Annotated in this window: 204 protein-coding genes, 7 pseudogenes and 1 riboswitch (2 of these 212 cut by a window edge); of the genes and pseudogenes, 103 read left to right on the plus strand and 108 right to left on the minus strand. The window is 72.5% G+C overall.

Annotated features, from left to right (window positions below; all coding sequences use genetic code 11):
* On the minus strand, positions 1–393 hold the 5' portion of the coding sequence (locus tag ACQPYA_RS20465; RefSeq protein ID WP_433528709.1) for a sulfite oxidase-like oxidoreductase. Its footprint begins 207 nt before the window's first position; the window shows 393 of its 600 coding nt (coding positions 1–393); the start codon lies at positions 391–393; its stop codon lies off the left edge, out of view.
* Positions 394–470: 77 nt separating this feature from the next.
* A complete protein-coding gene (locus ACQPYA_RS20470; protein WP_433528710.1) occupies positions 471–1484 on the minus strand; it encodes a TerC/Alx family metal homeostasis membrane protein in 1014 nt (337 codons plus the stop codon).
* A gap of 224 nt (positions 1485–1708) precedes the next feature.
* Between ACQPYA_RS20470 and ACQPYA_RS20475 the strand changes: the two genes are divergently transcribed.
* Positions 1709–2875, plus strand: coding sequence for a CaiB/BaiF CoA transferase family protein (locus ACQPYA_RS20475; protein ID WP_433528711.1), 1167 nt, complete (start codon positions 1709–1711; stop codon positions 2873–2875).
* A gap of 57 nt (positions 2876–2932) precedes the next feature.
* Here the strand turns inward: ACQPYA_RS20475 and ACQPYA_RS20480 are convergent, their stop codons facing one another.
* Entirely contained in the window at positions 2933–3343 is a 411-nt protein-coding gene (locus tag ACQPYA_RS20480) for a DUF2267 domain-containing protein (RefSeq protein WP_433528712.1), read from the minus strand.
* A 144-nt stretch (positions 3344–3487) separates the two neighbouring features.
* Here ACQPYA_RS20480 and ACQPYA_RS20485 point away from each other — a divergent pair, with 144 nt between their 5' ends.
* Positions 3488–3760, plus strand: coding sequence for a DUF2795 domain-containing protein (locus ACQPYA_RS20485; RefSeq protein WP_433528713.1), 273 nt, complete (start codon positions 3488–3490; stop codon positions 3758–3760).
* Positions 3761–3997: 237 nt separating this feature from the next.
* Here ACQPYA_RS20485 and ACQPYA_RS20490 read toward each other — a convergent pair whose 3' ends face one another.
* From ACQPYA_RS20490 to ACQPYA_RS20500, 3 genes are all read right to left on the minus strand, one after another.
* Positions 3998–4663: a hypothetical protein gene (locus ACQPYA_RS20490; RefSeq protein ID WP_433528714.1), complete on the minus strand. Its 666-nt coding sequence runs from the start codon at positions 4661–4663 to the stop codon at positions 3998–4000.
* A 97-nt stretch (positions 4664–4760) separates the two neighbouring features.
* Positions 4761–5732, minus strand: coding sequence for a pirin family protein (locus ACQPYA_RS20495; RefSeq protein WP_433528715.1), 972 nt, complete (start codon positions 5730–5732; stop codon positions 4761–4763).
* Positions 5733–5816: 84 nt separating this feature from the next.
* On the minus strand, positions 5817–6758 hold the full coding sequence (locus tag ACQPYA_RS20500) for a hypothetical protein (protein ID WP_433528716.1): 942 nt from the start codon (positions 6756–6758) through the stop codon (positions 5817–5819).
* Positions 6759–6981: 223 nt separating this feature from the next.
* Here ACQPYA_RS20500 and gdhA point away from each other — a divergent pair, with 223 nt between their 5' ends.
* Positions 6982–8319 carry an NADP-specific glutamate dehydrogenase gene (gene gdhA, locus ACQPYA_RS20505; protein WP_433533548.1) on the plus strand — a complete coding sequence of 446 codons (1338 nt, stop codon included), beginning with the start codon at positions 6982–6984 and terminating at the stop codon, positions 8317–8319.
* Between the two features lie 85 nt (positions 8320–8404).
* Here gdhA and ACQPYA_RS20510 read toward each other — a convergent pair whose 3' ends face one another.
* From ACQPYA_RS20510 to ACQPYA_RS20520, 3 genes are all read right to left on the minus strand, one after another.
* Entirely contained in the window at positions 8405–9022 is a 618-nt protein-coding gene (locus tag ACQPYA_RS20510; protein ID WP_433528717.1) for a hypothetical protein, read from the minus strand.
* Between the two features lie 13 nt (positions 9023–9035).
* On the minus strand, positions 9036–10820 hold the full coding sequence (locus ACQPYA_RS20515; protein WP_433528718.1) for a DUF4012 domain-containing protein: 1785 nt from the start codon (positions 10818–10820) through the stop codon (positions 9036–9038).
* A gap of 83 nt (positions 10821–10903) precedes the next feature.
* Positions 10904–12154: a glycosyltransferase family 4 protein gene (locus ACQPYA_RS20520; RefSeq protein WP_433528719.1), complete on the minus strand. Its 1251-nt coding sequence runs from the start codon at positions 12152–12154 to the stop codon at positions 10904–10906.
* 12 nt (positions 12155–12166) lie between these two features.
* Between ACQPYA_RS20520 and ACQPYA_RS20525 the strand changes: the two genes are divergently transcribed.
* Positions 12167–12871 (plus strand): low molecular weight phosphatase family protein, encoded by a 705-nt coding sequence (locus ACQPYA_RS20525; RefSeq protein ID WP_433528720.1) that lies wholly within the window; start codon positions 12167–12169, stop codon positions 12869–12871.
* On the opposite strand, the gene ACQPYA_RS20530 is transcribed toward ACQPYA_RS20525, so the two are convergent.
* On the minus strand, positions 12852–14327 hold the full coding sequence (locus ACQPYA_RS20530) for a polysaccharide biosynthesis tyrosine autokinase (protein ID WP_433528721.1): 1476 nt from the start codon (positions 14325–14327) through the stop codon (positions 12852–12854). The two genes, ACQPYA_RS20525 and ACQPYA_RS20530, sit on opposite strands and share 20 nt — an antisense overlap.
* Before the next feature lie 346 nt (positions 14328–14673).
* Between ACQPYA_RS20530 and nhaA the strand changes: the two genes are divergently transcribed.
* Positions 14674–16002, plus strand: coding sequence for a Na+/H+ antiporter NhaA (gene nhaA / locus ACQPYA_RS20535; protein ID WP_433528722.1), 1329 nt, complete (start codon positions 14674–14676; stop codon positions 16000–16002).
* Positions 16003–16015: 13 nt separating this feature from the next.
* Here nhaA and ACQPYA_RS20540 read toward each other — a convergent pair whose 3' ends face one another.
* From ACQPYA_RS20540 to egtA, 7 genes are all read right to left on the minus strand, one after another.
* Positions 16016–16309, minus strand: coding sequence for a hypothetical protein (locus ACQPYA_RS20540; protein WP_433528723.1), 294 nt, complete (start codon positions 16307–16309; stop codon positions 16016–16018).
* The gene (locus ACQPYA_RS20545; protein ID WP_433528724.1) at positions 16306–16668 is read right to left on the minus strand and encodes a DUF1622 domain-containing protein; all 363 of its coding nucleotides are present in this window, start codon (positions 16666–16668) and stop codon (positions 16306–16308) included. The genes ACQPYA_RS20540 and ACQPYA_RS20545 overlap by 4 nt, the downstream gene beginning before the upstream one ends.
* Before the next feature lie 48 nt (positions 16669–16716).
* On the minus strand, positions 16717–17304 hold the full coding sequence (locus tag ACQPYA_RS20550; RefSeq protein ID WP_433533549.1) for a TMEM165/GDT1 family protein: 588 nt from the start codon (positions 17302–17304) through the stop codon (positions 16717–16719).
* A 232-nt stretch (positions 17305–17536) separates the two neighbouring features.
* Positions 17537–18502, minus strand: a complete 966-nt coding sequence (gene egtD / locus ACQPYA_RS20555) for an L-histidine N(alpha)-methyltransferase (protein ID WP_433528725.1) — start codon at positions 18500–18502, stop codon at positions 17537–17539.
* Positions 18503–18547: 45 nt separating this feature from the next.
* On the minus strand, positions 18548–19294 hold the full coding sequence (gene egtC / locus ACQPYA_RS20560) for an ergothioneine biosynthesis protein EgtC (RefSeq protein ID WP_433528726.1): 747 nt from the start codon (positions 19292–19294) through the stop codon (positions 18548–18550).
* Positions 19295–19304: 10 nt separating this feature from the next.
* Complete coding sequence (egtB, locus tag ACQPYA_RS20565) at positions 19305–20639, minus strand: ergothioneine biosynthesis protein EgtB (protein ID WP_433528727.1); 1335 nt, start codon at positions 20637–20639, stop codon at positions 19305–19307.
* Positions 20636–21868 (minus strand): ergothioneine biosynthesis glutamate--cysteine ligase EgtA, encoded by a 1233-nt coding sequence (egtA, locus tag ACQPYA_RS20570; protein WP_433528728.1) that lies wholly within the window; start codon positions 21866–21868, stop codon positions 20636–20638. The genes egtB and egtA overlap by 4 nt, the downstream gene beginning before the upstream one ends.
* Before the next feature lie 337 nt (positions 21869–22205).
* On the opposite strand from egtA, the gene ACQPYA_RS20575 reads away from it, so the two are divergent.
* Entirely contained in the window at positions 22206–23561 is a 1356-nt protein-coding gene (locus ACQPYA_RS20575) for a serine/threonine-protein kinase (protein WP_433528729.1), read from the plus strand.
* A 108-nt stretch (positions 23562–23669) separates the two neighbouring features.
* Complete coding sequence (locus ACQPYA_RS20580; protein WP_433528730.1) at positions 23670–24932, plus strand: nucleotide sugar dehydrogenase; 1263 nt, start codon at positions 23670–23672, stop codon at positions 24930–24932.
* 70 nt (positions 24933–25002) lie between these two features.
* Here ACQPYA_RS20580 and ACQPYA_RS20585 read toward each other — a convergent pair whose 3' ends face one another.
* Positions 25003–25731 carry a DUF305 domain-containing protein gene (locus tag ACQPYA_RS20585; RefSeq protein WP_433528731.1) on the minus strand — a complete coding sequence of 243 codons (729 nt, stop codon included), beginning with the start codon at positions 25729–25731 and terminating at the stop codon, positions 25003–25005.
* A gap of 140 nt (positions 25732–25871) precedes the next feature.
* On the opposite strand from ACQPYA_RS20585, the gene ACQPYA_RS20590 reads away from it, so the two are divergent.
* Positions 25872–27326 (plus strand): LVIVD repeat-containing protein, encoded by a 1455-nt coding sequence (locus tag ACQPYA_RS20590; protein WP_433528732.1) that lies wholly within the window; start codon positions 25872–25874, stop codon positions 27324–27326.
* A 110-nt stretch (positions 27327–27436) separates the two neighbouring features.
* Complete coding sequence (locus ACQPYA_RS20595) at positions 27437–28660, plus strand: SLC13 family permease (protein ID WP_433528733.1); 1224 nt, start codon at positions 27437–27439, stop codon at positions 28658–28660.
* Between the two features lie 8 nt (positions 28661–28668).
* Here the strand turns inward: ACQPYA_RS20595 and ACQPYA_RS20600 are convergent, their stop codons facing one another.
* From ACQPYA_RS20600 to ACQPYA_RS20620, 5 genes are all read right to left on the minus strand, one after another.
* Complete coding sequence (locus ACQPYA_RS20600; protein ID WP_433528734.1) at positions 28669–29232, minus strand: ester cyclase; 564 nt, start codon at positions 29230–29232, stop codon at positions 28669–28671.
* 105 nt (positions 29233–29337) lie between these two features.
* Complete coding sequence (locus ACQPYA_RS20605; RefSeq protein ID WP_433528735.1) at positions 29338–30948, minus strand: asparagine synthetase B family protein; 1611 nt, start codon at positions 30946–30948, stop codon at positions 29338–29340.
* Between the two features lie 2 nt (positions 30949–30950).
* Entirely contained in the window at positions 30951–31919 is a 969-nt protein-coding gene (locus ACQPYA_RS20610; protein ID WP_433528736.1) for a DUF5715 family protein, read from the minus strand.
* Positions 31920–32100: 181 nt separating this feature from the next.
* Positions 32101–32724, minus strand: coding sequence for a response regulator (locus ACQPYA_RS20615; protein WP_433528737.1), 624 nt, complete (start codon positions 32722–32724; stop codon positions 32101–32103).
* Positions 32721–33881 carry a sensor histidine kinase gene (locus ACQPYA_RS20620; RefSeq protein ID WP_433528738.1) on the minus strand — a complete coding sequence of 387 codons (1161 nt, stop codon included), beginning with the start codon at positions 33879–33881 and terminating at the stop codon, positions 32721–32723. Before ACQPYA_RS20620 ends, ACQPYA_RS20615 begins: the two co-directional genes overlap by 4 nt.
* A gap of 262 nt (positions 33882–34143) precedes the next feature.
* Between ACQPYA_RS20620 and ACQPYA_RS20625 the strand changes: the two genes are divergently transcribed.
* Positions 34144–34947 (plus strand): hypothetical protein, encoded by an 804-nt coding sequence (locus tag ACQPYA_RS20625; RefSeq protein WP_433528739.1) that lies wholly within the window; start codon positions 34144–34146, stop codon positions 34945–34947.
* Positions 34948–35051: 104 nt separating this feature from the next.
* Entirely contained in the window at positions 35052–36758 is a 1707-nt protein-coding gene (locus ACQPYA_RS20630; RefSeq protein ID WP_433528740.1) for a DEAD/DEAH box helicase, read from the plus strand.
* Between the two features lie 196 nt (positions 36759–36954).
* Here the strand turns inward: ACQPYA_RS20630 and lon are convergent, their stop codons facing one another.
* Positions 36955–39291 carry an endopeptidase La gene (gene lon / locus ACQPYA_RS20635; RefSeq protein WP_433528741.1) on the minus strand — a complete coding sequence of 779 codons (2337 nt, stop codon included), beginning with the start codon at positions 39289–39291 and terminating at the stop codon, positions 36955–36957.
* A gap of 273 nt (positions 39292–39564) precedes the next feature.
* On the opposite strand from lon, the gene ACQPYA_RS20640 reads away from it, so the two are divergent.
* Complete coding sequence (locus tag ACQPYA_RS20640) at positions 39565–39912, plus strand: histone-like nucleoid-structuring protein Lsr2 (protein ID WP_433528742.1); 348 nt, start codon at positions 39565–39567, stop codon at positions 39910–39912.
* Between the two features lie 167 nt (positions 39913–40079).
* Here ACQPYA_RS20640 and ACQPYA_RS20645 read toward each other — a convergent pair whose 3' ends face one another.
* A complete protein-coding gene (locus tag ACQPYA_RS20645; RefSeq protein WP_433528743.1) occupies positions 40080–41369 on the minus strand; it encodes a hypothetical protein in 1290 nt (429 codons plus the stop codon).
* 320 nt (positions 41370–41689) lie between these two features.
* Positions 41690–42547 carry a hypothetical protein gene (locus ACQPYA_RS20650; protein ID WP_433528744.1) on the minus strand — a complete coding sequence of 286 codons (858 nt, stop codon included), beginning with the start codon at positions 42545–42547 and terminating at the stop codon, positions 41690–41692.
* A 208-nt stretch (positions 42548–42755) separates the two neighbouring features.
* On the opposite strand from ACQPYA_RS20650, the gene ACQPYA_RS20655 reads away from it, so the two are divergent.
* The 3 genes from ACQPYA_RS20655 (at position 42756) to ACQPYA_RS20665 (ending at position 45000) form a co-directional block, all read left to right on the plus strand.
* On the plus strand, positions 42756–43469 hold the full coding sequence (locus tag ACQPYA_RS20655; protein ID WP_433528745.1) for a helical backbone metal receptor: 714 nt from the start codon (positions 42756–42758) through the stop codon (positions 43467–43469).
* A 236-nt stretch (positions 43470–43705) separates the two neighbouring features.
* On the plus strand, positions 43706–44278 hold the full coding sequence (locus ACQPYA_RS20660; RefSeq protein ID WP_433528746.1) for a hypothetical protein: 573 nt from the start codon (positions 43706–43708) through the stop codon (positions 44276–44278).
* Between the two features lie 341 nt (positions 44279–44619).
* Complete coding sequence (locus ACQPYA_RS20665) at positions 44620–45000, plus strand: FKBP-type peptidyl-prolyl cis-trans isomerase (protein ID WP_433528747.1); 381 nt, start codon at positions 44620–44622, stop codon at positions 44998–45000.
* A gap of 136 nt (positions 45001–45136) precedes the next feature.
* Here ACQPYA_RS20665 and ACQPYA_RS20670 read toward each other — a convergent pair whose 3' ends face one another.
* The 5 genes from ACQPYA_RS20670 to pdhA all read right to left on the minus strand — a co-directional run bounded on the left by ACQPYA_RS20670 (position 45137) and on the right by pdhA (position 50938).
* Positions 45137–45487 (minus strand): STAS domain-containing protein, encoded by a 351-nt coding sequence (locus ACQPYA_RS20670; protein WP_433528748.1) that lies wholly within the window; start codon positions 45485–45487, stop codon positions 45137–45139.
* Positions 45488–45793: 306 nt separating this feature from the next.
* Positions 45794–47029 (minus strand): Ig-like domain-containing protein, encoded by a 1236-nt coding sequence (locus ACQPYA_RS20675; RefSeq protein WP_433533550.1) that lies wholly within the window; start codon positions 47027–47029, stop codon positions 45794–45796.
* Between the two features lie 299 nt (positions 47030–47328).
* Positions 47329–48759, minus strand: coding sequence for a dihydrolipoamide acetyltransferase family protein (locus tag ACQPYA_RS20680; RefSeq protein WP_433528749.1), 1431 nt, complete (start codon positions 48757–48759; stop codon positions 47329–47331).
* The gene (locus tag ACQPYA_RS20685; RefSeq protein ID WP_433528750.1) at positions 48756–49772 is read right to left on the minus strand and encodes an alpha-ketoacid dehydrogenase subunit beta; all 1017 of its coding nucleotides are present in this window, start codon (positions 49770–49772) and stop codon (positions 48756–48758) included. Before ACQPYA_RS20685 ends, ACQPYA_RS20680 begins: the two co-directional genes overlap by 4 nt.
* Entirely contained in the window at positions 49772–50938 is a 1167-nt protein-coding gene (gene pdhA, locus ACQPYA_RS20690) for a pyruvate dehydrogenase (acetyl-transferring) E1 component subunit alpha (protein WP_433528751.1), read from the minus strand. The genes ACQPYA_RS20685 and pdhA overlap by 1 nt, the downstream gene beginning before the upstream one ends.
* Before the next feature lie 101 nt (positions 50939–51039).
* On the opposite strand from pdhA, the gene ACQPYA_RS20695 reads away from it, so the two are divergent.
* The gene (locus ACQPYA_RS20695; RefSeq protein ID WP_433528752.1) at positions 51040–51549 is read left to right on the plus strand and encodes an Lrp/AsnC family transcriptional regulator; all 510 of its coding nucleotides are present in this window, start codon (positions 51040–51042) and stop codon (positions 51547–51549) included.
* Between the two features lie 6 nt (positions 51550–51555).
* Here the strand turns inward: ACQPYA_RS20695 and ACQPYA_RS20700 are convergent, their stop codons facing one another.
* Positions 51556–52527, minus strand: coding sequence for a DNA polymerase domain-containing protein (locus ACQPYA_RS20700; protein ID WP_433528753.1), 972 nt, complete (start codon positions 52525–52527; stop codon positions 51556–51558).
* Between the two features lie 39 nt (positions 52528–52566).
* On the minus strand, positions 52567–53415 hold the full coding sequence (locus ACQPYA_RS20705) for a metallophosphoesterase family protein (RefSeq protein WP_433528754.1): 849 nt from the start codon (positions 53413–53415) through the stop codon (positions 52567–52569).
* A gap of 87 nt (positions 53416–53502) precedes the next feature.
* Positions 53503–53592: riboswitch (ZMP/ZTP riboswitch) on the plus strand.
* 18 nt (positions 53593–53610) lie between these two features.
* Here ACQPYA_RS20705 and ACQPYA_RS20710 point away from each other — a divergent pair.
* A complete protein-coding gene (locus ACQPYA_RS20710) occupies positions 53611–55047 on the plus strand; it encodes a glycine hydroxymethyltransferase (protein ID WP_433528755.1) in 1437 nt (478 codons plus the stop codon).
* Positions 55048–55155: 108 nt separating this feature from the next.
* On the opposite strand, the gene ACQPYA_RS20715 is transcribed toward ACQPYA_RS20710, so the two are convergent.
* The 4 genes from ACQPYA_RS20715 to ACQPYA_RS20730 form a co-directional block, all read right to left on the minus strand.
* Positions 55156–56637 carry a family 43 glycosylhydrolase gene (locus ACQPYA_RS20715; protein ID WP_433528756.1) on the minus strand — a complete coding sequence of 494 codons (1482 nt, stop codon included), beginning with the start codon at positions 56635–56637 and terminating at the stop codon, positions 55156–55158.
* A gap of 20 nt (positions 56638–56657) precedes the next feature.
* Entirely contained in the window at positions 56658–57725 is a 1068-nt protein-coding gene (locus ACQPYA_RS20720; RefSeq protein WP_433528757.1) for an arabinan endo-1,5-alpha-L-arabinosidase, read from the minus strand.
* A 228-nt stretch (positions 57726–57953) separates the two neighbouring features.
* Positions 57954–58214: a hypothetical protein gene (locus tag ACQPYA_RS20725; RefSeq protein WP_111242354.1), complete on the minus strand. Its 261-nt coding sequence runs from the start codon at positions 58212–58214 to the stop codon at positions 57954–57956.
* Between the two features lie 87 nt (positions 58215–58301).
* A complete protein-coding gene (locus tag ACQPYA_RS20730; protein WP_433528758.1) occupies positions 58302–59399 on the minus strand; it encodes an alpha-hydroxy acid oxidase in 1098 nt (365 codons plus the stop codon).
* A 209-nt stretch (positions 59400–59608) separates the two neighbouring features.
* On the opposite strand from ACQPYA_RS20730, the gene ACQPYA_RS20735 reads away from it, so the two are divergent.
* The gene (locus ACQPYA_RS20735) at positions 59609–60013 is read left to right on the plus strand and encodes an MmcQ/YjbR family DNA-binding protein (protein ID WP_433528759.1); all 405 of its coding nucleotides are present in this window, start codon (positions 59609–59611) and stop codon (positions 60011–60013) included.
* 108 nt (positions 60014–60121) lie between these two features.
* Here ACQPYA_RS20735 and ACQPYA_RS20740 read toward each other — a convergent pair whose 3' ends face one another.
* Positions 60122–60400 (minus strand): excalibur calcium-binding domain-containing protein, encoded by a 279-nt coding sequence (locus ACQPYA_RS20740; protein ID WP_433528760.1) that lies wholly within the window; start codon positions 60398–60400, stop codon positions 60122–60124.
* 218 nt (positions 60401–60618) lie between these two features.
* On the opposite strand from ACQPYA_RS20740, the gene ACQPYA_RS20745 reads away from it, so the two are divergent.
* Positions 60619–61560 (plus strand): exo-alpha-sialidase, encoded by a 942-nt coding sequence (locus tag ACQPYA_RS20745; RefSeq protein WP_433528761.1) that lies wholly within the window; start codon positions 60619–60621, stop codon positions 61558–61560.
* A gap of 343 nt (positions 61561–61903) precedes the next feature.
* Here ACQPYA_RS20745 and ACQPYA_RS20750 read toward each other — a convergent pair whose 3' ends face one another.
* The 9 genes from ACQPYA_RS20750 to ACQPYA_RS20790 all read right to left on the minus strand — a co-directional run bounded on the left by ACQPYA_RS20750 (position 61904) and on the right by ACQPYA_RS20790 (position 70259).
* Positions 61904–62269, minus strand: a complete 366-nt coding sequence (locus ACQPYA_RS20750; protein ID WP_433528762.1) for an antibiotic biosynthesis monooxygenase family protein — start codon at positions 62267–62269, stop codon at positions 61904–61906.
* Complete coding sequence (locus ACQPYA_RS20755) at positions 62266–63516, minus strand: beta-ketoacyl synthase N-terminal-like domain-containing protein (protein WP_433528763.1); 1251 nt, start codon at positions 63514–63516, stop codon at positions 62266–62268. Before ACQPYA_RS20755 ends, ACQPYA_RS20750 begins: the two co-directional genes overlap by 4 nt.
* A gap of 156 nt (positions 63517–63672) precedes the next feature.
* The gene (locus ACQPYA_RS20760) at positions 63673–64947 is read right to left on the minus strand and encodes a beta-ketoacyl-[acyl-carrier-protein] synthase family protein (RefSeq protein WP_433528764.1); all 1275 of its coding nucleotides are present in this window, start codon (positions 64945–64947) and stop codon (positions 63673–63675) included.
* Positions 64944–65342, minus strand: coding sequence for a cupin domain-containing protein (locus ACQPYA_RS20765; protein WP_433528765.1), 399 nt, complete (start codon positions 65340–65342; stop codon positions 64944–64946). The genes ACQPYA_RS20760 and ACQPYA_RS20765 overlap by 4 nt, the downstream gene beginning before the upstream one ends.
* Positions 65335–66081 (minus strand): SRPBCC family protein, encoded by a 747-nt coding sequence (locus ACQPYA_RS20770; RefSeq protein WP_433528766.1) that lies wholly within the window; start codon positions 66079–66081, stop codon positions 65335–65337. Before ACQPYA_RS20770 ends, ACQPYA_RS20765 begins: the two co-directional genes overlap by 8 nt.
* A complete protein-coding gene (locus tag ACQPYA_RS20775) occupies positions 66078–67451 on the minus strand; it encodes an acetyl-CoA carboxylase biotin carboxylase subunit (RefSeq protein WP_433528767.1) in 1374 nt (457 codons plus the stop codon). The genes ACQPYA_RS20770 and ACQPYA_RS20775 overlap by 4 nt, the downstream gene beginning before the upstream one ends.
* Before the next feature lie 11 nt (positions 67452–67462).
* Complete coding sequence (gene accB / locus ACQPYA_RS20780) at positions 67463–68005, minus strand: acetyl-CoA carboxylase biotin carboxyl carrier protein (RefSeq protein WP_433533551.1); 543 nt, start codon at positions 68003–68005, stop codon at positions 67463–67465.
* A gap of 212 nt (positions 68006–68217) precedes the next feature.
* Positions 68218–69936 carry an acetyl-CoA carboxylase carboxyltransferase subunit alpha gene (locus tag ACQPYA_RS20785; RefSeq protein ID WP_433528768.1) on the minus strand — a complete coding sequence of 573 codons (1719 nt, stop codon included), beginning with the start codon at positions 69934–69936 and terminating at the stop codon, positions 68218–68220.
* Positions 69933–70259 carry a TcmI family type II polyketide cyclase gene (locus ACQPYA_RS20790; protein ID WP_433528769.1) on the minus strand — a complete coding sequence of 109 codons (327 nt, stop codon included), beginning with the start codon at positions 70257–70259 and terminating at the stop codon, positions 69933–69935. The genes ACQPYA_RS20785 and ACQPYA_RS20790 overlap by 4 nt, the downstream gene beginning before the upstream one ends.
* Positions 70260–70660: 401 nt before the next feature.
* Here ACQPYA_RS20790 and ACQPYA_RS20795 point away from each other — a divergent pair, with 401 nt between their 5' ends.
* The 4 genes from ACQPYA_RS20795 to ACQPYA_RS20810 all read left to right on the plus strand — a co-directional run bounded on the left by ACQPYA_RS20795 (position 70661) and on the right by ACQPYA_RS20810 (position 74337).
* Positions 70661–71470: an AfsR/SARP family transcriptional regulator gene (locus ACQPYA_RS20795; protein ID WP_433528770.1), complete on the plus strand. Its 810-nt coding sequence runs from the start codon at positions 70661–70663 to the stop codon at positions 71468–71470.
* A 126-nt stretch (positions 71471–71596) separates the two neighbouring features.
* Positions 71597–71944, plus strand: coding sequence for a TcmI family type II polyketide cyclase (locus ACQPYA_RS20800; RefSeq protein WP_433528771.1), 348 nt, complete (start codon positions 71597–71599; stop codon positions 71942–71944).
* An 11-nt stretch (positions 71945–71955) separates the two neighbouring features.
* Positions 71956–73305: an FAD-dependent oxidoreductase gene (locus ACQPYA_RS20805; protein ID WP_433528772.1), complete on the plus strand. Its 1350-nt coding sequence runs from the start codon at positions 71956–71958 to the stop codon at positions 73303–73305.
* Positions 73306–73521: 216 nt separating this feature from the next.
* Positions 73522–74337: a hypothetical protein gene (locus ACQPYA_RS20810; protein WP_433528773.1), complete on the plus strand. Its 816-nt coding sequence runs from the start codon at positions 73522–73524 to the stop codon at positions 74335–74337.
* A 237-nt stretch (positions 74338–74574) separates the two neighbouring features.
* On the opposite strand, the gene ACQPYA_RS20815 is transcribed toward ACQPYA_RS20810, so the two are convergent.
* Positions 74575–75774 (minus strand): helix-turn-helix domain-containing protein, encoded by a 1200-nt coding sequence (locus ACQPYA_RS20815; protein WP_433528774.1) that lies wholly within the window; start codon positions 75772–75774, stop codon positions 74575–74577.
* Positions 75761–75931, minus strand: coding sequence for a hypothetical protein (locus ACQPYA_RS20820; RefSeq protein ID WP_433528775.1), 171 nt, complete (start codon positions 75929–75931; stop codon positions 75761–75763). Before ACQPYA_RS20820 ends, ACQPYA_RS20815 begins: the two co-directional genes overlap by 14 nt.
* 141 nt (positions 75932–76072) lie before the next feature.
* Here ACQPYA_RS20820 and ACQPYA_RS20825 point away from each other — a divergent pair, with 141 nt between their 5' ends.
* Entirely contained in the window at positions 76073–76831 is a 759-nt protein-coding gene (locus tag ACQPYA_RS20825; RefSeq protein WP_433528776.1) for a helix-turn-helix domain-containing protein, read from the plus strand.
* 57 nt (positions 76832–76888) lie between these two features.
* Here the strand turns inward: ACQPYA_RS20825 and ACQPYA_RS20830 are convergent.
* Together ACQPYA_RS20830 and ACQPYA_RS20835 are read right to left on the minus strand one after the other, a co-directional pair.
* Positions 76889–77140, minus strand: a pseudogene (locus ACQPYA_RS20830) (transposase); the annotation flags it as partial.
* A gap of 86 nt (positions 77141–77226) precedes the next feature.
* Positions 77227–78795 carry a transposase gene (locus tag ACQPYA_RS20835; RefSeq protein WP_433528777.1) on the minus strand — a complete coding sequence of 523 codons (1569 nt, stop codon included), beginning with the start codon at positions 78793–78795 and terminating at the stop codon, positions 77227–77229.
* Between the two features lie 83 nt (positions 78796–78878).
* Between ACQPYA_RS20835 and ACQPYA_RS20840 the strand changes: the two are divergent.
* Positions 78879–79130: pseudogene (locus tag ACQPYA_RS20840) on the plus strand (transposase); the annotation flags it as partial.
* 90 nt (positions 79131–79220) lie between these two features.
* On the opposite strand, the gene ACQPYA_RS20845 reads toward ACQPYA_RS20840, so the two are convergent.
* Positions 79221–79850: a TetR/AcrR family transcriptional regulator gene (locus ACQPYA_RS20845; protein WP_433528778.1), complete on the minus strand. Its 630-nt coding sequence runs from the start codon at positions 79848–79850 to the stop codon at positions 79221–79223.
* 107 nt (positions 79851–79957) lie between these two features.
* On the opposite strand from ACQPYA_RS20845, the gene ACQPYA_RS20850 reads away from it, so the two are divergent.
* The 7 genes and pseudogenes from ACQPYA_RS20850 to ACQPYA_RS20880 form a co-directional block, all read left to right on the plus strand.
* Entirely contained in the window at positions 79958–80383 is a 426-nt protein-coding gene (locus ACQPYA_RS20850) for a tautomerase family protein (RefSeq protein WP_433528779.1), read from the plus strand.
* On the plus strand, positions 80376–81383 hold the full coding sequence (locus tag ACQPYA_RS20855) for a zinc-dependent alcohol dehydrogenase (RefSeq protein WP_433528780.1): 1008 nt from the start codon (positions 80376–80378) through the stop codon (positions 81381–81383). The genes ACQPYA_RS20850 and ACQPYA_RS20855 overlap by 8 nt, the downstream gene beginning before the upstream one ends.
* Positions 81384–81411: 28 nt before the next feature.
* Positions 81412–82077, plus strand: a complete 666-nt coding sequence (locus tag ACQPYA_RS20860) for a PaaI family thioesterase (protein ID WP_433528781.1) — start codon at positions 81412–81414, stop codon at positions 82075–82077.
* Positions 82070–83236: an alcohol dehydrogenase catalytic domain-containing protein gene (locus ACQPYA_RS20865; RefSeq protein ID WP_433528782.1), complete on the plus strand. Its 1167-nt coding sequence runs from the start codon at positions 82070–82072 to the stop codon at positions 83234–83236. Before ACQPYA_RS20860 ends, ACQPYA_RS20865 begins: the two co-directional genes overlap by 8 nt.
* A 7-nt stretch (positions 83237–83243) precedes the next feature.
* A pseudogene (locus tag ACQPYA_RS20870) lies at positions 83244–83827 on the plus strand (transposase); the annotation flags it as partial.
* Positions 83828–83976: 149 nt separating this feature from the next.
* Entirely contained in the window at positions 83977–85470 is a 1494-nt protein-coding gene (locus ACQPYA_RS20875; RefSeq protein WP_433533483.1) for an ISL3 family transposase, read from the plus strand.
* 34 nt (positions 85471–85504) lie between these two features.
* Positions 85505–86207, plus strand: a pseudogene (locus ACQPYA_RS20880) (IS256 family transposase); the annotation flags it as partial.
* A 285-nt stretch (positions 86208–86492) separates the two neighbouring features.
* Here the strand turns inward: ACQPYA_RS20880 and ACQPYA_RS20885 are convergent.
* Positions 86493–87002 carry a hypothetical protein gene (locus ACQPYA_RS20885; RefSeq protein WP_433528783.1) on the minus strand — a complete coding sequence of 170 codons (510 nt, stop codon included), beginning with the start codon at positions 87000–87002 and terminating at the stop codon, positions 86493–86495.
* A 356-nt stretch (positions 87003–87358) separates the two neighbouring features.
* Between ACQPYA_RS20885 and ACQPYA_RS20890 the strand changes: the two genes are divergently transcribed.
* Together ACQPYA_RS20890 and ACQPYA_RS20895 are read left to right on the plus strand one after the other, a co-directional pair.
* The gene (locus ACQPYA_RS20890) at positions 87359–88759 is read left to right on the plus strand and encodes an IS4 family transposase (protein WP_433528160.1); all 1401 of its coding nucleotides are present in this window, start codon (positions 87359–87361) and stop codon (positions 88757–88759) included.
* A 193-nt stretch (positions 88760–88952) separates the two neighbouring features.
* Positions 88953–89159: a hypothetical protein gene (locus ACQPYA_RS20895; protein WP_433528784.1), complete on the plus strand. Its 207-nt coding sequence runs from the start codon at positions 88953–88955 to the stop codon at positions 89157–89159.
* A 66-nt stretch (positions 89160–89225) separates the two neighbouring features.
* Here ACQPYA_RS20895 and ACQPYA_RS20900 read toward each other — a convergent pair whose 3' ends face one another.
* From ACQPYA_RS20900 to ACQPYA_RS20915, 4 genes are all read right to left on the minus strand, one after another.
* Complete coding sequence (locus ACQPYA_RS20900; RefSeq protein ID WP_433528785.1) at positions 89226–90860, minus strand: hypothetical protein; 1635 nt, start codon at positions 90858–90860, stop codon at positions 89226–89228.
* A 176-nt stretch (positions 90861–91036) separates the two neighbouring features.
* Positions 91037–93127 carry an amino acid transporter gene (locus ACQPYA_RS20905; protein ID WP_433528786.1) on the minus strand — a complete coding sequence of 697 codons (2091 nt, stop codon included), beginning with the start codon at positions 93125–93127 and terminating at the stop codon, positions 91037–91039.
* Between the two features lie 340 nt (positions 93128–93467).
* Positions 93468–94238, minus strand: coding sequence for a DUF5995 family protein (locus ACQPYA_RS20910; protein WP_433528787.1), 771 nt, complete (start codon positions 94236–94238; stop codon positions 93468–93470).
* Positions 94239–94325: 87 nt separating this feature from the next.
* Complete coding sequence (locus tag ACQPYA_RS20915) at positions 94326–97199, minus strand: helix-turn-helix transcriptional regulator (protein WP_433528788.1); 2874 nt, start codon at positions 97197–97199, stop codon at positions 94326–94328.
* 198 nt (positions 97200–97397) lie between these two features.
* On the opposite strand from ACQPYA_RS20915, the pseudogene ACQPYA_RS20920 reads away from it, so the two are divergent.
* A pseudogene (locus ACQPYA_RS20920) lies at positions 97398–98942 on the plus strand (AAA family ATPase); the annotation flags it as partial.
* Between the two features lie 213 nt (positions 98943–99155).
* Here ACQPYA_RS20920 and ACQPYA_RS20925 read toward each other — a convergent pair.
* Positions 99156–99722, minus strand: coding sequence for a dienelactone hydrolase family protein (locus ACQPYA_RS20925; protein WP_433528789.1), 567 nt, complete (start codon positions 99720–99722; stop codon positions 99156–99158).
* 90 nt (positions 99723–99812) lie between these two features.
* Positions 99813–100226, minus strand: coding sequence for a hydroxyphenylacetyl-CoA thioesterase PaaI (gene paaI / locus ACQPYA_RS20930; protein WP_433533552.1), 414 nt, complete (start codon positions 100224–100226; stop codon positions 99813–99815).
* 235 nt (positions 100227–100461) lie between these two features.
* On the opposite strand from paaI, the gene ACQPYA_RS20935 reads away from it, so the two are divergent.
* A complete protein-coding gene (locus ACQPYA_RS20935; protein WP_433528790.1) occupies positions 100462–101220 on the plus strand; it encodes a class I SAM-dependent methyltransferase in 759 nt (252 codons plus the stop codon).
* A gap of 119 nt (positions 101221–101339) precedes the next feature.
* Here the strand turns inward: ACQPYA_RS20935 and ACQPYA_RS20940 are convergent, their stop codons facing one another.
* Together ACQPYA_RS20940 and ACQPYA_RS20945 are read right to left on the minus strand one after the other, a co-directional pair.
* Complete coding sequence (locus ACQPYA_RS20940; protein WP_433533553.1) at positions 101340–101675, minus strand: hypothetical protein; 336 nt, start codon at positions 101673–101675, stop codon at positions 101340–101342.
* 41 nt (positions 101676–101716) lie between these two features.
* Positions 101717–103000: an MFS transporter gene (locus tag ACQPYA_RS20945; RefSeq protein WP_433528791.1), complete on the minus strand. Its 1284-nt coding sequence runs from the start codon at positions 102998–103000 to the stop codon at positions 101717–101719.
* Between the two features lie 163 nt (positions 103001–103163).
* On the opposite strand from ACQPYA_RS20945, the gene ACQPYA_RS20950 reads away from it, so the two are divergent.
* The 7 genes from ACQPYA_RS20950 (at position 103164) to ACQPYA_RS20980 (ending at position 108576) form a co-directional block, all read left to right on the plus strand.
* Complete coding sequence (locus ACQPYA_RS20950; protein ID WP_433528792.1) at positions 103164–104150, plus strand: LacI family DNA-binding transcriptional regulator; 987 nt, start codon at positions 103164–103166, stop codon at positions 104148–104150.
* Positions 104151–104361: 211 nt separating this feature from the next.
* Entirely contained in the window at positions 104362–105156 is a 795-nt protein-coding gene (locus ACQPYA_RS20955; protein WP_433528793.1) for an LppM family (lipo)protein, read from the plus strand.
* A complete protein-coding gene (locus tag ACQPYA_RS20960; protein WP_433528794.1) occupies positions 105153–105488 on the plus strand; it encodes a hypothetical protein in 336 nt (111 codons plus the stop codon). Before ACQPYA_RS20955 ends, ACQPYA_RS20960 begins: the two co-directional genes overlap by 4 nt.
* 13 nt (positions 105489–105501) lie before the next feature.
* Entirely contained in the window at positions 105502–106110 is a 609-nt protein-coding gene (locus ACQPYA_RS20965; RefSeq protein ID WP_433528795.1) for a glycine zipper family protein, read from the plus strand.
* Entirely contained in the window at positions 106107–106796 is a 690-nt protein-coding gene (locus ACQPYA_RS20970; RefSeq protein ID WP_433528796.1) for a carboxypeptidase-like regulatory domain-containing protein, read from the plus strand. Before ACQPYA_RS20965 ends, ACQPYA_RS20970 begins: the two co-directional genes overlap by 4 nt.
* Before the next feature lie 30 nt (positions 106797–106826).
* Positions 106827–108095: a phage tail sheath family protein gene (locus tag ACQPYA_RS20975; protein ID WP_433528797.1), complete on the plus strand. Its 1269-nt coding sequence runs from the start codon at positions 106827–106829 to the stop codon at positions 108093–108095.
* A 1-nt stretch (position 108096) separates the two neighbouring features.
* Positions 108097–108576, plus strand: coding sequence for a phage tail protein (locus ACQPYA_RS20980; RefSeq protein WP_433528798.1), 480 nt, complete (start codon positions 108097–108099; stop codon positions 108574–108576).
* A 139-nt stretch (positions 108577–108715) separates the two neighbouring features.
* On the opposite strand, the gene ACQPYA_RS20985 is transcribed toward ACQPYA_RS20980, so the two are convergent.
* Positions 108716–109021, minus strand: a complete 306-nt coding sequence (locus ACQPYA_RS20985) for a hypothetical protein (RefSeq protein WP_433528799.1) — start codon at positions 109019–109021, stop codon at positions 108716–108718.
* 738 nt (positions 109022–109759) lie between these two features.
* Here ACQPYA_RS20985 and ACQPYA_RS20990 point away from each other — a divergent pair.
* The 13 genes from ACQPYA_RS20990 to ACQPYA_RS21050 all read left to right on the plus strand — a co-directional run bounded on the left by ACQPYA_RS20990 (position 109760) and on the right by ACQPYA_RS21050 (position 121526).
* Positions 109760–110284: a hypothetical protein gene (locus tag ACQPYA_RS20990; protein WP_433528800.1), complete on the plus strand. Its 525-nt coding sequence runs from the start codon at positions 109760–109762 to the stop codon at positions 110282–110284.
* Entirely contained in the window at positions 110284–111087 is an 804-nt protein-coding gene (locus ACQPYA_RS20995; RefSeq protein WP_433528801.1) for a hypothetical protein, read from the plus strand. Before ACQPYA_RS20990 ends, ACQPYA_RS20995 begins: the two co-directional genes overlap by 1 nt.
* Complete coding sequence (locus tag ACQPYA_RS21000) at positions 111084–112679, plus strand: phage baseplate assembly protein V (protein WP_433528802.1); 1596 nt, start codon at positions 111084–111086, stop codon at positions 112677–112679. Before ACQPYA_RS20995 ends, ACQPYA_RS21000 begins: the two co-directional genes overlap by 4 nt.
* Positions 112679–113017, plus strand: coding sequence for a hypothetical protein (locus tag ACQPYA_RS21005; RefSeq protein ID WP_433528803.1), 339 nt, complete (start codon positions 112679–112681; stop codon positions 113015–113017). Before ACQPYA_RS21000 ends, ACQPYA_RS21005 begins: the two co-directional genes overlap by 1 nt.
* Positions 113014–113493 (plus strand): GPW/gp25 family protein, encoded by a 480-nt coding sequence (locus ACQPYA_RS21010; protein ID WP_433528804.1) that lies wholly within the window; start codon positions 113014–113016, stop codon positions 113491–113493. Before ACQPYA_RS21005 ends, ACQPYA_RS21010 begins: the two co-directional genes overlap by 4 nt.
* Positions 113490–116087 (plus strand): putative baseplate assembly protein, encoded by a 2598-nt coding sequence (locus ACQPYA_RS21015; RefSeq protein ID WP_433528805.1) that lies wholly within the window; start codon positions 113490–113492, stop codon positions 116085–116087. Before ACQPYA_RS21010 ends, ACQPYA_RS21015 begins: the two co-directional genes overlap by 4 nt.
* A complete protein-coding gene (locus ACQPYA_RS21020; protein WP_433528806.1) occupies positions 116068–116667 on the plus strand; it encodes a phage tail protein in 600 nt (199 codons plus the stop codon). The genes ACQPYA_RS21015 and ACQPYA_RS21020 overlap by 20 nt, the downstream gene beginning before the upstream one ends.
* Positions 116664–117590, plus strand: a complete 927-nt coding sequence (locus ACQPYA_RS21025) for a hypothetical protein (RefSeq protein ID WP_433528807.1) — start codon at positions 116664–116666, stop codon at positions 117588–117590. Before ACQPYA_RS21020 ends, ACQPYA_RS21025 begins: the two co-directional genes overlap by 4 nt.
* Before the next feature lie 31 nt (positions 117591–117621).
* Positions 117622–118077, plus strand: a complete 456-nt coding sequence (locus ACQPYA_RS21030) for a hypothetical protein (RefSeq protein WP_433528808.1) — start codon at positions 117622–117624, stop codon at positions 118075–118077.
* Positions 118078–118093: 16 nt separating this feature from the next.
* Positions 118094–118864 carry a hypothetical protein gene (locus tag ACQPYA_RS21035; RefSeq protein WP_433528809.1) on the plus strand — a complete coding sequence of 257 codons (771 nt, stop codon included), beginning with the start codon at positions 118094–118096 and terminating at the stop codon, positions 118862–118864.
* Positions 118865–118906: 42 nt separating this feature from the next.
* On the plus strand, positions 118907–119188 hold the full coding sequence (locus ACQPYA_RS21040) for a DUF6412 domain-containing protein (protein WP_433528810.1): 282 nt from the start codon (positions 118907–118909) through the stop codon (positions 119186–119188).
* Positions 119189–119353: 165 nt separating this feature from the next.
* Entirely contained in the window at positions 119354–120310 is a 957-nt protein-coding gene (gene yidC, locus ACQPYA_RS21045) for a membrane protein insertase YidC (protein ID WP_433528811.1), read from the plus strand.
* Positions 120311–120503: 193 nt separating this feature from the next.
* A complete protein-coding gene (locus tag ACQPYA_RS21050; RefSeq protein WP_433528812.1) occupies positions 120504–121526 on the plus strand; it encodes a hypothetical protein in 1023 nt (340 codons plus the stop codon).
* A gap of 54 nt (positions 121527–121580) precedes the next feature.
* On the opposite strand, the gene ACQPYA_RS21055 is transcribed toward ACQPYA_RS21050, so the two are convergent.
* The 3 genes from ACQPYA_RS21055 to ACQPYA_RS21065 are packed head-to-tail and all read right to left on the minus strand — an operon-like array spanning position 121581 to position 124045.
* Positions 121581–122045 carry a hypothetical protein gene (locus ACQPYA_RS21055; protein WP_433528813.1) on the minus strand — a complete coding sequence of 155 codons (465 nt, stop codon included), beginning with the start codon at positions 122043–122045 and terminating at the stop codon, positions 121581–121583.
* Positions 122020–122688, minus strand: coding sequence for an RNA polymerase sigma factor (locus ACQPYA_RS21060; protein ID WP_433528814.1), 669 nt, complete (start codon positions 122686–122688; stop codon positions 122020–122022). The genes ACQPYA_RS21055 and ACQPYA_RS21060 overlap by 26 nt, the downstream gene beginning before the upstream one ends.
* A gap of 34 nt (positions 122689–122722) precedes the next feature.
* Positions 122723–124045 (minus strand): S8 family peptidase, encoded by a 1323-nt coding sequence (locus tag ACQPYA_RS21065; protein ID WP_433528815.1) that lies wholly within the window; start codon positions 124043–124045, stop codon positions 122723–122725.
* A gap of 187 nt (positions 124046–124232) precedes the next feature.
* On the opposite strand from ACQPYA_RS21065, the gene ACQPYA_RS21070 reads away from it, so the two are divergent.
* Positions 124233–125861: a tetratricopeptide repeat protein gene (locus tag ACQPYA_RS21070; protein ID WP_433528816.1), complete on the plus strand. Its 1629-nt coding sequence runs from the start codon at positions 124233–124235 to the stop codon at positions 125859–125861.
* 89 nt (positions 125862–125950) lie between these two features.
* Positions 125951–126847, plus strand: coding sequence for a CHAT domain-containing protein (locus ACQPYA_RS21075; protein WP_433533554.1), 897 nt, complete (start codon positions 125951–125953; stop codon positions 126845–126847).
* A gap of 107 nt (positions 126848–126954) precedes the next feature.
* Here ACQPYA_RS21075 and ACQPYA_RS21080 read toward each other — a convergent pair whose 3' ends face one another.
* The 8 genes from ACQPYA_RS21080 to ACQPYA_RS21115 all read right to left on the minus strand — a co-directional run bounded on the left by ACQPYA_RS21080 (position 126955) and on the right by ACQPYA_RS21115 (position 134610).
* Complete coding sequence (locus ACQPYA_RS21080) at positions 126955–127548, minus strand: bifunctional 4-hydroxy-2-oxoglutarate aldolase/2-dehydro-3-deoxy-phosphogluconate aldolase (RefSeq protein WP_433533555.1); 594 nt, start codon at positions 127546–127548, stop codon at positions 126955–126957.
* A gap of 2 nt (positions 127549–127550) precedes the next feature.
* Complete coding sequence (locus ACQPYA_RS21085; RefSeq protein WP_433528817.1) at positions 127551–128618, minus strand: sugar kinase; 1068 nt, start codon at positions 128616–128618, stop codon at positions 127551–127553.
* Positions 128615–129424: a PmoA family protein gene (locus ACQPYA_RS21090; RefSeq protein WP_433528818.1), complete on the minus strand. Its 810-nt coding sequence runs from the start codon at positions 129422–129424 to the stop codon at positions 128615–128617. Before ACQPYA_RS21090 ends, ACQPYA_RS21085 begins: the two co-directional genes overlap by 4 nt.
* 166 nt (positions 129425–129590) lie before the next feature.
* A complete protein-coding gene (locus ACQPYA_RS21095) occupies positions 129591–130244 on the minus strand; it encodes a hypothetical protein (RefSeq protein WP_433528819.1) in 654 nt (217 codons plus the stop codon).
* Positions 130228–131112 (minus strand): carbohydrate ABC transporter permease, encoded by an 885-nt coding sequence (locus ACQPYA_RS21100; protein ID WP_433528820.1) that lies wholly within the window; start codon positions 131110–131112, stop codon positions 130228–130230. Before ACQPYA_RS21100 ends, ACQPYA_RS21095 begins: the two co-directional genes overlap by 17 nt.
* Entirely contained in the window at positions 131112–132095 is a 984-nt protein-coding gene (locus tag ACQPYA_RS21105; RefSeq protein ID WP_433528821.1) for a carbohydrate ABC transporter permease, read from the minus strand. Before ACQPYA_RS21105 ends, ACQPYA_RS21100 begins: the two co-directional genes overlap by 1 nt.
* Before the next feature lie 30 nt (positions 132096–132125).
* On the minus strand, positions 132126–133460 hold the full coding sequence (locus tag ACQPYA_RS21110) for an ABC transporter substrate-binding protein (RefSeq protein ID WP_433528822.1): 1335 nt from the start codon (positions 133458–133460) through the stop codon (positions 132126–132128).
* A gap of 19 nt (positions 133461–133479) precedes the next feature.
* Positions 133480–134610 (minus strand): LacI family DNA-binding transcriptional regulator, encoded by a 1131-nt coding sequence (locus ACQPYA_RS21115; protein ID WP_433528823.1) that lies wholly within the window; start codon positions 134608–134610, stop codon positions 133480–133482.
* A gap of 236 nt (positions 134611–134846) precedes the next feature.
* Between ACQPYA_RS21115 and ACQPYA_RS21120 the strand changes: the two genes are divergently transcribed.
* The 9 genes from ACQPYA_RS21120 (at position 134847) to ACQPYA_RS21160 (ending at position 149017) form a co-directional block, all read left to right on the plus strand.
* Positions 134847–136190: a Gfo/Idh/MocA family protein gene (locus ACQPYA_RS21120; protein ID WP_433528824.1), complete on the plus strand. Its 1344-nt coding sequence runs from the start codon at positions 134847–134849 to the stop codon at positions 136188–136190.
* 24 nt (positions 136191–136214) lie between these two features.
* On the plus strand, positions 136215–137642 hold the full coding sequence (uxaC, locus tag ACQPYA_RS21125) for a glucuronate isomerase (RefSeq protein ID WP_433528825.1): 1428 nt from the start codon (positions 136215–136217) through the stop codon (positions 137640–137642).
* Positions 137639–138940 (plus strand): enolase C-terminal domain-like protein, encoded by a 1302-nt coding sequence (locus tag ACQPYA_RS21130; RefSeq protein WP_433528826.1) that lies wholly within the window; start codon positions 137639–137641, stop codon positions 138938–138940. Before uxaC ends, ACQPYA_RS21130 begins: the two co-directional genes overlap by 4 nt.
* The gene (locus ACQPYA_RS21135; protein ID WP_433528827.1) at positions 138931–140418 is read left to right on the plus strand and encodes a mannitol dehydrogenase family protein; all 1488 of its coding nucleotides are present in this window, start codon (positions 138931–138933) and stop codon (positions 140416–140418) included. Before ACQPYA_RS21130 ends, ACQPYA_RS21135 begins: the two co-directional genes overlap by 10 nt.
* Before the next feature lie 92 nt (positions 140419–140510).
* Positions 140511–141704 carry a Gfo/Idh/MocA family protein gene (locus tag ACQPYA_RS21140; protein ID WP_433528828.1) on the plus strand — a complete coding sequence of 398 codons (1194 nt, stop codon included), beginning with the start codon at positions 140511–140513 and terminating at the stop codon, positions 141702–141704.
* A gap of 254 nt (positions 141705–141958) precedes the next feature.
* The gene (locus ACQPYA_RS21145) at positions 141959–143320 is read left to right on the plus strand and encodes a pectate lyase family protein (RefSeq protein ID WP_433528829.1); all 1362 of its coding nucleotides are present in this window, start codon (positions 141959–141961) and stop codon (positions 143318–143320) included.
* A 98-nt stretch (positions 143321–143418) separates the two neighbouring features.
* Positions 143419–144969, plus strand: coding sequence for a pectate lyase family protein (locus ACQPYA_RS21150; RefSeq protein ID WP_433528830.1), 1551 nt, complete (start codon positions 143419–143421; stop codon positions 144967–144969).
* Between the two features lie 304 nt (positions 144970–145273).
* The gene (locus tag ACQPYA_RS21155) at positions 145274–148132 is read left to right on the plus strand and encodes an AAA domain-containing protein (protein ID WP_433528831.1); all 2859 of its coding nucleotides are present in this window, start codon (positions 145274–145276) and stop codon (positions 148130–148132) included.
* Positions 148133–148288: 156 nt separating this feature from the next.
* A complete protein-coding gene (locus tag ACQPYA_RS21160) occupies positions 148289–149017 on the plus strand; it encodes an HD domain-containing protein (RefSeq protein WP_433528832.1) in 729 nt (242 codons plus the stop codon).
* Between the two features lie 55 nt (positions 149018–149072).
* On the opposite strand, the gene ACQPYA_RS21165 is transcribed toward ACQPYA_RS21160, so the two are convergent.
* Positions 149073–149621 carry a hypothetical protein gene (locus ACQPYA_RS21165; RefSeq protein ID WP_433528833.1) on the minus strand — a complete coding sequence of 183 codons (549 nt, stop codon included), beginning with the start codon at positions 149619–149621 and terminating at the stop codon, positions 149073–149075.
* Between the two features lie 134 nt (positions 149622–149755).
* Entirely contained in the window at positions 149756–150121 is a 366-nt protein-coding gene (locus tag ACQPYA_RS21170; RefSeq protein WP_433528834.1) for a VOC family protein, read from the minus strand.
* A gap of 53 nt (positions 150122–150174) precedes the next feature.
* Here ACQPYA_RS21170 and ACQPYA_RS21175 point away from each other — a divergent pair, with 53 nt between their 5' ends.
* Complete coding sequence (locus ACQPYA_RS21175; protein ID WP_433528835.1) at positions 150175–150756, plus strand: TetR/AcrR family transcriptional regulator; 582 nt, start codon at positions 150175–150177, stop codon at positions 150754–150756.
* On the opposite strand, the gene ACQPYA_RS21180 is transcribed toward ACQPYA_RS21175, so the two are convergent.
* The 5 genes and pseudogenes from ACQPYA_RS21180 to ACQPYA_RS21200 form a co-directional block, all read right to left on the minus strand.
* Entirely contained in the window at positions 150746–151318 is a 573-nt protein-coding gene (locus ACQPYA_RS21180; RefSeq protein WP_433528836.1) for a hypothetical protein, read from the minus strand. The genes ACQPYA_RS21175 and ACQPYA_RS21180 overlap by 11 nt on opposite strands.
* Before the next feature lie 86 nt (positions 151319–151404).
* Positions 151405–151674, minus strand: a pseudogene (locus ACQPYA_RS21185) (serine hydrolase); the annotation flags it as partial.
* 105 nt (positions 151675–151779) lie between these two features.
* Positions 151780–153492, minus strand: a complete 1713-nt coding sequence (locus ACQPYA_RS21190) for a CotH kinase family protein (protein WP_433528837.1) — start codon at positions 153490–153492, stop codon at positions 151780–151782.
* Positions 153492–154169: a DUF4956 domain-containing protein gene (locus tag ACQPYA_RS21195; RefSeq protein WP_433528838.1), complete on the minus strand. Its 678-nt coding sequence runs from the start codon at positions 154167–154169 to the stop codon at positions 153492–153494. Before ACQPYA_RS21195 ends, ACQPYA_RS21190 begins: the two co-directional genes overlap by 1 nt.
* Positions 154170–154174: 5 nt before the next feature.
* The gene (locus ACQPYA_RS21200; protein ID WP_433528839.1) at positions 154175–155143 is read right to left on the minus strand and encodes a polyphosphate polymerase domain-containing protein; all 969 of its coding nucleotides are present in this window, start codon (positions 155141–155143) and stop codon (positions 154175–154177) included.
* Between the two features lie 337 nt (positions 155144–155480).
* On the opposite strand from ACQPYA_RS21200, the gene ACQPYA_RS21205 reads away from it, so the two are divergent.
* Genes ACQPYA_RS21205 through ACQPYA_RS21220 form a run of 4 tightly spaced genes read left to right on the plus strand, consistent with a single transcriptional unit; the run spans position 155481 to position 163004 of the window.
* On the plus strand, positions 155481–156482 hold the full coding sequence (locus tag ACQPYA_RS21205) for a multicopper oxidase domain-containing protein (protein WP_433528840.1): 1002 nt from the start codon (positions 155481–155483) through the stop codon (positions 156480–156482).
* Between the two features lie 23 nt (positions 156483–156505).
* Complete coding sequence (locus tag ACQPYA_RS21210) at positions 156506–160456, plus strand: ThuA domain-containing protein (RefSeq protein ID WP_433528841.1); 3951 nt, start codon at positions 156506–156508, stop codon at positions 160454–160456.
* Positions 160457–160464: 8 nt separating this feature from the next.
* A complete protein-coding gene (locus ACQPYA_RS21215) occupies positions 160465–161991 on the plus strand; it encodes an OmpL47-type beta-barrel domain-containing protein (RefSeq protein ID WP_433528842.1) in 1527 nt (508 codons plus the stop codon).
* A gap of 32 nt (positions 161992–162023) precedes the next feature.
* Positions 162024–163004 (plus strand): hypothetical protein, encoded by a 981-nt coding sequence (locus ACQPYA_RS21220; protein ID WP_433528843.1) that lies wholly within the window; start codon positions 162024–162026, stop codon positions 163002–163004.
* Positions 163005–163129: 125 nt separating this feature from the next.
* Here the strand turns inward: ACQPYA_RS21220 and ACQPYA_RS21225 are convergent, their stop codons facing one another.
* Positions 163130–163975, minus strand: coding sequence for an SDR family oxidoreductase (locus ACQPYA_RS21225; RefSeq protein ID WP_433528844.1), 846 nt, complete (start codon positions 163973–163975; stop codon positions 163130–163132).
* A gap of 188 nt (positions 163976–164163) precedes the next feature.
* Between ACQPYA_RS21225 and ACQPYA_RS21230 the strand changes: the two genes are divergently transcribed.
* Positions 164164–166431, plus strand: a complete 2268-nt coding sequence (locus tag ACQPYA_RS21230; protein WP_433528845.1) for a hypothetical protein — start codon at positions 164164–164166, stop codon at positions 166429–166431.
* 45 nt (positions 166432–166476) lie between these two features.
* Here the strand turns inward: ACQPYA_RS21230 and ACQPYA_RS21235 are convergent, their stop codons facing one another.
* On the minus strand, positions 166477–167547 hold the full coding sequence (locus ACQPYA_RS21235; protein WP_433528846.1) for an alkene reductase: 1071 nt from the start codon (positions 167545–167547) through the stop codon (positions 166477–166479).
* A gap of 82 nt (positions 167548–167629) precedes the next feature.
* On the opposite strand from ACQPYA_RS21235, the gene ACQPYA_RS21240 reads away from it, so the two are divergent.
* Both ACQPYA_RS21240 and ACQPYA_RS21245 read left to right on the plus strand, forming a co-directional pair.
* Entirely contained in the window at positions 167630–168028 is a 399-nt protein-coding gene (locus ACQPYA_RS21240) for a MerR family transcriptional regulator (RefSeq protein WP_433528847.1), read from the plus strand.
* A 150-nt stretch (positions 168029–168178) separates the two neighbouring features.
* Positions 168179–169000, plus strand: a complete 822-nt coding sequence (locus ACQPYA_RS21245) for an SAM-dependent methyltransferase (protein ID WP_433528848.1) — start codon at positions 168179–168181, stop codon at positions 168998–169000.
* Positions 169001–169022: 22 nt separating this feature from the next.
* Here ACQPYA_RS21245 and ACQPYA_RS21250 read toward each other — a convergent pair whose 3' ends face one another.
* From ACQPYA_RS21250 to ACQPYA_RS21265, 4 genes are all read right to left on the minus strand, one after another.
* Positions 169023–170048 (minus strand): methyltransferase, encoded by a 1026-nt coding sequence (locus ACQPYA_RS21250; RefSeq protein WP_433528849.1) that lies wholly within the window; start codon positions 170046–170048, stop codon positions 169023–169025.
* Positions 170045–171208 carry an aminotransferase class V-fold PLP-dependent enzyme gene (locus ACQPYA_RS21255; protein WP_433528850.1) on the minus strand — a complete coding sequence of 388 codons (1164 nt, stop codon included), beginning with the start codon at positions 171206–171208 and terminating at the stop codon, positions 170045–170047. Before ACQPYA_RS21255 ends, ACQPYA_RS21250 begins: the two co-directional genes overlap by 4 nt.
* Complete coding sequence (locus ACQPYA_RS21260) at positions 171205–172467, minus strand: tryptophan 2,3-dioxygenase family protein (RefSeq protein WP_433533556.1); 1263 nt, start codon at positions 172465–172467, stop codon at positions 171205–171207. The genes ACQPYA_RS21255 and ACQPYA_RS21260 overlap by 4 nt, the downstream gene beginning before the upstream one ends.
* A gap of 86 nt (positions 172468–172553) precedes the next feature.
* Positions 172554–173240 (minus strand): tryptophan 2,3-dioxygenase family protein, encoded by a 687-nt coding sequence (locus ACQPYA_RS21265; protein WP_433528851.1) that lies wholly within the window; start codon positions 173238–173240, stop codon positions 172554–172556.
* A 289-nt stretch (positions 173241–173529) separates the two neighbouring features.
* Here ACQPYA_RS21265 and ACQPYA_RS21270 point away from each other — a divergent pair, with 289 nt between their 5' ends.
* Both ACQPYA_RS21270 and ACQPYA_RS21275 read left to right on the plus strand, forming a co-directional pair.
* Positions 173530–174285, plus strand: a complete 756-nt coding sequence (locus ACQPYA_RS21270; RefSeq protein WP_433528852.1) for a hypothetical protein — start codon at positions 173530–173532, stop codon at positions 174283–174285.
* 50 nt (positions 174286–174335) lie between these two features.
* Complete coding sequence (locus ACQPYA_RS21275; protein ID WP_433528853.1) at positions 174336–174722, plus strand: AbfB domain-containing protein; 387 nt, start codon at positions 174336–174338, stop codon at positions 174720–174722.
* Positions 174723–174735: 13 nt separating this feature from the next.
* Here the strand turns inward: ACQPYA_RS21275 and ACQPYA_RS21280 are convergent.
* Positions 174736–175017: pseudogene (locus ACQPYA_RS21280) on the minus strand (ATP-binding cassette domain-containing protein); the annotation flags it as partial.
* 128 nt (positions 175018–175145) lie between these two features.
* Positions 175146–177515: a low temperature requirement protein A gene (locus ACQPYA_RS21285; RefSeq protein WP_433528854.1), complete on the minus strand. Its 2370-nt coding sequence runs from the start codon at positions 177513–177515 to the stop codon at positions 175146–175148.
* Positions 177516–177792: 277 nt separating this feature from the next.
* Here ACQPYA_RS21285 and ACQPYA_RS21290 point away from each other — a divergent pair, with 277 nt between their 5' ends.
* The gene (locus ACQPYA_RS21290; protein WP_433528855.1) at positions 177793–178179 is read left to right on the plus strand and encodes a DUF7144 family membrane protein; all 387 of its coding nucleotides are present in this window, start codon (positions 177793–177795) and stop codon (positions 178177–178179) included.
* 52 nt (positions 178180–178231) lie between these two features.
* Here ACQPYA_RS21290 and ACQPYA_RS21295 read toward each other — a convergent pair whose 3' ends face one another.
* Positions 178232–179869 carry a hypothetical protein gene (locus ACQPYA_RS21295; RefSeq protein WP_433528856.1) on the minus strand — a complete coding sequence of 546 codons (1638 nt, stop codon included), beginning with the start codon at positions 179867–179869 and terminating at the stop codon, positions 178232–178234.
* A gap of 229 nt (positions 179870–180098) precedes the next feature.
* On the opposite strand from ACQPYA_RS21295, the gene ACQPYA_RS21300 reads away from it, so the two are divergent.
* Complete coding sequence (locus ACQPYA_RS21300; RefSeq protein WP_433528857.1) at positions 180099–181202, plus strand: glycoside hydrolase family 43 protein; 1104 nt, start codon at positions 180099–180101, stop codon at positions 181200–181202.
* A gap of 60 nt (positions 181203–181262) precedes the next feature.
* Here the strand turns inward: ACQPYA_RS21300 and ACQPYA_RS21305 are convergent, their stop codons facing one another.
* Entirely contained in the window at positions 181263–181925 is a 663-nt protein-coding gene (locus tag ACQPYA_RS21305; RefSeq protein WP_433528858.1) for a TetR family transcriptional regulator, read from the minus strand.
* Between the two features lie 101 nt (positions 181926–182026).
* On the opposite strand from ACQPYA_RS21305, the gene ACQPYA_RS21310 reads away from it, so the two are divergent.
* Entirely contained in the window at positions 182027–183184 is a 1158-nt protein-coding gene (locus ACQPYA_RS21310; RefSeq protein WP_433528859.1) for an FAD-dependent oxidoreductase, read from the plus strand.
* Positions 183185–183224: 40 nt separating this feature from the next.
* Here the strand turns inward: ACQPYA_RS21310 and ACQPYA_RS21315 are convergent, their stop codons facing one another.
* Positions 183225–184055, minus strand: coding sequence for an SDR family oxidoreductase (locus tag ACQPYA_RS21315; protein ID WP_433528860.1), 831 nt, complete (start codon positions 184053–184055; stop codon positions 183225–183227).
* Entirely contained in the window at positions 184052–185032 is a 981-nt protein-coding gene (locus ACQPYA_RS21320) for an LLM class F420-dependent oxidoreductase (RefSeq protein WP_433533557.1), read from the minus strand. The genes ACQPYA_RS21315 and ACQPYA_RS21320 overlap by 4 nt, the downstream gene beginning before the upstream one ends.
* Positions 185033–185193: 161 nt before the next feature.
* Between ACQPYA_RS21320 and ACQPYA_RS21325 the strand changes: the two genes are divergently transcribed.
* Positions 185194–186057 (plus strand): DUF1028 domain-containing protein, encoded by an 864-nt coding sequence (locus ACQPYA_RS21325; protein WP_433528861.1) that lies wholly within the window; start codon positions 185194–185196, stop codon positions 186055–186057.
* A gap of 434 nt (positions 186058–186491) precedes the next feature.
* Here ACQPYA_RS21325 and ACQPYA_RS21330 read toward each other — a convergent pair whose 3' ends face one another.
* Both ACQPYA_RS21330 and ACQPYA_RS21335 read right to left on the minus strand, forming a co-directional pair.
* The gene (locus tag ACQPYA_RS21330; protein ID WP_433528862.1) at positions 186492–187175 is read right to left on the minus strand and encodes a maleylpyruvate isomerase N-terminal domain-containing protein; all 684 of its coding nucleotides are present in this window, start codon (positions 187173–187175) and stop codon (positions 186492–186494) included.
* A 3-nt stretch (positions 187176–187178) separates the two neighbouring features.
* Entirely contained in the window at positions 187179–188066 is an 888-nt protein-coding gene (locus tag ACQPYA_RS21335; RefSeq protein WP_433528863.1) for a phosphatase PAP2 family protein, read from the minus strand.
* Positions 188067–188172: 106 nt separating this feature from the next.
* Between ACQPYA_RS21335 and ACQPYA_RS21340 the strand changes: the two genes are divergently transcribed.
* Positions 188173–188874, plus strand: a complete 702-nt coding sequence (locus ACQPYA_RS21340) for a DUF3159 domain-containing protein (RefSeq protein ID WP_433528864.1) — start codon at positions 188173–188175, stop codon at positions 188872–188874.
* Between the two features lie 294 nt (positions 188875–189168).
* Here the strand turns inward: ACQPYA_RS21340 and ACQPYA_RS21345 are convergent, their stop codons facing one another.
* Positions 189169–192045, minus strand: a complete 2877-nt coding sequence (locus ACQPYA_RS21345; RefSeq protein ID WP_433533558.1) for a glycoside hydrolase family 48 protein — start codon at positions 192043–192045, stop codon at positions 189169–189171.
* A 967-nt stretch (positions 192046–193012) separates the two neighbouring features.
* On the opposite strand from ACQPYA_RS21345, the gene ACQPYA_RS21350 reads away from it, so the two are divergent.
* Both ACQPYA_RS21350 and ACQPYA_RS21355 read left to right on the plus strand, forming a co-directional pair.
* The gene (locus tag ACQPYA_RS21350) at positions 193013–194509 is read left to right on the plus strand and encodes a GH1 family beta-glucosidase (protein WP_433528865.1); all 1497 of its coding nucleotides are present in this window, start codon (positions 193013–193015) and stop codon (positions 194507–194509) included.
* A 271-nt stretch (positions 194510–194780) separates the two neighbouring features.
* On the plus strand, positions 194781–196016 hold the full coding sequence (locus ACQPYA_RS21355) for an MFS transporter (RefSeq protein ID WP_433528866.1): 1236 nt from the start codon (positions 194781–194783) through the stop codon (positions 196014–196016).
* Between the two features lie 95 nt (positions 196017–196111).
* On the opposite strand, the gene ACQPYA_RS21360 is transcribed toward ACQPYA_RS21355, so the two are convergent.
* The 4 genes from ACQPYA_RS21360 to ACQPYA_RS21375 form a co-directional block, all read right to left on the minus strand.
* Positions 196112–196534: a roadblock/LC7 domain-containing protein gene (locus tag ACQPYA_RS21360; protein WP_433528867.1), complete on the minus strand. Its 423-nt coding sequence runs from the start codon at positions 196532–196534 to the stop codon at positions 196112–196114.
* Complete coding sequence (locus ACQPYA_RS21365; protein ID WP_433528868.1) at positions 196531–196794, minus strand: hypothetical protein; 264 nt, start codon at positions 196792–196794, stop codon at positions 196531–196533. The genes ACQPYA_RS21360 and ACQPYA_RS21365 overlap by 4 nt, the downstream gene beginning before the upstream one ends.
* Positions 196767–198923: a nitrate- and nitrite sensing domain-containing protein gene (locus ACQPYA_RS21370; protein ID WP_433528869.1), complete on the minus strand. Its 2157-nt coding sequence runs from the start codon at positions 198921–198923 to the stop codon at positions 196767–196769. The genes ACQPYA_RS21365 and ACQPYA_RS21370 overlap by 28 nt, the downstream gene beginning before the upstream one ends.
* A 238-nt stretch (positions 198924–199161) precedes the next feature.
* Positions 199162–200544 (minus strand): FGGY family carbohydrate kinase, encoded by a 1383-nt coding sequence (locus ACQPYA_RS21375; protein WP_433528870.1) that lies wholly within the window; start codon positions 200542–200544, stop codon positions 199162–199164.
* 252 nt (positions 200545–200796) lie between these two features.
* On the opposite strand from ACQPYA_RS21375, the gene ACQPYA_RS21380 reads away from it, so the two are divergent.
* On the plus strand, positions 200797–202710 hold the full coding sequence (locus ACQPYA_RS21380; RefSeq protein ID WP_433528871.1) for an anthranilate synthase family protein: 1914 nt from the start codon (positions 200797–200799) through the stop codon (positions 202708–202710).
* A 191-nt stretch (positions 202711–202901) separates the two neighbouring features.
* Here the strand turns inward: ACQPYA_RS21380 and wrbA are convergent, their stop codons facing one another.
* Complete coding sequence (gene wrbA / locus ACQPYA_RS21385; protein ID WP_433528872.1) at positions 202902–203519, minus strand: NAD(P)H:quinone oxidoreductase; 618 nt, start codon at positions 203517–203519, stop codon at positions 202902–202904.
* A gap of 143 nt (positions 203520–203662) precedes the next feature.
* Between wrbA and ACQPYA_RS21390 the strand changes: the two genes are divergently transcribed.
* The 16 genes from ACQPYA_RS21390 to ACQPYA_RS21465 all read left to right on the plus strand — a co-directional run bounded on the left by ACQPYA_RS21390 (position 203663) and on the right by ACQPYA_RS21465 (position 218137).
* Positions 203663–204502 (plus strand): ABC transporter ATP-binding protein, encoded by an 840-nt coding sequence (locus ACQPYA_RS21390; protein WP_433528873.1) that lies wholly within the window; start codon positions 203663–203665, stop codon positions 204500–204502.
* Complete coding sequence (locus ACQPYA_RS21395; RefSeq protein ID WP_433528874.1) at positions 204499–205329, plus strand: ABC transporter permease; 831 nt, start codon at positions 204499–204501, stop codon at positions 205327–205329. Before ACQPYA_RS21390 ends, ACQPYA_RS21395 begins: the two co-directional genes overlap by 4 nt.
* Positions 205326–206330, plus strand: coding sequence for a sensor histidine kinase (locus tag ACQPYA_RS21400; RefSeq protein WP_433528875.1), 1005 nt, complete (start codon positions 205326–205328; stop codon positions 206328–206330). The genes ACQPYA_RS21395 and ACQPYA_RS21400 overlap by 4 nt, the downstream gene beginning before the upstream one ends.
* A gap of 38 nt (positions 206331–206368) precedes the next feature.
* On the plus strand, positions 206369–206614 hold the full coding sequence (locus tag ACQPYA_RS21405) for an ATP-binding protein (protein WP_433528876.1): 246 nt from the start codon (positions 206369–206371) through the stop codon (positions 206612–206614).
* Positions 206611–207231: a response regulator gene (locus ACQPYA_RS21410; protein WP_433528877.1), complete on the plus strand. Its 621-nt coding sequence runs from the start codon at positions 206611–206613 to the stop codon at positions 207229–207231. The genes ACQPYA_RS21405 and ACQPYA_RS21410 overlap by 4 nt, the downstream gene beginning before the upstream one ends.
* Positions 207232–207293: 62 nt before the next feature.
* Positions 207294–207833, plus strand: coding sequence for an N-acetyltransferase family protein (locus ACQPYA_RS21415; protein WP_433528878.1), 540 nt, complete (start codon positions 207294–207296; stop codon positions 207831–207833).
* A complete protein-coding gene (locus ACQPYA_RS21420) occupies positions 207833–208420 on the plus strand; it encodes an HAD family hydrolase (protein WP_433533559.1) in 588 nt (195 codons plus the stop codon). The genes ACQPYA_RS21415 and ACQPYA_RS21420 overlap by 1 nt, the downstream gene beginning before the upstream one ends.
* A gap of 313 nt (positions 208421–208733) precedes the next feature.
* On the plus strand, positions 208734–209804 hold the full coding sequence (locus ACQPYA_RS21425) for a winged helix DNA-binding domain-containing protein (protein ID WP_433533560.1): 1071 nt from the start codon (positions 208734–208736) through the stop codon (positions 209802–209804).
* Between the two features lie 230 nt (positions 209805–210034).
* Positions 210035–210778, plus strand: a complete 744-nt coding sequence (locus ACQPYA_RS21430; RefSeq protein WP_433528879.1) for a hypothetical protein — start codon at positions 210035–210037, stop codon at positions 210776–210778.
* Between the two features lie 132 nt (positions 210779–210910).
* Entirely contained in the window at positions 210911–212338 is a 1428-nt protein-coding gene (gene rox, locus ACQPYA_RS21435) for a rifampin monooxygenase (RefSeq protein ID WP_433528880.1), read from the plus strand.
* A gap of 424 nt (positions 212339–212762) precedes the next feature.
* Positions 212763–213770 carry a trypsin-like serine peptidase gene (locus tag ACQPYA_RS21440; RefSeq protein ID WP_433528881.1) on the plus strand — a complete coding sequence of 336 codons (1008 nt, stop codon included), beginning with the start codon at positions 212763–212765 and terminating at the stop codon, positions 213768–213770.
* 214 nt (positions 213771–213984) lie between these two features.
* Positions 213985–214542, plus strand: a complete 558-nt coding sequence (locus ACQPYA_RS21445) for an RNA polymerase sigma factor (RefSeq protein ID WP_433528882.1) — start codon at positions 213985–213987, stop codon at positions 214540–214542.
* Positions 214539–215342 (plus strand): hypothetical protein, encoded by an 804-nt coding sequence (locus ACQPYA_RS21450; protein WP_433528883.1) that lies wholly within the window; start codon positions 214539–214541, stop codon positions 215340–215342. The genes ACQPYA_RS21445 and ACQPYA_RS21450 overlap by 4 nt, the downstream gene beginning before the upstream one ends.
* A 79-nt stretch (positions 215343–215421) precedes the next feature.
* On the plus strand, positions 215422–216222 hold the full coding sequence (locus tag ACQPYA_RS21455) for an ABC transporter ATP-binding protein (RefSeq protein WP_433528884.1): 801 nt from the start codon (positions 215422–215424) through the stop codon (positions 216220–216222).
* Complete coding sequence (locus ACQPYA_RS21460) at positions 216219–217550, plus strand: hypothetical protein (protein ID WP_433528885.1); 1332 nt, start codon at positions 216219–216221, stop codon at positions 217548–217550. Before ACQPYA_RS21455 ends, ACQPYA_RS21460 begins: the two co-directional genes overlap by 4 nt.
* Positions 217547–218137 (plus strand): hypothetical protein, encoded by a 591-nt coding sequence (locus ACQPYA_RS21465; RefSeq protein ID WP_433528886.1) that lies wholly within the window; start codon positions 217547–217549, stop codon positions 218135–218137. Before ACQPYA_RS21460 ends, ACQPYA_RS21465 begins: the two co-directional genes overlap by 4 nt.
* Before the next feature lie 52 nt (positions 218138–218189).
* Here ACQPYA_RS21465 and ACQPYA_RS21470 read toward each other — a convergent pair whose 3' ends face one another.
* The 4 genes from ACQPYA_RS21470 to ACQPYA_RS21485 form a co-directional block, all read right to left on the minus strand.
* Complete coding sequence (locus tag ACQPYA_RS21470; protein ID WP_433528887.1) at positions 218190–219572, minus strand: DEAD/DEAH box helicase; 1383 nt, start codon at positions 219570–219572, stop codon at positions 218190–218192.
* A gap of 178 nt (positions 219573–219750) precedes the next feature.
* Positions 219751–219969, minus strand: coding sequence for a hypothetical protein (locus ACQPYA_RS21475; protein ID WP_433528888.1), 219 nt, complete (start codon positions 219967–219969; stop codon positions 219751–219753).
* 294 nt (positions 219970–220263) lie between these two features.
* The gene (locus ACQPYA_RS21480; protein ID WP_433528889.1) at positions 220264–220455 is read right to left on the minus strand and encodes a DUF397 domain-containing protein; all 192 of its coding nucleotides are present in this window, start codon (positions 220453–220455) and stop codon (positions 220264–220266) included.
* A complete protein-coding gene (locus ACQPYA_RS21485) occupies positions 220446–221246 on the minus strand; it encodes a helix-turn-helix domain-containing protein (RefSeq protein ID WP_433528890.1) in 801 nt (266 codons plus the stop codon). The genes ACQPYA_RS21480 and ACQPYA_RS21485 overlap by 10 nt, the downstream gene beginning before the upstream one ends.
* 247 nt (positions 221247–221493) lie before the next feature.
* On the opposite strand from ACQPYA_RS21485, the gene ACQPYA_RS21490 reads away from it, so the two are divergent.
* Both ACQPYA_RS21490 and ACQPYA_RS21495 read left to right on the plus strand, forming a co-directional pair.
* A complete protein-coding gene (locus ACQPYA_RS21490; protein ID WP_433528891.1) occupies positions 221494–222891 on the plus strand; it encodes an IS1380 family transposase in 1398 nt (465 codons plus the stop codon).
* A gap of 259 nt (positions 222892–223150) precedes the next feature.
* On the plus strand, positions 223151–223441 hold the full coding sequence (locus ACQPYA_RS21495; RefSeq protein WP_433528892.1) for a hypothetical protein: 291 nt from the start codon (positions 223151–223153) through the stop codon (positions 223439–223441).
* A 723-nt stretch (positions 223442–224164) separates the two neighbouring features.
* Here ACQPYA_RS21495 and ACQPYA_RS21500 read toward each other — a convergent pair.
* The 4 genes in view from ACQPYA_RS21500 to ACQPYA_RS21515 are tightly spaced (at most 10 nt apart) and all read right to left on the minus strand, a layout consistent with a single transcriptional unit that may run on beyond the window.
* Positions 224165–225376 carry an ABC transporter ATP-binding protein gene (locus ACQPYA_RS21500; protein ID WP_433528893.1) on the minus strand — a complete coding sequence of 404 codons (1212 nt, stop codon included), beginning with the start codon at positions 225374–225376 and terminating at the stop codon, positions 224165–224167.
* 10 nt (positions 225377–225386) lie between these two features.
* Positions 225387–226220, minus strand: coding sequence for a carbohydrate ABC transporter permease (locus ACQPYA_RS21505; protein WP_433528894.1), 834 nt, complete (start codon positions 226218–226220; stop codon positions 225387–225389).
* Between the two features lies 1 nt (position 226221).
* Entirely contained in the window at positions 226222–227223 is a 1002-nt protein-coding gene (locus tag ACQPYA_RS21510) for a carbohydrate ABC transporter permease (RefSeq protein WP_433528895.1), read from the minus strand.
* On the minus strand, positions 227220–227908 hold the 3' portion of the coding sequence (locus tag ACQPYA_RS21515; protein WP_433528896.1) for an ABC transporter substrate-binding protein. 583 nt of this gene lie beyond the right edge of the window; the window shows 689 of its 1272 coding nt (coding positions 584–1272); its start codon lies off the right edge, out of view — the gene reads right to left on this strand; the stop codon is at positions 227220–227222. Before ACQPYA_RS21515 ends, ACQPYA_RS21510 begins: the two co-directional genes overlap by 4 nt.

The raw sequence follows: 227908 nt of genomic DNA on the forward strand, positions 1-227908 counted from the left end.
CCAGGCCCGTCCGTCCCGCAGGTCGTCCAGCGGCAGGTTGGTGCTGTAGTCGCCGTAGGAGTGGGCCAGGGCGTAGTCGGCCGCGGTGTCGATGCCGTCGAGCAGCGTGTCCAGGGAGACGCCCTGCCAGCTGGTGCCGAGCTTCGACCAGCGGGTGACGCAGTGGATGTCGACGGTCGGGGCCTCCTGCGGCAGCGCCATCATCTCGTCCCAGCTCCACCGGTACTCCATGCCGGTCTCGGTGGAGATGACGAACTCCCACGTCTCGCGCGGCACCTTCGGCGTGGGGCCGGCGGAGAGCACGGGGAAGTCCGGTGTCAGGTACTGCCCGGGAGGTAGGTCCGGCGCCCCGGAACGGGGCCGGCCCTGGAAACCCGGCGTGACGATGCCCACCGCTAAGTCGTACCACCTCCGGCGACCCCGCCGGGGCCATTCGATGGCTGGTCCGAGCGGGTGGGCGGGCGCTGCCCTCACTGTCGTTCGGTGACGACCTCTTTCGCGCCGGGCACCATGTTGCGGGTGGCGCGCAGACTGGTGATGGTGACGACAGTCAGCACGCCGACGATGACCAGGAGGGAGGCCACGGTGGGGATCTCCGGCACGCCGGCCCAGATGCCGTGCGCCCAGTGCAGGCCGAGCTTGACCCCGATGAAGGCCAGGATGACGGCCAGGCCGTAGCTGAGGTGGACCAACCGGCTCAGCGCCGCGTGCAGCACGAAGTAGAGCGCCCGCAGGCCCAGCAGGGCGAAGGCGTTGGTGGCGAAGACGAGGTACGGATCCTCGGTGATGCCGAAGACGGCCGGTACCGAGTCGATGGCGAAGACCACGTCGGTGGCGAGCACCGCCACCACCACCAGGGCGAGCGGGGTGAGCGCCCGCCGGCCGGCGACCCGGACGGTCATCTTCGTGCCGTGGTACTCGTTGACCACCGGCATGACGCGACGCAGCAGGCGCACCGAGCGCATGGTGCTGATGTCCACCGTCTGCTCGTGCCCGGTGATGGCGTCCCGCAGCAGCTTGGCCGCGGTGAAGAGGAGGATCAGCGCGAAGATCAGGAAAGCGAAGTCGAGGGTCTGCAACGCCGCGTGGCCCAGCGCGATGAAGACGCCACGCAACACCAGCGCGCCGGTGATGCCGAACAGCAGCACCCGCTGGGCCAGCACGCTCGGCACCGCGAAGGCGGCCAGCAGCAGCATGAAGACGAAGAGGTTGTCGACCGACAGGGACTTCTCGACCAGGTAACCGGCGAGGAAGTCCAGGCCCCGGCCCGATCCGAACTCGAACCAGATCCAGGCGCCGAAGAGCAGCGGCAGGGCTATGTAGAAGGCCGACCAGCCCAACGCCTCCCGCAGCGACACCTCGTGCGGGCGTCGGGTGACCAGGAAGTCGAGGACCAGCAGGGTGAGCACCCCGGCGAGGGTGACCGCCCAGAGCGTTGGCGTACCCACCGACTGCACACCGGCCGCAACTGACAAATCGGACATGAAGTCCTCCTCGAACACCGTGTCATGTTCGAGGTCTCCTTCACCCACGTTTCGTGGGCAACCACCCGAGGCGCACTCCGGGCGCGCCGTACTGACCGGTATGGTTCGTGGGAAGTACTCCCCTCGTGCTGACAAGGTTAGGCCAGCCGGATTCGGCCCGCCAGGCGGGGCACATCACAGACACTCTCTTACCGACGCCGACGCGAGCGCCTATCGTCATCTGGGTGACCGCAGACCTGCCGGCCGGCCCGCTGGCCGGCGTACGCGTGATCGAGCTGGCCGGGATCGGGCCGGCTCCGTTCGCCGCGATGATGCTGGCCGACCTCGGTGCGGACGTGATCCGGGTGGACCGGGCCACCGACGTGGACGCCTCGGCCTTCGGCACCCCGCATCCGGACCTGCTCAACCGGGGCCGCCGCTCGATCGGGGTGGACCTGAAGTCGGCCGGCGGCCGGGAGGTGGTGCTGGCCCTGGTCGACGGCGCGGACGCGCTGATCGAGGGCTTCCGGCCCGGGGTGACCGAGCGGCTCGGCGTGGGCCCGGCCGACTGCCACGCGGTGAACCCGCGGCTGGTCTACGGCCGGATGACCGGCTGGGGGCAGGACGGCCCGAGCGCGCCGTACGCCGGGCACGACATCGACTACCTGGCCCTGACCGGGGCGCTGCACGGCATCGGGCGGGCCGGACAGCCGCCGGTGCCGCCGATGAACCTGCTCGGCGACTTCGGCGGCGGCGGGATGATGCTGGCCCTGGGCGTCGTCTCCGCGCTGTACGCGGTCGGCGGCGGGGCGGCCGGCCAGGTGGTCGACGCGGCCATCGTGGACGGGGTCGCGGTGCTCAGCACGCAGATCCACGCGTTGCGGCGGCTCGGCATGTGGCAGGAGCCACGCGGGGTGAACCTGCTCGACGGCGGCGCGCCGTTCTACGACACGTACGAGTGCGCCGACGGGAGGTACGTCGCGGTCGGCGCGCTGGAGCCACGCTTCTACGACGAGTTGGTGCGGCGCACCGGTTTCCCGCTGCCGCCGGACGACGCGCCGGATCGCACCGACCCGGCGAACTGGCCGGCGCTACGCACCGCTTGGGCGCGGCTGTTCCGGACCCGCTCGCGGGACGAGTGGGCGGCCCTGCTCACCGCCTCCGACGCCTGTGTGGCACCGGTGCTGGAGTGGCGGGAGGCGCCGGAGCATCCGCACCTGGCCATGCGGGACACCTTCGTGGTCCGGGACGGGGTGATCCAGCCGGCGCCGGCACCCCGGTTCTCCGGCACCCCCACGTCGGTACGCCGGCCGCCACCATGGCCCGGTGAGCACACCGACGAGGTGCTCGCCGAGGCCGGCTACCGCCCGGACCAGGTGATCGACCTGCGGGCCGCCGCCGCGGTCGGCTGAGCCTCGACTCAGCGGGCCGGTGTCGCGCCGGCTCACCCGCGGCCCAGGGGCCCGGGCTCACCGCCGGCGCAGGGTCGCGCCGGGCGCCAGGGCCGGCTCGACCATGTCGCGGTAGTCGCGGGGCAGCTGGACGATCAGTTCGTCGAACTCCCCACCGGTGACCGCCTCGCGCAGAGTGGTGAAGACCGCGCGGATCGCGTCCTGGGCGGCCGGCTCCTCGACGCCGGCGCGGACGGCCACCCGGGCGACGAACTCGGCCGCGCCGAAGCGCTCCGCCGCCTCGATGTCGGGCGTCGGTCGCAGCGGCAGGCGTAACGGCGCGGGTAGCTGGACGGCCAGGTCCAGCGCCTCGCCGCCGGTCAGCCGTTCGGCGAGCGTCGCCAACGTCGCCCAGGTCAGTTCCGTTGCCCGCGGCGACGATGTGCTGGTCCGCTGGGCGACCTGGTCGACGAACGTGTCGTAGTTCATCCGGCACCCCCTCCCACCGGCGGTTACCCGCCCGACCCGGGCGGAAACGGCGGCGGGATTTCCGGTGCCGCCGCGCGTGGGCGGCGCTCGGCCGGGTAACCGCGCCCGGTCGTGGCCGGATCGAAGCCGGGAGGAGCCGACACCATGGCGAGTTACGCCGATGTCCTGCACTACCTGTCCAGCCTGGACTACCCGGCCGGGAAGGACGATGTGGTACGCGAGGCCGAACGCGAGGGAGCCCCGCCGGAGGTGCTGCGCGCACTGCGTGCGCTGCCGCCGGTCGACTACGCCAACCGCACCGAGGTGGCCCGTTCGGCCGCCATCGACGCGGCGCCCGAAGTCAACGACGCGCAACGTGGCGCGGCGGGCCGCGACAAGCGGCACCGACGGGTGTCCCAGCACCTGCGTGGCATCTGAGCCCGCCGTGGCCGCCGCGGTTTCCCGACAGTCTCTGGACCCACAGGTGGGCGCCCCGGTCGCGAACCGCGACCGGGGACGCCCCTGGGTAACCACCTGCCCTGGCGGCGCGGCGCCCGACATCGGGTCGTGACCACCAGGCGGCCGGCAGCCGCCCGAACCGGGCGACTGCTGTTACCGCGATCATTCTACGACACACCATCAGCCGAACGGTCAGGTGACCCCGACCAAAGGTGCCTATCCGGCCAGTTCCGCATACCTCCGCTCCAGGTCTATCCGGGCGAGCGCGCCGACCAGCCAGGCGAGTCGTTCCGACTCACCACCGCCGGCCAGCCCGGCCAGTTCCTCGGCGGAGCGCCCCAGCCCGAGCCGGCGGGCCGCGGCCAGCGCCCGCCGGTCGGCCACCGGGGCCACCTCCCGCCACAGCGCCTGCACCTCCCGCAGGAACAGGTCCACGACCTGGGCATCCACCCCGGGCAGCGCGGTGAGCAGCGCCCGCTCGCGGGCCGGGTCGTGGTGCGCCGCCGACCGCAGCTGGCGCAGGTCGCCGCGGTACCGCTCGACCACGGTGCGGGCAAGGTCGCCGAGCAGGTCGGCCAGGGCGTCGACGTCGCCGCGCTGGCCGCTGTCGCGCAGCACCTGGATCCGGTCGGCGTGCAACGAGCGGGCCAGCCGGGCCGCGCTGTCCCAGCCGGCGTCGGGCAGGGCGTGCGCGCTGTCCAGGGCCTTCCGGAAGTCACCCCGGCGGGCGAGCAGGACCGCGAGGCAGAGCAGCTGGAACAGGCTGGACGGGTTGTTGGTGACCCGGAAGCCGTACTGCTCGGCGAACCCCCGGCCGCTGCCGGCGAGCCGGCGCACCAGACGCTTCTTGTCCTCGATGGTGGAGACCGCAGTGGTGGACATGCCGGCTACTACCCGCGCCCGGGCCGGCCACGCCTGCGGTCCGGCCCGGAAACCAGGTCGGCCCGGCGAAACACCCACCGGCCCGCGAGACCACCGGTCAGTCCCGGAAGCCGCCGGACCGCTCGCGGGCTTTGAGCCGGGTCGTGGGCAGCGCGGGGGCGGGCAGCGGCGGATCCGGGTCGGCGGCCACGACGCCGAACCGCCGCCCGGCCATCCAGTCCTCCCGGGCGGCCACGATCTCCTCGTGGCTGCGGCCGACGAAGTTCCACCACATCACCAGCGGTTCCTCGAACGGGGCACCGCCGAGCAGCATCAGCCGGGTGCCGGGCTCGCCGCGCACGGTGAACCCGGCCCGGCCGGTGCCGAGCCAGAGCAGCGCCCCGGGCGCGAGCGGCACGCCGTCGACCTCGGCCGCGCCGTCCAGGGCGAGCAGCGCGTACTCGAAGTCGGGCCGCAGCGGCAGGCCGGCCGGCGTCACGCCGGTCAGCTCCAGCTGCGCGCCGAGCAACGGGCTGTGGACCCGGGCCGGCGAGCGCTCGCCACCGAACTCCCCGACCAGCAGGGTGACGTCCAGGTCGCCGTCGCGCCAGCGGGGCAGCTCGGCATGGTGGGCGAAGTCGGCCGCGCCGGACCGCGCCGGATCCGGCAACGCCACCCAGAGTTGCAGGCCGTGCATCAGCGGCGGATGCTCGGCCGGGGACCGCTCGGAGTGCGCGATGCCGTGGCCGGAGGTCATCACGTTGAGCTGGCCCGGCCGGATCGGCTGGACGCTGCCCAGGCTGTCGCGGTGCAGGATCTCGCCGTCGAGCAGCCAGGTGACGGTCTGTAGGCCGGTGTGTGGATGCGGCGGCACCTCCATGCCCGGCCGCTGGGCCACGTCGTCGGGACCGAAGTGGTCGACGAAGCACCAGGCGCCGACCATCCGCCGGGTGCGTTGCGGCAGCAGCCGACGCACCGTGGTGTAGCGGCCCAGCGGCACGTCGTGGCCGGGCAGCAGCACGCTGCCGGGATCGGCGGTCGCCACCCCCGGCGGTCGGGTCTGCGCGGGCATCGACTCGGTACGGTCCACGGGCCGACTGTACGCCCCGAACCGCCGCCCACCCGGCCGCTGCGCCGACGCCCACCGGTGGTCCGTGCCGTGGCCGGCGCGGCCTCACCCGTCGCGTACCGTCACCACGTTCGCTCCGGCGACCAGGTCCAGGAAGATCCGGTCGTCGGACCGGTCCCAGTCCGGCGAACCGAGCACGGTGCCCGGGACGACCCCGTCACGGCGGCGGTCGTACACCGCCACGGCGCCGGCACCGGCGGCGGCCCGGACCCGCACCGGCCGGCCACCGGCGACCGTGACGTCGAAGAGGTTGACGCCGCCGGCCACCCGCACCACGAACGTTCCCTCGACCGCGGGCAGGCGCAGGTCGGTGCGGGTGGCCCCACCGGCGAATGCCAACCCGGACAACCGGGCCGAGGTGAGGTCGAGCCGCCGTTCGGTGGACCCACCGATGATCCGCAGTTCCCAGGAGACGCTGGCGTTCAGCAGCACCTCGACCGCGCTCGGCGCGTCATCGGTCCGCTCCATCTGCAGCCGTACCAGGTCACCGGTCAGTTCCGGGCGCGGCCGGGCCCCGGATGCGGCCGGGCTGCCGATCCGGTACAGCTCCTCCCCCAGCTCCACCACCCACAGGTCGAATCGGGTCACCCCGTCGACCAGCTCGAACTCGGCCCGCACCCGGCCGTCGCGGGGGGCTCTGCCGGCCTCGTCGCGGCTCTCCACGGCGGCCCGCGCCGCCCCGCCCAGCCCGCTGCTCCCGGCCGGCTCGGCCGTCCCGGTGATCGCCGGTTCCGGCGACTGCGCGCCGCCGGAGAAGACGCGGCCGAGCCGGTGCGGGTCGGAGAGGATCACCACCACGGCGGCGGCGCCGAGCGCCAGCACCAGGACCGCAGCGCCGGCCAGCAACCGCGCCCCGGCCGACCAGGTCGACCCGGGCGGCGCCGTCCCGTCGTCGCCGGCCGATGGCTCCCCGATCACCTCCACCTGGGGCGGGGCAAGCGGATCCCGGTGTGGTGGAGAGTTCTCGTGCCGCTCCGAACCGGCCATGCCCTAGTTCCCCTTCCACGGTCCCCTGCCAGCAGGTACGTACCGGAGAGCGGGACGGATCAGTCGGACCGGCGACGAACTGCCGGTGCGAATCCGGATCTTCAGCCCCGCCGTGCGGTGAACCGGACGGCGGTGACGAACCGTATTCGGGGACGGCCGGCGCGACAGCGCCGGCAAGGTGCGGCGACGAGGCCGGACCTGGACCGGAAGGGACGTGTCGGTGATGCCGGAATCCGTCGAGTCGGTGTTCGCCAGTGTGGTCACCCGCAACCCGGGTGAGCCCGAGTTCCACCAGGCCGTACGGGAGGTGCTGGAGAGCATCGGCCCGGCCCTGGCCCGGCACCCCGAGTACGCGGAGGCCCGGATCATCGAGCGGATCTGCGAGCCGGAGCGGCAGATCATCTTCCGGGTGCCGTGGGAGGACGACGGCGGCCGGATCCGGGTCAACCGGGGGTTCCGGGTGGAATTCAACAGCGCGCTCGGGCCGTTCAAGGGCGGCCTGCGCTTCCACCCGTCGGTCTACCTGGGCATCGTGAAGTTCCTCGGCTTCGAGCAGATCTTCAAGAATGCCCTGACCGGGCTGCCGATCGGCGCCGGCAAGGGCGGTGCCGACTTCGACCCGAAGGGCCGCTCGGACCGGGAGGTGATGCGGTTCTGCCAGAGCTTCATGATCGAGCTGCACCGGCACATCGGCGCGCAGACGGACGTGCCGGCCGGCGACATCGGGGTGGGCGGCCGGGAGATCGGCTACCTCTTCGGCCAGTACAAGCGGATCACCAACCGGTACGAGTCGGGAGTGCTCACCGGCAAGGGCCTGTCGTACGGGGGCGCGCAGGCGCGTACCGAGGCCACCGGCTACGGGGCGGTGTTCTTCGCCGAGGAGATGCTCAAGCAGACCGGGGACAGCCTGGACGGCAAGCGCGTGGTGGTCTCCGGCTCCGGCAACGTGGCGATCTACGCCATCGAGAAGGTCCACCAGCTCGGCGGCACCGTGGTCGCCTGCTCGGACTCGGCCGGGTACGTGCTGGACGAGAAGGGCATCGAGCTCGACGTGCTGCGGGAGCTGAAGGAGCAGCGCCGCAGCCGGCTGGCCGACTACGTACGCGAGGTGCCGCACGCGGTCGCGGTCAGCGGTCGTACCCCCTGGGAGGTGCCCTGCGACCTGGCCCTGCCGTGCGCGACGCAGAACGAGGTCGGCGGCGCGGAGGCCGCCCAACTGGTCGCCGGCGGCTGCGTCGCGGTGGTGGAGGGGGCGAACATGCCCACCACGCCCGAGGCGGTGCGCATCCTCGGCCGGGCCGGGGTGCGGTTCGCGCCCGGCAAGGCGGCCAACGCCGGTGGCGTGGCGGTGAGCGCGCTGGAGATGCAGCAGAACGCCAGCCGGGAGTCGTGGACGTTCGCACAGTCGGAGCAGCGGCTCCGGGAGACCATGCGCGACATCCACGCCCGGTGCTGGGCCACCGCCGAGGAGTACGGCCTGCCGGGTGACTACGTGGCCGGGGCGAACATCAACGGCTTCCGCCGGGTGGCCGAGGCGATGCTGGCACACGGCGTGGTCTGAGTCGGGGGTGGACACGGGCCGGTGCCCGCCGGACGGATCCGACGGGCACCGGGGTGTCGCTCCGGGCCCTGCCCGGAGTGCCGGCTCAGTGCGTGCCACCCGCACCGAAGCGGCTGCGGCGCCGCCAGAGGACCGTGCCGAGCAGCAGCACCGCGCCCGCGGCGACCAGCCCGCCACCGACCTTCATCGGGGTCTCCAGGCTGCTGCCGGTGACCGGCAGGTGCGGCTTCTTCTTGTGCAGCACGCGCAGCTGGGTCGAGGCGGTGCGGCCGGACTCCTCACCGGTCGCGGTGAAGGTCAGCAGGCCGGTCTCGGTGGGTGTGTACCGGCGGCTGAAGGATCCGTTCGCGTCGGCCCGGACCCGCAGCGGCGCGATGGCCTGGAAGGCCACCGGGGTCATGGCGAGCGGGTCGCCGTTGCTGCGGACCGTCCCGACGACGGGTGCCGCCAGCGGTGTCCGCGAGATGGTGATGGTCACCCACTCCCTGGGGAGGAAGTTGCGTCCGGTGAGGATCACCGACTCGCCGAGGTAGATGGTCGGACGGTTCACCGTCAGCGAGGCGAGCACCGGCGGGTACGGCGGTGGCTGGGGTGTGTCGCTGACGCTGGGCGACGGCTGCGGCTGCGCCGCGCCCGCCGCGGTCGGCACGGCCACCACGGCCAGTCCGACCGCGAGCGCCATGATGATGCGGGATAGCCGCATGGTTGGTTCCCTCCTACTGAGAACAGCTGGGTGCGGTAACAACTTGGGTGGTCCATGGAGTGGCCGTCGGGGTCAGCCACAGTTCGGCGGCGCCGCTGCCTGTCTTGCCGGTCAGCAGGGTCGTCTCCAACGTTCGGGTCCCGCCCGGACCGACCTCGACGTTCACCGTGGCCACCTGGCGGCGCCGTTCGGTGCCGGTGGCCACCGAGGTCTCGGCGCCGTCGAGGCGGGTGTCCAGGACGGCCCCGCCGGCCGGGCCGTACACCGACACGAGGGTCCGGGCGGTGTACGGGTCCCCCGCCTGTCCCAGGCCGAGGACCGACTTGCTGAGCCCCGAGGCCGGCGCGGTGGACCGGAGGGTCACCCGCAGGCCCAGTTCGCGACGGCCGTCGGCCTGGCAGTCGCCGACCACCAGGTCGGCGGTCTGCCGGAGGTAGTACCCGAGCTTCGCGCCGCTGCCGTCGTTGAGGAACACGCCGACCGTCGGCACGGTGTCCTGCTCCGGAAGCGCCCCGGCCATCCGGCTGTCGCCGAACATCCGCTGTTCTTCCGGGCGGGCACTCCAGAACAATATCCGACGTTCTTCTATAGAGCGGTCAAATGCGGACAATAACCCATTTGGGTGCAGATTCCTCGCGAACAGCGTGTCGAACACGGTGGCTGCCGCGGCGGCGAAGAAGGTGTCCTGCTTCTCCTCGTCCATCCGCTGATAGGTGTCCCCGAGCAGGGTCTTGACCGCGTTCTCGGCGCTCAGCGAGACGCCGCCGGGCACCCGCACCGGCCCGGTGGCCTTCAGCAGGTACGACAGCACCACCGGATCGACGGCGAGCACCCCGTCCACGGTCTGGCCGCTGTGCCGGCGGTACATCTCCCGGTAGAGCGCGGCGGCGGTCGGGAAGTGCGGGCTGAGGTTGACGTCCGCCGGGTACATGCCGGGCAGCTCACCCCAGAGCGCCCGCTGCTCGGCCGGGATCTTCAGCGGCTTGGCGAAGCGCCCCATGCTCCCGCTGGCGCCCTGCGCGCCCATCTTCAACCGGCCCTGGTTGGCCTCGATCACGGCGTACGCGCCGAACATGCCGCCGGTGGCGCGCAGCTCGGCGGAGTTCTGGGAGACCAGCAGGTATTTTCGCGGGCCGTCGGCGCCGAGCAGCGGCGGCAGCAGTCGGCTGGCCCGGTCGGCCGCCGAGGTCATCGCGGCCAGCCGGTCGAGTTCGCCGCGCAGGTCCTCCAGCGCCCGCCGGACCTGCCCGACGAGCCGGTCGCCGGGCACCGCGGCCAGGTCCGTGCGGGTCCGCTGCACCGACTGGTCCACCTCGACCAGCTCGGCGCCGACGGCACGCAGCCCGGCCAGGTCCAACCGGCCCCCGCGGGGCACGAGACGACCGAGGTCCACCCGGAGCAGCGCGGGGAACGCCTGGCGGGCCAGGTCGTCGATCGCGATGGCGATCTGCCGGACCGCGGAGAGGTTGGCGCCGGCGTACGGCGCATGCCGGCCCAGCCACCAGCCGGGATCCTCGGTGGCCCGCCGGGCCGCGCCGGACTGCTCTTGGAGGGCGGCGAGAGTCCGCTGCGCCCGGGCGGTGTCGCCGCCGACCAGGTGGGCGCTCAGCTCACCGGCCAACCCGGCGGCGTTGACCAGGTGGGCGCGGGCCTGCCAGCCGCGGAACCCGACCCAGCCGGCGACGCCGAGCACCAGCGAGCCGACCACCAGCGTGCTGAGCAGGATGCGGCGCAGCCGGGCGCGCCGACGCCGACGGGACCGGCTGCGCCGCCGGCGCGGGCTCTCGCTCTCCGTCACACCACACTCCACTTCGCAAAACGGGCAGAAAGCACCATACGTTCCTAACATCTAACGAGCGGTTTAGTGCCGGGATGACGGGTTCAGGCGATATGAGAGTCTCGCTCGCGACTCACGTCCCGGCTCGGATCGGCGGCCGCCTCCCGCAGCAGCCGCTCGATCCGGTCCACCCCGGCCGGCAGCGACATGTCCCGCAGGTATGCTTCCCGGCCACGCCGTCCCATCTCGGCCCGCTCGGGCGGGGGTATGTGGGCCGCCAGCCAGAACCGGTCGGCCAGGCTGGCCCAGTCCTCCGGCGGGCAGGACAGCCCGGCCCGGGCGCGCTCGACCAGGGCGGCGGTGTCGCCGCCGGCCGAGGCCACCACCGGCGCGCCGGACGACAGCGCCGCCTGGAGCTTGCCCGGCACGCTGCTGCGCAGCGCCGGCAGGTCCCGCAGCATGACCAGCTGATAGTCGGCGGCGGCGTACAGCTCCGGCATGTCCAGCGGCGAACGCCGCTCGACGAACCGCACGTTGTCGGCGCGCAGCTCGGCGGCGAGCCCCCGCACCCGCCGCTCGTCCGCGCCCGAACCCACCAGGACCAGGTCCATGGTCTTGCCGACGGCCGCCGCCGCCCGGATCGCCGTCTCCAACCCCTGCCGGGCCCCGATGGTGCCGGCGTACATCACCACGCACCGCTCGTCCCGGCGAACCAGCCGACGCGCGGCCGGGCCGGCCGGCCCGGGCCGGAAGATCCGCTCGTCGGTCCAGTTGAGCACCACCCGCACCCGGTCCGCGTCGGTGCCGACCGCGATCACCGCGTCGCGCAACGACGGCGCGGTCACCGCGATCGCGGTGGCCGCCCGGTAGCTCCGGGTCATCGCCGCGCGGACCCGCGCCGCCCACCGCCCGTCGTCGGTGCCGTCCGGCCCCGCCTCGGCCCACACGTCCGGCACGTGCAGGACGGCCGGCACCCGGCCGAGCAGGCGCAGCAGGGCCGCCGAGGCGAACGCGGCGGCCGGCGGCTGATGCACGTACAACACGTCGACGTCGGCGAAATAGCGCCGGCCGACCAGCGCGGCGCTGCCGGCGAAGGAGAGCCACGAGGCCATCCGGCCCCGCACGCCGGCGTCGCCGGTGCGGTACCGGGGCACCCGTCGCACGGTCAGCCCCCGGCCGCGGGTCTCGTGACGCCAGCGCTGGCGCCAACCCGGGTAGACGTGCCCGCCCGGGTAGTCCGGGAAGCCGGTGAGCACCCGCACCTCGTGGCCACGCGCGGCCAACTCCTCGGCCAGGCTGCCGGGGATGAACGCCGGCTCCGGCGGAAAGTGGTACGTCAGGATGCCGATCCGCACCGTGCCACCCCCGTGTTGGCCCGCCGGCCCGGCGCGGCGGCCGGGACGCTGGACGCCACGGCTGCGTACGATGCCGGCAACCCCTCCCGGGTCGGCCGCCGCCGGCGGCCGTCCCTTGTCGCGGCGCTGCCGCCCGCGACCGCGACGTCGAGGGGGTTCCACATGCCCAACGGGGTGTTGTTCGTCTGCCACGCCAACCTGTGCCGGTCGCCGATGGCCGAGTACGCCGCCCGCCGCCTGCTCACCGGGCGACCGGTGACCGTGGCCAGCGCCGGCACCGACGCCGTCGAGGGCATGGCCATGCATCCGTACGCGGCCGAGATCGCCGCCGGGACCGGCGAGGACCCGACGTCGTTCCGCAGCCGGCGGCTCGGCCCCGAGCATCTCACCGAGGCGGTGCTGGTGCTGACCGCCACCCGGCGCCAGCGCTCGATCTGCACCGCGCTGGCACCGGCGGCCCTGCACCGGACCTTCACGCTGCGCCAGTTCGCCCGGCTCGCCGCGGCGGTCGAGCCTCCGGTGGACGACCAGGACGATCCGCTGCCAGCCGCGGTGACGGCTGCCGCCCTGGCCCGGGGGCGGCTGCAACCCGCCCCCGGGGACGCCGACGACCTGCGGGATCCCGTCGGTGGCACGCCCGAGGACTTCCGGCGCTGCGCGGAGGAGATCGAACGCTCCCTGCGCCCGCTCGCCGTGCTCATCGGGACAGCCGGGTGAGTTCCTGGGTCTGCGGGCCCGTCTCGCCAGCGCGGGCACGGGCGCGCTCGGCGTGCCGGCCGGAGCCGGACGAGGCCCGGTCCGCCGGCACCGACGGGCTCGCCGCCGCGGCCACCACCCGGTATGCCTCGTACTGGTAGGCCTCGGCCTTGGGCACCCGGGCCATGTTCAGCACGCAGCCGAGCAACCGCACCGACACCGAGTGCAGCGCCCGGGCCGCGGCGGCCACCTGCGCCCGCGAGGTACGTCCCTGCTGGGTGACCAGCAGCGCACCGTCGGCCTGCACGGCCACCACCACGCCGTCGGTGACGGCGAGCAGCGGCGCGGTGTCGATGATGACGATGTCGGCCGACTCGCGCAGGGCCACCAGCAGGTCCGACATCGCCTTCGAGCCGAGCAGCTCGCTCGGGTTGGGTGGGGTCGAGCCGCTGGGCAGCACCAGCAGGGACTTGTCTCCCCAGCGCTGGACCACGTCGCCGACCTGCACGTCGCCGACCAGCACGTCGGTCAGTCCGACGCCGGAGTCGATGCCCAGGTAGTCGCCGACCTTGGGCCGCCGCAGGTCGGCGTCGACCAGCAGGACCCGCCAGCCCGCCTCGGCCAGGGCGATCGCCAGGTTGCACGAGAGCGTGGTCTTGCCCTCCCCCTGCAAGGCGCTGGTGACCGCGATGACCCGCGCCGGCTCGTGCACGTCGACGAAGCGCAGGTTGGTCCTGAGCTTGCGGACCGCCTCGGCCCGGGCCGAGGCCGCCGCGTCGCCGACGATCAGCGGAGCCGACCGCGCGCTGCTGTCGAGCGGGATCTCGCCCAGCAGCGGGCTGCCGGTCACCCGTTGCAGGCCGGCGGCGTCGCGCAGCCGGACGTCGGCCATCCCGCGCAGGATCGCCAGGCCCACGCCGGCCAGCAGGCCGAGCAGGGCGCCGATGGCGGTGTTGCGGACCGGCTGCGGCGAGACCGGGGTGGCGCTGACCCGGGGCCCGCTGACGACCTCGATCTTGATCGGCCCGGCGCTGCCGTCCGGCTTGGTCTCGACCTTCTGGACCAGCTCGACGAACTTCGCCGAGAGCGCCTCGGTGACCCGCAGCGCCCGGGTCTGGTCGGTGTCGGTCACCGAGGCCCGCAGCAGGACCGTGCCCGCCTCGGTGGAGGTGCTGATCCGGCTCTGGATCTCCTCCGCGGTCAGCCCCAGCTGGTTGTCGGCCACCGCGGCCTGGGCCAGCCGGTCACTGGTCAGCAGCTCCGCGTACGACTTCACCCGCTGCTGGAGGAAGAGGCCGCCCTGGTAGGCGTCCGTGACGCCCTGGCTCGGTGTGGTGACGAAGAACGTGACCGAGGCGACGTAACGGGGCTGGGCCCGCACGGTGACCAGCGCGGTCACGCCGAGGGCCACCATGAGCGTGACCAGCACGATCCACCAGTGCCGGCGGACCAGGCGTAGTTGGCGGTACAGGTCCATCAGGCGGGCCTCCGTACCGGGCCGGTAACGCCAAAGAACTTCACGAAAACCCCCAAGGTCGACTTAATCTCGTGAAACCATTAAAGCGGCTCATACGACTTATGTCCGGAGTTAGGTGTTTTCCTCGGAGAGGATCGCGCCCGGAATGACCAACCGGACGGACGGTCCGTCGGAATCGCTTCCCGCCCGGAAAAATTGCGGCCCGACCGCCGAGGGGTACGCGAGCCGAGGCGGACACCCCGCTCGCGACGGCCGTCGGTGGTGGATAGGGTCGTGGGCGGTGTGCCGGGAAGCCTGGTCGGCGACGATGCCGTGCTGCCCCCGACCGACTAGGTGAGCCTCCCGCATGCCCGATCACATCCCACGTCCCGAGCGTCGCGGCGTCCGCCGCCTCTTCGCGCGTACCTCCTGGCCGGAGGCGCGTTTCCTGGCCGACGTGCTGCGCACCGAGACCGTCGGCGGCGCGCTGCTGCTGGTCGGCGCGGTGATCGCGCTGGTCTGGGCGAACTCCCCGGCCGGCGACGCCTACGCGGAGCTGGGCCGGTGGGTGCCCTGGCCCGGCGGCTCGACGCTGCACCTCGACCTCGACCTGGCCACCTGGGCCGCCGACGGCCTGCTGGCCGTCTTCTTCTTCGTGGTCGGCCTGGAACTGAAACGGGAGTTCGTCGCCGGTGACCTGCGCGACCCACGCCGGGCGGCGTTGCCGGTGGTGGCGGCGGTCGGCGGCATGGCGCTGCCGGCGCTGATCTACGTCGGGGTCAACCTCGCCGCCGGCGGCGAGGGGCTGCGGGGCTGGGCCATCCCGACCGCCACCGACATCGCCTTCGCGCTGGCCGTGCTGGCCGTGATCGGCGCGTACCTGCCGCAGGGCCTGCGCGCCTTCCTGCTCACCCTGGCCGTGGTCGACGACCTGCTCGCGATCACCATCATCGCGGTCTTCTACACCGACGGCTTCACGCCGCTGCCGCTGCTCGGCGCCCTGCTGCCGATCGCGCTCTTCGGCCTGCTGGTGCAGCGCCGCCGCACCTGGTGGTGGGCGCTCGTCCCGCTCGCGCTCGCCGCCTGGGCGCTGGTGCACTCCTCCGGAGTGCACGCCACCGTCGCCGGTGTGCTGCTGGGCTTCACCGTGCCGGTGCTCGCCGGCAGGGGGCCCCACGGCCGTGCGCTGCCCGGCCTCGCCGAGCGCCTGGAGCACCGGTGGCGGCCGGTCTCGGCCGGGTTCGCCGTACCGGTCTTCGCGTTCTTCGCGGCCGGGGTGTCGCTGCGCGACGCCGACCTCGGCGCGGTGCTCACCGACCCGATCGTCCTCGGCATCGTGCTCGCCCTGGTCGTCGGCAAGTGCGTCGGCATCCTCGGCTCGACCTACCTGCTGGCCCGGTTCACCCGGGCCCGGCTGGACGAGGAGATCACCTGGTCCGACCTGCTCGGCGTGTCGTTGCTGGCCGGCATCGGCTTCACCGTCTCGCTGCTGATCGGCGAGCTGGCCTTCGGCGTCGACGGCGTCGAGGGCGCGCACGTCAAGGCCGCGGTGCTTGCCGGATCGCTGACCTCGGCGCTGCTCGCCACGGCGGTGCTGACCCGACGCAACGCCGCCTACCGGGCGGTCGCCCGCCGGGAGCAGGTCGACCTCGACCGGGACGGCGTACCGGACGTCTACCAGCGACCCGACGGCTGAGAGGCGGTCGGGATCAGGGCCCGGGTGGCCGGCCGGCATGCTCGGCCGGGCGCCCCGCGCCCGGTGACCGCCACCGCCGGTAGTCCTGGACCAGCGCGGTCCGGAGCACCAGACGCAGCACCACGACCGCCGCGACCGCCGCCAGGTCCGGCCAGCCCTGGTTCCCGGTCAGCCGCAGCAGACCGGCGGCGACGAGCATGTCGAGCAGCACCCGCAGGGCCGTCGGCCAGGAGCCGGTGGCGACCAGCGCAACCGTGGCGGCGAGCGCGCCGAGCACGGTGACGACGGCGGACAGGGTCGCCGTCACCGGGTCCGCTCCGGCTCGCCGACCTGCCGCTGCTCCTGCGCGATCTCCCGGCCGAGGACGTAGTTCAGCACGGTCCGGATCGCGGCGATGGCGGCGAGCTGGCCGATCTGCGCGAAGGTCGGCGACAACGCGGTACGCAGGATGTCCGCCGCCAGTTGGAACTCCAGCCCGAGGGTGAGGAAGCGCCCCAAAGACAACCTGATCCGGGTGAACACCGCGGCGTCGCGCGACCGCAGCCCGTCGACCACGAACCGCGCCGCGGCCCAGGCCGCTCCGACCACGATCACCAGAGCGCCGACCAGCTCCACCGCGGTCACCAGGATCTGGTGGCCGCGGTGGAGGATCACCTCGACGTCCACCCCGGCGCCTTACCCGGCCGCTCCCCGGGTAGTCGACGCCGGGCCGGCTCAGCTCAGCTGCGCGACCGCCTCGACGATCAGCCAGATGCCGCTGATGGTGAAGAGCGCGGCGGCGCCGTACTTGATGGTCCGTTCCGGCAGCTTCCGGCCGAGCAGCCGGCCGACGATGATGGCCAGCGCGTCGGCGGCGACCATGCCGACGGTCGAGCCGATCCAGGTGCCGAACCAGCCGTACTGGGTGGCCAGCGTGATCGTGGCGAGCATCGTCTTGTCGCCCAGTTCGGCCAGGAAGAAGGCGACACCGACGGCCAGCACCGCCGACTTGCCGCCCTTGGCGGCCTTGCTCTTCTCCTCCTCGGTGAGCGTGTCCCCGCGCAGGGTCCACAGCCCGAAGCCGATGAAGGCCAGACCCGCGAGCAGCGAGATCCAGCCGGTGGGCAGGGTGGCGCCGAGGCCGTGACCGATCGCCACCGAGACCAGGTGCACCACGGCGGTGGCCACGGTGATGCCGATCAGGATCGGCACGGTGCGATATCTGGTGGCGAAGGCCAGCGCCATGAGCTGGGACTTGTCTCCCAGCTCGGCAACGAAGATCACGCCGAAACTGACCGCCAGCGCGACGAGGAACCCCTCCATGACGTCCTTCCGGATCACGCCGGGAGGAGGCACGGGGATGCCCTCGACCCGGCTGCAACAGCCTGGGTCGAAGGTCTCGCCCGCCTCGTTGTCACGAGGCCACGCGGCCGGATGCGGAACGCACCAGTATGTCGACCACGACGTTGCGGGCTACTCCCCTTCGCTGCCGCCAGCCTAGCCGATCACCGCCCGATCGCGCCGGCCGGGTGAGCTGGCCCACCGCGGCGGTCTCTCAGTCCGCTCGGGCCAGGGTGACCCCGAACAGGCCGTCCGGGTCGGTCCAGAACCGTTCGGCGCGCAGCCCGGCCGCGGCCAGTTCGGCGGCGACCCCCTCCGGGCGGAACTTCGCCGACACCTCGGTACGCAGTTCCTCTCCGGCGGCGAAGGTGACGTCCAGGTCGAGCACCCGCACCCGCATCGGCCGCTCGGCCCGCAGCCGCATCTCGATCCACTCCCGGTCCGGGTCCCAGAGCGCGACGTGGGTGAAGGCCTCCGGATCGAAGTCGGTGCCGAGTTCCCGGTTGAGCACCCGCAGCACGTTGCGGTTGAACTCGGCGGTCACCCCCGCCGCGTCGTCGTACGCCGGCACGATCACCGCCGGATCCTTGACCAGGTCGGTGCCGACCAGCAGCCAGTCACCCACCTCCAGCGCGGCCCGCATCCGGGCGAGGAAGTCGGCCCGCTCGGCCGGCAGCAGGTTGCCGATGGTGCCACCGAGGAAGACCACCAGCCGCCGGCCACCGGTGGGCAGCCGGTCGAGATCGCGGGTGAAATCCCCGACGATGCCGCGTACCCGCAGCCCGGGATAGTCGGCGGCGACGGCCGCGGTGGACCCCCGCAGGGCGCTGACCGACACGTCCAGCGGCACGAACGTGCCCAGGCCGCCACGCCGGGTGAACGCGTCCAGCAGCAACCGGGTCTTTTCCGACGACCCGGATCCCAGCTCGATCAGGGTTTTCGCGCCGGTCAACCCGGCGATCTCGGCCGCCCGCTCGGCCAGCACCGTGCGCTCGGCCCGGGTCGGGTAGTACTCCGGCAGGCGGGTGATCTCGTCGAACAGCTCGCTGCCCCGGGCGTCGTAGAACCACCTCGGGGGTAGCCACTTCGCCCCGGCGGTCAGCCCGACGCGCACGTCCCGCCGCAGGCTGCGGCCGATGTCCTGGTCGTCGAGGTGGATCTCCAGCGGCTCCGCGCTCATCAACGTCCCCTTTCGGTCGGCTTGTCGGATGCGGCCCGGTCGGGCTCACCGCGTGGCGAGCGCCTGCTGGCGTACCTCGGTCGCGGTGGCCTGCACGAGCTGACCATCGGGCACCTCCCGCCAGCCCGGGTCGTCGTCGTGCGGCTCGGAGGCCAGCAGCACCGAGGTCGGCGTGGCCCGCAGCGACAGCGCGTGCCCGGCCACGCTGGCGACCACCGTGCGGCCGTCGGTGAGCAGCAGGTTGAGCCGCGACCCGGGGGCGGCCGCGGCGACCGACGTGACCGTCTCGGCGACCGCCCGCGCCGGGGGGTCGCCCGCCCGCAGCCGGTCCCGGACCAGCGCCCAGAGCAGCGCCGAGTCGGTGCTCGCATCGAGGGTGAGCAGGTCACGCACGGGCAACGCGGCGGCGAGCGGGACCATCGAGTCCGGCCAGCCCCGCACCACGCCGTTGTGGCTGAACAACCACCGCCCCTCGGCGAACGGCGCGGCCGCGGCGTCGACCACCGCCATGCCGACGGTGGCGGAGCGGACCGCGGCCAGCACCGCGCCGGTCGAGGTGACCGCCGCGAGGTCGGCGATGGTCGGGTCGCTCCAGATCGGCTGGGCCCGCCGGTACCGCACCGGGGCGCCGCCGTCGGGATACCACCCGACGCCGAACCCGTCGGCGTTGATCGTCCCGCCGCCGCGCATGTCGCGCGGCGCCCAGGACTGGCGCAGCAGCGAGTGCGGCGGATCGAACAGCAACGCGCGCAGGGTCGTCGGCGGCCCCAGGTAGGCCAGGTGGCGGCACATCAGGCGACCGTCACCGGTGGGTCTCCTCGGGCCGGGCGTCCCGGGCGCAGCGGAAGCCGCTGAAGATCTGCCGGCGGATCGGGTAGTCCCAGTTGCGGAACGTGCCCCGGCAGGCGGCCCGGTCGGTGCCGAACGAGCCGCCGCGCAGCACCTGGTAGTCGTCGCCGAAGAAGACCTCGGAGTACTCCCGGTACGGGAAGGCGGCGAAGCCCGGATAGCCCCGGAACGGGGTGGCGGTCCACTCCCACACGTCCCCGACGAGCTGGTGCACGCCCAGCGGCGAGGCCCCGGCCGGGTACGCGCCGACCGGCGCCGGCCACAGGTGTCGCTGCCCCAGGTTGGCGTGCGCCGAGGTGGGCTCGTCGTCGCCCCACGGATAGCGGCGGGACCGGCCGGTGGCCGGATCCCAGCGGGCCGCCTTCTCCCACTCCGCCTCGGTGGGCAGCCGCTTGCCGGCCCAGCTCGCGTACGCCTGGGCCTCGTGGAAGCAGACGTGCACCACCGGCTCGTCGTCGCGGACCCGGTCCCACCGGCCGAATCGCTGGTACGCCCAGCCGTCCCCGTCGCGCCGCCAGTGCATCGGCGCGCCCAGCCCGGCCTCCTGGCGGTGCCGCCAGCCCCGCGCGGTCCACCAGCGGGGGTCGTCGTACCCGCCGTCGGCGATGAACCCGCGGTACGCCCCGTTGGTCACCGGCGCGGCATCGATGACGTACGCCGGCAGCTCCACCCGGTGGGCGGGGCGTTCGTTGTCCAGCGCCCACGGGTCGGTGTCGGTGCCCATCACGAACGGGCCGGCGGGCACCAGCACCTCACCGGTCACCGGCGCGGCCGGCTCGGGCGGCGGCGGCGCGTGCAGCACCGCCGGGCCGGCGCGCAGTTGGTGGGTGGCGAGCATGGTCTCGTCGTGCTGCTGCTCGTGCTGCACGATCATCCCGAACGCGAAGCCGTCGGCGACCAGCGGGCGGCTGTCGAAGGCCACGCGGTCGAGCAGGTCGTACACCTTGTCCCGGACGGTCGCCAGGTACGCCCGCGCCTCCGGCGGCGGCAGCAACGGCAGCGACGGGCGGTCCCGGCGGGGCTGTTTGAAGGCGTCGTAGAGGTGGTCGATGTCGCAGCGGACCGGTTCCCGGCCCCCGACGTCCCGGACCAGCCAGAGCTCCTCCTGGTTGCCCACGTGGGCCAGATCCCATACCAGCGGGGACATCAGCGGCGAGTGCTGGCGCACCAGGTCGCCGTCGTCCACCGCCTCGGTCAGCAGGACGCTGCGGGCCCGGGTCCGTTCCAGTTCCGCCGCGATCCGGTCGCGCAGCCCCTCCTGGCCCCGATCGGTCGTGGTGTCGGTCACCACCGCCTCCTCTCCGCGGCGTCACGTCGCCGCCGTACCCCCTGGTCGATCTCGTCGTGCAGGGCCGCCGGCAGGCCGAGCCGGGGCAGGGCCGCCAACGCCAGGTCGAACAGGCCGTCGGCGGCCGAGGCCAGGCCCGGATCACGCAGGCCGCAGCGCGCGGCGGTGTGCCAGCCGTCGGCCACCGGCGCGGCGACCGCCATCGCCGCGGCGACCGTGTCGGTGCCGGTGAGCAGGGCGGCGAGGACCGCCAGCGGCAACGTCCAGTCCCGCCCGGGTTGCGCGTCGAGGTAGCGCAGTTCGAGGTAGCCGCGCGGCCGTACCGGCGGGAAGAGCGTGCTCACGTGGTATTCGAGGTCGTCCGCGGTGGGCGGTCGGGACAACGCCCCGTCGACCCAGTCGGCGAAGGTCACGTCCGGCGGTGGGGTCCAGTCGCCGTCGTCGCGCACGCAGAGCAGCGGGGCGGCCAGCACGTACGCGGTCCAGGCGGCGACCGGGTCCACCTCGGCCCGGTCCGGTGTCCAGACCGGCGCGGTGCGGGCCGGATCGATTTGCCACCACGTGCCCATCCGCGCCGACGCCCATCCGGTGTCCCGGCCCGCGTGCCGGCCGGCGGTGGCGAAGGCGGCCAGCAGCGGTGGCCCGACCGCGTGCACCAGCGCCCAGCGGGCGGCGAACTGTTCCGGGTGCCCCGCGTCGAGACAGACCTGTAGGCCGGCGCTGCTGTACATCATCGTCTGCCCGGCCGGGCCCTGCCGGTCGAAGACCTGGCGCATGGCCCGGTAGCGGGGGGTGTCGATCATCGGTCGCGGCCGGCGGTACGGGTCGAGGCCGGCCCGGCCGAGGGTCAGGCCGGCGGCCTCCAGCAGCCGGGTGACCTGGGTGATGTCGGACTGGGTGGCCTCGACCAGGGCGGCGACGGAGGCGCGCGGCGGAGTGGAGATCTCCAGTTGGCCGCCGGGCTCGACGGTCACCGTGCCGCCCTGGAGCAGTCGCAGGGCGGGACTGGTCGGATCAAGCGTGGTGGGACTGTAGGGCCCCAGCGCCGCGCGTAGCTGCGCGGCGTCGACGGGGCGGGCGGGATCGACGGCGTCGTGGACCGTCCATTCCAACTCGACACCGGTGTACATCGGCGGCCCGGTCTTGAAGCAGATCCGGGCGAGATGCCGGGCGGCGGCTGCGCGGTCACGCAGCACCGGGATCCGGTCCACCTCCGGCGACGTCACCATGCAACGGCTCCCTTCCCGGTGCCGGCTCAGCCGTGCCACCGTAGCCCGCACCGGTGACATTCGCGGGGTGTCGGTGGCTCCACCATCTGTCTAGCAGGGGTCGACCACGCCTCGAAGGAAATTCACCTTGCCGGAGATCGGCGTGGTGGGGCCGGGCGCGGCCCGCCCCGGCGCACCGGCGGCGCCCCGGCCGACCGGGCCGATCCGCCCCGGTCGTGCGCCGCCGTGACGCGGGGTGCCCGTAAGGTTACCGGAGAACACCGCCCCTGACAGCCGGCCGCGCCCGGCGCGGCCCTGCCGGCGCGCCGTTCGTGGCCACTGTGGGTACGGTGGTGCCGTGTTGTCTTCGGAGGTCGTCCTCAGCCGTCGGTACCGCTTGGATGAGCGTGTCGCCACCGGCGGCATGGGCGACGTCTGGCGGGCTTCCGACCTGATCCTCGGTCGACAGGTCGCGGTCAAGGTGCTCCTTCCCTCGCTGGTCTCCGACCCCGACTTCATCGCCCGATTCCGCGCCGAGGCGCGGATCATGGCGGCGCTGCGCCACCCGGGGATCGTGCAGGTCTTCGACTGCGGCGAGGACGAGCTGCCCGGCGGGGGCCGGGCCGACTACCTGGTCATGGAGTTCGTCACCGGCCAACCGCTGTCCAAGCGGATCGAGGCCGAGGGCCGGCTGGACGTCGGCGAGACCATGTCGGTGGTGGCACAGGCGGCGCAGGCCCTGCACGCCGCGCACCTCGGCGGGATCGTGCATCGCGACGTGAAGCCGAGCAACCTGCTGGTGCAGGAGGACGGGACGGTCGTCCTGGTCGACTTCGGCGTCGCGCGCTCGGTGAATGTGACGAGCATCACCAGCACCAACGCGGTGCCCGGCACGGCCCTCTACATGGCCCCCGAACAGGCCGCCGGGCGCCCGGTCTCCGGCGCGACCGACCTGTACGCGCTCGGCGCGGTCGCCTACTGCTGCCTGACCGGCAGCCCGCCGTTCACCGGCGACAATCCGCTCCAGGTCGCCGTCCGACACCTCGACGACGCGCCACCGGAACTGCCGCACGAGATCCCGGAGGCGGTGCGGGCGCTGGTCGACCGCGCCCTGGCCAAGGCGCCCACCGACCGGTTCAGCAGCGGCGCGGCCATGGCGGAGGCCGCCCGGGCCGCCGTGTCGGAGAGCTCCCTGCCCACCACGGTCGTCCCCGCCGCGGCGCTGCGCGACGCCGGGCCGGGCACCCGCACGGATCTCGTGCCGGTGGATGCCGGACCGGCCGGCGGCCGGCGGCGACGCGGCACCCTGGTCGGCGCGCTCACCGCCGTGGTGGTCGGGGTGACCGCGCTCGTCACGGCACTCGGCGCGGCCACCACGGCCGACACCCCGGCGGTGAAGGTGCCGACCACCGGGCCCACCGCCGAGTCGCCCGTCGACGACGGGGAGCAGCCGAGCCAGGAGGAGAGCCTCGCCCCCGCGCCGCCGCTGCAACCCGCCGGTTCGACGGGCCGCCCGAGCAGGTCACCCTCGCCGGAGCCGAGCGCGTCGCAACCCAGCGAGTCGGCCGCCCCCCAGACGCCCGACCCGACGACGCCCGACCCCAGCCCACCGGGCAGCGGCACGCCCACCACGGATCCCACCACGCCGCCGCCTTCGCCGACCCCGACCGCCGAGCCATCCGGGGACGGCGACGCGGCCTCGACCGCCGGCTGAGTCCCCACCCACCTCAATCTCCCCTGATTTCCCGAAACGGACACCCGGCAGCACTCATCGCTCTAGGCTCGTCACCGGCAGTTATCTCCGTCCGTTTCGGGAGCCCGGGTGAGCGTGGAGAAATTGGTCGTCATCGGCCAGGGTTACGTCGGTCTGCCGTTGGCCATGCGGGCGGTCGAGGCCGGCCTCGACGTGGTCGGCCTGGACGTCGATGCCGACCGGGTCAAGCGGCTCGCCTCGGGTGAGTCGTACGTGGCGGACATCCCCGCCGACCGGCTCGGCCGGGCGCTGGCCAGCGGTCGCTACCGCCCGAGCACCGAGTACGCCGACGCCAAGGACTTCGACGTCTGCGTGATCACCGTGCCGACGCCGCTGCGTGACGGCACCCCCGACCTGAGTTTCGTGGAGCAGGCCGGCACCGGGATCGGGCCGTACCTGCGGCCCGGCTGCACGGTGGTGCTGGAGTCCACCACCTACCCCGGCACCACCGAGGAGCTGCTCCGCCCGCTGCTGGAGTCGGCCAGCGGGCTGCGCAGCCCCGGGGACTTCCACCTCGGCTACAGCCCCGAGCGGATCGACCCGGGCAACCGGGCCTGGCGGCTGGAGAACACCCCGAAGGTGGTGGCCGGAGTCGACGCCGCCTCGCTGGTCCGGATCGACGGGTTCTACCGGCGCCTGGTGGAGCGCACGGTGCCGGTGGACTCGACCCGGGTGGCCGAGCTGACGAAGCTGATCGAGAACACCTTCCGCCAGGTCAACATCGCACTGGTCAACGAGCTCACCATGCTCTCCCACCAGTTGGACATCGACGTGTGGCAGGCGATCGAGGCGGCGGAGACCAAGCCCTTCGGCTTCATGTCGTTCCGTCCGGGCCCCGGTGTCGGCGGGCACTGCCTGCCGATCGACCCCTGCTACCTGTCCTGGCAGGTCAAGCGTCGCCTCGGGCGGCAGTTCCGGTTCATCGAGCTGGCCAACGACGTCAACCACGAGATGCCCGAGCACGTGGCGCAGCGGGTGATGGCGGGGTTGAACCGTTCCGGGCGGGCGGTCAGCGGAGCCCGGCTGCTGCTGCTCGGGCTGGCGTACAAGCGCAACACCGGCGACATGCGCGACTCGCCGGCCGTCGACGTGGTCCGGCGATTCGGGGAACTCGGCGCCGAGGTTCGCGCGGTGGAGCCGTACGCCGAGCCGCACCACCTGCCCGCCGGGGTGCTGACGGTGGACCTGACCGAGCGGGAGATTCGCGACGCCGACGCCGTGGTGGTGGTCACCGACCACGACGTGTTCGACTACGACCTGGTGGCGCGGCACGCCCGCTACGTCTTCGACACCCGCAACCGCTGCACCGGCCCCACGGTCGAACGCCTCTAGCCAGCTCACGCCGGGATGCGCCCCGGATGCGGCCTGGCGGGGCCATCCCCGGGCCGACGGCCGGAGCCGATCACGAGGGAACGAGCTCGCGCATCCGGGCGATCTCCACGCCCTGCTCCACGGCGACCGAGTTGGCGAACTCCGACAGGGTCAGGTCGGCCCCCACCCTGAGCAGGTCGGTCGCCATCACCACGGCACCCTCGTGGTGCTCGGTCATCATCCGCAGGAAGCGGTGGTCGAAGTCGGTCCCCCGGGCGGCGGCGAGCTGCCGCATCGCCTCGGGTGACTGCATGCCACGCATCGTGCCGTGATCGTGCCCGTCCACCTCGGCGGAGAGGCCGCGCGCGGTCAGCCAGGCGCGCAGCACGCCGATCTCCGGCCGTTGGCTGGCCCGGATCCGGTCGGCCAGGGCGCGCACCTTCGGATCGGCGGCCCGGTCGGGGGCCAGCCTCGCCATCTCCAGCGCCTGCTCGTGGTGCGGGATCATCATCCGTACGAACCAGGTGTCCATGCTGTTGTGGCGCGGCGGTGAGTCGTCGCGCACCTCGGCGGCGGGCAGCTCGGCGGCCGGTTCGCCGGGACGGCCAGGGACGATGACCAGCGGCGCGTCGGACGCCCCGGCGGCCGGTGCCCGCTCGGCGCCGCCCGCGCTGGCGGGGTTGCCGGTGGTGGCGGCGACCGGGGCCGCGCCGGGCGGTGCGGCGTTGTCGGCACCGCGCTGGGCAAGGGCGACGACGACGGCCAGCAGCACGGTGAGCGATATGACGACGGCCAGCGTTCGTCCACGTCGGGCGGTCATGCGACACCCCCTGCGAGTCGAGGTCGCAGCGATCGTATCCATTGACGATGGGTGCAATATGTGATCCAGATCACATCGACGGGTGTCATCGGCGAGTAAGGTACCGAACGTCGTCATCCCCCTCTCGAAGGGCGTCGCCGATGGTCAAACTGACCCTGCCACGGGGGCGGCAACTGCGTATCGTCAGTGTCGCCGCCACCGGGCTCCTCCTCGCCAGCATCGCGGTAGCACCCCCCGGCACCGCGGCGACGGCCTCATCGGTGGCCACCGAGTCCGCCGCCGTCGAGGCCCCGCTCGGCGTCGACGAGATCGCCAGCAGCCCCAACCTCCGCCTGATCGCCAACCTGCCGAAGCAGGCGCCGTTCGACACCACCGCGGCGCTCGGCACCGACATCGCCTTCCAGGGCAGGTACGCCTTCATCGGCAACTACGACGGCTTCGTCATCTACGACATCGCCAAGCCCAGCAAGCCGAAGATCGTGTCGCAGGTGCACTGCCCGGGCGCGCAGAACGACGTCTCCATCCACGGTGACCTGCTGTTCCTCTCCACCGACGCGTCCCGCAGCGACGACTCCTGCGACAGCGTCTCCCAGCCCGCGACGGTCAAGGAGTCGTGGGAGGGCATCAAGATCTTCGACGTCAAGAACAAGTCGAAGCCCCGCTACATCAAGTCGGTCGAGACCGCCTGCGGCTCGCACACCCACACCCTGGTCCCGGCGAAGGACAAGAAGTCGGTCTACCTGTACGTCTCCTCGTACGGTCCGCAGGCCACCTTCCCGGACTGCCAGCCGCCGCACGACTCGATCAGCATCGTCAAGGTGCCGCTGAAGAAGCCGACCGACGCGGCCGTCGTCGCCACGCCGAACCTCTTCCCGGACGGCGGCTACGAGGGCCGTCCAGGCGGCTCGGCCACCACCGGCTGCCACGACATCACCGCCTACCCGGAGAAGGACCTCGCCGCCGGCGCCTGCATGGGCGACGGGATCCTGCTGGACATCAGCAAGCGGGAGGCGCCGCGGGTGCTGCACACGGTGCGGGACACGACCAACTTCGCGTTCTGGCACTCGGCCACCTTCAACAACCGCGGCACCAAGGTCGTCTTCACCGACGAGCTGGGCGGTGGCGGCGGCGCCACCTGCAACGAGGACGTGGGGCCGAACCGCGGCGCCAACGCCATCTACGACATCACCGGCCGCGGCGACAAGCGCAAGCTGGAGTACCGCAGCTACTACAAGATCCCGCGGACCAACGGGGACACCGAGAACTGCGTGGCGCACAACGGCTCGCTGATCCCGGTCCTCGGCAAGGACATCATGGTCCAGGCGTGGTATCAGGGCGGCGTCTCGGTGTGGGACTTCACCGACTCCCGCAAGCCGAAGGAGATCGGCTTCTGGGAGCGGGGCCCGCTCTCGGACACCCAGCTGGTCGTGGGCGGCTCCTGGTCGGCCTACTACTACAACGGGCACATCTACTCCTCGGACATCCAGAAGGGGTTGGACGTGCTCGAACTCAACGACTGGCGGACCTGGACGGCCAAGCTGGTCCACTACCGCGAGCTGAACGTCCAGACCCAACCCACCTACCTGAGCTGGTGACCCCCTGCACCTCCCCGGGATGAACTGACCAAGAAGTTTGCGTCTGGATCCGGGCCGGTTCCGACGCAAACTTCTTGGCCAACCGGGGTGGGGTGCGAAAATGACTGGTCGTGACGGCTGTTGGGGGTGGGGGCCGCAACCCGGACCAGGCGGCCCGCCGCCGGCTCCACCCGCTGGACGCGATCGCCCTCGCGCTCGCCGTGGCGGGGGCCGGCTGCGTCGCGACCGGGCTGCTGCCCCACGCCGACGCCGCGGCCATCCTCGCGCGGATCCTGCCGCTGCTGCTCTTCCTCGGCACCGTGGTGGTGCTCGCCGAGTTGACCGCCGCCGCCGGGGTCTTCGACGTGCTCGCCACCCGGCTCGCGGGCGTGGCCCGGGGCAGCTGGCCGGCGCTCTTCGCGCTCTGCGTCGGCTTCGCCGCGCTGACCACGGTCGTGCTCAACCTGGACACCACGGCGGTGCTGCTCACCCCGGTGATGCTCGCGCTCGCGGTCACCCTGCGTACGGCGGTGGCCCCGCTCGCGGTCACCACGGTCTGGTTGGCGAACACGGCGAGCCTGCTGTTACCGATGTCCAACCTGACCAACCTGCTCGCCGCCGACCGGGTCGGGCTCGACCCGCTGGCGTACGCGGGCGTGATGTGGCTGCCCCAGCTGGCCGCTCTCGCGGTCACCACGGTGCTGCTCTGGTGCTTCTGGTGGCGGCGGGACCGGCCGGCCGACGGTCGCTTCGTGCCGCCGGCGGTGCACCGGCCCGCCGACCCGGTGCTGTACCGCGCTGCCCTCGTGGCCTGCCTGCTCTTCGTCACCGCGATCCTGGCCGGGGCGCCGGTCGGCCTCGCCTCGGCGGTGGCGGCCGTCCTGCTGCTGCTCGGCTTCGCGCTCCGCTCCCCCGGCACGCTGCGCCCGGCGCTCCTGCCCTGGCGGCTGCTGGTCTTCGTCACCGGGCTGTTCCTGGTCGTCCAGACGACCGGCCAGCACGGGCTCCACGACCTGGTGGCCTGGCTGGCCGGCCGGGACGGCGGGACGCCCGGGGCGCTGCGCGCGGGCGGCGCCGGCGCGTTGCTGGCCAACCTGGTGAACAACCTGCCGGCCTACCTGGCGGTCGAGGCGGTGCTGCCGGCCGGCGACCGGCAGCGGCTCTTCGCGCTGTTGATCGGCACCAACGTGGGTCCGCTGGCCCTGCCGTGGGCGTCACTGGCGACGCTGCTGTGGTTGGAACGCTGCCGGGCCGCCCGCGTCGCGGTGCCGCTGGCCCGGTTCCTGCTCACCAGCGCCGTCTTGGCGGTTCTCGGCACGCTGGCGGCAATCGGCGCCCTGCTGCTCACCGGCTGACCTGTCGCCTACCGGAGCAGTCGACCGTCCGGCTCACCGCCGGCCATGGCCAGCATGCCGCGTACGACCCGGAGCAGGGTGAGCAGATCGCGGGGCTTCTTCTTGTCCAGGTGACCGATCACCTGCTTGAGAATGGACAACTGGTCGAAGTAGACCCGCTCGGTGACCAGGTTCTCGTTCGCGTCGAAGATGAAGTAGGCGGTCATCCGGGTGCGGTGCCGGCCGCCGGTCGGCGGGATCTTCCCGAGCGGGCCGAGGTGCGTACCGATCAGCCAGAACTCGACGATCACCGCGTCCGGGCTGTGCCGGATGGCGATGATCTCGTGATGCTGGTCCGGAAACGCGACCCGGGTGTCGTGGTAGTAGTTCCGCACCGCGCCGTCACCGTCGTGCACGGTCATCGAGGCGATCAACTCGTAGTGCGGGTGCGGGAAGGTGGAGAGCACGCTGTCCCAGTCCTGGCGGACCTCGTCCTCGAAGTGGTCGAGGACGAGCTTCTCCCGGGCCCGCAGCACCTCCTGCGTTGGCAGAACCGTTCCGGTCTTCGTGGGCGGGAGGGGTGCGCTGCTCATCGTGCTCCTTGGGCGCCAGGATGCCGGTCACCGGTCGACGCGGTCCACCACCGACGGCCATCCGCCGTCGACCGCCGTCCACTATCGACCGGTATCGACGATAGCTCAGCCCGGCAGTGGCGCCTCGTCGCCCCGGTGGCGGCGTGGGGAGACCAGCCGGCGCACCATCGGGGCGGCGTTCCAGCGCGCCGCGCCGACCAGGTCGCGGGCGTGTTCCAGCACCGTGTAGTCCGGCCGGGCCAGGCCGGCGGCGATCGCGGCGTCCAGGTCGTTGCCGCAGCGCATCAGCACGCTGTCGAAGTCGCGGCGGACCGGCTCCAGCAGCTGGTACCCGAACGACCGGTGCAGCCGGGCGAAGAGCGGCTTGTACAGCCGGGCCCGCTCGTGCAGCCCCGATGAGTACGACATCGGGTTCTTCGGCCGGCGGCGGATGTAGTCGGGCAGCAGATCGGCGAAGGCCCGCCGGACAATCCACTTCTCCTGACCGTCCCGCATCTTCAGCTCGATCGGCAGGCGCATCGCCAGTTCGACCAGGGCCAGGTCGAGGAAGGGCACCCGGGCCTCCACGCCGAAGCCCATGCTGGTCCGGTCGACCCGCTGCAACTCGGTCCGGCAGAGGTTACGGATCTTGTGCAGGAAGAGGCGTCGGGATGCCGCCGGCCCGACCTCGTGGTACATCGGGTACCCGCCGAAAAGCTCGTCCGAGCCGTCACCGGTGAGCACCACCTTGACCCCCAGCTCCCGCAGCCGGCGGAAGATCGGCACCGAGACCACCGCGTTGATGATGTCGCCGTACTCGGTCAGCTCGGAGATCCGGATCGCCTCCCGGATGTCGGCCAGCCGGATGTCGCGCGGGCGCAGCTCGACCACCTCGTGCGGCACGCCGAGTTCCTTCGCCAGCCGCCGGGCGTACGCCACGTCGGGGCTCTCCGGCACACCGACGGTGACCGCGACGCAGTCCGGGTGCAGCTGCGCCGCGTGCAGCAGCGCCAGCGAGCTGTCCAGGCCGCCGGAGAGCACCACGCCCACGGTGAGGTCGGTGTCCAGCCGCACCCGGAAACTGTCGGTGAGGGCGGTACGGACGAGCAGGGCGGCCTCGTCCGGGTCCACCACCACCGGCAGATCCGCGCCGAGGGAGAGCAGGTCCACGTACGGTCGCAGGTGGACCTGCCGGTCGGCGTCGACCCAGCCGTGGTGCCCGGGCGGCACCTCGACCACCGGCGCGCCCGCCCGGACCAGCGCCTTGACCTCGCTGGCGACGTGCAGGCACCCCGGGGGCCGCGACCAGTACAGCGGCTTCACCCCGAGCGGGTCCCGCACCAGGTACGCGCGGCCGGTCGCCCGTTCCACGATGGCGAACGCGTACTCGCCGCGCAGCCGGGTCACCATCCGCTCGCCCCAGCGCTCGAACGCGGCGAGCACCACCTCGGTGTCGCTGGTGGTGTGGAACCGGTGGCCCAGGTCGGTCAGCTCGGCGCGCAGCTCGTGGTGGTTGAAGACCTCGCCGTTGTAGCAGAGCAGCCAGCGCTCGTCGGCGGAGAGCCAGGGCTGCACCGCGCGGTTGCGATCCACCACCCGCAGCCGCCGGACGCCGGCGAGCAGGCCGGTCTCATACCGCGTTTCGGTGACCTCACCGCGCGGGACGAGCTGGGTGAGCATCCGCCGGAAGATCGCCGGGTCGGCCTCCGGACCGAGGCTGAGCACGATGCCGCACATGGTCAGACCCCCATCTCGGCTTCGTACGCCCGGCGCAGCCGCAAGGTCGCCGACGGCGCCAGACAGATGTGCCAGGCCTGCCCCTCGTCGACCACGTTGATCTCGCCGGTCCGCTGCCGGTTCAGCAGGAGCCCGGCCAGGGTGTCCCGCACGCCGAACCGGCCGAACCACTCCATCTCGACGTCGACCGCCCAGCCCAGGCAGTGGCCGCTGGGCACCATCGCGGCGTACCCGAGGCGGCGCAGCCGGTACTGGTGCTCGGCGCTGCGGACCAAGCTGGTCACCCAGAGCGGCGGGGTGCCGGCCGGGGTGGCGGCGGCGAACTCGCGGCCGATGTCGTTGAGCAGGGCGACCACCTCGCGGCGGGCCCGGCGGAACAACAGCCCGGCGGTGCGCGGCGTCGCGTCCGGCAGCACCCGTCGGCGCAGCGCCCGCACTCCCCGGCCGACGACCGTCCGGGGTTGTTCGGTGTAGCGGAACCGCAGCAGGTCGCGCCGCCGCAGCCACTCCAGGTCGACCAGCTCGGTGCTGTGGTGGACCTCGGGGTCGGTGAGGAAGGTGGAAGCCTCCCGCCACCACATCACGTCGATGCGGGACAGCAGGTAGATGCGTACCAGCCCGGCCAGGTCGCTGGCGGAGCTGCGCGCGTTGGGCTGGTAGCGGGCCATCTCCAGCAGCAGGGTCTCCCGGGCGCCGATCAGCCCCTGGGGAGTGTTGTCGAGCACCGCGGCGATGGCCGGCTCCCGCAGCCGCTGGTCGATCAGGACCTGGCGGGCCTGCGTACTGTTCGCCCCGGCGAGCGCCCCCACCTCGACCAGCAGTTCGGCCACGGCGTCGCGGTACGCGTCCAGGTCCGGTTCGACGGCGGGGGTACGGCGCGACAGTCTGGACGAGGCGCGGCGGCGGGCCGGCGCGGCATACGGCACCGGCGGCCCCGACTGCTGTCTCGGGCTACGGCTGGGCACACGCATGGTCGGGTCCTCTCTCCGTCGCGGCATCACGGCGTACGTCACCCTCGGTGACACCGTAACCACGCAAACCGGGAGGAGTTCGAGCAATCCTCCTATCTCCCCTGCAAGGAGTCGGCACGGGCCGCGACACCACTTTCCGCCAGTACGGCCGCGGTGGATCTGCGCGGCGGCTGCCGGCGGGTCACAGCCAGCCGTGTTCGCGCGCGACGCGTACCGCCTCGGCCCGGTTGTCGACGCCCAGCTTCTGCACGGCGAGAGCGAGGTAGTTGCGGACCGTTCCGCTGGACAGGTGCGCCCGGCGGGCGATCGAGGCGACCGACGACCCGTCCTCGGACAGCCGTAGCGTCTCCAGCTCACGCGGGGTCAGCGGGCACGGTGGGATGGTGAGCGCGTCGGCCGCGAGCGCCGGGTCGACGTACCGGCCGCCGGCCTGCACCCGGCGGATCACGTCGGCGAGCGCCCCGCCCGGGGCACCCTTGGGCAGGTAGCCGCGGGCCCCGGCGCCCAGGGCGCGGGCCAGGTGCGCGGGGTGCGCCTGGCCGGTGAGGATGACCACCGCGCAGCCCGGCAGCGCCCGGGACAGCTCGGCGGCGACGGCGAAACCGTCCCGCCGGGGCATGGCCAGGTCGATCACCGCCACATCGGGCCGGTGGGCGAGGGCGGCGGCCACCGCGTCATCCCCGTCGGCCGCCTGCGCGACGACCGCCAGGTCCTCCTCAAGGTCCAGCAGCGCGGCGAGGGCGGTACGGATCAACTCCTCGTCGTCGGCGAGCAGGACGCGGATCCTGGGGCGCTCGGTGGTCATGTGGCGGTCGGTACGGTCGCCTCGACGATGAACACCCCGTCGGCGCGGCTGGTGCGCAACTGCCCGCCGGTCGTGGCCAGCCGGTCGGCGAGACCGCGCAGGCCGTGGCTGTGCTGGTCCGGCACCGCCGTGGCGGTCACCCCGTCGTTGGTCACGGTCATCCGCACCACGTCCTCCTCCTGGGCGATCTCGATCCGGCACCAGCCGGCCCGGCTGTGCCGCAACACGTTGGTGCCGGCCTCGCGGAGCACGGCCGCCAGCTGGGTCGCCGCCTCCGGCGGCAGCTCGCCGGCCGGTGGCACGAGCGTGCACCGTACCCCGGACGAGCGGAGCACCTCTCCCACCGCGGTGAGCTGATCGGCAAGGTCGACCTGCCGGTAGCCGTGCACGGTGCGGCGCAGCTCGGTCAGCGCGGTGGCCGCGAGGCGCTGCGCCTCGGCCGCCTCCCGGCCGGCCCGGGCCGGGTCGTCGGGGGCGAGCCGGGCGGCCAGTTCGGCCTTGAGCGCGATGACGGTCAGGTGGTGTCCGAGCAGATCGTGCACGTCCCCGGCGAAGCGCAGCCGCTCCTGCGCGGCGGCCAACCGGGCCTGGGCCGCCCGTCCCTGCCCGGCCTGGACGAGCAGCCGCCAGAACCACACCTGGAACCCGTTGACCGCGGCGATACCGGGGCCGACGGTGCCGGTGATCAGCAGCGCCCGGCCGACTGACGCACCGGTCGCTTCGGCCACCGTGCCGGCGACCGCGAGGGCGGCGACCGTCGCCGGCAGCACCGCCCGGAACGGCGCCAGCAACGGGACCCCGCCGACCACGGCCACGCCGAGCCAGGCCCAGGTCGGCCAGGCGCCGACGGCGACCGGCGCGACGAGCGGCACGCCGAGCACCGCCACGGCGGCGTACCCGAACCGCAGCCGCCGACGGAGCGAATCGGAGCATCCGGGCGTCACCGCGGTACCCAGGGCCACCGCCAGCACCAGTGCGAACGCGACGATGCCGACCGCCCCCGAGGCCACCCGCCACGCGTCGGGTTCCCGGCTCAACCCGACCGCGGGCAGGAGCAGGGTGGCGACCATGCCGGAGGTGAGCGAGACCAGGGTCGCCGCGCGGGCGCGGGACAGGGTCCGTCCGCCGCCCGGCACCACCACCGCGTCCGCCGCCACGGTGGTCAGGGTAGAGCCCGCCGCCGTACCGGTGGACCCACCGCGTTGCCCGGTCCGACCGGGCGGAACACCCGGCGAACCGGTGACACCGCGCGGATGGTTCCCGCTCCCGCCGGCCACGACGCTCGGTGACATGACAGAGCTGACCCCGACCGTCCCAGCTACGAAGCCTCCCGCCACGACGCCTCCCGTCACGACGGCCCGCGTCACGACGACTCCCGCCAGGACGGCCTCCGGGCGGCGGGCCGGGCCGGGGCGCCGCGTGTGGCTCCGGCCGCTGGCCCGGCACCTGCTGGAGATGGGGCTGGCCATGGTGGCCGGCATGCTGCTGCTCGGGCCGGCGCGCGCCAGCCTGGGCGCGGCGTTCGACCTGGCGCCGGCGACACCCGGCCTCGGGGCGTTGCTGATGGCCACCGACATGAGTATCGGCATGGCGGTGTGGATGGGGTACCGCGGGCACTCACGCGTGGCGACCGGCGAGATGGTCCTGGCCATGTACGCGCCGGTCCTGCTGCTGCTCGTGCCGTACCGGGCCGGGCTGCTCGACGCGGACGCCCTGCTGGCCGGCGCGCACCTGCTGATCGCGCCGGCGATGGTGGCGGCGGTGCTGCGGCGCCGGGCCGAGTACGCCCGACACCCGACCGCCCGGCCCGCCCCGCGACACCCGCTGGCCCGGGTGCTGGCGCAGCGCTGGCCCGCCGGGCTGGCGCTGCTGATGACCGCCGACAACTGGACCTCCCCCGTCCCGCTGGCCGCCCACACGCTGCTGGTTCTGCCCGTCGGGTATCTGGTCATCGGCACCGTCCGGCGGCAGTGGGGCGTACCGGGGAATCTCCGGCTTCAGCTCGGCGGCCTGGCCGGATGGTCGGGGCTGGCCCTGCTCGCCGTGCTCCTCGGCGGTAGCGCCGGGCAGTGGCTGGTGGCGGTCGGCTGGCTGGGCCACGCGGGGTGGGACCTCCTCCACCACCGCACCCGGCGGGTGGTGCCACGCGGCTACGCAGAGTGGTGCGCTGTGATCGACGCCGTACTCGGGATCACCATCATGTTGGCCCTGGTCACCGGCTGACATCCGCCTTCTCGCGGGGTCGGCCGGCACGGGGCGGCGGGCCCCGGATGCACGTTCCGGTGGTCGCCGCAGCGGGCCGGTGGGGGTGATGAAAGGCTTGACCCATGAGTTCCACGCCCGTACCCCCCGACCCGTCCACCGACCAGCCCGCCTTCGCGGACCTCGGCCTGCGGCCCGAACTGCTCGCCGCGCTCGCCGCGCTCGGCTACGAGGAGCCCACGCCGATCCAGCGGGAGGCGATCCCTCCGCTGCTGACCGGCCGGGACCTGCTCGGGCAGGCGGCGACGGGCACGGGCAAGACGGCCGCGTTCGCCCTGCCGCTGTTGCAACGGATGCCGGACGACCGGCCGGGCGGCGACCCCCACGCCCTGGTGCTGGTCCCGACCCGAGAACTCGCGGTGCAGGTCTCCGAGGCGTTCCACCGCTACGGCAAGGACCTCGGCGCCCGGGTGCTGCCGATCTACGGCGGGCAGCCGATCGGCCGCCAGCTACGGGCGCTGGACGCCGGCGTGGACGTCGTGGTGGCCACCCCCGGACGGGCGCTGGACCACATCGCCCGGGGCACGCTCCGGCTGGGCGGCCTGGCCACGGTGGTGCTCGACGAGGCCGACGAGATGCTCGACATGGGCTTCGCCGAGGACATCGAGGCGATCCTGGAGCACGCCCCCGAGCAGCGGCAGACCGTGCTCTTCTCGGCCACCATGCCGTCGCGCATCGAGGGCATGGCCCGGGCGCACCTGACCGATCCGGTACGCATCCTGATCGCCCGGGAGCAGCCGGTGGCCGGCGAGGCCCCCCGGGTGCGGCAGAGCGCGTACCTGGTGGCGCGGGCGCACAAGCCGGCGGCGCTGGGCCGGGTGCTGGACGTCGAGTCGCCCACCGCGGCGATCGTGTTCTGCCGGAGCCGGGAGGAGGTCGACCGGCTCACCGAGACGATGAACGGTCGCGGCTACCGGGCCGAGGCGCTGCACGGCGGGATGAGCCAGGAACAGCGCGACCGGGTGATGGGGCGGCTGCGCGCCGGCACCGCCGACCTGCTGGTCGCCACCGACGTCGCAGCGCGCGGGCTGGACGTCGAGCAGCTCAGCCACGTGGTCAACTACGACGTTCCGTCGGCCCCGGAGTCGTACGTGCACCGCATCGGCCGGGTGGGCCGGGCCGGCCGGGAGGGCGTGGCGATCACCCTGGCCGAGCCCCGGGAGCACCGGATGCTCAAGACCATCGAGCGGGTCACCGGCCAGCGGATCATGATCGACAAGATCCCCACCGTGGCCGACCTGCGTACCCGCCGGCTGGAGCTGACGCAGGCCGCGCTGCGGGAGAGCCTGCTGGAGGACGACCTGGAGCCGTTCCGGGTGATCGTCGAGACGCTCAGCGACGAGTTCGACCTGATGGAGGTGGCGCTCGCGGCGGTAAAGCTGTCCCACGAGGCGACCCTGCCCGGCTCCGACGAGGCCGAAGAGGAGATCCCCCAGGTCTCGGTCCGCACGCCCCGCGAGGGCCGGGAGGGCCGGCCGGGTTACGAGGCCCGGGGCGAGCGTCGACCGGCGCGTCCCCGCAGCAGCGGCACCACTCAGGTCTTCATCGGTCTCGGCCGACGCGCCGGGGTACGCCCGCAGGACCTGGTGGGCGCTATCACCGGCGAGACCCGGATCGGTGGACGGGACATCGGCTCGATCGAGATCGCCGACCGGTTCTCCCTGGTCGAGGTGCCGATCGCCGTCGCCGACGAGGTGATCGCCGGGCTGCGCAACAGCACCATCAAGGGCCGCAAGGCCACCGTGCGCCGCGACCGCGACGACCGCGGCTAACCCCTGCTGAGGTGTAAGGAGGGGGCCCCTGTTAACGCCTGGTGTATAGAAGGGAACCCCTCTCACCGGCACCATGCCCAGAATGCGGCAACTGACGCCCACCGTTGCCAGGCGGCGCCAGTTGCCGGATGGATCTTGTTAAAAGGGGGCCCCTGCTATACACCAGGCGTTAACAGGGGCCCCCTCCTTACACCCCCTAAGCGGCGGTGAGGGTGTTGTCGGTTAGGGACGCGGGGTCGATCTCGGCCGGGCGTAGGGCCAGGGCGAGCACGTCGGCGACGTCGGCCAGGGTGTGCACGGTCAGCGCCTCGCGTACCTCGGTGGGCAGGTCGTCGAGGTCCGGCTCGTTGCGGGCCGGGATGATCACCTCGGTCAGGCCGGCCCGGTGCGCGGCGAGCAGCTTCTGCTTCACCCCGCCGATGGGCAGCACCCGGCCGGAGAGGGTCACCTCGCCGGTCATCCCGAACTCGGGACGTACCGCCCGGCCGCTGGCCAGCGACGCCAGCGCGGTGACCATGGTGATGCCGGCGCTCGGGCCGTCCTTGGGCACCGCGCCCGCCGGGACGTGCAGGTGGATCCGCCGCCCGGCCAGGGCGTTCGGGTCCAGGCCGAGCCGGCGGCCGTTGGCGCGCAGGTAGGAGAGGGCGATGTGCGCCGACTCCTTCATCACGTCACCGAGCTGACCGGTCAGGGTCAGTCCCGGCTCGCCGTCCATGCTGGTCGCCTCGATGAAGAGCACGTCGCCGCCGGCACCGGTGACCGCCAGCCCGGTGGCCACGCCCGGCACCGCGGTCCGCTCCGCCGACTCCGGCGTGTGCTTGGGCCGGCCGAGGTAGCGGACCAGGTTCTCCGCGCCGACCCGGACCGGCGTCGGGTCGTCGGTGAGGGCCACCGCGACCTTCCGCATGACCTTCGCCAGGGCCCGTTCCAGCTGCCGTACGCCGGCCTCCCGGGTGTACTCCCCCGCGATCCGGCCCAGCGCCGCGGAGTCGACGTCGACCTCGTCGGCGGTCAGCCCGGCCCGCTCCCGCTGCCGGGGCAGCAGGTGGTCCCGGGCGATGGCCACCTTCTCGTCCTCGGTGTAGCCGTCCAGGGTGACCAGTTCCATCCGGTCCAGCAGCGGGCCGGGGACGGCCTCCACCACGTTGGCGGTGGAGAGGAAGAGCACGTCGGAGAGATCGAGGTCGACCTCCAGGTAGTGGTCCCGGAAGGTGTGGTTCTGGGCCGGGTCGAGCACCTCCAGCAGGGCGGCGGCCGGGTCGCCCGCGTACCCCACGGAGAGCTTGTCGACCTCGTCGAGCAGCACCACCGGGTTCATCGAACCCGCCTCGCGCAGCGCCCGGACGATCCGGCCGGGCAGCGCGCCGACGTAGGTGCGGCGGTGACCCCGGATCTCGGCCTCGTCGCGGATGCCGCCGAGGGAGACCCGGACGAACTTGCGGCCGAGCGCCCGGGCGACGGACTCGCCGAGGCTGGTCTTGCCGACGCCGGGCGGGCCGGCCAGGGCCAGCACCGCGCCGGAGCCGCGCCCGCCGACGACACCGAGGTTGCGCTCGGCCCGCCGGTTGCGCACCGCCAGGTACTCCAGGATGCGGTCCTTCACGTCGGCCAGGCCGGCGTGGTCGGCGTCGAGCACGGCCCGCGCCGCGGCCAGGTCGGTGTTGTCCTCGGTACGCGTGCTCCACGGCATCTCCAGCACCGTGTCGAGCCAGGTACGGATCCAGCCCGCCTCCGGGGAGGCGTCACTGGCCCGCTCCAGCTTGCCGACCTCGCGCAGCGCCGCCTCGCGTACCTTCTCGGGCAGCTCGGCGGCCTCGACGCGGGCCCGGTAGTCGGCGGAGCCGTCCGGGGCGTCCTCGCCGAGTTCCTTGCGGATCGCGGCGAGCTGCTGGCGCAGCAGGAACTCCCGCTGCGACTTCTCCAGCCCCTCGCGTACCTCGGAGTTGATCTGCTCGGTGACCTCCTGCTCGGCGAGGTGGTCCTTCACCCAGCCGACGAGCAGTTCCAGCCGGGCGGTGACGTCCGGCGCGGCGAGCAGCTCGGTCTTCTGCGCCAGGCTGAGCCACGGCGCGTAGCCGGCCGAGTCGGCCAGCTCGGAGAGGTCGGTCATCCGCTCCACCGCGTCGCCGACCTGCCACGCGCCGCGCTGCTGGAGCACGGAGGTCACCAGGGCGCGGTATTCGCGGCCGAGTTCCCGGGCCCTGCCGGCCGGGGCGGGTTCGTCGATCTCGGTCGCCTCGACCCAGAGCGCCGCGCCGGGTCCGGGCACACCGGAGCCGATGCGGGCACGTCCGAGGCCGCGGATCACGGCCGCCGGCTCGCCGCTGGGCAGCCGGCCGACCTTCTCGATGGTGGCGATCGCCCCGACGGAGCCGTACTCGCCGTCCAGGCGGGGCACAGCGAGCAGCTTGCGGTCGCCGGTGGCCCGGGCCGCGTCGACCGCGGCCTGGGTGCTCGGGTCGAGGGTCACCGGGATGACCATGCCGGGCAGCAGCACGGCGTCGGTCAGTGGAAGTACCGGAAGAGTTGCCATCGAACACCTGCCATCGCATTGAGTTGAGCGTGTTTGACTCAAGTCGCGGCAGAGCACCGTTGTTCCGTGGTGTGACCCAGGACACGAAGCGACCCGCGACCGAGGGGCGGACAGCCCGACCGACCGCACGACATCTGCCGGCAACGCTGCGGAATCGGGATTTCGACGCCACGCAAAACGCGAGCCGACGAAAGGCGTGGCTTTTGTTGCGCAATTGCCGGGCGATGAGTCAAACTTTGACCACACCCCGCCAGACACAGGGAGTAATCGACGATGGCGAAAAAAGTAATCACGGTGCTGACCGATGACCTCGACGGCGGAAAGGCCGACCGGACGGTCGAGTTCAGCCTGGATGGCGTCGCCTACACCATCGACGTCTCCGACGAGAACGCGGGCGTCCTGCGCAAGGCGCTGGATCCGTTTATCAATGCTGGTCGGCGACTCGGCCGCGGCGCCGCCGAGACTGCTCGCGGCCCTCGCCGCGCCGTCGGTTCGACCGCTCCGGGAATGAACCGCGAGCAGAACCGCGCCATCCGGGAATGGGCGGTCAGCAACGGCTACAAGATTTCCGAGCGGGGTCGCATCCCGGTCGAGGTGGTCGAGGCGTACAAGAACCGCTGAACAGCGGCAGCGCGGATCCGGCCCCCGGATTGGTCACGTCACGAAGTCGAATGGGCACCCGGTGGAACGCCCCCGCCCCGAGCGACGCGTCCGCGAACCTGCCGCGGGCCGTCCGGAACACTTTCCGGACGGCCCGCGTTTTGCCGCGTCAGTTCAGTTGACCTGCGTCAGTTGACCTGGATCCGCACCGCGTCGAAGGCCGGGGTCTGGTTGGCCCGCTCCGACATCGGGATGCGGTGCGAGCCGTCACCGGCCCAGACCGCGCACTGCGCGGTGCCCGAATCCGGCAGACCCGGAATCTGGATGACCACGCTGTCCGGCTGGCTACCGCCGCCGCCGTCCTCGGTGGCGACGAAGAAGGCGGGCACCGGTTCCGGCGCGGGTGCCTCGTTCGTGTTGTTCAGCATCCGGCAAGCGGTGTGGAAGTGGCCCCGGGTCAGGCCCTCGCCGTTGAGCAGCGAGCTCTCCAGGTAGTAGCCACCCTGCCCGGCCGGGAGGAAGCGGTCCCGGACCAGGTTGCGGGTGCTGACCCGAATGGCGAAGCCCTGGTTGCGGTCGACCTGCTGCGGGAACTCGGTGATCAGCAGCGACGGGTTGTTGGCCGCGGAGCCGACCTCGCCGAAGGCGGTGCTGATGCAGCGGTTGCCGTTCTGGAACCCGTCGTGCGGCTGCAACTGGCTGTTGTTGCAGTTGTTGGCCAGCACGTCGAGGCCGTTGTTGCCGCCCCCGTTGTTGCCGCCGTTGTTGCCCCCGCCGTTGTTACCGCCGTTGTTGCCGCCGCCGTTGTTTCCACCGTTGTTGCCACCGCCGTTGTTGCCGCCGTTGGTGTTGTCGACCGGCTGGACCTGGCAGGTGGCGAGGTTGGCGAGACCGCGCGGCCGTGGGCCGAAGCGGTCGATGGCGATGGTGATCCGGTCGAGGGTGGCCCGGCGCTTGCTGGCCAGCGGGTCGAGGATCGCGCTGCGGATGAACGCCTGGCCCCGGTTGCCCTCGGCGGCGAGTCGCCGGTCGGCCTCGGTGATCTGGGTCTGTAGCGCGTTCAGGTTGCGGTCCACCTCGGCGCGGGCCCGGTCGGGCACCTGGGGCAGCCGGCTGACCACATCCGGGCAGGCCACGGCCAGCGAGCCGGTGGTCGCACCGCCGGTGCCGGCGCGGGTCTCCTGGCACTCCTCCACGGTCTGCTGACCGTCACCCCAGTGGTTGGTCACCCAGCGACCGTTCTGCCAGGTGCGGGTGGTGGTGGCGCCACGGGCGTTCGGCGCGGTCGCACCCGGGCTGGGCTCCACGCAGGTGGCCGCCACCGGCCGGGTCTGGTTGTTCTGCCGTCGGTCACCGGCCGACGAGATCTGAGTCACGGCGACGACGCCGCCGAAGACAGCGAGCGTGGCGCCAACGGCCAGAAGTCGCTTGGTCCGCGCGCTACCGGATGGTCGGCGCGACCGGGTTGACCTGCGCATCGAATTGCTCTCCTTCTCGATCCGGTACCTGATTCGTGACTCGACGGACCGAACGGAATCGTGGTGGCACGTTCGACGGGGACCGTCCGAACGCGCCGATGGCACGTCGACGAACGACGATGCCCTTTCCGCACCGTCTCCCGCGCCTGCCGGTGCGGGTTGGCGAGATCCTGTCCATTCCCGGTGAGGTACGGACCCTCCTCGACGGAGGTTCAAAGGAGAGATGACTTTTTTTCCGACGACCTCGATCCGGGGCGACAGGAAACAGAACGACGTCAAAACACCACCGGCGGTGACCGCCGGCCGTGCGCCGTCGCCGGTCAGACCTCGCAGAGATGGTCGTAGGCGAAACCGTCCACGAGTTCGTCGCGGCGGTCCCGCAGCCGCCGGATGCCGTCGAGCAGATCCGCGCGAGGCACCAGCGCCGGCGCGCCGGCCTCCAGGGTCCGCAGCCGGTCGCCGATGGCCAGCGCGGCCAGGTCCTCGGCGAGCCGGGCCGGATCAACCCCGCAGGAGAGCCGGTACGGGTGCAGCGACACCCGCTCCACCAGGCTCTCGCCGGGACGCACCTCGACCCAGCTCCACCCCTCGGCGGCCCCCTCCGCCCAGCGCACGTGCAGCCCGCGCAGGATCGGGTCCGCCAACCGTCCTGCCACGTACGCCTCGAACGTCTCGGCCCGGGCGAGCGCGCCGAGGTCGTTCACCGCGCCGGTCCGCCCGTCGGGCAGCCGGCCCGCGATGTCACGGAACCCGACCGCCGGCTCCTCCGGCCCGGCGGCACCGTCGGCGTACCGGCGGGCCTCGATGACGTACCCGACGATCTGCGCGCCGTGTTCGGCGGCGCGCAATGTGGCCGAGGTGACCCGCAGCACCGGCAGGCCGACGGCGGCGGTGACCGCCGCCATCATGCGCTCGGCCCGGCGGGCGGCGGCGTCGGGCGACGGCGACCGGAACTCGACGGCGAACCTCGGCCGGCCGGTGTCCTCCGCGCAGACCACCAGGTCCAGGAGCATGCGGCTGGCGGTGTTCCACTGGTGCCCGGTGACGCCGGGCGGGCGGCGTCGGGCCACTTCCCCCAGGCGCAGCCCGGGATGCACCCGCTGCCCGGCCCGGACCAGCATTGGATCCCGGCCGCCGGCCGGGACCGTCGACAGCCAGGAGTCGTCGCCACCGGTCATCGTCGTATCCACCCATCCTGCCGTCGACCGACCGAGTCTAGGATGGCGATCACGCCGCCGGCTCCCCCGGTAGGGCATCCGCTCCAGCGCCTCCGGTCGTCACCGGGGTCGCCGTGGTCGCCGCCCGCCACCGGGGGCCGCCACGGCCGCCGCCGGGCTTCCCGGGCGGCGGGCCCGGCCGGACGGCCCGGACCGAGGAGGTGGACGGGTGCGCGTGGTGTCGCTGGTGCCCTCGCTGACCGAGGCGGTGGCGGCGACCCTGCCCGGGCTGCTGGTCGGGGCCACCGACTGGTGCACCCACCCGGCCGACCTTGACGTGCCACGGGTGGGCGGCAGCAAGTATCCCGACCTGGACCGGATCCGCGCGCTCCGGCCCGACCTGGTCCTGCTCAACATCGAGGAGAACCGGCGCGAGGACGCCACCGCGCTGGCCGCCGCGGGCGTACCGATCCGGGTGACCTACCCGCGCACGGTGGACGGCGCGCTGACCGAGCTGGCCGACCTGCTCCGCGATCTGGGCGCGCCGGCGGAGCCCGACTGGCTGGCCGCGGCCCGGCGGGCCTGGGCCGGGCTGCCGCCGACCCCGGTCGCCCGGCGGGCGGTGGTGCCGGTCTGGCGACGCCCCTGGGTGGTGCTCGGCGCCGACACCTTCGCCGGGGACGTGCTGCGCCGCCTTGGGGTGTCCAACATCTACGCCGACCAGCCGGAACGCTATCCCCGGCCGAGCCTGGAACAGCTACGCGCCGACGCACCGGAGTTGGTCGTGCTGCCGGACGAGCCGTACCGGTTCACCCGCGACGACGGGCCGGAGGCGTTTCCCGGCACTCCCTGTGCCCTGCTGTCCGGACGGCACCTGACCTGGTACGGCCCGTCACTGGCCGAGGCTCCCTCGGTGCTGGCCGCCCAACTCGCCACCGGCTGACCGTCCCCTGCGCCCTCCCACGACCGCCGCACCTACGCACGGCTGCCGTGACCGGTGCCAGTCGGGCGTGCCGCCCAGGTCTGGTGGCCCCGGTCGGATGGTCCCGGTCCGGGTGGTCCCGGTCGACAGGGGTCCAAGGTCCCGCCGTGGCCCGCCCGGTGGCCCTGCCGACGCCACGTCCCACGGGCGTCCAATGAAGGTGCCACCGGGACAGCGGTGCGAAGCAAAGAAGGGACGTGGACACGATGACCGCGATGATCGAGCGGAACACCGTCGCCATCAACACCCCGGGGGCCGCGATCGACCGCAAGCAGCCCATCCGGGAGCGGGCCACCCGCTACCTGCTCGCCGGGCTGCGCCTGGCGCTGGGCTGGATCTTCCTCTGGGCCTTCCTGGACAAGGTGTTCGGCCTGGGGTTCGCCACCGAGGCGAAGAACGCCTGGCTCAACGGGGGCAGCCCGACCAAGGGCTTCCTCACCTTCGGCGCCGCCGGTCCGTTCCAGGGGTTCTACAACGGCATCGCCGGCGCCGCCTGGGCCGACTGGTTGTTCATGATCGGGCTGGCGGCCATCGGTACCGCGCTGATGCTCGGCATCGGGGTCCGCGTCGCCGCCGCGGCCGGTGGCCTGCTGCTGGTGCTGATGTGGACGGCCGCCCTGCCCCCCACGAACAACCCCTTCATGGACGACCACCTGATCTACGCCGGGGTGCTGGCCCTGCTCGCGGTGACCAACGCCGGTGACACCTGGGGCGCGGGCCGCGCCTGGGCACGGCTGCCGATCGTCAAGCGGTTCGGCTGGCTCCGCTGACCGACCTACCCACCTCCCCCCCTCGCGGCGGGCGTCACCACCGGTGACGCCCGCCGCACTCGATGGCCCGCACCGCGACGCTCCCGCCACCTTCGACTCCGCCGCAGACGGCCCCGCCCGCGACGGCAGGTCGCCCCCGGCGACGGAGGCGGCTGGTGGGCACGTTCGTTGCTGCTGTGACCGCAAGAGACGTACCCACGGGGCGGATGATGGTTCGGAGACCGGCGCGTACGGGGGCAGCCCGCCCACGGTGGGCGCTCTCTTCACGTGGCGGTCGCCGCTCTTGACGTAGCATCCGGCAGGATTGTGCTGACCGAAGCCGACGTCACAGGAGAATCCGCATGAATCAGGCAGCGAGCAAGCCCGAGATCGGTCCGATCGAGGGCGCCCCGCCGGCCGACCTCGTGATCGAGGACATCGCCGTGGGCGAAGGCCCCGAGGCGCAGCCCGGCCAGGTGGCCCGCGTCCACTACGTCGGGGTCTCGCACTCCACCGGCGCCGAGTTCGACGCCTCCTGGAACCGGGGCGACGCGTTCGAGTTTCCGCTCGGTGGCGGGCGGGTCATCGCCGGCTGGGACCAGGGCGTGGTGGGGATGCGGGTCGGGGGCCGGCGCAAGCTGACCATCCCGCCGCACCTGGGCTACGGCAGCCGGGGCGCCGGTGGGGTCATCAAGCCCAACGAGACCCTGGTCTTCGTGGTCGACCTGCTCGGTCTCCGCTGACCTGTGCGTCCGGCGCCGGCCCCCGTGCCCGGCGCCGGACGCCTCGCCGGCAACGTACGCCACGCCACCTGCGCCGGTGTCGGCCTCGCTGTCGCCGCGGGTGCAGGGCGACGCCGGCGGCCTGCGTGCCGGTGTCTCAGACCGCCGCGAGCACCCGCTCGGGAGCCGGGCCGACGACCGGGATGACCCGGCGCAGGCCGGTGGCGCGCAGCACCCGCTCCACCACCGGTGGTGGGTCGAGCAGCACCAGCTCGCCGCCCTGGGCCCGGACCCAGAGTCGCGCCGCGACCAGCGTGCGGACCCCGGCAGCGGAGAGCACCCGGACATCGGAGAGATCGACCCGCAGCTCCGGCCGGGCCGGCGCTGCCCAGAGAGCGGCGCGGAACGCGGCGACGGTGGCGATGTCGATCACGCCGACCGCGCGAACACACACCGCACCGTCGGAGACGATGGTCTCGACGTGGAACCGCTCCTCGCGCTCTCGCATGAGAAGAACCTATCCGCCGCCACCGACACTTCCACCCTGCCGAGAGGTGGTTCCGGGTAAGCCCAGGGCAGGACCCGCAGGTCCCCCGCATCCACCCTAAGGAGGATCCCCCGCTCCGGGACTGCCGGCACGTCCTCGCCGGCAGGCGCAGGCAGACCGGCGCCATGGCAGGCGCCGGCAGACCCGACCACGGCAGCCCCGCGACCGGCGCCACGGCGGGCGCCGCGAAACCGACCTGCCGCAGGCGCCACCGAACCGAGAGCCGGGCCGGTCGATGTCGGACCGGCCCGGCTGCTACGTGCCCGGTCAGCCGCCGCTGGCGGAGGGCGCCGGCTCCGGCGAGCCGCCGGCCACCGCGCCCGGATCCGGCGACTGGGTCGGTGTCGGCTTCAGCCCGGGCGGTACCGGCAGCGCGCTGCCCTTGGCGAACTCGTCCCAGCTGACGTTCCAGGCCGTCCAGCCGTTGCCCTCGTTGAGCTCGACCTCGGTGCCCTTGACGGTGACCAGGTCGCCGACCTGGGTGACGCCCATCAGCCAGTCGGCGTTGGCCGCGGAGAGGTTGGTGCAGCCGTGCGAGACGTTGGCGTATCCCTGATCCCCCTCCGACCAGGGCGCGCCGTGGATGAACTCACCGCCCCAGGTGAGCCGCTGCGCGTCCTCGACGTCGACCACGTACGGGTCGGCCGAACCCGTCGTGTCGAACGTGGTGAAGTCGTGCTTCTCCATGATCACCATCTTGCCGCTGGAGGTCGGCGTGCTCGGCTTGCCGAGGCTGACCGGCAGTTTCTTCAGCAGCTTGCCGTCCTGGATCACCGACATCTGCTTGGTCGCGTTGTCGATCTCCAACTCGACCTGCCGGCCGATCTTCGAGGTGGCCCGCCGGTCGGCGTCGCCCACCTGCTCCTTGCCGATGGGCAGCCCCTCCAGCGCCGAACGGACGCTGATCGTCGTGCCCGGACGCCAGAAATCGGGCGCCCGGTAATAGACCTGGCTACCGTCGGACACCCAGGACCAGGTGCCCGGCTGCGGCGGATCCGTCTTCACGAACAACCGGCGCTGCACATCCGCCCTGGCCTCTTTCGGAATTGGCGGGTCGAAGGCGACGGTTACCGGCATGGCCGTGCCGTACGTCCGATTACCGGCGAAATACATCGTGCTGGTGATGGCCGGTTTCGACGATTTCGGCTGGGTCGTGAAGGTTGTCTTGCGGGTGGTGGTGCGCCCCTTGTCGCCGGTCGCGGTCACCTCCGCGGTGTACGTGCGCTTCGGCTGCAACACCTTGTTCGGCACCCAGCCGGAGCCGTCCTCGCGGGGCTCCGCCTCGACCGTGGCACCCTTGTCGTCGGTGATCCGCACGGCGGTGACCCGCCCGTTCTTGACGACAGTGCCGATCTCGGCGCTGATCGGCACGTCACTCACGCCCTCGGCGGGCGTCACCGCCAACTCCGGGGCGGCCCGCCCCTCGCTGGCCTGCTTGCGATCGCTGGTACACGCCCCCAGCGCCAGCGGCGCCGCTGCCACGGTCACCGCCAACAGCGCCATTCGCCCCCGCAAACCCATGATGAGTCCCCCCGTTTATTGCTCCGCCTTCCGCCATATTCTCTCCGGCGCGGCACCGACGTTTTAGCAATTTCCGAAAGAGCGCAGACATTTCGGCAGAGACGTTTCCGCATAATCGCACCGCGACGAGCGACAAATGCCTCGCAGCGCGGTCGCGGGCGGGCTGCGATCGGTCGTCCCGGCGCGCGCCCGTTCACGGCCGATGTCGCCGCCGGCACGAAAGCGTGCCCGGCGTCCGGTCTGAGCGACTGGACGCCGGGCGCGGGGATCGTTCCCGCGGATCAGACGGCGGCGATCAGCAGCGCCGGCTGCTCCACACAGTCGGCGACGTGTCGCAGGAAGCCGCCGGCCACGCCGCCGTCGCAGACCCGGTGGTCGAAGGTGAGGCTGAGCTGCGTCACCTTGCGCACCGCGAGCTGTCCGTCGACCACCCACGGCTTGTCCACGATGCGGCCCACGCCGAGCAGCGCCGCCTCGGGGTGGTTGATGATCGGGGTGGAGCCGTCGACGCCGAACACCCCGTAGTTGTTGAGGGTGAAGGTGCCGCCGGTGAGCCGGGCCGGCGGCAGCCCACCGACCCGGGCCGCCGTGGTGGTGGCCGCCAGTTCGGCGGCCAGCTCGGCGGTGGTGAGCCGGTCGGCGTCGCGCAGCACCGGCACGACCAGGCCACGATCGGTCTGGGCGGCGATGCCCAGGTGCACTCCGGCGGACTGGATGATCCGCTGCCCCTCGGTGTCGACCCGGGCGTTGAGCTGCGGGTAGCGGCGCAGCCCGGAGAGGCAGATCCGCGCGAGCAGGGCCAGGATGCTCACCGGCCGGTCCGGGACGGCCGCGTTGATCGCCGCCCGGGTCGCCAGCAGGGCGCTGGCGTCGGCGTCCACCCAGATCGTCACCTCCGGGATCTCCCGCCGGCTGCGGGAGAGCTTGTCGGCGATCGCCCGGCGGATGCCGGTCAGCGGGATGACCACGTCCTGCGTCCCGGCCGGTGCGGGCCCGGCCTGCCCCGGATGCTGTGGCGCCCCGGCCGCGAGCGGATCCGGTGACTGCCCGGCCGCGGGCAGCTCCGGCGCCGCGGCGAGTCGGGCCGCCGCGCCGCCAGCACCGACACGCGCCGCGTCGGTCAGTGCGCCGGCCGCCGCCACCACGTCGGCGCGCCGGACCACGCCGCCGGGACCGCTGCCACGCACGGTGGTCAGGTCCACGCCATGCTCGCGGGCCAGCCGCCGGACGATCGGCGAGATGACCAGCGCCGGCACCGCCGCCGGACCCGACGCGGTCGCCGCCGGCGACCCGGCGGACCCGGCCACACCAGCGGCCCCGGACAACCCGGCGGGCGTGAGCCGGGGCCGGCGGCGCCGTCGGGAGCCGCCGTGACCGGTGCCGTACCCGATCAGGACGTTGCCGGAGCCGGCCCGCTCCTCCTCGCGGTAGACCGCGTGCCCGGCAGGCTCGGCCGGGTCGGCGGCGGCGGTCGGCTCGGCCACGGTGATCAGCGGCTGACCGACCGGACGCGCCTCACCCTCCGCGCCGTGCAGGGCGACGACCCGGCCCGCGTACGGGCAGGGCACGTCCACGACGGCCTTGGCGGTCTCCACCTCGACCACCGTCTGGTCCACGGTGACGGTGTCGCCGACGGCGACCCGCCACTGCACGATTTCCGCCTCGGTGAGCCCCTCGCCGAGGTCAGGCAGCAGGAAAACCTTCTCGGTCATGCCACGCTGCTTTCGGTGAGCCAGCGCGGGTCCGGTCGGTCGTCCCACTGCAACCGGGCCACCGCGTCCAGCACGCGGTCGACCGAGGGCAGGTGGGTGTGCTCCAGCATCGGCGCGGGGTACGGGATGTCCAGCCCGGAGACCCGCAGCACCGGGGCGTGCAGGGCGTGGAAGCAGCGCTCCTGCACCCGGGCGGCGATCTCCGCGCCGACGCCGGCGAAGCCCTGCGCCTCCTGCACCACCACGCAGCGGCCGGTGCGGCGGACCGAGGCGGTGACGGTGGCGTCGTCGAAGGGCACGATGGTGCGTACGTCGACCACCTCCAGGTCCCAGCCCTCCTCCCGGGCGGCCTCGGCGGCCTCCAGGGCGACCGGGACCGCCGGCCCGTACGCGACAAGGGTGGCGTCGCGTCCGGGCCGGCGGACGACCGCCCGGCCGAACGGCTCGGCACGCGCGGACAGGTCCGCCTCGGCGCTGCCGAAGTAGAGCTTCTTGGGCTCCATGAAGACCACCGGGTCGGGATCGTCGATCGCCTCCCGCAGCAGCGAGTACGCGTCGGCGACGGTCGCCGGGGTGACCACCTTCAGACCGGGGGTGTGCGCGTAGTACGCCTCGGAGGAGTCACAGTGGTGCTCCACCCCACCGATGCCACCGGCGTACGGCACCCGGATCACCATCGGCACGCTGAGCGCGCCCCGGGTGCGGTTGCGCAGCTTCGCCACGTGCGAGGCGATCTGCTCGAACGCCGGGTACGCGAAGGCGTCGAACTGCATCTCGACCACCGGGCGCAACCCGGACATGGCCAGCCCGACGGCGAAACCGACGATGCCGGCCTCGGCGAGCGGGGTGTCGAAGCAACGCTTGTCGCCGAACCGGGCCTGCAACCCGTCGGTGATCCGGAAGACGCCGCCGAGCTGCCCGACGTCCTCACCGAAGACGACGACCCGCTCGTCGTCGAGCATCGCGTCGGCGAGCGCCGCGTTGAGGGCCTTCGCCATGGTCATGGTGGCCATCAGGCGTCCTCCTCCGACGCGGCGGCCAGCTCGGCGCGGACCTGCTCGCGTTGCTCGACCAGTTGCGGGGTGGGCTGCGCGTAGACGTGCTCGAAGAGGCTGAGCGGGTCGACCGTGGGCTGGGCGTTCATCCGTTCGCGTAGCCGCGCGGCGTACGCCTCGGCCTGCTCGGCGATCTCGGCGACGGCCGCGTCGTCCAGCACGTCCCGGGCGCGCAGGTAGGTCTCCAGCCGGGCGATCGGGTCCCGGTCGCGCCACGCGTCGACCTCGTCGGCGTCCCGGTAGCGGGTCTGGTCGTCCGCGTTGGTGTGCGGCTCCATCCGGTAGGTGTGCGCCTCGACCAGGTACGGGCCCTTGCCGGCCCGGGCGTGCGCGACCGCCCGGTTGAGCACGGCGAGCACGGCCACCGGATCGTTGCCGTCGACCTGCTCGCTGGGCACGCCGTAGCCGACGCCCTTGTGGGCCAGCGTGGGGGCGGCGGTCTGCCGGGACAGCGGGACGCTGATGGCGTACCGGTTGTTCTGCACGAAGTAGACGACCGGCGCCTTGAACACGGCGGCGAAGTTGACCCCCTCGTGGAAGTCGCCCTCGCTGGTCGCGCCGTCGCCGATGTAGACCAAGGCGACGGTGTCGCGCCCCTGGTACGACTCGCCGTAGGCGAGGCCGGCGGCGTGCACGCACTGGGTCGCGAGGGGGGTGCACTGCGGGGCGGTGCGCCGCTCGGCCGGGTCGTACCCGCAGTGCCAGTCGCCGCGCAGCAGGGTGAGCACCTCGACCGGGTCGATGCCCCGGGCGGTCAGCGCCATCGACTCGCGGTAGGTGGGGAAGACCCAGTCGTCGTCGCGCAGCGCGAGGACACCACCGACCTGGCAGGCCTCCTGGCCACGGGAGGACGGGTAGACGGCGAGCCGGCCCTGCTTGGTCAGCGCGGTGGACTGGGCGTCGAAGCGCCGGCCGATCACCATCCGCCGGTACATCTCGCGCAGCGCCTCGACGGGCGGCTCGGGATACTCGGCGCGGGGCGGCAGCGGCGTGCCGTCCGGGCTCAGCAGCCGGACCGGGTCGGCCTGGGGTAGCAGGCCGGCGGACGGGTCGGGCGCGGCCGGGGTGGCCGGCCGGCGCTTCCGCGGGGATGCCCTGCGGGCCGCCTGGGGGGTGGTGGTCACGGCGGAACCTCCTGGACGTGTGGTGGCCCTATGCTCCTGCTGTCGGATGATTGACTCAAGATGCCCGGTGAACGTGGGATGAATGGCACCGAGGGGAGGCCGTGATGGGCCAGGAGACCGCCGACGCGCCGGCCGTACGGGGTGGAACGGGACGATCGGCCCCCGTCCTCGACGAGGTGGACCGGCGCATCCTCGACGAGCTGACCCGCGACGGCCGGATCTCCATCCGTACCCTCGCCGAGCGGGTGCACGTGTCCCGCACCAACGCGTACGCGCGGGTGGAGCGGCTGCTGCGCGACGGGGTGATCACCGGATTCACCGCGCGGGTCGCCCCGGAGCCGGCCGGGCTGGGCACCTCGGCGTACATCGCGCTGACGATCCGTCAGGACACCTGGCGGGAGGTCTCGGCGGAGCTGGCCCGGGTGCGCTACGTCGAGCACGTGGCGCTGCTCAGCGGCGAGCACGACGTGCTGGCCCTGGTCCGGGCGCCGGACAACGCCACCCTGCGGGACGTGGTGCTGGACCGGGTGCAGCGCATCTCCGGGGTGCTCTCCACCCGCAGCTGGCTGGTCTTCGAGGAGTACCACGGCGCGAGTAGCCCGTGGTCGTAGCGCGGCTCAGCGCTCGGGCGGGGCCGCCAGGCCCTCCCGGTCGGCCAGCTCCAGCAGCGGGTCCAGCGGATAGCGCCGCCCGTCCAGGTCGGCGTGCGGGTCGCCGCGCTCGGCGAAGCGGCCCGGCATGGTGGTGACGTCGAAGTCCTCCGGCCGGGCGTGGTCCAGCTCGGCCCAGGACAGCGGCGCGGAGACCAGCGCCGCCGGCGTCGGCCGGATCGAGTACGCCGAAGTCATCGTGTGGTCCCGGGCCATCTGGTTGTAGTCGACGAAGACCGGCCGGTCCCGCTGGTCGCGCCACCAGGTGGTGGTGACCAGGTCCGGGCGGCGTCGCTGCATCTCGCGGCCCAGCGCCAGCACCGCGCGCCGGCAGTCGCCGAAGCTCCACCGGGGCTCGATCGACACGTAGACGTGCAGGCCCCGGCCGCCGGTGGTCTTGGGGTGGCCGGCCAGGCCGAGTTCGTCGAGGAAGCCGCGCACCTCGTGGGCCACCGGCACCACCTGGTCGAACCCCATCCCGGGCATCGGATCCAGGTCGATCCGCAGTTGGTCCGGCCGTTCGACGTCGGCGCTGGTCACCGGCCACGGGTGGAAGCGCAGCGTGCCCAGGTTGACCGCCCAGATCACCACCGCCAGCTCGCCCGGCGCGATCTCGTCGGCCGTCCGCCCGCTCGGGAAGGTGAGGTGTGCGGTGCCCACCCAGTCGGGCGCGCCCGCCGGCACCCGCTTCTGGTAGAAGGCGTCGCCCCGGTTGTCCTGCCGGGTGGCGACGGTCGCCCCCTCGAAGACCCCCCGGGGCCACCGTTCCAGCATGGTCGGGCGGTCGCGCAGCGCCCGCAGGATGCCGTCACCGACGGCGAGGAAGTAACGCACCACGTCGAGCTTGGTCAGCCCGCGCTCCGGGAAGTACGGCTTGTCCGGGCTGGAAACGCGGACCAGCCGCTGCCCCACCTGGATCTCCTCGGCCGCGCCCGCCACGAATTCGAGGGTACGACGGGGTGGCCGCCGGCGGCGGGACTACCGCTCGGTGCCGGCCGGCAGGATCCGACGCCAGGCCGGTGGCGCCGGTCGGGGTCGCCACTCCCGCGGGTAGCCCACCGACACCTCCTCGAAGCGCACCCCGTCGTACCAGGTGGTACGGGGTATGTGCAGGTGGCCGTAGACCACCGCGGCGGTCCGGAAGCGCCGGTGCCAGTCGGCCGTCGCCTCGGTGCCGCACCACTGGGCGAAGATCGGATAGCGCAGGACCCGGGTCGGCTCCCGCACCAGCGGCCAGTGGTTGACCAGCACGGTCGGCAGGCCGTCGTCCGCCTCGGCGAGACGCCGGCCGGTTTCGGCGACCCGCTGCGCGCACCACGCCGACCGGCTCGGGTACGGGTCGGGGTGCAGCAGGAACTCGTCGGTGCAGACGATCCCGGTGCGGTACGCCTCCGCCAGCGCCACCTCCGGGGTGGCCAACCCCTCCGGGAGCCAGCTGTGGTCGTAGAGCAGGAACAGCGGGGCCACCCGCACCGGCCCGTCCGGCCCCGGCCAGACCGGGTACGGATCCTCGGGGGTGAGCACGCCCAGGCCCCGGCACAGCTCGACCAGGTGCCGGTAGCGGTCGTCGCCGCGCAACCGGACCGGGTCCGACGGCGGGGTCCACAGCTCGTGGTTGCCGGGCGACCAGACCACGGTGTCGAAACGACGCCGCAGCAGGGTCAGGGCCCACTCGATGTCGGCCACCGTGTCGCCGACGTCACCGGCGACCAGCAGCCAGTCGTCCGGGTGTTCCGGCCGCAGCCCCTCCGCCACCGCCCGGTTGGCCGGGTGCCCCACGTGCAGGTCGCTGATCGCGAGCAGACTTCCCCCGCCGTGGGCCGCCATGCGCCGATCGTAGGCGGGCGGCGGGTCGCTGGCGAGGGGCGCGTACCGGCCGGCCCGCCGGCAGCGTGCGCCGGACCCGGTAGGATCGGCGGGGGCCGTGACTGGCGCGTGAGGATGGAGCACCATCGGGAAGCGGTCCCGTCACGAGGACGCACGCCGAGCGCCTGGGCCTTCCGCACGCCATCAGGAGGTCGCATGTCGCGCAACGCCGAGTCCACCGCATTCCGCAGCGCGCTGGAGGTCATCCGCGCCGTCGAGCCGCGGGTCGCCGACGCGATCGGAGCCGAGCTGGTCGACCAGCGCGAGTCGCTCAAGCTGATCGCCAGCGAGAACTACGCCTCGCCGGCGACCCTGCTGGCGATGGGCAACTGGTTCAGCGACAAGTACGCCGAGGGCACCGTCGGCCGCCGGTTCTACGCCGGCTGCCAGAACGTGGACACCGTCGAGGCGCTCGCCGCCGAGCACGCCCGGGAGCTGTTCGGCGCGGCCCACGCGTACGCGCAGCCGCACTCGGGCATCGACGCCAACCTGGTGGCGTTCTGGGCGATCCTGGCCGACCGGGTGGAGGCCCCCGCGCTGAGGCGGGCGCAGGCCCGTCACGTCAACGACCTGACCGAGCAGGACTGGTTCGCGCTCCGCCGCGAGCTGGGTGACCAGCGGATGCTCGGCATGTCGCTGGACGCCGGCGGGCACCTCACCCACGGCTTCCGGCCGAACATCTCCGGCAAGATGTTCGACCAGCGCAGCTACGGCACCGACCCGGCCTCCGGCCTGGTCGACTACGACAAGGTCGCCGAGGCGGCCCGCGAGTTCCGGCCGCTGGTGCTGGTCGCCGGCTATTCGGCGTACCCCCGGAAGGTGAACTTCCGGATCATGCGGGAGATCGCCGACTCGGTCGGCGCCACCTTCATGGTGGACATGGCCCACTTCGCCGGCCTGGTCGCCGGCAAGGTCTTCACCGGCGACTTCGACCCGGTGCCGCACGCGCACATCGTCACCACCACCACCCACAAGTCGCTGCGCGGCCCGCGCGGCGGCCTGGTGCTCTGCGGCCCGGAGCTGGCCGACCAGGTGGACCGGGGCTGCCCGATGGTGCTCGGCGGCCCGCTGCCGCACGTGATGGCCGCCAAGGCGGTCGCGCTGGCCGAGGCCCGCCGCCCCGACTTCGCCGACTACGCCCAGCGCATCGTCGACAACGCGCAGGCGCTGGCCGAGGGGCTGCTACGGCGGGGGGCCACGCTGGTCACCGGCGGCACCGACAACCACCTGGTGCTGATCGACGTCACCGGCTACGGGCTGACCGGCCGGCAGGCCGAGCAGGCGCTGCTGGACTCGGGCATCGTGACCAACCGCAACGCGGTGCCGCAGGACCCCAACGGCGCCTGGTACACCTCCGGCATCCGGATCGGCACGCCCGCGCTGACCACCCGGGGCCTGGGCGTCGCGGAGATGGACAGCACCGCCGAGCTGATCCACACCGTGCTCAGCCAGACCACCGCCGGAGCCAACCCGGACGGCACCGCCTCCAAGGCCAAGTACGTGCTCGACCCGGCCCTCGCGGACAAGGTCGGTCACCAGGCCACCGAGCTGCTCGCCGGCTTCCCGCTCTACCCGGGCGTCGACCTGGGCTGACCCACCGCCGGGCCCGGGCCGGCGTCCGCCGTCGCCGTGCCGGCCCGGGGCCGGCCGGCGCGGCGCGATGACCTGCGGCGGGCGGTTCGCGGTCCGCGGTCCGCGTGGTCATTCGCCGGAGGGCGCGGTCAGGGCGACGCCGAGGCCCTGGGGCGTGCCGAAGTTGGGGGTTCCGTCGGCGTGCCAGGTGAACTTCTGCGCCCGGGTGGAGCGGTTCATGTCGCAGCCGCCACCGGCGGAGTCGTTGGCGTGGTAGACGATCCAGTCCTCGGTGCCGTCCGGGGACTTGAAGAAGCCGTTGTGGCCCGGGGCGTAGACCCCGTTGGCGTCGCTGCGCTGGAACACCGGGGTGGGGTGCTTGGTCCAGTGCGCCGGGTTCATCGGGTCGGTGCCGGTCAGGGTGAGCAGGCCGAGCTTGTAGTCGGGCCCCCAGCAGGCCGAGGCCGAGTAGACGACCATCACCCGGCCGTTGTGGTAGAGCGGCTCCGGCCCCTCGTTGACCGGATGGGTCTGCCGCTCCCAGGACAGGGTGGGTGAGCTGAGCCGGACCCGTGCCCCGGTGAGCGTCCAGGGGTTGGTCAGCCGCTGGATGAAGTTGCTCTGCCCGGCGCCGTCGCCACCGTAGGTGCCCATCAGGTAGAGGTTGCCGCCGGCCCGGAGGACGCTGGCGTCCAGTGCCCAGTCGTTGCCCAGGTCGGCCTTGAACGTGTAGGGCCCCATCGGGTCGGTGCCGGCGGATTCCAGGACGTGCAGCCGCTGGGTCGGATTGAAGTCCGTTACGTTCTGCCCGGCCGTGTAGTAGAAGTACCAGCGCGGCCCGTTGGGGCCGGTGAGCAGGTGAAACTCCGGCGCCCACATGTTGCAGCAGCCGTTGGCGCGCCCGGCCAGGTTGAAGATGACCTGGTCGGGGGCGGCGGCCAGCCCGGCGAGAGTCGGGGATCGCCGCATGGTGATGGTGGAGTTCCACGTCGTGGTGGCCAGGTAGTAGTAGCCGGCGTGGTGCTGGAGCCATGGATCCGGACCGTTGCGTTTGATCGGGTTGACGAAGCTGCCCGCGGGCGCGCCGAGCGCGACGAGGCGCCACTGCTGGTTCGCGCCGTCGAGATCCTGGTACTGCGAGACCCGGGCCCCGTCGGCGGTGGACCACTCCCACACGTCGAGCGCCTTGCCGCTGTTGCGGTTGATCAGCCGGACGTGTCCACCGGCCGAGTCGGCGAGCCGGAACTGCTGCCGGGAGTCGTTGCGGTCGGCGTTCTGCACCAGCTGGATGCCGTCGGCCGTGGTCGGCAGGTCGAGCACCTTGCCGCTGTGCCCGGACTGCAGGCGGTACCACCCACCGCCGGAATCGAGAAAGCGCCACTGCTGCCAGGCACCGTCGTTGCGGGTGTACTGGTTGATCGCGGCGCCGTCGTTGGTGGCCAGGTTGTACACGTCCAGCGCCTTGCCGCTGTGCCGGTTCACCAGGACGTACGGCACGTTCGGCTGCACCGTGGCGGCGGATGCCGCGGGCGCCACCACGGTGCTGCCCACGGCGGCGAGCACGATGACCAGTCCGGCGGCGAGCAGGCCGCGACGGTGGTGTCCACGCATGGGTGCGGGCTCCTTCGGGATCAGTAGACGAACGGCCAGCCGGCCGTGTCATAGCCGATGCGGTTGATGCCGAGCAGGGCGGCGCCGTTGCCGGCGTAGTAGTGGTAGACCAGCACGTCGCCGTCGGTGTCGGCGAGGACCGCCGGGTGACCGGGGCCGTGGACGCTGCCGTGTCCGGCCAGCACCTGGGTGCCGCCGCCGGAGGTCATCGGGGTACCGGCACGGTCCAGGTACGGACCGGTGGGGCTGGTGGCCCGACCGACCATGATCCGGTACGTGCTGGCCGCGCCCTGGCAGCAGCGGTCGAAGGAGAGCCACAGGTAGTAGTAGGAGCCGCGCTGGACGATGACCGGCGCTTCGATCGCCCCGCCGCCACGTCCGGCGATGCTGTGCAGGGCGGTGTCGGCCCGCTTGCCGGTGGCCGGGTTCAACGCGATCAACTTGATGCCGGACCAGAACGACCCGAAGCTCAGCCACCATCGGCCGGCCGGGTCGACGATCAGGTTCGGGTCGATGGCGTTGAAGTTGTCCGAGGTCCGTGACTCGATGACCAGGCCGTGGTCGGTCCAGGCGCCGGAGTCCCCGGTCAGGCTCGTGGCCAGGAAGATCGCCGACCGGTTCGATCCGAACGTCGACGCCGAGTAGTACATCCAGTAGCGGCCGTCGCGGTAGGAGAGGTCGGGCGCCCAGAGGTTGCGGCTGCCGCCGGTGTAGGCGGTCGTCCACGGCGCGCCGCCGGGAAAGACCGGGCCCGCGTTGCGGAACGCGATCCGGTCGGACGACGTCTTCAGCGCGATGTTGTCGCCGGTGTGGGCCAGCAGGTAGCCACCGGCGGGACGGCGCACGATGGTGGGATCGTGCACAGCGATGTCGCCGGTGACCCGACCCGGCGACGGGTATGCGGCCGGCGGCGTGGTCGGCCCGGCGGCGGCGTCGACCCGGTCGGCAGCGGTGGCGTCGACGGCTGCGGCCCGGTCGGCGGCGGCCGGGGCAGCCAGAGCGGTGGCGGCGACCAGCGTCGTCAGCGCCATCGACAGGGCGCGACGCGGGGAGAAGAGTCCTCGCGGCGAGGTGGCGGGCGAGATCATGACGGTCCTTCCGGGACGACGGCCGGCGGAGGTCCGCCGCGGCGCCGGAGACCAAATGCGTTGAAGTACATCTATGTTAGCGTTAACGATCATCGGCTGTCAAGCGGCCGGCGTCGAATGCTGTGACCTGCCTGCCCGCTCTCCTCGCCCCGAACAGCACGCGGCCCGGCGCATCAGGGACCGGCATGAGCCGGGCCGCGCCGGGCCGCCGTCACCGCGGTGACGGGCTCAGTTCAGCGGGCGCTTGAGGTGATAGCGGTGCACCTCGGTGCTGCCCTGCACGTTGTTCACGTCCTCGGCGGCCGTGACCAGTTCCCAGCCCTCCCGGCCGACCCGGTTGAGGTGCGCGACCGCGGTGTCCCCGTACGCCGTGACGTCCTTCCGGGACCCGTCCGGCCCGTACCAGACGAAGGTGACGTGAAAATTCCGGCCCTGTCCCTGGTAACGGCGGACCAGCAGGGCGTACTCCCAGGCAATCATGCCGCCCATTATGACCGTCCACCCAGGACCACGGCAGGACAGCGGTCACAGGTTGCAAACCGGTGAACGCGGTGGGTCGCCTCGCCCGCGGGCCACTCAGCCCAGCGGCACGGTGCGCAACTCCCGGGCGGCGGCCGGATCGGCGCAGCCGGCGAGAGCCAGCGCGTCCCGCAACTCGGCGGCGAGCAGCGCCAGCGCGGCGCTCGCTCCGCTCTGCCCGCCCACCGCCAGCGCCCAGAGCATCGGCCGGCCGACCAGCGCCCCGTGGGCGCCGAGCGCCAACGCGCGCAGCACGTCCACGCCACCCCGGATGCCGCTGTCCAGCAGCACCGCACAGCGGTCGCCGACGGCCGCGACCACCTCGGGCAGCATGGTGGCGCTGGCCGGGGCGCCATCGAGCTGCCGCCCGCCGTGGTTGGACACCACCACGGCCCGCGCGCCGGCGTCGACCGCCCGCACCGCGTCCGCCGGGTCGAGCACGCCCTTGACCACCAGCGGCAGGTCGCAGTGCTCGCCCAGCCAGCGCAGGTCGGTCCAGCGCAGCGCCGGCGCGAAGGCCGCACCGCTCTGCGCGGAGACCGGAGTGACGCCCGGCGTACCGCCGTGGGCCAGGTCGTCCCGGCCGCCGGGCAGGTTCGCCGCGACCAGTTCGGGGGGCAGCCGGAAGGCGTTGCGCAGATCCCGGAAGCGCCGGCCCAGCACCGGCACGTCCACGGTGACCACCAGCGCCCGGCAGCCGGCCTCGCGGGCCCGCGCCAGCACCTCCGCGACCAGCGCACGGTCCCGCAGCCAGTACAGCTGGAACCACACCTCCGCGCCGGTGGCGGTGACCTGTTCGATCGGCGTACTGCCCAGGATGCTGGCCAGATACGGCACCCCGGCGGCGCGGGCCGCGGCGGCCAGCGCCACCTCGCCGTCGGGATGCACCAACCGCTGGTACGCCATCGGCGCGATGCCCACCGGCATCGCGTACTCGCGCCCGAGAAGCCGGGTACCCAGGCTGGCGGTGGCCACCCCGGTCAGCATCCGGGGCAGCACGCCGACCCGGTCGAGCGCGACCCGGTTCCCGCCGAGGGTGACCTCGGTGCCGCTGCCGCCCTCCAGGTAGTCCCAGACCTGCGGCGGGAGCACCGCCCGGGCGAGTTCGGCGAAGTCGGCCAGGCAGACCGGGGGCGGACTCGGCGTGATCTCCATGCCGTTCACCATTGCCGACCGGCCCCGCGTCGCGCCAGTGCCGATCGGCCGGACCGGACCTCCCGTCCGGCGGGCCGCCGGACCACGACTCCCCGTCCGGCGGGCCGCCGGACCGCGACTCCGCCCGGCGGAGCTTGATGGCCCGGCGGCACGGCAGGCGCGAATTCGGCATCCGACCGGGGGCCGGGCCGGTGGCGTATCGTCGGGCGATGGCCAGTTGGGACGACGTACGCCGGATCGCGCTGGGCCTGCCGGAGACCGACGAGCGGCCCTCCTACGACGGGTTGCCCGCGTGGAAGGTGCGCGACAAGTCCTTCGTGTGGGAACGCCCACTGCGTGCCAAGGAGCTTGCCGCCCTCGGGCCGGCCGCGCCGGACGGCCCGATCCTCGGCGTACGCGTGGCCGACCTCGGCGTCAAGGAGGCGTTGCTCGCCGACGACCCGGCGCTCTACTTCACCACGCCGCACTTCGACGGCTACCCCGCCGTGCTGCTGCGACTGGACCGGGTCGAGGTCGCCGAACTGACCGAGATCATCGTGGAGGCGTGGTACGCCCGCGCCCCCAAACGACTCGCCGCCACCCACCGAGCCGACCCCACCCCGCCCGACGCCTAGCTGCCCCGAACTGCCCCGACTCGGCGTGGATCTTGGACAGTTTCCGTTCGCAACGGGAACTGTCCAAGACCTCGCGCCTGCATCTCAATGCATGAGAATCAGGGGCCGTCAGCGCTTCTCGCAGGCGACGCCGTCCTTGTCCCGGTCGAGCTTCTTGTTCGCGTTGTAGATCGCCGTCGAGACCTTGAAGTTCGTGACCGGCTTCGTCTTGCCGCGAACCTTGTCCCGCGCGCCCTTCTTACCGACGCCGTGCTTGTACTTCTTGTGCATCGCGGTGCAGTTCTTGAAGGTCGGCGCGGCAGCCTGTGCGGGCGACACGACCGCCACGCTGCCGCCGCCGACCGCCAGGGTGACGACAAGCGTTATCCGGACCAGTCTGGAAACCATTCCAGCCTTCCTGACGAATTGACGGATGGAAGTACGCACGCTAACCCGGAACGGAGCGCCGCCACACCATCCGCCGGACCGCTTCGACAAGGCGTCGGTGCCCGTTCCGTAACCGTCCGGACACCGTCACCGAACAAATGGTTGCCGCCGCCCTCGTTCGTCCGGCGTTCGCCCGGGAGCCACGTCGGCGTCGCCCGCCCCGCGTACCGTCGGCGCCCGTGACCAGCCGTACGGCGAACGCCGAGGTACGCGCGCTGCGCCGGATCGGCGACACCGCCCCGCACAGCGCCTTCACCGACCTGGTCCGGCACGGCGGTGGCTGGTTCTGCGCGTTCCGGGAGGGCCGGTCGCACCTCTCCGACGACGGCGTCCTGCGGATCCTGACCTCCCCGGACGGTCGTGACTGGGCTCCGGCGGCGCTGCTCGCCCAGTCCGGCGCCGACCTGCGCGACCCGCGCTTCGTGGTGCGTCCCGACGGGCGGCTGCAACTGCTCGCCGCCGCGGCGACCGGCGCGCCGAAACGCTTCCACACGGTGGCCTGGCTCAGCGACGACGGGCACCGGTGGGACGGGCCCCGGCCGGTCGGCGAGCCGGGGATCTGGGTCTGGCGGGCCGCCTGGCACGGCGACGTGATGTACGGCGTCGGCTACGCCACCCGGGAACCCAGGTTCGTCCGGCTCTACCGCAGCGAGGACGGCCTCGACCTGCGACCGGTGGTGCGAACGCTCTTCGAGGGCGGCTATCCGAACGAGTCCGGGCTGGTCTTCGACCCGGACGGCACGGCCACCTGCCTGCTGCGACGCGACGGCGGCACGGCCACCGCCCAACTCGGCCGGGCCCGTCCGCCCTACCGGGAGTGGACCTGGACCGACCTCGGGGTGCGGGTGGGCGGTCCGGCGCTGCACCGGCTGCCCGACGGCACACTCGTCGCCGGGGTACGCCGGCACGACGGCGAGGTGCGGACCGCGATCTGCGCGGTCGACGTAGCGCAGGGCCGGCTGCGCGAGTTGGTGGCGCTGCCCTCAGCTGGCGACTCCAGCTACCCCGGCCTGGCCTGGCACGACGACCGCCTCTGGGTCAGCTACTACTCCTCGCACGAGGGACGCAGCTGCGTCTACCTGGCCGAGGTGGCGCTCTTCCCCGCCCTGCGCCGGGTCTGACCACGAGGGGCCCACGACCGAGGTCGGGTCCACGACGGCGGCGGGGTTCACGACGGGGATGCGCAGCCGGTGCTCGGCGGGTGGCCGCCCGGCGGGGTCGGTCAGCGAGTGCAGCGGGCCGGTCATGGATTCGCCACCGTCCACCATCCAACGTCGACAGGACCGCCGGAGCGGCCCAGGGATTGCCTGCCTTGGGGTACTCGGGAACCGTAACGGCCGCGACAGGACCATTGCCACATGCAAATGGATAAGCGAGAAGGGCGACTGGCAGGATTGTCGCCGGGCCGCCGGACGGGCAGGATCGGATCCGTGTGTCGACGCTCGGTGAGGGAGGGATGACCCCTCAGTGAACCGGGGTCTGGGCGTGGATGTGGAAGCGCAGCGAACGGGCGTCGGTGAAGCACTCCCGCATCGGCCGGACCAGTTCGCGGTGTTCCGGGCTGCGTTCCCACGCCTCGAAGTCGGCCAGGCTGGCCCACTCGCTGGTGATCAGCCACTGCTCCGGGTCGGTCGACGAGCGGCACACCTGGTCGATCAGATGGCCGGGCACACCGCCGGCGACCAGGTGCCGGACCGCCTCGTACGCCCGCAGGAAGTCGTCGGTGCGCTCGGCGGGCACCCGGACCAGGAAGACCACGCGTCCCCGGTGCCGCCCCTGGTCCGGGCTGCCGGGCTCGCCCGCCCGCTCCTCGCACTGCGCTGCTGTCATCGATGCTCCCCTTCGTCCGGTGCCGCTCCCCGCAGCACCAGCGCGCTGTTGAATCCGTCGAAGCCCCGGGCGCAGACCAGCGCCACCCGGGTACGCGGGCGCCGTCGCTCGCGCAGGAAGTCCAGGTCGCAGCCCTCGGCGACGCGCTCCGGGCCGGCCGACGCGGGCAACGTGTCGTGTGCGAAGGCGAGCAGCGCGGTGGCCACGTCCAGCGCCGAGCCGCCCTGGTGGGCCCGCCCGGTCAACGCCTTGTGGGTGCTCACCGGCGGCGCCGTGCCGGCGAAGACCGCCCGCAGCGCGGTCGCCTCGGCGCGGTCGTAGCGGCGCACCCCGAGGGCGTCGGGCACCACCAGGTCCACCTCCTCCGGCTCGACCCCGGCCCGGCCCAGCGCCAGCCGCATCGCCCGGGCGTACTGGTGCGGGTCGCCGGCGGAGTCCGGCGAGGTGTGCGCGGCATCGTGGGTCGCGCCCCAGCCGGTCACCTCGCCATAGATGCGGGCGCCCCGGGCCATCGCGTGGCCGTGCTCCTCGACCACGAAGACCGCGCCACCCTCGGCCGGCAGGTAGCCGCTGGCCGAGGCGTCGAACGGCCGGTAGGCCCGCTCCGGGTCGGTCGCCTCGCTGAGCAGGCCCGAGCGCAGCTGGCAGGCCAGCGCGTACGGGCTCAGCGGGCACTCGGTCGCCCCGGCGAGCACCACGGAGGCACCGCGCCGGACGGTTCGCACGGCGTGGGCGAGGCTGTCCAGGCCGCCGGCCGACTCGGCCACCAGCACGCCGCACGGCCCCTTCGCCTGATGCCGGATGGAGAGTTGCCCGACGCTGGCCGCGTAGAACCAGGCGATCGACTGGTACGCCCCGACCGTGCGGGTCGGCGACGACCAGAGCCGTTGCAGTTCCCGCTGGCCGAACAGGTTGCCGCCGGAGGAGCTGGCCAGGGTCACCGCCCAGGCGTACGGATCGGGCGCCCGCTCGGGCAGACCGGCGTCCGCCAGCGCCAGCCCGGTGGCCGCGAACCCGAGGTGGGTCCAGCGGTCGGTCTGCACCAGGGCACGGTTGTCGGTGTACCGGGCCGGGTCGAAGTCCGCCACCTCGCCGCCGAGCCGGGCCGGGTAGCCGGTCGCGTCGAACAGGGTGATCGGGCCGGTGCGGCGCTGGCCGGCCAGCACGGTACGCCAGTGCGCCGCCGAACCGACGCCGCTGGGCGCGACCACCCCGATTCCGGTCACCACCGCCCGCCGCTCGCTCACGCCGGCCCTCCGCTTCGCTCCGCGCCGCCGTGAGGCACCACAACACCGCGCCAATGGTTCACTCGCTGCCGCTCGCTCACGCCGGCCCTCCGCTTCGCTCCAGGCCGCCGTGAGGCACCACAACACTGCGCCAATGGTTCACTCGCCGCCGCTCGCTCACGCGGTCACCTCCCGGGAGAGCCGGCGGAACAGCATCGCCGACTGGAAGCCGCCGAAACCGCTGCCGACCGAAAGCGCCACGTCCACCGGCACCTCCCGGGCCTCGTTGGGCACGTAGTCCAGGTCGCACTCCGGATCGCGGGTGGTCCAGTTGGCGGTCGGCGGCACCACCCCGTACTCGATGGCCAGGGCGCAGGCGGCCATCTCGATGGAGCCGATGGCGCCGAGCGAGTGCCCGACCATCGACTTGATCGAGCTGATCGGCACCCGGTACGCGGCCGGCCCGAAGGCCCGCTTGACCGCGGCCGTCTCGTGCCGGTCGTTCTGCCGGGTGCCCGAGCCGTGCGCGCTGACGTAGGAGACGGCCTCGGGCGCGAGCCGGGCCTGCCCGAGCGCGTCGGTGATGGCCAGCCCCATCTCCAGGCCGTCGGGGCGCAGCCCGGTCATGTGGTAGCCGTTGCTGCGGCTGGCGTAGCCGGCGACCTCGCAGTAGATGTGCGCGCCGCGCCGCCGGGCGTGCCCGGCCTCCTCCAGCACCAGCACCGCCGCCCCCTCGGCCAGCACGAAGCCGTGCCGGTCGGCGTCGAACGGCCGGCTGGCGTGCGCCGGATCGTCGTTGTCCGGGCTGGTGGCCTTGATGGCGTCGAAGGAGGCCACGGTGACCGGGGAGATCGGTGAGTCGGCGGCCCCGGCGAGCACGATGTCCGCCTCGCCGTCGGCGATGAGCTGGTGGGCGTACCCGATGGCGTCGATGCCCGAGGTGCAGCCGGTGGAGACGACCTGCGCCGGGCCGTGCAGGCCGTGCCGGCAGGCCACGTCGGCGGCCAGGCTGCTGGGCACCAGCGCCTGATAGAGGTACGGGCCGCCGAGCGCCGCGTCGACCAGCCAGTGCCGGCCGCTGTCGCTGACCGTCACGTACTCCTGTTCCAGCGCCATGGTGCCGCCGACCGCGGTGCCGAGCACGACACCGGCCCGGTCCCGCTCGGCGTCGGTGAGGTCGAGCCCGCTGTCCGCGACGGCCTCCGCCGCGCAGGCGAGCGCGAACTGCACATACCGGTCGGCGCGCTGGCGCTGCGCGGGGGTCAACCCGGCGGCGTCCGGGTCGAAGTCGCACTCGGCGGCGATCTGGGAGCGGAACGGCGACGGGTCGAAGAAGCTGATCCGTCGGGTCGCGGTACGTCCCTCGGTGATGCTCTTCCAGAACCGGTCCCGGGTGACGCCGCCGGGGGCGACCACCCCGATGCCGGTGACCACGGTGCGGCGGCCGGTCACGACCCGTCTCGCTGTTCGACCAGTTCGGTGTCGACGTGGCCGAGTTCCGGCCGGGGGGCCAGCGGGCCGAGGTGGAAGACCACCTCGGCGGGCAGGTGACCGGTGTTGCGCAGGCGGTGCCGGACGTTACGGGCCACGAAGAGCGCCTCGCCGGCCGCCAGCGGCACCGGCTCGTCGTCGAGGTCGACGGTGATCGCGCCCCGGGCGAGGTAGAGGAACTCCTCGCTGTACGGGTGGTAGTGCTCGGCGATCCGCTCGCCGGGCGCCATGGTGGCCACGCCCATGAAGCCGGAGGTGCTGCCGACGGTGCGCGGGCCGAGCAGGACGCGCAGCTCGCCGCCGCGGCGGCGGTCCGCGGGCACGTCCCGGGCGGCCACCAGGGCCAGGTCACTCATTGTCGCCTCCCGTCGGGTCCGCGCTGACCGCGGCCGGTACGGCGGTCGCCACCAGCCGCTCGATGCGGTCCTTGATGACGCCCAGCTGCACCACGCTGTTGGTGTTGATCCGCTCGGTCATGCCGGCGTTGTCCACCGGCGCGGTCGGTTTCATGGCGAAGTCCTGCACCCAGGTCATCCGGATGCCCTCCGGTTCCTCGGTGTAGCTCCAGTGGATGTCCATGTACTCGAACGGCCCGGTCTCCACCCGGCGGGCCCGTACCTGCCGGGTGGCCGGGTCGGCGGTGCGTTCGCTGACCCAGCTCCAGGCCACCCCGTTCTCGTCGGGATGCATGGTGAGCCGGAACCGGACGGTGTCGCCGTCGCGGTCGAGGATGTCGGCCCGGGCGTACTCGGTGAACAGGTCGGGCCAGCCGGCCACGTCGTTGGTGACGGACCAGACCAGCTCCAGCGGCGCGGCGATCACCACGCTGTTCTCGGTGTGCCCCGGCGGGTCGGCGCGGCGGGCCACGAGATCGGCCACGGCGGGGATGCTCAGCTGGGCCGCCTGCTCCGGGATGCTCACCCGCCACCGGTCGGCGACGACGGCGGAGAGTTCGAGCAGCGCCAGCGAGTCCATCCCCAGTTCCTCCAGGGAGGCGGCCGGCGCGCGGGCGGCGGCGTCCGGGTCCAGCCCGCAGTTGGTCACCAGGATGTCGGTGATCTCCGTGGTCAGCGAACGGCCGTCGGTGACGGTCATCGGGTCCTCCTCGGTTCTCCGGGGTTGGCTGCGTTGAGTAGCCGGTCGACCAGGCCGGTGGTGTAGCGCCCCTTGCGAAAGTCGGCGTCGTCGAGCACCCGCCGGACGAACGGGATGGTGGTCCGCACCCCGGGTCCGGAGATCTCGAACTCACCGAGGGCGCGTTCCAGCCGGTTCAGGGCCAGCTCCCGGTCCGGGGCCCAGACCGCGACCTTGGCCAGCAGCGAGTCGTAGTACGGGCCGACCAGGTAACCGGCGTGGCCGTGGGTGTCGACCCGGGTGAACGGGCCGCCGGGCGGGACGAAACGGTCCAGCCGGCCGGGGGCGGGGGCGAAGCCACGGTCCGGGTCCTCCACGTTGACCCGGCACTCGACGGCCACCCCGGTGAGCCGGATGTCCTGCTGTCGCCAGCGCAGCGGCACCCCCGCGGCGACGTGGAACTGCTCGTGCACCAGGTCGATCCCGGTGACCATCTCGGTCACCGGGTGCTCGACCTGGATCCGGCAGTTGATCTCCAGGAAGTGGAACCGCTCCTCGGCGTCCACCAGGAACTCCACCGTCCCGGCGCCGGTGAACCCCACGTCGAGCGCGCCGCGCAGGGCGGCCTGCGCGATGGCGTCCAGGGTCGCCGGGGCGAGCGCGGGCGCCTCCTCGATCAGCTTCTGGTGCCGGCGCTGCACCGAGCAGTCCCGGGTGCCCAGGTGCACGCCGTTGCCGTGGGAGTCGCAGAGCAGTTGCACCTCGACGTGCCGGGCGTCGGTCAGGTACCGCTCGACGTACACCCGGTCGTCGCCGAAGGCGACCTGGGCGGCGGCGCGGGTGCGCGCGTACGCCCGGGGTAGTTCCGCCGGGGAGCGCACCACGGTCATCCCCCGCCCGCCGCCGCCGGCCGCCGCCTTGACGATCACCGGGTAGCCCACCTCGGCGGCGACCGCCGCGGCCTCGGCGGCGGTCGGCACCGGCTGCACGGCGCCCGGCGGCAGGGGCAGCCCGGCGCGGCGCATCAGCGCCCGCGCGGAGGACTTGTCGGCCAGCGCGGCCATCACCTGCGGGGACGGGCCGACGAAGGTCAGCCCGTTGTCCGCGCAGATCTCGGCGAAGTCGGCGTCCTCGGAGAGGAAGCCGTAGCCGGGGTGCACCGCCTGCGCGCCGACCTTGCGGGCCGCCTCGACGACGGCGGCGGCGTTGAGGTAGCTGCGCCGGCTGGCCGAGGGGCCGATCCGGACGGCCTCGTCGGCCAGCCGCACCGCGGCCGAGTCGGCGTCCGCCGTGGAGTAGACCACCGCGGTACGGATGCCCAGCTCGCGACAGGCCCGCAGGACCCGCAGCGCGATCTCGCCGCGGTTGGCGATCAGGACCTTCTCGAACATCGGTCACCACCTCAGGCGGGGTCCAGGGCGACCAGCGGCTGGTCGTACTCCACCGGCTGGCCGTCGGCCACCAGCACCTCGGCCACCCGGCCGGCCCGGTCGGCCGTGATCTCGTTCAACAGCTTCATCGCCTCGACGATCCCGACGACCTGCCCCGGCCGGACCGGGTCGCCGACGGAGACGAAGGGCGTCGCGCCGGGCTCCGCCGCCCGGTAGAAGGTGCCGACCATGGGCGAGCGCACGGCCGTCCGGAGCGGGGCCGCGCCACTGGCCGGACCGCCGGCAGCGCTGGCCGGCTCGTGGCCCGGTGCGGCCACGGCGGCGGGTACGGCCACCGTGGCGGGTCCGGCGGCGACCGGGCCGGGCTCGGCCGGGTGGTGCCACTCCACCACCAGCTCGGCGTCCCCGGCCCGCAGTCGCAGGCGGCGCAGCGGGCCGGCGAGTTCGGCGACGAGCTGCCGGGCGTGCCAACGCAGCCCGCTGAGCGCCGCCTCGGCGCCGGCGCGCGGAACCGGCGTCGTCTCCCCGGTCCGCGCTGCCGACGTCGTCTCCACGTGTTGCGGGATCGATGCCGTCACCAGGTGCGGCGGGGCCGGCGTCGTCTCCGCATGCCGTGGCACCGGTGTCGTCGCCACCTGCCGCGGTGCCGGCGCGGCGGCCGGAGGCCGGGGAAGGTCGACCGGCGTGGACGCCGGCTCGGCCGGGATCGGCGGCCGGACCACCGGGGCACCGGCGACCGTGGGCAGGGTGCCACCGCCCGCGCCGCTCACCGGGCACCCGCCCGGGCGCCGGCGCGGGCGGCGCCGAAGCGCCGGAAGCGTCGCCGGCGGTGCTGGACCAGGGCGCCGATCGGCACGTCGAGCAGGGGCAGCAGGTTCGCCAGCACCGCCTCGCGGACCGCGCGGGCGGTGGCCTCCGGATCGTCGGCCGCCGAGCCGGTCGGCTCGGGCACCACCTCGTCGACGATGCCGAGCCGGCACAGGTCGGGGGCGGTCAGCCGCAGCGCCCGGGCCGCCTGCGGTGCGGCCGTACGCCCCGGCCAGAGGATGGCGGCGCAGCCCTCCGGGCTGATCACCGAATAGACGGCGTGCTGGAGCATCAGCACCCGGTCGGCGACCGCCAGGGCCAGCGCGCCGCCGCTGCCGCCCTCGCCGGTGACCACCGCGACGACCGGGGTGGGCAGCATGCTCAGGGCCAGGATGTTCTCCGCGATGGCCGCGGCCTGGCCGTGCTCCTCCGCGTCGATGCCCGGGTCCGCGCCGGGGGTGTCGACCAGGGTCACCACGGGCAGGCCGAGGCGGGCGGCGAGGCGCATCAGCCGCAGCGCCTTGCGGTGCCCGGCCGGGGTGGCCATGCCGAAGTTGCGGGTCACCAGTTCGGCGCTGGTGTGCCCCTTCTGGTGGCCGATCACCATGAGGTGCCGACCGTCGAGCCGGGCCAGCCCGCCGACGATCGCCGGGCAGTCGCCGCCGAGCCGGTCGCCGTGCAGCTCGGTGAAGCCGTCGAAGGCGGTCTCCAGGTAGTCCAACGTGGTCGGTCGGCGCGGGTGCCGGGCCAGCCGTACGGTCTCCCAGGCGTCCCGGGCCGCCACCTCGGCGGGCGGCGGATCCGGCCGCGGGTCCGGCGGCCGGGCGACCGGCCGGGCTGGTGGGTGCACCGGCGCGCCGGACCGCGGGCGGCGCGCGCCGCCCGCCGCGGCGAGCACCGCCACCAGCCGGGCCCGCAGCGCGTGACGCGGCACCACCATGTCCACCTGGCCGTGGCGCAGCAGGAACTCGGCGGTCTGGAAGCCGTCCGGCAGGCTGCGGCCGGTGACCTGGCGGATCACCCGGGGGCCGGCGAAGCCCATCCGGGCGCCGCTCTCGGCGAGCACCAGGTCCGTGCAGGTGGCGAAGGAGGCGGCCACTCCGCCGTAGGTGGGATCGGTCAGCACGCTGACGGTGAGCAGCCCGGCCTCCCGCAGGGCGGCGATCGCCTGGCTGACGGTGGCCATCTGCATCAGCGACAGGGCGCCCTCCTGCATCCGGGCGCCCCCGGAGGCGGTGACCAGGATCAGCGGGACGCCCGCGTCGAGCGCCTGCTCGGCGGTACGGGTGATCAGCTCGCCGACGGCGCAGCCGAGGCTGCCGCCGAGGAACCGGAAGTCCATCACCGCCAGCGCACAGCGGAACCGGCCGATGGTGGCGGTGCCGCAGAGCACCGCCTCCGCCAGCCCGGTGTCGGCGCGGGCGGCGGTGAGCCGGTGCGGGTACGGCAGCACGTCGACGAAGCCGATCGGGTCCACCTCGACCGCGCGGTCGGGCAGCGGCTGGAACGACGACGGGTCGACCAGCTGGCGGACCCGCTCGGGGGCGGCGAGCCGGGTGTGCCGTCCGCACTCGGGGCAGACGTCGAGGTTGCGCCGCAGCCGCTTGCGGTACAGCAGGGTGGCGCAGCCGCCGCAGCGCGACCAGAGCGCCTCTGCGGCCGACGCGGTGGCGGTCACGGACGCCCTCCGTCGAAGCGGTAGAAGCAGCGGGCCATCGCGTCCCGGGGCGAGCGCCAGGTCGGCAGGTACGGCGTGACGTAGGGGCGCAGCCGCGCGCTGACCCGCGCGAACTCCGGATGCTCCCGGGCCGCCTCCACCGCGCCGTCGCCCGGCGAGTCGGTCTCCAACAGGTGCACGTACAGGTCGTGCAGCCGGTACAGCGACCGGTGCCGCACGCCCACCAGGTGGGGCAGCTCGGTCGTGTCGGACTCGGCGAAGATCTCGGCGACCGCGGCCTCGGCAGTCGGGACCACCTTCGCGACGATCAGGGTTCGGTCCATGCTGGTTCTCCCCCTCGGGCCGGTGGCGGCACCACCGGACGCGCCCGGACGACTGCCGACACGATGCCGGGCCCGGCGTCACCCGAGCGTCACCGGCACCCCCTGCCGGGACGGCCCTCAGTGACGCTGCGTTGACGCAAACTGTGCCTCAGCTGAACGTAGCCTTTCCCCATGATCATCGAGATTGGGCAGTTCAGAACCGGTCTCATAGATGACGACCGGGTTACTTTACCGACATGAGCGTTGACCCAGAGTAACTGCTATTGATAATCTTCGCGGCGGTCAGACCCGGCACCGCACGCCCGCGTGCGACGGTCCAGCGAGTCGACAGTGGCGTCACGGCGGCCACGCCGGGACCCGGCCGAGACCCGCAGACGACGCGTTGCGCAGGGGGTGCCGCCGTGGCCGCCGATCCGCCCACGCCGACCACCGGCGAGCACCGGGACACCGAGGTACGGCTGCACCTGCTCGGCGGCTTCCGGCTGACCCACGGCGGCACGCCGGTGGTGGTCCCCCGCGGCCTGCAACGGGTCATCGCGCTGATCGGGCTGCGTCCCGACGCGACCCGCAGCCACCTCGCCGGGCTGCTCTGGCCGGAGGCCGCGGAGGAACGGGCGCTCTCCTCGCTACGGACCGCGCTGTGGCGGCTGCGCCAGGATCCGTACTGCCCGCTGACCACCACCGCCGACACCATCCGCCTCGCCCCCAGCGTGCGGGTCGACGTGGACCGGCTGGTCGACACGGCCGCCCGGATCCGTGACGGCCAGCCACCCGACGACACCGCGGAGGCGCTCGCCGCCGGCCGGCACGACCTGCTCCCCGGCTGGTACGACGACTGGGTGCTGGCCGACCGGGAACGGCTGCGCCAGCTCCGGCTGCACATGCTGGAGCAGATGGCCGGCCAGCACCTGACCGCCGGGCGGCACGGCGAGGCGCTGGAGGCGGCGCTGGAGGCGATGGCGGCCGAGCCGCTGCGTGAGACACCGCACCGGTTGGTGGTCCGCATCCACCTCGCCGAGGGCAACGCGTTCGAGGCGGTGCACGCCTTCTACGTCTACCGCGACCTCCTGCTGCGGGAGCTGCGGCTGGAGCCCTCGCCGGCGATGAGCGCGCTGCTCGACGAGACGCTCGAACCGATCCGGCGGGCCAGCCGGGCGGCGGCCGGACCGCCACGCCCCCCGGCCACCCGGACGCCGTTCCAGCGCCGTTGAGCCCGCGTCACCGGCACGACCGGCCGCGTTGACGGGCAGGTGACAGGCGCCCGGACAGGGTGGTCCGGGAAAACGGTCCGTGACCCGGCAGACGTCCGGGCCGGATCACCGGTGAGAGGGGGTCCAATGAGCCGTCTAGTTATCGTCAGCAGGATCATTCCGGGCGCGGAGGGTCGGGTGGCGCAGATTTTCACCGAGTCCGACGCGACCGAGCTGCCCGGCCTGACCGGGGTACGTCACCGGTCCCTGTACTGCCTGCACGACCTGTGCGTACACCTGATGGAGACCGACGACGTCGGCGCGGACGCCCTCGCGGCGGCCCGCAACCACCCGCTGTACCTCCAGGTCAACGAGCGGCTCTCCGCCCACACCTCGCCGTACCTGCCGACCTGGCGCTCGCCGCGCGACGCGATCGCCACCTGCTTCTACCGGTGGGACGCCGCGGACGTGCCGGCGCCGCGCGTGGCCGGCTGACGGGAGACGCCGTGGCCCCCCGACCACCGCACGTCCTGGTCATCGGCGCCGGCACCGGCGGCCTCTGCCTGGCGCACGGGCTGCGCCGGGCCGGGATCAGCGTCGCCGTCTACGAACGGCACCGCACCCGGGCCGACGGGCTGCTCGGCTACCGGGTGGGCATCGGCCCCACCGGTAGCCGGGCGCTGCGCGACTGCCTGCCCCCGGAGCTGTTCGACATCTACCTGACCACCTGCGCCCGCTCCCCCCGCTACTTCAACGTGCTCAGCCAGCGGATGCAGCACACGGCGTCGTTCCCGCTGCGGCCGGACACCCACCCGGTCGACACCGAGCGGTCGGTGGCCCGGATGACGCTGCGCCAGGTGCTGCTGACCGGCATGGAGGACGTGGTGCGCTTCGACCGCACCTTCACCCGGTACGAGCAGCACGACGACGGCACGGTCACCGCCCACTTCGCCGACGGCGGCACCGCCACCGGTGACCTGCTGGTGGCGGCGGACGGCACGCACTCCGCGGTCCGCCGCCAGTACCTGCCGCACGCGGTGATCCGGGACGCCGGCACCATCAACATCGCCACCCGGATCCCGCTCACCGACCGCACCCGGGCCCTGCTGCCGGAGACCGTCCAGCGGGGCATCTCGCTGATCTTCGGCACCGGGGGCGTGATGGGCGTGCTGCACGTGATGGAGTTCAAGTGGGACCGTGACGGCCGGCCCAAACCGGGGGTCGCCGACGACGACGCGGCACTGCTCTCCAGCTGGCCCGGCCTGCGCCACGACACCACCCGCGACAACATCAACCTGGTCGTCTGGAGCGCCGCACGCCGGTTTCCACCGGACGTGATGCGGCGCCGCGGCGCGGAGCTGATCCAGGTGGCCCTGACGCTGACCGGCAACTGGCATCCGCGGCTGCGGGAACTGCTCAGCCAGGCCGACCCGGAGAGCGCGTTGCCGATCCGGGTGTCCACCTCGGAGCCGGTGCCGCCGTGGAAGAGCAGCACGGTCACCCTGCTCGGTGACGCGATCCACACCATGACCCCGGGCCGGGGCGTGGGCGCCAACACCGCGCTGCGCGACGCCAACCTGCTGCGCCGGCAGCTGATCCTCGCCGCCGTCGGGGAGAAGACGCTGGTGCAGGCGGTGGCCGACTACGAGGCGGCGATGGTGCCGTACGGCTTCGCCCGGGTGGCCGACTCGCTCAACCGCAGCGGCACCAGCGGCGACGACCGCATGTACCAGCCGCTCTTCGGACGACTCGCGTTGCTCGGCGCCCGGGGGTACTTCCGGGTCACCAGCCGGGTACCGCGCCTACGGCGCAAGTTCGTCGACGACTTCTACACCTACCGGGGAGAGCGGGACTGACCCCTCGCACCACGCCCCCGGCGCCCGCCCGGCGCCGGGGGCGTCGGCGTGCGCTCCCGGTCCACACCGTCCGTTCCGTGCCGGGCACCGGCCGTAGCCCCCGGCCCGCCGACCCGAGCTGTAACAGAGCCTGCCTGTCGCGCCGTCCACGCGTGTGCAAAGCTGCGGCGAGTTTTTCTCGTGACGATTCGGACGTGACCTTCAGGGAGGTTTGCCGTGGCGGAGTCCTCTGGCATCTGGCTGATACTGATCGTGGTGCTGCTGGCCGGCCTGGTGGCGGGCTGGCTGTTGCTCCGCGGCCGGCGGGACGAGCCCTCCGCGCCGAGCGGGGCGGCGAGCAGCCCGGCCACGGAGGCGACCGGGCCGGCGCCGGCCGCCAGCACCGTGACCGAGCAGCCCGACACCGCCGCCGAGCCGGCGTCCACCACGGTGCCCGCAACCACCGAGCCGGTGGACGCCGAGCCCGTGGACGCCGAGCCCGCAATCACCGAGCCCGCAACCACCGAGTCCGTGGACGCCGAGCCCGAGCCGGAGACCGTGGAGCCGAAGCCGGTGGCGGCCGAGCCGGTAGCTGCCGCCGCCGAGCCGGTAGCCGCTGCCGCCGGGCCGGTGGAGGCCGACATCGCGGGCGACGATGCGGTGCCGGCCGCCGCCGAGCCGGTCGCGGCGAGCGCCGAGCCGGAGCCGGTGTCCGTCCCCGATGGACCGGTGGCGGACCCGACCACGCCGGCCCGGCCGGCCGTCGCCACCCCGCCGGTACGCTCCAAGACGTCCCCCGAAGCGGCTCCGGTTCCGGCCACCGTGCCGGCCGGTGACGCCGCCGACGACTTCCGGCGGATCCAGGGCGTCGGGCCGAAGATGGCGGCCGCCCTCCAGGAGGCCGGCATCCGGACCTACGGGCAGCTGGCGGAGCTGGACGAGACGGCGCTGCGGGACACCATTCGGAATGCCGGGCTGCGGGCCACCGCCAGCCTGGCCACCTGGCCGCAGCAGGCGAAGGTGCTGGCCGCCCAGGCCGGCGACAACGCCTGACCAACCGGGCTCTCGGTGCGGGTGTGGCCAGCCTGGCAACCCCCGCGCCGAGGGCTTGGTGCAGCATCCCCGTTGCGGCTACGGGTGTACAGGCAGCTTCGGTGTGAACTCACGGCGGGCCGGTTGGATCGGGATCGACACGAGGTCAGACGGCCCGCTGAGGCGCTTCTCGGCCTGGTTCGGCTGGCACGGTTGTTGTACTTCACTGCTGTACTCCTCTACCGGGTGTAACGCTGCTCAGCCGACCCCGAGCGTGGCAGCGAGCTTCGCGATCGTGGTCGGGGCGCGCGGGTCGCGGGCAACCTCGGCAAGGATGTCCCGGACGGCCGGCCGACACGTGATCTCGGCTGGTGCGGTGCGCTCGGCCTCGGTCAGCATGCGAGCGGCGTTGCCCGTGTCCCCGGCGTGCAGGTAGGCGCGGGCGACGTCGAGGAGGTGCGCGGCGCGGTGTTCGGCGGGCAGCCACCGCCAGGCGGCCCGCGCAGTGGCCTTCTCATGCCAGGCGATCGCGCCCTGCGCGTCGCCGGCTTCAACGGCTGCGGTGACGCGGGCCAGGTCGACGGCGGTGGGACCGAAGCCGGTGCGGTGGTGGTCGTACCCGTCGCCGACTCGCTCTGCCATGCCGTCGGCCTCGTCGAGCAGTTCGCGGGCAGCGGCCTCGTTCCCGTCCTGCGCCGCCGCCAAGCCGGCTTGAATGAGCAGGGCTCCGCACAGGGACAGCTCCGCCGGCCTGCCGTGCTCGACAACAGGCGGGGCAATCCGGTACGCGGCACCGAGCGTCACCGCCTTCGCCTCCCGCGCACGGCCGAACGCGCGCAACACCTGACCGAGCTGCACGGCCGCGGCGGCCACCAACTTCCGGTCACCGGTGGCCGCGAGCATCGCTCGATCCACCGCCAACCACGCCAACTCGGCGTCACCGAGCTTGACCAACAGCGCGGCAATGATCCGGTACGCCTCCACCAACGACTCCCGGCCCGGTTCCGGAGCCTCGGCGTGGGTACGCTGCGCGTTGGCAAGGAGGGTGGGTGCCAAGTCGATCACCTGCGGATAGCGGGCGTGCTGGAACGTCGTCCACGCGTACCCCACATCCCGCGACATCCGGTCCACCGGCACCACCGGTCCACCTCCCGGCTTACCCAACGGGATCTCGTAGCGAGACAGCGCCGCCCTGATCCGCCCGACGCCATCACCCCGACTCGCCACCTCGACCGGTGCGACGTCTTGGCCGACCAGCGCGGCGGCATCGATACGAAGCACGCGGGCGATCTCCTGAAGCGTCGAGAGCTTGTCCAACGACCGGACGCCGCGCTCGACCTTGTCGACCCAACTCTTCGACTTACCGAGCCGGTCGGCGAACACCTGCTGCGACAGCTTCCGCCGACCCCGCCAGTACGCCACCCGCCGCCCCACCGGCAACAGCTCAACGCCGCCCACGATGCCACCGCCGATCCGGCACCGCCCGGGTGGTCTCCTCCACCGGAATGCGATCCGCCTCCGCCTCAGCCAGCAGACGACGCTTCGCCGCCTCGCGCTCGGCCGCCTGGATCTGCTCACCCCGGCTGACCGCCGGCTCGTCACCCTTACCCGGCATTCTTTACCTCCGCCCGTAGGAAGCGGCGGCACCCTGACCGTCGCAGATCCACACTGACGTCGGGATGTCACCTGTTGCGACGGCACAAGAACCGACAGATCGACCACATAGCCGACGACATTTAGGCGACATGACGCTAGGGTGGCGGTCATGACCGCCCCCAACACCGCGTTGCGCGCCGTCCGCACCGGAATGCGGATGAGCCAGGACGACTTCGCCCGCGCACTCCAGGCCGCGGGCCACCGCGTCGGCGAGCCCAATGACGCCAACAAGCGACTCGTCCAGCGATGGGAGTCCGGCACGATCGCCGCGCCGCGCCCCGTCTACGCCCGCGCGCTGGAAGTCGTCACCGGGCTACCCATCTCACTCTTGGGCTTCGCAGCGGTACCCAACGGGCATGTCGCCGACGACGACCACGGCGGCCACGACCTCACCTCTCCCGTGTCCAGCCTGGCGACGCCGACACCGACGTCCAAGCCCACTACAACCGGCCGTTCGTACGAAGGCGTGTGGCTCAGCCGCTACCAGTTCTACTCCAGCGGGCGGGAAGACTCCTTCGCTGGACAACACTTCGTGGTGCTGCTGCAGCACGGCGATCGACTGACGGCACGCAGCCTGCCTGGCTCGGCGTCCTCGTCTCTCTCGCTGGACCTGACTCTGGACGGTGCCGTCGTCACCGGCACTTGGGTAGAGCAGACCGACCCCACCGGCTACTACCGGGGCGCCAGGTACCACGGGGCAATCCAACTCATCGCCGAGCCAACCGGTCGACGGATGGCCGGAAAGTGGATCGGCTTCGGCAAAGACATGGACGTGAACACCGGCCCGTGGGAACTCGTCTTCCGCGACGCCTCGACATCTAAGACGACACTTGATCGCTACAACACGTCGGCAACGTAGGTCGCTGCTGGTCCAGAGGGTCTGTCAAACGTACGGTGTGACTCGGGTTGTTGACGTCTACTTGCGGGCTGCGGACAGGTGTTTTTCGAAGGCGATGTCGAGGGCGTTGAGGGCTGGTTTCCAGGGGATCGTCCATTGCCGGCGGCCCTGCCCGGTGGGGTCGGGGCTTATCACGGTGAGGTAGACGCATTTCAGCGTGGCGGCTTCGTTGGGGAAGTGGCCGCGGGCGCGGACGGCGCGGCGGATGGGGGCGTTGATGCTCTCGATGGTGTTGGTGGAGCAGACGACGGTGCGGATCTCGGCGTCGAAGAGCCTGTCGCAGAATGCCCGATGGCGGTGCGGAGCGGGCTGGCTTGATTGCGCTGCCGGCTGGGCTGGCCTTCGGTGCTGGTGCGTCAGGCTGCCGCTGTGTGGATCTTGCGGATGTTGTAGGCGGCGGCTGCGAGGTTCAGTTCGCTTCGGGCGGCGGCGATTCCTCGTCGGGAGAATCTGTCCAGGATGGTTTTGAGGGTTCCGATGCTGGGTTCGACGGTCGCGCCGCGTCTCTTGTAAGCCTTGGCGCCTTCAGCGGTCCTGAGTCGGTGAGCCATCGCCTCTCGTGTTGTCGCGCCAACGGGTGGCGGGCCGTCGGTAGGTGAACGCAACGCCGCTGTGGCCTGCTCGCGGCTCTTGGCCAGGGCGATGAGCCGGTCCGGTCCGGGCGCGTTCAGGTTGCTGTTGCTGCAGTAGCCGGCATCGGCCAGCACGAGCCCGATCTGATGATCGGGCGAACCGGTTGCCTGGTGCGCGGCAGCGGCAGCGTTGACCGCGGCGGTCATCATCGGCACGAACGATCCCATGTCGTTGGGGTTCCGGTTCACATCGACAGCAGCGATAACGTGGTCGCTGGTGACCGCGACCTGCGCGTTGTAACCCTGGAGGAACCCGCGACGGGTGGGCATCACCCGCGAGTCCGGATCGGTGATGTTCGCGACGGTCTTCGGCAGAGATTTCGCGGGAGCCTGGCGATCGTCTGCCGCTGTGGCCGCGGTTTCGGCCGCAGCGACGACACGGCGGGCTCTGATAATCCGGGAGTGTTCTTCGGTCGGGACAGGCGGAGCACCCATCGGCTTCTTCCCGGCAGCGATCAACGCGGCCCTGCGGGCGAGTTTCGCTTGGTGGTCGCGCAGCTCGCGCTCCAGATGAGCTCTCGCCTCAGCAAGCCGCAATGGCCCATCCGGGATCCGGCCGCGCACCGGCTGACCAGCTCGTGATGCCTCCAGTCGAGCCTGGGCCGCCATCCTCCTCGCCTCATCGTCGGCCTTCAGACGCTGCTGCTGCTCAGCCAGCTCCGCCGCCGCGCGCCGAATACGCTGCGCCCGGCCCGACCGGTCAGCCAAGGCTGTGGGGACACGGTCACCGTTGGACTCGTCGCCGTCGTGACGCGCTTGCGCGTTCTCGGAGGCATCGACGTCAGCTGCCTCCTCGACGATGCCGGTGGCGATCTGCGTAGCCTGCTGGTCGAACCAGTCCTGTCCCCGGTTCGCGTCGATCGACGCGTTCGCGGGAATCTTGGTGCCATCGATCGCGATCGTGCCGAACCGGGCAAGCCCTGCCCGCGCCGCGATCATCAGCACCTGCGTGAACAACCCAGCAAACCCATCCTCGGAGCCCGCCCGGAACCATGCGATCGTCGCGTGATCAGGGATATCTCCGGCGCACAGGACCTCGAACGCGACATCGGTGTGACAGAGCCGCTCGACCTGCCGGGACGAACGCACTCCTCGGCAGTATGCGTAGACCAGAAGAGCCAGCAGCGTCCGCGGGTCATACCCTGCCGCGCCAACCCCACCACGGCGACGACACGCCTCGAACGCGGAGACGTCAAGCGTCTCGACGACATCGAGGACGAACCACACCAGATGATCGTCCGGCAACCAATCCCGCATATCCGGCGGCAGAAGAAACACCTGATCACGCAGCACAGGACGACAACCGCGGGCCATACCCAATTCTCCCAGAAACGCCGCTGACGCCCCGGCTAGACACGGCATACTGCGACAGGCTCTTCGACGCCGAGATCCGCAAGGTCATCTGCTCGACGAACGCGATCGAGTCCGTCAACGCCCGTATCCGCAAGGCCGTCCGCGCCCGCGGGCACTTCCCGAACGAGCAGGCCGCGCTCAAGTGCGTGTACATGGCGTTGATGAGCCTGGACCCGACTGGCAACGGCCGGCGCCGGTGGACCATCCGGTGGAAGGCACCTCTCAACGCGTTCCAGATCGCCTTCGAGGGCCGACTCACCCCGGCCAACCTCTGACCACTTCAACAACCAAGATCAGCCGTTAACTTGACACTCCCGCCTTTGGTGGTTGGGGTTGGCCGGTGCCGCACGCATGGTGTTTCTGCGTTACGGGCGGCTCTTCGGTGGGGCGTGGTCTGTATCCGCTTCTTCTCTTTGTCGGATCAGGCTGTGGATGAGTTGGTGGAGTTGTTCGGCGGTGCGGTCGAGGGGTTCGATGCTGCGTTTGGCTCGGCACATGGCCACGGTGCCCTCGACAGCGGCGACGATGAGCGTGGCGGCCTGGTCGGCCTGGTCGGGGTCTGCACCGTGTTCGTGCAGGGAGGCGGCCAGGAGGTCTTCCCATTCCTGGAAGGTTTCCGCGGCGGCTGCGAGGGCGGGTGGCGTTTCGTCGGCAGGGGGTTCCTCGACGGCGACGGCGAGGACGGGGCAGCCGGCCCGGAAGTTGGTGTCGACGACGATCGTGCGCCACATGGCCAGGAAGGCGCTGAGCCCGGCGGCGGGGCCGGCGCGGAGTTCCTTGCGCAGGCTCCGGGCGATCGTCTCGCCGGTGTGCCGGATCGCCTCGGTGGCGAGCTGCTGCTTGCCTTCCGGGAAGTAGTGGTAGGTGGAGCCGAGCGGGGCGCCGGCGTGTTTGGCCATCTCCCGGATGCTGGTGGCGGTCAGTCCGCGTCGGCTGATCATGTCGGCGGCGCCGGCCACGATCCGCTGCCGCGCTGGCGGGTTGCCACTGGTCACCGTGCCATCCCCTTCCTCCACCTCTGGCTATGACGACTGTTATAGCCTACTCTTCGTCTCGTCTATAACGACCGTCATAGTGCGGTGTCGTCGACGGAGGTTTCGCCATGCCGATGATCCGGCTCACGGCTCCGGCCGGTGCCCTGGCGCAGGAGGGCCGCGCGTGTGTGCAGCGCGAGCTCGCCGCGGTGTTGCTTCGCTGGGAGGGTGCGCCGGACACGGCGTTGTTCCGTGCGCTGGCGTGGAGCTATCTGGTGGAGCTGCCGCAGGGTGCGCAGACGACGGCCGAGGACGACGACGCCCGTTTCCTGGTGGAGGTCACCGTGCCGCAGGCAGCGTTGTCGGAGCGTCGTAGGGCAGGCCTGATCGATGAGGTGACCGCCACCGTTCTCCAGGCGGCTGGGCCCGGCCGCGATGCCGCCTCACGGGTGCTGGTGCACGAGCAGCGCGACGGCACCTGGGGCGCCGGTGGCGCCGTGGTGCGCTACGCCGACCTCGTCGCCCTGGCGAAGGAGCAGCGGGCCGATGCGTGAGCTGGCCTACGTCGCCCGCAGGACCGTCGAATGGCGCGAGGCTCCCGACCCGACGCCGGAGTCCGGCCTAGACGCGATCGTCGCACCGGTCGCGGCGACCTCGTGCGACGTGGATTCCGCGATCCTGGCCGGGCACGGGTTCCTCGATCCACCGTTCCCGATCGGCCATGAATGCGTCGCGAAGGTCGTGCAGGTCGGCGACGCGGTGACCGGCGTGACCCCCGGTGACCTGGTCGTGGTGCCCTGGTCGATCAGCTGCGGCACCTGCGCGCCCTGCCGCGCCGGTCTGACCGCCCACTGCGCGTCGGTGCCGCACATGGCGATGTACGGGGCGCCGATCGGCGGTAGCTGGGGCGGGCTCTTCTCCGACCTGGTCCGGGTGCCGTGGGCGGACGCCATGCTGGTGCCGCTGCCGGCCGGGCTCGACCCGGTGGCCATGGCCGCGGCCAGCGACAACTGGTCGCTGGCCTGGCGGCTGGTCGCCCCGCACCTCGACGCTAGGCCGGGCGCGCGGGTGCTGGTCGTCGCGCGGGGCAGCATCGGCCTGTATGTCTGTGACATCGCCCGCGCCCTGGGCGCCGCCGACGTGCTCTACATTGATCCGGACCCTGGGCACCGGCAACTTGCCGAGAGCTTCGGGGCCCGTACCGCCGAGACGCTCGAACCCGTCCGGCACGGCTTCGATCTCGCCGTGGAGGCCACTGGCCGCGTCGACCAGCTCGGCTTGGCTTTGCAGAGCCTCGCCCCCGAGGGCTTCTGCGAGTCGGCCGGCAACCACTTCCGCCCCGGTGAACTGCCCCTGCTCGACATGTACCTCACCGGAGTCACCCTGCGCATCGCCCGCGACAACGTACGCGCCCACCTCCCCGACGCCCTCGCACTCGCCGCCTCCGGAAAGGTGGACCCCGGCCGCGTCGTCTCCGACGTCCTGGACTGGGAACAGCTGCCCGACACGCTTGTCAGCAAGCACCTCAAGCCCGTCTTCGTCCGCGCCCTCTGACTGATCGCACCCACCTGCCGAGAGACTGATGAACACAAGCCTCGATCACCAACGCACGGCGATCGCCACACTCGGCGACGAACTGCGGTCCCTGGTGGACGCCACTGTCCGTACTGCCGCCTCCCCGGAAACGCTGCACCGCGTCGCCGCCGGCGCCCGCCGCCTCACCGCGCAACTGACCGGCCGCCGACGCGCGCCGGCGGAGATCCCCGACGTCGACGGCTTCCCCGCCGGCGTGCGGATGTACAGCCCGGTCACCGGACTCGGCAGCCCGTTGGCTCCGCCCTTGCGGGTCACCCCGGCCGACAGCGGGCTACTCGGCCGGTGCACCCTCGGCATCGCCCACGAAGGCCCTCCCGGCTACGGGCACGGCGGCATGAGCGCACTGCTGCTGGACGAGCTGATGGGCCGCGCCTGCGCCGCCGCCGGCTCACCCGCCATGACCGTCTTCCTGACAACGACCTACCACCGGCCCGTCCCTGTGCAGACACCCCTACAGGTCCTCGCCCGCGTCACACAGCGTTTGGACCGCAAGATCCTCGTCGAGGGCTCGATCGTCACCGAGGCGGACCCGTCCACCGCCCTGGTCACCGCGAACGGCGTGTTCGTCGCGCCCGACCCCGCACACGTCCGTGCCCTGTTCCCGCAACTGCCCCCGACCGCCGCACCCGAACAGGACACCGCCCGTGCGTGAACTCCACTTCCTGCGCACCGGCCGACTCGCCTGGCAGCCGCAGGAGCCACCCAGCCTCCTTGACGCGGACACGGCGATCGTCCGGCCCTTCCTGGCTGCCCGCTGCGACGGCGACACCCTGCCCCTGCACCGCCCCGTCTCCCGCGCCCTACAGGCCGGCATCGCCGCCGGACTCGTCGACCCGGTGGTCGCCGCCATCTGCGGCCCGGTGCCGTTCCGCGGCCCCTTCTGCATCGGCCACGAATGCGTCGCCGAGGTCACCGCCGTCGGCGCCAACGTGCGCACCATCAGCGTCGGCCAGACCGTGATCGTGCCCTGGGCCGTCTCCTGCGGAACCTGCCCCACCTGCCGACGCGGCCTGACCTCCAAATGCGACACCACCACCGCCGGGCGCACGCTCGCCGCGTACGGCTTCGGCCCCGCGTGCGGCCCGTACGGCGGCATGATCGCCGACGCGGTGACCGTGCCGCACGCGGACCACATGCTGACCCCGCTCCCACCCGGCGTGCCACCGCTGCGGGCCGCCGCGGCCAGCGACAACCTCGCCGACGCCTGGCGGACCGTCGTGCCCCCGCTGGCCGAACGCCCCGGCGGTCGGGTCCTCGTCCTCGGCGGCGGCGCCAAGAGCATCGGCCTCTACGCCGCCGGTCTGGCCGTCGCCCACGGCGCCCAAACCGTCGACTACCTCGACGACGACCCGGCCCGCCGGCGGATCGCCGAAAACCTGGGCGCCCGAACCGGCCCGCTCGCGGGAGCCGGTCCAGCCGGCCGCTACGACATCGCCGTCGAGGCGACATCACGCCCTCGCGGACTCCGACGCGCCGTCCGCGCCCTCGCCCCCGGCGGCATCTGCACCGCCGTCGGCTACTACCTGGCAACCGGCACCCGTGTACCACTCATGCACATGTACACCACCGACATCACCCTGCGCCTCGGCGTCTCACATCCCCGCGCCGTCCTGGCCGAACTGCTCGCCTTCCTCGACCACACCAGCTTCCCCGCCGAAAACCTCAACACCCTCGTCGCCGACTGGGACGACGCCCCACACGCCTACCCGGCCAGAACCACCAAACTCGTACTCCAACGCGACCCGCTGCGGGCCCGGGACTGTAAGACGAACGGTGTAACTCCTGATCAAGGGGCAGCATCTGGTGTCTGATGGATTGATGGCCGCCGTGGATACTGCCGTGGTGGTGAAGAACGGGCCGGGACAACCGGCGGAGGGTCTCGGCGGGGAACTCGTCGCTCAGATCGTGGAGCGGGCCCGTGTGGCGGGTCTGTAGCTGACCGGCGACGGTGGTCTGCTGCAGCAGCTCACGAAGCGAGTCCTGGAATCTGCGTTCGAGGGCGAAGTCATCGATCACCTGGGTTGTGACAAGGGCGACCCGGCGGGCAAGAACGGCGGGAACTCCCGCGACGGTGTGCGGGCCAAGACGGTGCTCACCGATGTCGGACCGGTCGAGATTGACGTGCCGTGCGATCGGGAGGGGTCGTTCGCTTCGTAGATCGCCGCAAGCGGCAGCGTCGGTTGTCCGGCGTGGACGACATGGTCATCTCGCTGTCCGCCAGGGGCCTGACCACCGGGGAGATCCAGGCCCACCTCGCCGAGGTCTACGGCGCCGACGTGTCACGGCAGACGATCTCGACGGTCACCGACAAGGTCGTCGAGGGCATGACCGAGTGGCAGAACCGGCCCCTGGACCTGGTCTACCCGGTGATCTTCCTCGACGCGGTGCACGTGAGGATCCGGGCTCTGTCGCTGATCTTGTGATGTGGAATGATCCGTCGCCAACTCAGTGCTTTCGTTGATCATGTCCGGTGTGTTCGTTTGTGGAGCGGTTACTGCCGCATCTCTCGCTTCTGTTCATCGAGACGGTTGAGCAGCGTGACGGCGTCGTGGTGCTGTCCGCGCGGGTCCGGGCGGAGACCGCGCGGTGTGGTCGGTGTCAGCAGCGGTCAGCCAGGGTTCATGGCCGGTATCAGCGCCGGTTGCGGGACGTCGCGGTCGCCGGGACGGGGTTGCTGCTGGAGGTGTGGGTCCGGCGGTTTCGGTGTGACAACACCATCTGCCCGGCGCGGACGTTCGTCGAGCAGATCGAGGGGTTGACCAGTCCGCATGCGCGATTGACGCCGGGGCTGCGGGGCGTGTTGACGCAGCTAGGTCTGGCGTTGGCCGGGCGGGCCGGTTCCCGGTTGTCGTCGGTGATCGGGGTCGCTGCCGGTCGCGACACGTTGTTGCGGCTGGTGAAGGCGCTTCCGGACCCGCCGAAGACGCCGATCACCGTCCTCGGCGTCGACGACTTCGCGTTCCGCCGAGGTCGTCATTACGGCACTGTGCTGATCGACATGGACAGCCACCGCCCGGTCGACATGTTCGACGGCCGCGACGGTGACGGCCTCGCCGAGTGGCTGCGGCAGCACCCCGAGATCGAAGTACTCTGCCGGGACCGGGCCGGCGGATATGGCGAAGGCGCCCGCTCCGGAGCCCCACAGGCGGTTCAGGTCGCGGACCGGTTCCATCTCTGGCAGAACCTGGGTCAAGCGGTCGAGAAGACCGTCAACGCCTATCGGTCCCGACTCGTCGCTCCGGCACCCCCGCCAGCGGACGACACCATGCCCGCCGAGGTGCAGCCGCTACCCGAAAAGAAGATCGTGACCCGCCTGCGCGAACACCACACCGCCGTTCACCAACTGGCTGCCCAAGGACTGAACAAGTCCGCGATCGGCCGCAAGCTCGGCCTGCACCAGGCCACAGTCCGCAAATACCTGAACGCCGCCAGCTTCACCGAGTTGACCGCCGTCACCGAGCAACGCGCGCACTTGGTCGACGACTACGTCGCCCACCTGCACCAGCGCTGGAACGAAGGAGAACGCAACGCCACGCAGCTGTTCCGAGAGATCAAACAGCAGGGCTATCCCGGCGGAGAACTGGCCGTCCAGCGTTACCTACGCCGCTTCCGCAAAGGACTCGGCCACGCCCCGCACCCCGGCCCGAAACCGCCATCGGTGCGTCAAGTCACCTCGTGGATCATGACTCACCCTGACCATCTCGACGCCCGTGACGCGACCAAGCTTCACGAGCTGCGCAGCCGAGATCGGGACATCAACCGGCTGGTCAAGCACGTGCGAGACTTCGCGGTCATGATGACCGGCCGCCACGGCGACCGCCTGGAGGTGTGGATCACCGCGGTTGAAGTCGACACTCTCACACCGCTGGCCGGGTTCGCCCGCAACCTGCGCCGCGACTTCGACGCCGTCCGCAACGGCCTGACCCTGCCGCACAGCTCCGGCGCGGTCGAAGGCAACATCAACCGCCTCAAGATGATCAAACGGCAGATGTTCGGCCGCGCTGGCCTCGATCTGCTGCGCAAACGCGTCCTCCTCGCACACTGATCCCTTCACACAACCAGCGACAGAGCCAGGATCCCGCGACGGGAAGGTCGCCAACCGGCCCATCTACCTGGCCCTGGCCGTCACCGTCGAGGGCACCCGGGACATCCTCGGGCTGTGGGCCGGTGACGGCGGTGAGGGCGCCAAGTTCTGGCTGCAGGTCCTCACCGAGCTGAAGAACCGCGGCGTCGCGGACGGGTGCATGGTCGTCTGTGACGGGCTCAAAGGGGCTGCCCGACGCGATCGGCGAGGTGTGGCCCGAAGCGGTGGTGCAGACCTGCGTGATCCATCTGCTGAGGGCGTCGTTCCGGTATGCCGGCCGGCAGCACTGGGACGCCATCGCGAAAGCTCTGCGGCCGGTCTACACCGCGCCGACCGAGCCGGCTACCCGAGCCCGGTTCGCCGAGTTCACCGAGGCCTGGGGCGGGAAATATCCGGCGATCGTGCGGCTGTGGGAGCAGGCGTGGGCCGAGTTCGTGCCGTTCCTGGCCTTCGACGAGATCCGCACCGTCGTCTGCTCCACCAACACCATCGAGAGCATCAACGCCCCCATCCGCCGCGCCGTCCGCGCCCGCGGCCACTTCCCCAACGAAGCCGCCACGCTGAAATGCGTCCACCTCACCGTGACGAGCCCCGACCCCACCGGGCAGGGCCGCCGGCAATGGACGATCCCCTGGAAACCAGCCCTCAACGCCCTCGACATCGCCTTCGAACGACACCTGCCCACAGCCCGCAAGTAGACGTCAACAACCCGAGTCACACCGTACGTTTGACAGACCCCGACCTGGCCGCCTGAACAGAATTCGGCAGCAGAGTCACCCTACGGGAGCAAATCCGAGAAATCATCACAGACGGGGAGCCACCGGTCCGCAAGGCACTCTTCGAAGCACTGATCCACGAGATCACCATCACGTCCGACGACACCGTCAAGCCCGTGTTCAAGCTCCCGATGACCAGCGAAGGGCTGGCCCTACAAGGACCAGCCCTCACCCACAACACGAACCCCGTGGTTCGCGCACTGCCAACTATGGTGGGCGATACTGGGATCGAACCAGTGACCTCTTCGGTGTGAACTTCCGGCAGGCCGGTCGGATCAGGCTCGATGCGAGGTCATTCGGCCTGGTGGCGCTCGTCCCGGTCGGGCTTGGCTGGCACGGTTGCTGCACTTCGCTGCTGTACTTCCCCCAGGGCATGTTCTCGGTGCCTTGGACGAGGTAGGCGCCGAGGTGGAGGGCCAGCGACACTGGGGCGTCAGCGTACTCCGCGCGCAGTTCGCGCCGCCGGGCCCGGCAGGGCAGGTCGGCTCCGCAGCGGCAGATGCGCCGCCAGTGCCGCCAGGACCAGACCGGCCGATGCCGTCGGGCGAAGGTCAACGCGGTGGCCGAGAGGTATTCGTCGTAGGAGGCGCGCCGTGTGCTCGAAGTCGCCCAGCCGGACGAGCTGTCCACGGGCCTGCTCATCAGCAAACGCAGATCGAAGAGCATGTCCCAGACGATTCCGTCGAACAGAGTGTCGTGGCCGTGTCCGCTGGTCATGTCACGGTGACATGGGCGGTGTCGGCGTACAGGTCCGAGTGCAGAGGTAGGTACGGCTGAGGTGCACACCAGCGCCGAGTTCGGTCCACGTCCGGCGACTCGCCGGATGACCTGGCGGCGAGCCCGAGTCGGTGACGTTGGCTGACGGGTGTCGCGTGAGTCCCGCCATTCCCCCGACGCACGCATCTGGCCGATGGGCGCGCGTGCTTCAGCGCGTGCAAGATCACGCTCGATCCATGATCGCAACGTTGTTGCGTTAGCGGTGTGGTCGGTGGGTCAACCCCTGCCGGGTAGCGGGAACGGGACTCCTGGTAGATCAACTTGTGTCGAGCAAGGCGATCATCGGGAGTCCCGTCATGGAGAAGTCTGTCATCACCAGGTTGGTGGAGGTGGCCGGGGGTGTGTACGCGCCGGGGCATCTGGGTGAGTTGACGCAGGTCATCGATTTCGACCTGGTGGACGCGGTGGTGCAGGAGACGGGGGTGCGGGAGAAGCGGGTGCGGCTGTTGCCGTCTCGGGTGGTGGTGTATTTCGTGCTCGCGCTCGCGGTGTTCGAGGATTGTTCGTATCGGGCGACGTGGGGGAAGTTGACCGCTGCTCTGGCCGGGTTGGGGCTTGTCCGGCCGAGCGTGTCGGCGCTTGCGCGGGCCCGCCGTCGGGTCGGGCCGGCGCCGTTGCGTCGGTTGTTCGAGACGTTGGCCGGTGTCGTGGGGCTGCCTGGTCAGCCTGGCGTGTTCTACCGGGGCCTACGCACCGTGGCCGTTGACGGCACGTATCTGCACATACCCGAGCGGGAACAGATCACCCGCTGCTATCGCAAACGGGTAGGCCGGCGCGAGGCCGGCTATCCGCTGCTGCGGCTGCTCGTGCTGATCGAGTGCGGCACCCGCGCGTTGCTCGCCTGCGCGTTCGGCCCCGACAGCGACGGCGAACCGGTCTACGGACGCCAGCTGCTGGACGCTCTGGACTCCCCGATGCTGCTGCTGGCCGACGCCAACTTCGACGACGCGGCATTCCTGCACGCCGTCGGTGAACACGGCGCACACTTCCTGGTCCGCTCGACGGCCTGCCGCCGCCCCGTCATCGGCCAACGCCTACCCGACGGCTCCTACCTGACCCGCATCGGCTACGGCAAACTACCCGCCCTCATGCTCGTGCGGATCATCGAAGCGCAGGTCACCGTCACCCTCGCCGACGGCACCGTCCGCCACGAACCCTGGCGGCTGATCACCAGCCTGACCGACCACACCCGCTACCCCGCCCACGAACTCATCGACCTCTACCACGAACGCTGGCAGAGCGAAACCACCTACTACTCCATCAAAGCCACCATGCTCCACGGCCGTGTCCTGCGCTCCCGCAGCATCCCCGGCATCGAACAAGAGGTCTACGCCCTACTCACCGTCTACCAGACGCTCATCCGCACCGCCGCGGACACCGTCTACACCCAACCCGGACTCGACACCGACCGGATCAGCTTCACCACCCTGCTCACCACCGCCGCCGACACCATCACCACCGCCACCGCAGTCCTACCCACCACCCCCACCACCCTGATCGGCCCGATCGGCCACGCCGCACTGACCCATCTCCTACCCACCGGACGTCCCCGACGCGTCAAAGCCCGCACCCGCAAAAACCCCACCAGCAAATACGGCCCCAACGCCGGCCAACACCCCGCAACCACACAGACCTACACCTTCCACGCCACCATCACAATCTTCGAAAAAGGACTTGACCCCCGCACAAAACGCTAAACGCAACAACGTTGTCCATGATCGAGTGGCATCGAAGCCCCAAGATGACCACTCGACCCTGGATCCAGTGCGATCGACCGTTTTAACGTGATGTGGCGCGGGCCCCGCTCAGCGGGGCTGACTGGTTAGCCGCCTGTCCCGGTTGGGTACAAGTGCCGACACCCTTGTGACCCACCCGAACGTGGAGGAAACCATGCGCGGCACGTCCATATTCGGAGTCCTCGTCGTGATCTGGTTGGTCATCGGTGCCATAGCGGCCGGCCAGCGCGGCTATTACAGCGACGAGCAGGCCAACTGCGCCGAACTCGGCACCATCCTGGTGACCATCGTCGCCGGGCCGCTGAACTACATCGGCGCCAACCCGACGGTCGACTGCGAGCTGCCCCAGCCCTCACGGTGAGACGTACCGCATGCGTCCGGCCCCGCCACGGCTGGCGGGGCCGGACGGCACCTCGACTGCGGCTTCTCAGCGGAAGCAGTGTGCGATGGGCACCTTGCTTCCCTCGCAGTTGGTCGGGCTGTTGGAGATCACGACGCTCTCGTCGTCGATCCTGACCTGGGCCCGCTCGGCCTGGATGCCCCCCGCCTTGACGGTGGACCGGTTGCCGATCACCCGGCTCTTGTAGAGCGAGGTGGACCCGGCGGTGACGTACAGCCCGGCGCCCTTGGACTGCTTGCCCACGGCCTCGTTCTCCTCGACGTCGCTGGTCCGCACCAGCACGTTGGACTTCTCGGCGTAGATGCCGCCACCGTTGCCCCGCGTGGTGTTGCCGACGACCACGCTGTCGTCCAGCGGCAGCAGACCCTGCACGACGGAGATGCCGCCGCCCTTGACGGTCGCCACGTTGTCGCGGAACGTCGACTGCCGCGCCACCATCACCGCGTCGGAGACGGCCAGGCCGCCGCCGGTCTCGGCGCTGTTGCCGACCACGGCGATGTCGAAGACCTTGGTGCGGGCGGAGAAGCTGGCCAGCCCGCCCCCCTGACCGGCGTTGTTGCGCACGAACGTGGAGGAGTAGATGTCCCCGGCGGCCCGGAAGTTGGCCATGCCTCCGCCGTAGCTGACCGCGCTGTTGTGCCGGAACTCGGTGCGGTACATGGTCATGACACCGCCGTTGAGCAGGCCCCCGCCCTTGCCCGTGGTGCCGGCGGCCCGGTTGCCGACCAGCGTACTGTCGCTGATCTGGAGGTTGCCGTCGTTGAAGATGCCGCCACCGCCCTCCTCCGCGGAGAGCGAGGTGCTGTTGACGACGGTGACCCGCTCGACGACCGCCGTCGCACCGTGCACGATGTGGATGCTGCCGCCCTCCCCGGTCGAGCGCCCGTTGCGCAGGGTGACGTTGCGCAGGGTCAACTCGCCCCCGTCGCGCACGGTGAAGAACCGGAAGTCCTCGGCGTGCACGCCCCGGACGATGCTGGCGCCGGAGCCCTCGATGGTGATCGCGTGGTAGATGACGGGCAGGCCCGTCTTGTCGTCTGCGGGGTTGCGCTTGGGCGCCTCGGCGTCACCGGGGGCCTCGGCGGCATCGTTGGCCTCCCGCGCGTCACGGATCCCGCCGTCGTACTCGTCGCGCTGCTGGAAGGCGTGGGTCAGGGTGTAGGTGCACTTCTCGGCCAGCCGCAGCGTGGCACCGCCCTCGGCGTTGGCCCGGACCAGCGCGGCGATCAGCCGGGCGGAGTCGCAGGGCACCGGATACGCCGGGTGCTCCGGCTGGCGCCCGTTGCCGCCGGTGGGCCGGCCGGTGGCGGTCTCGCTGGGGCGGGCGGACGTTCTGCCGTCGGGGCCCCCGGCCGTCGCGCCGTCAGGACGCTCGGCCACCGCGCCGGTGTTGTCGCCGGCGTCGGGTTGCCACTCGGGGCTCTGCTGATCTTCCCCGCGCTCCTCCGGCGCCCAGCCGGGCCCCGGCGCGTCACTCTGCAACAGCGCTGCGGACCCGGGCGGGGACGGCGCCGCCAGGTCAGGCTCGGCGGCCAGGGCGGTGACGGCGGTCAGGCCCGCCGCTCCGGCCACCAGACTGCCCGCCACCAGGCCACCGGCCAAGAACCAGCGGGACCGCCGTCTGGGTCGCTTCGACCCGCGGCTCCCTTGGTACGTGGACATCAGGGTTCCTGCCTCTCGTGCGTGCGAAAACCGCACCAAAAAGGGCGCGGGGCGGCTGACTTCGCCACAGCCACCAGAGGCCACCGTACGGCGATGAAAGGTCGATATCCGGCATACATGAATAAGTACGCCATTCGCCTTCACATGTCATCAGACGGGATCCGAGCCCGCCGGGGTCAACCGCCGACGTGGATGCCGGGCCGGCGGGCCGGATCGGGTTCGGACTTGCGCAGGATCTCCCGGACCACCGGCGGGGTGTCACCGCGCCCGAGGATCAGGTACCGCAGCAGATGCGCGATCGGGTTCCCCTCCGACCACTCGAAGTGCGCGTGCGGGCGGACACCGGTGGCGTCGCGCAGCGCCAGCAGGATCGCGGCGATGGCGTTGGGCGCGGCCGGACTGCTGGCCCGCAGCACCCGGTACCCGCCCACCTCGACGCCGCGGACCCGCAGCACGTGGCGGAACCCGGACGGGTCGACCACGTCGATCTCCAGGAAGAGCACGTCGGTCGCGCCCGGCACGGGGTTCTGCCCGCGCTGGGCGCGCTCCTTGATGGTGTACTCCTTCACCGCGCCGCTGCGCCGCTTGTGCGCGATCACGTGCAGCCGGCCGTCGTGGGCCACCGAGTCGGCGACGAACCGGCGGGCCGGCTCGTCGAACTCGACCCGCTCCGCCCGCAGCTCGGTGGTACGGGTGACCCGGGACACCAGGGACACGGCGATGATGCCGAGGATGAACAGGCCGGAGATGGCGATCCCGTCCGGCTTGGCGATCACGTTCTCCACCAGCGCGTACACCAGAACCAGGGTGAGCACGGTGAAGCCGACGGCGACGCGACGCTGCCGGCGGCCGGCCGCGGCGATCGCCACCGCCACCGCGGCGGAGACCATCATCGCCAGGATCCCGGTGGCGTACGCCCCGGCCTGCGCGTCGACGTCGGCCCGGAAGAGCACCGTCAACACGATGCAGATCGTCGTGTAGACGATGACCACGGGTCGCACCGCCCGCGCCCACTCCGGCGCCATCCCGTAGGACGGGAGGTAACGGGGCACGATGTTGATCAGCCCGGCCATCGCCGAGGCGCCGGCGAACCACAGGATGAGGACGCTGCTCAGGTCGTACACGGTGCCGAAGGTCTCACCGACCTGCTGGTGGGCCAGGTAGGCCAGGGCCCGCCCGTTGGCGGGCCCGCCCGGGGCGAACTTCTCCGGCGGGATGAGCAGTGTGGTGACGAAGGTGGTGGAGAGCAGGTAGACCGACATGATCAGCGCGGCGGCGGTGAGCAGCCGCCGGGTGTTGCGGATCCGCGCGGCCAGCCGGGCCTGCGGGTCCGGTCCGTTCCCGGCGACCAGCGGCATCATGCTGACCCCGGTCTCGAAGCCGGAGAGGCCCAGCACCAGCAACGGGAACGCGAGCGCGGCGGTCAGCGCCACCCCGCCCGGTCCACCGCCCGCGGTCAGCGCCCCGGTCCAGTCCCCCAGCACCCGCGGCTCGCCGGCGATCTCGGTCAGGGACACCACCACGATCACCGCGTTCAACGCCAGGAAGACGGCGACCAGCGGGACGGCCACCGCCACCGCCTCCCGGAAGCCGAGCAGGAACACCCCACCCAGGATCAGCAGCAGCACCACGGTCACGGCGACCGCGACGGTGGTGCCGCCGAACGCCTCCGGCAGGTACGGGTTCTGCAACATGTGCACGGTGGCATCGGCCGAGGAGAGCGTGATCGTGACGATCCACGAGGTGGCCACGAAGCCGAGCAGGACCAGCACGAAGATCTTGCCCCGCCAGAACGGCAGCAGCCGTTCCAGCATCGCCACCGAGCCGTGGCCGTTCGGGCTGTCTCGCGCCACCCGGCGGTACATCGGCAGCATGCCGAACAGGGTCAGCGCCACGATCAGCATGGTCGCCACCGGGGAGAGCGCCCCGGCGGCCAGTGCCGCGATGCCCGGCAGGTAGGACAGGGTGGAGAAGTAGTCCACGCCGGTCAGGCACATTACCCGCCACCAGGCGTGCGCCCGGGCCTGCCCCTCGGCGGTCTCCGGGCCGACCGGCTGCACCTGGTGCACGAACAGCCAACGGCGCAGCCGGCTCTCCCGCGGCACCGGGCCGGCCGGCACCGCCACCCGCTCCGGCACGGCGACGCTCCGGCCGGCCCGTTCCCCCGGCCGGGTGGGATCCCGGGCGGCGCGCAGCGCGGGCTCCGGCGTGCCGGACGCCCGGCGACGGCGGTCCCGGCCCCGTCTTGACCTGGTCCCCTCCCCCATGCCCCGCCCCGCGCTCAATCACCGCCCGGCGCCGCCGAGGCCCGGGCCAGGGCGGCGGGATCGGCGACGGCCCCCGTCATCCCCGGGCTCCCCGGCCGGCGCGGTCTCCCGGCCGCGCGGGGCGGGGTGGGGCGACGGGGCGGGGCCGGGGCCGTGCGGCGGGCGGGCGGCGGAACGCAGCGGTCATGGCCGCGGCGTACCCCGCGAGGGCCGGCCGACACCCCCCGGGCCGGCCGGCCCCTGTGTTCCCCCGTGGTCACTAACCGGGCGATCGCCGCCCGGGCGGGTCGGACGCCCCCGCGCCCCACCCGGGGCGGAGCGCGGGGACCCCCCGTCCCGGCTACTGCAGGAACGCCCCGAGAGGCGACAGCAGCAACCGACCGAGCGCGGCGGCCGTCTCGTCAAGCCGCCTGCGCTCGCGTTCGTGCAGGTGCGGGTCGTGCCGGCACCGCCAGATCCGCTGCGCGTTGCGCCAGGCGACATCCCGGGTGTAGCCGATCAGCTCACCCTGGTACCAGTCGTCGATGTCGCCGTTGAGCATGTCGATGAGCAGCTGCCACCGCTCCAGGTAGCCCCGGCGCAGGCCGGGGATCTTGTCCGCGAAGATCTTGTTGATCTCCAGGTAGTCCCGGTGCTGGTCGCTGCCGTCGACCGGCTCGGACTCCAGGTGGTCGAAGGTGGTGACCAGCGCGAACGGCAGGTCGAAGTTGATGTGCGCGTTGACTCCGGCGGCCGCCGAGGGCAACGGACGCGCATCCGGCCCGCGCGTCCGCTCGAACAGGCACGACCAGGCCTTTGGCGTGCTGGGGCTGGAGTCACTCCACAACCGCAGCGCGTCGAAGTAGCGCGCGGCGAACTCCACGTCCAGCCGGGACAGGAACACCGGGTCGACGAAGCGGTCGGCGTAGAGACCGTCCAGCACGCTGGTGGTGATGACGAGGTACAGCTTGTTGAAGTCGGCCAGCGGGTTGCTGTGCAGCAGCGGCGGCAGCCGGACCAGCATGTCCTGGAGCTTGGTCAGATGGTCGACCACGGCGGGCACGTCGGCCGGGTGGTCGGCGAGCAGGTCGACGATGTCCCGGTGCACAGGCCCCCAGACCGGTTCGCTCACTCCGTCACCTCCACGCTGTTCTCCGACGCCGGCACAGCCTTTCAGCCGTGACGCCCGCCGGCATCAGTAGAACGACGTATCCGATACCTACGAGCGGCCGCGCAGGAAGATGGCGCTGGCCTGAACCCGGGTACGTACCTGGAGCTTGTCGAAGATGTGCGAGACGTGGACGCCGATGGTCCGCTCGCTGATGAACAGCCGCTGGCCGATCTCCTTGTTGGTCAACCCCTCGGCCACGGAGGCCAGCACCTCGCGCTCCCGGGCGGTCAGCGCGGCGAGTTCGTCGCCGCCCTCCCCGGCCGGCGTGCGGTCCCCCACCGGGGTGCGCTCCTCCAGCGTGACCCGGGCCCGGCCGGCCAGGGTACGGATCTCGGCCGTCAACGGCACCGCGCCGAGCCCCTGCGCCGTCTGGTATGCCTGCCGGAGCAGCTTGCCGACGGTCGCGGTGCGGCGCCGTCGGGCCAACAGCGCCTCGGCCTGCCGGAGCCGGGAGTAGGCCGCCGGATACGGGTGGTTGCGGTGGTCCCACTCGGCCGCCGCCCGCGCCCACAGCTCCGGATCAGCCCCGTCCAGGCGGCTCACCTCGGCCGCGCAGAGCGCCAGGTATCCGTCGACCACGTCGCGGACCGGCCGGACCGCGCGCTCGCTCTTGCCGGCCACCCGGTCGGCGATCTGCCGCAGCCGGCGGACCGCGTTGTCGTCCACCTCGACGGTGCGGCTGGCATGCGCCTCGGCCTCGGCGCGCAGCCCGTGCCAGACCAGCACGGCGAGGATGACCAGGTCGTCGGAGCGGGTCTCGGTCAGACCCCGCTGCACCGCGTGCCGGGCCACCTCGTGCCGCCCCTGCCACATGGCCAGCCCGGCGCGCAGGGTGAGCAGCGGGATGACGTGCCGGGCACCGCCGCCGGCCAGCATGGTGGCCACCGCGTCCAGGTCCCGGTCGGCGGCCTCCACATCGCCGTAGCCGACCGAGAGGCGGCAGCGGGCCAGCAGCAGCTCGACCGCGTCCGCGCCGGACGGGCGGTGCCGCAACGCCGCCGCCACGACCTTCTCCGCCTCGGCCCACTGCCCCACCCGGAACAGCCCGTTGGTGGCGATGGCCAGCAACCGGGTCTCGTAGGTGCGGCCCAACCCCAGCTCGGCTACCCGCTCGGCGCCCCGGCGGGCCACCACCACCCCCTCTTCGAGGATGTTCAGCGGCCCGGTCAGCAACTCGGCCAGGTGCAGGTACGCCAGCGCCACGTCCTCCGGGCGGCCGGCTCGCTCGGCGGTGGCCAGCGCCCGGCGCAGCACCGCCAGGCCGGCGTCCGGGTCCTGGCGGTACGCCTCGGAGAAGCCCAGCGCCATGCTTGCCCGCACCACCTCGGTGGTGGCCCCGTCGACCTGCTCGGCCAGCGCCAGCGCCTCCCGCGCCCGCTGGCCGGCGTCGGCGTACCGCCCCAGGTGCAGCAACAACTCGGCCAGGTGGGCGGCGGCGGTGGCCCGCTGCCGGGGCGTGCAGTCGGCGGCGTCCAGCGCGTGCTGGTACTCCGCCTCGGCCAACGCCGACCGGCCGGCGGCGGTCAGGTAGCGGGCCCGACGGATGTGCAGTTCACAGGCCGGGTGGTCGGTGTCGGCGCCGGCCATCTCCTCCAGCAGGACCAACGCCCGGGCGTGCTCGCCGCAGTGGTGGGCGGCCTCGGCCGCGTGCCCCAGCAGGGCGGTGCGGTCGGCGCCGGGCAGCCCTTCGGCCAGCTGCACCGCCACCGACCAGTGCCGGTGTGCCTCGGCGTAGCCGTACAGCCGCTCGGCTTCCTCGGCGGCGGCCGTCGCCGCCGGCAGCGCCCGCTCCGGTTCCCCGGCCAGCCGCCAGTGGTGGGCCAGCCGGGCCTGGTGCAGCTCGCCCGGGGCCGAGGTCAGCGCCTCGGCGTAGCTGCGGTGCAGGACGGCCCGCTCGGCGGGGAGCAACTCGTCCTCCAGCACCTCGGCGACGAGCCGGTGGCGCAGCCGGTAGCCGTCGTGGGAGCCGACCAGCAGCCGGTGGGAGACCGCCGCGCGGACCGCGTCGAGCAGATCCTGCTCCGGCAGCCCGACCACCCGGGCGAGCAGCCAGTGCTCGACCGGTTCCACCCCGGCGGCGACCGCGTGCACGGCCCGGTGCGCCGGCTGGGGCAGGGCGTCCACCCGGGCCAGGAAGACCTCGCGCAGGGTGTCGGAGAGACCGTCGCGACCGTCGCGCAGATCGCGGGAGAGCTCCTCCACCACGAACGGGTTGCCACCGCTGCGCTGCCAGAGCCGCTCGGCGGCCTCCGGGGCGAGCGTCCGGCAGCCGACCGCCGCGGCGAGCCGCTCGGTGTCGGCGCGCTCCAGCGGGGCCAGGTCGAGCACCCGTACCGAGCGCAGCCGGCGCAGCTCGGTGAGCACCCGGCGCAACGGGTGCGCCCCCTGCAACGACTCCGAGCGCACCGCGGCGAGCACCGAGAGTTGCAGGTCGCCGAGGCCGGCGAGCAGGTAGAGCAGCAGCTGGCGGGTGGTCCGGTCGACCCATTGCAGGTCGTCCAGCACGAGCACCAACGGGCGTCCCGCGGCGATCACGCTCAGCCCGCGCGAGACCCGCTCCAGCAGCGCGCCCGCGCCGTCCGGGCCGGCCGCGTCCTCGGCGAACACCGCGAGCAGCGCGCGGACCGAGGCGGCGGCGGCCGGGGCGAGATCGGCGTCGAGCCGGCGCAGCGCCTGGCGCAGCGGGTGCAGCGGCGAGGCGTCGCCGATGTCCAGACAGGAGCCGGTGAGCACCAGGGCGCCCGCGTCACCCAGCCGGTCCCCGACCTCGCGCAGCAGGCGGGTCTTACCTACGCCGCTCTCGCCGGTGAGGAAGACCGCTGCCGTGTTTCCCGGCGCCACGTCGTCGAGCAGCGTGGCACGCATCGTCGCCACCAGGTCGGCCCGACCTACGAGCGGTGTGGTGTCCACGTCGCTGGCCATGGCTCGCAGCCTAGTCACAGGCACCCGCACCGTTCTACCGCCGAAACGCGCCACTCCTACGCATCGCGTCGACAATGCGACCAATGGTTGCGCTCGGCCGACATACGTCGTTCTGCCGATCCGCCGTCAGACCGGGGGTGACAGTCTCCGGACATCGTCGGCACCACGGGGGGAGAGGCGGGTGCGGTCTCCATGCCCATGTCCACCGTCGTCGCTGCTCCAGGACCGGCCAGCCGGACGCGCTGGCCAGTGACCGAGGAGCGGCGCACCATCACCGTCCTCTTCGTCGACATCGTCGGTTCGACCGCACTGGTCGACCGGCTGGACCCGGAAGACGTCCGGGACCTGCAACGAATCTACTTCGGCACCGTCGCCGGAGTGCTGCGGCGCTGGAACGGCGCGGTGGAGAAGTACGTCGGCGACGCGGTGATGGCGCTCTTCGGCGCGCGTGCCGGCGACGGGTGGGAGGCGTACCGGGCGGTGCGGGCCGGCCTGGAAATCCAGCGGGCGCTCGACCGCCGGCCGCTCGCCGCGGCGCCCGGCCTGCGGGTGCGGGTCGGGGTGGCCACCGGCGAGGCCGTGGTGGACCTCGCGGTCGGCCACGACGGTGGGCACGGCGTGGCCAGCGGGGCGGTCATCACGCTGGCCGCCCGGTTGCAGGAGCACGCCCCGCCCGGCGGCGTGGCGATCTGCCCGGCCACCCACCGGGCCGTCGCCGGGCTGATCGCGCAGCGGCCGGTGCCGGGGGTGACGGTGGCCGGCAAGGCCCTGCCGGTGGACATCTGGCACGCCACCGGCACCCTGCGGCCCCGGCCGGCCCGGCAGGACGGGCCGCTGGTCGGCCGGCGCCGGGAGTTGGACACCGCCCGGCAAGGGCTCGCCGAGGCGGTACGCGGGCGCGGCCGTCGGCGGCTGGTGCTGACCGGCCCGCCCGGCAGCGGTCGCAGCCGGTTGCTGCGCGAGCTGGTCCGCGGCACGCCCACGGTGGACGGGGTGCCGGTGCGGTGGTGCGTGGCGGCCTGCCCGCCCTACCCGGACGGACCGCTGGCGCCCATCGCGGACCTGGTCCGCGGGGTGGCCGGGGCCCGCGCCACCGACGCCCCCGAGGTGGTACGCCACCGGCTGGCCGTCACTCTCGGCGAGCTGGTGCCGCCGGAGCGCCTCGCGCCGGTGCTGGACACGGTGGACGGTCTGCTCGGTGCGGCCGGCGCCGCCGCCGGCGCCCGGGCGCTGGCCCGCTGGCGGGACCTGCTGCTGAGCCTCGCCCGGCGACAACCGGTGGTGGTGGCCGTGGACGACCTCGACCGCGCCGCACCGGCGCTCCGCCGGCACCTGGACGCCCTGGTCGACCTGGCCACGGCGGACGGCCTGCCGCTGGTGCTGCTCACCACCGGCACCGACGACGCCGATGCCGGCCGGCCGGCCACCCGGGTACGGTTGGGCCCGCTCGACGCGGTGACCACCGGCAGCCTGTTGCGCCAACTGTTGCGCCGGGCGCGTCGCCCGGTCGCTCTGGCACGGCAGTTGGTCCCGCTGGTCGCCGGCAACCCGGGGCACGCCGTGTCCTACGTGCGGGCGCTCGGCGACGACGATCCGGCGCGGCTGCCCGTCCCGGAAGGCGTACGCCGGGTGGTCGAGGCCCGGCTGGACCGTCTCGACGGCCCTCGGCGGGCCGCACTGATGGCCGTCGCCGCCCTCCCGCCGGGGTGCCGCGTGACCGAGCTGGCCCGGGCACTCGGCTGGCCAACCGGGCAGGTGGCGGCGGCCCTGCTCACCCTGACCGACGCGGGCCTGCTCGTGCCCCTGCCGGCCGGCGGCCAGGACTTCGCCGATCCGGTGCTGCGCCAGGTCGCCGCCGCCCGGCTGCCCCGGACGGTGCGGGCCGCCTTCGCCCGCCGGGCCGACACCGCGACCCCACCGCGCCCCGAACTCGCGAACGACGTGGGGCCGTCGTGGTCAGGGGGAGGCCAGGAAGGCCAGGGCGCGGTCCCAGGTCAGGCCGGCGGCGACCGGGTCGTGGTCGGGCACGGTCGGGTCGGTGAACAGGTGTCCCGCCCCGGGGTAGCGGTGCACCACGACCTCCGCTCCGGCGGCGATCATCTCGCGCCGCCACTGGTCGACCTCGTCGGAGGGGTCGTAGGCATCCGGGTCGGCCAGGTGCAGGTGGATCCGCAGGCCGGGCCGGACCGCCGCCGGGGAACCACCGGTGCCGTGCAACAGCAGCAGGCCGGCGGTGTCGGGACGCTCGGCCAGCATCGCGCCGGCCACCCCGGCGCCCATCGAGAACCCGGCCAGCACGGTCTCGGGCGGCAACCCGTCGAGCGCCGCGTGGGCCCGGTCGAGAACGGTCTGCTGGCCGATCCGGTCGAGCAACCCGAAGCCCTCCTCGACGGTGTCGACGGGCGGCACTCCGTACAGGTCGGGCGCGCGGACCCGGTGCCCGGCGGCGCGCAGCCGGTCGGCGGCGGCCAGCACGGCCGGCCGCAGGCCGTACACCGAGTGGAAGAGCACGACGTGTCCCATCGGCACATCGTGCCCGACGTTCCCGACAGCGCCCGTCCCGCCGCGCGCAGGACAGCGCCGGCGGGTGGTCACGCTGGCCGGCGGACCGGTTCAGAGACTGTCGGGGACCGGTGGATCGCCGGCCGCGCCGGGGGCCGGCCGGAGTACCCGGCTGTGGCCACGGAACTCGGCGACCACCTCCCCGCCCTCGCGGGTCACCGTGACGTCGTAGATCCCGCTGCGGCCGTACCGGGTGCGTTCGGTGGCCCGGGCGACCAGCAGATCCCCCTCCCGGGCCGGGCGGATGAAGGTGATCTCGCCGCCGGCGGCGACGGTGGCCGGGCCGTGGCTGTTGCAGGCCAGCGCGAAGGCGGTGTCGGCCAGCAGGAACACGAACCCGCCGTGGGCGATGCGGTGGCCGTTGACCATGCCGTCGGTGACCCGCATCCGGGCCTGCGCCGCACCGCCGGCGGCGCTGACCAACTCGATGCCGAGCCGGTTCGACGCGACGTCGGCGTCGAACATCTCGTGCGCGGCGGTGCGCTGCGGGTCCACCTGGCTCCTGGGTCGGCGCGGCAGGGCGGTCCCGCCCTCGGACGGACATCATGCCACCGCCGGCCGCCCGGGCTGCGCCAGCCGGGTCGGATCGACAGCTGCGATCCGACCCGGCCCCGATCACCGCTCTGCCATTCTCCCGTATTTGCAAATCACTGGCAACAACTCTGGACGCCGACCCGCTGCCGTAACTAGCTTATGCATCATGAGTCCTTACATCACCGATGCCGCCGCCTGGCAGGAGAGCTGGGACCGGCAGCAGGAGGCGTACCTGCCGGACCGGGAACACCGCTTCGCGGCCATGCTCGACGCGGTCGACGCCGTCCGCGACACCGCACCACCCCGCCTGCTCGACCTGGCCGGCGGCACCGGCACCATCTCGCTCCGCGCGCTGCGCCGCTTCCCCGACGCCGAGGTGACCCTGGTCGACCTGGACCCCGCCCTGCTCGCCCTCGCCGCCGCCTCGCTCGGCGACCGGGCCACCATCGTCACCGCCGACCTCAGCCAACCGGACTGGCCCGCCGCCCTACCGCACCGGCGGTACGACGCGGTGCTCACCGCCACCGCCCTGCACTGGCTGCCCGCCGACCGGCTGGCCACCCTCTACGCCGAACTCCGTGACCTGCTGCGGCCGGGCGGTCTGCTGGTCAACGCCGACCACATGCCCGAGGACACCCTGCCGGAGCTGACCAAGCGCCTGCTGGCCCGCGCCGAGGCACGCCGGCAGGCCCGGCACGCCGCCGGTGCCGCGCTGTCCTGGTCGCAGTGGTGGGAGCAGGCGGCGCAAAACGAAACGCTGCGTCCACTCGTGCGGCAGCGCCACCAGATCTACCCGTCGGGGCACAGCCCGGAGTGGACTCCCCCGGTCTCCTGGCACCTCGGCGCCCTCTCCGACGCCGGCTTCGCCGAGGTCGGCACGCTGTGGCGCGGCGGCGCAGACGCCGCGGTCGTCGCCCTCCGCTGACCGCCCCGAACGTCACGCTGCTCGGTGACGGATGGTGAGCCGGGCCGAGGCCCGGGCGGCGGTCGCCGGGTGAGCCGGCCCGGTGGGGTGAGCCGCCGGGGCCGGCCCGGTGGGTCGGCTCAACGGGCGCGACGTTCCGGGTGGGCCCGGTTCCAGGCGCGCATCCGTTCCGGGTACCCGACCTTGGCCGCCTCGTACAGCGGGATGGCGTGCTTGCGGGCGATCGCGCCGGCGGCCTGCGGCGTGCCGGTGCGGCGGCGGATCCACTCGCCGTCGTGGGCGATGGCCGCCACCGTGGTGTCGGTGGCGGTGGTCTCCGGTTCGAGGTAGAACTCCACGCCCTGCCGGCTGGTGGCGAACTGCACCAGCGAGGCGAGGTCCTCCGGGGTCGCCTCGCGGTCGAGTTTCGTCGGGGTGCCCTGCGCGGCTCGTGGCCGCCGGCTGAACCAGCCCATGCCCGGCTCCTCTCCTCGGCGTACCTCCCAGTGCAGCACCATCACCTGGCAGATCCCTGTGAGTCCGGGGCCGCCGAGCCCGCCCCCGCCGGCTCCCCCGTGCGGCCGGCGGCGGGCGGACGAGCTGCCGGCACCAGCAGCAGGGTCGGCAGCAGGAGCAGCGGTACGACCAGCAGCGCCCGCAGCGTGCCCACGTGATCCCCGAGCAGGCCCAGCAGCGGCGGCCCGGCGAGGAACGCGGTGTAGCCGATCACCGCGACCACGCTGACCCGGACATGGGCGTGCTCGGCCTCGTCGGCGGCGGCGCTCATGCCGACCGGGAAGCCGAGCGAGGCGCCGACGCCCCACAGCACGACGCCGACCACCGCGACCGGGCCGGAGCCGGCGAGCACCGCCAGGCCGGCGCCGACGACGGCGAGCAGGATGGTCGTGGTCAGCACCGGCCCGCGACCCCAGCGGTCGAGGGCCACCGTGCCGAGGGTACGGCCGAGCGTCATGCCGACCACGAAGACGCCGAAGACCGCCGCGCCGGCCGCCTCGCTGAAGCCGTACCCGTCGATGAAGGCCACCGCGAGCCAGTCGTTGGCGCTGCCCTCGGCGAACGCCGCCGCCAGCACCAGCAGGCCGATGAGTAGGGTGCGTGGCTCGCGCCAGGCGGCCAGCAGCCGCCTCCGCCGGCCGGCCGGGGTGCCGGCCCCGGCGTCGGGCTCGGCCGGCAGGAACGCCCGCGCCCCGAGCAGGGTGCCGGCGAACACCAGCGCGGCCAGCACGCCGAGGTGCACCGCGACTGGCAGGCCCAGCCGGGCGGCGCCCGCGCCGAGGCCGGCGCCGGCCACCGAGCCGAGGCTCCAGGCGGCGTGGAAGCGGGGCATCACGGTCCAGCCGAGCCGGCGTTCGACCGCCGCGCCCTCGATGTTCATCGCCACGTCACAGCTGCCCGAGCCGTAGCCGAGGGCGAACAGGCCGACCGCCACCCCGGCCAACGAACCGAGAACGGCGGCCGACACTCCGGCGACGGTCAGCCCGAGAGCGACGAAGAGGGTGGAGAGCACCACCGCACGGGCCGCGCCGAGCCGCTGGGTGACCAGGCCGGCGGTGGGCATGGCGACGATCGCGCCGATGGACATGGCGAGCAGGAGCAGACCGAGGCGGCCGGGGCTGAGGCCGAGCCCGTCGCGGATCGCCGGCACCCGGGAGAACCAGGTGGCGACGGCCAGCCCGTTGAGCGCGAAGACGACCGCCACGCCGTTACGGGCGGCCAGCACGAACCGGGGCGGACCCGAACTGGTGGGCGGTGTCGCGGGCGTGGTGGTGGCGGGGTCCACGTACGTTCCGATCCTCTCCTCGGGCGGACTGGATAACGATCACACACCTGGGAGCGCTACCAGCACAATCCATTCCCGGTCCTTACCCCGGGCTGCCCTGCGGGAGGATGATGCGGATGGCTGCCCGCGGGCCGAGCGGGCGACAGGCAACGGGGAGTGAATCATGACGACGGCACGCCGGCCCGCCACCCTGAACGACGTCGCCCGCGCCGCCGGGGTGTCCCGGTCGACCGCGTCGCGGGTCATCGCGGGCACCGGATTCGCCTCCCCGTACGCGCGCCAGCGGGTGCGTACCGCCGCCGACCTGCTCGGCTACCGGCCGAACGCGGCGGCCCGGGCGCTGGTGCGCGGCGGTGGCGTACGGCTGCTGGTGGCGGTGGCGGGCAGCAGCCCGGCCGTCCTCGACGACAGCTACGTGGACCAGGTGGTGAGTGCCACGGCGCGGGTCTGCGCGCCGCACGGCCTGGGGGTCGCGGTCGAGTGGGTGCCGCTGGACGCGCCGGGGCGGCTGGCCGAGCTGACCGACGACCGGGGCGTGGCCGGCCTGCTGCTGGTCAACACGACCGCGCCGCTGCTCGACCTGGTGCCGCAACGGCTGCACGGGCGGGCGGTGTCGATCGGGATCGGCTCGGCCGCGGTGCCGTCGGTGGACATCGACAACGCCGGTGGCACCGCCGCCATCGTCCGCCACCTGTACGCCTCCGGGCGCCGGCGGATCGCGATGGTGACCGGTCCCCCCTGGCTGATCTGCTCGCACCGCTCGGTGGAGGCGTACCGCCGGCTGCTGCGCGACGCCGGCCTGCCGGCCCGGGAGGTGGTGGGTGACTTCAGTGCGGCCCGGGGTCGCACGGCCGCCCGGGAGGTGCTGCGCCGCTGGCCGGACACGGACGCGATCGTCGGGATCAGCGACGCCACCGCGCTGGGCGTGATCGGCCGGCTCCGCGCCGACGGCGTGCAGGTGCCCGGCGACGTCGCGGTGACCGGCTTCGACGACATCCCGCTGGCCTCGGTGACCGCTCCGGCGCTGACCACGGCGAGCCATCCGGTACGGGAGATCGCCACCGCCGCGGCAACCGTGGTGCTGGAGCAGCGCCCGGCCCCGGCCCGGACCCTCTTCCCCTCCACCCTGGTCCGCCGCGACAGCGCCTGACCTGTCCGGCGGGGAGATCCTGGTACGGCAGAGCCGCTCGGGGCGCCGTTTCCCGCCAAGCTCTGATTCGGCCGGCGGTCAACCCTTCAGGATAGCCATTTTGACGGTTTCCGACCTCGGCCGAATGTGACTGGCCACCGGTAAGATCGGCGACTGGCTTGTGACTGATCGCTGACTGATGGCTCCGACGCCAAGCGCACAGACTGAGCCCATGAATACGGGGTCTGGGCGCACCAAGATATTCCGCGGCGCGGCGTGTCTCGCCCTACTGGCAGTCCTTTCCGGCTGCATGCAACTCAACGCCGGGCTGACCGTCAACGCCGACGACACGGTCAGCGGCCAGCTCCTGCTGACCGCCGAGCGCAGCGTGCTGACCTTGAACAACAGGCCGGTCGAGGCCGGCTTCGCCGAGCTTCGCCAGAATATTCCGGCGCTCCCGCCCGGCCCGGAGACACGGTACGAGGACCCGACGCACTTCGGCTCCCAGATCAACTACCAAAAAGTGCCCCTCGGACAATTCGACAGCGAAAGTCTGAGTATCGTTCGCGAGGGCGACCGCTACGTGTTCACCCTTCCGCTGGATCCGAAGAAGTACGGCGGAAAAGTGGCCGAGCAGGATCCACAGAATCAAGCCCGATTCATGTCGTTGATGTCGTTCGAGATCACCGTGACCTTTCCCGGTCGGGTGCTGGACGTCAGCGCGGGCGGCCAGGTCAACGACCGCACGGTGACCTGGCGGGTCAACCGCAACGAACCGAAGCCCGCCGAACTGCGCGCCGTCGCCGAGGCCCCGCCCCGGCCGTCCGCCGCGGCCGACGAGGAGGACGCCGGTGGCGGCTTCCCCTGGTTGCTCGTCGCCGTCGGTGCGGTGGTGCTGCTGATCGGCGCGGTGCTCGTCGTACTCCTGCTGCGCCGCCCCCGGGCCGGCATCGTCGCCCGCCCGGCGGGCGACACCCACCCACATCCCACCCCGCACCTCGCAGAACCGAAGGGGGATCGGCGATGAACGATCTCTTCACCTGGGCCGCGCTGGGCAGCCTCACCGGCGCGAGCGCCGCGACGCTGCTCGCCACCAACGTCATCGGCGGACTGATCGGCCCGAGCGCCGACAAGGCCCGCAAGTGGATCGCACTGGGCATCGCGCTCGCGTTGTCGTACCTCACCGCGGCCCTCGCCACCGACGCGGGCGCCGAGAAGTGGGTCATCGCGTTCTTCAACGGCCTGGTCATCTTCTCCGCCGCCCTCGGCGTCAACCAGCTGCCGCCCGGCAACCGGCAGGCGACGCCGACCCAACTGGCGCAGGGCACCGAGCCCCGCTTCATCCGGTCGTGGGCCTGAGAGGAGCAGGGTCATGGTCTACGGAATCATCAGCGCCGCCGTCCATGTCGCGACGGGCGCCGTGCTCGGCCAGCTCGCCGGTGGCACGATCGGGCTGCTCGTCGGTGCCGGTGTCGGCCTGCTCGTCGGGGCCGTCTTCGGTTGGGCGATCGTCTCGGCCCAGGTCTACTCGTCCGCTCCCCGGGGCGTGTTCCTCTTCGTCGTGGACCACACCTGGAGCCTGCTGAACACCCTCGTCGGCGCGATCTACCTCGCGCTGCACCTGGTCTTCGGCCACTCGCTGGACCGGGCCACCTCCCAGCACAGCTGCCGGGTCAACGTGGTCGAGGGGGTCTCGCCCCGCTACGCCACCACCCTCGGCACGGTCTGCGCCGGCTCCAGCTCCGGCATCCAGCGCCACGAGGACGTGCACATCTTCCAGGCCCGCCTGCTCGGCCCGCTGTACATCCCGCTGGTCGTGGCCAACTACGTCCTGTTCACCATCGCCCCGGTGTGGCTGCTCTACCACGACCACGCCGGCGCGCCGATCAACCGCTTCACCCGGTACTTCGAGATCGGCGTCTATCCGCACGTGTGGAACGAGGCAATCGCGTACCGCATCCAGGGGACGCCGCCGCGATGACCGGACCCGGTCCGATCGAGACGGCCACCGCCGAACTGGCGGCCTGGCTGGCCGGGGCGGCAGGGGGCGCCGTCCCGGTCGGCCCGCCCCGACCCGACGCCGACCCGGGCCGGTTGACCCTGTGGCCGCTGGAGCTGCTACCGGCCCGGCAGACCCGGGGCAGCGGCGGCCCGGAGCCGTACCGGCTCACCGTCCGGTACCTGCTCGCCGCCGGCGGGCCGGACGCCCTCCCGGCGCTGGACCGGGTGCTCGTCGCCGCCACCGCCGCAGGCGGGCGCACGCTCGTGCTGGAGGCCGGCGACCCGGCGCTGTGGTCGGCGTTCGGGGCGCCGCCCCGGCCGTCGCTGCTGATCGACGTGGCCGTGCAGGTCACCCACCCGAGCGAGCCGGCCGCGCCGGTACTGCGGCCACTGCGGCTACGGCAGCTGGACATGCTGGCCTTCGACGGGCGCGTCGTCGGCCCGGCCGACCAGCCCCTCGCGGCGATGCGGGTCGAGGTCGTCGGTCAGCCGAACGCGGCGCAGACCGACCCGGCGGGCCGTTTCCGGCTCGTCGGGGTGCCCCACGATCCGGAACGCCCCGGCCCGGTCCGGCTCCGGCTCACCGGTCGTGGGCAGGTGCTCACGGCCGAGGTCGACCCGGCCGACCCCGACATCGTCATCGTCTGCGCCCCACCGTCCCGCTGACCCGCTGACCCGATCCGCACGGGAGGACCGATGCCCACCTACTTCTCACCCGGCATCTACGTCGAAGAGGTGCCCAGTGGCGCCCGGCCGATCGGACCGGTCGGCACCAGCACCGCGGCCTTCGTCGGCGTCGCACCGGACCGTACCGCCCATCTCGGCGAGGCCCTCGCCGTGAACAACTGGACCGACTTCCTCCGGCTGTACGCCGACGGTGACCAACTGGAGAGCACCCCGCTGGCCCGGGCGGTCTTCGGCTTCCTCGACAACGGTGGCACCCGCTGCTGGGTGGTCAACGTCGGCGAGAGCGGCGCGATCGCCGGCACCGGCCGCCAGCGGGGCGGGCTGAGCCTGCTGGAGGCGGTCGACGAGATCTCCATCCTGGCCGCGCCCGGCTTCCACGACCCGGTCTCGCACGAGGCGCTGCTGAGCATGGCCGAGAAGACCCGCACCATGGTCGCCATCTGCGACCCGGCTCCCGACATCGACGACATTTCCACCCTCACCCGGGTCGCCACGCCCGGCTCGGCCCGCCCGGCCAAGCCGAGCGACGCCACCGACCCGGGCGCCCCCGCAGCCGGCCCCGCCGGTGGTGGGGGCGGAGGCGGCGGTACGGCCGCAGGCGGTGGCCCGGTGGCGTACCGGCCCCGGCAGTCGGACTTCGGCGCCCTGTACTACCCCTGGCTGCGGGTACGCGACCCGCTCTCCGGCGAGCTGGTGCTCACCCCGCCGAGCGGGCACATCGCCGGCATCTGGGCCCGGACCGATGCCCTGCGCGGGGTACACAAGGCGCCGGCCAACGAGCCGGTGCGGGGCGCGGTCGACCTGGGCCACCTGGTCACCCGGGCCGAGCACGACGTGCTCAACCCCAAGGGCGTCAACGTGATCCGGTACTTCCCCGGGGAGGGCATCCGGGTCTGGGGTGCGCGTACCCTCGCCGCCGAGGCCAGCGAGTGGCGTTACCTGAACGTCCGCCGGCTCTCCATCGCCATCGAACAGGCCATCGCCAACGGCACCCGCTGGATGGTGTTCGAGCCGAACGACTACACGCTGTGGCGGTCGATCCGCCGGGACATCGGCGCCTTCCTCACCCGGGTCTGGCGCGACGGGGCGCTGCTGGGGCGTACGCCGGAGGAGGCGTTCTTCGTCAAGTGCGACGAGGAGACCAACCCGGCCGACGTCCGCGACGCCGGGATGGTGGTCGCCCACATCGGCATCGCCGTGGTCAAGCCCGCGGAGTTCGTGGTGTTCAAGCTGAGCCAGTGGGCCGGCGGCACCGAGACCGAGACGATTGGAGGCTGACATGGCGACCACGGCCACTCCGCAGCCGGGCGCCCCGGTCGACCCGTACCGGGCGTACAACTTCAAACTGCTTGTCAACGGCGTCACCAACGGGCACTTCACGGAGGTCAGTGGCCTGGAGGTGAACATCCCCGCGGTGCCGTACCGGGAGCAGGGCAACGACCGGATCCGGATGGTCCCCGGGCAGGTCGAGTACGGACCGGTCACCCTGCACTTCGGCCTCACCTCCTCGCGGGAGTTGTGGGACTGGGTGCACGCGGTCGCCCGGGGCACGGTCAACCGACGCAACGTCTCGGTGGTGCTGCTCGACGCCGCCGGCACGGCCGAGGTGCTGCGCTGGAACCTGATCAACGCCTGGCCGACCAACTGGCGCGGCGCCCACCTGAACACCCTCGGCCAGGAGATCGCCATCGCCGCCCTGACGCTGCGCTACGAGAGCCTGGAACTGGAGGCCGGTGGTGCCGCGCCGACTCCCGCGTAGCTGGCTCGCCGGCCGGCTCCGGTCCGCGGCGCGCGCCGTGGATCGTTTCGCCGGTGTGGTCGACGCCTCCCCCACCACCGGACCGGAGACCCGGCCGATCGGCGGCACGGCCACCGCGTCAGCCGGCGGCGCGGCCGGGTCAGCCGGCGGCGCAGTCGGCGGGACGGACGGTGGCATGGGTGGCGGGACGGACGGTGGCACGGGCGGCGGGGCGGGTGGTGGCACGGCCGCGGGCGACGCCGGGGCGTACCGGCGACCGGGCCAGCCGCCCGAGCACTGGCTGCGGGTGGTCGCGGCGCACGCTCCCGGCCTGCTGCGCGACCTGGCCGGCGACCCGCCGCCGGCCGGCGCCACCGCGACCACCGAGTACGACGCTTCGTGGCCCGGACCGGTCGACCACCGGGAACCCGAGGCCGAAGACCCGGTGGATCCCGGCGCGGCCCACGGGCCGGAGCTCTCCACCCCGCACGGCACGCCGCCGACCGGCACCCGCGGCGCGACCCTGTGGTGGCCCGCAGCGCGGCCGGCCGCCCCCGGAGCGCGCGGGACCGCCCCCGCCTCGGCCGGCGACCCGGTCGCGTTTCCGTCCTTTGCCCCGCCTCAACCGATGCGACGGCCAGGGCCGGGGTACCGGACGCCGGGCGTTGCGTGGAGTGAAGCAGAGCAAAGGGGCAACGCAGGAGTACCGCGGGTCGGCCCGGGGACGTCCGGCGCGACGGTGCCGCCGGGGTCCGCGCGGCTGCCCGCGGGGGCCGACGAGGCCAGCGCACGTCCACCCCTGGCGCCACCCGATCCGCTCCTGGCGGGGCCGACCTTTCCGGCGGCCCCAGGACCGGGCCGGCATCCCGGCGGGCCGGCCGGACCGCACCTGCACGTGGCCGGGACCGGAGCGACCGGGGCAGGAACGGGCCCGGCGGAAGTCGGATCGCCCCCGACAGGAGTCGGGTCGGTGTCGGGATGGGATCCGGCCGCCGGACAAGGACCGGCGCCGGGAAGCGGATCGGCTGCCGGAAGCGGACCAGGGCAGGGCTGGGGACCAGGACAAGGACGGGGACCAGGGCAGGCACGGGGAGCAGGGCAGGCACGGGGAGCAGGGCAGGCACGGGGAGCAGGGCAGGCACGGGGAGCGGAGCGGGGCGGCGGATCGGCGCAGGGACCGGGATGGGCGCGAGGCGACGGATCGGTGCTGGGCTTCGGCCGGACGCCGGAGGCGGAGGCCGGCCCGGCGGGAAGGGGCCGGTTCGGCGTTGTCATCGGCGGGACGCCTCCGGGGCCGGGCCGGGGTGGCACGGCCGGCCGGCAGGTCGCCGGAGGGTACCGGGCGGCCGGCGACGGCCGGCCGGGCACGGACAGCCGGGCCGGCACGGGCAGCCAGGCAGCCATCGACGGCCGGGCATGCCTGGACGGCCGGGCCGGCCTGGACGGCGGGCTTCCGCTCGGGGGCCGGCGCCCGGCGGGTGACCCGCTGCCGGCCGGCGACGGGCTCTGGCCCGGCAGCGGGCTGCCGGGCGGTGCCGGGCGCCGGCCCGACGGGGTGCGCGCGCCGTGGCCGGACCTTGCCCCGACGGGACGGTCGAGCGGCCGGTGGGGCCGGCCCGACCCCTGGCCGGTGCTGCCCGACGACCGGCCGCTGTGGTCGGTGCCCGACCCGGGCGGCGCCGACGCCGAACAGCTGCGTCGGCTGGACCGCGAGCAGGCGGGTGGCTGATGGAACGGGTCGCCTTCCTCATCGACGCCACCGGCGAGCGGGTCGACTGTCTGCTCAACCCGGAGACGGTCCAGGTGACCCGGCTCGCCGGGGTACGGCAGCGGGGCAGCGCCGGCACCCAGCTCACCGGCGCCGGCTCGGCCGACGACCCGCTGGTCTTCACCGGCGGCGGGCGCACCGAACTCGTCCTCGATCTGCTCTTCGACACCGACTTTGCCGAGGGACAGGTGCGCCCGGCCGACGTACGGGCACTCACACGTCCACTGTGGATGCTCGCGGAGAACTCGACGGTCGAGCACGGCTGGGTCCGGCCACCGCTGGTCCGGCTGGTCTGGGGCAAGACCTGGAACGTGCCCGGAGTGGTCGTCGCCGTCGCCGAGCGGTTCGACGCGTTCACCGCCACCGGCTCGCCGCGCCGCTCCTGGCTACGGCTCAAGCTGGTCCGGGTCGCGGAGGACGCCGACCGGGCCCGGGAGGGCTTCGCCGAGGAGCTGGCCGTGGCGCAGACCCCGGCCGTCGCGCCGGGCACGGCCGTGGTCGCCGCCGGCGACGGCACCGCCGCGGGCGACTCCTCCGGCGTACGCTTCGACCTGCTCGCCCACGACGCGCTCGGCTCGCCGCTGCGTTGGCGGCTGCTCGCCGAACACAACCGGATCACCGATCCCCTCGCGGTGCCGGCCGGCACCGCCCTGGCCGTGCCATCGCTCGTCGCCACCGCCGCGCGCAGCGGCCTCGCGGTCGGGCAGAGCAGCGCCGCCGCGTACGGGCAGAGCAGCGCCGCCGCGGCCGGGAGCGGGTCGTGACCGCCGCCGCGCCCCGGGCGCTGACCGTGCTGCTCGACGGCGACCCGCTGCCCGACGCGCTGGCCGGTCGGGTGACGTCGGTGCGGGTGGCCGCCCGGCTGGACCGGCCCACCCAGTGCGAGGTGGCACTGACCGGCGCCCCCGGCGCGGCGGCGCTGACCGGCCCGCTGCCGGTCGGCGCGGCCCTGGACGTCCGCCTCGACGGCCGTCCGGAGGCGCTGTTCACCGGCGAGGTCACCGCCGTCGAGATCGAGTACGCCGCCGACGGCGCCGCCACCCTGCGGGTCCGGGCGTACGACGCGCTGCACCGGTTGCGCAAGCGACAGCGGCTGCGGGTCTTCGAGTCGGTGACCGCCGCCGAGCTGGCCGCCGAACTCTGCGCCGACCTCGGGCTGACCGTCGACGCCCAGGAGGAGGGGCCGCAGCTGGACCGGCTGGCGCACCACCGTCCCAGCGATCTCGACCTGCTGTTGGAGGTGACCGGCCGGGCCGGACTGCACCTGAGCGTCGACGGCGACGTGCTGCGCCTGCTGACCCTCGACGGTCACGGCGAGCCGATCCCCCTCGAACTCGGCCGCGACGTGCACGGCCTGCGGTTGTCGGTCAACGCCGACACCGCCGCCGGGGAGAGCGCGGCGCTGGGCTGGCATCCGCAGCGGGCCGAACCGATCGCCCAGAGCGCCGGCCGGCCCCGCTGCGGACGGCGCACGCCGGTGGACCCGGATCCGGCCGACGTCGGCGCCGACGGCCCCCGCACCGCGCTGGACCAACCCGGCCGCAGCGACGACGAGATCGCCGCGCTGGCCCAGTCCCGGCTGGACATTCGGGCCGCCGCCCTGGTCACCGCCGAGGGAACGGCCGAGGGCGATCCCGCGCTGCGCCCCGGTCGCCGGATCCGGCTGGCCGGCGTGGCCGAGCCGGTGGCCGGCACTTACGTGCTCACCGAGGTGGTGCACACCCTCGACGCGAACGGACACCTGGCCCGCTTCTCCACCGCCCCGCCGCCGGCACCGCCGGCCGGGCCGCCCGCCCCGGCGGTGGTCACCCTGGGCACGGTCACCGACGTGACGGATCCCGACCGGCTGGGCCGGGTGCGGGTGGAGTTGCCGGCGTACGGCGGGGCGGACGCCGGCTGGCTGGCGGTGCTCTGCCCGGGGGCGGGCCGGGGCAAGGGGCTGGTGGCGCTCCCCGATCCGCAGGACAGCGTGCTGGTGGCGTTGCCCGGTGGCGAACCGGCCTCGGGCGTGGTGCTCGGCTCGCTCTTCGGCACGGTCGAGCCGTACGACAGCGGGGTGGACGACGGGCGGGCCCGGCGCTGGTCGCTGCGGACCGCGGGCGGGCAGCAGGTGGTGGTCGACGACGTGGCGCGCAGCCTGCGGCTGAGCACCGACGCCGGCAGCTGGCTGGAGCTGACCCCGCAGCTGACCACCCTGCACGCCGCCACCGACCTGGTGCTCTCCGCCCCGGGCCGGGCCATGGTGGTACGCGCCCGCAGCGTCGACTTCCTGCACGCCGAGGCGGCCGAGGACGCGGAGACCGCCGCCGAGCGGGCCCGCACCCTCGCCCGCGCCCACCATGAAGGAGGCGGCTGATGCGCTGGATCCACCGCGACTCGGTGATCAGGTGCAGCCACGACGGCCGGGTCCGCAACCAGGCTTCACAACAGTGGGTGGCCCTGGCCGGCGTACCGGTGCTGGTCGCCGACGACCCGAAGGGCCGGGAGATCGTCGCCTGCCCGAACTACGGCGCGACGGTCAAGCCGTGCACGAAGACCGAGCCGGTGCGGACCGGCTACAGCGAGTGGGTGCGGGTCGACGGTCACCGGGTCGTGCTGTCGCACCTGGAGGGGTTCACCGACGGCAGTCCACCCGGCCAGTTCACGTACCGGGTGCGCGACCCCCGGCAACGCTTCGTGGGGGCCGACCGGTGAGGGCCATCCGGTTCGTCGGCGCCGGCTTCGACCCCGGTCAGGGCGGCGGGCTCGGGCTGACCGCGGCCGGCGGGCTGGCCATGACCGACGGCGACGAGACCGTACGCCAGGCGCTGTTCCTGCTGCTGTCCACCACGCCGGGCGAGCGGCTGATGCGTCCCGGGTACGGCTCCCGCCTGCACCGGCTGGTCTTCGCCCCGAACGACGACACCACCGCCGGCCTGGCCATCCACTACGTACGCGCGGCCATCGCCCGCTGGGAGCCCCGCATCGACGTGCTCGACGTGGACGCCGGGCCGGACCCGGACGACCCGTGGCGGCTGGTGATCCGGCTCGACTACCGGATCCGGGCCAGCCTCACCCCGGGCCAGCTGGTCTTCTCGGTCGACCTGCTGCCCGCCGACGACGACCCGCCCGCGGGGCCGGCTACCGGACCGAGCGCCGATTCCGGCACCGACGCAGAGGAGGAACGATGACGCTGCCCGTGCCGCACCTGGACGACCGGACCTTCCTCGACCTGGTCACCGAGGCCCGGGAGCGGATCCGGCAGTCCTGCCCGGGCTGGACCGACCTCTCCGCGCACGACCCGGGCATCGCCCTGCTGGAGGCGTTCGCGCACCTCACCGAGGTAATGATCTACCGGCTGAACCAGCTGCCGGAGAAGGCGTACGTCTCCTTCCTGAACCTGCTCGGGGTGACCCGGCACGCCCCGTCGGCGGCCTGGGCGGAGGTGCGGTTCACCCGGACCGGCCCCGACGACGCGCCGTTGCGGATCCCGGCCGGCACCCGGGTGGCCGCGGCCCGGGGCGCCGACCCGCGGCCGGTCGTCTTCGTCACCTGCGAACCGGCGCTGCTCGCCGCCGGGCAGCGCGAGGTGACCGTACGGATGCACCACTGCGAGCCGGTCGAGGCGGAGCTGCTGGGCGTGGGCACCGGGCAGCCGGGCCAGGTGCTGCGCGCCGAACGGGCCCCGCTGGCACGGACCGCCGAGCCGCTGGACCTGCTGCTGGGGGTCGAGGTGCCCACCGGGTCGGTGGAGCTGGGCGCGGCGGCCCGGGAACACGAGGGACGCACCTTCGAGATCTGGCGCGCGGTGGACAGCTTTGCCGGGCTCGGCCCGCAGGACAAGGCGTACCTGGTGGACCGCTGCTCCGGCACGGTGACCTTCGCCCCGGCGCTGGACCTGCGCGGGCCCGACGGTGACCCGTCGCCGTCGTTCGGGGACGGTCCCGTGGCGGCGGTGCCGCCGGCCGGGCGGCAGGTGCGGCTCTGGTACCGGGCCGGTGGCGGGCCGGCCGGCAACGTGGCCGCGGGCACCCTGACCAGCCTGCGTGACCCGCTGCCCGGGGTGAAGGTGGTCAACCCGCTGCCGGCGGCCGGCGGCCGGGAGATGGAGGCCATGGAGTCGGTGCTGCTGCGCGGGCCGTACGCCTTCTTCGCCCAGCAGCGCGCGGTGACCGCCCGGGACTTCGAGGTGCTGGCCACCGCCGCCGGCGGGGTGAGCCGGGCCCGCGCCTTCACCCGGGCCGCCGTCTACAGCTTCGCCCGGCCGGGCGAGGTGGAGGTGGTGCTGGTGCCGTACGTGCCGGCCGACGCCCGACCCGGCGGCCAGCTGCCGGTGGAGGTGCTGCGCGAGCACGAGGTCGAGGAGGCCCGGCTGCGGGTCGAGGCGGACCTGGAACGCCGCCGCTCGCTGGGCGCCACCTGCCGGGCGAGCTGGGCGCGGTACAAGGCGGTGTCGATCCGGGCCCGGGTGGTGGTCCGCCGGGAGGAGGACGTCGACGCGGTCCGACGCCGCATCCACGACCGGCTGCACCAGACGCTCAGCCCGCTGCCCACCGCGCTCAACCCGGCCGGCTGGGCGTTCGGCGAACCGCTGCGCGCCTCCAACGTGTACCGGCTGCTGGAGCACGCCGAGCCGGGGGTGCGCTACGTCGAGTCGGTGCGGTTCGTGGTCGACGAGGCGCCGGACAACCAGGTGCGTACCCTCGCCGCCGACCAGTACCAGCCGCAAACCTGGTACGCCGGCAGCGGCGAGGTGCTGTTCCGCTCCACCAACGGCGGGGCCGGCTGGGAACCGGCGGGCCGCTTCGACGGGGAGACCGTGCAGCGGGTGGCCCCCGCCCCCGCACCGGTCCGGCCGGGGATCGTGCCCCGTCCCGGCTCGGTGGCGGTGGCCACCGTACGCGCCACCGGCGGCTCCCGGGTGCACCTGAGCACCGACCTGGGCGAGACCTGGTCGCTCCTGGCCGACCTGGACTCACGGATCAGCGACCTGGCCTGGATCGACCGGGACGGCGCGGGAGCGCTGCTGGTCGCCACCGACACCGGCCTGTACGAGGTGTCGCTGCTGCCCGGCGCGGTGCCGTTGCAGATCCTGGTCGACCCGGCCGACGCCGACCGCGGCTTCTACGCGGTGCGGGCGTTCGTCTCCGAGCGCGGCGCCCCCGGCGTGGCGGTGGCGGCGCAGGCCGGTTTCGGGGTGTACCTGTCGGGCAACGCCGGCCGCCCCGGCAGCTTCGCCCACGTCGGCCTGGCCAACGTCGACAACCGGGTGCTCGCCGTGCAGTACGACGGGCCGGCCACCCTGCTGTGGAGCGGCGCCGGTGAGCCGGACCCGAAGAAGCCGGGGCAGGGCTGCTTCCGGGCCCGGCTCTTCGAGTCCGACGTGAAGTGGCAGGCGGTGCAGGCGGGCTGGATCGGCGGCACCTGCCGGGACCTCGCCTTCAGCGGCACCCTGGCGCTGGCCGCCACGCAGAGCGGCGGGGTGCTCCGGCTGGACACCCTCGCGGCGCAGCCGCAGTGGGCGCCGGTGATGGTCAACTGCGGGTTGCCGCTGCGCGACCGCACCCGGTTCGTGCCGGTCGACGCGATCGCCGCCGCCGGGCCGGAGCGGCTGCTGCTGGCCGGCGGCGAACGCGGGGTGCACCGCAGCGCCGACGCGGTCGACTGGTCGGCCAGCGCCAACCAGGCCACCGCCGACGTGGTGACCGTCCCGGATACCTGGCTGCTCTGCTCCGGCGAGCACGACATCGAGGTGGTGCGGCAGGATGCGTCGAGCGGCCATTGATCGGCTGCTGCCCGCGGCGTACCAGCGGGCCGCCGTGCCGGGCAGCGTGCTCTGGGCGCTGCTGGACGTGATGGAGGCGCTGCACGCCCCGGACGAGGCGGTGCTGGCCGAGGTCGACGCGCTCTTCGCGCCGTACCGGGCGCCGGGCGGCATGGTCGCGTACCTGGCCGGCTGGGTGGCGATGGACCACGTGGTCGCCGCGCCTCGGCGGGACGCCCCGCTGCCGCTGCCGTTGAGCCGGCTGCGGGACCTGGTCGCGCACGGCTCGCTGCTGGCCGCCTGGCGGGGCACCCCGTACGGGCTGCGCACCGCCCTGGAGCTGGCCACCGGGGTTACCGGTTTCGTCCTCGACGAGCCGGTCGACCGGCCCTTCCACGTGGTGGTCCGGGTGCCCACGGCCGCCGCCGACCAGCTGACGCTGGTGGGTCGCATCGTCGAGGCGGAGAAACCGGCCGCCGTCACCGCCGAGATCACCCTCGAAGCGTCCCCGCCGGACCGTGCGGTCGGCCGGGCCAGCGTCCCGCCCCTCTCCCCTGCTGCCCCCACCCCGCCCGTATCCGCTCCCGAGGAGCCGTCATGACCACCGAATGGACCGTCGTCGCCGCCGCCGGACAGTTCACCCTGGACGCCCGCAACGCCGGAGAGCTGACCTTCACCGTCTCCAACCCGGGCTTCGCGCCGGACACCGTGGTGTTCGACGTGGCGCCCGGCGAGGGAACGCAGCGGTCGTGGTTCACCGTCACCGAGCCGCAGCGGGTGGTGCCCGGGCAGGGATCGGTCTCCTTCCTGGTACGCCTGGCCGTGCCGCCGGGCACCCCGCCGCGTCGCTACGACATGACCGGCTTCGCGTACTCGGCGAACACCGCGCCGGAGGAGAGTTCCCGCTCCAGCGGACGGGTCACCTACGAGGTGCAGGCGGTGGCGCCGCCGAAGCGCACGCCCTGGCCGTGGATCGCCGCGGCGGCGGCGCTGGTGCTGGTGGTCTCGGGGGTGGTGGTGTTCCTGGTGACCCGGGGCGAGGATCCGCCGCCGGCGCCCCCACAGGTGGTGACCATCGAGGCGGAGACGCTGGTGGCCGGGGCACGGGTCGACTCCCCGTCGGGCTCCACGGCCAGCGTGGCGGTGCAGGGGAACTGCTGTGCGGTGACCTGGTCGCAGGACGCCCAGCTGTTCTTCCTCGGCCGGGCGATCAACGACCGGGTGACCGTGACGGTGGAGCTACCCGCCGACGCCACCTGGCAGTTCTCCGCCGTGCTGACCACCGCGCCCGACTACGCCAACACGGTGTTCCTGATCGACGGCCGGCAGGTCGGTGACCCGTTCATCGGCTACACCTCGAAGGTGCAGATCACCGACTGGATCGACGTGGCCCAGGTCCGACTCACCAAGGGCGCCCACCAGCTCACCATGATCGCCATCGGCAAGACCCAGAGCACCGACCGCTACTTCGCCGGCATCGACGCCCTCCGCTTCACCGAACTACCCCCCACCGATAACCGATGACCACCCCAACCCCCGTCGTGGAGGTGCCGGGATGAGTGGGCGGGAGAAGGGGCTGCTGGCCGGGCTGGGTTTGGTGGTGCTGCTGTTGTTCCTGGTGGCAGCGGGGATGGGAGGTGCGGGGCGGGGGGATCCTGGGGGGCGGTACTCGCTGGTGGAGCTCTTGGGGCGGGCCGGTGGGGGGCGCGGCGCGGTCGACCCGGCCAGCGTCGACGCGGATTGCGCGGAGGCGCCGGGACGGCTGGTCGTCAACGGGCGTTGCGCGCTGCGCGTCGCCGACCCGGACGGGCTGCGCACCCTGATCCTGCGCGGCCCGGACGCGTTCACGGTCGAGGCCCCGGCCCCCGGGGACGCCGACTTCACCGTCGAGGACACCGTCACCCCGGCCCCGGACGGCGCCGGCGCGGTGGCCCGCGTCGCGGTGGACCGGGCCACCACGGTGTGGGTGAGCTGCCCCGGCGGCTGCCGGGTCACGGTCGCGGAATCCTGAGACGGGAGGGATCGGGATGGGCGCGTTGCGCAGGCCGTTCCTGCTGCTGGCCATGCTCGCCCTGGTGCTGGCGGTCGGCGTCGAGGTCGGTGCCGGGCTGCTGCTCGGCGGCGGGGACGCCGGTGCGGCGCTGGTCGGCAGCGCCGGCGACCTCGGGGTGGAGATCGACGACGTGAGCGGGGTCAGTGAACCATCCGGCCGGGGCAGCGGCTATCTCGCGTTGATCGACGCGGTGGCGCTCTGGACGACCGGGCTGTTCTGCCTGGGGCTGGTGCTGCCCGAGCGGCTCCACGGCCGGGTGCAGGGCATCGCCACCCTGATCTTCTCGATCATCTTGATCATCGTGGCGTTCGTCGCGCTGATCGTCGCCTTCATCGAATTGATGATCATGGTCTCGCTCTTCCTGGCGCCGCCCTTCGGCACCCTGGCGTACCTGGCGCTCTGGGGGTTCTTCCCGGTCGGCGACGCCGCCGTGCTGCTCGGCCTGGTGCTACTGCTCAAGCTCGCCTGGGCCGGGCTGCTGCTCCTGGCCCAGCCCAAGTTCCTCCAGAACAAGGGCCTCGTGCTGCTGATCCTGACCAGCCTGCTCTGCACGGTGGTGCTGGAGTTCCTGCACGACCTGATGCCGGTGATCCTGGTGAGCATCCTCGACGACCTCGGCGCGATCGTCTTTGCGATCATCGCGATCGTCTGGGCGCTGGTGCTGCTGATCGGCGCCATCCCGGCGATCGTCAAGGCGATCCGGGCCACCGCCGCCCTCCGCGCCGAGCCCGACCCGCACCGCTGAGCCTGAGCCGCGGCAGGTGCGCGGGCCCGCTATGGTTGTCCTGTGATCGGACTTGGCGTGCTCTGGTACCTCGTCGGCGTGGTGGCCGACGTCGGCGCCTCCAGCATGCTCTCCGGCACGGCCGCGGCGACCGCCGCACTGCTCGCCGTCCTGCTCTCCGCCTCGATCCTGCTCCAGCGGGTGGGTGTCGACCCCGACCCGCGGATCACCCGCCGGGTCCTGCGCGAGCGCTCCGGACGGACCGGCATACCTCGCCATCGTGATCCGGACGCCGCCGGCCGGGCCCGCCCCAGGGCCCCGACCGCGCCCTTCGCGGTCGCCTGAGCCTGCTCTCTCGCTTTCTCTCGCCGCTCGTCGGCGACCGCTGCTGACTGCTCTCCACCCGTTCCAGTCATTCCAGCCGCAGGTCGCACTCCGAGGGGTTTCCATGTCCAGTTCTATTGCCGGCGTGCCCGCCGTCCGGTATCCACTCGTCGTCGAGGTGGCCCGATGAGCACGCTCTTCAGCCCGCTGATGGCCCTGATCTACGGCGGCATCTCGGCAATCCTGCTCTTCTGGCACGCCGCCTGGGACAGGCTGTTCGGCGACGCGGCCGCGTTGGGGACCAGCTGGTCGTGGGTGCTCGGCATCGTCTTCCTGGTGCTCACCGTGCGGGGCGTGCTGTTCCCCGTCTTCGTCAAGCAGATCAAGTCGCAACGCGCGATGCAGGCGTTGCAACCGAGGATCAAGGAACTCCAGGAGAAGCACAAGGACGACCGGGAGACCATGCAGAAGGAGCTCGTCGAGCTCTACCGGACGGAGAAGGCCAACCCGCTGATGGGCTGCCTGCCGATGCTGGTGCAGATCCCGGTCTTCCTGGGCCTGTTCCACGTGCTGCGTCACCTCAAACCGACGATGCCGGAGCACATGAAGACGCTGTACGGCTGGTCGGTCGCCCAGTTCGACAGCGCGTCGTCCGCGCAGCTGTTCGGCGCACCCATCGCGGCCAGCTTCCGGTCCACGGCACAGGAGCTGTCCCTGCTCGGCGCCGACGGCGTCACCGTGAAGATCGTCGCCGCCATCCTGATCGTCGCGATGATCGCCACCACCTATCTGAGCAGCCGCCAGATGATCCTGCGCACCGGGTGGTCCGACGACCCGCAGCAGAAGATGGTGCAGCGGCTGATGCTCTACGGCATCCCGTTCTCGCTGCTCGTCTCGGGCCTGATCTTCCCGATCGGCGTGATCATCTACTGGGTGACCACGAACCTCTTCTCGCTCGGCCAGCAGACCTGGGTGCTGCGCAAGTACCCGCCGCCACCCACGAACGGCGCAGCCCGCACAAACGGCGGAGCCCGCGCGGATGGCGCTTCGCCCGGAGCGGCGCCGCGGGCCCCGAAGTCACTCGCCCCCAGGGTCGGCGCCAAGCCGAGCAACCCCGGAAAGGGTCGTGGCGCCCAGCGGTGAACGGGACCGCCCCGATCCCCGCCGCGGGTCTGGGTGGTCTCGACCAGGTTCGCCGGTGCTTGCGCCATCTGACGGCACGGCACTCCCTCGATGGTATTTCCGGGGTCGTTACCGGCTCTTGAAGAACGTCATCGCGCCGACCCGGCACGGAAACACGCCGGGCGGCGACCCCTCCGTCGATGGAGAGCCTGTCATGAGAGTAGGGAGACGCGCCCGCCGCGCGGCGCTGGTCGTGCTCGTGGGGGCCGCGCTGACCGGTCTGCTGTCGGTCACCGCAGCCGCCGCCGCACCCGCCGGGGCCCAGGACCGGGCCGCCGCGGCAGCCCGCACCGACGTCTACATCAAGGACGTCGTCGCCGATGTCGGGACCGAGCCGCACTCGTACAACCCGCTGTGGGCGAGCCCCGACATCAAGGTCTGCCCGACCGCCGTCGAGTGCGCCGTCAGCCAGAACCCGATCGTCGGCGTGACCAACTACATCTTCGTCAAGCTGCGCAATCCCGGGCCGTACGGCTCGGGCGTCAGCAGCGGCGTGTTGCGGGTCTACCGGACGACGCCGGGTGGTGGCGCGGTCTGGCCGACGCACTGGACCCAGATCGGGGCGGTCAACGTCGTCGCCTTCGCGGGCGTCACGACGGTCACCATCCCGTGGACCGGGGTGCCCGGGCCGGGCCACTTCTGCCTGCTGGCCCGCTGGGTCTCCGACTCCGACCCGATGACCTTCGAGGGCCCGGACATCAGCACCAACACCCGGCACAACAACAACATCGCCTGGCGCAACGTGGACTCGGTCCAGCTCGCCCCGGGCGGGAACCCGGTCGTGCGGCCCTTCGCCATCGGCAACTCGCTGACCGTACCGTCCAGGAACGACCTGGTCTTCACGGCGACCGAGCCGCTCGACGCGGTCGGCGGCCGGGTCGTCGTCGACCTCGGCCAGGAGCTGTTCGAGCGCTGGCGGGCCGGCGGCGCGGTCGGCGCGGGCGTACGTCCGATCGGCCGGACCCAGGTGGAGATCGTGGAGCCGGCCAAGGCCAGCCTGGGCAACCTGCTGCTGAACCCCGGTGAGCGGGTCGAGTTCTCGCTGCTCTTCTCGGCCGCCGCCGCGTCCGACCGGGAGATCGCGTTCAACGTGACCCAGTTCGGTCCGGACACCAGCGGAGCCAGGTCGACCGATCTCGGTGGCGTGCAGTATCTGATCAGCACCCCGAAGCGGTAACACCCAGGGCGGTGGTCGTGGGCCGGACCGGCCCACGACCACCGTCGCCCCGTGCTAGCGCAGGCAGACCCACTCGGTGGCCACCAGGTACCGGCCGGTCCGGGCGCGCAGCTGGATCGGCCCCGCCGGGGGAACCTCCAGCGAGAAGAGGCCCACCGCGTCGACCGGCGCCTCGTCGTAGGTGCCGTGCGCCGTGCGGGCGCTGACCCGCCCTCCCCCGGCCGGCGAGAGCTGGCCGACGATCCCGGCGTCGCTCACCTCGATCTCCAGAAGCACCGGGCCGCTGCGGAAGGACAGGGTGCGCGCGGAACCGGCGGACCGGGTCAGCCCGGCCGGCTCCGGCTCGCACGCCGAATCGAAGATCAGCGCGGCGAGCGCCAGCTCGGCGTCCGTCGTCCGCCAGGCGAAGGCCGCCCGCGCCGCCGTCAGATGCTCCTCGGGCACCGAGCCGGCGTCCCAGAGCGCCGCGCCCAGCTCCGCCGTCAGCCGGTCGTCATCGGCCGGCGGCCACGGCTCCATCGCGGTCACCCCCCTTGGGCCCGGTGTCGAAGTCCCGGGCCGGCCTGCGGTGGGCCCCGGCGGGTCCTGGCAGACCACGGTACGCGGCGAGGGCCGGGCAGTCGCGCAGCCGGCGCAGGCAGCGGGCCTGGGTCGGGCCGATGCTGCCGACCGGTACGCCCAGCCGGTCGGCGGCCTCCCGGTAGCTCAACGGCGGGTCGGCGGTCAGCAACGCGAGCAGTTCCTGGCAACGCGGCGGAAGCTGGGCGAAGCCCTCCCGGAGCGCCTGCCGCCGCTCCGCACGCAGCAGTTCCTCGTCCGGAGCGGCGGCGTCCGCCCAGGTCCCGTGGTACGCGTCGAGTGAGCTGTCCGACGGATCGACGGGCCGGGTACGCCGGCCGAGGCGGGACATCCGGTAGCACTCGCGTCGGGTGGTGCTGGCCAGCCAGGCCGCCAGCGCCTCCGGTCTACGTACCTGGTCCAGGTGTTCCACCAGCCGCAACCAGACGGTCTGGTTGACATCGGCCGCGTCGGCGCCACCGAGGTCGTGGGCACGGATCACCGAATACACCAGCGGGGTGTACCGGCGTACCAGCTCGGCCCACGCCGACTCGTCGCCCCCGGCGGCGGCGGAGACCAGCAGGGTCACGCTGCGGTCGGTCACCACGGCACCGCCGCACCGCGGCCCGCCCCGGCTCTCATCCGACCAGCACTCCGTAGTCGGGATGCCAGCGCGGCGTCGCGAGCAGCGCCAGCCGGGCCGCGTCGGCGCTCAGGCCACCGGCGGTCATCAGGGCGGCGAGCCGGCCGGAGACGTACGCCGCGGCAAACGAGGTGCCGGCCCAGGTGGCGAAGCCGTGGAACAGCCGGGTCGGCCGGCCGGGCAGCGGCAGCCGGCCCTGGACATACGTGCTGTCGTGCCGGCCGAGGGCGCAGGCGTCGACCCACGGCCCGTAGCCGCTGTAGGTGGCCGGCACCACCGTGCCGGAGTTGCCCGCGGTGACCGCCGCGACGGCCAGCACCCGGTCGAGGGCGGCGGGCCAGACCGGCCGGCTGGTGCCGGCGTTGCCGGCCGCGGCCACCACGGCCGTGGTCGGCGGCAGCCCGGCCAGCGCGTTGGCCAGCGGCAGGGAGGGCTGGTCGTCGAGGGTGAAGCCGCCCAGGGAGAGGTTCACCACGGCCACCTCCGGCACGAGCCGGCTCAGGGCGGCCACCAGCATCGCCTCGTCGCCGATTCCGGTGGCGTCCAGCGCCTGCTCGGGGTCGACGCGTACGCCCGGCGCGGCCTGACGGACCACGCCGGCGACGAAGGTGCCGTGGCCACCCTGCGGGGCCAGCACGTCGGTGTGCACGTAGAGCGGATCCTCGTCGTCGGGCTCCGGCAGGTACGCGCCGCCGAGCCACGCCGGATGGTAGCTGGCGGCCTGCCGCCAGATGCCGGTGTCGCAGATGCCGACCGTCACGCCCGCGCCGTCGGCGAGCCGGGCCGGATCGGGCGGGGCCAGCGCGGTGGCCGCCCGGGGTGGTCCGCCCGGGTTGCCCATGATGTTGCCCAGGCCGAGCAGCACGTGATGCGGTTGCACCCGGGGCGGCGGCTGGCCGGGCCACTGGCGGGGGTCACGCAGCCTCGTCACGGTCGCCGGGATGTCGGTCTCCTCGGCGAAGAGCAGCCGGGTGACGCCGGCGAAGCCGGCGGCGATCGTCACCGGTTGACCGGTCTCCCGCAGCCGGGTGGCGACCCGTTGGGCGTCGGCGTTGGCGGCGAGCATCTGCCGGGGCCGGTAGAGCAGCTCCCGTCCGGCGGCGGTGTGCCGGCGGACGTTGCGATCGGCGTTCAGCGCCTCCTCGAAGGCGAGTTGGTACGCCCGGTCGTCGTCGGCGGCGTCGCCGAGCGCCGCGGCGGGGCGCGGGCCGACGCCGAGGGGCGTCGCCGCCGCGGTCAGGACGGAGGCCGTCAGGAACCGTCGACGGGACAGCCGGCCGCTGCGGCCTGGTGGGGTGGTGGTGTGGTCGGGAAGCACGGGTCCTCCAGATGGCCCGGGAAGCGGCACGTTCGCCGGTGGCCGGCGCGGCGAAGTCCCCGGACCTCACCGATTCTTCCAATCAATCGTCAAGTGTCAATGAGCCGAATGATGGAACCGACCCGGCGTCCGAGCCGGGCCATCGACGCACATTGACGCCCTGCCATGGATGGTGAACGCTCTGTGCATGCCCGACAGCACCGGGGCCGGTGCCGGTGCCGGGGTCGCCCAGGCGGCGCTCGACACCGTCCAGCGCTGCCCGCGCGAGGCGATCGCGATGGCCCAGCGGTTGCTCGCCGACCGACCCGTCGACCACGACGACCGGTCCACCGCCGAGCGGGCCATCGGCCTGGCCCTGCGCGAACTCAACGATCTACCCGGCGCGCTGCGCCACCTGCGTCGGGCGGTACGGACCGCCGGCACCGCCCGGACCCGGGCGCTGGCCCGGATGAGCCTCGGCTACGTGCTGGCCAACGCCGGCCGTACCGCGGCGGCGCTGCGGGCGGTCACCGCCGCGCTGCCCCAGCTGACCGGGGCGGACGCCGGGCGCGCCCGGATGCAGCGGGGTGTGGTGCTGCACTTCCGCGGACGCTACGACGAGGCGGTCCGCGACTACGGCCTCGCCATCGACATCGCCCAACGCGAGGGCGACCCCCTGCTGGAGGCGCGCGCCCGCAACAACCGTGGCCTGCTCAACAGCCACCGGGGCACCGCCGCCGGCGCCGACGATCTCTCCCGGGCGGCGGCCGCCTTCCAGGGGCTCGGCCTGGATCTCGCGGCGGCCGACGCCCGCTGGAACGGCGGGATCGCGGCCGGCCGGCGCGGCGACATCGCGGCGGCGCTGCGCTGCTTCGCCGCGGTCGGCGAGGAGTACCAGCGGCTCGCGGTACCCCGGCCGGCGCTGCTGCTGGACCGTTTCGAGGTGCTGCTCTCGGTGCCGCTGGTCGACGAGGCGGTGGAGGTCGCCACCGTGGCGATCGGGGAACTCCGCCGGCAGGGGATGGCCTCGGACCTCGCCGAGGCGCTGCTGGCCCGGGCCCGGGCCGCGTTGCTCGCCGGTGACCTGGACACCGCGACCGGGTCCGCGGCGGCGGCCCGAACCCGGTTCCGGCGTCAGGGCCGCCGCACCTGGGCCGCCTTCGCCCGGCACGTCGAGCTACGCGCCGAGTTCCGCCGGGGCGCCCGCTCGCCGGCCCTGCTCGCGGCGATGGTGCGTACCGCCGATCAGCTCGCCGCCACCGGGTGGCCGGATCCCGCGCTGACCACCCGCATCGAGGCCGGCCTGCTGGCGAAGGCGGTGGGCCGCGGCGACCGCGCGGTGGCCCTCTTCGAGACGGCCGCCCGGGCCCGTCGCCGGGGCACCGCCCCCGGCGTGCCCAGGGTTGGTACGCCCTGGCGCTGGCGCGCCGGCTCCGGGGTGACGAACCCGGTGCCGCCCGTGCCCTGCACCGCGGGTTGGTCGTGCTCGACCGGCACCGCACCTCGCTCGGCGCCACCGAGCTGCGCGCGCACAGCGGGGCGTACGGGCAGGCGCTGGCGGCCGAGGGGCTGGACATCGCGGTCCGGGCCGGCGCGCCGGCCCGGGTTCTCACCTGGGCGGAACGGTGGCGCGCCAACGCGCTGCGCCGACGCCCGGCGCTGCCGCCCGACGACCCTGATCTGGTCGCGGCTCTCGCCGAGTTGCGGCTGGTCAGCAGCCTGCTGGAAGACGCGGTGCTGGCCGGCCGGCCGGTGCGCGCCCTGCGTGGCCGGCAGGCCCGCCTCGAACAGCGGATCCGGGATCTGGCCCGACGGGCGCCCGGCGGAACCGATCTGACCGCGCCGCCCGGCGTGGGCACCCTGGCCGATCGGCTCGGCTCCCGGGTGCTGGTCGAACTGGTGGCTCACGGCGACCGGCTCCGGGCGGTGCTGGTCCGCGACGGCCGGGCCGGCCTGCACGACCTCGGTCCGCTCGCCGAGGCGGCGAGGCTGGTCCGGTGGCACCGGTTCGGGCTGCGCCGGCTGATCACCACCGGCGACTCGGCCGCCGCGCGGGCCGGCGTCGAGCACGCCGCGGCGGCGCTCGACAGTCAACTCTTCGACCCGCTGCGGCGACACCTGGCCGGCCGGCCGCTGGTGATCGTCCCGGTCGGCGCGTTGCACGACGTGGGCTGGGCCGGGCTGCCGACCTGCGCCGGTCGCGCCATCACGGTCGCCCCGTCGGCCACCGTCTGGCTCGGGGCGGATCAGCGGGAGGCACCGGTCGGCCCACCCGTGCTGGCCAGCGGTCCACGCCTGCCGGCCGGGCAGGCCGAGGTCCACCGGCTCACCCGGGTCCTGCCCGGGGCCCGGCTGTTCACCGGGGCGGACGCCACCGCCGACGCGCTGACCGCGGCGCTGGACGGCGCCGGACTGGTGCACATCGCGGCCCACGGCACGTTCCGCGCCGACAATCCGCAGTTCTCCACCCTGGAACTCGCCGACGGGCCGCTCTTCGCGTACGAGTGGGAACGCATCGCGCGCCCACCCGGCTGCGTGGTGCTCTCCGCCTGCGAGTCGGGGCTGACCGGCGTCCGCCCCGGCGACGAGGTGATGGGCTTCACCGCGGTGCTGCTGGCCCTGGGCGCCAAGTGCCTGATCGCCACCGTACTGCCGGTGCCGGCCGAGCCCACCACCGCCCTCGTGCTGGACCTGCACCAGCGGATGCGGGCCGGAGCCCGACCGGCGCAGGCCCTCGCCCACGCCCAGCGGGCCTTCGGCGCGTCCGGCGACAGCACCGCCCGGGCGACCGCGGCGGCCTTCGTCTGCCTCGGCGCCGGCTGACCGGCGGCGGCCCGATCGCCCCGGAGCGCGACCCGCGGGCGGCTGTCGACGCTCCCCGGGCCGGTGGCGTCCCGACCGGACCACCCGGACCGACCAGGACCGCCCGGTCAGCCGGCCAACTCGGCGAGGAGTTCCAGCTGCGCCGGGTCGCTCAGCGCCGACCCGACCGCCACCACCCGCACCCCGGCGGCGAGGAACCCACCGGCGTTGTGCGCGTCGACGCCGCCGGTGGCGACGAAGCGCAGCTCCGGGAAGGGGCCGGCCATCGCCTTGAACCACTGCGGGCCGAGGCTGCTGGCGGGGAACGCCTTGAGCCAGCGCAGACCGTGGTCGCGGGCGCGCTGCGCCTCGGTGGGGGTGTACACGCCGGGCAGGTGCGGCAGTCCGTGCGCGGCGGCGGCGTCGGCGACCGCCAGGTCCAGGCCGGGCGCGACGGTGAACGCGGCGCCCGCTTCGGCGGCCTGGCGCACCTGCTCGACGGTGCACACGGTGCCGGCGCCGACGATCCGGCCGCGCTCCCGGGCGGCCTGCGCCGTGGCGCGCAGCGCGTCGACCGACTCCGGGGTACGCACCGGCACCTCGACGATGTCGATGCCCAGCTTCCACGCCTGCTGGGCGAGCCGCACCGTCTCCGTCACCGGCAGGTCCCGCAGGATCACCATCACCCGCGCGGCGCCGAACACCGCGGCCAGGTCGGGCATGCTCACGAAGCTGCTCCCGGTTCGACGACGACCTGCTCGGTGGCGGCGTGTCCCGCGGCGCGTCCGGCGGCTTGTCCGGCCGCTTGTCCCGCGGCTTGTCCGGCGACGGCCGGGGCGAGCCGGGTCCACTGTGCCTCCGACACCGCGGCGAGGGCGTCGAGGCGGGCCCGGTCGGCCGGCGGCGCGGTGTCCGCGGCGACGGCCAGGGTCCGCGCCGCGAGCAAATGGCCCAGGCGCAGCCCGGCGAGCGGGTCGAGTCCGCGCAGCAGGCCGGAGAGGAAACCGGCGGCGAAGGCGTCGCCGGCACCGACCGGCTCCACCACGGGCACCCGTAACGCCGGTACGACGACCGCCGGCCCGCCGCGTGGCAGCGCGCTGGCCGCCACCGCGCCGTCCTTGACCACGACCCATCGTGGGCCGGGCAGCAGCCGGCGCACCGCCGCCGCGTCGGCGGCGTCCCAGAGCGTCTGCGCCTCGTCCTGACCGACCAGCACCAGGTCGGCCCGGTCGGCGAGCCGGCGCAGCACGGCGGCGGCCCGGCGGGTCGACCAGAGGGCCGGCCGGTAGTTCACGTCGAAGCTGACCAGTGCTCCCGGCACCGGGCGGTCGACCAGGGCATGCTCGACCAGGGCGTGGCAGGTCCGGGACAGTGCGGGGGTGATCCCGGACAGGTGCAGCACCCGCACCCCGGCCAGCCGCGGGTCGTCGACCACCGCCGGGCCCATCCGGGACGCGGCCGAACCGGCCCGGTAGTAGTGCACCCGGGTGCCGTCCGGGCCGGGGTCCTTGGCGTACACGCCGGTGCGGGCCTTCGGGTCGACCTGTGCCAGGTCGACCGCCACCCCGGCGGCGGCGATCCGCCGCAGCAGCAGCCGGCCGAACGGGTCGTCGCCGACCCGGCTCACCCAGCGGGTCCGGTGCCCCAGCCCGGCCAGGGCGACGGCCACGTTGGACTCCGCCCCGCCGACCGTGACGTCGAGCCGTTCGGCCTCCGCCAGCGGCACCGACCGGCCGGGGCTGAGCACCACGAGCGACTCGCCGACGGTCACCACCTCGGCCGATGGGCTCACGGGACGGGCTCCGCGAGGGCGGCGGCGGTGGCCCGATCGAGCGTGCCGTCGGCCACGACCACCCGGTAGTGGCCGGGCCGGCTGGCGCCGGCGGGGATGGTCGCGGGCCGGTCGAAGGCGAAGGCCACGCAGACCCCCGGGTACATGGTGGTCCGGACGAACCACCGGTCGTCCGGGCCGAGACCGCTGAAGACCAGGGTGTACGCCGCTCCCCCGGGCGCGTGTCCGCGCAGCGCCACCCACGGCTGCGCGCAGCCGTTGACCGCCTCCTCGCCGGCCAGCTCGGCGGTGAACGCCTCCGGCGGCTCGGCCGCCACGGCCCGCCAGAAGAACCCGCCGTAGCCGGCCCCGCCGGGGCGGCCGTTGGTCGCCGGGCTGCCCAGCATGACGTCCCGTCCCTCCGATGCGGTCAGGGTGCTGCTGATGTCGAGCCGCCAGGCGCTGTCCTGCCCCGGTACCGCCACGGCGGACAGGCTCCGCTGCTCGGCGAGCAGGACGGCGCCGGTCGGGTCGCGCCATTCGAGGTGGTGGTCGAGCCGGTCGGCGGCCCGGCGCGTCCACCCGGTGTGCACGATCCGGCCGTGGTCGGCGCGCCAGGTGTACCCGAGGTCGCGGACGTACGTCCGACCGCCCCAGAGGTTGGTGCCGTCGACGTCCTGCACGGCCAGCGAGGCCCCGAGGTGCCAGACGTGGTCGGCGGGGAGCGCGTCGGTGACCGGGGTGCCGGCGAGGGTCCGCACCGGGTGCAGGTACGGCCGGGGGCCGTGCCTGCCGTCGAGGTCGGGGGCGAGCACGTACCGGGCCACCGGGATACCACCGACCAGCAGTCGCGGATCGTCGCCGCCCGGCGGGCCCGGGTCACCACCGGGCCGGTCCGGGTCGCTGCCCCACCGGTCAGGGTCGCCGCCCGGCCGGTCCGGGTCGCTGCCGGGGGCACGGCGGTCGGCGCGGCGTCGCCGCCGGTGGGGGCGGTCACGACAGCTCCGCGCGGGTGACCGGCCGGCGGCGGGCCACGGCGTGCACGGCGGCCAGGGCGTACCCGGCGAGGATCGGCACCGCGACCGGCGTGACCAGTACGCCGAGCAGCGCGGCGACGGTGGCGGTGCCGGCCAGGGCGGCCCAGTGCGCGGGGTGGTCGAGACAGGCCCGCACGGCGGCGACGGCCGCCGCCCGCCACCCGGCGCCGCCGGTGCGGCCGACCTCGACCACCACCGCGGCGGCGTAGCCGAGCAGGGCCGCCGCCACGGCGACGGTGAGGCTCAGCGCCACCGCACCGCCCGGCACCCGGCCGCCGGCCAGCGCGGCCAGGTCGACGGCGAGCAGGCCGACGGCGGCGAGCCCGAGCAGGGTCGCCGGCAGGCCGGGCAGCAGGCCGCGGCCGAACCGGGACAGCGTGCGCCGGGCCGTCGGCCAACTGCCGGTGCCGAGCCAGTCGTGCACGGCCGCGCTGGCGGCGCCGACCGCGGCGGCGGCGGTCAGCACCGGCGCCGCGGCGAGCACGGTCAGGATGCCCAGCAGCGCCAGGTCGGCGCCGTCACGGACGGTGTCCCGCCAGTCCCGGCCCGGCTCACCCCGCTCCCGGTCCTGCTCGCGCCGGTCGCGGCGCTGCTCAGCCCTTGATTCCACTGGTGTTGATCCCCTCGACGAGCATCCGCTGGAAGGCCACGAAGAACAGGAAGACCGGCAGCAGGGAGAGCGCCGCCATGGCGAACATCGGGCCGACCGCGCTCTGGCTGGCCGAGTCGATGAACAGGGTCAGCGCCACCGGCACGGTGTAGTCGCTCAGGCTGGACAGGAAGACCAGTTGCCGGAAGAACTCGTTCCAGGTCCAGATGAACGAGAAGATCGCCGTGGTCACCAGGGCGGGTCGGCTCAGCGGCAGGATGACGTGCCGGAAGATGCCGAACGCGTTGGCCCCGTCGATCCGGGCCGCCTCGTCCAGCTCGCGTGGGATGCCGCGCATGAACTGCACCATCAGGAAGACGAAGAACGCCTCGGTGGCCAGGAACTGCGGGATCAGCAGCGGCAGGTACGGCCAGTCGCCGCCGACCAGGCCGAGGCTGCGGAAGAGGATGTACTGCGGCACGATCAGCACGTGACTCGGCAGCAACAGGGTCCCGATCATGACGGCGAACCACAGCCCGCGCAGCCGGAACTTCAACCGGGCGAAGGCGTACGCGGCCAGCAGGCAGCTCACCGCGTTACCGACCACGGTCAGCAGGCTGACCATGGCGCTGTTCAGGAAGAACCGGCCGAAGCTGACGTCGAAGTTGGTCCAGCCCTGGGTGTAGTTGCCCGGGGTGAAGCGCTCCGGCAGCAGCCCGATGTTGTTGACGATCTCCTGCTGCGACTTGACCGAGGTGCCGACCATCCAGATCAGCGGATAGAGCACGACCGCGACGATGGCCAGCAGCACGACCAGCCGCAGCCAGGAGCGGCTGCGCGGGCGTGGCGGGCGGGCCGTCACGGGTGGGGCCACGGTGCTCGCCACCATCAGCGGTCCTCCCCGTCGGAGTAGTGCACCCAGAACCGGCCGGTGCTGAAGAAGATCGCCGTGATGATCGCGATGGCGACCAGGAAGACCCAGGCCATCGCGGAGGCGTAACCCATCTCCAGATCGGTGAAGCCGGTGATGTAGAGGTTGAGCGTGTACATCAGGGTCGAGTCGACCGGCCCGCCGGTGCCGTTGCTGAGCACGAAGGCGGCGGTGAAGCCCTGGAAGCCGTTGATGGTCTCCAGCACCAGGTTGAAGAAGATCACCGGGGAGAGCATCGGCAGGGTCACGTTGACGAACTGCCGGAACCTGCCGGCCCCGTCCACCGAGGCGGCCTCGTACAGCTCGGTCGGCACCTGCTTGAGCCCGGCCAGGAAGATCACCATCGGCGCGCCGAACTGCCAGATGGCCAGCACCATCAGGGTCTCCAGGGCCCAGTCCGGGTCGTTGACCCAGGGCTTGCCCTCGATGCCGAAGAGCGCGAGGAAGGAATTGAACGCCCCGTCCCGGTTGAACATGTTCACCCAGACGATGGCCAGCGCGACGCTGCCGCCGAGCAACGACGGCAGGTAGAACAGGCCACGGAACAACCCGACGCCGCGCCAGGCCCGGTTGAGCAGCAACGCCACCCCGAGCGCCGCGGCCAGTTTCAGCGGTACGGCGATCAGGGCGAAGCGGAGCGTGACCCGTACCGAGTGCCACCACGACGGATCACTGGTGAACATCCGCTCGTAGTTGGCCAGCCCGACCCACTCCACCTCCGACCAGGGGGTCAGGATGTCGTAGTTGGTGAAGCTGAGGTAGAGCGACAACAGCATGGGCATCGCCGTGATGGCCATCAGTCCGATGAGCCAGGGCGACAGGAAAACGTAGCCGGCCAGACCTTCCCCGTGCCGGATCCGTCCGGTCCCGCGCCGGGTGGCGTCGGGCCGGACGGATCCGGTGCCGCGGCGGGTCGGGTCGGGCACCGTGGTCAGGGCCACGAACTGCTCCTCTCCGGGTATCGCGGCGGGTCAGGAGGCGATTGCTGCCTTGCACGCCTCGATGAACTGCGCGGCGGCCTCGGCGGGGGTGGCCCGGCCGTACTGGGCGTTCTCGGCGGCCTTGATCAGTTCGGCGCGGACCTTGCTGTGGCCCTTGATCGGCACCTGGGGCGACTCGCCGAACGTCTCCGCCAGCTCCGTCTCGACGGCGATGGACTGCTTCATCGCCTCGTCGGTGGTGTCGTCGCTGACCACCCGGCGCAGGTCCATGTTGGACGGCAGGCCCCGGTCGGTGCCGAGCAGCTTGACCGCCGCCGGGTCGTTGGCCAGGAAATTGATCACGTCGACCGCGATCTCGGCGTTCTTGCTGCCCCGGAAGACCGACCAGTACATCGAGGCGCGGGCCCACTGGGCGCTCGGGTCACCGGGGTACGCGATGACGCCCAGCTCGTCGGCGGTGTTCTTCTTCAGCTCGGGCATCTGGTTGACCCAGACCCAACTGGTGCCGGCCTTGCCGGTCACCACGAGCTGCTTGGTGATGTCGGTCGCGTTGCCCTCGTGGATGATGTCCGCGGGCGGCGTCGCGCCCCGGTCCCGGGCACCCTTCCACAGCTCGAACCACCGGGTCACGTCCTCGACGGTGAAGCCCAGGTCGGTGCCGGAGTAGAGGTCCTTGCCCTGCTGGCGCAGCCAGACCCAGAACGCCTTGTAGTCGGCGCTGGGATCCTGGGTGCCGGGGATCTTGGTCTTCTTGGCCACCTGCTCGGCCCAGGCGATGTGCTCCTCCCAGCTCATCCCGGTGGTCGGCTCGGGCAGCCCGTTGTTGGCCAGCAGGGTCTTGTTGTAGACCAGGCCCTGGGTGTTCTCCCCGGCGGCCAGGCCGGCGAGCTTGCCGTCGACCACGCCGTACTGGAGCAGGCTGGGCGGGAACTTGGTGGTGTCGAGCTTGCCCGACTCCCGGTACGGCGTGAGGTCCAGGGTGGTGTTGCGGGCGGCGTACTCGGCGAGGAAGTTGTCGTCGATCTGGAAGATGTCCGGCGGGTTGCCGCCGGCGGTCAGCGTGGCCAGCTTGTCGAAGTAGCCCTGGTTGGCCTGCCAGGTCGTCTCGAAGGTGACGTCGGGGTTCTTCGTGGTGTACAGGTCCAGCGCCTGCGCGGTGAGCTGGGCGCGGGCGTCACCGCCCCACCAGAAGATGGAGATCTTGGTCTTGCCGTCGGCCGCGTCGTCGCCGCAGGCGGCGGCCGCGCCGAGCAGCGGCAGGGCCACGACCGCGGCGAGCAGGCCGCGCAGCAACCGGCGGCGCGGCAGGGGGGTACGGTGGGTGCGCCCGTCGGGCGCGTCGGTGGGGTGCGTTGCGGGGTGCATGTGCGCTCACTCCTTGGCGTTAGGAGGCGACGACGTCACCGGCGGCCACGGTCGGGCCGCCCGGGTCCGCACGGCGATGCGGGCCCGGGCCTGCGGCAGTGGCTCCGGGACGGTCCCGGCCGGCGTAGGGTCCCGGCGCGGTGGAGTCGCGGATGACCAACTCGGTCTGGAGCATTACCTGTGCGGTGGTACGACGGACGCCGACTGCCACCCCGGCACCGCTCCCCCGCCCGGTGCGCGGGTACTCGGTGTCCTGTTGCAGCAACATGTCGACGGCCGTCCGGCCGGCGGCCGCGGTGGGTGTGGCCACCGTCGTCAGCTTGGGGCGGGTGAGCCGGCTCAGGCTGATGTCGTCGACGCCGACGACGCTGATCTCCTGCGGCACCCGGACCCCGAGTGCGTCGAGCCCTTCGAGGAGGCCGATCGCCATCAGGTCGTTGTAGGCGAGCACGGCGGTGACGCCGGCCCGGCGGACCTGCTCCGCCTGGGCCAGGCCGCCGGTCTCGGTGGGCGGGTTGGGGCCGAGCACGGTCAGGTCGGCCCCGGCGGCCCGCGCCGCGGCGCTGGCGGCCCGCCGCAGTTCCCGGCTGGTCCAGGACCCGCGCGGCCCGCCGAGCAGGGCGATCTCCCGGTGGCCCAGCCCGGCCAGGTGCTCGATGGCCGACCGCGCCCCCTGCCCGACATCCATCAGCACGCACGGCAGCCCGGCCAACTGGCGGTTGACCACCACCAGCGGGACCTCCCGGCTGAGCTGCTCGATCAGGCTGTTGCTCATCCGCGGGCTGCACAGCAGCACGCCGTCGACCTGCTTGGCCAGGGCGTGGACCAGTTCCTCCTCCGCGGCGGCGTCCTCGTTGGTGTCGGCCACGAAGACGTGGTAGTCGCGGTGGCGGGCCTGGCTCTCCGCCGCCTTGATCAGCGGCGGGAAGAACGGGTTCGCGATGTCCGCGATGATCAGCCCGATGTTGTGCGTACGGCCGGTGATGAGTGCGCGGGCGGCCCGGTTGGGCCGGTAGCCCAGGTCCTCGGCGCAGGCCAGCACCCGTACCCGGGTGTCCGGGTTGACCAGGTGGGGCGCCGAGAAGGTGCGGGAGACGGTGGAGATGTGCACTCCGGAGGCCCGCGCGACGTCCCGGATGGTGACTGGCATTCAGGCCCCCTTCGTCGATGTGTCGGCGGTCACGGTGCCGCCAATTAATGCAAACGGTTGCTCCAGTGTCAACGGCGAATGATTACAGCTGTGTTGCGGCGAGACTTCCGCCATGCGCGCTAATACTCATCAACTAGGCCAAAAGCCACCGGTTGCCGGCGGTCCGTTGACTTCGACCGATCGACCGTGGTTACTTCACTGCAAAGGTTTGCACAAAGATCGAGGAGGATCGGTCTGTGTCTCCGCAACCCGGGTCACCGCAACCCGGCCGGCGGGCCCGGCATGCCGTGGTCGGCACCGGCGCCCGCGCCGAGATGTTCGTCCGGGCGCTGGTCCGCGACCACGCGGACACCGCCGAGCTGGTCGCCTTCGCCGACGTCAACCAGGCCCGGATGGACGCCCACAACCGCTGGCTCGGCGAGCTGGGCCACCCGCCCGTGCCGACGTACCACGCCGACGACTTCACCGCCATGCTGGCCAAGGAACGGGTCGACGTGGTCCTGGTGACCTCGGTTGACGTCACCCACGACGGGTACGTGGTGGCCGCCCTGGAAGCCGGCTGCGACGTGGTCACCGAGAAACCGATGACCACCGACGCGCCCCGCTGCCAACGCATCCTCCACGCGGTACGGCGCACCGGCCGGCGGGTGACGGTGGCCTTCAACTACCGCTACAACCCGTTGCACGAGCAGGTCCGCCGGCTGCTCGCCGAGGGGGCGGTCGGTGAGATCGGCTCGGTGCACTTCGAGTGGCTGCTCGACGTGCGCCACGGCGCCGACTACTTCCGCCGCTGGCACCGCGACAAGGCCAGCTCCGGCGGCCTGATGGTGCACAAGGCCAGCCACCACTTCGACCTGGTCAACTGGTGGCTGGACGCCACACCGGTGCAGGTGTACGCGGCCGGCCGGCTGTTCTTCTACGGCGAGCCCGGCCGCCGGCACGGCTACGCCCGCGACTACGACCGGGCGCACGCCTCCCCCGAGGCCGCGGACGACCCGTTCGCGTTGCGCCTGGCCGAGCATCCCCGGCTGCGCGAGCTGTACCTCGACGCCGAGGCCGCCGACGGCTACCACCGGGACCGCAACGTCTTCGCCCCCGGGGTGAGCATCGAGGACGACATGGCGGTGCTGGCCACCTACTCCACCGGCGCGACCATGACCTACCACCTCACCGCGTACGCGCCGTGGGAGGGCTACCGGGTGATGGTCAACGGCAGCCGGGGCCGCCTCGAACTGGAGGTCACGGAAAGCGAGTTCGTCAGCCCCGCCGCGGCCGGCGCGCTCAAGGGCGCCGCCCTGCACGGCGACCAGGCCGCCACCGAGGGCGGCGCGGCGACGCTGACCCTGCGCCCGTTCTGGTCCCCGCCACGGCGGATCGAGGTCGACGGGTACACCCGGCACGGCCACGGCGGCGCGGACGCCCGGATGACCCAGGTGCTCTTCGGCGGCGTACCCGATCCGCTGCACCGGGCGGCGAGCGCCCGCGACGGCGCGCTGGCCCTGCTCACCGGCCTGGCCGCCAACCGGTCCTTCGACACCGGCGCCCCCGTCCGGGTTGCCGACCTGCTCACCCTCGACTGACCACGACCACAGGAGCCGCACCCCGTGCCCACCTCGACCCGACCCGACCTGCTCCTTCCCGCCGAGCCCGGCCAACGCGCGCTGGCCCGGGAGCTGTACGCGCTGGTGGCGCAGCTGCCCATCATCTCCCCGCACGGGCACGTCGACCCGGCCCTGCTCGCCGACGACCAGCCGTTCCCCGACCCGTCCCAGCTGCTCATCGTGCCCGACCACTACGTCACCCGGATGCTGCTCAGCCAGGGCGTCGGCCCGGCCGAGCTGGGCGTGCCCAGCCGCGACGGCAGCCCGGTGGAGACCGACGGGCGGCGGATCTGGCGACGCTTCGCCGCCCACTGGCACCTGTTCCGGGGCACCCCGTCCCGGTTGTGGCTGGAGCAGACCCTCACCGAGGTCTTCGGCGTCGACACCCGACTGACGCCGCAGAGCGCCGACGAGGTGTACGACGCGCTGGCCGCCAAGCTCGCCGAGCCCGACTTCCGGCCCCGGGCGCTCTTCGAACGGTTCAACATCGAGGTGCTCGCCACCACCGAGTCGCCCCTGGACGACCTGGGCCGGCACGCCAAGCTGGCCGCCGACGGCTGGGGCGGCCCCGGCGGGCGGGTGGTCACCACGTTCCGCCCGGACAACGTGGTGGACCTGGATTTCGAGGACTGGTCGGCCAACGTCGACCGGCTCGGCGAGATCGCCGGGGAGGACACCGGCGCCTACCCCGGCTACCTGGCCGCGCTGCGGTCACGGCGGGCCGCGTTCATCGCCGCCGGGGCCACCTCCTCCGACCACGGTCATCCCACCGCCCGCACCCTCGACCTCGGCGCGGACGCGGCGACCCTCTTCGACCGGGCCCGTCGGGGCCGGGCCGAGCCGGGCGACGCCGAGGCGTTCCGGGCGCACATGCTGGTGGAGTTCGCCCGCATGTCGCTCGACGACGGGCTGGTCATGCAGCTGCACCCCGGCGCGGTCCGCAACCACAACCGGTGGCTGCACGCCCGGCACGGCCGCGACGTCGGCGGCGACGTCCCGCAGGTCACCGAGTATGTGCACGCCCTCGCCCCGCTGCTGGACGCGTACGGCAACGATTCGCGGCTGCGGGTGGTGCTCTACACCCTCGACGAGGACACCTTCACCCGGGAGCTGGCGCCGCTGGCCGGCGGGTACGCCGCCCTGCTGCTCGGCGCGCCCTGGTGGTTCCTGGACTCCCCCGAGGTGCTGCGCCGGTTCCGGGAGACGGTCACCGAGTCCGCCGGCTTCTACAACACCGCCGGGTTCGTCGACGACACCCGGGCGTTCTGCTCCATCCCGGTCCGCCACGACGTGGCGCGCCGCATCGACGCCGGCTTCCTGGCCCGGCTGGTCGCCGAGCACCGGCTGCCCATGGACGAGGCCGCCGAGACCATCGTCGACCTGGCGTACCGGCTGCCGAAGCGGGTCTTCAAGTTCGGGGAGATCTCATGACCACCATCACCGACGTCACCGTGCACGACGTACGCTTCCCCACCGCCGCCAGCGGCGACGGGTCCGACGCGATCAACCGGGGCGACTACTCGGCCACCTACGTGGAGTTGACCACCGACGGCGGGCCGACCGGCGCCGGGTTCACCTTCACCAACGGCCGCGGCAACGAGATCACCTGCGCGGCGGTACGCGCCCTGCGACACCACGTGCTGGGCCGTACGGTCGACGAGATCGCCGCCGAGCCGGTGGCCTTCTGGCGCTCCCTCGCCGCCGACGTGCAGCTGCGCTGGCTGGGCCCGGAGAAGGGGGTCATCCACATGGCCACCGGCGCGCTGGTCAACGCGGTCTGGGACCTGCGGGCCAAGCTCGCCGGCAAGCCGATGTGGCGCTACCTGGCCGAGTTGCCCACCGACGAGCTGGTCGCCAGCGTGGACTTCCGGCACATCACCGACGCGCTCACCGCCGACGAGGCCGCCGCCATCCTGGACAAGGGACGCGACGGGCTCGCCGACCGGCTGGCCCTGCTGGAGCGGGACGGCTTCCCCTCGTACACCACATCGGTCGGCTGGCTCGGCTACCCCGACGACAAGGTCCGCGCGCTGACCCGGGCCGCCTACGCCGACGGCTGGCGGGCGATGAAGATGAAGGTCGGCGGCCCGCCCGCCGACGACCTGCGCCGGGCCCGGATCATCCGGGACGAGATCGGCCCGGACACGCTGCTGATGATGGACGCCAACCAGGTCTGGGACGTCGACGAGGCGATCGCCAACATGACGGCGCTGGCCGAGGTCGACCCGTACTGGATCGAGGAGCCCACGCACGCCGACGACGTGCTGGGGCACGCCCGGATCGCCCGCGCGGTGACCGAGCTGACCGGCGGCCGGTGCCGGGTCGCCACCGGCGAGGTGGCCGCCAACAAGGTCATCTTCAAGCAGCTGTTGCAGGCCGAGGCGATCGGCGTCATGCAGATCGACGCCTGCCGGGTCGGTGGCGTCGACGAGGTCCTCGCCGAGCTGCTGATGGCCGCGAAGTTCGGCGTGCCGGTCTGTCCGCACGCCGGCGGCGTCGGGCTCTGCGAGTACGTGCAGCACCTGGCGGTCTTCGACTTCCTGCGGGTGGGCACCAGCCTGGCCGGCCGGATGGTGGAGTACGTCGACCACCTGCACGAACACTTCGTCGATCCGGTACGCGCCCGGGGCGGCCGGTACCTGCTGCCGACCGCACCGGGCTACAGCGCCACCATGCGGCCCGAGTCGATCGCCACCTTCCGCTTCCCGGACGGCCCGGCATGGCGGTGACCGTGGGCGCGTCCCGACTCGACCTCGGCGCGCTGCGCCGGCTACCGGCGCAGGCCCGCCCGCTCGTCCGGCCGGGCACCGTGCCGGCCGGCGTGCTGCACCTCGGGATCGGCGCGTTCCACCGCGCCCACCAGGCCGTCTACACCGAGCAGGCGATCGCCCTGGCCGGCGGCGACTGGGGCATCGTCGGGGTCGCCCCGCGCAACGCCGAGCTGGTGCGGACCCTGGCCGCGCAGGACAACCTGTTCAGCGTGAGCACGCTCTCCGCTGCCGACCAGCACACCCGGGTGATCGGGGCGCTGGCCGGGGTGCGGCTGGCCAGCGCCGACCCGCAGGCGGTGGTGGCGCTGCTGGCCGACCCGGCGATCCGGGTGGTCACGCTGACGGTCACCGAGAAGGCGTACCACCTCGACCCGGCCGGTGGGACGCTGCGGCCGGATCCGGCGCTGGTCGCCGACCTGACCACCGACCGGCCGCCGGCCACCGTGCCGGGGCTGCTGGTGCGCGGCCTGCTGGCCCGGGCCGCCGCGGACGCCGGGCCGATCGCCCTGGTCAGCTGCGACAACCTGCCCGCCAACGGCCGCCGGCTGCGCGGCCTGGTCAGCCAGGCCCTGGCGTACGCGGGCGCGCCGCAGCCCGCCCTCGACTGGGTCGCCGCGCAGGTCGGCTTCCCCGGCACCATGGTGGACCGGATCGTCCCGGCCAGCACCCCGCAGACCCTGGCCTCGGCCCACCGGGCGCTCGGCGTGCAGGACCTGGCGGCGGTGGCCGCCGAGCCGTACACCCAGTGGGTGATCGAGGACGACTTCCCCGGTGGCCGGCCCGCCTGGGAGCGCGCCGGTGCGGTGCTCTGCGCCGACGCCGGCCCGTGGGAGCGGCTGAAGCTGCGCGCCCTCAACGGCGTGCACTCGGCCATCGCGTACCTCGGTGCGCTGGCCGGCTGCGAGACGATCGCGGAGGCGCTCGCGATGCCGCACCTGACCACGGTGCTGCGCCGGTTGATCGCCGACGACGTGGCGGCCAGCTTCACCCCGCCCGACGGGGTCGACGTGGTCGACTACGGCGAGCAGGTGCTGGCCCGCTTCGCCAACCCGGCGATCCGGCACCGTACCCTCCAGGTGGCCATGGACGGCTCGCAGAAGCTGCCGCAGCGGATCCTGCACACCATCGTCGACCTGCGCGCGGCCGGCCGGTCGGCGCACTGGGCCGCGCTGGTGGTGGCCGCCTGGATCCGGTTCGCCCAGGGCACCGCCGACGACGGCCGCCCGCTGCCGCTGGACGACCCGCTCGCCGACCGCATCCGCGCGACGCTGGCCGCCGCCGGCTCCCCCGCCGCCGCGGTGGACGCGATCTTCGCCCTCTCCGAGGTCATCCCCCCGGAGATAGCCGACGACGACGAAGTCCGCACCGACGTCACCGCCTGGCTGACCGCCCTACACCACCACCCCGTCCCCACCACCCTCGCCACCACCCCATGAGTGAAAGGAAGGGCCCCCTATTAACGCCTGGGGTAGAGGAAGGGCCCCCTATTAACGCCCCGGGCGCGGCGCGCGCTACGCGAACGGCGCGGGTGGCGGGTGGCGCGCGGGTGGCGCGGGTGGCGCTGGTCGGGGCGAACGGGCACGGGCGGTGGCACCGGCGGGCGATCAGCGCGCTGCAGGACGCGGGGCGCGTACGGCTGGTCGCCCTGGTCGACACCCGGCCGATCGAACCGGAGCCGGCCGCCCCGGTGCCGGCGGACACCCGGATCTTCACCGACCACCGGGCGATGCTCGCCGAGGTCGCCCCGGACGTGGTGGTGATCTGCACCCCGCCGCACACCCACCTGCCGATCGCGCGGGACGCCGTGACCGCCGGCGCCGACCTGCTGCTCGAAAAGCCGCCGGTGCTCTCTACGGCCGAGCACGAGGAGTTGGCCGGAGCGCTGGTCAGCACCGGCCGGGTCGCGCAGGTCGGATTCCAGGCCCTCGGGTCGGCGGCGTTGACCGCGCTGACCGAGGCGGTGACGTCGGGCCGGCTGGGCACCGTCACCGGCATCGCCACGGTCGCCGCCTGGCAGCGTCCGGACGCCTACTACGCCCGTGCCCCGTGGGCCGGGCGGCGGTCGCTCGATGGCCGGCCGGTGCTCGACGGTGCCCTGGCCAACCCCCTGGCCCACGCGGTGATGCAGTGTCTGGCGGTCGCCGAGGTGGTCGGGGGCGCGCCATTGGCGCCGGCCAGCATCGAGGTGGAGCGGTACCGGGTCCGGCCGATCGAGGTCGACGACACCGCCGTGCTGCGGGTACGTCCCCGCCACGGCCCGCCGATCGTGGCCGCGGTGACCCTCGCCGGAGAGGACTTCGTCGCCGGCGAGGTGATCGTCACCGGCAGCGCCGGGCGGGCCGTGCTGGAGTACCCGACCGACCGGCTGCTGCTGCCCGGCGACGCCGCGCCCCGCGCGGTGCCGGGCCGGCGGGGGCTGCTGGAGAACCTGCTCGCCCACCGGGCCGACCCGCGGCTGCCGCTGATCGCGCCGCTGGCCCGGACCGCGCCGTTCACCGACGTGCTGACCGCCCTACAGGCGGCGCCCGAGCCGACGCTGCTCGGCGGCCGGCTGGTCGACGCCGTCGGCGAGGGACCGCAGCGGGTGCTGCGCATCCGGGGCGTCAACGCGGTGCTGCGCCGGGCCGCCGAGCGCGGCGCGCTGCCGTCGGAGTCGGACGTGGAGTGGGCGGTCCCGCCGTGGCGGGCCGATCTGACGGTCCCGCCGGGGTGGGCCGATTGACGGTCCTGCCGGGGCGGCCGGATCTGACGACATCGGAATAGGAGGAACGGCAACGACACTGCAACATCGCCAGCTCATCAAGGGCTGACGCAAGCGCGATAACCAGCCATTTCCCGATCGAAGCAGGTCGGGGCAATGCCAGTCGAAAGCAATTACTGCAACAAAGCTGCACATCATTCATATTGACCGAGATAAAACAATAACCGTAACCTTCGTCACAAACACGAAACACCGACGAGGGAACGGAACAAGCGATGCGCAGAATCGCCGCCGGCGCGGCATTGATCACTCTCATCCTGACCGCTGCTCCCGCCCCGGCGGCGGCGCACTCGCCGACCCGGGAGGGCAGCACGGCGGCGCTGTCACCGCTGGCCCGTCAGCTCGGCCGGCAGGCGCTGCCGGCGGGCGACGGCTGGGCCGCCGCCGGGCCGGGCACCACCGGAGGCTCCGCCGCCGCGGCCGACCGGGTCCAGGTGGCCAGCACCCGCGCCGAGCTGATCGCCGCGCTCGGCGGCAACAACGCCACCAACATCACCGACGCCACTCCCAAGATCGTGTACGTCAAGGGCACCATCGACGGGTTCGAGGACGCCGACGGCCGGCTGCTCGACTGCGCGGACCTGGCCGACCCCGGGTACTCGCTGGCGGCGTACCTGGCCGCGTACGACCCGGAGGTGTGGGGCCGGGTGACGCCGAGCGGACCGCTGGAGGAGGCCCGGGTGCGGTCGGTGACCAACCAGACCCGGCACACCCAGATCAACGTCGGCCCGAACACCACCATCATCGGGCTGCGCGGGGCGCGGCTGACCGGCCTCACCCTGATGATCGACCGGGCCCCGAACGTCATCGTCCGCAACATCACCTTCGACGACGCCCGGGACTGCTTCCCCGCCTGGTCGCCCACGGACGGCGAGACCGGCAACTGGAACTCCCAGTACGACCTGGTCTCGGTGCGCCGCAGCGAGAACGTCTGGATCGACCACAACACCTTCACCGACGGCGACAATCCGGACAGCGCCCAGCCGACCTACTTCGGACGCCCGTACCAGGTGCACGACGGCTCGCTGGACATCACCCACACCGCCAGCCTGGTCACCGCCGCGTGGAACCGCTTCGACGGGCGGGACAAGGTGATGCTGATCGGCTCGTCCAACACCGTCGGCCCCGACGTCGACCGGCTCAAGGTCACCGTACGCCACAACCTCTTCGACGGGTCGCTGCAACGGCTGCCCCGGGTCCGCTTCGGCCAGGTCGACGTCTACAACAACGCGTACCGACTCGGCGGCGAGGGCTTCGAGTACGCCATCGGCGTCGGCGTGCAGTCCGCCGTCTACGCCGAGAACAACCACTTCACCCTCGGCTCCGGCATCAGCGCCGCGGACCTGCTCTACGACTGGAGCGGCACCGCGATCACCACCCGGGGCAACTGGGTGGCTCCGGCCAGGGGGCTACCGCGTCCGGTCGACCTGGTGGCGGCGTACAACGCCGTACACGATCCCGACCTGTCGCCCGACGCCGGCTGGACGCCGGCGCTGCGCCACGGCCCGGTGTTGCCGGCCCCGCTGGTGCCGCTCGTGGTCGGCCCGCTCGCCGGCGCCGACCGCCTGCCGCTGTAGCCCCACACCGCTGTTAAAAGGGGGCCCCTCCTCTACCTGAGGCGTTAAGAAGGGACCCCTCCTTACACCACCACCAGCAGCAAGGAAGTGAGGAGAGGATGAGACGACCAGTCGCACTGCGACTCCTGGCAGGGTTGGCCGCGACGGCCGTGGGAGCCGCGGTCTGTGTGGCCCTGACGACCCCCCAGGCGTCGGCAGCGGTCGGCAGCGCCACCGGCTTCGCGACCCGCAACGGCGGGACCACCGGCGGCACCGGCGGGCAGACGGTACGCGCCACCACGGGTACCCAGATCCACGCGGCCCTCTGCGGCCGGGCCAGCAGCAGCACTCCGATCATCATCCAGGTCGAGGGGACCATCAACCACGGCAACACCACCAAGGTGTCCGGGTCGAGCTGCAACACCGCCGCCGACGTGATCGAACTCAAGCAGATCAGCAACGTCACGATCCTCGGGGTCGGCAACGGCGCCGTCTTCGACCAGTTGGGCATCCACATCCGCGAGGCCAGCAACATCATCATCCAGAACGTGACGGTCCGGAACGTCAAGAAGTCGGGCTCGCCGCTCTCCAACGGCGGTGACGCCATCGGCATGGAGGCCAACGTCCGCAACGTCTGGGTCGACCACGTCACGCTGGAAGCCTCGGGTGGCGAGGCGGAGGGCTTCGACGGCCTCTTCGACATGAAGAACAACACCCAGTACGTGACGCTGTCCTACAGCATCCTGCGCAACTCCGGGCGCGGTGGCCTGATCGGGTCCAGCGAGACCGACCTGACCAACGACTTCATCACCTTCCACCACAACCTGTACGAGAACCTCGACTCCCGCGCGCCCCTGCTGCGCGGCGGCACCGCCCACATCTACAACAACCACTATGTGAACATCCGGGAGTCGGGCATCAACTCCCGGGCCGGGGCGCGCGCCAAGGTGGACAACAACTACTTCCGGAACTCCAAGGACGTCCTGGGCACCTTCTACACCAACCAGGCCGGCTACTGGCAGGTCAGCGGCAACATCTTCGACAACGTGACCTGGTCCAGCCGGAGCAGCGACAACAACCCCGCCGGCCCCAACCCGACCTCCAACACCAGCGTCAGCATCCCGTACTCCTTCAGCCTCGACTCGGCGAGCTGCGTGCCGAACCTCGTCAGCCAGCTCGCCGGCGCCAACAAGGGCATCCGGTTCTCGAACGGCAGCTGCGCGTCGACGGCGCCGACGCCGACCTCGACCAGCCCCACGCCCGCACCGACCACCCCGACGCCGGGACCGACGACCTCGCCGGGCGGGACCAACCTGAGCCTCGGGGCCGACTCCGACGGTTCCAGCAAGGCCAGCGGGACGAGCTACGGCGACGTCCGGGACGGCAACATGAACACCGCCTGGTCGCCGTCCGGCACGACCGGTCAGATCTCGATCAAGTGGGGTTCCGCCACCACGGTGTCCAGGATCAACATCCGGGAGGCCGCCGGCTCCGTGGGCAACATCCGGTCCTGGCGGGTCCTCAACCACGACACCGGCGCCGTCCTGGGCTCGGGCAGCACGGCGGGCGTCGTCACCTTCCCGGCGACCTCGCTGCGCAAGATCACCTTCGACATCACCAGCTCCAGCGGTACGCCGAGGGTGGCCGAGTTCGAGACCTACGCCGGATAGCGCCGCTTCCCGTCGACCCGACAAGCCGGCGTACCTGCCGACGCCGGACACCCGGGTGGGGCCCGTCAGACCTGACGGGCCCCACCCACCCCTGTTGCCCCCTTCGCTCTGCTCCAATCGGCGCGCCGATTCCAGGCCGGATCCATTGCCCACGCTTAAGCAGAGCAAAGGGAGCCGTGCAGGTAGTCCGGCCGGGCGGCACGGCCGGGCCGGCCGCCGCAGCTGAGCCGGGCGGCACGGCCGGACCGGATGCGGAGACTCGGTCGCGCTCGCCCTCGACGACGTACGGCAGAATCTGCGGGCGATGCATGCGGCGACCATCCTCACCGCGCTCGCCGACCTGGCCCCGGCCGGCGCCGAGCGGGTGTTCGACGTGTCCGGGACCGGTCGGCCGCTGGTCTGGCTGCCGGAGCCGGACCGGGGACCGCGCAACGCCCGGCTGGACCGGCTGGCCGCCCTGGACGCGCTGCACCGTGACGAGCGGATTCTCCGCCGTGGCCTGGCCTTCCTGGTGGGCGGCGCCGACCTGGACGGCGGACGGCGGCGGGTCCGCCTGCCGCTGCTGGCCCAGCCGGTACGCCTGGAGCGCGGTCGACGTGGCTACCGCGTCGTCCCGGCCGGGGATCTCGAACTGACCGCGCTGATCGAGGACCGGGAACTCGCCGCCCGGCTGGAGGCGGCGCCCGGGCTCGCCGGGCCCGGCTGGCTGAGCGCGGCCGGCACCGCCGCGTGGATCACCGCAGCGGCTGAGGCCGCCGGCCTGAAGGTGAACACGGTCGTCCCCACGCCGCCGCGCAGCGTCGACGAGGCGGTGGTCACCGGCGTCGGCGCGGCGGCGATCTTCGTGACCCGGGACGTGTTCGCCGGCCGGCTCCGGGACACCCTGCTGAACTGGGCGGGCCGTCCCGGGCTGGCGGCCACGGCGCTGAGCAGGCTCTATCTCGGCGGCACCGGACCCTCCGACGGCCCGGCCCCGACGGCGCACCCGCCGCAGAGCACGGTCGTGGCCGGTGCACCGACCGGGCCGGACCGCGGTGCCGTCGGTGACGGCGGGGCCGACCAGGAGGACGTACTCTCGCCGCTGCCGCTCAACGCCGCGCAGCGCGACGTGATCCGGCGGACCCGGACGGAGCCCGTGGTGGTGGTCTCCGGCGCCCCGGGCAACGGCAAGAGCCACGCCCTGGTCGCCGCCGCGCTGGACGCCGTGGGCCGGGGTGGCTCGGTGCTGGTGGCGACGCAGTCGGTGCACGCCGCGGAGGTACTGGGCGAGCTGCTGCGCCGGCATCCCGGGCCGAGTCCGGTGCTCTTCGGTGACGCCGAGCGGCGCGACGCCATCGCCACCGAGCTGGCCGGCGGGGTCGCGGCCGGCGTCGACGACGCGCAGCTGCGCAGCGACGACGCCGCCGTGGCGGTCGCCCGGGACCGCGTCGTCGCGGTCCGGGCCGGCATCGACGCCGCCCTGGACCAGGAACGACTCGCCGCCACGCTGCCCGGTTGGCAGCCACTGCTGCCCGCCCTGCGCCACGACGCTCCGGCCGCGTTCGCGCCCGACACCGACCTGACCGCGGTACGAGCCGCCCTGGCCGGCGCCGGCCGGGCCGGTGACGGCTGGTGGCGACGACGGCGACGGGCGCACGCCGTCCGGCGGCTGCGGCGGCTGACCGGCGCCGGTCCCGACGTAGCGGTGGAACGGCTGCGGGCGGCGGTGGAGGCAGCCGCCGCGGTACGAGCGACGGCCCGGCTGGCCGCGAGCGGCGGCACCGAACTGACGGCGGCCTGGCAGGCGCTGGCCGAGGCGGACACGACGCTCGCCGAGGCTGTCGGCACCGCCATGCGGCATCGGGCCACCAGCGCACGACGGTGGACGGCGGACGCCCGGCGCGCCGCCAGCGGCCTGGGCACCTCCCTGCGGGCCGGGCGCAACCGCCGCCGGGAGCTGCTCGCCGGGCTGGACGCCGACGCGCTGGTGCGGGCGTTGCCGTTGTGGGTGGGCACGGTGACCGACGTCGAGGATCTGCTGCCGCCGGTGGCCGGCATGTTCGACCTGGTGGTGCTGGACGAGGCGGCGCACGTCGACCAGTTGCGGGCCGCCCCGGTGCTGGCCCGGGCGCGACGGGCGCTGGTCGCCGGCGATCCCCGGCAGCTGCGGTTCGTCTCTTTCGTCTCTGATGTGGACGTATCCGCGACGCTGCGCCGGCACGGCCTGGACCGCCTCACCGACCGGCTCGACGTGCGCCGGTCGAGCGCCTTCGACGTGGCGGCCGGCGCCGCAGCGGTCACCTGGCTCGGCGAGCACTACCGCTCCACACCGCACCTGATCGGATTCTCCGCCCGGCGCTTCTACGGCGGCCGGCTGGAGCTGGTCACCCGGCACCCCCGCAACGAGCGGGCCGACGCCATCGACGTGCTGACGGTCGAGGCGGCCACCGTGGTCGACGGCGTCAACCAGGCCGAGGTGGCGGCGACACTCGACCTGGTCCGGCGGCTGGCGACCCGGCCACCCGAGGGTGGCATCGCGGTGATCAGCCCGTTCCGGGCCCAGGCGGACGCGGTGGAGGCGGCGTTGCTGTCGGCGTACGACGTCGACGAGATCGAACGGCTGGGCCTGCGGAGCGGGACGGTGCACGCGTTCCAGGGCAGCGAGGCGGACGTGGTGATCGCCTCGCTCGGGCTGGTCGACGACGACCCGCCGTCGCGGCACCGGTTCGCGGCGGAGCCGAACCTGTTCAACGTCCTGGTCACCCGGGCCAGGAAACACCTCACCGTGGTCACCTCGCTGCGGTCACCCGACGGCATCATCGGTGACTACCTGCGGTACGCCGAGCAGCCGCCCGCCGGGTCCGAGCCGGCCACCTCCCTGCCCGACACCTGCCCAGCGGAGCCCTGGACCCGGGCCCTCGCCGCCGAGCTGGCGCGGATCGGGCTGCCGGTCCGGCCCGGCTATCCGGTCGGCCGCTGGCGGATCGACCTCTGCGTCGGCACCGACGCGGAGGCGGTCGCAGTGCTCTGCGGTGTGCACCCGGACGGTGTCACCGCGCACGTGGAGCGACAGCGCACGCTGGCCCGGGCCGGCTGGCGCCTGCACGACGCGTTCGCCAGCCACTGGGCCGACGACCCGATCCGGGCCGCCCTGGACCTCGCCGCCCGCATCGCGCCGCGATGAACGCCGCCGGCCGGCCGGGACAGTCGGCCCGCACAGGTCAGCCCGGACTGCTGCCGAAGCCGACGATGCTCGCCGCCAAGGGCCCAGGTGTATCGAGGTGGCCGGGGCGCACCGCTGGTCCCCCTACCGGCGGTGGGGATCGGATATAAGAGACGCATGGATCTGCCGCCGTATCTGGCCACCATGCCGATGCACGCGATCACCGAGATGCACGGCGAGGCCGGCCTGCGGGAGCGGTTCCGGCTGGAGAGCGAGGCGTTCGACGCCGACGCCCGGCGGCGGCTCGGCGAGGCGTTGGAGCTGGCCGCCAGGCTGCACCACGACGACCGGCGGTCCCGGGAGCCGTACCTCAACCACCTGCTCCGGGTGGCGATCCGGATGATGCACCACTACGAGGTACGCGACGTCGACGTGATCGTCGCCGGCCTGCTGCACGACGCCGTCGAGGACCATCCGGCCGAACTGGCCGGCGAGCTGGCCGCCGCCGACCCGACCGCGGCGGCGCTGGCGGTGCTCGCCGAGCGGTTCGGCCCCCGGGTGGCGCACCTGGTCGCCGCGGTCACCAACCCGCAGTGGGATCCGGCGCGGGACCGCAACGAGCAGTACCACGAGCATGTCGCCGCCAGCCTCGACCGGGAACCGTGGGCACGGGTCATCAAGGTTTCCGACTTCACCGACAACGGCGTCGGCGTGATCCACTCCGTCGGCCCGAAGGTCGAGTCGTCGGCCCGCAAGTACCGGCCACTGGTGCCGGTCTTCCGCGACCTGGTCACCCGCCCCGACACTCCCCTGTCCGCACCGGTGAAGCAGCACATCCTCGATCAGCTCGACCTGGCCGAGGAACGCTTCAGCGCCATCCTCGACCAGCCCGCCCACCGCAGCTGAACAGGAGCCCGGCCGGAGCAGGCCAGGGCGATCCGCGCGGCCGGTGGCTGGACGATCAGACCCTGGTGGGGGTGGTGGGGGGAGGGGGATGGCTCTTCCTGAGCCTGGTCACCAGCAACTCGGCCTGGGCGACCGACCCGCCGCCGACACCGAGACCGCCACGCGCCGAGTGGTAGAACCGGTCCCGTGCCTCGTTGGCGCGATGTAGCAGGTCGGGCAGTTCGTCGCCGCTCGACCGGTCACGGGCGAGGCGCTCGACCTCCCAGACCGTGTCCCGCCAGGCCCGGGCCGCGAACACGGTGGGCCCGTCGCCGAGCAGCAGGACGTTCTCCCAGGCGATCGTGTGCCGGAAGTCGGCCTCGGCCAACGCGACGAGTCCGTTCTCCCGGTCGAGGTAGCCGCCGATCATCCGGCTGGCGATGGTGTGCACCTCCTTGAGCGCCCGCGCGAACTCGGCGTACGCGTCCAACCGCCGTTCGTCCCACCGCACCGTCTGGCGCCGACGCCACCGCGACCGGTCGGCGAGGGAGGTGGCGAGGATCGTGCCGATGGTGCCGACCAGCACACCGAGCAGAGCGGGCAACTGTGCGACGAGGCTCCCCATGGTGCAGAGCCTGCCAGCCGCCGGCAAGCCGGATCGGGGCCCGGGTGGCAGGGGCGAGCCCTCATGTCGCCGGACCGGCGGTGCTGGTCCCCGGGTTCGCCGGGGTTTGAGGAGCGCGATGCCTGGGGCGCGTGTCAGGCGGTGGCGGTCGACACGCCGCCGTACGAGATCTCGTTGCCGTCCGGATCTGCGTAGACCATCTTGCGCATGCCCTCCTCGTAGTGCTCGATCCGGTGTGGTTCGAGGCCACGCCGGGCGAGCCCGGCGACCGTGTTGTCGAGGTCCACAGCCATGACCATCAGCATCGAGCGGCCCGCGCGGTCGGGCAGGAGTTCGATGTAGACGTAGCTGTGCTCGCCCACTGCCCACACGGCCTCGGTGTCGTTCGGGTAGAAGCTCGGCTCGACTCCGAAGAACTGCCGGTACCAGGCCAGCGAATGATCGAAGTCGGCGACGGGGATGCCGGCGAACAAGTCCTGCGCGGTCGGCGTACCGGTCATGATCGTGCCTTTCGTTAGACTGGCGTGATTGTTCAGGAAGAGGGCGGGGCGGGATGGCGACCGACCGGTTGACGGCCAAGCGTGCGGACGCGCGCCGGAATGTCGAGTCGGTCCTCGACGCCGCCACCACCCTGCTCGCCGCCGATCCCGGAGTGAGTGTCAACGAGATCGCGAAAGCGGCCGGCGTGGGCCGCGTCACGCTCTACGGCCACTTTCCGTCGCGGGCCGCGCTGGTCGAGGCGGTCAGCCTCCGGGTGATCGCGAGCACCGACCAGGCGCTGAACGCGATCGACCTTGCGGGTGATCCGCGGGACGCGATGGCCCGCCTCCTGGCGGCGACCTGGCAGCTGACCCGCCGTTTCGGGGCGGTCGTGATCGCGGCGGGCGATGTGCTGACGCCGGAGGAGATGCGGCGGGTGCACGAGGGCCCGGCCCGCCGGGTGCGGGCGCTCCTCGAACGCGGCCGGGACGAGGGGGTGTTCCGGCGTGACATGCCGGTGCTGTGGCAGCTCGCGACCATCCAGGCGGTGCTGCATGGGGCCTCCGCCGCGGTGCATCGCGGCGACGTGTCGGCGGACGAGGCCACCCGGCTCGTGCGCGACACCGTGCTTGCGGCGGTCGCCGTCACATCGTGAGGGTGACAACGAGTACGCCCGCCCCGACCAGCACATCCAGCACGCCACAGAACTCCGCGAGTGAGCGGACGACCACGCGCCCGGTGTGGTGATGCCAGGCATCCCATGCCGCGTGCGCGAACAGGGCGACGCTGACGATGATGCCGCCGGCGAGGTGGTCGGCCGACACGGCGAGCAGCGCTGCCGCCCCGAGTACGAGCATCGCCACCGACTGTAGGGGCAGGGACCACGCCGGCCGGGGGCCCACTCGGACGGAGCCGAAGATGGCGAGGCCGACAGCCGCGACGCAGATCCAGGGCACGGGGTCGAAGCCGGTCGGCGCGAGGCCGAGCCCGACGAGTACGAAGGTGACGCCGAACGCTGGCCACGCCGCGCCGGGGCGTCCGGTGGCCGCCGCGGCGAGATAGACGAATCCCGACGCCGCCACGACGGAGGCGACCTGTCCGCCGTGGCTGATCCCGAGCAGGGTACCGACCGCGACCAGCACACCCAGGGCAGCGGGCCAGCGTCGCAGGAGCTTTCGGTCGGCCGTGGACGCCATCACATCCCCCATCTCGAACATCCATGTTCATGATAAACCGTACGCCGATGTTCGAGTTATGTCACGCGGCGCGGTGGGGCGCACCGGAACGGTCTGAACCAGGCACGCCCCACCCGGATGAGCCGCGCCTGCCTACTTGGCCAGTCGACCAGCACGGCCCGGTCCTCGTCGGAGAGGGCGTCGTCGACCGCGTACGCCCGCAGGGAGGTGGCCAGCGCCCGGGGCGTACTGGTGTCCCGGATGTCGCCCGGGGTGGCCTCGTCGAGCGCGGTCTCCGTCCGGGCCGGCTCGGTGACCTCGTCGCCGATATCGCGCAGCGCCCGCTCGAAGCCGGCCGGGCCGCCGAGCTGTTCGAGCAGCAGGTTGCCGGCGGTGTTGGTATGCCGTGTACCCCCGACGCGCCGTTGCCGGCGCTCGGGTGCGCCTCCCGGTGAGCCGGGTGGCCGGAGCGGGATCGGCATCTCCCGCCCCGGCCTCCCGGGTCAGCTCCGGGTGATCACCTCGTTGGCCGCGAGGCTCTCGGCGCGCTGCCGGATCAGGGTGCGCAGGTTCTCGGCGTCGCTGGCGGCGGTCGCCGCGTCGGATCCGTCGACGCTCGCCAGCACCGCGGTGACGGCGTCGACGGCGGCCAGCGCCGCCCCGTCGGCGTACACCTGCCGGTAGAGGTCCCGGTAGGCGTCCTCGTACACCTGCGTGAACCGCTCGCTGGCCAGGAAGCGCTCCTTGAGCTTGTGCCCGCCGCCCGGCCCCGCGTTGCCACCGGGACCCGCGTTGCCGCCCGGACCCGCGTTGCCGCCCGGTCCGGCGCCCATGCCCGGTGGAGCGGCGTCGCCGGTGGTGTCCGGTGGGGTGCCCTCCGGGGGCGTGAAGCCGGCGGGCGGCCCGGCGCCCTCGGGCGTGGTGGCATCCTGCTGGTCGCCCGTGCGGGCACCGCCGCCCCGGAAGCCGCCACCGAGCCGCCCCTGCTCGTGCGGCCCCTGGGTGGCGCTACCGCTGAAGGTGAGGTTGTAGTCCCAGCCGATCACCGTGAATCGCTTGGTGTCCAGGTCGTACCAGAGGTAGTAGTTGCGGCCCGGCCCGGACATGTCGTCGAAGTTCAGCAGCAGGTTCTGCCAGGCGACGTAGCTGGCGAAGGATTCCACGTCGACCCGCTCGGCGAGTTGCTCGTCGAACTCGGTGTCGCTGGCGCTGTCGACCCATCTGATCAGGTCGATGACCGGTTGCAGGTCCTGGCTGCCCTTCATGGTGATCTGTTTGAAGTCGTCGGCGTACTCCGTCGGATCGTTCCCCTGGTCGGTGAAGCTGCTGGTGGCCAGCGCCTTGTAGAGCACGCCGGTGCCCTCGACACGGTCGGCGAAATGCTCGTCGGGGTGCTCCACGATCAGCCGCGCCGTGGTGGGCCGGTCGTTGACGGTGAAGCTGGTGTAGGCGTACTTCTGGGCCACCTCTCCGGCGGCGGCGAGGAGCTTCAGGGTGACCGCCTCGTTGAGCACCGTGGCGCCGCCGCCCATGCCGGCGACCCGAACGGCGATCTCCCGATGCCCCTGGTAGCGGCGGCCGTCGACGTACTCGTCGAAACGGATCAGCCAGGGCAGTGTCTCCGGTTCCTCGGCCTTCAGGGAGGTCCCGAAGCCACCGGGCATCACACCGCCACCCGGGCCCGCGTTACCGTCACCTTGCCAGCCGCCCGGCGCTGCCGGGCCATCGCCGGCCTGCCCGGGGCCCACGCCACCCCAGACACCGCCCGGACCGCCGGGACCCGGACCACCGCCGCCCGGACCACCGCCGGGGCCCGAATTGCCCTGCGGCGTCTCGCCGTTGCGGCTCAGGCCGCGTAGCGTGGAGTTGCCCTTGAGCCGGACACCGACGCTGGGGATGGTGGTGCCGTCGATGACGAGGTCAGCCTCAAGATATTCCTTCTCCCCCTCGGCGTAGAAGGCGTCCAGCATGCGTTCGTAGTCGGCGTCCCGGAAGACGAGTTCGACGCGGTGCGCCAGCGTCTCGTCGAACAGGTCCACGGTGCCGGCGATGTCCTGGGTGACCACGTCGCCGCCGGTGTCGCTACGGCTGGTCACGTACGGACGGATGCGGGCCGTGCTCAGGGCGACGGTGAGCACGAGCAGGAAGGCGAGGCAGCCGGCCAGGAACTTCCAGTAGTGCCGGATCCGGACCGGGATCCGGTGCCTGAGCCGCATCACAGGTCCGTCTGGTCGTAACCGGTCAGGACGGTCACCCGCTGGCCGCCGCTCTGCTCGGCCAACGCGTTGATCAGCTCGCCGGGCTCGGCGCCCTTCTTCAACCGTGCCGTGTACGTGATCTCGGTGAGCGCGCCACCCCGGATGGTTTCCATGCTGACCAGCTCGAACTCGCTGGTGAACCGGATCAGCACGTCCTGGATGTGCGCGGTGTGGTTGCCGGTCGGCGGCACCTGGACCTTGACCACCTGCCGCTGCACGCTGGAGGCGAACCAGTTGAACCGGTACATCAGCACGATGATCAGGCTGATCGCGACGGCGGCGACCACGGCCAGCAGGTAGAACCGGGTACCGCAGGCCATGCCCACGCCCATCACCAGGAAGATGAACCCGACGTCGCGGGTCTCCTTGATCGCGTTGCGGAACCGCACCACGGAGAGCGCCCCGACCAGGGCGAAGGCCCGGGCGATGTTGGAGCCGACGACCAGCATGATCAGCGAGATGAGCATGCCGAGGATCACCAGCGTCTGCACGTACGACTGGCTGTACGAGATGTTGCGGTGGGTGAACCGGTAGACCCAGCCGATCATGGCGCTCAGCACGAACGACAGCGACAGGGCCAGGGCGATGTCGCCGACACTGAAGGTGCCGGAGAGATCCTGGAACTCGAACGGCATGGGTTTCAGACCTCGCTTCTCGAAGGGGTGGGAGCGGCACCGGCGAGGGCGCCGGTGCCCGTGCCGGAGGGATCGTCGGCGACGTGGAAGACGGATCGGGGGGCACGGCCGAACGCCTCGACGCTCTGGCAGTACTTGGACATCCGGACGATGGACATGTTCGAGCGGCCGGTCAGGTCGGTCAGCCAGTACGGCACCCGCTCGTTCGCCTTGATCTCCAGCACGGAGAGGCTCGCCGGCACGATGAGGCGGTTCTCGGCGTCCGCGCCCAGGTGGAAGTCGCGGTCCCGGCCGCGTACCCGGTGGTCGAGGGTGACCCGCAGGCCGAGGTCGGAGCCCCGACCCACGAACGCCTCCCGCTGGTAGCCGGTCATCGCCACCGGCTGTAGGTCCAGGCCACAGAGCAGCTCCAGGACCTCTTCGAGGAAGGCCCGCTGGCTCGGGTCGTGGTCGACCAGCTGGCGCTGGTCGCAGAGGTCGCGGGCGAGGCGGTACGGCAGGGCGACCCGGCGCTTCTGGGTGACCCGGTTGACCCGCTGCTTGATCTCGACGTGCACGATGCTGTCGTCGGTGACGGTGGACCGGTCACCGTAGTGCCGGACCCGCAGCTTGCGGCGGAACCTCAGCCCCTCGATCTTCTCCCAGTAGAAGCGCAGCCCGTCGGTGTCGTAGTAGACGCTCCACACGCCGTAGCCGGTGCTGCCGCCGTGGCTGTCGCGGTTCATCCGGGCGGTGAACTCGTCGCGCAGCGCCGGCACGTCGACGGTCGGCACCAGATACTTGATCTCGTACCGGTTGAACGCGTGCAGCCGGTTGGGCGCCCGCAGCGCGTGCCCCACCTGGTCGTCGCTTGGGGCCCGCTCGTCCTGGCCGTCCCGGTCGGGGCGGTGACCGGTGGCGGAGGCGGTTGGTGGGCCTGGCGGCAGCTGCGGGTCAGGGGCGCGGGACGGGCCCCGGCGGAGCCATGGAGGCATGTGGGCTGGCCGATCTCGTCGGGAACAGGGACCAGCGCATGCAACCAAACGAGTCTATGAATCGGCTTTGAATCCCGGATGAACCAGCGGTGAACGCCCGCCCAACGCCGGGCGGCGGCACCGCGGCCCGGTGAAACGGAGTCCGGCGCGCCAGCCGACTTTCCATCGAGAGCGCTTCACTTTCGGTGGATCGACATCTATATTTGCATCAGCCGATGAAAGTTTGGACTCTTCCGAGACAAGGTCGCACTGGGACACGAGGTTGCGGGTTGACTCCTGCGCGATCGAGGGCTGCCGCACCCCTACTGCGGCCTGGCTCAATCGCGAACGGAGTTCCATGGACCAATCCGACGACTCCCCCCGCCACCTGTCCCGCAGATCCCTGATGTCCACCGGAGTGCTGGCCGCCGGAGCGTTGAGCATGGCCGCGCCCACGGTCGGCACTCCCGTCGCCAACGCCCCGGCGCTGGCCCGCGCCGGCACCACGAAGAAGATCGTCCTGTACGCCGAGCAGCTACCCGGTGGGCTGTTCGGTTACGGCCTGGCGCCGGGCCAGGCCACCGTGCCCGGCCCGGTGCTGGAGATCTACGAGGGCGACACCCTGGAGATAACCCTGGTCAACACGACCAACCAGCGGCTGTCCATCCATCCACACGGGGTCGAGTACAGCACCGACTCGGACGGCAGCCCGCTCAACGGCTCGTTCAACAATCCCGGCGAGACCCGCACGTACGTGTGGCGCTCGCGGGAGATGGTCGCCACGACCGGACGGCGGTTCATGCCGGGCAGCGCCGGCTACTGGCACTACCACGACCACGCCATGGGCACCGACCACGGCACCGGTGGCGTGGCCAAGGGCCTCTACGGCGCGCTGATCGTCCGGCGGCGCGGCGACATCCTGCCGGAGAAGCAGTTCACGGTCGTCTTCAACGACATGATGATCAACAACCGGATGGCGCCGGCCACCCCGATGTTCGAGGCGAACCTGGGCCAGCGGGTGGAGTGGATCGCGATCGGGCACGGCGGCACCTTCCACACCTTCCACCTGCATGCCCACCGGTGGGCGGACAACCGCACCGGCATGTTGGAGGGGCCGAGCGACCCGAGCCACGTGATCGACAACAAGGACCTCAACCCCGGCAGCTCGTTCGGCTTCCAGGTGTTGGCCGGCGACGGCGTCGGCCCCGGCGTCTGGATGTACCACTGCCACGTGCAGTTCCACTCCGACGGCGGCATGGTCGGGCTCTTTCTGGTGCGCAACGCAGACGGCAGCATGCCGCCCGGCGCGGAGGAGGCGATTCACCGGTTCCAAGGGCACACCCATTCGCACGGCAGCTGACTGAATCGAAAGGGTGCATGGGGATGACCAGAAAACTACGACAGACGCTGGCCGCGTTGACCGCGATCACCACGCTGCTGCCCGCCTCGGCGGCAGCCGCCGCACCGCAGGCCGCACCGCAGGCCGCACCGCAGGCCGCACCGCAGGCCACACCGGCGGACCCGACGAGGGTTCTCGTCTTCCACGGCCCGGCAGAGGAACAGCAGGATCCGGTGCTCCAGGCGACCGCGGCGGTGAGGGAGATCGCCGCGGCGCACGACATCGTCGTCACGGAGGCCACCGACCCCACGGTGTTCACGGCGGCCGGTCTCGCGGCGTACCGCAGCGTGGTCTTTCTCTCCGCGGCCGGCGTCACGCTCAACCATGAGCAGGAGACGGCGCTACAGAGCTACCTGAAGTCCGGCGGCGGGTTCGTCGGTGTCGCCGACGCCGCCCGCGCCCAACTCGACTCCACCTGGTTCACCGGCCTGATCGGCACCCGCCCGGCCGGCGCGGTCCCGGTCGCCGAGCCGGTGGCCCGGGTGACCGCCTCGGGCGAGAACCCGCCGAACGAGACCAAGGAGAAGCTGACCGACGGCAACTCCGCCACCAAGTGGCTGGTGCGCACACCGACCGGCTGGGTGGCGTATGAGCTGAGCGCGGCCAAGCGCATCACCGGGTACGCCCTGACGTCGGCCAACGACTCGTCCGGCCGGGACCCGAGGGACTGGACGCTGCAAGGCTCGACGGACGGCCAGACCTGGACGGACCTCGACCGCCGCACCGGCCAGAGCTTCCCGGACCGGTTCCAGACCCGCCGGTTCGACATCGCCACGCCGCAGGAGTTCGCGCACTACCGGTTGAACATCACCGCGAACAGCGGCGAGCCACTGACCCAGCTCGCCGACCTGCGGCTCTTCACCGGCAGCGGCGCGGTGGAACGCCCGCCGGTGAACCGGGCTGTGGTCAACATCGTGGACCGGCACCATCCCGCCACGGCGTCGCTACCGATGAACATCACCCGCTCGGACCGCTGGGACAACTGGGACCCGAACCCGATCGGCACGGTGCACACCGTCGCCCAGGTCGAGGAACGTCACTACGACCCGGGACCGGCCGGCAACGGGCCGTTCCACCCGGTCTCCTGGTGTCGGGACTACGACGGCGGCCGGTCGTTCTACACCGGCATGGGCCACACCGAGGGCAGCTACCGCGAGGAGGCGTTCCGCACCCACCTGGCCGGGGCGCTCAACTGGACCACCGGCCGGGTACGCGGCGACTGCCAGGCGACGATTGCCACGAACTACAAGGTGGAGCGGTTGACCGCGGCCAACCAGAGCGGGCAGCTGGACCAGATCGGTGAGCCGCACGGCCTCACCATCGCCGAGGACGGCACGGTCTTCTACGTCGGCAAGGCGGCCTGCCCGAGCGGCCCGATCGTCGACTGGAGCGCCCCGAACGTCGGCCTCGGCTGCGGCACCATCCACTCCTGGGATCCGCGTACGAAGCAGGTCAAGCTGCTCACCACGCTGGCGGTGATGGGCAACCGGGGCAGCGGCTCCGAGCTGGTGAAGAACGAGGAGGGCCTGCTCGGCATCGTGCCGGACCCCGATTTCGCCCGCAACGGCTGGCTCTACGTCTACTGGATGCCGCACGAGTCGATCGACCGGGTGGCACGGGTCGGGCAGCGCACCATCTCCCGGTTCACCTACGACCACCAGCGACAGACGATCGACCAGGACACCCGCAAGGACCTGCTGCAGTTCCCGGTGCAGATCCACAGCTGCTGCCATGCCGGCGGCGGGATGGCCTTCGACGACCAGGGCAACCTGTATGTGGGCTCCGGGGACAGCAACTCCTCCCAGGGATCGCAGGGCTACTCCGGCAACAACTGGACCCAGGAGTACGAGGGCATCTCGTTCCAGGACGCCCGTCGGACCTCCGGCAACACCAACGACCTGGCCGGCAAGATCATCCGGATTCATCCCGAGCCGGACGGCACGTACACCATTCCGGAGGGCAACCTCTTCCCGCCGGGGACCGAGAAGACCCGGCCGGAGATCTACGTGATGGGCGTACGGAACATCGCCCGCCTCCAGATCGACCCGGAGCGCCAGTGGCTGACCGCCGGATGGGTGGGCCCGGACGCCTCGTCGCCCAGCCCAACCCTGGGCCCGGCCAAGTACGAGACCGCGACCATCATCACCTCCCCCGGCAACCAGGGCTGGCCCTTCTGCATGGGCAACCGGCAGCCCTACCGGGACCGCAGCAACACCGACGCGACGGTGCTGACCGGCTGGTACGACTGCGACAACCTGAAGAACGAGTCGCCCCGCAACACGGGTCTGGTCGACATCCCGCCGGCCCGCGACAACATGATCTGGTACTCGCCCGACGGCGGTGGCCCGGTCTTCCCGGCCCGCCCCGACGGCAGCGGAGTCCCCACCTACGTCGCCGCCGACGCCACCTACACCCAGCCGTACCTGCGCGGCGGCGGGCAGGCCATCATGTCCGGCCCGACCTACCACCACGACCGGGTCGATCCGGACAGCACCGTGGCCTGGCCGGTGCACTGGGACGACAAGTGGTTCATCGGTGACCAGTCGAACGCGGCCAACCGGGTGGCGGTCACCGTCGACCCGGCCGGCGTGCCGCAGGCGGCCCCGCCGGTCTTCGCGGAGTCGCTGCGGACGATCGTCCCCGCCGGCAACGGCAGCACCCAGCTACAGAGCTGGATGGACGCCGCGTTCGGCCCGGACGGCGCACTGTATTTGCTGGACTACGGCGGCGGGTTCTTCACCCTGCACGCCAACCAGAAGCTGATCCGGATCACCTACGCCGGTGGCGCACCGACCCCGGCGCCGGCGGCCGGCTCGGTGGCCGTCCAGAACAAGCCGTTGACCGTCGCCTTCACCGGTTCCCGCTCCGGCGGTGTCAGCTACCGGTGGGAGTTCGGCGACGGCGCCACCTCCGCGCAGGCCGACCCGCAGCACACCTATGCCCGGGTCGGCACCTACTCGGCGAAGCTCGCCATAACCTACGCCGACGGGGAGACGGCGACGGTGCAGACCACGGTCACCGCGGGCTGTGCGGCGCCGGACCGCCGGGACACCATCTGGCTCGGCGACACCGACACCGGGGTACCCAGCCGTCCGGTCGGCCAGGGCTGCGCCGCCAACGACCTGATCGACGACGAGAGCACCTGGGCCGACCACGACAGCTTCGTCCGGCACGTCACCGCGGTGGCCCGCGCGCTACAACGCGACGGCCTGCTCAGCGCCCGCGAGTCCGGCACGCTGACCCGCTCGGCCGCCGCCTCCGGCATCGGCCGCACCGGGCACACCGGCTACGAGCCGCTCTTCGACGGCACCGCCGAGTCGCTCCGCGGCTGGCAGCAGGCGCCGTCCGGATCGTTCGGCATCCAGCCGGACGGATCGCTGCGCTCCGCCGGTGGCCTGGGCATGCTCTGGCACACCGGAGAGCTGGCCGACTTCTCGCTGCGGCTCCAGTTCCGCGACATCGCACCCGGGACCGGCCGGGCCAACAGCGGCGTCTTCGTCCGGTTCCCCGACCCGCGGATCCCGCTGGCCGAGCGCCCGCCGGAGAGCTGCGGCACCGTCGGATCGGCCCGGACCTCGGCGGCGTGGGTGGCGATCTACTGCGGACACGAGATCCAGATCTACGACGGCGAGACCGGAGAGGCGCAGAAGACCGGCTCGGTCTACAACTTCGACCCGGTGCCGCTCGCCCAGGCCGGCGTCACCGGCAAGAACCAGTGGAACGACTACGAGATCCGGGCGGTCGGGCAGCACTACACGATCATCCGCAACGGTGTGGTGATCAACGAGTTCGACAACACGCCGGGCAAGCAGTCCTCGCGCGCCGGCGATCCCCCGACCGATCTGCGGCAGTTCCTCCGCGGCTTCGTCGGCCTACAGAACCACGGCGACGCCGACCTGATCGAGTTCCGCAACATCCGCGTGCGGAACCTCTAGGAGAGAGCATGATCCGACGACTGACGGCGTCGCTGGCGGCGCTCCTGCTCGCGGCGCTCCCGCTGGCCGGCGCGCCCGCCACCGCCGCCCCGCCCGCCGCGACACAGGTGCTGACCTGGACCGCCGACGGCGACATCAACCGATACCTGAGCGCGCCGGTCCAGGCGGTCGCCGGCCAGGCCACGATCATCTGGGAGAACAGCACGGCGACCGGCAACAACACCGGGATGCCACACACCCTGACCTTCGACACCACCACCGAGGGCTACAACCACGACGTCACGCTGAACATCCTGGCCAGCCCCTTCGACGCGAACGACGGACGCCACGAGGCGACCGTGACGCTGACCCCGGGCCGGTACCGCTACTTCTGCGCGATCCCCGGCCACGGCGAGATGGTCGGAGAGCTGGTGGTCACCGCCGGCGGCGACGAGGACACCACACCGCCGGAGGTCTCCGCCACCGTCGCCGGCGACCGCGACCCGGACGGCAACTACCTCGGCGCGGCCACCGTGACCGTCACCGCCACGGATGCCGGCTCGGGGGTGGAGAGCATCGAGTACCAGCTCGACGACACCGGCTTCCGCCCGTACGGCACGCCGGTGCAGGTCACCGCGATCGGCGAGCATTCGGTACGGTTCCGGGCCACCGACCGCGCCGGCAACACCAGCGCCGTCGGCTCGGTCTCGTTCCGCATCGTCGAGCCGGACGAGGACGAGGACACCACCGCGCCGACGGTGACCGCCGACATCGCCGGCCCCCGGGACGCCGCCGGAAACTACCTCGGCACGGCCACCGCCACGCTGACCGCCACCGACACCCAGTCCGGCGTCGCCACCATCGAGTACGCGCTCGACGGCGCGGCCTTCGTCCCGTACACCGCACCGATCGTGGTGGACGAACCCGGCATGCACATGCTCCACTACCGGGCCACCGACGTCGCCGGGAACACCTCGGCGGAGCAGATGGCCCACTTCACCGTGGTGGCCGTGCCCGCCGAGGACACCACCCCGCCGGTGGCTTCCGCGACGGTCACCGGCGAGCAGGACGACTCGGGGGCGTACGTCGGCAGCGCCACCGTGACCGTCACGGCGACCGACGACGAATCTGGTGTCGCCTCGATCGAGTACGCCGTCGACACCGGCGACTGGACCGGCTACACCGCTCCGGTGACCGTCCGGGCCCCCGGCCCGCACACCCTCCGGTACCGGGCGACCGACGTCGCCGGGAACACCTCCGCCGAGCGGTCCACGACGTTCACCGTCGTCGCCGACGGCACCGACGCCTGCCCCGACTCGGACACCCGAGCCACGGTGATCATCAACGGTGACGACACCGGGGTGGCCAACGTCGACACCGGCAACGGCTGCACCATCAACGATCTGATCGACGAACACGCCAACTACCCCCGGCACGCCGACTTCGTCCGGCACGTCACGGCGGTCACCGCCGCGCTGGTCGCCGACGGCACGCTGACCCAGCGGCAGCAGGGCGCCATCGTCCGGGCCGCGGCCCGATCGGACATCGGCGCATGAGTCCTCGACCTCCATCGACAGGGAGTACCGCGATGCCCAGACGTACCGTCGCCAAACTGGCCATTGTGAGCACCATCGCCGCCGGATCGGTGCTGGCCGTGGCGCCCGGCGCACACGCCGGCCTGGTCACCTACTGCATCGGCACCGGCGGCGCGGTGACCGTGCCCAACGACCTGTACGTGCCGCCCAGCGAGTCCTGCGCGCTGACCGGCACCGTCATCACCGGCAACGTCAGCATCGCGGCCGGCGCGAACCTGGTCATCACCGGCGGCCGGATCAGCGGCGAGGTCCAGGTCGCCGCGGACGGCTACCTGGACGCCACCAACACGACCATCGACGGCGCGGTGCAGCTGGCCGCCGGCGGGTACGGCGCGTTTCTGAAGGACGCTCGCGCCGACAGCCTGGTCGTCCGGCCAAAGGGCGCCGCGACCGTCGACAGTTTCCTCTTCGTGGAGAAGTCGACGATCACCGGAGGCGTCAACGTCCAGGCCGGTGAGGTCCGGCTGGACCGCGGCACCGAGGTGGAGGGGAACCTCAGCAGCAGCGGCACCTACTACACCGACGTGCACGACTCCTTCGTCGACGGCTCGCTGTCGGTGCTGAACACCGCCACCGGCAGCGTCGTGTGCGGCAGCGCGGTACGCGGCCGGGCCACCTTCGCCGGCAACCTGGGTGGCGTGCAGTTGGGCCCGAACGGCACCCTCGACAGCTGCGCCTCCGGCGGATACTGGGGACGGGACGTCAGCATCACCAACACCACCGGTGGCGTCACCGTCGACGACAACATCATCGACGGCCGGCTGACCGTCACGGGCAACACCCCGGCCGCCCACGTGGCCACGAACAACCGGATCCGCGGTGGCGTGACCGGCGAGCAGGCGGCTGCGGCCCAGGCCCGGCGGGCCCAGGCCAAGGCCGGGGCGGGCCGGGAGGACGCCGCAGATGGGCGGGCCGAGGCGCGCCGAACCTCGGCGGTACGGGAAGCCACCGAGGCCGGTATCGCCCGTCTCTGAACGAGACCGTCGGGAAGCTTGCGCGGTTTCCCGACAGCCCCCGCAAATGCCGGCCCGGGCCACGGCGACGGTCGCCGTGGCCCGGGCCGTCGCGGGAGCACGGGACAGGGATACCGCCGCCGGTGTCACACGTCGCGGATCGCCGGGCCGGGGAGGTCACGGGGCCAGGTCGCAGCCAGCGGGTGCAGGGTGAACCCGAAGGTGGTCGCGGTCTGTTGCGGGTCGCCGGCGGAAAGGCAGTCGCGCAGCAGCACGTCGACGAGCGGCTCGGTGATTCCCGGTGCCAGCCGGCCGACGAGTCGGGCGGCCCAGCCGGGCAGGTGCCGGAGGCGGACCGGGCCGGGATTGATGTGCTCGACGAACTCGTCCACGGTGTACGCCTGCGGTCCGGCCAGGTCGAACGTGCCAATGGGTGTGGCCGGGTCGAGGGCCGCCCGGGTCAGCGCCTCCACCACGTCGTCGCGCGCGATCCAGGAGTAGCGTTGGCGTCCTGGTCCGGGCACCGACACGCGTCCGTGCCGGGCCAGCAGCGCCGAGGCGGTCGGCCCGGGCTGCTCCGGCGGCCCGTAGATATGGGCGCATCGGAAGATCACGGCCGGCGTGCCGCAGTCGCGCAGGAGTTGCTCGGCCTCGCCCTTGAACCGCAGGTACGGGTTGCCCGACGCGGCAGCGGCGGCCAGGTAGGACAGGAAGACCACCCGCCGCGCGCCGCAGTCCCGCAACGCGGCGCAGGTCGCCGCGACGGTGTCGCGGTTGGCCGCCCGATAGCTGTTTCCCCGGCCCGGTGCCAACGTCCCCGCCAGATGCACCACCGCGTCGGCGCCGCGGAACGCGGCCCGCAGGTCGTCACCGCGGCGCAGCGGGCGTACCTCGTTGGGCAGTCCGGCCAACCGGTCCCGCAGCGCGGACCCGACCTGACCGTCGGCGCCCACCACCGCCACCGGACCGGTCGACCAGCCGTCGATCTTCACGGGGCCCACCTCCCTTCCCGACCAGCCTGCGTTCCCTCGGCCCGGGGTGGGCAGGGCCAAACGGCATGACCCACCCGGCGGGTCACCGGCCGCCGGGGTCGACTGTCCGGGTTCGCCGAAGGGTCCACGAATTCGCAGGTCAGGTCATTATCGTGAGTTCGGGCCGGCGGTGGCCGGGAGGCGGGGGGTTGGCACACGAGGTGGTAGAGCTGCGGGTGCACGGTGTCTCCGGGACTTCCGCCGAGGCGCTGCTGGACCATCCGGTCGTGGTCCGGGTCGCCGGCGACGACAACGCCGGGTTCTACCGGCCCCGCCCCGGATTCGGCGTCAGCGACCGGCCAGACGGGCTGGCCGTCGAGGCGTACCGCTGGGGCGCACTGACCGCGGGCGCCACCGTACGGACCCTGTCGCTGCTGTTCCTCCTCCCGTTCATGCTGGTCAACCTCGCCGTCTGGACCCGGCCCGCGACCGGCGGCGCCGGCGGGGCGATCGGCCCGCTGTGCCGGCTGCTCGCCGCCACCCTCACCGCCGCGTTCGTCCTGTCCATCGTCGGGGTGAGCGTCGACATCGTCGGCTGGCAGTGCGCCCCCTACCGCCCCTGCATCCGCGAGCGCGGCTACCTCGCCTGGCTCGCCGACATACCCCTCGGGCCCCGCCTGGCGATACTCGCGCTGGTGCCGATCGCCGCGCTACGACTGCTCTGGTGGCTCGGGAAGCGGTCCGCCCGGGCGTTCGAGGCCTTCCCCGCCGCCCGCGGGCAGGACCGCACCAGCGGCGGGGAGGATCGGATCGACCGCCCCGGCTTCTGGAACGACGCGCTCGTGGTGCAGCGACTGCGGGCCATCCACTTCGCGGTCGGCCTCGGTGTCCTCGACGCGTCCCTTCTCGGCGCGCTCATCCACATCCACCCCACGCTGGTCGGGTACCTGCTCTTCATGGCGGCCTGGGTCCTGCTCGCCGCCTGCGCCGTCCTGCTCTGCCTGCCGGCGCACCGCGCCGTGGAGGGGCCGGGCCGGGGCGAGGTCGACCTGCGTGGCATCCGGACGCTGCGGATGGTCGCCAACGGCCTCACCGTGCTGGCCCTCGTCTACACGGCGGTGCCGTTGGAGCCGGAACCGCCGAGTGGGCAGTTGCCGGGATACGAGGGCACCGTCGCGGCGGTGATCGCAGTCCAGACCGGCCTGCTCGCCGCGCTCGTCGTCACCACGCTGCACCAGCGACGACGCAGCCGGACAACCGCAAAGGCGTGGCTGAGCGGACTGGCCGCCCCGATCTTCGGCATAGCGGCGGTGGCCGCCGCGTACGGCTTCTCCGCCGCCCTGGTCTACCGCGTCGCCGACTTCCTCGACCGGGGAGAGATCCCGAACCCGGCCCGGCCCAACGTGCCCGGCGCACCGCCGCTGGAGCCGCCGGTCTCCTACCGCTGGGCGGCGCTGGCCGGCCTGGCCGCAGTCCTGGTCGTCACCGCGACCGCGATCTACCGGATCGTGCAGACCCGACGTCGCCGACGTCGCCTGGCCGAGGCGATCGTCCGGCAGGACTTCCCCGAGCCGCCGCCGGAAGCCCTGCCCCGCCGGGCCGTCGTCCAGCAGATCATCGCCCGGGCCGCCCTCGCCGAGCAGATCAGCCCGGTCTTCATCGTGTTCCTGGTGCTGTCGCTGCTCGGCGTCGCCACGGTCGCGCTGGACCTGACCGGCATCGGGCCATCCGACCTGACCCGGAAGCTGGCCAGGACCGACGGCACGGTGAGCACCGAACTGGCGTACGCGACCGACATCGGGATGTACGTCATCGGCCTGGTGGCGCTCGGCATCGTCCTGTTCGGGCTGCTCTCCTACCGGTCGGAGGGCACCCGACGCACGATCGCGGCCATCTGGGACCTGGGCACCTTCTGGCCACGCACCGTGCACCCGTTCGCCCCACCCTGCTACGCCGAACGAGCGGTACCCGAACTCGCCAAACGAATCACCGCCCTGACCACCGGGGGCGGAGTGATCCTCTCCGGACACTCGCACGGCTCCGTCCTCGCCGCCGCCACCCTCCTCCAGCTACCGCCGGAGGTGCTGCCCCGGGTAGCGCTGCTGACCCACGGCAGCCCCCTGCACCGGCTCTACGCCCGGCTCTGCCCCGCCTTCCTCGGCGACCAGGTCCTGGACGAGATCGGCAACCGGATCACCTGGCGCTGGGTCAACCTGTGGCGCAGCACCGACCCGATCGGCGGCCCGGTCTTCTCCGCCCACCGACCCGGCGAGCCGCCACACGTCCGGGGAGCGGCCGGCACGGTCGACCGACGACTGCGCGATCCGACCGGAATCATCATTGCCATGGACGACACCGTGCCGCCGCCGATCCACCGACACTGGCCCTACCACACGGACCCGGCCTACGAGGCAGCCGTGCGTCAGTTGGCCGAGCGGCTCGACCCGACCAGCTACCCGCCGGACCGCGACCGGTAGGCGGGCGGAGCGCCGTTGCTGGATCGGGTGTCGCTCGGTCCGGCATCAGTGCTGGTAGCTGGTGTAGTCGAGGTAGCCGGCGGTGCCGCCGGCGTACATGGTGGCCGGGTCGTGCTCGCGTTGCGGCAGGCCCAGGCGCAGCCGCTCGACCAGGTCGGGATTCGCCAGGTACGCGCGTCCGAAGCTGATCAGGTCGGCGCCGAGTCCGAGCCAGCGTTCGGCCCGCTCCCGGGTCACCGGCGTGCCGCCGAGTTGCGGGGACGGGTTGACGATGAAGCTGCCCGGCCAGGCGTTCCGCAGGCCGACGAGCACCTCGTCGGCGGCGGTGCCCAGGGTGTGCACATAGCCGAGGCCGAGCGTGGCCAGGGCGCCGATCAGCGCTCCGTAGAGTTGCGGCACGTCGTCCTCGACGATGTCCCAGACGGTGCCACCGGGAGACAGCCGGATGCCGACCCGCTCGGCGCCGATGGCGTCCGCGGTGGCCTCGGCGACCTCGACGGCGAACCGGATCCGACCGGTGACCGAGCCGCCGTAGGCGTCGCTGCGCCGGTTGGCGTTGGCGGACAGGAACTGGCTGATCAGGTAGCCGTTCGCGCCGTGCAGTTCGACGCCGTCGAAGCCCGCGTCGACGGCCCGTCGGGCCGCTGCGGCGTACACCTGGATCTCGCCCTTGATCTCACTGGTGGCCAGCGCGCGTGGTACGGGCGCGGGCAGCATGCCCTTGGGGCCGGTGTAGAGCTGGCCGTTCAGGGCGATGGCCGACGGGCCGACCGGCCGGTAGCCGACGACCTCGGGGTGGCCGACCCGGCCGCCGTGCATGATCTGGGCGAAGATCCGGCCACCGTTGGCGTGCACCGCCGAGGTGACCTCGCGCCAGGCTTCGACCTGCTCGTCCCGGTCCAGGCCGGGGGTATTGGGGTTGGACTGTCCCTGCAGGCTCGGCTGCAACCCCTCGCTGACGATCAGCCCGGCGGTGGCGCGCTGGGCGTAGTAGACGGCGATGTGGGGGGTCGGCATCCCGTCGGCCATTGCCCGGGATCGGGTCATCGGCGCCATCACGACGCGGTTGGGTAGCTGCAGGTCGCCCAGGCGGTAGCTGTCGAACAAGCCGGCCATCACGTCATTCCTCACTGCGAGCGAGCGTCGATCGGTACACCGGATACGCTAGAACCTGACATTGACGTGAGGTGCAACCGTTGTGGCCGGGGTCATCCGGGAGGGCGCGATGCGGATCGGAGAACTGGCACGTAGGTCCGGCGTCAGCGTGCGGTCGCTGCGCTACTACGAGGAACAGAGCCTGCTGGCCTCGGAACGCACCACCGGTGGTCAGCGGATCTACCCGGACACCGCGGTCGAGCGGGTCCGGTGGATCCAGCGGCTCTACGAGGCGGGACTGCCCAGCCGAACCGTGGCTGAACTACTGCCGTGCGTCTTCGCCCCCGACACGGTGAGTGCCCGGGACATGCTCGACAGGTTGACCGCCGAACGCGACCGCATCGACGCCAGGGCGACCGAACTGCTGGCCACCCGCGACAAACTCGATGCCATGATCACCTCGGCCCGTACGTTCTTCTCCGGGGCCGGCGCCTCCGCCTGACCCCACGGATCGGGACGCGGGCGCGAGATCTTCGGATCGCTGCGCCCGTCCACCGGGTTGCCCGCGCCGTGGCCGGTCCACAGAGGAGCCCGGTACGTGACCGGTGTAGGGTCGCCTGCACGGGTGACAACATCATTTGCGGAGGCCTTGGTGGAACGTCGTAGCGAGGATGCTCGCGAGGTTGGTCTGCGAACCGACCGGGCGCACGGCGCACGGATCTACGACTACATCCTGGGTGGCAAGGACAACTTCGCCGCCGACCGCGAGGCCGGTGAGAGTTCGTTGCGGACCTGGCCCGCGTTGCGGGTCCACATGCAGGCCAACCGGTCCTTCATGCACCGGGTGGCGCGTTTCCTGGCCACCGAGTGCGGGATCCGGCAGTTCCTCGACATCGGCACCGGACTGCCGACGTCGCCGAACCTCCACGAGATCGTGCAGTCGGTCGACTCGACCGCACGGGTGGTCTACACCGACAACGATCCGCTGGTGCTCGCGCACGCGCGGGCGCTGATGGTCGGGACGGAGGAGGGGCGCACGGCCTACGTCGCGGCGGACATGCGCGACCCCCAGACGATCATCTCTTCGCCGGAGTTCCTGCGCACCCTCGACCTGAATCAGCCGGTCGGGTTGATGCTGATCGCGATCGTGCACTTCATCGAGGACGACGCGGAAGCGCTGCGGGTCGTCCGGCAGGTCCTGGACGTGCTGCCGGCGGGCAGCTACCTGGCGATGTCCATCGCGACCGACGAATTCGACCCGATCCCGCTGGCCGAGGTCCAGCGGGAGTACAACCGGCTCGGCGAGACCCTCGTCTTCCGCGACCGGGCCACGGCACTGGGGTTCTTCGACGGCTTGGAGATGGTCGAGCCGGGGCTGGTCCAGGTGCACAAGTGGCGCCCGGACGGGTCCGAGGCCCCAGGGATCGCCGACAAGGACATCGCCATGTACGGGGCGGTCGCGCGCAAGGCATAGGCCCGGCGCCGGCTTTGATCTGTCACACGCGGGCCGGCTTGTAGGCGATGACCAGTTCCCAGCTGCCGGGAAGCACGGCCACCTGCTGGAAGCCGACCTCCGTGAGCAGTCTGGTGTAGAAGTCCACCTCGCGCAGCCGGCTGACACTGCTGTCGACGCCGATCAGGAAGTAGCTCCAGAAGAACTGCATGGCCAGACGGTCCGGGGTGCGGAATTCCTCACAGATCAACAGAAGTCCGCCCGGCTCCAACGCCTCGTACGCCTGCTGCACCAGTTGGCGGGCCACGGCGTTGGGCCAGTCGTGCAGCACCCGGACGAACGACAGCGCGTCGTACCCCGTCGGCAGCGGCTCTGCGAAGAAGTCGCCGCCGACGAATCCCAGCCGGTCCGGGTGACCGCGGGTGGCTCGGGTCGTCGCCACCAGCGGCGCGACGGCCGGCAGGTTGTACACGTCGGCCCGCAGGGCCGGCGCGGCGTCGAGGATGTGGGCGGCCAGCGTCCCGTCGCCGCCGCCGACGTCCAGCAGGCGGTACCGGTCCGACCAGAGCCGGCTCGCGTGCCGGTGCACCGCGTCGATCGCCGGCCCCAGCCCGAGGGCCATGCTGCGCTCGAACTCCGCGGTCTGCGCGGCCGTCTTCGGCGGCCACGCGAAACCGTCGTCGATGCTGACGTCGCCGCGCAGGCTCTCGGCCAGTCGGCCGTGCAGCTGCCGCCACGGATAGCGGTCCCGGTCCCGCTCGATGGCGCCCGGGCCGGCCACCGCGTGGACCGCGTCGCGCAGCCCCGGCACCGCCCGGTAGCTGGTCGCGCCGAGGTCGTCGGCGGGCTCGTCGCGGATCAGCAGGCCGAGGCTCTCGACGCAGTCGAGGAACTTGTACAGCCGTAACGGGAGCACCCCGAAGCGGGTCGCCAGCGCGTCGAGCCGAGCGGGTCCCGGCTCCAGCGCGTCGAGCAGCCCCAGGTCGAGCGCCGTCTGCAAGACGTCCATGGCCTTCGGCCCGTTGACGAGCAGACTCATCAACGCCCGGGGCGAGAGGTTGACGGTCATCGGTGCAGCTCCTTCTCCAGCGCGTCCATGAACAGGTCGATCTCGTCGAGGGTGTTGAAGACGTGCGGACCGACCCGCAGGTAGCCGCGCCAACTACAGACCATCCGGCGGGCGGCCAGCCGCTGCTTGACCGCCTCGCCGTCGGGGATGTCCAGGCACACCACACCGCCCCGGCGCGCGGCGGCGGTCGGGCTGACCACCGTGATGCCGGCCGCTCCGGCCCGGTCCAGCAGCCGTTGGGTGAGCGCCAGCGAGTGCCGCCGGATGGCGTCGACACCGACTCCGGCCAGCAGGTCCAGACCGACCTGCGACACCAGGGAGGTGAGCGGGAAGGGTGTGCCACCGGCGAACCGACGCACTCCGGCCGCCCAGCCGGATGACGGCCGGAAGGTCAGCGCGCGGTCGCCGGCCTGCCAGCCGGTCGCCGCCGGGGTCAGCCGTGGCACCAGATCCGGCCGGACGTAGAGGAACGCGGTGCCGACGCCGCAGAGCCACTTGTGGGAGCCGCCGAGCACGATGTCGACGCCGAGCGCGGTGACGTCCAGCGGCACCACACCCACGGTCTGGAAGGCGTCCACCACCACCAGCGCACCGACGTCGTGGGCGCGGGCCACCAGGCGGGGCAGGTCGGTTGTGGCGCCGGAGGTGAAGCTGGCGTGTGGCACGCAGACCAGCAGCGTCCGCTCGTCGAGCTTCGCCTCCAGGGCGTCCTGGTCCAGCTCGGGGCCACCGGTGCCGACCACCTGGAGGTCGGCACCATGTCGGCCGTACGCCCGGAAGATGAACGGCACGGTCGGATATTCGAGGTCGGTGATGACCACCCGGTTGCGGGGTGGGCGGTAGTCGAAGCAGGATGCCACCCGGGCCAGGAAGGTGCTCAGGTTCGCGTCGGTGAGGACGCTGCCCGGCGGTGCGCCGAGGAGCGCGGCCACCGAGTCGGCGTACCGGTCGAGGCCGACGTGCCAGTCCTGCCACACGTCGTCGCGCCAGGTGCGCAGCGTCTCCCAGTAGTCGTGCAGCACCCGCTCGGCCCCCCGTGGCACCGCGCCGGTGGAGTTGCTGTTGAGGTAGACGCGGGTTTCCAGCAGCGGGAACTCGGCGCGCAGGGCGGCGTGCGCGTCGGCGTCGAGGCATCGGGGGCTCTGCTCGGGCCGGCTCACGCGTGGGGCCTTCCAGTCGGATCGGTCGCAGGTCGATCGGTGGTCACGGCGGTGAAGACCGGTGCGTCGCTGATCGCCGCCAGGTATGGCGTGCCCTCGGTGTAGCCGGTGCCGGAGCGCGAGCCGAGCATCCGCACCGCCAACCGGTGATGGGTGCGTCGCCACTGGGTCAGGGTGCCGGCGAACGCGGCCATCCGCCGCGCGATCAGCGCGCGGTCGGTTCCGGTGAGCCGGCCGTCGGAGACAGCCGACCGGTACGCCTCGTCGACCGTCGACTGGCCGCGCCGGATCCGGGCCTGCACCTCCGGCACCGACCGGTAGGCCACCGAGTCCAGCCGGTCCGCGTCCGGTCTCCGGCACAGCGACTCCACCAGCTTGTAGGAGCGGGACTGGATCGCGCTGGCGCCGTCGGTGTACTGCCGGAACGTGCGGAACGACTCCGGTTGCATGGTGGCCAGGAGGGAGAAGAGCGGACCCGCGGTGCGCAGCAGGTCGCCTGCGTATCCGAGCCGCTCGGCCGCGGCGCCCGGCGCGTCCTGCGCCAGTACGGTGACCGCCACGCGAAGTTCGTCGGCGACCCCGGCGAAGAGGCACTCGTAGCTTTGCAGCACCCGGATGAACAGGTACTCGTCATGCGTCACGTGGACCGGCAACATGGTCAACCGCAGCGGCGGGTCCTCGGCGGCGACGAGGTCACCGGCGATGGCGTGCAGCTCTGCGGCGGCGATGGGCGGGTCGCCCGTACCGACCGCCCCGGCCAGGCCGAGGCGCGCCAACGCGGCGGTGACAGCTCGGACGCCGAGTCGGCAGCGCTTGGCGACCACCGCCGGCCCCGGTCGTTGCTGCGGCAGCAGCCCGGTGGTGTGTGCGGCGGCGGACATCTCGAAGGCCAGCGTGTCGGCGACCAGGCGGACGAGGAGCCGGTCCCGGGCCCGCCGCCCGGCCGCGTCCGCGGCCGGGGACAGGTCGTCCGCTGCGCCGGGCAGCCGGAGCAGACGCAGGGCGAGGTAACTGCGGTAGTCGTAGCGGCTGTCCCACTTGTCGAGTGCGATGTCGAGGAAGTCGGTCAGCTGCCGTGTCGGGGCGTCGCGGCTGGCCGGCGTCCGAGCGGCCACCGTCTGCCGGGCCTCGTCGAGCAGGGCGAGGAAGCTCTTTTCGACGAAATGTTTACCAACCCGATGAAATTCGTCGAGCACCACCGAGTAGGGAAAACTTTGCGGTCCGGCCGGTCCGGCCAACCAGCGAGTTACCGCATGCATGTGCCACCCCTCGAAATTGACGAGACGAACCGCATCGAAGGCCGCCGGCTGGGCCACCGGGGAACAGAATGGGGCTTGATGAGCCGCTATTCGTCGGTGGTGGTTTGCGTCCGCGCCTGCCATAACTCGGGAAAGAATCGGTGTCCGGCGAGTTTCGCCAGCATGTTGGCCGGGCTACCAGGGGTGCCAGCCGGAGGGTGGCCGCCGATTCGGAGTGCCACCTGGTAGTGGCGGACCCGCCACAACGACACCCGTTCGTCCCATTCCACCATCGCCTCGGCGAGCCGATGCAGCGGCTCCGACAGGTCCACCGGGCGGAGGTCCGCCGCGGCGACACCCCGGTGGGCGAGCTGCGCGTCGAACGCGCGGCCAAGCTGCCGGCTGGCCACCTGGACCTGCCGCCAGCCTGGTGACTCAGCGCCGGAGCCCTTACCCAGAGCGGGCTGTATCGCTTGGAAGTCCACTGGGGACAGATACCGGAGCATCTCCATCTCGCTCGTGATCAACTGGACCGCGAGGGCCGCCCGGACCAGCAGCGCCTCGGCAACCAGCAGTTCCCCGGCAGCCACCCGGGCGGTCGCCTCAGCCAACTCCGCCGCCGCGAGTTTCAGCCACAACTCGGCGGACTGGTGCACCACTTGAAAAAGCAGCTCATCGCGATGGATCACCTCGCCCGGCGACCGTTGCAGACCCAGCAATGTATCCGTCCGCATATAGCGTGCATAGTCCGTAGCGCCGGAACCTGGCAGAACAGGCGAGTGGTCATGCTTCACGGATTAACCCTCCGGTCGGCGCGGACGTACCGGGATCAGCATCGCGTTGGCGGCAATCATCCAACGACAAACAGCAATGCGCTACCCCTTGGTCGCAGCAAGTTTCAAAACGTCCTGATTGCACGGGGATTGCGACCACCCGCCCGGCCCGGCCCAGCGCCGCCAAGATGCTGCTCCGGGATCGTGTGGCGTGTGCCCTGGCGTCGACCGGGCGGAAATGAGAACGTATGCGCGCAACCATCTGACATGTCCGGGGGGACGCGTGCGCTGGAAGCAGCAGGAGACCACTATGTCCGAAAACGGCAATGACCAGTCACGCCTGCGGATCGGCGGCTGGATTCCCGGGCACGGCAGGCCCGGTCCGGGCCCGGCCCAGCCGGCCGCCGAGCAGTCGGGCACCGGTGCGCAGCAGTACCGTCCCGTACGCCTGCTGCGGCGGACCACCCCGTCACCGCCGCTGGCCCCCATCGGCCTGCCGTCGCCCGCCGGGCAGACCGGCACGTCCCGCGACGCGGGTCCGGCCACCGGCCCGGATCTCGCAACCGGGAAACCCTCCGCCGTCGGCCGGCTCTTCGGCGGCACAGCCCCGCACGGCAGCACGCCGCATCGTGGTGCCGCCACCGGCCGGGCCGACGCACGGCGCAAGCTGCTAATCGGCGGCGCCACCCTGGTCGCCGTCACGACCCTCGTCGGAGTGACAGCGCTGCACGACCGGACCGCCCCGGTGCCGGTCCGTGGCGAGTTCGTCGCCGCCGTCCCCCATCCCGCAGGCCCTGCGGACAGCGCCGCCAACGGCGGCTCGCCGCCCGGTGCGGACGGCGCCGCTTCCGGCGACGACGCCGCGCCGCACGGCCCGGTCGGCGATCCTGTCGTCCGGCCCGGCATCACACCGCGTGCCGACGGCTCGCACGCCGGCAACGGTGGATCCAGCCCTGCCGCCCCCGGCGCCGCCCCGGCGCATCCCGCCACCGACGCCCCACCCCCCCCGCGAGTGCCCCCGCGCCTCCCCCTGCCACGCCGACCGCCCCCGCTGCCTCCACGCTGAAGCCCGGCGCCCGGATCGGCTTGGAGGTCGCCGGCCTTCCCGGCCATCGGGTGCGACACTTCGACTTCCAGGCCCGCGTCGAACCGGTCCACGCCGCCAGCAGTACGGGCACCAAAGCGGATGCCACGTTCATCGTCCGTTCCGGCCTCACCAGCAGCAGCTGCGTCTCCTTCGAGTCGGTCAACTTCCCCGGCTACTACCTGCGGCACTATGAGTTCCGCATGTTCCTGCACCGCGCCGACAACAGCGCCCTGTTCCGCGCCGACGCCACGTTCTGCCCGGTCACCGGCATCAGCGGCACGCACACGTCACTGCGGTCGTACAACTACCCGAGCCGCTACCTACGCCACGACAGCCACAAGCAGATGCGGATCTCCCCGATCGGTGACGGCGCCTCGCCGTCGTCGGCCACCTTCATCGTCCGCACCGCTCTGTGAGGACCGCGGGGAACACGAGGCGCCCGTGGCGCATGACGAAGATCTGGTCGGCGTGGCGGACGTTGGCCAGCCGGTGGGTGATCAGGATGATCAGACGGTCGGGTTGCCGTCGTAGGTGTTGGAACATGGCGTGCTCGGCGCGGGCGGCGAGGGCGGCGGAGGGTTCGTCGCAGACCAGCAGGTTGGCGTGCCGGTAGAGGCTGCGGGCGGCGACGAGGCGTTGCCACTGGCCACCGGAGAGATCGTGGCCGTTCTTGTACGCGCGGTCGGGTTCGATGGTCTCGAAACCGGTCGGCGCGCAACGCGTGCCGGAAGCGTACGCTCCGCAGTCAGATCGAGTCACGCAGTTACCGCGTGTCGAACAACGTGTCAACGCCGTCCCGCCACCGCGCCGACCGCCCACTCAGGCGGCTGACACTGCGTTCACCGAGACGGCCGGACATCTGGTCGCCTGGTGCGCAGGTCGCCGCTCTGTGCCGCCTCCATCAGGGTGAAGGCGACGCCGAGTGCGGTGAGCAGGACCAACGCGACCGCCGACGGCAGGGGGATGGTCAGCGGCGCCAGCACGGTCACCGCGCATGCGCCGATGACGCGATGGCGGCTGGTCACCTCGAAGATCCGTCGCCAGAAGAGCTGGTTGCCGACCAGGTAGAGGGCCACCCCGAGGAAGAGCGCGTAGTGGCCCAGCCGCGAGACGTCGCGCTCCGAGCCCGGGGTGAGGGTCTGTTGCAGGCCGTAGGCGACCAGCACGATCCCGGCGATCATGAGGAGGTGCAGGTAGGTGTACGCATCCCGGCCGACCGTGGCGCGGACCTCTACCGGGCGGTTGGCGAGGGCGTCCCGGGCCGAGTCGATGGTGGTGAAGTAGCTCCACCAGAGGGTGCTCAGGGCGATCGCCGACGACGCGACCACCACCACGATGCGACCCGAGATCGGCTCGTCCTTGACGATGACGCCGATGGAGAGGATCGCCTCGCCGAAGGCGATGAGCACGACCAGCGCATAACGGTCGGTCCAGTGCCGAACGAGTTCGAGGCGCCAGGTGTTGACTCCGACCCGGTAGCCGCCCACGTATTGCAGCAGGAGGGCCGCGACCCAGAACAGGGTGATGGCGGGGTGGCGGGCCACCATGTCCGGCGCCCACCATTCGATCGCGGCGATGACCAGCAACACCAGCACGGTGGCGACCGATGGCCACCAGTGGCCCCCCAGCGCGGTCAGGGCCGGGTTCTCGCGGCGCACCTGCCAGAAGACGACCCACTGCACGGCCGTCACGAAGAGGTAACAACCGATGACCAGCAGGGTTCCGGGCAGGCTGCCGGGCAGCGGGGCGAAGGTCTGTGGGATCGCCAGGCCGAGCAGCAGGCCCGCCGCCACGATGCCGGCGGAGCACAGCCGCATCAGCGTGGTGTCCGAGCGCGCGGCGTTGGCCAGCCAGGTGTTGGAGATCCACAGCCACCACAACAGGGCCAGCACAACCAGCCCCTGGAAGAGCCCCAACACTGTGGGGAAGCGGCTCATCAGCGCGGTGACCTCGATGAAGGCGTAGACGAACACCAGGTCGACGAAGAGTTCCCGGGGGCTGACCTTGTTGCCGTCGGCGCTCTCGGCCTCCACCGACCGGTGCAGTTCGCGATGCCGCTGCCGGAAGACGGTGGCGTCCAGCAGCAGCATGGCGCACGCGCCGGCGGCGAGCAGCAGGAGGGCGGTCAGCTCGGCGACGTTCGCGGCGATGACCAGGAGGGCGAGCAGGAGCGCGATGCCGGCCAGCGGCCCCCGCCCCAGCAGCCGGACGGCCCGCCATTCCGCGGCGACGAGGGCCAGCAGGTAGAGCACCACCCCGCCGAAGAGCAGCGTGGTGCCGGCGAATGGCCAGGAACGCACGTGATGCCCCGCGACGTCGGCGCTGGCGTGTTTGAGGCCGAGGGCGAACAGGATCAGCCCCGCGATCATCGGCAGGTGCAGGCCGCTGTAGACATCGCGGCCGAGCCGGGTGCTGTCCGCGCCGACGTTGCCCCGCAGCGCCCGCTGGACGATCACACTGGCCAGGTCGAAGTAGCTCCACCAGAGCACGAAGATCACGATGATGCCCAGGAGGGCCGCCCAGACCAACGTCGGCGTGATCGCTCGTTCGACGCCGAGGCCCGTACTCGCGCCGATCGAGATGATCGTCTCGCCGAGCGCGATCAACACGATCAGGGTGTGCCGGTCGGCGACATGCCACCCGGACACCATCTGCCAACTCCCCCGGCCGATCACCACCAGGAGAAGCGAGTCGACGACAAGCGCCGCACCGAAGAGCAGCAGTCGCACCAGTCCCGCGTTCACGGCCTCCGGCAGCGACGGCGGCAGCACGGCGGAGGTGAGCAACAGCAGCGCGCCGGCGATGTAGAACAGCCAGGCCAGCCGTGCCGGCCGCCGGCCGGACTCGCCCTGGCCCCACCGGAAGACCGTGAGCACCACCAGCACGGTCAGCCGGATCAACAGGTAGCCGGTGACCACCACCACCGGGCCCGACAGGCCCCCCGACCGGTCGCCGAACGCCTCCGGTACGGCCGCCGCGATCACCAGCAGCACGGCCGCCACCCCGACCATTACCAGCGGCATGATCCCCCGGTCGAGGTGGATGACGTTGCCCAGCCACATGCACGAGGTCCAGCAGTGCCACAGCAGCAGGACGATCAGCGCGCCCTGGATGAGCCCGGTCGCGCCGGGGGTCGCCGCCATCAGCGTGGTCACCGAGAGAAAGGCGAAGACGAAGATCAGGTCGACGAAGAGTTCGACCCAGCTCACATCACTGGCCGCCGTGGGGGCGCGCGCGACGAGCCGTCGTCCCCCGGCTGTCGGGTGAGGCAACGGGTCACCGCTCGACACTCCCATATTGTCGCAAAAGTTCCGATCATCCGATTTGAAAGCACGATCTGGGGCGACGACGATGGGCATCGCGACCCCGTTTCGCATCCATTTGACCTATGCCCGCATTCACGCTGTTTGCCGGGCAATAGGCTGCTTTCGAGGATCTCCGGCGGTCGGCACGGCGCTGGCCGGGCCACTGCCGAGTGGAGGCAGCATGACCGACCACGGCGCCCGCCACCGGGGACTGCTGCTGGCCGGTGTGCTGCTGGCCGGAGCTGGGATCTTCGACGCGATCGCGGGCATCGCCGACCTGACCACCCACCAATACGTGTCACTCGCTACCGGCGGGATCCACGAGCATGACATCACCGGCTGGGCCGCCCTGCATCTCGTCGTCGGAATGCTCACGGCAGTCGCCGGCGCGCTCGTGCCCCTCGGCCGGCGCTGGAGCAGCTGGCTCGGCGTGGCGGCGGCGACGATCTTCATCGCGCTGCATCTGGTCTATCTCATGTACCACCCGATCCAGGCGGTGATCGTGGTCGGGCTGGCGCTGGCCGCCGTCCGGCTGATTCGCAGGAACCACCTCCCGGCCACCAGCTGATCCCCGCTCGCCAGGGCGACACCCGGCACCGGACACCCGACGGCGCGGCAGGTCAGCGGGTCGGCAGGCAGACCTTCCCGGTGAAGGCCGGGTCGGGCTGCCGCGACGCCGCCCAGGCCGGGTTGACCGCGATCGCCAGCGGAGGCGCCTGCCAGGCGGCGCTGAGCCGTTGCAGCAACGGATACTCGTCGCGGTGCTGGTGAATCGGCTCCCCGTCGAGGAAGGTGGTCAGTCGGTCCGAGACCAGACCGCGGTGCAGCAGGCCCCCGTGCACGCCGGGCATCTGGAACACGGGGATCCCGGTGTAGTCCCCCGGCGGCGCCTCGGCGGCCGTGGTGGTGGGCAGGAACGCGACCATCCGCACGCCCGGGACCGGGCACATGAGTTGGTTGCGGTAGAAGGGTGCGTTGTCGACCAGGGAACGGATGAACGGCTCGTCGGGCCCGTTGCCCGGTCCGCCGGCGAGGTCGACCAGGCCGAAGAGGAGCCGGAGTTTCCACCCGGTGACCACGCCCCAGCCCCGGGACTGGTCCCGGGGTGGGTAGTAGGCGCGACCGGCGTTGATCAGCGGGCTGAACATGACCAGCATGTCGACCGCCGGATGGGGCTGCTGCTGGAGAAACGTGCGCGCCACCATCGCCCCCTCGCTCTCGCCGATGAGGGCGACCTGACGGCCGGTCCGGCGGTGTAGCCGATCCACCTGTCGATCGAGCAGCCGTACGCTTTCCGCCACCGAGATCGTGGTGTCGTCCCGGTCATACGGCAGGGGCTGTCCGTCCGGGCCCAGCCCGCGGTAGGAGAACCGTTCGACCCGAGAGTCGGCCGAGGGCGCCCCCGCGTAGGTCGAGCCGTAGCCGGTGAGGACGATCACCGCGTGGGTCACCTCGGGCGGCAGCGGTTGGTCGAGCAGGACGGCCTCGATGTCCAGTTCCTTGCCCGGCACCACGTTCACCAGCGGGGGGATGAGCATCGGCACCGCGAGCGCCAGAACGGCCACGACCGGGGTCGCCGGCACCCGGGCCCACCGCACCCGGGGTGCGAGCAACGCCGATCGCACCGTCCGGTTCCACAACAGCCCGTTGACGACCCCGGCCGCCGCGGCCACCGGCACCGTCCACCATCCCGGCACGCTCCAGCACACCGCCCCGGCCACCGTGAGCACCACGAAATTCATCAACGACCAGCCCACCAGTGACACCGACGGCAGCCCCCGCCACCAGGCTCTGACCACCGCGGCCCGTTGCAGGAACGGCGCCAGCAGGAACATCGGCAACAGCGAGCCCAGCAGCACCCACGACAACGCCACCACCGACGCGGCCACCGAGATCACCGCCCACGGCGCGATGACGACCGCCACCAACAGGGCGAGTCCGAAGTTCCGCCGCAACAACCACCGCACCGGCGGCCGGGGGACCTCGGTAGGCCAGGCCAGCACCACCAACACGGTATGGAACACAGCACGGCACACCAACAGCAGGCCGAGCCAGAACAGGAACACTGCCCAGGAATCGTGATAGACGAACAACCACCGCAGATCGTGATAGGTGTCGTACGGCCACACTGCGGAGGTCTGCGACGCCAGGCCCTGGGCCGCGACGAAACCCAACGACACCAGGACGATCGCCTCGATCGTCGGGGACACGGCGGTCAGCAGCAGCAACCCGACCAAGCGACGATCCAGGGTCAGCATCCCGCCTCCTACCGCCGATGTCCTCCTTCGCAGGCTCCACCAGCGGCAACCCACCCGGCGGCAAGTCCGGCAACATCCCGCCGAACCATGTCCCACAGGTCGTCCGAGGCGAGCCGGCGGTTCCGCGGCGGATATTGACGGCTGCGAACCTCGTGGCATACTCGGAGAGCGCTCTCTCGGCCGGTCCCGGCGGGACCAGACTGCCGTGACACGATCGGAAGGAGAGCCGATGCCTAGCATCCGCCGACTCGCCGGCTTCGCATCCGTCGCCCTGGTCTCCGCGCTCGCCGTCGGGCACGCGCTCGCCGCGGCCGAGGGCGTCGACACCGGGACGGATACCGCCGCGCAACCCCAGCTGATGGGCCGTACCACGCTGGGTGGGGCCGACCCCAGCGTCATCCGGGTCGGCAACCTCTACGTCTCGGCCAAGTCCGCGGACGGCGGCGTCGTGGTACGGACGGCGTCCACCCTGGAAGGCGTCGCCGCCGCGCCGAAGCGTCAGGTCTGGCAGGACACCGGCAACCTCGGCGAGGTGTGGGCACCCGAGATCGTGCACCATGACGGCCGGTACCACATTTACTTCGCCGCCGGCCGGAGCGCCGCACACCGGATGTACCACATCAGCTCCGCCACCGCCGACTCCGGCTACTCGGCCGCCACGAAGGTCGCCCTGCCCAACGACAAGTGGGCGATCGACGGCGTGCCGTTCAGCCACAACGGCCAGCGCTGGTTCGTGTGGTCCGGCTGGGCCGGCGACACCAACGTGGAGCAGAACCTCTACATCGCCCGGATGACCAGCCCCACCACGACCACCGGCGGCCGCTACATCATCTCCCAGCCACGGGAGCCGTGGGAACGCGTCGTCGGCAACCCGTACATCAACGAGGCCCCCCAGCCGGTCCGCGACCCCAACGGACAACTGCACATCGTCTACTCCGCCAACGGCAGCTGGAGCAACCGGTACTGCCTGGCCGACCTGCGGCTGCGCGCCGGCGGCGACCCGACGTACGTCTGGGACTGGTACAAGAGCAACGGTTGCCTGTTCGGCTCGCACGCCGGGGACATGATGTCGGGTTGGCACCCGACGTTGAGGGTCGACGGCCCCGGCCACAACTCGTTCGTCCTGGAGCGCGGGGACATCGCCACCAGCCCGCCCTCCGGCAACCGGTTCCCGACCATGTACCACGCGGTCGAGAAGGGCACCCCGTACGCGTGGTCCAACCGGTACTGGTACACCGGCACGGCCGTCTGGTGGGGCAGCACCACCTACCGCCGGGCCAACGTCCCCGGCGCCAACACCGACGTCGGATACAGCCTCAAGTTCTTCGAATGACCACGCACCGCCTGCTCGGCCGGCGCGTCACCGGGCCGCCCGAACTGGTGCCGCGGCCACTCAGCGTTCCGGCGTGCCAGGGCTTCGACGCCCGCTCCGACCGCCGTCCGACGACGATGTCTCCTGCGACGGTGTGACGGCTGGGAATCCGTCGGCGAGTGCGTCGATCACGCGGCGGATCCGGGCGTCCGCCGCTGAGCCGGTCTCGCCGGCGAGGGCAACGTGGTGCAGCGCGCCGACCACGGCCAGCGCGAGGGCCCCGGTGTCGGCATCGGTGGGCACCCGTCCGAGCTGTTGCTCGGCGCCCAGGTACGCCGCAGCCGCGCGCTCGACCGGCCGCAGCCCGGCAGTCCCCGTTCCCAGCACGGCTTCGACGTTCTCGATCAGCTCGGGCCGGGCGGCCATCAGCCGGGTCAACGCCACCAGCGTGCTCAGCGGCGCCGCCAGAACGGCGGCACCCAGGTTGTCAGCGACCGTGCCGGCACCGGCGCGCGCCGGCAGGCCGGCCACCTCGCCGGAGATCTGGAAGGCCCGGTCGACCGCGTACCCGGCCAGAAAGTCGTCGAAGTTCGCGAAGTGTGCGTAGAGGAGCCCGGTGGCGACGCCGGCCTCGCGGGTAACTGCCCGACCGGTGAGCCGGCCCAGACCGGCTCCTGCGATGACGCGCTCAAGGGCAGCGAAGAGTTGCTGCCTGGGTTCCGGGATGGCGACTCCGCGTGGCATGGCCGAAGTCTATGCGCTGCCCGGGGCGTCGGTTGCGCCAGTATGAGCGTTTGCTCATACTGGTATGAGCAAACGCTCATACCAGAGTGCGGGAGTGCGGAATGAAACGTGCGGTAATCGTGGGCGCGGGCATAGCCGGCCTGGCCACCGCTCTGCGACTGGCGCGGGACGGATGGCGCACGGTCGTGGTGGAACGTGCCCCGGCCCGGCGCAGCAGCGGCTACCTGGTCAACCTGCTCGGCCCCGGCTACGACGCCGCCGAACGCCTCGGCCTGCTCCCCGCACTGTCCGCCCACGACCTGGGGCTGTTCACCACCGTGCTGGTCCGCGCCGACGGACGCCCCAAGTTCACCGTGCCGTCCGCCATCGCCGAGGCCGCCCTCGGCGCCCGGGCCGTGTCAGTGTTTCGCGGCGACCTGGAGTCCACGCTGTACGACGCGGTACGTGACCACACCGAGATCCGCTTCGGCACCACCGTCGCCGCCGTCCAACAGGACACCGACGACGTACGGGTAGTGCTGAGCGACGGCAGCACCGAACACGCCGACCTGCTGGTCGGCGCCGACGGAGTGCACTCCGCCACCCGTACGGCCGTCTTCGGCTCCGGCTTCCGGGTCGACCTGCCGTACGTCGTGGGCGCCTTCCCCCTGGCCCATCCGGTGGCGGGCGTGCCGCAGTCGTCCGCCACCACGTTCATCGGTCCCGGACGCACAGCGGCAATCGTCAACCTCGGCCCGAACCGATCATCGGCGTTCTTCACGTACCGCTGCACGGACCCCGCCGACGAGCTGAGGCGCGGACCGGTCGACGCGCTCGGCGCGGCGTTCGGTGATCTGGGTGGCGGTGTGCCCGACGCGATCCGCCACCTCGGGAAGGACCCGGCCGGCGCCTACTTCGACGCGGTCAGCCAGGTGGTCATGGCACGGTGGAGCACCGGCCGGGTCGTGCTGCTCGGCGATGCCGCCTGGTGCGTCACGCTCTTCGCCGGACACGGCGCAGCCCTCGCGCTCGCCGGCGCCGACCGGCTCGGCGCCAGCCTGCGGCGGCATGCCGACGACATACCCGCGGCGCTGGCCGGGTGGGAATCAGAACTGCGCCCGGAAGCCGCCAAGCGGCAGCTACTCGCCCGGCGGGGAATGCTCCAGTACGCGCCACCCAGCCGGCTCCACGTCTGGGCGGGCGACCTGACCATCCGGGCGATCACGCTCCCCGGTATCCGTGGCCTCGTCCGGCGCGGCATCGCACGCGCAAACCGTTGAGACGCGGCAGAAAGAGCTGCGGCCGCGCGCCCGGGACCGTCTAGTGGCCGGGCGGTGGCGTCGACCCGCCCTGGGCGTCGGCGGCCCGCAGCCGGCGTACCAGCTTGCGCAGCCCGGACTGCCAGCCGTCGGGGTCCTCGGCACGGCGGCGGGCGTAGTCGGCCACCTCGGGATGCGGCAGGATCAGGAAGCGCTCCTCCGCCATCCCGGCCACCGCCGCGGCGGCGACCTCGTCCGGGCTGAGCACCGCGCCGGAGGCGGCGATCACCCGCGCACCCAGGTGGCCGGCGGCCAGCCCGTCGGCGAGCATCGGGGTGTCCACCCCCTGCGGGCACAGCGCGCTGACCCGCACCCCCTGGTCGCGATAGGTCACCGACAGCCACTCGGCGAACCCCACCGCGGCGTGCTTGGTCGTCGTGTACGGGGCGTCGCCGACCGCGGTCAGCACCCCCGCCGCCGAACAGGTGTGCAGCAGGTAGCCGCCGCCGCGGGCGAGCATCGCCGGCAGCACCGCCCGGGCCGCGTAGACGTGCGAGAGCACGTTGACCCGCCAGGACCGCTCCCAGCCGGCGTCGTCGACCTCCACTCCCCCGCCGGTGGCCACCCCGGCGTTGGCGCAGAACACGTCGATCCGGCCGTACCGCCGCTCGGTGTCGGCCACCAGGGCGCGTACCTGCTCGGGGTCGGTGACGTCCAGCGCCACGCCGTGGGCCAGCGGGCCGACGGCCCCGGCGACCGCCTCGGCGGCATCGCCGTCCAGGTCGGCCAGCACCAGCGCGGCGGCCCCCTCGGCGGCGAACCGGCGGGCCAGCGCCGCGCCGATCCCACCGGCGCCGCCGGTGATCACCGCTACCCGGTCGGTGAGGTTCACGCCGCCTCCCCCGCGTCGACGCCGAGCCGGGAGACCAGGGTGGCCAGCGCGGTCGCGTCTCCGGCGGGGACCTCCGGGGTGGGCAGCAGCGCCAGTACCGGCACGTCCACCCCGGCCTCGGCGTACCGGCACACCTGCGCCCGGCACTGCTCGGGCGAGCCGTGCAGGATCAGCGCGTCGACCACCTCGTCCGGCACCGCGGCCAGGGCGGCCCGCCGGTCGCCGTCCGCCCACGCCCGCCACATCCCGCCGAGCGCCTCCTCCCGACCGAGCCAGCGGTGGAAGTCGGCGTACGCGGGCACGGTCAGGTAGCTGGTGATCATCCGCCGGCCCAGGGCGCGGGCGTACCCGGTGTCCTCGGTCGGGCAGACGAAGATCCGGGCGACCACCTCGAACTGGGGACGCCGCTCGCCGAGCTCGGCCACCGCGCGGGGCACGTCGGCGGCGGCCAGCCAGTTCAGGATGACGCCGTCGGCCTCGGCGGCGGCCAGCCGCAGCATGCCGGGACGCAGCGCGGCCAGCAGCAGCGGCGGCGGTACGACCGGCGGCCGTTCCAGGGTGAACCGGCGTACCGCGAAGGTGTCGAAGGCGCCGTCCACGGTCTCGCCGCGCAGCGCCGCCCGCAGGAACCGCAGCACGTCGCGGGTACGCCGGAACGGCTCGGTGAACTCGACCGCGTTCCAGTCGGAGACCAGCACCGGCGACGAGGCGCCGATGCCGAGGGCGAAGCGACCGGGGGCGACGTCGGCGAGCGCGGCGGCACTCATCGCCAGCAGGCCGGGCCCGCGGGTGAACACCGGAGCGACCGCGGTGCCCAGCCGCAACCGGGGCTGCCAGGCGGCGGCCAGCGCCAGCGGCGTGAACGCGTCGGCACCGTTGACCTCGGCGGACCACACGTCGGTGAAACCGGCCTCGGCGAGGGCCGCGTACATCACGGCGTGGTCGGCGAGCGGGATGCTGCCCAACGGCACCGTCATTGCCCATCGCGTCGTCATCGGTCGATGGTGCCCGCCGCCCGGGCCGCCGAGCAAGATCCCGTCGGGTTCCCGGTTCACCCGCCGGGCCTGCGGCAACCCGGCGGGAACCCTTCTGACCTGCCGCAGGGCGACGGCCGGCATCCGGCGCTAACCTTCCCGGCGTGACCTTCTCCCTCGTCGCCCGCTCCGACGACGGCCGGATGCACGGCGTCGTCGTGGCCAGCCGCTTCCTCGCCGCCGGCGCCCTGGTGCCGGCAGCCGAGGCCGACATCGGCGCGATCGCCACCCAGGCGCACGTCAACCTCGCCTACCGGCCGCAGGGGCTGGCCCTGCTACGCACCGGTGTCGCCGCCGCCGACGTGGTCGCCGGCCTGGTCGCCGCCGACCCGGAACGCGACCACCGCCAACTCGGCGTGGTCGCCGCCACCGGCGTCGGCGCCACCCACACCGGTGCCCACTGCCACGGCTGGGCCGGTGGCCAGGCCGGCGACGGGTGGGCGGCGCAGGGCAACATCCTCACCGGGCCGGAGGTGGTCGACGCGCTGCGCGACGCCTGGCTGGGCGGCGCCGACCTGCCCTTCGCCGAGCGGCTGCTCGCCGCGCTGCGGGCCGGTGAGGCGGCCGGCGGCGACCGGCGCGGCCGGCAGAGCGCCGCGCTGCTGGTGGTACGCCACGGCAGCGGGTACGGCGGCACCGGCGACGTCATGATCGACCTGCGGGTCGACGACCACCCCGCCCCGATCACCGAACTCGACCGGCTGCTCGCCGTGCACACCCTGCTGTTCAGCCGGCCCGACCCGGCCACCCTGCTCGACCTGACCGGCGCGCTGGCCGCCGAGGTCGCCGGCCTGCTGACCGCCCTCGGGCACCCGGCCGACCCGACCGAGCCGGAGGACGCCCTGGTCTCCTGGGCCGGGATGGAGAACCTGGAGGAACGGTTGGTGCCCGGCCGCATCGACCCGGTGGTGCTGACCCAGCTGCGCACCGCCGTCCCGCACGTACCGGCGCCGCGCACCGCCGCCTGACCGCTCCCGGCACCGGCCCGTCTACGCCGTCGAAGGAGAGCAACGGCAGCCCACTGCGGCGGGAGATCACGGCGGACTTGACGGGCGTCGCCATCGCGCCGGAGATCCAAGCCCGGGCCGGCTTCCGATTGGATGGCGGTCGCCAGTCGCTCCAGGACCGGATGGTCTATACCGAGATCTTCACGCGCATCCATCTAAAGAACATGGTCTCCATGGGCGATTGCATGCCGCCAGGCGGGTTCAGGGCGTTCGAAGCTCAACCTGCAGGTGAGGTGCAAGCCGTCTAAGCCGACCGTCAGCCGCGCACACGGCCGGCGCCTTGAGTGTCACCAGACTATGCCTGCGCTGTCCCAGGCAGTCGCTCCGGGCTTCCCCAGGTGGACCGAAGATCTGGTCTCGGTGTGCGCCTCGGGACGAGCCAGGCCCGGCCGGGCTCAGCGGCCGAAGGAGAGCAGCGGCAGCCCCGCGCCGTCGAGCAGCGCCTGCTCGGCAGCGCTGCGCGGGCTGCGGCCGGTGGCCTTGGCGATCAGGGTCAGCCGGTCCCAGCCCAGTTCCACCGGCACCTCCCGCCCGCCGGTGAGCAGGTCGGCGATCACCCGCCCGGCGGCGGGGGTCAGCCAGGCCGGCCGGTCCAGGGCCGCAGCCAGGTCCAGGCCGTGCACCCCGACCTCCAGCACCCGGGTACGCAGGAACTCCGTGACCGCCATCGCGTCCCCGTGCCGCGTGCGCACCACCCGGCCCGGCGAATCGGCGTCGACGGCCGCCAGCGTGGCCCGCCAGGCGCGGTCGAACTCGACAGCCACCCGGGACGCGCTGTCCGGGGCGCCGGACGCCTGCGCCGAGGCGATCCGGTCGGCGTCGACCTGCGGGGTGAACTTGGCCACGCCGAAATACTCGGCGGCGTTCACGTGCGGCTGGGCGGGTGCCTCGTCGGCGAGCATGTCGGCCAGCCGGCCGACGCCGGTGTGCACGTGTGCCAGCAGCTGCGCCACGTTCCAGGGCGGGCAGTCGGTGGGCCGGGCCAGGTCCGCATCGTCGAGGGTGGGCAGCACCGCGCCCAGGCGGGCGCACTCGTCGGCGAAGGCGTCGCGGACCTGCCGGCACTCGTCGCTGGGCACGGGTCAGCCCTGGTGCCGGGGGACGAGACGGTGCACGGAGATGAGCACCAGCGCCATCACCACCCCCATCGACCCGGCGATACCGGCGGCGCTGCCGGCGTACCCGACGAAGAGCGGCCGGCGGCCCAGCTCCGCCGGTGCGGTGGCCCGCAGGCCGACCAGCCAGGACAACGCCAGCGCGCAGGCCGCGATCGCGAGCAGGCCGCCCGCGCCCAGCAGCAGCGCGGTGAGGCGGTGCGCGTCGGCCGAGGCGACCTTCGCCCGCTCGCGCTGGGTGATCAGCAGCAGCAGCCCGGCCAGCGCCGCCCACACCCCGACCACCAGGAACGCGGCCACCGCGTCGCTGGGCCGGTGCCAGCCCGCCGACAGGGTCGCCACCCCGGCGGTGGCCGCGTAAGCGGCGCCGACCACGGCGCCGAAGGCGCGCACCTTGGGCGGCAGCACGAGCACCAGCGCCACCGCCACCGACGCGGCGACCGTGGTGTGGCCGCTGGGCAGGCTGTTGCCGACGTACGCCCGCTCCGGGTCGATGCCGTAGTCGGGCCGGGCCAGGCCGTACTTGAGCAGTTGGGTGGTGACGTTGGCGCCGGCGATCAGCAGGGTGGCGGCCACGGCCAGGGCGACCCGGCCGCGGATCAGCGCGATGAACCCGATCGTCACGGTGACCACCAACAGCGACACCACGGACATGGCGTTGAGGATCCGGTCGACCGGATCCTCGATGTGGTCGCGGCCGATCCGGTTGCCGGTGAGGGCCACCGTGTCGATCCACTGGCCGATCCCGGTATGGATGGCGAATCGCCAGACGGCGATGAAGGCCGCCGTCTGGACGAGGGCCAGCAGAACCAGCCAGACCGCAGTCCCACCCCTCGGCGTCACGCGCACCCGCACAACTTAGCGGCCCACCCGCGCCGACCGGCTGGTGGCCCGCCGGTGCCGTCGGGATAGGTTGGGGCGCAGCTGACGGAGGGTGTCGGGACGCAGGCGAGGAGGGACAGTGACCGGTACCTCGGAACGGGACCCCACGACGGCCGGGCGGCCGGAGTCGCTGGCCGATCTGCTCGGTGGGCGCCGGGGCGCGGTCGACGCCAGCGTGCCGCCGGTCGCCTTCGCGGTGGGCTGGCTGCTGGCCGGTCAATCGGTCACCGCCGGGGTGGTGGCGGCGCTGGCCACCGGCACGGTGGTGGCCGGCTGGCGACTGCGCCGCGGGGACCGTCCGCGCTCGGTGCTGGTCGGGCTGCTCGCCGTCTGCGTGGCCGCGCTGGTCGTGGTACGCACCGGACGCGCCGAGGACTTCTTCCTCGTGCAGATGCTCGCCAACGCCACCAGCGCGCTGGTGTGGGCGGTCAGCATCGTGGTGCGCTGGCCGCTGCTCGGGGTGGTGGTCGGTACGGCGCTCGGGCAGCGCGGGCGGTGGCGCCGCGATCCCGCGTTGCTGCGCGCGTACGGCCGGGCGAGTTGGGTCTGGACGGCGACCTACGTGCTGCGGGTGGCGGTGTTCCTGCCGCTCTACCTCGGCGGGCAGGTGCTCGCGCTGACCGCGGCCCGGGTCGGGTTGACCTGGCCGCTGGTGGCGGCGGCGTTGGCGATCAGCTGGGCGGTGGTGCGCCGGTCGTTGCCGGCCGGTCATCCGGGGCTGCGTCACCCGGTGACCCCGGGCGGCGCGGACGCGCCGGACGACAAAGGCCCTGGACAATAAGGGACCGGAACAATAAGGGAGAGGCCGCCACGGGGGGAGCGGCCTCTCCGGTGATGTACGTTACTCCGTCCCCGGCCGTGTTGTGATCCCAGGGCGGCTACTTTTTTTCGCGATCTGCGGACCGTGCCCGGCACGTCGGGCCCGGAGGGGTGGGCCGACCGCTCCGCTGCGTCGGCCAGAGGGCCGACCCACCCCGGCCTGACCGTGGGCGTCAGGCCGCCGGCCGGACCTGCCTGTACCCCCGAGGCCCGGCCGGGCCTCCGGGTGGGTCACCGCCCACCCGGAGGAGTTCGTTCAGCCGTTCGGGAAGAGCTTCCCGTAGTCGGCGTAGGCCATGGCGACGTCCGCCTGGGCCCAGAACCGGTGGTAGCGGAACTCGGGCTCCGCCCCGCCGTCGAGGTACGCCTGGACCTTCGGCCACGCCGGGTCGTTCTTGTAGAACGACCGGATGTCGACGAAGCTCTTGCCCGGGGCGATGACGTCGCCGTTGGGCATCCGGCCGGTCCAACCCTGCGGGATGTACAGGCCCTGCCCGGTGCTGGCGTTGTAGACCTCGGTGAAGCGCCGGTAGTCGCCCCGCTTCTCCACCGTCGACACGCCCTGGGTGTCGCTGGCCGCGTGCAGCGCGTCCAGCAGCCCCTTGGCGGTGTTCTTCGCCGCCGTGTTGCCCGAACGCGCCGCGTACGCGATCAGCGTGCGGGCGTAGGCGGCGGCGACCCCGACGTCCTGGCCCTTGACCGTCACGGTGACGTGCAGGTTGTTGTTGGGCTGCGGGTTGGTCGGGTTCCAGTTGGCGGGCTGCCCGCTCCAGCGCATGTCCGACGGGATGGACCAGTTGGTGCCCAGCGTGGTGTTGGCGATCGCCCACGGCACCCACTTGTCCAGCAGCGCCTTGGCCCGGGCGTTGCCGCTGACCAGGTACAGCTCGGCGATGCGCTGCATCGACCAGGCCTGCATGCCGAACCACTGGTTCGACGGCGGGTCGTTGTAGACCGGGTCCTCGTCGTAGAACATGCCGTAGAAGGTGGCCGTGCCGGCCGGCGGCTGGCCGTAGTTGCCGCCCCAGCTGTTGGTCGCGCCACCGGCGATGCCGCCCTCGGCCGACTGGAGCCAGGTGTAGAGCTCCAGCTGCCGGTTGAGGCTGTTGGTCCAGTCCGCCGCCGCCGTCGACGACCGCGGCTTCAGCTCGTCGACGTTGGTCAACGCCCATGCCGCGAACGGGTTCTGGTAGCCGAAGTGGCTGTGGCTGGAGCCGATCCGCCACGACCAGTTCTGGCTCGTCTCGTACGCCCCGCCCCAGGCGTAGTACCAGGAGAGCAGGTAGTGGGCGGAATCACGGCCGGTGCCCGCCGGGCAGGCGCTGGCCCCGACGCAGTTGCCGATCCGCTTGAAGTACTTGTCGAAGAGCGCGTACCGCAGATAGTCGCCCATCTTGGCGGCCTTGGCCACGGTGGCCGCCACGTCGGCCGCCTTGTTCTGCTCCTTGGCCCAGGTCAGGGCCCAGTACGCGGCCTGCACCGCCCGCGCGTCGGCGTCCGGGGCGTTGGTGTACTTCCACTGCCGCGCCGGAGCGTTCGCCTCCTTGATGAACAGGTCCAGGTAGCCGTACTGGCCGCCGTGGCGGAAGGTGTCGCAGGACGGCTGCGGCACGGTCTCCCACACCGATTCCTGGGTGCCCCGCTGGAAGGTGTTGATGTACGCCGGACGGGTGGTGCCGTCGCCGCAGCGGCCGTAGCCGTAGACGTTGTCCACGTCCAGCAGCCAGTGCATGCCGTAGATCGAGCCGGTGCCGTAGGTGGACTGCAACTCGTTGCGCAGCGGGTCCTGGCCGACCGACACGTTCGGCTCCAACTGCGACGGGTACTGGCTCGGCAGGTCGTGCTCGGCGGCGTACTGCGGGGTGCCGGGCGAGCCGGCGGTCGGCTGGTCCGCGTTGGACGGGATGATGTACCTCTCCATCACCGTCCAGGCGTTGTTGAACGGCGTCCAGTTCTGGGTCAACCGTCCGTAGTAGGCCTCCAGCCACAGCCAGAAGCTGAACGCCTCGGAGGTGGTCTCGTGGCCGTGGTCCGGCGCCTCGACGATGAGCGTCTCGATGGAGTGGTACGGCACCCCCTCGGGGCTGAAGTACCCCGAGTTCTTGATCTTGTTGTACTGGGTGAGGAACCGCTGGAGGTACTCGTTGTCACCGCCGCTCGGCGGGTCGAACGGGGTGACCGCGATCGGCAGCGACGGGTAGCCGGTGGCCGTGGCGGTGATGGTGGCGTTGCCGGCGCCCGCGGCCGCGCGGACGGTCACGTCGACCCCGGTGTTCCAGTTGGTCGGGGTCAGCGTCAGCGTGGTCGGTGTGGTGGTGACGCCCACGTCACCGGTGCGGGTCAGGGTCACCGCGACGTTCGAGGTGGGCGCCCGGCTCGCCTTCAGGTTGACCGTCGCGCTGCCGCCCCGCGGCACGCTCACCGCCGTCGGGGTGGCGACCAGCGTCGGCCCGGTGGCCGGGGCGACCGTGAACGACCGCTCGGCGATCGAGGAGAGGCCGTTGCTGTCGTACGCCCGCGCCTGCACCGTGTAGTCGCCGGCCGGCAGGGCCGTCAAGGTGTACGCGTACGGGGCGGTGGTGTCGGTGTTGACCAGCAGGCCGTTGCGGTAGAACTCGACCCGGCTGATCGTCCCGGAGGCGGCGCTGGCCGTCGCGCTCAGCGCCACGTCGGCCGGGGCCACGAACGGGCCGGCCGGGATCGACAGGCTCACCGTCGGCGGTTGCTGCTGCGTGCCGCCGCAGGTCACCCCGTTGACCGAGAACGAGGTGGGCTTCGGGTTGCTGCCGGTGTAGGAGCCGTTGAAGCCGATGGTGGTGCTGGCCCCGGTGGCGATGTTGCCGTTGTACGACTCGTTGACGGCGGTGACCTGGTTGCCGCTCTGGCTCCACCGCGCCGACCAGCCCTGGGTGACCTGCTGGTTGCCGGGGAAGGCGAACCGCAGGGTCCACCCGTTGATCGGGTCGCCCAGGTTTCTGATGGTGACGTTGGCGGTGAAGCCGTTGCTCCAGTCGTTCGTCGTGTAGACCACATCGCAGGCCGGCGCGGCCTGTGCGGCGCCGGCGGGGACGGTTATCCCACCGATCGCCAGCGCCGCGGCGGCGAGCCACGCCAGGCGGCGACGTCTTGCCAGATTTCTCATCTGCGCGGTGTCTCCTCGGACCAGGCCGGGGTCGGTGCCGCCCCGGCGGTGACGCCTCGCCGACGAACGGGCCGCGAGACGCCAGTGGATGGTGGTCGACCCGGCGTGCGGCCGGGAGCTGCGGGGCGCCGTCCGGGACGTTGCTGCACCCGCTGCTGACAGGACGCCGTACCGGTCACGCCGGGGCCCTCGGCGACCCGCGCTCACGCGTACTGGCTCCACGCGGTCGATCGACAGTCTGCCATGGAAGCGCTCCCAGCACCAGACGCCGGACTTCCGGAAACACCGGGTTGTTTCGATCTCGTTTTGGGGCTTTCACAAAGTCGTGACGGGCGTTACAGTCGCAGCAACGTCGATGGGAGCGCTTCCATCGACAGAGTTCCAACCAGAAGATCGCCCGGCGTTGTGCCCACAGCACCGGGGAGAAGACCGCAGGCCGACGGCGGGCCAGCCCGGACGCCGCCGTCAGCCGTCACCCCACCAAAGTGGAGGGAGGTGGATCCTCAAGCCACTCGCGTGGCCCGGCTCCCGCGCGACACGCACGACTGGGACGCCAATCCGTACGTGCGTGTACCGCAACATGGTGGGGACGGGGGTTGCCCTCCCCCGTCCCCACACTAAACCCCCGTTCACGATGGGAAAAGAGGCCGACGGGTCAGACGCGCATCACCCGCGCGCACCGCACGGCAGTCGACCCGCCCGCCGACCGCCATCCGCGACGCCCCGCCGACCGCCCGGGCGCGCGCCGCCGGTCCGCCCGCGGAACTCCGGCGCACCCGGTCCCGCCGCACCCGATGCCCGACCGGCCAGCGCCCACCCTTCCCCTTCTGCCACCCCCGCCACCCGGGCTCTGCGCCGTCTGCGACGATCGGGCCCCGGCGGGCACCGCCTACCCTCTACCCTTAATTGGGAGCGCTCCCGGGCTCAGGCGGTCAACCCCCATCCACGAGGAGAACCCATGTCGATGCTCACCCGGCGGCACCTGCTGCGCCACGCGGCGCTCTCGGCCACCGCCGCCACCCCGGCCGGCGCCGCCCTCAGCGCCACCACCACCGCCGCCGTGGCCGGCGCCACCCTCAGCGGCTGCCAGCCCGGCGACCCCGCGGACCACACGGCCACCGCCAGCAGCCCGGCCACCCGGCTGCCCTTCCCGCCGGACTTCGGCTGGGGCGCGGCCACCTCCGCGTACCAGATCGAGGGCGCCGCCAAGGAGGACGGGCGCGGTGAATCGGTCTGGGACACCTTCAGCCGCACACCGGGACGCACCCGCAACGGCGACACCGGCGACGTCGCCGCCGACCACTACCACCGCTATGCCGAAGACCTCGATCTGATGCGCGACCTGGGGCTGCGCAGCTACCGGTTCTCCATCTCCTGGCCGCGCATCCAGCCCGACGGCACCGGCGCCGCCAACCAACGGGGCCTCGACTTCTACCGTCGCCTGGTCGACGGCCTGCACGAGCGGGGCATCGCCCCGATGGCCACCCTGTTCCACTGGGACCTGCCGCAGTCCCTGCAGGACGTCGGCGGCTGGGAGTCCCGCGACGTCGCCCACCGCTTCGCCGAGTACGCCGACATCGTCTTCGCCGCCCTCGGTGACCGGGTGCCGGTCTGGCTGACCATCAACGAGCCCAAGACCGTGGTGCAGAACGGCTACCTCACCGGCCACCACGCCCCCGGCCGGCAGGACCCGGACGCCGCCTACCTCGTCGCCCACCACCTGCAACTCGCCCACGGCCTCGCCGTACGCGCCCTGCGGGCCAACAGCGGCGCCGGACGCATCGGCCCGGCCTTCAACCTGCACCCCTGCTACCCCGCCGACGACTCCGCCGAGGCCGCCGAGGCCACCCGGCTGTACGACGGCTACGAGAACCGGCTCTACCTGGACTCCGCGTTCAAGGGCAGCTACCCCGACGACGTGCTGGCCGACCTCGGGCCGAACAGCCGGATGGTGCGCGGCATCCGCGACGGCGACCTGGAGATCATCTCTGCTCCCGTCGACCTGCTGGCGGTGCAGTACTACACCCCGATCTACGTCACCGCCTCCGGCGGCACGGTACGCCGCTGGCCCACCTCCGAGGCCAGCTGGCAGCAGATCTACCCGGACGGGATGTACGACATCCTGACCCGGGTCACCCGCGACTACGGCCCGATGCCGCTCACCGTCACCGAGAACGGCCTGCCCACCCCCGACGTCCTCGCCGACGACGGCACCGTCGAGGACACCGGCCGGGTCGCGTTCCTGCGCGACCACCTCGCCGCCGCCCACCGCGCCATCACCGACGGGGTGCCGCTGGAGAGCTTCCACGTCTGGTCCCTGCTCGACAACTTCGAGTGGGCCGAGGGCTACGACCAGCGCTGGGGCCTCATCTACGTCGACTACCCCACCCAACGCCGGATCCTCAAGCGCAGCGCCCACTGGTACCGCCAAGTCATCACCACCAACACCCTCTGAGATGTAAGGAAGGGCCCCCTATTAACGCCTGGTGTAGAGGAAGGGTCCCCTATTAACACCCGGCACCCGGCACCCGGCGGGCGCGCGGTGTCGGGCGCGCGGTGCGGTTGGTTGCCCGCGACCCTGCTCGTCGGCGGACCGCATGGCCGCCGACGAGCGCGGCTACCGCTGCCGGTCGTCACCTTCCGGCGGGTGATGACCGGCACTCGGCGGTCAGGGCGCTGGTCGGGGCCCGACCCTCGAGGGTGTCCCGTCGCCTAGATTCATCCGCATGGACCACACCACCGCGCCGCTCGGGCGGCCCTTCTGGACCTTCTGGAGTGCGGCGGCACTGGCCAACCTCGGCGACGGCATCCGGGTCGCCGCCTTCCCGCTGCTGGCCGCCGCGCTCACCGACGACCCGCTGGCCGTCGCCGCCGTCGCCGCCGCCCAGTTCCTGCCCTGGATCATCGCCGGTCTGCTCGCCGGCGTTCTGGCCGACCGCCGCGGCGCCCGTACGCTGCTCGCCGCCGCCGACACCGGCCGGGTGGTCGTGTTGGCCACCCTGGCCACAGCGGTGGCCCTGGGCTGGGCCACCATCGCCCTCGTCGTCGCGGCCGCGTTCCTGCTCGGCGTCGGCGAGACCATCCGGGACACCGCTGCCCAGACGGCCGTGCCCCGGCTCGTCCCCGACGCCCAGTTGGAGAAGGCAAACGGCCGGCTCGTCGCCGGCGAGATCGTCGGCAACGAGTTCGTCGGCCCGCCGGTCGGCGCGCTGCTCTTCGTCGTCGGCGCCGCCATCCCGTTCGCCGTGAACGGCGCCGCCCTCGCCCTGGCCGTGATGCTCGTGCTCTCCCTGCCACTGAGCCTGGCTCATCGCGCCACCCGGCCGACTACCGACACCCCCGCCACGGCCGGCGACGACGGTCTCCTGGCCGGCCTGCGATGGCTCGCCCACCAGCCCATGCTGCGCACGTTGGTGCTGGTCGGCGCCGCGGTGGCCGCCGCCGACAGCGCCTGGTTCGCGATCTTCGTGCTGTACGCCCGCGACGCCCTCGGCCTCGGCGCGTTCGGCTTCGGCCTGCTCCTGGCCACCGGCGCGGCCGGCGGCCTGATCGGCTCGTTCACCGCAGACCGGCTGATCGCCCGGTTCCGCCACCGGCCCGTGCTCACCTGGTCGATGGCCGTCACCGCGGGCGTACCGATCCTGCTGGCCGTGACTCCCAACCGCGCCGCCGCGGTGGTCGTGGTGGTCACCACCAGCGCGGCGTTCGCCGTGCTCAACGTGGCCGCGCTGTCCGTACGCCAGCGACTCGTGCCCGGCGGGCTGCTCGGCCGGGTCGTCGCCGCCTCCCGACTGGTCACCTACGGCTGCACCGCGCTGGGCGCGCTGGCCGGCGGCGCGCTGGCCGCCCGCGCCGGCATCGAGGCGCCGTTCGTGTTCAGCGCTGTCGTCGCCGTCACCGCCACCGCCGCCTGGTGGCTCGCCTCCCGCCCCACCGCCCCCGGCACCCACAGCCTCCGGTAAACCAGTCGTACGACACCGACACCGCTACCGGCGAAACGTTAAGAGGGGGCCCCTGTACTACCGCAGGCGTTAATAGGGGGCCCTTCCTTACACCTTCAGCGGGGGAGGGCTTGCTGGAGTTCGGCGCGTAGGGCGGGGGTGAGCATCTCGCCGGCCTGCTTGGCCAGCCGGGCCATCTCGTAGCCGACCACGCCGATGTCCGCGTCCCCTGCGGCGAGGGTGGCCAGGATCGAGCCGTCGCGAATCTGCATCACCAGGAAGTAGCCGCGTCCCATCTCGACCACGGTCTGCTTGACCACGTCACCGTCGAACATCTGGGCTGCGCCCGCGGTGATGCTCATCAGACCCGAGGTCACCGCGGCCAGCTTGTCGGCGTGGTCGCGCGGCAGGTGGTCGGAGATCGCGACCAGCAGCCCATCGGTGGAGACCACCACCGCGTGTGCCACTCCCGGCACCCGCTCCGCGAATCCGCTGACCAACCAGCTGAGGTCCCGGGCCTCCTGAGACAGCGTCGTCACTTGTGTCCCCCTTCGCTCCAGACCCCGGGCGGTGGCACGGGTATCTCGGTGGTCTCCTCGGCCTCGGCCCGCCGAACGCCGCTGTACAGTCTCGACAGCATGCCGCCAACCGCCTCCGGGTCCGGTTCGTGCCGGGCCGGCTGCTGCTGCTCGGGGCGGGCCGGCTGGGTCACGGCGCTCAGCTGCGCCATCGGCACCCGTACCGGCAGGCCCCGGTCGTTGGTGCCGGCGGTCACCGGCACCGCGGGCGGCGCGGGCATCCCGGCACCCGTCGTCGGCACCGCCGACGAGGGTCCCTCCGGGACCACCAGCCGCTCCCGCCGGCCGCCACCCCGGCGGGCGCGAGCACGTCCTCCGCCCGCACCGGTACGGGGTGGGCCTGGCGGGGCACGGTGACCGGCCGGCGGCCGGCCACCGGCAGGTCCGCCGGGCCCGGGTTCTTCGGCGCGCCCAGCCGGGGCGCCGTGCCGGGCAGCACCCGCGGCGACGGCGGCGGGTCCAGGCTCGGCGGCGGTGCCGCAGCCAGCAGTACGCCGGGCAGCTTGACCCGGACCACCAGGCCACCGGCCCCACCGTGCAGCCGCACCTCGATGCCGTGCCGAGCGGCCAGATGGCTGACCACGAAGAGACCCATCCGCTCGACCGTCGCCATGTCCGCGGCCGGCGGCCTGGCCAGTACGCCGTTCGCCTCGGCCAGCGCCGTCGGGCTCATGCCCAGGCCCTGGTCGGCGATCTCGATCACCGCCCCGGGTCCCTCGGCCCGGGCCGTCACCTGCACGACGGTGTCCGGCCGCGAGAACGCGGTGGCGTTCTCCAGCAGCTCGGCGAGCAGGTGCACCAGTTCGCCGACGGCGTGCCCGACGACGTACAGGTCGGCCACCGTCTCGTGCCGCACCCGCTGGTACTGCTCGATCTCGGCGCTGGCCGCCAGCAGCACCGCGCTCAACCCGACCGGCCGGTTCCACCGGCGGGTCGACTCGGTGCCGGCCAGCACCAGCAGGCTCTCGTCGTTACGGCGCATACGCGCGGCGAGGTGGTCCAGCTTGAACAGGTTCTCCAGCTGGTCCGGGTCGCTCTCTTCCCGTTCCAGGTCGTCGAGCAGCTCCAGCTGCCGCTCCACCAGCACCTGGCTGCGTCGGGCGAGGTTGACGAACATCGCGTTGACGTTGCGCCGCATGTTCGCCTGGTCGACCGCGACACCGACGGCGCTGCGGTGCACCGCGACGAACGCCTCGGCCAGTTCACCGATCTCGTCCAGGGACCGCACCACGGCCGGCGAGACCTCGATCTGCGGCACGCCACCGGAGACCGACCGCAGCCGGGCCAGCGCCTCGGGCAGCTCGATCTGCGCGATCCGCAACGCCTGCGACCGCAGCATCCGGATCGACCGGGCCAGCGAACGACCGATCAGCACCGAGATCAGCAGCGCCACCAGCAGCACCGAGATGATCACACTGACCACCAGCAGCGTCTCCCGCAGCTGGTCGCTGCTGGCCTGGTCGGCCTGACGCGCCGATGCCTCCAGCACCTCGGCCTCGTACTGCCGCAGCAGCTCGTGCCGCTCCTCGCTGGCGTCCCACCACTGCGCGGCGCGGGGCACCGTCGGCCGGCTCGACGTCAGCGCCTGCTCCTCCAGCCGGGAGGCGGTGACGAATGCCTGCTCCTGACTCATCCGGTCGTAGCGGGCCACCTGGAGGCTGGTCGCGGCGATCCGGAACGAACCCAGCGCGGTCAGCTGCCGCGCCCGCAGGTCGGTCAGCTGACCGGTGTCCGTGCTGTCCATGCCGCCGGCGCGGGCCACCGCGTACAGGTCCGCCCGCACCCGCGACGACAGCTCCTTGGCCCGGGCGAACTGCACGTACCGCAGCACCGCGTCGGACAGCTCCGGCCGATCGACGCCGGGCGACGGCTGCGCGAGCAGGGTCAGCAGCGCGTCGACCGCCCGGTGGTAGTTGCCGAGGATGGTGTCGTCGCTGAGCACCACCGTGGCCATGACGTTGCGGATGTATCCGATCTGCTGGAACGCCTGGGAGGCCACCAGGTACGTGTTCCGCCACGAGGCGTCGGCGTCGGAGATCGGGTCGGCGGCCCGGCGCAGGGCCTGCGCCGCCTGGTCCGAGGCGTCCCGGTACGGCTGGAGGGCGGCCAGCACCTTCTCGCTCTCGTCGGTGTTCTTTGCGGCGCGCAGCGTGGCGAGTTCTCCGGCCGTACGGTCGCGTTCCTGCTGTAGCCGGTGCACCAGTTGGGTGATCTCCCGCCCGACGCCGACCTGGGCGGAGAAGTTGCCCAGCGTGTTGGCCCGGCCGACCAGGATCTCGGTCTGTACGCCCGCCAGCACCAGGAAGGCGACCGACGGGATGACCAGCACGGTGGCCAGCTTGGTACGCATCCGCCAGTCCTGCAGGCGCAGGGGGGAGCGACGCCGATGGGGCACCACCCGAACGTCGAACCGACGCCGGCGGTGTTGCGACACCCCGCGCGCCTGGTCCGCTCCTACACCCACAACGATCCTCCTCCCCACGCGTCCGCCGCGACCCGGGGAGCGCCGTCCATCCAACCAGCCCCCGGAGCAGTGTCAACGTCCTGCCCTTATGAAGGGTTCAGGAAGGGTACTGCCGGTCGCCACCCTATGCCGTGGTCGCCGATGCTTGATCATCCGTCCGGCCGATGTCGGCGAACGCCCCGGCATCGGCGATGCGGCCGACTGCCAGCAGCGCCGCGCCGGTCGCCCCGATCTCCGGATTGCGCTGGAAGCCCACCCGACGCGGGGCCAACACCTGGACAAATGCTTCGCGCCACCAGGGTGACGCGGCCATCGCACCGCCGCCGAGGACCACCTCCACCGGCTGCCCGACGGTGGATTCCAGCACCGTCAGGTCGTCGACGACCAGCTCGCACACCCCGTGCATCAGGCCGGCCAGCATCTCCACGGCGGTGCTGCCGAAACCCAGTCCGCGCAGCTCACCCGAGCCGGCGCGGTGATTGCCCGGCGGCCGGTCGCCGCCGAAGCGGACGCCCGCCGGCCGGCCGCCGCCGGGCGGAAGCTGGGCCAGGGCCGCGTCCAGCGCCGCCCCGGTGGGTAGCCGCAGCTCCCGGTCAGCCCAGGCGAACAGGTTCCCACCGGAGGAGTACGCCGCTCCGGTGACCACGTGGTCGTGGTCGACGCGGTATCGCCACAGCCGCTGCGGCAGCGACGCCAGGTCGGCGGCGGGCATCCGTTGCAGCAGTCGTACCGCCGAGGAGGTGCCGACGGTCACCGCCGCCCGGGTGTGGTCGACGCAGCCGGAGCCGACGTTGGAGGCGGCGCCGTCGCCGACCGGGGCGGCCCACCGCGCCTGCGCCAGGGCGGGCCACCGCCGGGCGTGTTCGGCACGCAGCCGGCCGTGCCAGTCCCGGGGGGCCAGCTCGGGCAGCTCCTCGACCCGGGCATCGGCCAGCTCGCGGGCCTCGGCGTCCCAGTCCAGGGTGCGCAGGTCCAGCAGGCCGGTGCCGGAGGCCTGGGAGACGGACATCGGCGCCTCGTCGAGCAGCCGGCCGAGGACGAACTCGACCAGTCCGGCGAAGCGGGCCACCCGGGCGCCGGTGTGGGCACGCAGCCAGGGCAGCCGCATCGACCAGTAGCAGCGGTGCCACCAGGTGCCGGTGCGCTGGTGGAAGGCGTCCGGGTCGGCCGGGACGGTCGACGCCGGCAGCGGCTCGGGCCGGGTGTCCAGCCAGGTGAGCACCGGGCCGAGCGGCTCACCGTCCCCGCCGAGCGGCACCACCGAATGCCACTGCGCGCTGATCGCCACCAGCTCCACCTCGCGCAGCCGGCCCTGCTCGCTCAGCTCGTCCAGGCATTCGGCGAGGCGGGCCAGGTAGTCGCAGGCGTCGATCGTGCCGGTGCCGTCGTCGCCGACGGTCAGCACCACCTTGCGTCGCGCCAGCGCGCCCGGCAGTGGCCGGACGTCGCCGTCCAGCACGAGCCCGCGTACCGAGGAGGTGCCCAGGTCAAGCGCGAGAATGCTCATCGCGGTCAACGTACCCGCTGCCCCGGCGGCACAACCACGCCGCGCACGCGGGTCCGCCGATCGGCTTCCGCGCCGCCGGACCGGCGCGTAGGGTGGTCGCATGCTCGCGCACCTGACCTGCTGGTGGCCCGCCGACCCGGCGGCCCTCCCCCGCGCGTAGCTTCCTGACGCGGCCGCCCGACGAGGCGGCCGCCGGTCACTTTCCCGGCCCGTGGGCCGCCCCCGACGGCGGCGCCCGGCCCGAGGAGACCGATGAAACCGCTGACCGACCTGCTCACCGCGCTCGCCGCCGGCACCGACCCCGGCCCGTTCGCACTGGTACGCCGCGACGGCGCCGACCACCTAGACCTCTTCACCGGCCCGGTGGAGATCGTCGACCGGCTCGCCGACCTGCCGTTGCCCGCCGGGACGCCCGGCCCGGCGACGCTGGCCCTGGTGCCGTACCGGCAGATCGCCGAGCGCGGTTTCGCCTGCATCGACGACGGCGTGCCGCTGGAGCACCTGCGCATCGACCGCCACGTCCGGCTGCCGCTGGCCGCCGCCCTCGACGCCCTGCCCGACACGCCGATCCGCACCACCGGCGTGGCCTTCGACGTCACCGACGACGAGTACGCCGCCACCGTCGCCCGGGTGCTCGCCGAGGAGATCGGCCACGGTGCGGGCGCCAACTTCGTCATCCACCGCGCCCTGCACGCCCGGGTGCAGGGCGCACCGTTGACCGCCGCGCTGGCCGCACTGCGGTCACTGCTGCTGCGCGAGCGCGGGGCGTACTGGACGTTCGTGGTGCACACCGGCGCCCGCACCCTGGTCGGCGCCAGCCCCGAGCGACACGTCAGCGTCGACGACGGGCTGGTCATGATGAACCCGATCAGCGGCACCTTCCGGCACACCGGGGCGGCGGCGGACCGGGCCGCGCTGCTGCGCTTCCTCGCCGACACCAAGGAGATCGAGGAGCTGTACATGGTCCTCGACGAGGAGCTGAAGATGATGGCCACGGTGGCCGAGCACGGCGGGCAGGTGGTCGGGCCGTACCTCAAGGAGATGTCGCACCTGGCGCACACCGAGTATCTGCTCGCCGGGCGCGGCTCGAAGGACGTGCGCGAGGTGCTGCGGGAGACGATGTTCGCCCCGACCGTGACCGGCAGCCCGATGGAGAACGCCTGCCGGGTGATCGCCCGGCACGAGCGCACCGGCCGCCGCTACTACGCCGGGGTGCTGGCCCTGCTCGGTCACGACGAGGGCGGCCGGCAGACCCTCGACGCGCCGATCCTGATCCGTACCGCCGAGATCTCCCCCACCGGTGACCTGCGGGTGCCGGTCGGGGCGACCCTGGTGCGCCACTCCACCCCCGCCGCCGAGGTCGCGGAGACGCACGCCAAGGCGGCCGGGGTGCTGGCCGCCCTCGGCCTGGGACCGCAGGCACCCGCCGCCGGCACCGGACCGTCGGCCCGCCTCGCCGACGACCCGCAGGTACGCGCCGCGCTGGCTGCCCGCAACGCCCCGCTGGCCCGGTTCTGGCTGGACCAGCGGCCGGCCGGCGCCCTGGCGCTGACCGCGCTGACCGGCCGCCGGGCCCTCATCGTCGACGGCGAGGACACCTTCACCGGCATGCTGGCCCACCAGTTGGGCGCGCTGGGACTGACGGTGACCCTCCGGCCGTGGCACGCCGCCGGGCCGGTGTCCGGGTACGACCTGGTGGTGGTCGGGCCCGGCCCCGGCGACCCGACCAGCGACACCCCGAAGATGGCCACCCTGCGCGCCCTGCTCGCCGGGCTGCTGGCGGGCGGGCAGCCGACGCTCGCCGTCTGCCTCGGCCACCAGCTCCTGGCCGGCCTGCTCGGGCTGCCCGTGCGCCGCCGCGCCGCGCCCTACCAGGGACTGCAACGCACGGTTGCGCTCTTCGGCACGCCTAGGCGGGTCGGCTTCTACGCCACCTTCACCGCCCGCGCCGCCGCCGATCGGCTGGCCAGCCGGTACGGCCCGGTCGAGCTGGCCCGCGACGAGGCCGACGGGGCGGTGCACGCGCTGCGCGGCCGGGGCTTCGCCGGGGTGCAGTTCCACCCCGAGTCGGTGCTCAGCCCGGACGGCGTGGCGGTCCTGGCCGACCTGCTGCGCGATCTGCTCCCGGCACCGGCCGGCGAATTGTCGACGAGCGCGCAGGCATAGCCAACCCGATCCCGGGTAGCGCTGCAAACAGCCGGCGGTCCGGGCGGGTACGAGAGCCCCCGCCCGAACCGCCGGTCAGTAAGGAAGGGCCCCTTTTTAACGCCTGAGGTGGTGAAGGGGCCCCTTCTTAACAAACGAAGGCGGGCTGCCGACGCCGGCCGGCAGCCCCGCGAGGTGATGTTGCCCGTTGCTCAGGCGGTCAGGCCCTGCTTGAGCGCGGTGCCGATCTGCACCGCCCGCTTGGCGGTCAGCGCGGTCGCCGACAGGGTGACGTGGTCGGGCGCGGTCTCGCCGTTGTTGCTGGTGTGCGACGCGCCGTACGGGTTGCCGGCGACGAACTGGCTCGGGTCGGTGTAGCCGGGCGTGACCACGATCCCGCCCCAATGGTAGAAGACGTGGAACAGGGACAGCAGCGTCGACTCCTGCCCGCCGTGCTGGGTCGCGGTGGAGGTGAAGGCCGAGTACACCTTGTTGGTCAACGCCCCCTGGGCCCACAGCGGGCCGGTGGTGTCGATGAACTGCTTGAGCTGGGCGGCGACCAACCCGTACCGGGTCGGTGAACCGAAGATCACCACGTCGGCCCAGGTCAGGTCGTCCGGCTGCGCCTCGTCGACGTTCTGGGTCTCCAGCCGGTGCGCCTCCCATCCCGAGTTGGACCGGATCGCCTCGTCCGGCGCCAGCTCCCGCACCTTGCGCAGCCGGACCTCCGCGCCCGCGTCACCGGCGGCCTCGCAGGCCGCCTGGGCCATCTGGTACGTGATGCCGGTCGCGCTGTAGTAGATCACCGCCACCTTGACCTGTGCCGCCATCGCATCTCCTCGCTGGTTCGGGCCAGCCGCGACTACCCGCTACGTGCAACGGCTAACGCTTGGGCCGTCCACCGGTCGACGGACAGCCCGGTTCCGTCGACCGGTCGTCCCGCGCCCCACCGGCACCGACCGACGATCGAGGAATGACCAACACCCCCGCGATCCGCGTACGCGGACTTCGCAAGACGTACGGCGACACCGTCGCCGTAGACGGCCTCGACCTGGCGGTCGCCGCCGGCGAGGTGGTGGCCCTGCTCGGCCCCAACGGTGCCGGCAAGACCAGCACCATCGAGATACTGGCGGGCCACCGCCACCGCGACGCCGGTGAGGTGAGCGTGCTGGGCCACGACCCGGCCCGCGCCGGCCTGGACTGGCGGGCCCGGATCGGCATCGTCACCCAGGACGGCGCCGACCTGAACGAGCTGACCGTCCGGGAGGCCGTCGGACACTTCGCCCACTACTACCCGCGGCCCCGCGATCCGCGCGAGGTCGTCGGGCTGGTCGGCCTGACCGGCAAGGCCACGGCCCGGGTGCGTACCCTCTCCGGCGGCCAACGCCGCCGCCTCGACGTGGCCATCGGCGTCGTCGGCCGCCCCCGGCTGCTCTTCCTCGACGAACCGACGACCGGCTTCGACCCGCAGGCCCGCCGGCAGTTCTGGACCCTGATCCGACAGCTGGCCGGCGACGAGGGCTGCACCATCCTGCTCTCCACCCACTACCTGGAGGAGGCCGAGGCGCTCGCCGACCGGGTCGCGGTGATCGTCGGCGGTCGGATCGTCGCCGACGGCAGCCCGGCCACCCTTGGCGGGCGGGCCACCGCGCGCACGGTGGTGCGCTGGGCCGACGGCCGGCAGGAGACCGACGACCCGGCCGCCCTCGTCGCGACGCTGACCCGCCGCTACGGCGGTGCCGTGCCGGGGCTGACCGTCAGCCGGCCGAGCCTGGAGGACGTCTACCTGGACCTGATCGGAGCCGCGTCGTGACCGTCGCCGAGCGCAGCGCATTCCGCCGCCCGTCCGCCGCCCGTCTCGGGCTGTACCGCGCGGGCGTCGAACTGAAGAGCTTCTTCCGGGAACGCGACGCCGTGGTGTTCACCTTCGCCATGCCGGCGGTGATCCTCGCCCTGCTCGGGTCGATCTTCGACGGGGTGTACCCGGGCAGCGACGTGACGTCCGCCCAGTACCTCGCGCCGAGCATGATCGCCGCCGGGGTGGCCTCGGCGACCTTCATCAACCTGGGCACCGGCATCGCCAGCGACCGCGACGACGGCACCCTGCGCCGGCTGCGCGGGGTGCCGATGCCGCCATCCGCGTACTTCCTCGGCAAGATACTGATGGCGCTGGTGGTCACCGTCGGCGAGACGGTCCTGCTGCTCGGTGTCGGCGTCCTCGCCTTCGACCTGCGGCTGCCCACCGACCCGGCCCGCTGGCTCACCCTCGGCTGGGTGTTCCTGCTCGGCGCGACCGCCTGCGCCCTGGTCGGCATCGCCGCCAGCAGCCTGGCCCGCTCGGCGCGCAGCGCCGGCGCCGTGATGAACCTGCCCTACCTGGTGCTGGCCTTCATCTCCGGGGTCTTCTACACCCCGGTCGGGCAACTGCCCGAACCCCTGGTCACCGTCGGCTCGCTGTTCCCGCTCAAGTGGATGGCGCAGGGCTTCCGCTCGGTGTTCCTGCCGGACAGCATCCTCCCCCAGGAGGTCGTACCCTCCTGGGAACACGGCCGGACCTCGCTCGTGCTCGCCGCCTGGTGCATCGGAGGCATGCTGCTGTGCCTGACCACCTTCCGCTGGCAGGGTCGGCGCGGCCGGTGAACGGGCCGGCGGCGGCCGGCGGCGGGAGCAGCCGGCCGGCGGTCGCGGCCGGCCCCGCACCGGTCGCGGCCCTCGACGGGTGGAGCGGGCGCTTCCGGCTCTGGGACGGCTACTTCGCGCTGGCGGGCCTCGGCGTCGGCCTGGCGGTGGCCGCCGAAGGGTCGCGTCCACTGGCCAACCGGGTCGGCTGCGTCGTGCTCTTCGTGGCCCTGGCCGGCTGGTATCTCGGCTTCGGCCAGCGGCTGATGCGCGAGTCCATCGAGGACTGGCGCGGCTATCTCTACCTGGCCGGGGTCGCCCTGCTCTACGTGCCGGCGGTGCTGCTCACCGGCACGGCGTCGTTCCTGTTGTTCGTGCTCTGCCCGCAGGTGTTCATGGTGTTGCCGGCGGCGCCGGCGGTCGGCGCGGCGGTGCTGCTCACCTCGGTGCACATCATCGTCCTGGCGGTCCGCCTCCCGGACCTGGGCGACATCGTCGCGCCGCTGCTGATCGCGCTGATGACCGTCTTCGTGGTCTGTGTGCTGGGCGTCTGGTCGCAGCGTACGGTCAGCGAGAGCGTCCGGCGCGCCGAGCTGATCGCCCAGTTGGAGCGGACCCGGGCGGAGCTGGCCGAGCTGTCGCACCGGGCGGGGATCGCCGCGGAACGCCAACGGTTGGCCGCCGACATCCACGACACCGTGGCCCAGGGCCTGGCCAGCGTGGTGATGCTGATCCAGGCCGCCGAGGCCGAGCTCGACCGCGATCCCGAGCCGGCCCGCCGACACCTCGACCTGGCCCGGCAGACCGCCCGGGAGAGCCTGGTCGACGTGCGTACGCTGGTCGCCGCCCTCACCCCCGGCGAGCTCACCGGATCCCCGCTGGAGCAGGCGCTGCACCGGCTGGCCGAGCGGTTCACCCGGGAGACCGGGGTGCCGGTCAGCTGCACCGCGGAGGTGGCCGCCGATCGGGCCGCGAGCACCCCGGTCGAGGTGGTGCGCTGCGCGCCGCGCAGGAGGCGCTGACGAACGTCCGCCGGCACGCCCACGCCGGTGCCGTCGCCGTGCTGCTGCGCTCCGACGACGACCGCGTCACGCTGGAGATCACCGACGACGGAGCCGGGTTCGACGCCACCGCCGGCCCCGCTCCGACCGGCACCGGCAGCGCCGACCAGGGGCTGGCCGGATCCGGCGGCGGCTATGGGCTGGCCGGGATCCGGGCCCGCGTCGAGCAGGTGCACGGCACGGTGCTCGTACGCTCAGCGCCCGGCGCGGGGACGACGATCCGGGTGGAGGTGCCGTACGGATGATCACCGTGCTGCTGGTGGACGACCACCCGGTGGTCCGTGCCGGGGTGGCCGGCATGCTGGCCGGCGCCGACGACATCGACATCGTGGGCGAGGCCGGCGACGCGGCCGAAGCGGTGACCGCGGTCCAGGCCCGGCGCCCCGACGTCGTCCTGATGGACCTGCGGCTGCCCGGCGGCGACGGGGTGACCGCCACCGCGCGGATCCTCGCCGAGTCCCCGGCCACCCGGGTGGTGGTGCTCACCACCTACGAGACCGACGCCGACATCCTCCGCGCCGTCGAGGCCGGTGCCGCCGGCTACCTGCTCAAGGACGTCTCACGGGCCGACCTGATCAATGCGGTACGCATCGCGGCGCGCGGCGGCACGGTACTCGCGCCGTCGGTGGCCACCCGGCTGCTGCACCAGGTGCGCCGGCCGGGCGGGCGGGAGACGCTGTCCCCGCGGGAGGTGGAGGTGCTCCGGCTGGTCGGCACCGGGCTGTCGAACGCCGAGATCGGGCGGGCGCTGCACATCAGCGAGGCGACCGTGAAGACCCATCTGCTGCGTACCTTCAACAAGCTCGGCGTGTCGGACCGTACCGCCGCGGTCACCACGGCGATCGCCGCCGGCCTGCTGTGATCCTTCCGGTCTGGCGGGTTTCCGCTGGCTCGGGCCGGCCGCCGGCTGTCATGCTCGCGGCCATGGAGATCAGGACCGCGACCGCCGGGGACTGGCCCGGCATCTGGCCCTTCCTGCGCGAGATCGTCTCGGCCGGGGACACCTACACCTGGCCCCGCGACGTCGACGAGGCACGGGCCCGGGACATGTGGCTGGTGCCCCCGCCGGGGTGCACGGTGGTCGCCGTCGACGCCGACGGCACCGTGCTCGGCTCGGCGAAGCTGGCTCCCAACCAGCTCGGCCCCGGCGACCACGTGGCCAACGCCAGCTTCATGGTCGCCCCGTCGGCGGCGGGCCGCGGCATCGGCCGGGCCCTCGGCGGGTACGTGCTGGACCTGGCCCGCGCCGACGGCTACCGGGCGATGCAGTTCAACGCGGTGGTGGCGACCAACACCCGCGCCGTGGCGCTGTGGCGGTCGCTCGGCTTCGAGGTGGTCGGCCGGATTCCGGAGGGCTTCCGCCACCCCACCGAGGGTCACGTCGACCTGCTGGTCATGTACCAACGGCTCGGGCCGGCCCGCCGGGGCGACGCCCCCGGCACGCTCGATAACCTGGGCCGGTGATGCTGCCCCTGCCTACCGGCGAGTTCCAGGCCTACCTCTTCGACTGCGACGGCACCATCGTCGACTCGATGCCCCTGCACTACACGGCCTGGCGGCAGACCCTCGACGAGTGGAGTTGCCCCTTCCCCGAGGAGGTCTTCTACGCCTGGGCGGGGCGGCCGACGGCCGACATCGTCGCCGAACTCAACGAGCAGCACGGCCTGGACATGCCGGTGGAGGCGGTCGTCGCCGACCGGGAGGCCCGCTTCCAGCGGCTGCTCCCCCAGGCCACCGGCATCCCCGGGGTGCTGCACCACATCGACGACGCGCACGGGCGGATCCCGTTCGCCGTGGTCTCCGGCAGCACCCGGGACGCCGTCACCGCCTCCCTCGACGCGCTCGGCATCCTGGACCGGTTCGATGTGCTGGTCTGCGCCGGGGACTACACCCGCGCCAAGCCCGATCCAGAGCCGTTCCTGCGCGCCGCCGAACTGCTCGGCGTGCCGCCGGGCGCCTGCCTGGTCTTCGAGGACGCGGACCTCGGCATCGAGGCCGCCACGGCGGCCGGCATGGCCGCGGTGCGGGTGCCGCAGCCCCGCCAGGGTTGAGCAGGCAGGTCCGGCTTGCTCAAGAAATCCGCAAGTTGCGTACGTCACAGTTCTCGGCCGGGTCGGAAAGCGCCATCCTGATGGAACCGGTGCCGGCGCTCCGTCGCCGCCCCGCACCGGCGTACCTGAACGGGGGATCGCGCTCCGCCATCAACGAGGCTGGCGCAGCGCGATCAGGGGTGTCCCGGGACGGCCGGCCCCGGATGTCGGTGTCCGGTCCTATGCTGCGGTCGACCACCGAGGAAAGGCGGCCGACGTCGTGGCACCCACCGGATCGACGGCGCTGACCGGCGCCGAGGCGCTCGCCCTGCGGATGACCGGTCTGCTGCTGCGCCCCCATCCCGCCGCCGCCCCGCCCGGCGGTGTGGCCGAGGTTGTGGAGTGGTTCGGCGCCATGCAGGCGCAGGACCTGGCCAGCGGCATGTGGTCGCTCGGCGTACGGCTGCCCGGGTCCAGCCACGCCGACGTGCACGCCGCGTTGGAGCGCCGGGAGGCCCTGCGGACCTGGCCGATGCGCGGCACCATCCACCTCGTCCCGGCCCGGGACGCCCGCTGGCTGCTGGAGCTGACCGGCGTCCGCGCCCTGGCCGGCGCGGCCCGGCGGCGGGAGTTCCTCGGGCTCTCCGAGGCCGAGGCGGATCGCGCGGCCGACGTGCTGGGCAACACCCTGGCCGGCGGTGGCCGGCTGACCCGCGCCGAGTGCGTGGCCGCGCTGACCGCGGCCGGCATCGACGGCGCCGGCCAGCGCGGCTACCACCTGCTCTGGTACGCGGCCCAGCGCGGCGTCACCTGCATCGCCCCCAACGTCGGCACCGAGCAGACCTTCGCGTTGCTCGACGAGTGGGCGCCGGGCCAACACCGGCCCGACCGGGACGAGGCGCTGGCCACCCTGGCCCTGCGTTACTTCCGCAGCCACGGCCCCACCACCCGGCAGGACTTCGCCGGCTGGACCGGCCTCACCGCCGCCGACGCCAAACGGGCCATCGCCGCCGCCGGGGACGACCTGACCGCCGTCCTGGTCGACGGCACCGAGGCCGTGCTGCACACACCACTGCTCGACGCACCCCGCGACCCGGTGGACGACACGCTGGCCCTGCCCGGCTTCGACGAATACCTGCTCGGCTTCAAGGACCGCACGCTGATGCTCGACCCGGAGCACAGGCAGGCCATCATCCCGGGCGGCAACGGCGTCTTCCAGGCCACGATCGTGTGCGGTGGCCGGGTGGTCGGCACCTGGAAACGCAGCCTCGCCAAGACCCGCGTCACCCTGGCCGTGCACCCTCTGGTCGACCTCGACCCGGCCCGACGTAAACAGGCCGAGGAAGCCCTCAGCCGGTACGCCGACTTCCTCGCCCTGCCGCCCCGGGTGACCTGGCCCGACTGAACCGCCCGCCGCCGTGGCGACGCCGCCCGGCCACCCCGGTCCGCTCCCGCCCCGCGCGTCGCCGTTCCCATCGAACAACGAGCACATGCGAAATCCCGGGCAGTTTCCGTCAGCCGCGAACAAGAATCGCCCAGAATCTGGACCGTGAGTGGTGGAAAGTGGCTCGGTAATCACTGCTTGCCGACTGGCGATATCCTGGAGAAGGAGTATTTCCGAGTACGGGAGGCGGCGTGACGGGACCGGGCATAACCGAGCGTGTCACATCCAGAAAAGGCTCGACCGACAATCGGCACTGGCACGTTGTCCGGCGGTCGCCGATCTTCGTGGCGCTCCCCGTGGCGATCATGTGTCTGCTGGCCACGAATTTCGTCTGGGAGAGCGTCCGCGAAAACGTCGCCGAAACGGCGTTGGCGCAATGGCCGCTGCGGTTCTCCCTGATGGACAGACCCAGTACGGCGAACCTCTTGGGGCTGTTTGGCGGGCTCATGCTCGCGCGCGCCCAGTACGCGAGGTCCATCCAGCCCAACTTCGGCTACGCCTGGAGGGCCGCAGGTGGAGATCCCTATGACTGGAGTCTCCACTTCTTCAACGGCGGACCGGGGCACGCGAAGATTCTGTCGGTCGTCTATCGCGTCAGGTTCTTTCTGGATCCCTCCGACGCCGAACCCGAGTGGATCGAGATGCCCGATCTCCAGAGCATGCTCGCCAGCCACGGGATCACCCGGGCTGATGCCGATCTCCTGTGGCTCGGACGCGCTCCCCTGGTGCCCCAACAACGCGCCGAGGACGGTTTTCTCCTCGGTTCCTTCAACTATCGGGCGCTGTCCCTCGTCGATCAACTTGAGATAAGAATTCTGGCGAGCGACGCAGCTGGTGATCGGCATCAGCTTCTGATTCGCATCACCGACCGCCTTCCGTACAGCGCCACGGAGGCAGTGGCCCGAACGCGAACAGAACTGGCGGCGGCGCAATAGGCGGGAAGGTTGTCAACTCCCTGCCACTCTCAACATATATCGCACCCGGGGTCTTGCGGCAAGACCCGGGTTGTGTCGCAGAATCTCCAGCCGAATCCGAAACCTGCGGGAATCGGCAACTGGGGGGTTCTCATGATCGACGTGATCATTGCCGGCGGCGGACCGACCGGCCTGATGCTGGCCAGCGAGTTGCGGCTGCACGGCGTGCAGGCGCTCGTGTTGGAGAGGGAGCTGGCGCCGACCAGGGTGGTCCGGGCGCTCGGCCTGCACGTACGCAGCATCGAGGTGATGGAGCAGCGCGGCCTGCTGGAGCGGTTCCTCGCGCACGGCCAGCAGCACGAGCTGGGCGGGTTCTTCGCCGGCATCGCCAAGCCCTCGCCCGGCCGGCTGGACACCGCACATCCCTACGTCCTCGCCATCCCGCAGACCACCACGGATCGCCTGCTGGCCGAGCGCGCCACCGAGCTGGGCGCCGAGATCCGGCGCGGCTGCGAACTGGTCGGGCTGCGCCAGGACGACCAGGGGGTGACCGCCGAACTGGCCGACGGTACGCGGCTGCGCTCTCGTTACCTGGTCGGCTGCGACGGTGGCCGCAGCACGGTGCGCAAGCTGCTCGGCATCGGCTTCCCCGGCGAGCCGAGCCGGGTCGAGACGCTGCTGGGCGAGATGGAGCTGGCGGTGCCGCCGGAGACGCTGGCCGCCGTGATGGCCGAGGTCCGCAGGACCCAGCTGCGGTTCGGTGCCATGCCCCTCGGGGACGGGTTGTTCCGCGTCGTGGTGCCCGCCGAGGGGGTGGCCGAGGACCGCTCGGTCCCACCGACCCTGGAGGATTTCAAGCAACAGCTGCGGGCGTACGCCGGCACCGACCTCGGCGTGCACTCGCCCCGCTGGCTGTCCCGCTTCGGCGACGCCACCCGGCTGGCGGAGCGCTACCGGGCCGGCCGGGTGCTGCTGGCCGGCGACGCGGCGCACATCCACCCGCCGACCGGCGGGCAGGGGCTCAACCTCGGCCTCCAGGACGCGTTCAACCTCGGCTGGAAACTGGCCGCCGAGGTCGACGGCTGGGCGCCGCAGGGGCTGCTGGACAGCTACCAGACCGAACGGCGCCCGGTGGCCGCCGACGTGCTGGACAACACCCGTGCGCAGATGGAGCTGCTCTCCACCGAGCCGGGCCCCCAGGCGGTGCGCCGGCTGCTGTCGGAGCTGATGGACTTCGAGGAGGTGAACCGGTACCTGATCGAGAGGATCACCGCGATCGCCGTCCGCTACGACTTCGGCGCGGGGCACGAACTGCTCGGCCGGCGGCTGCGGGACGTCCGGCTGAAGCGGGGTCGCCTCTACCAGCTGATGCACGGCGGTCGCGGGCTGCTGCTCGACCAGACCGGCGGGCTCTCGGTGGCGGGTTGGGCGGACCGGCTCGACCACGTCGTCGACGTCAGCGAGGAGCTGGACGTACCCGCCGTGCTGCTGCGGCCGGACGGCCACGTGGCCTGGGTCGGTGACGATCAGCGGGAGCTGTTCGACCAGCTGCCCACGTGGTTCGGCCCCGCCGCCAGCTGAGCGGGCACCGTTCCGACGTGCTGTCCAACGAACCACATCAACACCAAACTCGGAAATTTACGCATTTCCACGGCTGCCCGGATACGACCAGGATTGTGAACTCCGAGGTGGTCGCAGAACTCCGGTCCGGCACCGCCGCAACAAGCACAAAATAGTTTCAGCATGTTGCATGACGAGCCGTTTGATGTCGAGCGCGATGGATTGGCGGGCCGGACACACCGATTATGTCGAGGTTCTGTCACCTTTAAGGCAAAGCGCTCGGTGTCGAGTCAACCGCGATGCCCGGATGGCGCTCAAGCCCAGGTGGGAAGGTGTTTCGACAAACCGTCCGCGATCCGACTTTCCTTTTACGTTGTGATCAATGAGCGTCAATCAATAAGCTGCAACAGCTCGGGATGGCGAGCCAAGGACAAAGGAGGTCCTCTTGAAATCCACCCTGCGCTGGACGACAATGGTTGGACTATCGGTCGCGCTTGTACTGAGCGGCGCGCCGGCTGCCAACGCAGATCCCGCGACAAGCGATCGAAACGGCAACATCTCCGCGGTTGCCCGCACCAGTGACGGTCGCGCGATCACCAGCGAGAAGATCGCCAAGGAGGTCACCGAGTTCTGGACCCCGGAGCGGATGGCATCGGCCGTCGACCTGACCTTCGCCAAGTCAGCCGACGCCGCCGAGTCGTTGAGCCCCGCGTTCAAGCCCACCGGGCCGGCGGGCACGGTCGCGCCGATGGCGCCGAGCATCGCGAGCGGCGACGACGTCCGGACGATGCTCAACGAGTCGCTGGCCGTCGGCAAGGTCTACTTCACCACCCCGAGCGGCGGCACCGCCTCCTGCTCGGCCAGCACGGTGGCCAGCGGCAAGCGGCGGCTCGTCATGACCGCAGGCCACTGCGTACACCAGGGCGCCGGCGGGCAGTGGTACAGCAACTGGCAGTTCGTACCGCGGTACCGCAATGGCGCGCGGCCATTCGGCACGTTCGTGGCGTCCAGCCTCAACACCCGCACCGCATGGGCCAGCAGCAGCAGCTACGCCGAAGACATGGGAATTGCCGTCATGTACAACGGCGGCGCCTACGGCCTCAAGGTGGTCGACACGGTCGGCGGCCACGGCCTGCGCTGGAACTGGGGATACAGCGTCAACGTGACCGCGCTGGGCTATCCGTCCAATCTCGGCGGCGGCGAGAGCCAGTACTACTGTCAGGGCACCACCTGGAACGCCGGCGGCCAGCAGATCCGGATGTGGTGCAACATGACCTACGGCTCCAGCGGCGGACCCTGGCTACAGGAATACAACGACAGCACCGGTTACGGATACATCAACAGCGTCGTAAGCCACGGTGACAACCCGGGCAACGGCCAATTCGACGGCCCGTACTTCGATGACGACATCAAGAGCCTCTACGACTTCGCGGAAGCCATTTCCCCGGCGTAATGCGACGAGTTCAGGAGAGCCCCGGCCAGCTGGCCGGGGCTCTCCGTAACGCGCGGATGATGCCGCCGCGCGAGCCGTCCGGGTGTCGTCGGCGGCGACGGTCGCGGCCGTGGCCGGGTCGGGGAGCCGGCAGGGTGTCGAAAGTGACGACGGTCACATGGAGTCGGGACCCAATCCGGATGGACCCGTCGTCTTACCGGGTGTGAGAACCGGCATGGACGCGGCTGACGAGGGCGAACTCTTGCGACGCGTCGCCCGTGGAGACAGGCGGGCGTTCGACGAACTCTACCGGCGCACCGCGCCGTGGCTGGAAGTGCGCCTGCGTCGCCGCTGCACCGACCCCGACGTGGTCGCCGAGGTGCTACAGGACACGTACCTGGCGGTCTGGCGGGCGGCGGGCAGCTTCGCCGGCGCCCGGGCCAGGAGCGGCGGTGGGGCGCAGGGAAGCGCCGTGGGCTGGCTGTGGACCATCGCCGCCCACCGCCTGGTCGACGCGTTCCGCCGTCGGGCGCGGAAGGCGCAGGTGCCGCAGGTGCCGCTCATGCCGAGCACGGCACCGGCCGCCGAGGAGGAGGTGATGGCTGCCCGGGTCGGCCAGGAACTGGAGCAGGCCCTGCTCGTCCTGCCGCCCGAGGTCCGGGCCGCCTTGCGGGCCACCGTCCTCGACGGGCTCTCACCGCGTGAAGCGTCAGTGCTGCTGGGCGTACCGGAGAACACCGTCAAGTCCCGCGTACGCCGAGCCCGGATCGCCCTGCGGGAGGCGCTGTCATGACCACCCATCCCACCCTGGCCCAGATCGACCGGTACGCCGCCGGGGACCCCGGTCTCGACGAGCCCAGCGTCTGGGCGATCGAGGTGCACCTGGAGGAGTGCGCCGATTGCCGGGCCCGGTTGGCCGGCAGCACCACGGTCGACACCCGGGCCGTGATCGAGCGGGTCGCGACGAGCCTGGACCGCGAGATCGCGGCCACGCCGCCCCCCGCCGGCCCGGGCCGATCCTGGTCGGTGCTGCGCCACCGCTGGTTCGTCGGCACCCTGCTCCCGTGGCTGGCCATGACCGCCGCGGTGCTCGCCTGCGCCGCGCTGCTCGGCGCGCTCCGGACCGGGTTGCCCTCGCTGGTGCTGCTGATCGCACCACTGGCTCCGCTGCCCGGCGTGGCGGTCGCCTGGCATCGTCGGGCCGATCCGGCCTGGGAACTGATCGCCTCCTCGCCCGCCGCTGGACTGACGATGCTGCTGCGGCGTACGGCTGCGGTGTTGGCCTTTGTCATTCCCACGCTCGCCCTGGTCGGCGCCGGCACCGGGATATCGATGGCCGCGATGCTGCTGCCCTGCCTGGCGTTCACCGCCGCCGCGCTGCTGCTGGGCACCTTCGTCGGGGTACGGCGGGCCGCGATCGGACTGACCTCGATCTGGACACTCGTGGTGGTCGCGCCCAGCCTCGCCGCCGCCCGAATGCCGGTGGTGCTGGCCGCGGAGAGCGCCCGCAGCTGGGCGCTGGCCACGGTGCTGTTGACCATCATGGCCCTCTTCCGGGTCAACGGATTCCGGCGACTTTCCGCCCACGACTAGCCGCCGAACCCGCGACAACGGCCATCCGGGCCGGTTCACCACCCCGCCCTGTCGGCGATCAGTGAAGGAGATGATGACGATGCGTGCCGTGAGCACGGTCGAAACGGCCGTCACCACCAGTCCCTGGACGGTCCACACGGAGGGCTTGCAGGTCCGGGCCGGACGGCATCTGGCCGTCGACGGCCTCGATCTGACCCTGACCACCGGCGTGCACGGGCTGCTCGGCCCGAACGGTGCCGGAAAGACCACGCTGATGCGCGCCCTGGCGACCGTCCTGACGCCGTCCGGCGGGCGGCTGACGCTGCTCGGGCACCCGGTCGACGGCCGCTCCGACCTGCGCCCGGTCCGCCGCGCCCTGGGCTACCTGCCGCAGCACTTCGGCTTCTACCCGCGGTTCACGGTACGCGAGTTCGTCGGATACATGGCCTGGCTCAAGGAGATGCCGAAGGCCGCGATTCCGGCGGCAGTGCAGCGGTCCATCGATCGGGTCGGGCTCACCGCCAAGGCCGACGCCCGGCTGAAGACGCTCTCCGGCGGCATGCTGCGCCGGGCCGGCATCGCGCAGGCCATCGTCAACGATCCACGGATCCTGCTGCTCGACGAGCCGACCGTCGGCCTCGACCCCGAACAGCGACTCGACTTCCGCGAGCTGCTGCGTGACCTCGGCACCGACAGTTGCGTGCTGGTCTCCACCCACCTGGTCGAGGATGTGGCGGCGGCCTGCACCGATGTTGTTCTGATGAACGAGGGCCGCCTGGTGTGGCGGGGCACCCCCGAGGTGCTGACCGCGCAGGGCGACGAGGGGCACGCCGGCGACAGCCGGGCCGAGCGGGGCTACTCCGCGATCCTCCGCCAGCACCGCGCGGAGGCCACCCGATGAACGTGCTCAGGGTCGAACTGCGCCGGTCCGCCGCGCTCGGCGCCGCGCTGATCACTGTGGTGGTCGGGGTCGGCGCACTCTATGTGGCCGTCGACCGCTGGTCGAGTGGCTGGATGGCGCTGGCCCTGACCACCCGGGAGTACCTGCTCCTGTTGTGGCCGCTGGCCCTTGCCGCAGGGGCCTGGCAGGGCCGCCGGGAGCACCGGGCGAAAGTCGGCGAACTCTTCGCCACCACCGCCCGACCACGCGTTGCCCGGATGCTGCCGATGCTCGGTGCGATGGCCCTCACCCTCGCGATCGCCTATCTGCTGGTGACCGCCGCAGGCATCGCCTGGATCATCACCACCACCCGGTACGTGCCCTTGCTGAGCTTCGCCGTCGTCACCGGGGTCGGCGCGTTGTCCCTGATCGGCGCGGCGTGGCTCGGACTGGGGATCGGACGGATGCTGCCTGCCCTGGTGACCGCCCCGGCGCTGGGGGTGGCCGGCGTACTGCTGGTCTTCTTCAGCGCCATCCGGCCCGCGGACTGGGTGGCCGCGGCGATCTCCCCGGTCCACGGCACGGCCATGTTCCACGACTACCAGACGATCGACCACCGGGTCAGCGGCGCGCTCGCGATCTGGATGGTCGCGCTCGCCGTCACCGGTCTGCTGTTGTCGGTCGCCGGTGGCTGGCGTACCCGTACGGCGGCGCTGGTGCCGGTGGTGCTCGGGTTCGTGGCGGCGACCGCGGTCGTGCCCCGCGATCGGGATCTGCTGACCTGGCCGGTCGACCCGGTCGCGCGGGAACTGGTCTGTACCGAGGACACTCCGACGGTGTGCGTCAGCCGGATCCACGCCAACGTGCTCGAAACGCTGACCCCGCTGGCCCGGGAAGGTCTGACGAAGCTGGCGAAACTGCCGGACGCACCGACCGCCGTGCACGAGGACACCCGCACGATCGGCGAGATCTGGCCAGCGGCCCAGAGCGGCGTCGTGACGATCGACATCCGGACCGGCAGACGTGGCCAGCTCGCGTACCCGGCCGCCGTGGTTCCCGGAATCGTCAGCGCCCTGGGGGTCGCGTACGACGGGGAGTGCCGGAACGGCGATGCTGCGGTCGAACGGGCCGCGGCCTACTGGCTCCTGGGCCGTGAGCCGCAGTCCGACGTCGGACTGGTCCCCGGCATGATCTCGGAGGACCCCGAACTCAACGCCGAGGCGGTCACCCTGTGGCAGGGGCTGCGTGAACTGCCCGACGACGAGGCGCTGGCCCGGGTCACGGCGGTCCGTGACGCCCTGGTGGCCTGCCAGGACCCCGCAGGGCTGCTGTCCGGGAGCGCCAGGTGACCTGGACGATGCTGCACCTGCGTTCGCGGCGCGTACCCCTGGCCCTGGCCGCAGCCGTCGGCGGCGCGGCCGTGGTCTGGGCGCTCTGCCTGGCCTTCGCCGAGGAACGGGACGCCACCCCGACGGTGGTCGTCATGACCGTCCTGCTGATGGTCGTGGCGCTCGCGCACACCCTCGCCGGCCCGGACGAGAACCTGGACCGGACGGCGTCGATACGCTGGCCCTGGCGGCGCGCGGTGCACCTGCTCGCCGGCCTGGTGGTCGTCCTGGCGGTCCTGCTCGCCACGCTGCACACCGGAGCCCGGTTCGGGCCAGCGGCTCTGGTGGCCCGCGACGCCGCCGGCCTGCTCGGGCTGACCGCGCTCTGCGCGACGGTGCTCGGCGCGGCCCGGTCGTGGTTCCTGCCGCTGGGCTGGACCACCATCGCGGCCATGTACCCGCAGGAAGGCACCTGGGGCGCGACCGCGACCTGGCAGGGCCAGCCACCCGACAGCCGGGCCGCGACGCTGACGGCGGTGGCGCTCGCCCTCGGTGGGCTGATCGCCTACGCGATCGCCGGCCCGGCCCGCAAGGAGCCGTCCGAGTAGCCCCAGGCCACCGTCACGCCTCCCGGACACTCCGGGAGGCGTGCTGGTGCGCTCAGCGCCCGGCGCGGCGGGCGCCCGGCCGGGCGCGGGCGGAGAACGCCGCCGCACCGGATCGCGCCGGTGCGGATGGGGTCGAGGTGGTCGGTGCCGGCTTGCCGCCGCGTCGGCCCCGGCCGCTGGCGGGCTGCGCCTCGTGCCGCGGGCCGGCGGAGCGCGGCGCGGGCTGGGGGACCAGCGTCCGCTCCCCCGGTGCGAGTTCGCGGAGCAGGGCGTCACCCGGGCGCAGCGGGGTCGTGATCGCCGTGATGCCGGCCTTGCGCGTCAGTTCGCGTACCTCGGAGACCTGCCGGTCGGTCATCAGCGTGACGACCGTCCCGGCCGCGCCGGCTCGGGCGGTACGGCCCGAGCGGTGCAGGTACGCCTTGTGCTCCTCCGGCGGGTCGGCGTGCACGACGAGGGCCACGTCGTCGACGTGGATGCCCCGGGCCGCGATGTCGGTGGCGACCAGCGTGTGCGCCTCCCCGGCGGAGAACGCCTGCAGGTTCCTGGTGCGTGCGCCCTGGGCCAGGTTGCCGTGCAGTTCGACGGCGGCCACACCGGCCGCGACCAGCCGGCGGGCGAGGGTCTTCGCGCCCCGCTTGGTACGCGTGAAGACCACGGTGCGTCCCGGCGCGGCGGTCAGTTCGACCAGCACGGCGAACCGGTCGTCGGCGTGGACGTGCAGGACATGGTGGGTCATCGCGGTGACCGGCGACAGCGTCGAGTCGACGCTGTGCACGACCGGATCGGTGAGGAACCGCCGCACGAGGACGTCGACGCCGGCATCCAGGGTGGCGGAGAAGAGCAGCCGCTGCCCGCCGCGCGGGGTCTGCTCCAGCAGCCGCCGCACGGTGGGCAGGAAGCCGAGGTCGGCCATGTGGTCGGCCTCGTCCAGCACGGTGATCTCGACGGCGTCCAGGTGGGCGTTGCCGGTCTCGATGTGGTCGGCGAGCCGCCCCGGGCAGGCCACCAGGACATCGACCCCGGCACGCAGCCCGGCAATCTGGGGTCGGGCGGCGACGCCACCGAAAATGGTCATCGTGCGCAGCGACAGCGCCTGCGCCAGCGGCGCCATCACGCTGTCGATCTGGGTGGCCAGCTCACGGGTGGGGACGAGGATCAGCGCCCGGGGACGCCCGGCCCGCCGTGGCGTCGCGGTGGCGGCCAGGCGGGTCAGCACCGCCAGCACGAAGGCGTACGTCTTGCCCGAACCGGTGCGGCCCCGGCCGAGCACGTCCCGCCCGGCGAGCGCGTCGGGCAGGGTGGCGGCCTGGATCGGGAACGGCCGCTCCACCCCCGTCGCGGCCAGCAGGCGGATCAGCGCATCGGGTACGCCGAGGTCGGCGAAGCTGAGCGAGTTGGACGAAATGGTCTGGCGTGGGCGGCGTGCCGCCATGAAGGCTCCGAACGTCGATGGGATGTCCTGCCCGGCGCTGACCGTTCCGGTCGCGGCGCGTGACCTGGGACACCGAACCCGGCCCACGCTGGGCGGGCCGTGCAGCCAGTCTACTCGAACCCGCTGCCGGCGTCCGTTACCAGCCGGCAGGTGGTGAAGTCCGATCGACGCAGGCCGATCAGGTTGCCACCACCTGCCACCGGTTCTGCCCGTTCATCCACGCCTGGGCCAGGATCTCCGCCGACTGCCGGCCCGGGCACTCGTAGATCTTCGACCGACCGGCGCCACCGCCAGCTCGGGCCTCGACCTCCCACGATTCGCCGTCGGTGCGGATGTACACGTCGCGCCGGCCTCGCGGGGTGCGGTCGCCGTTCCACCAATGACGCTCAGTCTTCACCTACTGACCGTATAGCAGAAGGCTCGCGTGCGAAACGTTAACGATCTTGGAAAATGCGACGTCGACGGCACAACCGAGCAGCCACGACGACCGGCCGTCCCACACGTACGCCACACCACCCCTCGACGGCTACGCAGAAGGCATAAATACACTACTCAGAGTTGCCGCAATGCGATCCGAGCGCCCCAGCAAGCCGAATAGGGCACGGTCGTTCAGGTAATGCGCTTCCGTATCGCCTCGCGTCGTTTCGTGCTGTTCCCGCAGCCGACGGAGCGTTCGTGGGGGACCGCCGAGTCAGGCCCGCCCGGCAACCTGGGCGACGAACGCCCGCCAGGCCACCGGTCCGAAGGCCAGCGCCGGACCGGTCGGATCCTTCGAGTCCCGGACGCCGACGACGCCGGGAAGGTTCTCCGCGACCTCGACGCAGTTGCCGCCGCTGGTTCCGCTACGGGTGGCCTTTCGCCACCGCGCGCCGTTCAGGTCCATTGGTTCGCCACTTCCTTGATCAGGTCTAGGGACTGCCTCCGGGGAAGGGCCTCGGTACGGACACTTTCCCATCGCTCGAAGAGCGTATCGAGGTCGGCTGGCCGGTCCACGACGTCGCCGCCCAACTGGCTTTCGAGGTGTCCTATCCAACTCCCGTCTGGCATGTGCGCCAGGGACAGCGGGCCGGACAGCCCGGCGTGAAGACCAGCGTCCGCCGGGATGACGTGCACGCTGATGTTGGGTTGCTCCGCGCAAGCTACAAGGTGGTGTAGTTGCTCGGCCATCACTTTCTCCGCCCCGTAGCCAACCCGGCGGACTGCCCCTTCGTCAACAACGACGACGAGCCGCGGCGGGGACTCGCAGGTGAGGATGGCCTGCCGCTCAAGTCGACTGGCGACCCGGCGGTCCACCTCCTCGTCGGTCAGCCGAGGATCGAGTCGAAGGACAACGCGAGCGTAGGCCGCAATCTGAAGCAGGCCGGGGATCAGGTTCGGTTCGAAATAGCGGAGCTGTGTCGCTCCGCGCTCGGCATCGAGCCATGGCAAAAACCAGGATGGTGCGCCGAGTTCCGCCGCAAGGCGCTCGAACAAGCCACCGTTGTTCAATGCGCGGTCAGCTCCTCGAATGAAGTCCAACGTCAGTGCCCGGGTGCTGCCTTCCACAGCGCTGACATGCGACGCGCTGAAGCCTGCGGCACGGCCAAACGCCTCCTGCGTCATACCGTTCGCCCCTCGTGCCCGGCGAACCTCGCCAACGATGAAGGCCGCCAAAGGGGTCGGTACGTCAGGCATTCAGGGCCCCTCAGATTGAAGATCGATTACCCGCGTCACCACAGAACCTGCGGCTGTCTCGCCAGCTCAGCCCAGACGCCAAAAGCACCTTCCGAGCGTAATGGCACCCACATCAGAGTGTCACTAGCCTCGGCCCTTCGTTAAGGGGTGTCCAAGGACTGGGCCGGAATCGCAGAAGTGCCTTCTGATCAGGGAAAATAGGGCTTGTCGAGAGTCCTGTTAACCCGTCACGGAAGGCACTTGCTGGGTGAAGGCTACCGCAACGCGTCCGAAGATCACGGTGACCGGGGGCGGGCGGGGCGTGGTCGGTCACGCCGGTGCCCGGCTGCTCGCCGATCTCGCCGACGTTACCGGCCTGAGCAGCGCGTTCGAGCAGGCCCTGGCCAGTCTGCGGCGACGCCAAGGCGGTCATGACCCGGGACGGATCGCGGTCGATATGGCGGTGATGCTCGCCAACGGCGGTGTGGCCATCGCCGATCTTGCGGTACTGCGTGACCAGCCCGGCCTGTTCGGGTCGGTCGCGTCCGACCCGACCGCGTGGCGGCTGTTGTCGCAACTCGACGCCACGATGCTGGCCGAAGTGCGGTCCGCCCGGGCGCAAGCGCGTGAGATCGCCTGGGCCCAGTACGCCGACACCTACGGTGACCTGCCGCAGCCGATGGTGGCCGGCCAGCAGGTAGAAGGCCTGGTCCTGGACATCGACGCGACCATCGTGATCTGCCATTCCGAGAAGGAGTCGGCGACCCGTACCTGGAAGAAGACGTTCGGCTTCCACCCGTTGCTGTGTTTCCTGGACAACACCGGCGAAGCCCTCGCCGGGCTGCTGCGGGAAGGCCGGGCCGGATCCAACACCACCGCCGACCACATCACCGTGCTCGACCAGGCCCTCGCGCAGATCCCCGACGCGGTCCGGCACGGGACCCCGATCCTGCTCCGCTCCGATTCAGCCGGGTCCAGCCACGGGTTCCTCGCCCACATCCGCGGCTTACGCGAGCAGCATTTGGACATCCGATTCAGTGTCGGCGCTGCGATCACCGAACCAGTGCGTGAGGCGATCCGGGCGGCAACCGGCTGGGTCCCCGCCGTTGACACCGATGGTGAACTGCGCGAGCACGCCGAGGTCTGCGAGATCACCGGCCTGTTCGATCCGGCCGGCTGGCCGGAGGGCACCCGGTTCCTGGTCCGCCGGGAACGCCCGCACCCCGGCGCTCAACTGTCGCTGTTCGACACCGTCGAAGGTTGGCGGCATCAGATCGTGGCCACCGACACGCCCGCCGGCAACGGCAGCATCCAGTTCCTGGAGGCCCGGCACCGGGCACACGCCCGCGTCGAAGACAGCATCCGCTGCGGCAAGAACACCGGCTTCGGCCGGTTCCCGTCCCGGCACTTCGCGATCAACCAGGCCTGGCTTCAACTCGCCCTGACCGGCATCGACCTGCTCGCCTGGACCCGGAACCTCCTCCTGGACGGCGACCTCGCGGCCGCCGAGCCGAAGAAACTGCGCTACCGGCTGCTGCACGTCGCCGCCCGGACCACCCGCACCGCCCGGCGGACCCGCCTGGCGATCGCCGCCAACTGGCCCTGGACCGACGCGCTGACCAGCGCATTCAGAAGACTCGCCTCGCTGCCCCAGCCCACCGGCTGACCTCGCCGCTCACGCCCCGACCAGCAACACGGAGGAACCCGGCCCCGCGTCGGGTTTTCGACATGCCCTCAAACCGGTGGCAAACATGCAAACCGGATTCATTGAACGGCAGCTATGAGGCAACGCTCAAGTGAAAGACCGAGGCTAGACGGCACGCGCGAGCCCTGGGACGGCAACCCGCTCGCCTTTCCGTCAGGGGCCGCCCACAGGCGAGTAATCAGGGCGGCCCCTTCCAACTTCGACGGAGGAGGCAAGCCCTGTGGACAAGTTCGCGAACGCCGTACCTACCTCACGATGGAGTGAGCCCGTCCCGCGTACGGGTCTCGCCGTCGGCGATGTTATCCGCGCGCCCGAGGCGGCATACCGTCCCGGCGCGGGTGAGCTGAAGATCTACATCGCCGAAGTGCTGAGCCGGGCAGAGCATGACGGCATCGTCTGGATCGAGTTGTACGGCCATGAGGTGAAGGAGGACCGAACCCTGTCCATCCGGCGTCGGTACGCCCAGGTCCGGGCAGACCTCGCCGACGTTCTTTCGCCCCGTCGGTGGTAAGCGCATGGGAAGCAGCAGCGACTCCCCGGGTCTACCCCGGCGTGTACCTTCTGACCCGGAAAGCATCCCCGCAATTCATGCGGCCAATCTTGGTGCGGGTCATCCGGAGGCTGGACAGGACGACGTACGACGGATGGGCCTGGATCGACGCGTACCAGCTCGACCGGCACGGGGATGCGACGGAGCGACGAGCACTATTCCTGATGCCCGCAGGGATGCAACGGGTAGAGGTCCCGCCCGTCCCGTACGAACGTCGCTCCCGGCCGCGCTTCGGCGTCGGGAGGTCGGCAGGGTGAGCGGACACCTCGAAGACCACGAACCCTCCCGCCCGACGTGGCGTTGCCAGGCGTGCGGCGCGGCGTGGCCGTGCTCCCCAGCGAAGCTGCGCCTCCTCGCGAAGTACCGCGAGCGCCGAGCCGAGTTGCTGGCCTTACTGACCGGGCTTCGCGAGCGAGCTGCCGACCAGCTTGCCGAGCTGAACTCTGGTGAACGCCCCGCCGGCCTGAGCGCCCGGTTCACGGACTGGGCGGATTCCCACCCCGAGTGAGCGGCCCGTCCCGGTGGCTACCCCCCCCGTTGCCGGGCCCGGGGGCGGGTCTTCGTGTGGGCCGCGGATCGCGCGGGGGCACCGCCGGAAAGGCTACCGAGTTACGAAAGGCTCGTGGCTTGGGCGGTCGACTCGCGACGCCTCAATAGCATGACCTGCGACGTGGGCAGGCCCGGCTAGCCTCGGTCGAGTGGTGATACGCCTCCTAACGCCGAAGACGTGTTTGCGTTTCCCTTGGATGGGTCGAAGAGGTGGATCTTCTCCGGGTTGAACCAGACTCGGCGGTTCTCGCCCTCGACCACGGTCGACTCCGCCGACAGCCGGGTGACCAGGTTCGAGCCGGTGCCGGTGAAGTCGGCGGCACCGGTGTCGGCGGCCAACTCCTCCAGCTCGGCGGCGGAGGCCCGCTCCCCCTCGACGGTCAGGTAGACGTACTTGTCCGAGCCCATCGACTCGACGATGTCGACCGGCGCGGTGAACTCCAGGCCCCGGCGGCGGGTCTCCTCGTCGACCAGGTCGGCGTCCTCGAAGTGCTCGGGGCGGATGCCGAGGATCAGCTCCCGGGCCGCGTCTGCGCCCTCCAGCTCGCGGCGGATCCGGTCACCGATCGGCACGTCACCCAGGGCGGTCCGCAGCTTGCCCTCCTCGACCCTGGCGGGCAGGAAATTCATCGACGGTGAGCCGATGAACCCGGCCACGAAGAGGTTGCTCGGGTGGTCGTACAGCTCCTGTGGCGGCCCGACCTGCTGCACCGCGCCGCCCCGCATGATCACCACGCGGTCGCCGAGGGTCATCGCCTCGGTCTGGTCGTGGGTGACGTAGACGGTGGTGGTGCCGAGCTTCTTCTGGAGGCGGGACACCACGGTACGCATCTGCACCCGCAGCTTGGCGTCCAGATTGGAGAGCGGCTCGTCCATCAGGAACGCCTTGGGCTGGCGGACGATCGCCCGGCCCATCGCCACCCGCTGCCGCTGCCCGCCGGAGAGGTTCGCCGGTCGGCGGTCCAGCAGCGGAGTCAGCTCCAGGACCTTCGCCGCCTCCTCGACCTTCTGCGTGATGGTCTCCCTGTCCAGCTTGGCCAGCCGCAGCGGGAACGCCATGTTCTCCCGGACGGTCATGTTCGGGTACAGCGCATACGACTGGAAGACCATCGCGATGTCCCGGTCCCGGGGCGCCTTGTCGTTGACCCGCTGCCCGGCGATGCGCAGCTCACCGGAGCTGATGTCCTCCAGCCCGGCGATCATGTTGAGGGTGGTCGACTTGCCGCAGCCGGAGGGGCCGACCAGGATCACGAACTCGCCGTCGGCGATCTCCAGGTCGACGTCCCGCACCGCGGTGGTGCCGTCCGGGAACTTCTTGCTCACCTTGTCGAGCACGATGTCAGCCACGAGTTCTCACCTATCCCTTGACGGCGCCGGAGGTCAGGCCGGAGACGATGCGGCGCTGGAAGAAGAGGACGAACAGGATGATCGGTACGGTGATCACCACGGCGGCGGCGCAGATCGCCCCGGTCGGATCCTCGAACTGCGACTCGCCGGTGAAGAACGACAGCGCCACCGGCACCGTGCGCGAGCGCTCGGTGGAGGTCAGCGAGATGGCGAAGAGGAAGTCGTTCCAGCAGAAGATGAAGACCAGGATCGCCGTGGTGAACAGCCCGGGCGCGGCCAGCGGGGCGATCACCCGCCGGAACGCCTGCCCCTGGGTCGCGCCGTCCATCTTGGCCGCCTTCTCCAGGTCCCACGGGATCTGCTTGAAGAACGCCGACAGCGTGTAGATCGCCAGCGGCAGCGCGAAGGTGATGTACGGCAGGATCAGGCCCGGCCAGGTGTCGAAGAGCCCCAGTTGGCGCTCGATCTCGAACAGCGGCGAGACCAGCGACACCTGGGGGAACATCGCGATCAGCAGGGAGACGCCGACCAGCAGCCGCTTGCCGGGGAAGTCCAGCCGGGAGATCGCGTACGCGGCCATCGCGCCCAGCACCACCGCGATCACGGTGGCGATCAGCGCGATGCCGATCGAGTTGATCAGTGCGCGGACGAACTGGTCGGTGGCGAAGATCGACCGGTAGTTCTCCACCGTCCACTCCCGGGGGACGAAGTGCCCGTCGGTCAGCGTGGCCGGTGTCTTGAACGACAGCGACATGATCCAGAGCACCGGGGTCAGTGCGAAGACGACCACGGCGACGTCCAGCAGGCCCCAGCGCAGCTTGGCGCGGGTGGTGGTGTCGGCCATGTCAACGCCTCTCCCCGTCGTCGCTGCCGGGGGCAGCGGTGCCGAACAGCTTCACGAAGACGAACGCGATGATCGCCACCGTGATGAAGATCAGCACCGACATGGTGGAGCCGATGCCGAGGTTCAGGCCCCGGATCAGGTTGTTGTAGGCGATCATCGACACCGACGAGGTCTCGTTGGCCCCGGCGGTGAGCACGTAGATGTTGTCGAAGACCCGGAACGCGTCCAGCGTGCGGAACAGCAGGGCGACCAGGATCGCCGGCTTCATCACCGGCAGCATCACCTTGGTGAACCGCTGCCACGCGGTGGCCCCGTCGGTGGAGGCGGCCTTGAGCAGGTCCTCCGGCACCAGGGCCAGGCCCGCCATCAGCAGCAGCGCCATGAAGGGCGTGGTCTTCCAGATCTCCGCCAGCATGATGATCGCCAGCGAGCTGGCCCGCTCGGTCAGCGGCGCCCCGTCGGAGAAGAGGTTGGCCAGGTAGCCGGTGCCGGGCGTCCACGCGTACCGCCAGGAGAAGGCGGCGACGACCGTGACGATGCCGTACGGGATCAGCGCCGCGGTCCGCACGATGCCCCGGCCGACCAGCGTCCGGTGCATGATCAACGCCAGCCCCATGCCGAGCACCAGCTCCACGGCCACGGTGACCACCGTGATCAGCATGGTCACCCCGAACGCCGTCCACCAGAACTCGTTGCTGAGCACGGTGACGTAGTTGTCCAGCCCGATGAACTCCCGCTCGGCCGGGAAACGCAGGTCGAAACGCTGCATCGACAGCCACACCGAGTACAGGATCGGGTAGGCGGTCACCGCGACCATGACCAGCGCGGCCGGCGCGCAGAGCAGCCAGCCCAGTTTCCGTTCGGCCCGCTTGTTCTCGCTCAGCGGCGGCCTGCCGCGCCGGCCGGCCCGCTGTGCCGGCACCCGGGCGTGCCGGCCGTGGGCTTCGGTCCGGTCGGCGGTCACCTCCGCGCCGGCCGGCGTGCTGCGGGTTCGCTCGGTCACGGCAGCACTCCCTTCGACTCCAGGGCGTCCGCGATGGCCGCGCGCAGCTGCTCCGCGGTGGCCGGCGGGTCGATCGCCGCCGGCGGCGACAGCATCGCCGAGGTCACCGTCGAGATGCTCTGGTACGCGGGGGTCAGCGGCCGGACCGCCGGATCCCGCAGCTGTTCGAGGATGGTCTCCTTCATCGGGTACGCCTCGTCCATCTCCGGGTCGGCGTAGACGCGCTCGATGGTCGGCGGCACCCCGTCGTTGATCGCGGAGAACTTCTGGTGCTCCGCGTTGCGCAGGCACTTCGCCGCGTCGAACGACTCCTGCGGGTGCTCGGAGTGGGCGCTGACGGCGAGGTTGACCCCGCCGATGGTCACCCGGCCCGGGGTGCCCGCGTCGACGCCCGGCACCCGGGCCCAGCCGACCTGCTCCGCCAGCTCCGGGTTGGCCTCCTGCATCGCCGGATAGACGAACGGCCAGTTCACCTGGAACGCGCCGTTGCCGGCCTGGAAGTCCAGCCGCACCGGGTCCTCGGTGGCGTTGCTGAACGACGGCGAGGTCACCCCGGAGGTGGCGAGGTGGCGCAACACCTCCAGCGCCCGCACGGTCCCGTCGTCCATCACGGCCTCGGTGCCGTCGTCGTTGAGGATGTGGCCGCCGGCGCTGGCCGCCAGGGTGTTGTAGAGGACCACCAGGC

This window comes from Micromonospora sp. CA-263727 (genome assembly GCF_050942455.1).
In the GTDB taxonomy this organism is placed as follows: domain Bacteria; phylum Actinomycetota; class Actinomycetes; order Mycobacteriales; family Micromonosporaceae; genus Micromonospora.

Coding starts and splice junctions, on each gene's coding strand:
- ACQPYA_RS21015 (WP_433528805.1), top strand. CDS start 113,490: ATGACGCTGCCCGTGCCGCACCTGGACGACCGGACCTTCCTCGACCTG.
- ACQPYA_RS20650 (WP_433528744.1), bottom strand. CDS start 42,547: ATGACCGGTGGCGACGACTCCTGGCTGTCGACGGTCCCGGCCGGCGGC.
- ACQPYA_RS21260 (WP_433533556.1), bottom strand. CDS start 172,467: ATGCATGCGGTAACTCGCTGGTTGGCCGGACCGGCCGGACCGCAAAGT.
- ACQPYA_RS21390 (WP_433528873.1), top strand. CDS start 203,663: ATGACCAACACCCCCGCGATCCGCGTACGCGGACTTCGCAAGACGTAC.
- ACQPYA_RS20740 (WP_433528760.1), bottom strand. CDS start 60,400: ATGGTTTCCAGACTGGTCCGGATAACGCTTGTCGTCACCCTGGCGGTC.
- ACQPYA_RS21195 (WP_433528838.1), bottom strand. CDS start 154,169: ATGCCGTTCGAGTTCCAGGATCTCTCCGGCACCTTCAGTGTCGGCGAC.
- ACQPYA_RS20610 (WP_433528736.1), bottom strand. CDS start 31,919: ATGCGTGTGCCCAGCCGTAGCCCGAGACAGCAGTCGGGGCCGCCGGTG.
- nhaA (WP_433528722.1), top strand. CDS start 14,674: ATGCCCGATCACATCCCACGTCCCGAGCGTCGCGGCGTCCGCCGCCTC.
- egtD (WP_433528725.1), bottom strand. CDS start 18,502: ATGAGCGCGGAGCCGCTGGAGATCCACCTCGACGACCAGGACATCGGC.
- ACQPYA_RS20470 (WP_433528710.1), bottom strand. CDS start 1,484: ATGTCCGATTTGTCAGTTGCGGCCGGTGTGCAGTCGGTGGGTACGCCA.
- ACQPYA_RS20585 (WP_433528731.1), bottom strand. CDS start 25,731: ATGACCGCCCGACGTGGACGAACGCTGGCCGTCGTCATATCGCTCACC.
- ACQPYA_RS21310 (WP_433528859.1), top strand. CDS start 182,027: ATGAAACGTGCGGTAATCGTGGGCGCGGGCATAGCCGGCCTGGCCACC.
- ACQPYA_RS20615 (WP_433528737.1), bottom strand. CDS start 32,724: ATGACCACCGAGCGCCCCAGGATCCGCGTCCTGCTCGCCGACGACGAG.
- ACQPYA_RS20710 (WP_433528755.1), top strand. CDS start 53,611: ATGTCGCGCAACGCCGAGTCCACCGCATTCCGCAGCGCGCTGGAGGTC.
- ACQPYA_RS21290 (WP_433528855.1), top strand. CDS start 177,793: ATGACCGACCACGGCGCCCGCCACCGGGGACTGCTGCTGGCCGGTGTG.
- ACQPYA_RS21485 (WP_433528890.1), bottom strand. CDS start 221,246: ATGCCTGACGTACCGACCCCTTTGGCGGCCTTCATCGTTGGCGAGGTT.
- ACQPYA_RS21425 (WP_433533560.1), top strand. CDS start 208,734: ATGACCGGTCTGCTGCTGCGCCCCCATCCCGCCGCCGCCCCGCCCGGC.
- ACQPYA_RS20970 (WP_433528796.1), top strand. CDS start 106,107: ATGACCGGACCCGGTCCGATCGAGACGGCCACCGCCGAACTGGCGGCC.
- ACQPYA_RS20895 (WP_433528784.1), top strand. CDS start 88,953: ATGCGCGGCACGTCCATATTCGGAGTCCTCGTCGTGATCTGGTTGGTC.
- ACQPYA_RS20750 (WP_433528762.1), bottom strand. CDS start 62,269: ATGACAGCAGCGCAGTGCGAGGAGCGGGCGGGCGAGCCCGGCAGCCCG.
- ACQPYA_RS21295 (WP_433528856.1), bottom strand. CDS start 179,869: ATGCTGACCCTGGATCGTCGCTTGGTCGGGTTGCTGCTGCTGACCGCC.
- ACQPYA_RS21460 (WP_433528885.1), top strand. CDS start 216,219: ATGAACGTGCTCAGGGTCGAACTGCGCCGGTCCGCCGCGCTCGGCGCC.
- ACQPYA_RS20955 (WP_433528793.1), top strand. CDS start 104,362: ATGAATACGGGGTCTGGGCGCACCAAGATATTCCGCGGCGCGGCGTGT.
- ACQPYA_RS20905 (WP_433528786.1), bottom strand. CDS start 93,127: ATGGGGGAGGGGACCAGGTCAAGACGGGGCCGGGACCGCCGTCGCCGG.
- ACQPYA_RS20725 (WP_111242354.1), bottom strand. CDS start 58,214: ATGGGCGGCATGATTGCCTGGGAGTACGCCCTGCTGGTCCGCCGTTAC.
- ACQPYA_RS20965 (WP_433528795.1), top strand. CDS start 105,502: ATGGTCTACGGAATCATCAGCGCCGCCGTCCATGTCGCGACGGGCGCC.
- ACQPYA_RS21160 (WP_433528832.1), top strand. CDS start 148,289: ATGGATCTGCCGCCGTATCTGGCCACCATGCCGATGCACGCGATCACC.
- ACQPYA_RS20890 (WP_433528160.1), top strand. CDS start 87,359: ATGGAGAAGTCTGTCATCACCAGGTTGGTGGAGGTGGCCGGGGGTGTG.
- ACQPYA_RS21035 (WP_433528809.1), top strand. CDS start 118,094: ATGGGCGCGTTGCGCAGGCCGTTCCTGCTGCTGGCCATGCTCGCCCTG.
- ACQPYA_RS20935 (WP_433528790.1), top strand. CDS start 100,462: ATGAGTCCTTACATCACCGATGCCGCCGCCTGGCAGGAGAGCTGGGAC.
- ACQPYA_RS21070 (WP_433528816.1), top strand. CDS start 124,233: ATGCCCGACAGCACCGGGGCCGGTGCCGGTGCCGGGGTCGCCCAGGCG.
- ACQPYA_RS21030 (WP_433528808.1), top strand. CDS start 117,622: ATGAGTGGGCGGGAGAAGGGGCTGCTGGCCGGGCTGGGTTTGGTGGTG.
- lon (WP_433528741.1), bottom strand. CDS start 39,291: ATGGCAACTCTTCCGGTACTTCCACTGACCGACGCCGTGCTGCTGCCC.
- ACQPYA_RS20960 (WP_433528794.1), top strand. CDS start 105,153: ATGAACGATCTCTTCACCTGGGCCGCGCTGGGCAGCCTCACCGGCGCG.
- ACQPYA_RS20680 (WP_433528749.1), bottom strand. CDS start 48,759: ATGACCGAGAAGGTTTTCCTGCTGCCTGACCTCGGCGAGGGGCTCACC.
- ACQPYA_RS20605 (WP_433528735.1), bottom strand. CDS start 30,948: ATGTGCGGCATCGTGCTCAGCCTCGGTCCGGAGGCCGACCCGGCGATC.
- ACQPYA_RS20925 (WP_433528789.1), bottom strand. CDS start 99,722: ATGGGACACGTCGTGCTCTTCCACTCGGTGTACGGCCTGCGGCCGGCC.
- ACQPYA_RS21130 (WP_433528826.1), top strand. CDS start 137,639: ATGACCACCATCACCGACGTCACCGTGCACGACGTACGCTTCCCCACC.
- ACQPYA_RS21470 (WP_433528887.1), bottom strand. CDS start 219,572: ATGGCGGCACGCCGCCCACGCCAGACCATTTCGTCCAACTCGCTCAGC.
- ACQPYA_RS21190 (WP_433528837.1), bottom strand. CDS start 153,492: ATGCGGCTCAGGCACCGGATCCCGGTCCGGATCCGGCACTACTGGAAG.
- ACQPYA_RS20850 (WP_433528779.1), top strand. CDS start 79,958: ATGCCGATGATCCGGCTCACGGCTCCGGCCGGTGCCCTGGCGCAGGAG.
- ACQPYA_RS21420 (WP_433533559.1), top strand. CDS start 207,833: ATGCTGCCCCTGCCTACCGGCGAGTTCCAGGCCTACCTCTTCGACTGC.
- ACQPYA_RS20490 (WP_433528714.1), bottom strand. CDS start 4,663: ATGTCCACCACTGCGGTCTCCACCATCGAGGACAAGAAGCGTCTGGTG.
- ACQPYA_RS21175 (WP_433528835.1), top strand. CDS start 150,175: ATGGCGACCGACCGGTTGACGGCCAAGCGTGCGGACGCGCGCCGGAAT.
- ACQPYA_RS20735 (WP_433528759.1), top strand. CDS start 59,609: ATGGCCAGTTGGGACGACGTACGCCGGATCGCGCTGGGCCTGCCGGAG.
- ACQPYA_RS21455 (WP_433528884.1), top strand. CDS start 215,422: ATGCGTGCCGTGAGCACGGTCGAAACGGCCGTCACCACCAGTCCCTGG.
- ACQPYA_RS20975 (WP_433528797.1), top strand. CDS start 106,827: ATGCCCACCTACTTCTCACCCGGCATCTACGTCGAAGAGGTGCCCAGT.
- ACQPYA_RS21055 (WP_433528813.1), bottom strand. CDS start 122,045: ATGGAGCCGTGGCCGCCGGCCGATGACGACCGGCTGACGGCGGAGCTG.
- ACQPYA_RS21300 (WP_433528857.1), top strand. CDS start 180,099: ATGCCTAGCATCCGCCGACTCGCCGGCTTCGCATCCGTCGCCCTGGTC.
- ACQPYA_RS21110 (WP_433528822.1), bottom strand. CDS start 133,460: ATGCACCCCGCAACGCACCCCACCGACGCGCCCGACGGGCGCACCCAC.
- ACQPYA_RS21115 (WP_433528823.1), bottom strand. CDS start 134,610: ATGCCAGTCACCATCCGGGACGTCGCGCGGGCCTCCGGAGTGCACATC.
- ACQPYA_RS20630 (WP_433528740.1), top strand. CDS start 35,052: ATGAGTTCCACGCCCGTACCCCCCGACCCGTCCACCGACCAGCCCGCC.
- ACQPYA_RS20885 (WP_433528783.1), bottom strand. CDS start 87,002: ATGACCAGCGGACACGGCCACGACACTCTGTTCGACGGAATCGTCTGG.
- ACQPYA_RS21410 (WP_433528877.1), top strand. CDS start 206,611: ATGATCACCGTGCTGCTGGTGGACGACCACCCGGTGGTCCGTGCCGGG.
- ACQPYA_RS21235 (WP_433528846.1), bottom strand. CDS start 167,547: ATGGCCGGCTTGTTCGACAGCTACCGCCTGGGCGACCTGCAGCTACCC.
- ACQPYA_RS20775 (WP_433528767.1), bottom strand. CDS start 67,451: ATGTTCGAGAAGGTCCTGATCGCCAACCGCGGCGAGATCGCGCTGCGG.
- ACQPYA_RS21380 (WP_433528871.1), top strand. CDS start 200,797: ATGAAACCGCTGACCGACCTGCTCACCGCGCTCGCCGCCGGCACCGAC.
- ACQPYA_RS20665 (WP_433528747.1), top strand. CDS start 44,620: ATGAATCAGGCAGCGAGCAAGCCCGAGATCGGTCCGATCGAGGGCGCC.
- ACQPYA_RS21375 (WP_433528870.1), bottom strand. CDS start 200,544: ATGAGCATTCTCGCGCTTGACCTGGGCACCTCCTCGGTACGCGGGCTC.
- ACQPYA_RS21025 (WP_433528807.1), top strand. CDS start 116,664: ATGACCACCGAATGGACCGTCGTCGCCGCCGCCGGACAGTTCACCCTG.
- ACQPYA_RS21450 (WP_433528883.1), top strand. CDS start 214,539: ATGACCACCCATCCCACCCTGGCCCAGATCGACCGGTACGCCGCCGGG.
- ACQPYA_RS21145 (WP_433528829.1), top strand. CDS start 141,959: ATGCGCAGAATCGCCGCCGGCGCGGCATTGATCACTCTCATCCTGACC.
- ACQPYA_RS20980 (WP_433528798.1), top strand. CDS start 108,097: ATGGCGACCACGGCCACTCCGCAGCCGGGCGCCCCGGTCGACCCGTAC.
- ACQPYA_RS21005 (WP_433528803.1), top strand. CDS start 112,679: ATGCGCTGGATCCACCGCGACTCGGTGATCAGGTGCAGCCACGACGGC.
- ACQPYA_RS20645 (WP_433528743.1), bottom strand. CDS start 41,369: ATGCGCAGGTCAACCCGGTCGCGCCGACCATCCGGTAGCGCGCGGACC.
- egtC (WP_433528726.1), bottom strand. CDS start 19,294: ATGTGCCGCCACCTGGCCTACCTGGGGCCGCCGACGACCCTGCGCGCG.
- ACQPYA_RS21220 (WP_433528843.1), top strand. CDS start 162,024: ATGCCCAGACGTACCGTCGCCAAACTGGCCATTGTGAGCACCATCGCC.
- rox (WP_433528880.1), top strand. CDS start 210,911: ATGATCGACGTGATCATTGCCGGCGGCGGACCGACCGGCCTGATGCTG.
- ACQPYA_RS21135 (WP_433528827.1), top strand. CDS start 138,931: ATGGCGGTGACCGTGGGCGCGTCCCGACTCGACCTCGGCGCGCTGCGC.
- ACQPYA_RS21365 (WP_433528868.1), bottom strand. CDS start 196,794: ATGCCCGCGCCGCCCGCGGTGCCGGTGACCGCCGGCACCAACGACCGG.
- ACQPYA_RS20855 (WP_433528780.1), top strand. CDS start 80,376: ATGCGTGAGCTGGCCTACGTCGCCCGCAGGACCGTCGAATGGCGCGAG.
- ACQPYA_RS20770 (WP_433528766.1), bottom strand. CDS start 66,081: ATGACCGTCACCGACGGCCGTTCGCTGACCACGGAGATCACCGACATC.
- ACQPYA_RS21100 (WP_433528820.1), bottom strand. CDS start 131,112: ATGGTGGCGAGCACCGTGGCCCCACCCGTGACGGCCCGCCCGCCACGC.
- ACQPYA_RS20530 (WP_433528721.1), bottom strand. CDS start 14,327: ATGGACCTGTACCGCCAACTACGCCTGGTCCGCCGGCACTGGTGGATC.
- yidC (WP_433528811.1), top strand. CDS start 119,354: ATGAGCACGCTCTTCAGCCCGCTGATGGCCCTGATCTACGGCGGCATC.
- ACQPYA_RS21350 (WP_433528865.1), top strand. CDS start 193,013: ATGTCGATGCTCACCCGGCGGCACCTGCTGCGCCACGCGGCGCTCTCG.
- ACQPYA_RS20675 (WP_433533550.1), bottom strand. CDS start 47,029: ATGGCGCTGTTGGCGGTGACCGTGGCAGCGGCGCCGCTGGCGCTGGGG.
- ACQPYA_RS20550 (WP_433533549.1), bottom strand. CDS start 17,304: ATGGAGGGGTTCCTCGTCGCGCTGGCGGTCAGTTTCGGCGTGATCTTC.
- ACQPYA_RS21320 (WP_433533557.1), bottom strand. CDS start 185,032: ATGACGGTGCCGTTGGGCAGCATCCCGCTCGCCGACCACGCCGTGATG.
- ACQPYA_RS20915 (WP_433528788.1), bottom strand. CDS start 97,199: ATGGCCAGCGACGTGGACACCACACCGCTCGTAGGTCGGGCCGACCTG.
- ACQPYA_RS21050 (WP_433528812.1), top strand. CDS start 120,504: ATGAGAGTAGGGAGACGCGCCCGCCGCGCGGCGCTGGTCGTGCTCGTG.
- ACQPYA_RS21355 (WP_433528866.1), top strand. CDS start 194,781: ATGGACCACACCACCGCGCCGCTCGGGCGGCCCTTCTGGACCTTCTGG.
- ACQPYA_RS21215 (WP_433528842.1), top strand. CDS start 160,465: ATGATCCGACGACTGACGGCGTCGCTGGCGGCGCTCCTGCTCGCGGCG.
- ACQPYA_RS20995 (WP_433528801.1), top strand. CDS start 110,284: ATGGAACGGGTCGCCTTCCTCATCGACGCCACCGGCGAGCGGGTCGAC.
- ACQPYA_RS20670 (WP_433528748.1), bottom strand. CDS start 45,487: ATGCGAGAGCGCGAGGAGCGGTTCCACGTCGAGACCATCGTCTCCGAC.
- ACQPYA_RS20900 (WP_433528785.1), bottom strand. CDS start 90,860: ATGTCCACGTACCAAGGGAGCCGCGGGTCGAAGCGACCCAGACGGCGG.
- ACQPYA_RS21370 (WP_433528869.1), bottom strand. CDS start 198,923: ATGCGTACCAAGCTGGCCACCGTGCTGGTCATCCCGTCGGTCGCCTTC.
- ACQPYA_RS20720 (WP_433528757.1), bottom strand. CDS start 57,725: ATGATCTCGCCCGCCACCTCGCCGCGAGGACTCTTCTCCCCGCGTCGC.
- ACQPYA_RS21150 (WP_433528830.1), top strand. CDS start 143,419: ATGAGACGACCAGTCGCACTGCGACTCCTGGCAGGGTTGGCCGCGACG.
- ACQPYA_RS20790 (WP_433528769.1), bottom strand. CDS start 70,259: ATGGACCGAACCCTGATCGTCGCGAAGGTGGTCCCGACTGCCGAGGCC.
- ACQPYA_RS20820 (WP_433528775.1), bottom strand. CDS start 75,931: ATGCCGGGTAAGGGTGACGAGCCGGCGGTCAGCCGGGGTGAGCAGATC.
- ACQPYA_RS21505 (WP_433528894.1), bottom strand. CDS start 226,220: ATGGCCGACACCACCACCCGCGCCAAGCTGCGCTGGGGCCTGCTGGAC.
- ACQPYA_RS20940 (WP_433533553.1), bottom strand. CDS start 101,675: ATGGGCTGGTTCAGCCGGCGGCCACGAGCCGCGCAGGGCACCCCGACG.
- ACQPYA_RS20500 (WP_433528716.1), bottom strand. CDS start 6,758: ATGGCCGGTTCGGAGCGGCACGAGAACTCTCCACCACACCGGGATCCG.
- ACQPYA_RS20480 (WP_433528712.1), bottom strand. CDS start 3,343: ATGAACTACGACACGTTCGTCGACCAGGTCGCCCAGCGGACCAGCACA.
- paaI (WP_433533552.1), bottom strand. CDS start 100,226: ATGTTCGACGCCGACGTCGCGTCGAACCGGCTCGGCATCGAGTTGGTC.
- ACQPYA_RS20765 (WP_433528765.1), bottom strand. CDS start 65,342: ATGAGTGACCTGGCCCTGGTGGCCGCCCGGGACGTGCCCGCGGACCGC.
- ACQPYA_RS20600 (WP_433528734.1), bottom strand. CDS start 29,232: ATGAGCAGCGCACCCCTCCCGCCCACGAAGACCGGAACGGTTCTGCCA.
- ACQPYA_RS20730 (WP_433528758.1), bottom strand. CDS start 59,399: ATGGAGATCACGCCGAGTCCGCCCCCGGTCTGCCTGGCCGACTTCGCC.
- ACQPYA_RS21480 (WP_433528889.1), bottom strand. CDS start 220,455: ATGGACCTGAACGGCGCGCGGTGGCGAAAGGCCACCCGTAGCGGAACC.
- ACQPYA_RS21445 (WP_433528882.1), top strand. CDS start 213,985: ATGGACGCGGCTGACGAGGGCGAACTCTTGCGACGCGTCGCCCGTGGA.
- ACQPYA_RS20510 (WP_433528717.1), bottom strand. CDS start 9,022: ATGCGGCTATCCCGCATCATCATGGCGCTCGCGGTCGGACTGGCCGTG.
- ACQPYA_RS21200 (WP_433528839.1), bottom strand. CDS start 155,143: ATGCCTCCATGGCTCCGCCGGGGCCCGTCCCGCGCCCCTGACCCGCAG.
- ACQPYA_RS21080 (WP_433533555.1), bottom strand. CDS start 127,548: ATGCCCGACCTGGCCGCGGTGTTCGGCGCCGCGCGGGTGATGGTGATC.
- ACQPYA_RS20590 (WP_433528732.1), top strand. CDS start 25,872: ATGGTCAAACTGACCCTGCCACGGGGGCGGCAACTGCGTATCGTCAGT.
- ACQPYA_RS21205 (WP_433528840.1), top strand. CDS start 155,481: ATGGACCAATCCGACGACTCCCCCCGCCACCTGTCCCGCAGATCCCTG.
- ACQPYA_RS21270 (WP_433528852.1), top strand. CDS start 173,530: ATGTCCGAAAACGGCAATGACCAGTCACGCCTGCGGATCGGCGGCTGG.
- gdhA (WP_433533548.1), top strand. CDS start 6,982: ATGCCGGAATCCGTCGAGTCGGTGTTCGCCAGTGTGGTCACCCGCAAC.
- wrbA (WP_433528872.1), bottom strand. CDS start 203,519: ATGGCGGCACAGGTCAAGGTGGCGGTGATCTACTACAGCGCGACCGGC.
- ACQPYA_RS21165 (WP_433528833.1), bottom strand. CDS start 149,621: ATGGGGAGCCTCGTCGCACAGTTGCCCGCTCTGCTCGGTGTGCTGGTC.
- ACQPYA_RS20685 (WP_433528750.1), bottom strand. CDS start 49,772: ATGGCCACCATGACCATGGCGAAGGCCCTCAACGCGGCGCTCGCCGAC.
- ACQPYA_RS21170 (WP_433528834.1), bottom strand. CDS start 150,121: ATGACCGGTACGCCGACCGCGCAGGACTTGTTCGCCGGCATCCCCGTC.
- ACQPYA_RS21180 (WP_433528836.1), bottom strand. CDS start 151,318: ATGTTCGAGATGGGGGATGTGATGGCGTCCACGGCCGACCGAAAGCTC.
- ACQPYA_RS21020 (WP_433528806.1), top strand. CDS start 116,068: ATGCGTCGAGCGGCCATTGATCGGCTGCTGCCCGCGGCGTACCAGCGG.
- ACQPYA_RS20640 (WP_433528742.1), top strand. CDS start 39,565: ATGGCGAAAAAAGTAATCACGGTGCTGACCGATGACCTCGACGGCGGA.
- ACQPYA_RS21250 (WP_433528849.1), bottom strand. CDS start 170,048: ATGACCGTCAACCTCTCGCCCCGGGCGTTGATGAGTCTGCTCGTCAAC.
- ACQPYA_RS21305 (WP_433528858.1), bottom strand. CDS start 181,925: ATGCCACGCGGAGTCGCCATCCCGGAACCCAGGCAGCAACTCTTCGCT.
- ACQPYA_RS20950 (WP_433528792.1), top strand. CDS start 103,164: ATGACGACGGCACGCCGGCCCGCCACCCTGAACGACGTCGCCCGCGCC.
- ACQPYA_RS20485 (WP_433528713.1), top strand. CDS start 3,488: ATGGCGAGTTACGCCGATGTCCTGCACTACCTGTCCAGCCTGGACTAC.
- ACQPYA_RS21155 (WP_433528831.1), top strand. CDS start 145,274: ATGCATGCGGCGACCATCCTCACCGCGCTCGCCGACCTGGCCCCGGCC.
- ACQPYA_RS20715 (WP_433528756.1), bottom strand. CDS start 56,637: ATGCGTGGACACCACCGTCGCGGCCTGCTCGCCGCCGGACTGGTCATC.
- ACQPYA_RS21210 (WP_433528841.1), top strand. CDS start 156,506: ATGACCAGAAAACTACGACAGACGCTGGCCGCGTTGACCGCGATCACC.
- ACQPYA_RS20860 (WP_433528781.1), top strand. CDS start 81,412: ATGAACACAAGCCTCGATCACCAACGCACGGCGATCGCCACACTCGGC.
- ACQPYA_RS21415 (WP_433528878.1), top strand. CDS start 207,294: ATGGAGATCAGGACCGCGACCGCCGGGGACTGGCCCGGCATCTGGCCC.
- egtA (WP_433528728.1), bottom strand. CDS start 21,868: ATGGTGACGTCGCCGGAGGTGGACCGGATCCCGGTGCTGCGTGACCGC.
- ACQPYA_RS20800 (WP_433528771.1), top strand. CDS start 71,597: ATGAGCCGTCTAGTTATCGTCAGCAGGATCATTCCGGGCGCGGAGGGT.
- ACQPYA_RS20705 (WP_433528754.1), bottom strand. CDS start 53,415: ATGGCGGCCCACGGCGGGGGAAGTCTGCTCGCGATCAGCGACCTGCAC.